At 66.7% G+C, this 225,300-nt stretch carries 211 protein-coding genes, 2 tRNA genes and 1 riboswitch (2 of these 214 cut by a window edge); of the genes, 100 read left to right on the top strand and 113 right to left on the bottom strand.

Annotation, left to right across the window (positions count from 1 at the left end; translation table 11 throughout):
• The 4 genes in view from IAG39_RS02660 to IAG39_RS02645 are tightly spaced (at most 28 nt apart) and all read right to left on the bottom strand, a layout consistent with a single transcriptional unit that may run on beyond the window.
• On the bottom strand, positions 1–32 hold the 5' portion of the coding sequence (locus IAG39_RS02660; protein ID WP_118933637.1) for an aromatic-ring-hydroxylating dioxygenase subunit beta. 502 nt of this gene lie to the left of the window's left edge; the window shows 32 of its 534 coding nt (coding positions 1–32); the start codon lies at positions 30–32; its stop codon lies beyond the left edge, outside the window.
• Positions 23–1,369, bottom strand: coding sequence for an aromatic ring-hydroxylating dioxygenase subunit alpha (locus tag IAG39_RS02655; protein WP_118933636.1), 1,347 nt, complete (start codon positions 1,367–1,369; stop codon positions 23–25). The genes IAG39_RS02660 and IAG39_RS02655 overlap by 10 nt, the downstream gene beginning before the upstream one ends.
• Positions 1,370–1,378: 9 nt before the next feature.
• Positions 1,379–2,623: a dienelactone hydrolase family protein gene (locus IAG39_RS02650; RefSeq protein WP_059377568.1), complete on the bottom strand. Its 1,245-nt coding sequence runs from the start codon at positions 2,621–2,623 to the stop codon at positions 1,379–1,381.
• A gap of 28 nt (positions 2,624–2,651) precedes the next feature.
• A complete protein-coding gene (locus IAG39_RS02645) occupies positions 2,652–3,830 on the bottom strand; it encodes an ABC transporter substrate-binding protein (RefSeq protein ID WP_059377565.1) in 1,179 nt (392 codons plus the stop codon).
• 280 nt (positions 3,831–4,110) lie between these two features.
• Between IAG39_RS02645 and IAG39_RS02640 the strand changes: the two genes are divergently transcribed.
• Complete coding sequence (locus tag IAG39_RS02640) at positions 4,111–5,097, top strand: AraC family transcriptional regulator (RefSeq protein WP_059377562.1); 987 nt, start codon at positions 4,111–4,113, stop codon at positions 5,095–5,097.
• Between the two features lie 15 nt (positions 5,098–5,112).
• Here IAG39_RS02640 and IAG39_RS02635 read toward each other — a convergent pair whose 3' ends face one another.
• Positions 5,113–8,724, bottom strand: coding sequence for an indolepyruvate ferredoxin oxidoreductase family protein (locus IAG39_RS02635; RefSeq protein WP_118933635.1), 3,612 nt, complete (start codon positions 8,722–8,724; stop codon positions 5,113–5,115).
• A 168-nt stretch (positions 8,725–8,892) separates the two neighbouring features.
• Between IAG39_RS02635 and mutY the strand changes: the two genes are divergently transcribed.
• Entirely contained in the window at positions 8,893–9,963 is a 1,071-nt protein-coding gene (gene mutY / locus IAG39_RS02630; protein WP_165867909.1) for an A/G-specific adenine glycosylase, read from the top strand.
• 4 nt (positions 9,964–9,967) lie between these two features.
• Here the strand turns inward: mutY and IAG39_RS02625 are convergent, their stop codons facing one another.
• Positions 9,968–10,792 (bottom strand): helix-turn-helix transcriptional regulator, encoded by an 825-nt coding sequence (locus IAG39_RS02625; protein WP_118933633.1) that lies wholly within the window; start codon positions 10,790–10,792, stop codon positions 9,968–9,970.
• A 115-nt stretch (positions 10,793–10,907) separates the two neighbouring features.
• Between IAG39_RS02625 and IAG39_RS02620 the strand changes: the two genes are divergently transcribed.
• On the top strand, positions 10,908–11,678 hold the full coding sequence (locus IAG39_RS02620; protein WP_118933632.1) for a class I SAM-dependent methyltransferase: 771 nt from the start codon (positions 10,908–10,910) through the stop codon (positions 11,676–11,678).
• Between the two features lie 93 nt (positions 11,679–11,771).
• Entirely contained in the window at positions 11,772–13,247 is a 1,476-nt protein-coding gene (iaaH, locus tag IAG39_RS02615) for an indoleacetamide hydrolase (protein ID WP_118933631.1), read from the top strand.
• Positions 13,248–13,330: 83 nt separating this feature from the next.
• Here the strand turns inward: iaaH and IAG39_RS02610 are convergent, their stop codons facing one another.
• Positions 13,331–13,666: a PsiF family protein gene (locus IAG39_RS02610; RefSeq protein ID WP_059377545.1), complete on the bottom strand. Its 336-nt coding sequence runs from the start codon at positions 13,664–13,666 to the stop codon at positions 13,331–13,333.
• Positions 13,667–14,029: 363 nt separating this feature from the next.
• Between IAG39_RS02610 and IAG39_RS02605 the strand changes: the two genes are divergently transcribed.
• Complete coding sequence (locus IAG39_RS02605) at positions 14,030–14,368, top strand: FxLYD domain-containing protein (RefSeq protein ID WP_059377542.1); 339 nt, start codon at positions 14,030–14,032, stop codon at positions 14,366–14,368.
• Positions 14,369–14,565: 197 nt separating this feature from the next.
• A complete protein-coding gene (locus IAG39_RS02600) occupies positions 14,566–15,219 on the top strand; it encodes a carbonic anhydrase (RefSeq protein ID WP_054455866.1) in 654 nt (217 codons plus the stop codon).
• Positions 15,220–15,239: 20 nt separating this feature from the next.
• Here IAG39_RS02600 and IAG39_RS02595 read toward each other — a convergent pair whose 3' ends face one another.
• Entirely contained in the window at positions 15,240–15,917 is a 678-nt protein-coding gene (locus IAG39_RS02595; RefSeq protein ID WP_013391284.1) for a GntR family transcriptional regulator, read from the bottom strand.
• A 205-nt stretch (positions 15,918–16,122) separates the two neighbouring features.
• On the opposite strand from IAG39_RS02595, the gene IAG39_RS02590 reads away from it, so the two are divergent.
• The 11 genes from IAG39_RS02590 to IAG39_RS02540 all read left to right on the top strand — a co-directional run bounded on the left by IAG39_RS02590 (position 16,123) and on the right by IAG39_RS02540 (position 26,208).
• On the top strand, positions 16,123–16,917 hold the full coding sequence (locus IAG39_RS02590; RefSeq protein WP_059377540.1) for an SDR family NAD(P)-dependent oxidoreductase: 795 nt from the start codon (positions 16,123–16,125) through the stop codon (positions 16,915–16,917).
• A gap of 83 nt (positions 16,918–17,000) precedes the next feature.
• On the top strand, positions 17,001–18,215 hold the full coding sequence (locus IAG39_RS02585; RefSeq protein ID WP_059377537.1) for an ABC transporter substrate-binding protein: 1,215 nt from the start codon (positions 17,001–17,003) through the stop codon (positions 18,213–18,215).
• A 67-nt stretch (positions 18,216–18,282) separates the two neighbouring features.
• Entirely contained in the window at positions 18,283–19,185 is a 903-nt protein-coding gene (locus tag IAG39_RS02580; protein WP_059377535.1) for a branched-chain amino acid ABC transporter permease, read from the top strand.
• Positions 19,182–20,180, top strand: a complete 999-nt coding sequence (locus IAG39_RS02575; RefSeq protein ID WP_059377534.1) for a branched-chain amino acid ABC transporter permease — start codon at positions 19,182–19,184, stop codon at positions 20,178–20,180. Before IAG39_RS02580 ends, IAG39_RS02575 begins: the two co-directional genes overlap by 4 nt.
• Positions 20,177–20,941, top strand: coding sequence for an ABC transporter ATP-binding protein (locus IAG39_RS02570; RefSeq protein ID WP_059377532.1), 765 nt, complete (start codon positions 20,177–20,179; stop codon positions 20,939–20,941). The genes IAG39_RS02575 and IAG39_RS02570 overlap by 4 nt, the downstream gene beginning before the upstream one ends.
• Entirely contained in the window at positions 20,934–21,653 is a 720-nt protein-coding gene (locus IAG39_RS02565) for an ABC transporter ATP-binding protein (RefSeq protein ID WP_059377529.1), read from the top strand. Before IAG39_RS02570 ends, IAG39_RS02565 begins: the two co-directional genes overlap by 8 nt.
• A gap of 19 nt (positions 21,654–21,672) precedes the next feature.
• Complete coding sequence (locus IAG39_RS02560; protein ID WP_118933630.1) at positions 21,673–22,425, top strand: SDR family NAD(P)-dependent oxidoreductase; 753 nt, start codon at positions 21,673–21,675, stop codon at positions 22,423–22,425.
• 9 nt (positions 22,426–22,434) lie between these two features.
• The gene (locus IAG39_RS02555; protein WP_059377524.1) at positions 22,435–23,163 is read left to right on the top strand and encodes an SDR family NAD(P)-dependent oxidoreductase; all 729 of its coding nucleotides are present in this window, start codon (positions 22,435–22,437) and stop codon (positions 23,161–23,163) included.
• Between the two features lie 5 nt (positions 23,164–23,168).
• Positions 23,169–24,875 (top strand): FAD-dependent oxidoreductase, encoded by a 1,707-nt coding sequence (locus IAG39_RS02550; protein WP_118933629.1) that lies wholly within the window; start codon positions 23,169–23,171, stop codon positions 24,873–24,875.
• A 25-nt stretch (positions 24,876–24,900) separates the two neighbouring features.
• Positions 24,901–25,500, top strand: a complete 600-nt coding sequence (locus tag IAG39_RS02545; protein ID WP_059377518.1) for a glutathione S-transferase — start codon at positions 24,901–24,903, stop codon at positions 25,498–25,500.
• A gap of 201 nt (positions 25,501–25,701) precedes the next feature.
• Positions 25,702–26,208, top strand: a complete 507-nt coding sequence (locus tag IAG39_RS02540; protein WP_118933628.1) for a hypothetical protein — start codon at positions 25,702–25,704, stop codon at positions 26,206–26,208.
• A gap of 60 nt (positions 26,209–26,268) precedes the next feature.
• On the opposite strand, the gene IAG39_RS02535 is transcribed toward IAG39_RS02540, so the two are convergent.
• Entirely contained in the window at positions 26,269–27,606 is a 1,338-nt protein-coding gene (locus IAG39_RS02535; protein WP_059377512.1) for a DUF3100 domain-containing protein, read from the bottom strand.
• A gap of 292 nt (positions 27,607–27,898) precedes the next feature.
• Between IAG39_RS02535 and IAG39_RS02530 the strand changes: the two genes are divergently transcribed.
• The 4 genes from IAG39_RS02530 to IAG39_RS02515 all read left to right on the top strand — a co-directional run bounded on the left by IAG39_RS02530 (position 27,899) and on the right by IAG39_RS02515 (position 31,714).
• Positions 27,899–28,834: a LysR family transcriptional regulator gene (locus IAG39_RS02530; protein ID WP_059377510.1), complete on the top strand. Its 936-nt coding sequence runs from the start codon at positions 27,899–27,901 to the stop codon at positions 28,832–28,834.
• A gap of 74 nt (positions 28,835–28,908) precedes the next feature.
• Entirely contained in the window at positions 28,909–29,100 is a 192-nt protein-coding gene (locus tag IAG39_RS02525; protein ID WP_059377509.1) for a DUF2970 domain-containing protein, read from the top strand.
• Positions 29,101–29,433: 333 nt separating this feature from the next.
• The gene (locus IAG39_RS02520) at positions 29,434–31,176 is read left to right on the top strand and encodes a nitrite/sulfite reductase (protein WP_059377508.1); all 1,743 of its coding nucleotides are present in this window, start codon (positions 29,434–29,436) and stop codon (positions 31,174–31,176) included.
• Positions 31,169–31,714: a DUF934 domain-containing protein gene (locus tag IAG39_RS02515; protein WP_118933626.1), complete on the top strand. Its 546-nt coding sequence runs from the start codon at positions 31,169–31,171 to the stop codon at positions 31,712–31,714. The genes IAG39_RS02520 and IAG39_RS02515 overlap by 8 nt, the downstream gene beginning before the upstream one ends.
• On the opposite strand, the gene IAG39_RS02510 is transcribed toward IAG39_RS02515, so the two are convergent.
• Positions 31,711–32,508, bottom strand: coding sequence for an IclR family transcriptional regulator (locus IAG39_RS02510; protein ID WP_059377503.1), 798 nt, complete (start codon positions 32,506–32,508; stop codon positions 31,711–31,713). The two genes, IAG39_RS02515 and IAG39_RS02510, sit on opposite strands and share 4 nt — an antisense overlap.
• Before the next feature lie 102 nt (positions 32,509–32,610).
• On the opposite strand from IAG39_RS02510, the gene IAG39_RS02505 reads away from it, so the two are divergent.
• The 3 genes from IAG39_RS02505 to IAG39_RS02495 are packed head-to-tail and all read left to right on the top strand — an operon-like array spanning position 32,611 to position 35,904.
• Complete coding sequence (locus tag IAG39_RS02505) at positions 32,611–33,594, top strand: Bug family tripartite tricarboxylate transporter substrate binding protein (protein WP_118933625.1); 984 nt, start codon at positions 32,611–32,613, stop codon at positions 33,592–33,594.
• Between the two features lie 10 nt (positions 33,595–33,604).
• Positions 33,605–35,122: a class I adenylate-forming enzyme family protein gene (locus IAG39_RS02500; protein WP_118933624.1), complete on the top strand. Its 1,518-nt coding sequence runs from the start codon at positions 33,605–33,607 to the stop codon at positions 35,120–35,122.
• Entirely contained in the window at positions 35,119–35,904 is a 786-nt protein-coding gene (locus tag IAG39_RS02495; RefSeq protein WP_118933623.1) for a citryl-CoA lyase, read from the top strand. Before IAG39_RS02500 ends, IAG39_RS02495 begins: the two co-directional genes overlap by 4 nt.
• Positions 35,905–35,967: 63 nt before the next feature.
• Here the strand turns inward: IAG39_RS02495 and metH are convergent, their stop codons facing one another.
• Complete coding sequence (metH, locus tag IAG39_RS02490; protein ID WP_118933646.1) at positions 35,968–39,741, bottom strand: methionine synthase; 3,774 nt, start codon at positions 39,739–39,741, stop codon at positions 35,968–35,970.
• Between the two features lie 443 nt (positions 39,742–40,184).
• Here metH and IAG39_RS02485 point away from each other — a divergent pair, with 443 nt between their 5' ends.
• From IAG39_RS02485 to IAG39_RS02460, 6 genes are all read left to right on the top strand, one after another.
• Positions 40,185–42,230 (top strand): TonB-dependent receptor, encoded by a 2,046-nt coding sequence (locus IAG39_RS02485; RefSeq protein WP_059377493.1) that lies wholly within the window; start codon positions 40,185–40,187, stop codon positions 42,228–42,230.
• Between the two features lie 53 nt (positions 42,231–42,283).
• Positions 42,284–43,222, top strand: a complete 939-nt coding sequence (locus IAG39_RS02480) for a cobalamin-binding protein (RefSeq protein ID WP_118933622.1) — start codon at positions 42,284–42,286, stop codon at positions 43,220–43,222.
• A 148-nt stretch (positions 43,223–43,370) separates the two neighbouring features.
• Positions 43,371–44,174, top strand: coding sequence for a thiazole synthase (locus IAG39_RS02475; RefSeq protein ID WP_054454980.1), 804 nt, complete (start codon positions 43,371–43,373; stop codon positions 44,172–44,174).
• Positions 44,171–45,013 carry a bifunctional hydroxymethylpyrimidine kinase/phosphomethylpyrimidine kinase gene (gene thiD / locus IAG39_RS02470; protein WP_118933621.1) on the top strand — a complete coding sequence of 281 codons (843 nt, stop codon included), beginning with the start codon at positions 44,171–44,173 and terminating at the stop codon, positions 45,011–45,013. Before IAG39_RS02475 ends, thiD begins: the two co-directional genes overlap by 4 nt.
• Positions 45,014–45,114: 101 nt before the next feature.
• Positions 45,115–45,795, top strand: coding sequence for a protein-L-isoaspartate O-methyltransferase family protein (locus IAG39_RS02465; protein WP_118933645.1), 681 nt, complete (start codon positions 45,115–45,117; stop codon positions 45,793–45,795).
• 79 nt (positions 45,796–45,874) lie between these two features.
• A complete protein-coding gene (locus IAG39_RS02460; RefSeq protein WP_059377668.1) occupies positions 45,875–47,206 on the top strand; it encodes a TolC family outer membrane protein in 1,332 nt (443 codons plus the stop codon).
• Positions 47,207–47,225: 19 nt separating this feature from the next.
• On the opposite strand, the gene rfaE2 is transcribed toward IAG39_RS02460, so the two are convergent.
• The 6 genes from rfaE2 to ubiE all read right to left on the bottom strand — a co-directional run bounded on the left by rfaE2 (position 47,226) and on the right by ubiE (position 53,144).
• Complete coding sequence (gene rfaE2, locus IAG39_RS02455; RefSeq protein WP_059377488.1) at positions 47,226–47,714, bottom strand: D-glycero-beta-D-manno-heptose 1-phosphate adenylyltransferase; 489 nt, start codon at positions 47,712–47,714, stop codon at positions 47,226–47,228.
• 22 nt (positions 47,715–47,736) lie between these two features.
• Positions 47,737–48,615, bottom strand: a complete 879-nt coding sequence (locus IAG39_RS02450; RefSeq protein ID WP_054454988.1) for a ferritin — start codon at positions 48,613–48,615, stop codon at positions 47,737–47,739.
• A gap of 184 nt (positions 48,616–48,799) precedes the next feature.
• Positions 48,800–50,353 (bottom strand): ubiquinone biosynthesis regulatory protein kinase UbiB, encoded by a 1,554-nt coding sequence (ubiB, locus tag IAG39_RS02445; RefSeq protein ID WP_059377486.1) that lies wholly within the window; start codon positions 50,351–50,353, stop codon positions 48,800–48,802.
• A 3-nt stretch (positions 50,354–50,356) separates the two neighbouring features.
• A complete protein-coding gene (locus tag IAG39_RS02440; RefSeq protein WP_059377483.1) occupies positions 50,357–50,995 on the bottom strand; it encodes an SCP2 domain-containing protein in 639 nt (212 codons plus the stop codon).
• Positions 50,996–51,180: 185 nt separating this feature from the next.
• Positions 51,181–52,191, bottom strand: coding sequence for a Tim44 domain-containing protein (locus tag IAG39_RS02435; RefSeq protein WP_187774075.1), 1,011 nt, complete (start codon positions 52,189–52,191; stop codon positions 51,181–51,183).
• Between the two features lie 176 nt (positions 52,192–52,367).
• The gene (gene ubiE, locus IAG39_RS02430; RefSeq protein ID WP_059377478.1) at positions 52,368–53,144 is read right to left on the bottom strand and encodes a bifunctional demethylmenaquinone methyltransferase/2-methoxy-6-polyprenyl-1,4-benzoquinol methylase UbiE; all 777 of its coding nucleotides are present in this window, start codon (positions 53,142–53,144) and stop codon (positions 52,368–52,370) included.
• A gap of 161 nt (positions 53,145–53,305) precedes the next feature.
• Between ubiE and phoB the strand changes: the two genes are divergently transcribed.
• The 6 genes from phoB (at position 53,306) to serA (ending at position 59,376) form a co-directional block, all read left to right on the top strand.
• On the top strand, positions 53,306–54,004 hold the full coding sequence (gene phoB / locus IAG39_RS02425) for a phosphate regulon transcriptional regulator PhoB (RefSeq protein ID WP_006227196.1): 699 nt from the start codon (positions 53,306–53,308) through the stop codon (positions 54,002–54,004).
• Positions 54,005–54,016: 12 nt separating this feature from the next.
• On the top strand, positions 54,017–55,324 hold the full coding sequence (gene phoR, locus IAG39_RS02420; protein ID WP_118933466.1) for a phosphate regulon sensor histidine kinase PhoR: 1,308 nt from the start codon (positions 54,017–54,019) through the stop codon (positions 55,322–55,324).
• A gap of 65 nt (positions 55,325–55,389) precedes the next feature.
• Complete coding sequence (locus tag IAG39_RS02415; RefSeq protein WP_054454998.1) at positions 55,390–56,079, top strand: heavy metal response regulator transcription factor; 690 nt, start codon at positions 55,390–55,392, stop codon at positions 56,077–56,079.
• Positions 56,076–57,476 (top strand): heavy metal sensor histidine kinase, encoded by a 1,401-nt coding sequence (locus tag IAG39_RS02410; protein ID WP_118933465.1) that lies wholly within the window; start codon positions 56,076–56,078, stop codon positions 57,474–57,476. The genes IAG39_RS02415 and IAG39_RS02410 overlap by 4 nt, the downstream gene beginning before the upstream one ends.
• Positions 57,477–57,551: 75 nt before the next feature.
• The gene (locus tag IAG39_RS02405; protein ID WP_059377471.1) at positions 57,552–58,010 is read left to right on the top strand and encodes a DUF411 domain-containing protein; all 459 of its coding nucleotides are present in this window, start codon (positions 57,552–57,554) and stop codon (positions 58,008–58,010) included.
• 166 nt (positions 58,011–58,176) lie between these two features.
• Positions 58,177–59,376, top strand: a complete 1,200-nt coding sequence (gene serA, locus IAG39_RS02400; protein WP_118933464.1) for a phosphoglycerate dehydrogenase — start codon at positions 58,177–58,179, stop codon at positions 59,374–59,376.
• A gap of 50 nt (positions 59,377–59,426) precedes the next feature.
• Here the strand turns inward: serA and IAG39_RS02395 are convergent, their stop codons facing one another.
• A complete protein-coding gene (locus IAG39_RS02395; RefSeq protein WP_059377665.1) occupies positions 59,427–60,293 on the bottom strand; it encodes a LysR family transcriptional regulator in 867 nt (288 codons plus the stop codon).
• A gap of 150 nt (positions 60,294–60,443) precedes the next feature.
• Between IAG39_RS02395 and IAG39_RS02390 the strand changes: the two genes are divergently transcribed.
• From IAG39_RS02390 to IAG39_RS02375, 4 genes are read left to right on the top strand one after another with little or no spacing between them, the layout of a single operon-like run.
• Positions 60,444–60,875 carry a VOC family protein gene (locus tag IAG39_RS02390; RefSeq protein WP_054455008.1) on the top strand — a complete coding sequence of 144 codons (432 nt, stop codon included), beginning with the start codon at positions 60,444–60,446 and terminating at the stop codon, positions 60,873–60,875.
• Positions 60,876–60,899: 24 nt separating this feature from the next.
• Positions 60,900–61,631, top strand: a complete 732-nt coding sequence (pxpB, locus tag IAG39_RS02385; protein ID WP_118933463.1) for a 5-oxoprolinase subunit PxpB — start codon at positions 60,900–60,902, stop codon at positions 61,629–61,631.
• The gene (locus IAG39_RS02380; RefSeq protein WP_118933462.1) at positions 61,628–62,623 is read left to right on the top strand and encodes a biotin-dependent carboxyltransferase family protein; all 996 of its coding nucleotides are present in this window, start codon (positions 61,628–61,630) and stop codon (positions 62,621–62,623) included. The genes pxpB and IAG39_RS02380 overlap by 4 nt, the downstream gene beginning before the upstream one ends.
• A 13-nt stretch (positions 62,624–62,636) precedes the next feature.
• Positions 62,637–63,404 carry a LamB/YcsF family protein gene (locus IAG39_RS02375; RefSeq protein WP_059377463.1) on the top strand — a complete coding sequence of 256 codons (768 nt, stop codon included), beginning with the start codon at positions 62,637–62,639 and terminating at the stop codon, positions 63,402–63,404.
• 25 nt (positions 63,405–63,429) lie between these two features.
• On the opposite strand, the gene IAG39_RS02370 is transcribed toward IAG39_RS02375, so the two are convergent.
• Entirely contained in the window at positions 63,430–64,131 is a 702-nt protein-coding gene (locus IAG39_RS02370) for a GntR family transcriptional regulator (protein WP_059377461.1), read from the bottom strand.
• 111 nt (positions 64,132–64,242) lie between these two features.
• Positions 64,243–64,881 carry a trimeric intracellular cation channel family protein gene (locus tag IAG39_RS02365; RefSeq protein WP_059377459.1) on the bottom strand — a complete coding sequence of 213 codons (639 nt, stop codon included), beginning with the start codon at positions 64,879–64,881 and terminating at the stop codon, positions 64,243–64,245.
• Positions 64,882–65,104: 223 nt separating this feature from the next.
• Here IAG39_RS02365 and IAG39_RS02360 point away from each other — a divergent pair, with 223 nt between their 5' ends.
• Positions 65,105–65,974 (top strand): universal stress protein, encoded by an 870-nt coding sequence (locus IAG39_RS02360; RefSeq protein WP_059377457.1) that lies wholly within the window; start codon positions 65,105–65,107, stop codon positions 65,972–65,974.
• Between the two features lie 79 nt (positions 65,975–66,053).
• Here IAG39_RS02360 and IAG39_RS02355 read toward each other — a convergent pair whose 3' ends face one another.
• The 4 genes from IAG39_RS02355 to IAG39_RS02340 form a co-directional block, all read right to left on the bottom strand.
• Positions 66,054–67,304, bottom strand: coding sequence for a muropeptide transporter (locus tag IAG39_RS02355; RefSeq protein ID WP_059377456.1), 1,251 nt, complete (start codon positions 67,302–67,304; stop codon positions 66,054–66,056).
• Positions 67,305–67,406: 102 nt separating this feature from the next.
• Entirely contained in the window at positions 67,407–68,021 is a 615-nt protein-coding gene (gene metW, locus IAG39_RS02350; RefSeq protein ID WP_054455023.1) for a methionine biosynthesis protein MetW, read from the bottom strand.
• Positions 68,018–69,277, bottom strand: a complete 1,260-nt coding sequence (locus tag IAG39_RS02345) for a homoserine O-succinyltransferase MetX (protein ID WP_181953334.1) — start codon at positions 69,275–69,277, stop codon at positions 68,018–68,020. The genes metW and IAG39_RS02345 overlap by 4 nt, the downstream gene beginning before the upstream one ends.
• Positions 69,267–69,348, bottom strand: a riboswitch (SAM riboswitch). (Overlaps the previous gene by 11 nt.)
• An 87-nt stretch (positions 69,349–69,435) precedes the next feature.
• Entirely contained in the window at positions 69,436–70,191 is a 756-nt protein-coding gene (locus IAG39_RS02340; RefSeq protein ID WP_118933461.1) for a GntR family transcriptional regulator, read from the bottom strand.
• Positions 70,192–70,377: 186 nt separating this feature from the next.
• Between IAG39_RS02340 and IAG39_RS02335 the strand changes: the two genes are divergently transcribed.
• From IAG39_RS02335 to IAG39_RS02315, 5 genes are all read left to right on the top strand, one after another.
• A complete protein-coding gene (locus IAG39_RS02335; protein ID WP_042795507.1) occupies positions 70,378–70,659 on the top strand; it encodes a UxaA family hydrolase in 282 nt (93 codons plus the stop codon).
• 27 nt (positions 70,660–70,686) lie between these two features.
• Positions 70,687–71,862 carry a UxaA family hydrolase gene (locus IAG39_RS02330; RefSeq protein WP_059377451.1) on the top strand — a complete coding sequence of 392 codons (1,176 nt, stop codon included), beginning with the start codon at positions 70,687–70,689 and terminating at the stop codon, positions 71,860–71,862.
• Positions 71,863–72,041: 179 nt separating this feature from the next.
• Positions 72,042–73,052 (top strand): Bug family tripartite tricarboxylate transporter substrate binding protein, encoded by a 1,011-nt coding sequence (locus IAG39_RS02325; protein ID WP_059377449.1) that lies wholly within the window; start codon positions 72,042–72,044, stop codon positions 73,050–73,052.
• Positions 73,053–73,072: 20 nt separating this feature from the next.
• Positions 73,073–74,008, top strand: coding sequence for a hydroxyacid dehydrogenase (locus tag IAG39_RS02320; RefSeq protein WP_118933460.1), 936 nt, complete (start codon positions 73,073–73,075; stop codon positions 74,006–74,008).
• Positions 74,009–74,046: 38 nt separating this feature from the next.
• A complete protein-coding gene (locus tag IAG39_RS02315) occupies positions 74,047–75,054 on the top strand; it encodes an Ldh family oxidoreductase (RefSeq protein WP_118933459.1) in 1,008 nt (335 codons plus the stop codon).
• A 93-nt stretch (positions 75,055–75,147) separates the two neighbouring features.
• Here the strand turns inward: IAG39_RS02315 and IAG39_RS02310 are convergent, their stop codons facing one another.
• The gene (locus tag IAG39_RS02310) at positions 75,148–76,044 is read right to left on the bottom strand and encodes an AEC family transporter (protein WP_059377444.1); all 897 of its coding nucleotides are present in this window, start codon (positions 76,042–76,044) and stop codon (positions 75,148–75,150) included.
• A gap of 212 nt (positions 76,045–76,256) precedes the next feature.
• On the opposite strand from IAG39_RS02310, the gene IAG39_RS02305 reads away from it, so the two are divergent.
• Entirely contained in the window at positions 76,257–76,496 is a 240-nt protein-coding gene (locus tag IAG39_RS02305) for a helix-turn-helix domain-containing protein (RefSeq protein WP_118933458.1), read from the top strand.
• Here the strand turns inward: IAG39_RS02305 and IAG39_RS02300 are convergent.
• A complete protein-coding gene (locus tag IAG39_RS02300; RefSeq protein ID WP_118933457.1) occupies positions 76,486–77,025 on the bottom strand; it encodes a hypothetical protein in 540 nt (179 codons plus the stop codon). The genes IAG39_RS02305 and IAG39_RS02300 overlap by 11 nt on opposite strands.
• Before the next feature lie 60 nt (positions 77,026–77,085).
• Here IAG39_RS02300 and IAG39_RS02295 point away from each other — a divergent pair, with 60 nt between their 5' ends.
• The 3 genes from IAG39_RS02295 (at position 77,086) to IAG39_RS02285 (ending at position 80,186) form a co-directional block, all read left to right on the top strand.
• Positions 77,086–77,979, top strand: a complete 894-nt coding sequence (locus IAG39_RS02295) for an alpha/beta hydrolase (RefSeq protein ID WP_187524003.1) — start codon at positions 77,086–77,088, stop codon at positions 77,977–77,979.
• 32 nt (positions 77,980–78,011) lie between these two features.
• A complete protein-coding gene (gshA, locus tag IAG39_RS02290; RefSeq protein WP_118933455.1) occupies positions 78,012–79,583 on the top strand; it encodes a glutamate--cysteine ligase in 1,572 nt (523 codons plus the stop codon).
• Between the two features lie 81 nt (positions 79,584–79,664).
• Complete coding sequence (locus tag IAG39_RS02285; protein ID WP_059377434.1) at positions 79,665–80,186, top strand: lipocalin family protein; 522 nt, start codon at positions 79,665–79,667, stop codon at positions 80,184–80,186.
• A 16-nt stretch (positions 80,187–80,202) separates the two neighbouring features.
• Here IAG39_RS02285 and IAG39_RS02280 read toward each other — a convergent pair whose 3' ends face one another.
• The 12 genes from IAG39_RS02280 to IAG39_RS02225 all read right to left on the bottom strand — a co-directional run bounded on the left by IAG39_RS02280 (position 80,203) and on the right by IAG39_RS02225 (position 91,711).
• Positions 80,203–81,147, bottom strand: coding sequence for a succinylglutamate desuccinylase/aspartoacylase family protein (locus tag IAG39_RS02280; protein WP_118933454.1), 945 nt, complete (start codon positions 81,145–81,147; stop codon positions 80,203–80,205).
• Between the two features lie 49 nt (positions 81,148–81,196).
• The gene (locus IAG39_RS02275) at positions 81,197–82,186 is read right to left on the bottom strand and encodes a Bug family tripartite tricarboxylate transporter substrate binding protein (RefSeq protein WP_059377429.1); all 990 of its coding nucleotides are present in this window, start codon (positions 82,184–82,186) and stop codon (positions 81,197–81,199) included.
• Between the two features lie 150 nt (positions 82,187–82,336).
• Positions 82,337–83,251, bottom strand: coding sequence for a LysR family transcriptional regulator (locus tag IAG39_RS02270; RefSeq protein WP_059377426.1), 915 nt, complete (start codon positions 83,249–83,251; stop codon positions 82,337–82,339).
• A gap of 31 nt (positions 83,252–83,282) precedes the next feature.
• Positions 83,283–84,167, bottom strand: a complete 885-nt coding sequence (locus IAG39_RS02265; RefSeq protein WP_118933453.1) for an alpha/beta hydrolase — start codon at positions 84,165–84,167, stop codon at positions 83,283–83,285.
• Positions 84,160–84,933 (bottom strand): GntR family transcriptional regulator, encoded by a 774-nt coding sequence (locus tag IAG39_RS02260; RefSeq protein WP_118933452.1) that lies wholly within the window; start codon positions 84,931–84,933, stop codon positions 84,160–84,162. Before IAG39_RS02260 ends, IAG39_RS02265 begins: the two co-directional genes overlap by 8 nt.
• Positions 84,934–85,014: 81 nt before the next feature.
• Positions 85,015–85,707, bottom strand: a complete 693-nt coding sequence (locus tag IAG39_RS02255; protein ID WP_118933469.1) for an ABC transporter ATP-binding protein — start codon at positions 85,705–85,707, stop codon at positions 85,015–85,017.
• A complete protein-coding gene (locus IAG39_RS02250) occupies positions 85,694–86,464 on the bottom strand; it encodes an ABC transporter ATP-binding protein (RefSeq protein ID WP_118933451.1) in 771 nt (256 codons plus the stop codon). The genes IAG39_RS02255 and IAG39_RS02250 overlap by 14 nt, the downstream gene beginning before the upstream one ends.
• Positions 86,454–87,440, bottom strand: a complete 987-nt coding sequence (locus IAG39_RS02245; protein ID WP_059377416.1) for a branched-chain amino acid ABC transporter permease — start codon at positions 87,438–87,440, stop codon at positions 86,454–86,456. Before IAG39_RS02245 ends, IAG39_RS02250 begins: the two co-directional genes overlap by 11 nt.
• Entirely contained in the window at positions 87,437–88,351 is a 915-nt protein-coding gene (locus tag IAG39_RS02240) for a branched-chain amino acid ABC transporter permease (RefSeq protein ID WP_054455060.1), read from the bottom strand. Before IAG39_RS02240 ends, IAG39_RS02245 begins: the two co-directional genes overlap by 4 nt.
• Positions 88,348–89,532 (bottom strand): ABC transporter substrate-binding protein, encoded by a 1,185-nt coding sequence (locus tag IAG39_RS02235; RefSeq protein WP_118933450.1) that lies wholly within the window; start codon positions 89,530–89,532, stop codon positions 88,348–88,350. The genes IAG39_RS02240 and IAG39_RS02235 overlap by 4 nt, the downstream gene beginning before the upstream one ends.
• 54 nt (positions 89,533–89,586) lie before the next feature.
• Positions 89,587–90,498: a fumarylacetoacetate hydrolase family protein gene (locus IAG39_RS02230; protein ID WP_118933449.1), complete on the bottom strand. Its 912-nt coding sequence runs from the start codon at positions 90,496–90,498 to the stop codon at positions 89,587–89,589.
• An 88-nt stretch (positions 90,499–90,586) separates the two neighbouring features.
• Positions 90,587–91,711, bottom strand: coding sequence for a cupin domain-containing protein (locus tag IAG39_RS02225; RefSeq protein WP_059377411.1), 1,125 nt, complete (start codon positions 91,709–91,711; stop codon positions 90,587–90,589).
• Between the two features lie 198 nt (positions 91,712–91,909).
• Here IAG39_RS02225 and IAG39_RS02220 point away from each other — a divergent pair, with 198 nt between their 5' ends.
• Both IAG39_RS02220 and IAG39_RS02215 read left to right on the top strand, forming a co-directional pair.
• Positions 91,910–92,155, top strand: a complete 246-nt coding sequence (locus IAG39_RS02220) for a hypothetical protein (RefSeq protein ID WP_054455066.1) — start codon at positions 91,910–91,912, stop codon at positions 92,153–92,155.
• A 180-nt stretch (positions 92,156–92,335) separates the two neighbouring features.
• Positions 92,336–93,328 carry a Bug family tripartite tricarboxylate transporter substrate binding protein gene (locus IAG39_RS02215; protein WP_118933448.1) on the top strand — a complete coding sequence of 331 codons (993 nt, stop codon included), beginning with the start codon at positions 92,336–92,338 and terminating at the stop codon, positions 93,326–93,328.
• A 34-nt stretch (positions 93,329–93,362) separates the two neighbouring features.
• Here IAG39_RS02215 and IAG39_RS02210 read toward each other — a convergent pair whose 3' ends face one another.
• Together IAG39_RS02210 and IAG39_RS02205 are read right to left on the bottom strand one after the other, a co-directional pair.
• On the bottom strand, positions 93,363–94,283 hold the full coding sequence (locus IAG39_RS02210; protein ID WP_059377405.1) for a LysR family transcriptional regulator: 921 nt from the start codon (positions 94,281–94,283) through the stop codon (positions 93,363–93,365).
• 699 nt (positions 94,284–94,982) lie between these two features.
• The gene (locus tag IAG39_RS02205) at positions 94,983–95,882 is read right to left on the bottom strand and encodes an MBL fold metallo-hydrolase (protein ID WP_059377402.1); all 900 of its coding nucleotides are present in this window, start codon (positions 95,880–95,882) and stop codon (positions 94,983–94,985) included.
• 232 nt (positions 95,883–96,114) lie between these two features.
• Here IAG39_RS02205 and IAG39_RS02200 point away from each other — a divergent pair, with 232 nt between their 5' ends.
• The 3 genes from IAG39_RS02200 to IAG39_RS02190 all read left to right on the top strand — a co-directional run bounded on the left by IAG39_RS02200 (position 96,115) and on the right by IAG39_RS02190 (position 98,693).
• Complete coding sequence (locus tag IAG39_RS02200; RefSeq protein ID WP_118933447.1) at positions 96,115–96,993, top strand: RNA polymerase sigma-70 factor; 879 nt, start codon at positions 96,115–96,117, stop codon at positions 96,991–96,993.
• Between the two features lie 118 nt (positions 96,994–97,111).
• On the top strand, positions 97,112–97,546 hold the full coding sequence (locus IAG39_RS02195; protein ID WP_118933446.1) for a cupin domain-containing protein: 435 nt from the start codon (positions 97,112–97,114) through the stop codon (positions 97,544–97,546).
• 142 nt (positions 97,547–97,688) lie between these two features.
• Positions 97,689–98,693 carry a LysR family transcriptional regulator gene (locus IAG39_RS02190; protein ID WP_118933445.1) on the top strand — a complete coding sequence of 335 codons (1,005 nt, stop codon included), beginning with the start codon at positions 97,689–97,691 and terminating at the stop codon, positions 98,691–98,693.
• 3 nt (positions 98,694–98,696) lie between these two features.
• On the opposite strand, the gene IAG39_RS02185 is transcribed toward IAG39_RS02190, so the two are convergent.
• The 6 genes from IAG39_RS02185 to IAG39_RS02160 all read right to left on the bottom strand — a co-directional run bounded on the left by IAG39_RS02185 (position 98,697) and on the right by IAG39_RS02160 (position 104,405).
• Positions 98,697–99,191, bottom strand: coding sequence for an Ohr family peroxiredoxin (locus tag IAG39_RS02185; RefSeq protein WP_059377396.1), 495 nt, complete (start codon positions 99,189–99,191; stop codon positions 98,697–98,699).
• A 20-nt stretch (positions 99,192–99,211) separates the two neighbouring features.
• Positions 99,212–99,967: an SDR family oxidoreductase gene (locus IAG39_RS02180; RefSeq protein ID WP_118933444.1), complete on the bottom strand. Its 756-nt coding sequence runs from the start codon at positions 99,965–99,967 to the stop codon at positions 99,212–99,214.
• Positions 99,968–99,976: 9 nt separating this feature from the next.
• Positions 99,977–100,456 carry a carboxymuconolactone decarboxylase family protein gene (locus tag IAG39_RS02175; RefSeq protein ID WP_118933468.1) on the bottom strand — a complete coding sequence of 160 codons (480 nt, stop codon included), beginning with the start codon at positions 100,454–100,456 and terminating at the stop codon, positions 99,977–99,979.
• Positions 100,457–100,591: 135 nt separating this feature from the next.
• A complete protein-coding gene (gene ligD / locus IAG39_RS02170; protein WP_118933443.1) occupies positions 100,592–103,117 on the bottom strand; it encodes a DNA ligase D in 2,526 nt (841 codons plus the stop codon).
• Positions 103,118–103,119: 2 nt separating this feature from the next.
• A complete protein-coding gene (locus IAG39_RS02165; protein WP_059377389.1) occupies positions 103,120–104,043 on the bottom strand; it encodes a Ku protein in 924 nt (307 codons plus the stop codon).
• A gap of 182 nt (positions 104,044–104,225) precedes the next feature.
• On the bottom strand, positions 104,226–104,405 hold the full coding sequence (locus IAG39_RS02160; protein WP_059377386.1) for a hypothetical protein: 180 nt from the start codon (positions 104,403–104,405) through the stop codon (positions 104,226–104,228).
• A 424-nt stretch (positions 104,406–104,829) separates the two neighbouring features.
• On the opposite strand from IAG39_RS02160, the gene IAG39_RS02155 reads away from it, so the two are divergent.
• The 3 genes from IAG39_RS02155 (at position 104,830) to IAG39_RS02145 (ending at position 108,570) form a co-directional block, all read left to right on the top strand.
• Complete coding sequence (locus tag IAG39_RS02155; RefSeq protein ID WP_165867897.1) at positions 104,830–105,006, top strand: hypothetical protein; 177 nt, start codon at positions 104,830–104,832, stop codon at positions 105,004–105,006.
• Between the two features lie 106 nt (positions 105,007–105,112).
• Complete coding sequence (locus IAG39_RS02150) at positions 105,113–106,396, top strand: HlyD family secretion protein (protein ID WP_118933442.1); 1,284 nt, start codon at positions 105,113–105,115, stop codon at positions 106,394–106,396.
• A complete protein-coding gene (locus IAG39_RS02145) occupies positions 106,393–108,570 on the top strand; it encodes a peptidase domain-containing ABC transporter (protein WP_165867896.1) in 2,178 nt (725 codons plus the stop codon). Before IAG39_RS02150 ends, IAG39_RS02145 begins: the two co-directional genes overlap by 4 nt.
• Here the strand turns inward: IAG39_RS02145 and IAG39_RS02140 are convergent.
• Positions 108,509–109,135, bottom strand: a complete 627-nt coding sequence (locus tag IAG39_RS02140) for a response regulator transcription factor (RefSeq protein WP_118933440.1) — start codon at positions 109,133–109,135, stop codon at positions 108,509–108,511. The two genes, IAG39_RS02145 and IAG39_RS02140, sit on opposite strands and share 62 nt — an antisense overlap.
• Positions 109,132–110,961: a hybrid sensor histidine kinase/response regulator gene (locus tag IAG39_RS02135; RefSeq protein ID WP_118933439.1), complete on the bottom strand. Its 1,830-nt coding sequence runs from the start codon at positions 110,959–110,961 to the stop codon at positions 109,132–109,134. The genes IAG39_RS02140 and IAG39_RS02135 overlap by 4 nt, the downstream gene beginning before the upstream one ends.
• A 208-nt stretch (positions 110,962–111,169) precedes the next feature.
• On the opposite strand from IAG39_RS02135, the gene fdx reads away from it, so the two are divergent.
• Positions 111,170–111,508 (top strand): ISC system 2Fe-2S type ferredoxin, encoded by a 339-nt coding sequence (gene fdx / locus IAG39_RS02130; protein ID WP_118933438.1) that lies wholly within the window; start codon positions 111,170–111,172, stop codon positions 111,506–111,508.
• Between the two features lie 28 nt (positions 111,509–111,536).
• Here fdx and IAG39_RS02125 read toward each other — a convergent pair whose 3' ends face one another.
• Genes IAG39_RS02125 through IAG39_RS02105 form a run of 5 tightly spaced genes read right to left on the bottom strand, consistent with a single transcriptional unit; the run spans position 111,537 to position 116,958 of the window.
• Positions 111,537–112,385, bottom strand: coding sequence for a class I fructose-bisphosphate aldolase (locus tag IAG39_RS02125; RefSeq protein WP_118933437.1), 849 nt, complete (start codon positions 112,383–112,385; stop codon positions 111,537–111,539).
• 13 nt (positions 112,386–112,398) lie between these two features.
• Entirely contained in the window at positions 112,399–113,379 is a 981-nt protein-coding gene (locus IAG39_RS02120) for an aldo/keto reductase (RefSeq protein WP_118933436.1), read from the bottom strand.
• Positions 113,376–114,362, bottom strand: a complete 987-nt coding sequence (locus IAG39_RS02115; protein ID WP_118933467.1) for an ABC transporter permease — start codon at positions 114,360–114,362, stop codon at positions 113,376–113,378. Before IAG39_RS02115 ends, IAG39_RS02120 begins: the two co-directional genes overlap by 4 nt.
• A gap of 41 nt (positions 114,363–114,403) precedes the next feature.
• Positions 114,404–115,927, bottom strand: coding sequence for a sugar ABC transporter ATP-binding protein (locus tag IAG39_RS02110; protein ID WP_118933435.1), 1,524 nt, complete (start codon positions 115,925–115,927; stop codon positions 114,404–114,406).
• Positions 115,924–116,958, bottom strand: a complete 1,035-nt coding sequence (locus IAG39_RS02105; protein WP_118933434.1) for a substrate-binding domain-containing protein — start codon at positions 116,956–116,958, stop codon at positions 115,924–115,926. Before IAG39_RS02105 ends, IAG39_RS02110 begins: the two co-directional genes overlap by 4 nt.
• Positions 116,959–117,136: 178 nt before the next feature.
• Between IAG39_RS02105 and IAG39_RS02100 the strand changes: the two genes are divergently transcribed.
• The 3 genes from IAG39_RS02100 to IAG39_RS02090 are packed head-to-tail and all read left to right on the top strand — an operon-like array spanning position 117,137 to position 121,145.
• Entirely contained in the window at positions 117,137–118,627 is a 1,491-nt protein-coding gene (locus tag IAG39_RS02100) for an FGGY family carbohydrate kinase (RefSeq protein WP_118933433.1), read from the top strand.
• Entirely contained in the window at positions 118,624–120,393 is a 1,770-nt protein-coding gene (locus IAG39_RS02095; protein WP_118933432.1) for a glycerol-3-phosphate dehydrogenase/oxidase, read from the top strand. The genes IAG39_RS02100 and IAG39_RS02095 overlap by 4 nt, the downstream gene beginning before the upstream one ends.
• A complete protein-coding gene (locus tag IAG39_RS02090; protein ID WP_118933431.1) occupies positions 120,390–121,145 on the top strand; it encodes a GntR family transcriptional regulator in 756 nt (251 codons plus the stop codon). The genes IAG39_RS02095 and IAG39_RS02090 overlap by 4 nt, the downstream gene beginning before the upstream one ends.
• 100 nt (positions 121,146–121,245) lie before the next feature.
• Here the strand turns inward: IAG39_RS02090 and IAG39_RS02085 are convergent, their stop codons facing one another.
• The 3 genes from IAG39_RS02085 to IAG39_RS02075 all read right to left on the bottom strand — a co-directional run bounded on the left by IAG39_RS02085 (position 121,246) and on the right by IAG39_RS02075 (position 122,380).
• A complete protein-coding gene (locus IAG39_RS02085) occupies positions 121,246–121,560 on the bottom strand; it encodes an XRE family transcriptional regulator (RefSeq protein ID WP_059377351.1) in 315 nt (104 codons plus the stop codon).
• Positions 121,553–121,918 carry a type II toxin-antitoxin system RelE/ParE family toxin gene (locus IAG39_RS02080; protein WP_118933430.1) on the bottom strand — a complete coding sequence of 122 codons (366 nt, stop codon included), beginning with the start codon at positions 121,916–121,918 and terminating at the stop codon, positions 121,553–121,555. The genes IAG39_RS02085 and IAG39_RS02080 overlap by 8 nt, the downstream gene beginning before the upstream one ends.
• Before the next feature lie 387 nt (positions 121,919–122,305).
• A tRNA-Arg gene (locus IAG39_RS02075) sits at positions 122,306–122,380 on the bottom strand.
• Between the two features lie 232 nt (positions 122,381–122,612).
• Between IAG39_RS02075 and IAG39_RS02070 the strand changes: the two genes are divergently transcribed.
• On the top strand, positions 122,613–123,545 hold the full coding sequence (locus tag IAG39_RS02070) for a c-type cytochrome (RefSeq protein ID WP_187774074.1): 933 nt from the start codon (positions 122,613–122,615) through the stop codon (positions 123,543–123,545).
• A 75-nt stretch (positions 123,546–123,620) separates the two neighbouring features.
• On the opposite strand, the gene IAG39_RS02065 is transcribed toward IAG39_RS02070, so the two are convergent.
• Genes IAG39_RS02065 through IAG39_RS02050 form a run of 4 tightly spaced genes read right to left on the bottom strand, consistent with a single transcriptional unit; the run spans position 123,621 to position 126,799 of the window.
• Positions 123,621–124,586 (bottom strand): tripartite tricarboxylate transporter substrate binding protein, encoded by a 966-nt coding sequence (locus IAG39_RS02065; protein WP_059377344.1) that lies wholly within the window; start codon positions 124,584–124,586, stop codon positions 123,621–123,623.
• Positions 124,587–124,630: 44 nt separating this feature from the next.
• Entirely contained in the window at positions 124,631–125,143 is a 513-nt protein-coding gene (locus IAG39_RS02060; protein ID WP_059377342.1) for a carboxymuconolactone decarboxylase family protein, read from the bottom strand.
• 23 nt (positions 125,144–125,166) lie between these two features.
• On the bottom strand, positions 125,167–125,988 hold the full coding sequence (locus IAG39_RS02055; protein WP_118933367.1) for an SDR family NAD(P)-dependent oxidoreductase: 822 nt from the start codon (positions 125,986–125,988) through the stop codon (positions 125,167–125,169).
• A 16-nt stretch (positions 125,989–126,004) separates the two neighbouring features.
• Positions 126,005–126,799: an SDR family NAD(P)-dependent oxidoreductase gene (locus IAG39_RS02050; protein WP_059377338.1), complete on the bottom strand. Its 795-nt coding sequence runs from the start codon at positions 126,797–126,799 to the stop codon at positions 126,005–126,007.
• Between the two features lie 92 nt (positions 126,800–126,891).
• Here IAG39_RS02050 and IAG39_RS02045 point away from each other — a divergent pair, with 92 nt between their 5' ends.
• The gene (locus tag IAG39_RS02045; protein WP_059377335.1) at positions 126,892–127,797 is read left to right on the top strand and encodes a LysR family transcriptional regulator; all 906 of its coding nucleotides are present in this window, start codon (positions 126,892–126,894) and stop codon (positions 127,795–127,797) included.
• A gap of 18 nt (positions 127,798–127,815) precedes the next feature.
• Here the strand turns inward: IAG39_RS02045 and IAG39_RS02040 are convergent, their stop codons facing one another.
• On the bottom strand, positions 127,816–128,589 hold the full coding sequence (locus IAG39_RS02040) for an IclR family transcriptional regulator (protein WP_118933368.1): 774 nt from the start codon (positions 128,587–128,589) through the stop codon (positions 127,816–127,818).
• 212 nt (positions 128,590–128,801) lie between these two features.
• Here IAG39_RS02040 and IAG39_RS02035 point away from each other — a divergent pair, with 212 nt between their 5' ends.
• From IAG39_RS02035 to IAG39_RS02025, 3 genes are read left to right on the top strand one after another with little or no spacing between them, the layout of a single operon-like run.
• A complete protein-coding gene (locus IAG39_RS02035; protein ID WP_118933369.1) occupies positions 128,802–129,866 on the top strand; it encodes a CobW family GTP-binding protein in 1,065 nt (354 codons plus the stop codon).
• Positions 129,867–129,900: 34 nt separating this feature from the next.
• Complete coding sequence (locus IAG39_RS02030; RefSeq protein WP_118933370.1) at positions 129,901–131,280, top strand: dihydroorotase; 1,380 nt, start codon at positions 129,901–129,903, stop codon at positions 131,278–131,280.
• Positions 131,281–131,321: 41 nt separating this feature from the next.
• A complete protein-coding gene (locus IAG39_RS02025) occupies positions 131,322–132,287 on the top strand; it encodes a Bug family tripartite tricarboxylate transporter substrate binding protein (RefSeq protein ID WP_118933371.1) in 966 nt (321 codons plus the stop codon).
• Positions 132,288–132,382: 95 nt separating this feature from the next.
• Here the strand turns inward: IAG39_RS02025 and IAG39_RS02020 are convergent, their stop codons facing one another.
• The 4 genes from IAG39_RS02020 to IAG39_RS02005 form a co-directional block, all read right to left on the bottom strand.
• Positions 132,383–133,909, bottom strand: coding sequence for a 3-hydroxyacyl-CoA dehydrogenase (locus IAG39_RS02020; RefSeq protein ID WP_118933372.1), 1,527 nt, complete (start codon positions 133,907–133,909; stop codon positions 132,383–132,385).
• A 30-nt stretch (positions 133,910–133,939) separates the two neighbouring features.
• Entirely contained in the window at positions 133,940–135,169 is a 1,230-nt protein-coding gene (locus tag IAG39_RS02015; RefSeq protein WP_059377315.1) for a CaiB/BaiF CoA transferase family protein, read from the bottom strand.
• Positions 135,170–135,354: 185 nt separating this feature from the next.
• Positions 135,355–136,503, bottom strand: coding sequence for an acyl-CoA dehydrogenase family protein (locus tag IAG39_RS02010; RefSeq protein WP_118933373.1), 1,149 nt, complete (start codon positions 136,501–136,503; stop codon positions 135,355–135,357).
• Positions 136,504–136,549: 46 nt separating this feature from the next.
• Positions 136,550–137,173: a TetR/AcrR family transcriptional regulator gene (locus IAG39_RS02005; protein WP_054455146.1), complete on the bottom strand. Its 624-nt coding sequence runs from the start codon at positions 137,171–137,173 to the stop codon at positions 136,550–136,552.
• Between the two features lie 194 nt (positions 137,174–137,367).
• Here IAG39_RS02005 and IAG39_RS02000 point away from each other — a divergent pair, with 194 nt between their 5' ends.
• Positions 137,368–138,339, top strand: a complete 972-nt coding sequence (locus tag IAG39_RS02000) for an NAD(P)H-dependent flavin oxidoreductase (protein WP_059377647.1) — start codon at positions 137,368–137,370, stop codon at positions 138,337–138,339.
• Complete coding sequence (locus tag IAG39_RS01995; RefSeq protein WP_118933375.1) at positions 138,336–139,076, top strand: enoyl-CoA hydratase-related protein; 741 nt, start codon at positions 138,336–138,338, stop codon at positions 139,074–139,076. Before IAG39_RS02000 ends, IAG39_RS01995 begins: the two co-directional genes overlap by 4 nt.
• A gap of 46 nt (positions 139,077–139,122) precedes the next feature.
• On the opposite strand, the gene IAG39_RS01990 is transcribed toward IAG39_RS01995, so the two are convergent.
• A complete protein-coding gene (locus tag IAG39_RS01990) occupies positions 139,123–139,956 on the bottom strand; it encodes an enoyl-CoA hydratase/isomerase family protein (protein ID WP_013391155.1) in 834 nt (277 codons plus the stop codon).
• 112 nt (positions 139,957–140,068) lie between these two features.
• Between IAG39_RS01990 and IAG39_RS01985 the strand changes: the two genes are divergently transcribed.
• The 3 genes from IAG39_RS01985 (at position 140,069) to IAG39_RS01975 (ending at position 143,283) form a co-directional block, all read left to right on the top strand.
• A complete protein-coding gene (locus IAG39_RS01985; protein ID WP_118933376.1) occupies positions 140,069–140,929 on the top strand; it encodes an NAD(P)H-hydrate dehydratase in 861 nt (286 codons plus the stop codon).
• A gap of 120 nt (positions 140,930–141,049) precedes the next feature.
• On the top strand, positions 141,050–141,283 hold the full coding sequence (locus IAG39_RS01980) for a hypothetical protein (protein ID WP_054455155.1): 234 nt from the start codon (positions 141,050–141,052) through the stop codon (positions 141,281–141,283).
• Between the two features lie 386 nt (positions 141,284–141,669).
• On the top strand, positions 141,670–143,283 hold the full coding sequence (locus IAG39_RS01975; RefSeq protein WP_059377307.1) for an ABC transporter substrate-binding protein: 1,614 nt from the start codon (positions 141,670–141,672) through the stop codon (positions 143,281–143,283).
• 65 nt (positions 143,284–143,348) lie between these two features.
• Here IAG39_RS01975 and IAG39_RS01970 read toward each other — a convergent pair whose 3' ends face one another.
• Positions 143,349–144,263, bottom strand: coding sequence for a LysR family transcriptional regulator (locus tag IAG39_RS01970; RefSeq protein ID WP_054455159.1), 915 nt, complete (start codon positions 144,261–144,263; stop codon positions 143,349–143,351).
• 281 nt (positions 144,264–144,544) lie between these two features.
• Between IAG39_RS01970 and IAG39_RS01965 the strand changes: the two genes are divergently transcribed.
• The 10 genes from IAG39_RS01965 (at position 144,545) to dapD (ending at position 155,416) form a co-directional block, all read left to right on the top strand.
• Entirely contained in the window at positions 144,545–145,516 is a 972-nt protein-coding gene (locus IAG39_RS01965; protein ID WP_118933377.1) for a succinylglutamate desuccinylase/aspartoacylase family protein, read from the top strand.
• A gap of 70 nt (positions 145,517–145,586) precedes the next feature.
• Complete coding sequence (locus IAG39_RS01960; protein ID WP_059377303.1) at positions 145,587–147,218, top strand: ABC transporter substrate-binding protein; 1,632 nt, start codon at positions 145,587–145,589, stop codon at positions 147,216–147,218.
• A gap of 49 nt (positions 147,219–147,267) precedes the next feature.
• Positions 147,268–148,245, top strand: coding sequence for an ABC transporter permease (locus IAG39_RS01955; RefSeq protein WP_013391148.1), 978 nt, complete (start codon positions 147,268–147,270; stop codon positions 148,243–148,245).
• 6 nt (positions 148,246–148,251) lie between these two features.
• Complete coding sequence (locus IAG39_RS01950) at positions 148,252–149,169, top strand: ABC transporter permease (RefSeq protein WP_059377300.1); 918 nt, start codon at positions 148,252–148,254, stop codon at positions 149,167–149,169.
• Positions 149,170–149,301: 132 nt separating this feature from the next.
• Complete coding sequence (locus tag IAG39_RS01945; protein ID WP_059377297.1) at positions 149,302–150,285, top strand: ABC transporter ATP-binding protein; 984 nt, start codon at positions 149,302–149,304, stop codon at positions 150,283–150,285.
• The gene (locus tag IAG39_RS01940; RefSeq protein WP_013391145.1) at positions 150,282–151,292 is read left to right on the top strand and encodes an ABC transporter ATP-binding protein; all 1,011 of its coding nucleotides are present in this window, start codon (positions 150,282–150,284) and stop codon (positions 151,290–151,292) included. The genes IAG39_RS01945 and IAG39_RS01940 overlap by 4 nt, the downstream gene beginning before the upstream one ends.
• A complete protein-coding gene (locus IAG39_RS01935; protein WP_118933378.1) occupies positions 151,292–152,197 on the top strand; it encodes an alpha/beta hydrolase in 906 nt (301 codons plus the stop codon). The genes IAG39_RS01940 and IAG39_RS01935 overlap by 1 nt, the downstream gene beginning before the upstream one ends.
• Positions 152,198–152,236: 39 nt before the next feature.
• Complete coding sequence (locus IAG39_RS01930) at positions 152,237–153,367, top strand: M20 family metallopeptidase (RefSeq protein WP_054455173.1); 1,131 nt, start codon at positions 152,237–152,239, stop codon at positions 153,365–153,367.
• Between the two features lie 7 nt (positions 153,368–153,374).
• Positions 153,375–154,373 (top strand): autotransporter outer membrane beta-barrel domain-containing protein, encoded by a 999-nt coding sequence (locus IAG39_RS01925; RefSeq protein WP_223283427.1) that lies wholly within the window; start codon positions 153,375–153,377, stop codon positions 154,371–154,373.
• Between the two features lie 59 nt (positions 154,374–154,432).
• The gene (gene dapD, locus IAG39_RS01920; protein WP_118933379.1) at positions 154,433–155,416 is read left to right on the top strand and encodes a 2,3,4,5-tetrahydropyridine-2,6-dicarboxylate N-succinyltransferase; all 984 of its coding nucleotides are present in this window, start codon (positions 154,433–154,435) and stop codon (positions 155,414–155,416) included.
• An 8-nt stretch (positions 155,417–155,424) separates the two neighbouring features.
• On the opposite strand, the gene IAG39_RS01915 is transcribed toward dapD, so the two are convergent.
• From IAG39_RS01915 to IAG39_RS01840, 16 genes are all read right to left on the bottom strand, one after another.
• Positions 155,425–156,279, bottom strand: a complete 855-nt coding sequence (locus IAG39_RS01915) for a class II glutamine amidotransferase (RefSeq protein WP_118933380.1) — start codon at positions 156,277–156,279, stop codon at positions 155,425–155,427.
• 104 nt (positions 156,280–156,383) lie between these two features.
• Positions 156,384–158,447, bottom strand: coding sequence for a UvrD-helicase domain-containing protein (locus IAG39_RS01910; protein WP_059377283.1), 2,064 nt, complete (start codon positions 158,445–158,447; stop codon positions 156,384–156,386).
• A 208-nt stretch (positions 158,448–158,655) separates the two neighbouring features.
• Positions 158,656–160,743, bottom strand: a complete 2,088-nt coding sequence (locus IAG39_RS01905) for a primosomal protein N' (RefSeq protein ID WP_118933381.1) — start codon at positions 160,741–160,743, stop codon at positions 158,656–158,658.
• Between the two features lie 304 nt (positions 160,744–161,047).
• Positions 161,048–162,121 (bottom strand): uroporphyrinogen decarboxylase, encoded by a 1,074-nt coding sequence (gene hemE, locus IAG39_RS01900; RefSeq protein WP_059377279.1) that lies wholly within the window; start codon positions 162,119–162,121, stop codon positions 161,048–161,050.
• 173 nt (positions 162,122–162,294) lie between these two features.
• Entirely contained in the window at positions 162,295–163,107 is an 813-nt protein-coding gene (locus IAG39_RS01895; protein ID WP_118933382.1) for a helix-turn-helix domain-containing protein, read from the bottom strand.
• 256 nt (positions 163,108–163,363) lie between these two features.
• Complete coding sequence (locus IAG39_RS01890; protein WP_013391134.1) at positions 163,364–163,789, bottom strand: F0F1 ATP synthase subunit epsilon; 426 nt, start codon at positions 163,787–163,789, stop codon at positions 163,364–163,366.
• 9 nt (positions 163,790–163,798) lie between these two features.
• Positions 163,799–165,199 carry a F0F1 ATP synthase subunit beta gene (gene atpD / locus IAG39_RS01885; RefSeq protein WP_059377274.1) on the bottom strand — a complete coding sequence of 467 codons (1,401 nt, stop codon included), beginning with the start codon at positions 165,197–165,199 and terminating at the stop codon, positions 163,799–163,801.
• Between the two features lie 43 nt (positions 165,200–165,242).
• Positions 165,243–166,148, bottom strand: coding sequence for a F0F1 ATP synthase subunit gamma (gene atpG / locus IAG39_RS01880; protein ID WP_054455186.1), 906 nt, complete (start codon positions 166,146–166,148; stop codon positions 165,243–165,245).
• 98 nt (positions 166,149–166,246) lie between these two features.
• On the bottom strand, positions 166,247–167,788 hold the full coding sequence (gene atpA, locus IAG39_RS01875) for a F0F1 ATP synthase subunit alpha (protein ID WP_054455187.1): 1,542 nt from the start codon (positions 167,786–167,788) through the stop codon (positions 166,247–166,249).
• A 28-nt stretch (positions 167,789–167,816) separates the two neighbouring features.
• Positions 167,817–168,356 carry a F0F1 ATP synthase subunit delta gene (locus IAG39_RS01870; protein ID WP_059377271.1) on the bottom strand — a complete coding sequence of 180 codons (540 nt, stop codon included), beginning with the start codon at positions 168,354–168,356 and terminating at the stop codon, positions 167,817–167,819.
• Positions 168,357–168,368: 12 nt separating this feature from the next.
• Positions 168,369–168,839, bottom strand: coding sequence for a F0F1 ATP synthase subunit B (locus IAG39_RS01865; protein WP_013391129.1), 471 nt, complete (start codon positions 168,837–168,839; stop codon positions 168,369–168,371).
• Positions 168,840–168,983: 144 nt separating this feature from the next.
• Complete coding sequence (gene atpE / locus IAG39_RS01860) at positions 168,984–169,226, bottom strand: F0F1 ATP synthase subunit C (protein ID WP_003815363.1); 243 nt, start codon at positions 169,224–169,226, stop codon at positions 168,984–168,986.
• A gap of 118 nt (positions 169,227–169,344) precedes the next feature.
• On the bottom strand, positions 169,345–170,226 hold the full coding sequence (gene atpB / locus IAG39_RS01855) for a F0F1 ATP synthase subunit A (RefSeq protein WP_054455191.1): 882 nt from the start codon (positions 170,224–170,226) through the stop codon (positions 169,345–169,347).
• Between the two features lie 82 nt (positions 170,227–170,308).
• Positions 170,309–170,725 (bottom strand): ATP synthase subunit I, encoded by a 417-nt coding sequence (locus IAG39_RS01850; RefSeq protein ID WP_347881390.1) that lies wholly within the window; start codon positions 170,723–170,725, stop codon positions 170,309–170,311.
• 435 nt (positions 170,726–171,160) lie between these two features.
• On the bottom strand, positions 171,161–172,711 hold the full coding sequence (locus IAG39_RS01845; protein WP_118933383.1) for a DUF1254 domain-containing protein: 1,551 nt from the start codon (positions 172,709–172,711) through the stop codon (positions 171,161–171,163).
• Positions 172,712–172,967: 256 nt separating this feature from the next.
• Positions 172,968–173,744, bottom strand: coding sequence for an enoyl-CoA hydratase (locus tag IAG39_RS01840; RefSeq protein WP_054455195.1), 777 nt, complete (start codon positions 173,742–173,744; stop codon positions 172,968–172,970).
• Between the two features lie 31 nt (positions 173,745–173,775).
• On the opposite strand from IAG39_RS01840, the gene IAG39_RS01835 reads away from it, so the two are divergent.
• Positions 173,776–175,554 (top strand): M61 family metallopeptidase, encoded by a 1,779-nt coding sequence (locus IAG39_RS01835; protein WP_410469169.1) that lies wholly within the window; start codon positions 173,776–173,778, stop codon positions 175,552–175,554.
• A 479-nt stretch (positions 175,555–176,033) separates the two neighbouring features.
• Here IAG39_RS01835 and IAG39_RS01830 read toward each other — a convergent pair whose 3' ends face one another.
• Positions 176,034–176,915 carry a LysR substrate-binding domain-containing protein gene (locus IAG39_RS01830; RefSeq protein ID WP_059377260.1) on the bottom strand — a complete coding sequence of 294 codons (882 nt, stop codon included), beginning with the start codon at positions 176,913–176,915 and terminating at the stop codon, positions 176,034–176,036.
• A gap of 238 nt (positions 176,916–177,153) precedes the next feature.
• Here IAG39_RS01830 and IAG39_RS01825 point away from each other — a divergent pair, with 238 nt between their 5' ends.
• Positions 177,154–177,915, top strand: coding sequence for an aspartate/glutamate racemase family protein (locus IAG39_RS01825; RefSeq protein WP_118933384.1), 762 nt, complete (start codon positions 177,154–177,156; stop codon positions 177,913–177,915).
• 16 nt (positions 177,916–177,931) lie between these two features.
• Here IAG39_RS01825 and IAG39_RS01820 read toward each other — a convergent pair whose 3' ends face one another.
• The 11 genes from IAG39_RS01820 to IAG39_RS01770 all read right to left on the bottom strand — a co-directional run bounded on the left by IAG39_RS01820 (position 177,932) and on the right by IAG39_RS01770 (position 189,727).
• Positions 177,932–178,561 carry an ANTAR domain-containing response regulator gene (locus tag IAG39_RS01820; protein WP_054455204.1) on the bottom strand — a complete coding sequence of 210 codons (630 nt, stop codon included), beginning with the start codon at positions 178,559–178,561 and terminating at the stop codon, positions 177,932–177,934.
• A complete protein-coding gene (locus tag IAG39_RS01815; RefSeq protein ID WP_059377640.1) occupies positions 178,561–179,715 on the bottom strand; it encodes a transporter substrate-binding domain-containing protein in 1,155 nt (384 codons plus the stop codon). The genes IAG39_RS01820 and IAG39_RS01815 overlap by 1 nt, the downstream gene beginning before the upstream one ends.
• A 97-nt stretch (positions 179,716–179,812) precedes the next feature.
• Positions 179,813–181,792 (bottom strand): nitric oxide reductase activation protein NorD, encoded by a 1,980-nt coding sequence (locus IAG39_RS01810; RefSeq protein ID WP_223283426.1) that lies wholly within the window; start codon positions 181,790–181,792, stop codon positions 179,813–179,815.
• 2 nt (positions 181,793–181,794) lie between these two features.
• A complete protein-coding gene (locus tag IAG39_RS01805; protein WP_118933386.1) occupies positions 181,795–182,601 on the bottom strand; it encodes a CbbQ/NirQ/NorQ/GpvN family protein in 807 nt (268 codons plus the stop codon).
• 69 nt (positions 182,602–182,670) lie between these two features.
• On the bottom strand, positions 182,671–183,708 hold the full coding sequence (locus tag IAG39_RS01800; protein ID WP_118933387.1) for an aliphatic amidase: 1,038 nt from the start codon (positions 183,706–183,708) through the stop codon (positions 182,671–182,673).
• Positions 183,709–183,733: 25 nt separating this feature from the next.
• A complete protein-coding gene (urtE, locus tag IAG39_RS01795) occupies positions 183,734–184,423 on the bottom strand; it encodes an urea ABC transporter ATP-binding subunit UrtE (RefSeq protein WP_118933388.1) in 690 nt (229 codons plus the stop codon).
• A 14-nt stretch (positions 184,424–184,437) separates the two neighbouring features.
• Complete coding sequence (gene urtD / locus IAG39_RS01790; protein WP_118933397.1) at positions 184,438–185,199, bottom strand: urea ABC transporter ATP-binding protein UrtD; 762 nt, start codon at positions 185,197–185,199, stop codon at positions 184,438–184,440.
• A gap of 32 nt (positions 185,200–185,231) precedes the next feature.
• Entirely contained in the window at positions 185,232–186,278 is a 1,047-nt protein-coding gene (gene urtC, locus IAG39_RS01785) for an urea ABC transporter permease subunit UrtC (protein WP_118933389.1), read from the bottom strand.
• 4 nt (positions 186,279–186,282) lie between these two features.
• Positions 186,283–187,185, bottom strand: a complete 903-nt coding sequence (urtB, locus tag IAG39_RS01780; protein WP_059377229.1) for an urea ABC transporter permease subunit UrtB — start codon at positions 187,183–187,185, stop codon at positions 186,283–186,285.
• 69 nt (positions 187,186–187,254) lie between these two features.
• Positions 187,255–188,448: an urea ABC transporter substrate-binding protein gene (urtA, locus tag IAG39_RS01775; protein WP_059377226.1), complete on the bottom strand. Its 1,194-nt coding sequence runs from the start codon at positions 188,446–188,448 to the stop codon at positions 187,255–187,257.
• A 355-nt stretch (positions 188,449–188,803) separates the two neighbouring features.
• Positions 188,804–189,727 (bottom strand): LysR family transcriptional regulator, encoded by a 924-nt coding sequence (locus tag IAG39_RS01770; RefSeq protein WP_118933390.1) that lies wholly within the window; start codon positions 189,725–189,727, stop codon positions 188,804–188,806.
• A gap of 100 nt (positions 189,728–189,827) precedes the next feature.
• Between IAG39_RS01770 and pcaD the strand changes: the two genes are divergently transcribed.
• Positions 189,828–190,625, top strand: coding sequence for a 3-oxoadipate enol-lactonase (pcaD, locus tag IAG39_RS01765; protein WP_118933391.1), 798 nt, complete (start codon positions 189,828–189,830; stop codon positions 190,623–190,625).
• A gap of 11 nt (positions 190,626–190,636) precedes the next feature.
• Here pcaD and IAG39_RS01760 read toward each other — a convergent pair whose 3' ends face one another.
• A complete protein-coding gene (locus tag IAG39_RS01760; protein ID WP_118933392.1) occupies positions 190,637–191,539 on the bottom strand; it encodes an NAD(P)/FAD-dependent oxidoreductase in 903 nt (300 codons plus the stop codon).
• 124 nt (positions 191,540–191,663) lie between these two features.
• Here IAG39_RS01760 and folB point away from each other — a divergent pair, with 124 nt between their 5' ends.
• Positions 191,664–192,023 (top strand): dihydroneopterin aldolase, encoded by a 360-nt coding sequence (gene folB, locus IAG39_RS01755; protein ID WP_008164827.1) that lies wholly within the window; start codon positions 191,664–191,666, stop codon positions 192,021–192,023.
• Between the two features lie 2 nt (positions 192,024–192,025).
• A complete protein-coding gene (gene ttcA / locus IAG39_RS01750; RefSeq protein ID WP_059377215.1) occupies positions 192,026–192,994 on the top strand; it encodes a tRNA 2-thiocytidine(32) synthetase TtcA in 969 nt (322 codons plus the stop codon).
• Between the two features lie 64 nt (positions 192,995–193,058).
• Here ttcA and IAG39_RS01745 read toward each other — a convergent pair whose 3' ends face one another.
• From IAG39_RS01745 to apaG, 5 genes are all read right to left on the bottom strand, one after another.
• Positions 193,059–194,015 (bottom strand): D-2-hydroxyacid dehydrogenase family protein, encoded by a 957-nt coding sequence (locus IAG39_RS01745; RefSeq protein WP_118933393.1) that lies wholly within the window; start codon positions 194,013–194,015, stop codon positions 193,059–193,061.
• Between the two features lie 61 nt (positions 194,016–194,076).
• Positions 194,077–194,874, bottom strand: coding sequence for a DsbC family protein (locus tag IAG39_RS01740; protein WP_059377211.1), 798 nt, complete (start codon positions 194,872–194,874; stop codon positions 194,077–194,079).
• A 144-nt stretch (positions 194,875–195,018) separates the two neighbouring features.
• On the bottom strand, positions 195,019–196,188 hold the full coding sequence (locus IAG39_RS01735; RefSeq protein ID WP_118933398.1) for a UbiH/UbiF family hydroxylase: 1,170 nt from the start codon (positions 196,186–196,188) through the stop codon (positions 195,019–195,021).
• On the bottom strand, positions 196,185–197,486 hold the full coding sequence (locus IAG39_RS01730) for a murein transglycosylase A (protein ID WP_059377206.1): 1,302 nt from the start codon (positions 197,484–197,486) through the stop codon (positions 196,185–196,187). Before IAG39_RS01730 ends, IAG39_RS01735 begins: the two co-directional genes overlap by 4 nt.
• Positions 197,487–197,524: 38 nt before the next feature.
• Positions 197,525–197,899, bottom strand: a complete 375-nt coding sequence (gene apaG, locus IAG39_RS01725) for a Co2+/Mg2+ efflux protein ApaG (RefSeq protein ID WP_039882644.1) — start codon at positions 197,897–197,899, stop codon at positions 197,525–197,527.
• Positions 197,900–198,028: 129 nt separating this feature from the next.
• Here apaG and rpe point away from each other — a divergent pair, with 129 nt between their 5' ends.
• The 6 genes from rpe (at position 198,029) to trpC (ending at position 203,715) form a co-directional block, all read left to right on the top strand.
• A complete protein-coding gene (rpe, locus tag IAG39_RS01720; protein WP_118935214.1) occupies positions 198,029–198,757 on the top strand; it encodes a ribulose-phosphate 3-epimerase in 729 nt (242 codons plus the stop codon).
• A gap of 14 nt (positions 198,758–198,771) precedes the next feature.
• The gene (locus IAG39_RS01715) at positions 198,772–199,479 is read left to right on the top strand and encodes a phosphoglycolate phosphatase (protein WP_059377203.1); all 708 of its coding nucleotides are present in this window, start codon (positions 198,772–198,774) and stop codon (positions 199,477–199,479) included.
• A gap of 263 nt (positions 199,480–199,742) precedes the next feature.
• Complete coding sequence (trpE, locus tag IAG39_RS01710) at positions 199,743–201,263, top strand: anthranilate synthase component I (RefSeq protein ID WP_118935212.1); 1,521 nt, start codon at positions 199,743–199,745, stop codon at positions 201,261–201,263.
• Between the two features lie 56 nt (positions 201,264–201,319).
• Positions 201,320–201,886, top strand: coding sequence for an aminodeoxychorismate/anthranilate synthase component II (locus IAG39_RS01705; RefSeq protein WP_059377201.1), 567 nt, complete (start codon positions 201,320–201,322; stop codon positions 201,884–201,886).
• A 12-nt stretch (positions 201,887–201,898) separates the two neighbouring features.
• Complete coding sequence (gene trpD / locus IAG39_RS01700) at positions 201,899–202,930, top strand: anthranilate phosphoribosyltransferase (protein ID WP_054455246.1); 1,032 nt, start codon at positions 201,899–201,901, stop codon at positions 202,928–202,930.
• A complete protein-coding gene (gene trpC / locus IAG39_RS01695; protein WP_059377198.1) occupies positions 202,927–203,715 on the top strand; it encodes an indole-3-glycerol phosphate synthase TrpC in 789 nt (262 codons plus the stop codon). The genes trpD and trpC overlap by 4 nt, the downstream gene beginning before the upstream one ends.
• Positions 203,716–203,723: 8 nt before the next feature.
• On the opposite strand, the gene IAG39_RS01690 is transcribed toward trpC, so the two are convergent.
• On the bottom strand, positions 203,724–205,604 hold the full coding sequence (locus IAG39_RS01690) for a sigma-54-dependent Fis family transcriptional regulator (RefSeq protein ID WP_187774073.1): 1,881 nt from the start codon (positions 205,602–205,604) through the stop codon (positions 203,724–203,726).
• A gap of 307 nt (positions 205,605–205,911) precedes the next feature.
• Here IAG39_RS01690 and adh point away from each other — a divergent pair, with 307 nt between their 5' ends.
• Entirely contained in the window at positions 205,912–207,441 is a 1,530-nt protein-coding gene (adh, locus tag IAG39_RS01685; RefSeq protein WP_059377164.1) for an aldehyde dehydrogenase, read from the top strand.
• Between the two features lie 57 nt (positions 207,442–207,498).
• On the top strand, positions 207,499–207,876 hold the full coding sequence (locus IAG39_RS01680) for a DUF779 domain-containing protein (RefSeq protein ID WP_054455269.1): 378 nt from the start codon (positions 207,499–207,501) through the stop codon (positions 207,874–207,876).
• Between the two features lie 28 nt (positions 207,877–207,904).
• Here the strand turns inward: IAG39_RS01680 and IAG39_RS01675 are convergent, their stop codons facing one another.
• From IAG39_RS01675 to IAG39_RS01665, 3 genes are read right to left on the bottom strand one after another with little or no spacing between them, the layout of a single operon-like run.
• Positions 207,905–208,072, bottom strand: a complete 168-nt coding sequence (locus IAG39_RS01675) for a hypothetical protein (RefSeq protein ID WP_165867821.1) — start codon at positions 208,070–208,072, stop codon at positions 207,905–207,907.
• A gap of 41 nt (positions 208,073–208,113) precedes the next feature.
• A complete protein-coding gene (locus IAG39_RS01670) occupies positions 208,114–208,767 on the bottom strand; it encodes a 2-hydroxychromene-2-carboxylate isomerase (RefSeq protein ID WP_118932348.1) in 654 nt (217 codons plus the stop codon).
• A gap of 23 nt (positions 208,768–208,790) precedes the next feature.
• Entirely contained in the window at positions 208,791–209,000 is a 210-nt protein-coding gene (locus tag IAG39_RS01665; protein ID WP_118932355.1) for a DUF2917 domain-containing protein, read from the bottom strand.
• A gap of 170 nt (positions 209,001–209,170) precedes the next feature.
• Here IAG39_RS01665 and IAG39_RS01660 point away from each other — a divergent pair, with 170 nt between their 5' ends.
• Together IAG39_RS01660 and IAG39_RS01655 are read left to right on the top strand one after the other, a co-directional pair.
• Positions 209,171–210,088 carry a LysR substrate-binding domain-containing protein gene (locus IAG39_RS01660; protein ID WP_118932347.1) on the top strand — a complete coding sequence of 306 codons (918 nt, stop codon included), beginning with the start codon at positions 209,171–209,173 and terminating at the stop codon, positions 210,086–210,088.
• Between the two features lie 95 nt (positions 210,089–210,183).
• Positions 210,184–212,250 (top strand): LTA synthase family protein, encoded by a 2,067-nt coding sequence (locus IAG39_RS01655; protein WP_118932346.1) that lies wholly within the window; start codon positions 210,184–210,186, stop codon positions 212,248–212,250.
• A gap of 22 nt (positions 212,251–212,272) precedes the next feature.
• On the opposite strand, the gene selD is transcribed toward IAG39_RS01655, so the two are convergent.
• A complete protein-coding gene (gene selD / locus IAG39_RS01650; RefSeq protein ID WP_118932345.1) occupies positions 212,273–213,337 on the bottom strand; it encodes a selenide, water dikinase SelD in 1,065 nt (354 codons plus the stop codon).
• A 139-nt stretch (positions 213,338–213,476) separates the two neighbouring features.
• Between selD and IAG39_RS01645 the strand changes: the two genes are divergently transcribed.
• Together IAG39_RS01645 and IAG39_RS01640 are read left to right on the top strand one after the other, a co-directional pair.
• Complete coding sequence (locus IAG39_RS01645) at positions 213,477–214,577, top strand: transglutaminase-like domain-containing protein (RefSeq protein WP_118932344.1); 1,101 nt, start codon at positions 213,477–213,479, stop codon at positions 214,575–214,577.
• Between the two features lie 31 nt (positions 214,578–214,608).
• Complete coding sequence (locus IAG39_RS01640; RefSeq protein ID WP_118932343.1) at positions 214,609–215,148, top strand: TlpA disulfide reductase family protein; 540 nt, start codon at positions 214,609–214,611, stop codon at positions 215,146–215,148.
• A 16-nt stretch (positions 215,149–215,164) separates the two neighbouring features.
• Here IAG39_RS01640 and IAG39_RS01635 read toward each other — a convergent pair.
• The 7 genes from IAG39_RS01635 to fdnG all read right to left on the bottom strand — a co-directional run bounded on the left by IAG39_RS01635 (position 215,165) and on the right by fdnG (position 224,346).
• Positions 215,165–215,260, bottom strand: a tRNA-Sec gene (locus IAG39_RS01635).
• A 23-nt stretch (positions 215,261–215,283) separates the two neighbouring features.
• On the bottom strand, positions 215,284–217,221 hold the full coding sequence (gene selB, locus IAG39_RS01630; RefSeq protein WP_118932342.1) for a selenocysteine-specific translation elongation factor: 1,938 nt from the start codon (positions 217,219–217,221) through the stop codon (positions 215,284–215,286).
• Entirely contained in the window at positions 217,218–218,648 is a 1,431-nt protein-coding gene (selA, locus tag IAG39_RS01625) for an L-seryl-tRNA(Sec) selenium transferase (protein WP_118932341.1), read from the bottom strand. Before selA ends, selB begins: the two co-directional genes overlap by 4 nt.
• Entirely contained in the window at positions 218,648–219,604 is a 957-nt protein-coding gene (fdhE, locus tag IAG39_RS01620; RefSeq protein WP_118932340.1) for a formate dehydrogenase accessory protein FdhE, read from the bottom strand. The genes selA and fdhE overlap by 1 nt, the downstream gene beginning before the upstream one ends.
• A 138-nt stretch (positions 219,605–219,742) precedes the next feature.
• Positions 219,743–220,375: a formate dehydrogenase subunit gamma gene (locus IAG39_RS01615; protein ID WP_059377141.1), complete on the bottom strand. Its 633-nt coding sequence runs from the start codon at positions 220,373–220,375 to the stop codon at positions 219,743–219,745.
• Positions 220,368–221,267 (bottom strand): formate dehydrogenase subunit beta, encoded by a 900-nt coding sequence (gene fdxH, locus IAG39_RS01610; RefSeq protein ID WP_118932339.1) that lies wholly within the window; start codon positions 221,265–221,267, stop codon positions 220,368–220,370. Before fdxH ends, IAG39_RS01615 begins: the two co-directional genes overlap by 8 nt.
• A 10-nt stretch (positions 221,268–221,277) precedes the next feature.
• Positions 221,278–224,346, bottom strand: coding sequence for a formate dehydrogenase-N subunit alpha (fdnG, locus tag IAG39_RS01605; protein ID WP_165867820.1), 3,069 nt, complete (start codon positions 224,344–224,346; stop codon positions 221,278–221,280).
• 299 nt (positions 224,347–224,645) lie between these two features.
• Here fdnG and IAG39_RS01600 point away from each other — a divergent pair, with 299 nt between their 5' ends.
• A protein-coding gene (locus tag IAG39_RS01600; RefSeq protein ID WP_118932337.1) for a DUF1254 domain-containing protein crosses the window boundary here: on the top strand, positions 224,646–225,300 show its 5' portion. The gene runs 812 nt beyond the window's last position; 655 of the gene's 1,467 nt are visible here — the first part of the coding sequence; the start codon lies at positions 224,646–224,648; its stop codon lies off the right edge, out of view.

Genomic DNA, 225,300 nt, shown 5'->3' with positions numbered 1-225,300 from the left:
GTGCTCACGTCGAAATCAAGGTCTAGCAGCATGAGCGGTCTCCGGTGGCGGCGGCTTCCGTGGCAGCGGGGCCGGCTTCCATATAGGTCTTCCAGGCGTCGAACTGGTTGCGCATGGGCAGTTCGCTGGTGCCGTTGACCGACACCAGGCCTTCGCTATCGCTGCGGTCGCTGCCGTGGTAGCGGTGCATGCTGACCCATTCGCCGCCGCGTGTGGCATTGCCTTCCTGGCAGCGGTTGTAGAGTTCGATGTCGTCCGGCATGACGTTGGACGAAGGCGAGTTGATGACGTTGGCGTACAGCATGGCGCGCTTGAACACCCCGTCCGGCGCGCCCTTGCAGCGGAAGGTCTGGATCTCGATCATGGTGCGGTCCACGGCGATGGGGCGGATCACGCGGAACTGCTGGAACACCGTGTGGGGCGAGCCGCTGCCGTAGATCACCGTGTTGTGGCGGTTCATGCCCAGGATCTCGCGCGCGCGCGTCTCGCCGTAGGCGGCGGTCAGGGTTTCGAAATGCGCGCGCGACACCGGGTCGCGTTCGGCCGCGCCCGGATTGAAGATGCCTTCCATGTAGCCGTGGCCGTTGGGATAGGCGCGCAGCTCCAGCTTTTCCCAGAATTCGTAGGGTTCGCCGTTGCCGTCCATGATGTGCAGCTCCAGCGGCATCTCGCCCATTTCCTTGGCCTCGTCGCGGGCTGCGGCATATGACGATTCATGCGTGACGCGGGCATGCATGGTGTCGTGCAGGTTCTCGTAGAACACCTTCCAGTTCGAACGCTGCATGACGCGGAAGATGCCGCCGGCCACTTCCACCTCGCCCACCGGCGAACGGTCGCAGAGGTTGTCGATCGACGAGCGCACGCCGCCCAGGAAGTCTTCCAGCGCCGGGCCGTCCTTGGCCTGGCTGGCGAACACGAAGCCGCGATAGCTTTCCACGCGCGCCACCCGGCGCATCGAGAAGGACGGATCGGCGGGATCGTAGGCCGTACCCTCCAGCCCCTGCTTCAACGGCACGCCCAGATGGCTGCCGTCCAGCTTGAAGGTCCAGGCGTGGTAAGGGCAGCGGAAGAACTTGCCGACACAGCCCTCGCCGTCGGCCACCACCTTGGCGCCCTTGTGCGGGCAGCGGTTGTACAGCACGTGCACGCGGCCGTCGGTGGCGCGCACCATCAACACGTCCTGGTCGCCCAGGCGCGTGGTGTGGTAATCGCCCGCCTTGGGCACCTGGCTTTCATGCCCCACGTAGATCCAGGCGCGGCCATAGATCCGCTGCATCTCCAGGTCGAAGATGGCGGGGTCGGTGTAGACGCCGCGGTGCACGCTGTCGCCGCGCACCATCGCGGCCAATTGCTCTTCGGTGTATGACATGTCCGGCTCCTACTTGTTCTCGCTTTCTTTCCAGCGCGCCATCAACGTGTTCGACGGCAGGGTCTCGTCCAGCAGCTTGGCGGCGGTCTCGCGGCCGGCTACGGGCAGGCCCTTGGGGTCCAGCAGACCCACCTGCACCAGCACGCTGGCCTGGTCCCAATAGATGTGCTCGTGATAAAGCTTGTCGCCGCGGAACTTGACGATGGCGATCAGCGGAATCTCCACATACTTGCCAGTGGGCTTCACGCCCGGCAACAGCCAGTCGATCTCGGTGGTGTGCGTGAAGCAGAACAGCAGCTCGTCCACGATCTGCGTGGCGCCCACCGTGCGCGACAGCGGCACCAGGCGCGTGTCCGGCGGATTGCTGTTGACGAAGTGGTGCTGGTAGAAGCGGCTCAGTTCCTTGTGGCCCACGCCGCCGGTCATGGTGGGAATGTGGTTCACGTAGGGTTCGGCCACCATGGTGGCCATCGTGGCCGCCACGTCGCGCGTGCCGAATTCGTACTCGCAATGCTTGTCCCAAAGGTAGGAATAGTCGAATTCGGGCCCGATGGCGCGCTGCAAGGCCGCCATGCTGCGCTGGTGTGCCATCAGCGCCGACGGCTTGTCGTAATGGTCGCCGCCCGTGCGTGCGAACGCATGGTCCATGCCCGGATAGACGTAGATCTGCACCCCGGGCTTGTTGCCCAGCGCCTCCAGGATGCGCTGGCGCGCCTCGGGCGGACAGAAGCCGTCCTGCTCGGCGATGTGCAGCACCAGGCGGCCGCGCAGTTGCGACGCTTCGTCCAGGCTGTTCTCGATACCCACGCCGTAGTAGCCGATGGCCACATCCACGTCGGTGCGGCAGGCGGCCAGGTAGGCCAATTTTCCGCCCAGGCAATAGCCCAGCACGCCGACTCCGCCCTGCTGCTCGGACAGCCCGCGCAGCGCGGCGATGGTGGAAGCGATGTCCTTCAGGCCCAGCTCCACGTCGAATTTCTGGTAGAGCTCGAAGGCGCGCGGCATGTCGGCCGGGCCGTCGGTCAGCTGGATGCCCGGCTGCTGACGCCAGAACAGGTCCGGCACCAGCACCACATAACCTTCCTCGGCCAGCAGCTGCGCCGCGCGGCGCATGAAGTCGTTCACGCCGAAGATCTCCTGGCACAGCACCAGGCCCGGGCCGTGCCCGGACGCCGGCACGGCCAGATAGGCGCCGAAGGACTTGCCGTCATGCGAGGCCACCGTCACTTCGCGCGTCGTGATGTTCTGGGTCATACGTATCTCCTTGTTGCGGATGTCCGCCCTACTTCATCTGGCAGGCTGCGGCGAAAGGGTCCTGGTACTGGGTCAGCACCGTGCCCGACAGCTTATTGGACAACTTGCCCCCCGCCCCCGCCTCGACGATGCGCAGGTAATAGTTCTGCACCGGATACTGGTTGCGGTTGAATTTGAAATCGCCGCGCACCGACTTGAAATCCGCGCGCCTCAGCGCCGGACGCAGCGCATCCGCCTCCAGCTTGCCGCCGGTCTGGCGCACCGCGCTATCCAGCAGCATGGCCGCGTCATAGCCCTGCGAGGCATACAGCGTGGGGCTGCGGTTGTAGGTCTTCCGGAAATCCTCGACGAACTTGCGGTTGGCCGGGTTGTCCAGGTCCGATGCCCACTGCGAGGTATTGCGCATGCCCTCGATGGGCGCGCCCACCGCCGCGATGGTGTCCTCGTCGCCCGAAAAGCCCGGCGCCAGCAGCGCGATCTCCTTGGACAGGCCGGCGCCGTTGAACTGCTTGATGAAGTTCACGCCCATGCCGCCGGGCAGGAAGAAGAACACCGCGTCCGGCTTGCTGGCGCGCAGGCGCGTGATCTCCACGCCATAGTCCAGCTGCCCGAGCTGGGTGTAGATCTCTTCGGACAGGCCACCCTTGTACAGGCGCTTGAAGCCGTTGAGCGATTCGCGCCCGCCCGGATAGTCCGGCGCGATCAGCGCCACGCTCTTGTAGCCCTGGTCGGTGGCGTATTTGCCCATCGCGGCCGGGATGTCCTCGTTCTGCCAAGCCACCGCGAAGAAATTCGGATTACAGCCCGCGCCCGCATAGTTCTCGGGGCCCGTATTGGTGCTGAGGTAGATGGTCCCCGATTGCAGGATGGCCGGCATCACCGGCAGCAGCACGTTCGAGAACACAATGCCCGTCATGACGTTCACGCGGTCGCGCTTCAACAGCCGCTCCACCGCCTGGCGGCCGGTGTCCGCCTTCTGCTGGTCGTCCGCCACCACCACTTCGGCCGGCAGTCCGCCCAGCTTGCCGCCGGTATGCTGCAGCGCCAGATTGAAGCCATCGCGGATCTCGTTGCCCAGCGCCGCGCCCGGCCCCGACAACGTGGTCAGCAAGCCAACCTTGACCTTGTCCGCCGCCACGGCGCTCGCCGCCGCCGTCATGCACACCAGCGCAGCCAGCGCGCGCCGGCTCCATAGCTTTTGATTCATGAGCCACCCCGTTTTTCCCGCCCGGCCTGGCCGGCGGAAAGCTGACAGAACCCGTCTGCCGTCGGTTAACGCATGCTGCCGAACAACGCCGCCAGCTTACGCGCCGCGGCGGCGCCCTCCAACCAACACGCGAAGGGCCTGCCGGCTAGATTAGGCTGCCCCAGAGAGCCGCTCTATCCGGATTCCGTCAGCCTTATCCGGGAATCACTTAATTCCAAGTCCTTGACGTTTAAAGTACCCTCGCCAATGACACGGGAGCGTTCCCGTCCCGGAGGCATCCATGCACGGCTGGTCCCGACTCACGCTTGCGCCCCTGTTCAAGCGGCGCGTCTTCAGCTCCACCCAGCAGGACGAGACGCGCACCCTCGTCTCCGAAGCCCTGAAAGAGCACCGTCTCACCTGGAAAGGCGGCCGCGTCGATGCCGAACTGAACCGGGGCCGCTTCGGTTCGCTGACGGTCTGTACGTTGCGCTACGGCGCCGAAGTCCACATCGAACCCGACCGCCTGCAGGACTTCATGCTGGTCCAGGTCCCCCTGAGCGGCCGCGCCTGTATCGAATGCGGCAACGACCGCGTCGACGCCGACCCCGATTGCGCCGCCGTCATCGCCCCCAACCGCCCGCTGAAACTGCATTGGGAAGCCGGCTGCGAACAGCTGCTGCTCAAGATCCCTCGCGGCAAGCTCGAAGCCATCGGGCTGCGCGCCTTCGGCGAGGCCGCCACCCGGCCGCTGGACTTCAGCCCCGCTCTGCGCCTGGACAACCCGGTCGGCGCCGTCTGGCGCAGCATGGTCGAAAGCCTGATCCACCTGCTGCCCACGCTGGATGACGGCGCTCCCCGCCCGCCCGCGGCCTGGCTGGAGCACCTGGAAGACACGCTGGTGCTGCACCTGCTCTACAACCAGCCCAACAGCTGGCAGGCGCATGCCGGCATCGCCCCCGCCGTCCCGCGCCGCCTGAGCGCGGCGGAATCCTATATGCGCGACCACCTCGCCGTCCCGCTGACCCTGGCGGACATTGCCCGCCATGCCGGCGCCAGCGCCAGCGCGCTGACGCGCCTGTTCCAGGAACACCGCAACACCACCCCCATGAACGCGCTGCGGGCGCTGCGGCTGGACGAAGCCAGAAACCGGTTGCGCACGCAGGCAGGCGCCAGCGTCACGGAAGTGGCGCTGGGCGTGGGGTTCGGACATCTGGGGAGGTTCTCGGAGTATTACCGGGAACGTTTCGGGGAACTGCCGCGCGAGACGCGGCGGGTGATGGAGTGACGGGGATGGAATGACTCAGGCCACCCGCGCTCCTCCAATGGAAACCACCGTCGCACTGAAGTCCTTCAGCAACGCCTCCCTGCGCGCAGCCACGCTCTCCATCGCGGCCTCCTTCACGTGGCCATACCCCCGGATGTCCTCGGGCAAACTCGCCAGCGCCACTGCACGGTCCAGGTTCCCGCGATTCAGCTTCGACAGGATCGCCGTGATCGTCTCCCGGTACTCGCGGATCAGTTCGCGTTCGGTGCGGCGCTCAGCCGTGTAGCCAAACGGGTCCAGTCTCGTGCCGCGCAATCTGCGCATCCGCGCCAGCACCCGGAACACGCGCAACATCCCCGGGCCATAACTGCGCTTGATCAGGTGGCCGTCCTTGTCGCGCCGCGCGAACAGCGGCGGCGCCAGGTGGAAACGCAGCTTCCAGTCGCCTTCGAACTGCGCTTGCACCCGCTTGAGGAACTCGCCGTCCGAATACAGCCGCGCGACTTCGTATTCGTCCTTGTAGGCCATCAGCTTGAAGTAGTAGCGCGCCACCGCCAGCGCCAGCCGGTTGGTGCCCGTGGCCTCGCGCTCGGCGCGCGCCACCTTGTCCACCAGTTCGGTGTATTGCAGGGCGTAAGCCTGGTTCTGGTAGTCGGTCAGGAACGCCTTGCGCACCGCCACCACCCGCTCCAGCTCGCCCGTCGGCTTCTTCAGTTCCAACACAGGCTTGTCGGCGCGCGGACGCTTGAGCTCGATGATGCCCTCCGGCCGCGACGGCGCGCCGCCGTTGGCGATCAGGCGCTTCACGTCCGCCAGGTCATGCGCGGCGCGGCGGCCCCAGGCGAAGGCGGCGAGGTTGTTCGGCACCTGCTGGCCGTTCAGTTCGATGGCGCGCAAGAGCGCCTGCTGCGACAGCGGGATCCAGCCCTTCTGGTAGGCGTAGCCCATCATCAGCGGATTGGAGTAGATCGCATCGCCCAGCAGGCCCAGGGCCAATGCGGCGGCATCGACAGTGGCCAGGTGCTCCTTGCCGCAGGCGGACGCCAGGTCGGCGGTCAGGTTGGCGCCCGGCAGCGTCCAGTCCGGATTGCTGACGAAGGACGCGGTCGGCGCGGTGTCGCTGTTGAGCAGCACGCGGGTGCGGTCGGGATTCACCCGCGCCATGGATTCGGCGCTGGTGGCCACCACCAGGTCGCCTGCCAGCAGCAGGTCGGCCTCGCCCATGGCGACCCGCGTATTCAGCAGGCGGTCCGGCGTCTGCGCCAGCACCACGTGCGAGTACACCGCGCCGCCCTTCTGCGCCAGGCCCGCCATGTCCAGCACCGAACAGCCCTTGCCTTCCAGGTGCGCGGCCATGCCCAGCAGCTGGCCTATGGTGACCACGCCGGTGCCGCCCACGCCGGCGATGAAGACGCCGTAGGGCTGATGCAGTTCGCGCGCTGCCGGCTGCGGCACGTCGTCATCGATGGCGCCGTCCTGCGCCAGCGCGCCCGGCTTCTTGAGCTTGCCGCCTTCCACCGTCACGAAGCTGGGGCAAAAGCCCTTCAGACAGGAGAAATCCTTGTTGCAGCTGGACTGGTTGATCGTGCGCTTGCGGCCGAACTCGGTGTCCAGGGGTTCCACCGACAGGCAGTGCGATTTCTGTGAACAGTCGCCGCAACCTTCGCACACGCGTTCGTTGATGAGCACGCGGCGGGCCGGGTCCGGGTAGGCATTGCGCTTGCGGCGGCGCCGCTTCTCGGTGGCGCAGGTCTGGTCATAGATCAGCACCGATACCGCGGGATGCTCGCGCAATTCGCGCATGACCGCGTCGAGCTCGTCGCGATGCCGTACCGGCACGCCGGGCGCCAACCCCTCGACATGCTTGTACTTGTCGGGATCGTCGGTGACGACGATGATTTTCTCGATGCCCTCGGCCGCCACCTGGCTGCTGATCATGGGCACGCTCAAGGGTCCGTCCACCGGTTGCCCGCCCGTCATCGCCACCGCGTCGTTGAACAGGATCTTGTAGGTGATGGGCACCTTGGCCGCCACCGCCGCGCGTATGGCCAGCAAGCCCGAATGGAAGTAGGTGCCGTCGCCCAGGTTGGCGAACACGTGTTTTTCCTCGGTGAACGGGGCCTGGCCCACCCAGGGCACGCCCTCGCCGCCCATCTGCGTAAAGACATCGGTGCTGCGGTCCATCCAGCGGACCATGTAGTGGCAGCCTATGCCTGCCATCCCGCGCGAGCCTTCCGGCAGGCGGGTCGAGGTGTTGTGCGGACAGCCCGAACAGAACCAGGGCTTGCGCTCTTCGACCACGCGCGGGCGCGCCAGCGCCTGTTCGCGGCCGCTGATGAAAGCCAGGCGCGCCTCGATGCCGGCGCGCACGTCCTCGGGCAGTTCGAAACGCAACAAGCGCGCGGCGATGGCGCGCGCAACCATGGCGGGCGAGAACTCATAATGCGCCGGCAGCAGCCAGTTGCCTTGCGGCACCGACCATTCGCCGCCGTCCTTGTCGTCGAACTTGCCGACCACGCGCGGAATCTTCTTGCCGCTGCCGATCCAGCTGAACAGTTCTTCCTTCAGCTGGTACTCCAGCACCTGGCGCTTTTCCTCGACCACCAGGATCTCGTCCAGGCCTTCGGCGAAATGCTGCATGCCGGTGGACTCCAGCGGCCAGACCATGCCGACCTTGAACAGCCGCAGGCCGATGCGCTGGCATACGGTCTCGGACAGCCCCAGGTCGGACAGCGCCTGGCGCGTGTCCAGATATGCCTTGCCCGAGGTCATGATGCCGAAGCGCGCATCGCGCTGCGGCACATGCCAGAGTTCGCGGTTGAGCTTGTTGGCGCGGGCATAGGCCAGCGCGGCATAGAGCTTGTAGTCCAGCAGGCGGGCCTCCTGCTGCAGCGGCGTGTCGGGCAGCCTGATGTTCAGGCCGTCGGCCGGCAGCAGGAAGTCCTGCGGCAGCAGTATCTCCACGCGATGGGGATCCACGTCCACGGAAGCCGAGACTTCGACGATATCGGTGATGCACTTCATGCCCACCCAGACGCCCGCGTAGCGGCTCATCGCCCAGCCATGCAGGCCGTAGTCCAGCACTTCCTGCACGCTGGACGGAAACAGCGCAGGGATCATGCAGGCCTTGAGGATGTGGTCGCTCTGGTGCGGCAGGGTCGAGGACTTGGCGGGGTGGTCGTCGCCCGCCACCACCAGCACGCCGCCATGGCGCGAGGTGCCGGCGGCGTTGGCGTGCTTGAAGACGTCGCCGCAGCGGTCCACGCCAGGCCCCTTGCCGTACCACATGCCGAACACGCCGTCGTACTTGGCGCCCGGGAACAGGTTGACCTGCTGCGAGCCCCACACCGCGGTGGCGGCCAGGTCTTCGTTGATGCCGGGCTGGAACTCGACGTGATGGGCCTTCAGGTACTTGGCCGCCTTCCACATGTTCTGGTCCACGCCGCCCAGCGGAGAACCGCGATAACCAGACACGAAGCCCGCCGTATTCAGGCCGGCGCGCGCATCACGCACGCGTTGCATCATGGGCAGGCGGACCAGGGCATGGATGCCGCTCATCCAGGCGCGCCCGGATTCCAGGGTGTACTTGTCGTCCAGCTGGACGGATTCAAGCGCGGCACGCAAGGCAGGCGAAGCAGGAGCGTTCATGTCGACTCCAAGGGATCCAGGAACCCCGGCCGGCGACGCGCGACACCCTCTTGAAGCGCACGCGGGCGAGCAAGGGACGTGAATTGCGGGCGCTGGCGCGCTTCTGTTTCCATTGTTTGTAACCGCTAGCCCCACCCCGGGCAATAGGGCGATGCGATAATTGCCGCCATGGACTTCGCCCCTCGTATCGTCGACTGGCAGCGCCGTCACGGCCGCCACGATCTCCCCTGGCAAAACACCCGGGATCCCTACCGCATCTGGCTTTCCGAGATCATGCTGCAGCAGACGCAGGTGGCGACGGTCATCCCCTATTACGAACGCTTCCTGCAGCGCTTTCCGGACGTGGCCGCGCTGGCGGCGGCCGCGCAGGAAGACGTAATGCCCTACTGGGCCGGACTGGGCTACTACGCCCGCGCCCGCAACCTGCACCGCTGCGCGCAAGAAATCGCGCGCGACTGGGGCGGACGTTTCCCGCCCACGGCGCAAGCCATCGCCACGCTGCCGGGTATCGGCCGCTCCACCGCCGCCGCCATCGCCGCGTTCGCCTACGGCGAGCGCTCGCCCATCCTGGACGGCAACGTCAAGCGCGTGTTCACGCGGCACTTCGGCATCGCCGGGGACCCGACCAAGCGTGAAGTCGAACAGAAGCTGTGGGCGCTGGCAGATGCGCAGGTCGAAGCCGCGCCCGGCCTGGACATGGCCGCCTACACGCAGGGACTGATGGACCTGGGCGCCACGCTATGCACGCGCGGCAAGCCTGCCTGCGAGGCCTGCCCCGTGGCGGACAGCTGCGTGGCCAAACGCGAAGGCCGCCAGGCCGAACTGCCCACGCCCAAGGCGCGCAAGGCGATCCCCGAACGCGAGACCTGTATGCTGGTCCTGCGGCATCAGGGCGCCTTCCTGCTGCAGCAACGGCCCGAGCCCGGCATCTGGGGCGGACTGTGGAGCCTGCCCGAATTCGACGTGTCGCAAGACCCCGACAGCGCTTCCCGCGCGCTGGGCCTGGAGCCCGAACAGCGCTTCGAGCTGGCGGCCTTCGCCCACACCTTCACGCACTACCGCCTGCACATCCGGCCCTGGCTGGTGCCGGTGCGCGCGGCCAGGCTGCGCGAGTCCGCAAGGCCGGAACGCTGGGTGCCGGCGGACGAACTGCCGTCGATTGCGCTGCCGGCGCCGGTGAAGAAACTGCTGCAGGGGCTGGTCGACGCCGGGATGCAGGACAGCCTGTTCAAGGGCTGATCTTTCAGGGCTGTGCGCCCCCGCCCAACAACATCACCAGCTTCAGGTCCGGATGCGTCGCCAGCCGGAACGTGATCTGCTGGTAGGCCAGCTTGCCGCGGCCCGGATGCTGGAATTCGCGCAGGCCGCCTTCACGCTCGACCACCGCATGGCGCGTCCACCAGTGGGCGAACACCGGGCTTTGCCGGTTCAGGTTGTCCAGGAGCGCCAGCACGGCCGGCTCGTCCAGGTGCGCGCCGGCGTCGGCGCGGAATTCCGCCACCACGCGGCGGGCGCGCTGGTCCCAATCCACCACCAGTTCGCGCGCGGCGGGGTCCAGGAAGATGTAGCGCAGCAGATTCGGTTCGGCATCGCGCGCCGGCCAGTTGTCGAACAGGTCGCGCAGGGGCTCGTTGTAGGCCAGCACGTTCCAGGCCCGGTCCAGCACGTAGGCCGGGGCGTTGATCGCGTTCACGCATTCCTGCAAGGGACCTGGCGCGCCGGCGTCGTCGCGGCCGTGCTGCGGATCGGCGCAGTCGGCCAGGTCGAACAGATAGGCGCGTTCGGCGCGGGCCAGTTGCAGCACGCCCGCGATGCGCGACCAGACCGAAGGCGATACCGACACTTCCCGCCCCTGCTCGATCCAGGTGTACCAGGTGACGCTGATACCGCAAAGCTGGGCCACTTCCTCGCGCCGCAATCCGGGGGTGCGGCGACGCATGCCTTCGGGCAGGCCGGCCATCTGGGGCGTGATGCGGGAGCGGGCGCTGCGCACGAATTCGCCCAGCGCCTGGCGGCGCAGGGGGGAGCCTTCGTGGCCGGCGGCGCCGGCCTGGGGGGAAGTAGTCATACCAGGATGAGCAATGGACTTGTACGTGTATGGACAGCCGCCTATCTTAGCGCCTGGGCCGCCGCTTCCACCTGCTTTCCACCCCCGTACCGGCCCCAGCCACCCAAGGATTCCCATGACCGCCAGTACCCATGACGCCGCCGTCGACCGCCAATTCAGCCCGCGCGCGACCGCCTATCTGACCAGCGCCGTACACGCCCAGGGTGAAGACCTGCTGCAGATGGCCGACATCGCCGCGCAGCATCCCGAAGCCCGGCTGCTGGACCTGGGCTGTGGCGGCGGCCACGTGAGCTTTCACGTGGCGCCGCAAGTCAAACACGTCACCGCCTACGACCTGTCGCAGCAGATGCTGGACGTGGTCGCCGGCGAGGCCGCCAAGCGCGGGCAGGCCAATCTGGCCACCCGACAAGGCAAGGCGGAGTACCTGCCCTTCGGCGACGGCGAGTTCGACCTGGTGATGTCGCGCTATTCCACCCACCACTGGCAGGACGCCGGGCGCGGCCTGCGCGAAGCCTTCCGGGTGCTGAAGCCGGGCGGCATCGCCGTGTTCGCCGATGTGGTGTCGCCGGGTGAACCGCTGCTGGATACCTGGCTGCAGACCATCGAAGTGCTGCGCGACACCTCGCACGTGCGCGACTACTCGGTCGCCGAGTGGACCCGCATGCTGACCGAGGCCGGCTTCACCCTGCAGGGCCTGACGCCGCGCCGCCTGCCGCTGGAGTTCCAGTCCTGGGTCGTGCGCATGCGCACGCCGGACACGCTGGTGGCGGCCCTGCGCCATATGTTCGGCATCGCGCCGGACGTGGTGCGCGCGCACTTCGACGTGCAGGACGACGCTTCCTTCACCAGCGACACGGCGACCATCGTGGTGAGGAAGCCGGGCTGATTCCTGGCGCGGCGGCGGGACCTGCTCGACAGCGCCCGCTTCCCCCTGTATAGGTACGGGTTCGACAGAATCCCGCACAGGTAAGGAAGCGTCATGTCCGATACGTCCAAACAGCCATTGCCCGCCGCGTCCCCTGCGGACCTGACCGTCACCGAGGCCGCGGCCCTTATCCGGCAGGGACGCCTCACCAGCGTTGCGCTGACCCAGGCCTGCCTGGACCGCATCGAGGCGCGCGCCGATCTCAACGCCTTCATCACCGTGGACCGCGCAGGCGCGCTGGCCCAGGCCCGCGCCCGGGATGCCGCCCGCGGCCAGGCGGACCAGGCCGCGCAGCCGCTGGCCGGCGTGCCCATCGCCATCAAGGACAACATCCACGTTGCCGGCCTGCCCAACACGGCCGGCACGCCGGCCTTGAAGCATTTCCGTCCGACCGAGGACGCGCCGGTGGTGCGGCGCCTGCGCGAGGCGGGCGCCGTCATCGTGGGCAAGACCAATATGCACGAACTGGCCTTTGGCGTGTCGGGCTACAACACCGCCTTTCCCGGCGCGCACGGCGAGGGCACCCGCAACGCCTATGACGCGCGCCTGATCGCCGGCGGCTCGTCCTCGGGCAGCGGCGCGGCGGTGGGCGCGCGCCTGACGCCGGCCGCGCTGGGCACGGACACGGGCGCCTCGGTGCGCCTGCCTGCGGCGGTGAACGGCGCGGTGGGCTTTCGCCCGTCGGTGGGCCGCTACGACGGCGCCGGCATCACGCCGATCTCGCACACCCGCGACACGCCTGGACCCATCGCCAACAGCATGGACGACATCGTGCTGCTGGACGCGGTGCTGACGGGCGACCGCCAGCCCTTGTCCGCCCTGCCGCCTGCCGGCATGCGCCTGGGCCTGTGCGACTACTTCTGGAAGGACCTGGACCCGCAGGTGCAGGCCGTCATGGATGCCGCGCTGGCCAAGCTGCGCGCGGCCGGCGTGCAACTGGTCGAACTGGACATGCCGGGCCTGGAAGCCAGCAACGCCGCAGTTGGCATGCCGGTCTGCCTGTACGAGCAGAAGGGCGACCTGACGGACTATCTCAGCCGCTACGGCACCGGCCTCAGCTTCGAACAGGTGGTGGCGCAGATCTCCAGCCCGGACGTCAAAGGAATTTTCGACGGCCTGATCGTGCCTGGCGTGCTGCCCCTGCCCACGGGCGAGGCGCTGCCGCTGCAGCCGCTTTATGAACGCGCCATGGCGACGCACCGCGACGAGCTCATCGGCGTGTACCGCCGCGCATTCCAGGACCATGCGCTGGACGGCCTGCTGTTTCCCACGGTGCCGATCCCGCCGCTGGCCGCCACGCCCGAAGCCAGCAGCTTCGAGAGCTTCGGCCGCCTGGCGCGCAATGTCGATCCGGGCAGCAACGCCGGCCTGCCGGGACTGAGCGTGCCCGCCGGCCTGTCAGTGGACGGACTGCCGGTGGGATTGGAAGTCGACGGGCTGCCAGGCGAGGACCGCAAGGTGCTGGCGGTCGGACTGGCGCTGGAAAGCGTGCTGGGGCGCTTGCAGGGGCCGGGACGTTCCGGCGGCTGAGAGGCGCCTCATGCCAAAAAAAATCGCCGGCCCGTTTCAGGGGCTGGCGATTTTTCTTCGCGACATGCCGTGTTGCGTCGGCGCTAGCCTTTCAGGCAGGTGCTCATGAAGGTCTTGCGCTTGTCGCCGGTCAGTTGCTGCGAGGTGGCCTTGGCGTTGCAGTCCTTCATCTTCTGCTGCTGCGGCGTGAGTTCCTTGGCGGGCGCGGCGGTTTCGCCCTTCAGGCAGCTGCTCATGTAGGCCTTGCGGTCATCGCCCTTCTTGCCTTCGGCGGACTTGTTGCAGTCGGCCATGCGCTGCTGCTGCGGCGTAGGCGTCTTGGCGGTGGCGGGAGCTGCGGGCGTCTGGGCAAGGGCTGCGCCGGCGAAACAAGCGGTCAACAGAAAGGCCGAGGCCAACTGGCTGGTACGGGAAAGCATGGATTCCTCCCTTGGCGCCCGCGCGCCTGGACTCAGTCGCAAAGGCGGGCCGCACGATCCGCCGGCCCAATCGCCGGCCCGGTCATGATCGAACAAACCCGAACCCTGCGCAAGAGTGCGGAAAGTCAAGAATCGCCAAGGCCTTACACGCCCCTGAAACCGCCGCAGGCTTCCCCCGTGGACATGCCCCCACGCAGGCGAATTTGCGACCAATCCAAGCACCCTGTTACCCATTCATCCCTTTGCCCCGTTGTGTACATGGCGGGAAAGGTGTGAGATAAGCATGCCCCCAAGGTAGAGGAGGCATTGACCGCCCTGCGGACCCGAACGGCATCCGACTCCGCGGCTGCACAGGAGACCATGATGAAACTTGCCCTTGCCTGGTTCGCGCTGCTTGCCGGCCTGTCCGGCGCCGCCGGCGCGCAGAGCCTGGTCTACGGCGTCACGCTGGGCAACGTCCAGGCCGTGCGCGACGTCAACCAGAACGTGTCGGCCATCACCGGGCTGCTGTCCAACCAGTCGGCGCGGCACATCAACAGCGCCATGCTGACCTTCGTGCTGTACGACGCGCAGGACCGCGAGATCGGCCGCGTGCGCGACGACGTCATCGGCCCGCTGGCGCCCGGCCAGATCAAGCAGATCCGGGCCGTCACGCCGCTGCAATTCACCCGCGTCACCGCGCTGGACGTCGACGCCCGCTAGGCGCCGGCTAGACGCCCGTTACGGCCCGCCTGCCAAAAAAAACCCTGATTACTTCAGGGTCTAGACAGCGTGGCGCAAGGTCAAATATGGGAAAATTCGGTTTGTCGACTCAATAAAAGGGGCTTCCACACGAAGCCCCTTGTTGCGTGCGCCGACACGCCAGCACGCCTGGCTCCAGCTACGAGGAAGAAAAGATCATGTTTCCAAAAAGACTTACCGAAGGCTATCAATCTTTCCTGGGGGGCCGTTTCCCTTCGGAAAGCAGCCGATACCAGAAGCTGGCCGAATCGGGACAAAACCCGGAAATCCTGATCATCGGGTGCTGCGACTCCCGCGTGTCGCCCGAAGTCATCTTCGATGCCGGCCCCGGCGAGATGTTCGTCGTGCGCAACGTCGCGAACCTGGTCCCGCCCTGTGACCCTGACTCGGAATCCTCGTACCACGGCACCAGCGCCGCGATCGAATTCGCGGTCAACGGCCTGAACGTCAAGCACATCGTGGTGCTGGGCCATGCCTCCTGCGGCGGCATCCGCTCCTTCTTCGACGACGCCAAGCCGCTGACCAAGGGCGATTTCATCGGCAAGTGGATGTCGCAGATCGAGCCCGTGGCCGAACGCCTGGGCCCCGGCACCGGCGACCGCCAGGCCAACCTGAAGCGTCTGGAACTGGCCGTGGTCGAGCACAGCCTGAACAACCTGATGACCTTCCCGTCCATCCGCCGCCGCGTGGAAAAGGGCGAACTGGAACTGCACGGCACCTACTTCGGCGTGGCCACCGGCCTGCTGTACCTGCGCGACCCCGCCACCGGCGAATTCAATCCCTGCCTCGAGGCGCCTGCGGCCGCGGCCTGAGGTTGGAGCGCGGGCGTGCCTTACACCCGGTACGCCTGCGCCAGCCTTTCGTAGTTGTTCTTCAGGATGATGCCCGCGTAGTACACGTGTTCGCGCATCAGATCCTCGGCCCGCGCACCGTCGCGGGCGATGATCGCATTGACGATGCGGTGATGGTCGTCATGCGACCGCAGGATGATGCCGTGGTCTTCCCACAGGATGATCCGGTCCGAGGCGTAGGGAATCGCCTGCGCCTGCGTCGCGAAGCGCCGCACCCAGGGGTTGCCCGCCGCTTCCAGGATGCCGTTGTGCAAGGTGATGTTCACCTGCTGGTACGGCAGATGGTCCTCGGCCAGCAACACGCCCTTGCCCAGTATCCGGTCGCCTTCGTCCAGGCAATTCTTCAGCACCGCCACGGCATCGTTCGATAGCCCGCGCAAGGCCGCCTGGCGGCAGGCCAGCCCTTCCAGCGCCGCCCGCACCTCATAGGCCGCCACGATTTCGCCGATGTCATAAGCGCGCACCGTGTAGCCGCGCTTGGGCAGATGCTCCAGCAGACCTTCATTGCCCAGCGTCGCCAGCGCCGCGCGCACCGGCGTGCGCGACACCCCCAGTTTTTCCGCCAGCGGGATTTCTTCCAGGCGGGCGCCGGGGCTGAACTTGCCGTGCAGCACCCAGTCCCGCAGCGTGTCGGTAACGTGTTGAGATAGCGTGTCCATAGCCACATTGTATACATGAAGAATACATAGGGGCGCCAGGCACCGCATGGGTTTTCGGAGAATCTCCGTAAAACACGATGTATATCAAGCAACACCTCGGGTAATCACCTATACCTGACACCCACCCATGTATACATAATCGCAAAAAATTCAAACCAGCGGCTCGGTCGCGCCCCAGGCGGACAGCACGCCACCAGGAGACAAAATGTCCAATGTATCCACGCCGGCCGGCACAGGCCCGGCTCCCCGTCTTGCGCTCGTCACGGGCGGCGGCGGCGGCATAGGCGCCCGCATCTGCCAAGAACTGGCCAGCGCCGGCTTGCGCGTCGTGGTCTCGGACGTGGACGCCGGGCGCGCCCGCCGCGTGGCCGACGAACTGGGCGCGCCGCACGCGTCGCACGCCTTCGACGTCAGCGACGAGTCCTCGGTCGAGAACGCGTTCGAACAGATCGAAGCGCAGCATGGCCCCATCGCCGTGCTCGTCAGCGCCGCCGGCCTGCTGCTGTTCCAGGAAAACGGCGAACGTCCGCTCATCAAGGACACCTCGCTGGACATCTGGGAACGCAGCTTCGCCGTGAACGCCCGCGGCGTGTTCCTGTGCGGCCGCGCCTACCTGCGCCGGCGCGAGGCCGCGCCGCTGGCACATGGCCGCATCGTCACGTTCACCTCGGTTGCGGCACAGTTGGGCGGCTACCGCTCCAGCGCCTCATACATCGCGGCCAAGTCCGCGGTGCTGGGCCTGACCAAGGCCATGGCGCGCGAATCCGCTCATCTGGGCGTCACGGTCAACGGCATCGCGCCGGGCCTCATCGACACCGACATGCTGCGCAGCACCGTCACCAGCAGCGGCGCGCTCGCTGCCGCCGCGCAAGCCATTCCGCTGGGCCGCATCGGCACCGTGGACGACGTGGCCGCCGCCGTGCGCTTCCTGGCGTCGGAGGAAGCCGGCTACATCACCGGCAGCGTCATCGACGTCAACGGCGGCTACCGCATGCAGTAAGGCATTCCGGCGGCCAGGCCGGCAACGCAGCAAAGCGCCCCACCCAAACAAAGGCGCGCATCAAAAAAGAACGGGAGACAAAGATGAAGAAAAGCAGTCGCTACGCAGCCGCCGCCGCGCTATGCGCATGGGCGCTGAGCACGGGCGCGCAGGCCCAGCAGGAACCGGGCATCACCGACAAGACCATCAAGATCGGTCTGTTCGCGCCCTTGTCCGGCAGCGGCATGGCCTACGGCTTTGACGTGCTGAACGCCGCCAAGATGTGGTACGCCAAGGTCAACAAGGAAGGCGGCGTGCACGGCCGCCAGATCGAACTGGTGATCGAGGACGACCGCTGCAACGCCAACGACCTGGTCGCCGCGGTGAAGAAGCTGAACGAGCAGGACAAGGTGTTCCTGCTGAACGGCGGCTCCTGCTCGGCCGCGGTGGTGGCCTCGCGCGAATACGTGGAGCGCGAGAAGGTGCCCCTGGTCATGCTCAACGCCTCGGGCGACGGCGCGCTGTATCCGCCGTCCAAGTACATCTATGGCGCCTTCTCCATTTCCCAGCACGCCGTGGGCGGCTCGATGGTGCAGTTCGCCGCCGAGCACCTGAAGGCCAAGAAGATCGGCTACATCAACCATGACGACGCCTACGGCGGCTGGAACCTGGAAGCCGCGCAGGCCCAGGTCAAGCAGCTGGGCGACCCATCGCTGCAAGTTCAGTCGGTGAACCCGAACATCACCGACGTGACCGCGCCCATGCTGAAGATCCGCGCCGCCAACGCCGACGTGCTGCTGCTGACGACCTACGCCCGCCCCGCCGCGCTCATCATCAAGAAGGCGCAGGAACTGGGCTGGAACAAGCCCATCGTCCTGGCGGTGAACGGCACCGCCGACCTGAAGCAGCTGGTCGAGAACGTGGGCAACAAGGACGCCTTCAAGAACGTCTACATCCAGGAAGTGCTGTCCGACGTGCCGGGCGGCGCCAAGCTGACCTGGGTGTATGACATGTACAAGCAGGCCTACCCCGACCTGGCCGCCAAGCCGGGCCACCCGCAGACCTACATGCCTTACGGCCTGCCGCCCGCGATGGCGGTGGTCAACGCGCTCAAGGCCGCCGGCCCCCAGCCCACCCGCGAGAAGGTGCTGCAGGCGCTGGAAACCATGAAGTTCGACTCCGGCGTCATGGCCGGTCCGATCGAATTCGGCCCGAACGACCGCGCGGCGCAGGAATCCGCCATCTACATCAAGTTCGACGGCACCAACATGTCGCTCGTGCCTGGCGCCTTCAAGAGCGTCTGGCAGTACCAGAAGTAAACCAGCGGCCCGCCATGGGCCTGGCCCGCGCGTTGGCGCAGCAGCGCGCGGGCTGCCGGAGAACATCATGAGCTTTGCCGATATCTGGCTGTTCCTGCAGCAGGGGGTGCTGTCGGGACTGGTGACGGGCAGCGTGTACGCGCTGCTGGCGGTCGCCGTAGTCATCATTTTCAAGACCACCGACGTGCCCAATTTCGCCCAGGGCGAGATCTTCATGGTCGGCGGCTACATCGCCCTGTTCCTCACCCTGGTGATGGGCTGGCCCTATCTCGTCGTCATTCCCATCACGCTCGCCGCCGTGGCCGTCCTGTCCGGCCTGTTCCAGCGCGTCGTGATGGAACGCGTCATCGCCTCCAAGGGCGTGGGCGTGCAGATGGTGATCGCCACGCTGGGCCTGGCCTATGCGCTCAAGGGTCTGGTGCGCCAGACCGGCCTGGGCGACACGCCGCGCTCGCTGCCGCCGCTGGCCTCGACCGACGCCATCATCATCGGCGACGCGGTGCTGACCCAGCTGGACCTGGTGATCTTCGCGGTCGCAGTGGCGGTGATGCTGCTGCTGTTCGGCATGTTCACCTATACCCGGGTCGGCCGCGCCATGCGCGCCGTGGGCATGAATCCCAAGGCCGCCCGCCTGGTGGGCGTGAACCTGACCCGCATCCGCATGCTGGTGTGGGCCCTGGCCGGCTTGATATCGGCGGTCGCGGCGCTGCTCATCACGCCCAAGATCCTGATCACGCCCGACATCGGCCACATCGCCATCCTGGCCTACGCCGCGGCCATCGTGGGCGGCATCACCAGCCTGCCTGGAGCGGTGGTGGGCGGCTTCGTGATCGGCGTGGCCGAGAACCTGGTGGGGCTGTTCATTTCTACCAATGCCATCGTGGTCGCGCCCTTCGTGGCCATCATGGTCGTGCTGCTGCTGCGTCCGCAAGGGCTCCTGGGCGGCAAACTGCAGGTGAAGAAAGTATGAGCAAGAAAATCGACCATGCGCTGCTGGCGCTGATGGCCATCGTGCTGGCGATCCTGCCTTTCGCGGCCAGCGGCTATGTCATCTATGTGGTGAACCTGCTGATGGTGTTCGTGGTGCTGGCGCTGGGCCTGCACCTGGTCATCGGCGAAACCGGACAGTTCGCGCTCTCGCACGCGGCCTTCTACGGCGTGGGCATCTATACCGCCGGCCTCATCAACAACCTGTGGCATCCGCCCTTCTTCATTTCCATCATCGCGGGCGGGCTGCTGGCAGCCGCGCTGGGCTATGTGATCGGCGCGCTGGCGCTGCGCATGCGCGACATCTACCTGGCGCTGTCCACCTTCGCCTTCGGCGAGGCGATGCAGTGGGTGTTCCTGAACTGGCAATCGGTCACCAATGGCTCGAACGGCTTCCGGATCTCGCCGGCCACGCTGTTCGGCTATGAACTGGTGTCGGACGCGAAGGCCTATCCCTTCGTGGTGCTGATCGCCGCGCTACTGCTGTGGGCCACCGTCGCCCTTTCCCGTTCGCAGCTGGGTTCGGCGTTTCGCGCCGTGCGCGAGAGCGACGTGGCGGCCCAGGCCATGGGTGTGAACGTCAACGCCATCAAGCGCACGGCCTTCACGCTTTCCGCGGCCTACGCCGGCATCGCGGGCGGCATGTACACGACCTTCGCTTCCTTCATCCACCCTGAGAGCCTGGGCTTCCAGACCACCATCCTGATCCTGACGATGGTGGTGGTCGGCGGCATCGGTTCGGTGCGCGGCGCCATCGCGGGCGCGCTGGCCTTCGGCCTGATCTCCGAGCTGCTGCGCCAGGCGTTGTCGTTCCAGGAAATCATCTACGGCGTCATCCTGATGGGCTTCATGATGTTCGCGCCCAAGGGCCTGTTCGCAGGCCGCGGCGCGCGCGGACGGGCTCCGGCGCCGGCCGCGCCCTTGCCTTCCGCCACGCGCCCGGCCGCGGCCAAACCGACCCAAAGGAGCGCCGCATGAGCAGCCATCCCTATCTGGACGTGCAAGGCCTGACCGTCAAGTTCGGCGGCCTCACCGCCATCAACGGCCTGTCCATGCAAGTGGAGCGCGGCCGCATCCATGCGCTGATCGGCCCCAACGGGGCCGGCAAGTCCACCACCTTCAATTGCATCTCGCGCTACTACCGTCCCAGCAGCGGCAGCATCTTGTTCGACGGCGCCGACATCACCCGCAAGAAGCCGCACGAAATGGCGGCGCTGGGCGTGGCGCGCACCTTCCAGAACCTGGAGCTGTTCGGCGCGCTGAGCGTGCGCGAAAACGCCCTGCTGGGCACCTATGCGCATGGCGCCAATAGCCCAGGCAAGCTGCTGCGCCCCGCGGCCGCGCAGACGCGCGAGCGCGTCGAACACCTGCTGGAGCGCGTCGGGCTGGCCGACTTCCTGGACACGCCGGCGTGCAGCCTGGACTTCGGCCGCCAAAAGATGCTGGAGCTGGCGCGCGCCCTGGCCATATCGCCCAAGCTGCTGTTGCTGGACGAGCCCGCGGCCGGCCTGCGCAACCGCGAAATCGAAACGCTGGACCGCCTGCTGACGGAGCTGTGCGAACGCGACGGCATCACGGTGCTGCTGGTGGAACACGTCATGCAGCTGGTGATGTCGATCTCGCATCGCATCACCGTCATGTCCTTTGGCGAGAAGATCGCCGAAGGCACGCCCGCTCAGGTGCGCAGCAACCCGCGGGTCATTGAAGCCTATCTGGGCAAGGGAGCCGCCGGTGGCTGATCATCTGCTTGAAGTCGACGCGGTATCGGCCGCCTACGGCAATATCCGCGCCCTGCAGGACGTATCGCTGAAAGTGCCGCAGGGCGCCATCGTGGCGCTGCTGGGCGCCAACGGCGCGGGCAAGTCCACCACGCTGAACGTGATCTCGCGCCTGGTGGCGCCCACCGCGGGCAGCGTGCGCTTTGCGGGCGAACCCATACACCGCCTGGCAGCGGACGCCATCGTCGGGCGCGGCATCGTGCAGGTGCCGGAGGGCCGCGAGATCTTCCGCGACATGAGCGTGCGCGAGAACCTGGAGATGGGCGCCTACCTGCGCACCGACCGGGGCGCGGTGCGGCAGGACCTGGACATGGTGTGCGACACCTTCCCGCGCCTGCGCGAACGCTACGAACAAAAGGCCGCGACGCTGTCCGGCGGCGAACAGCAGATGCTGGCCACGGGCCGCGCCATGATGGCGCGCCCGCGCATGATCCTGCTGGACGAACCGTCCATGGGCCTGTCGCCGCTGGTGGTCGAACAGATCTTCGACATCGTGCTGCGGCTGAACCGCGAGCAAGGCATCACCATCCTGCTGGTGGAGCAGAACGTAAAGCTTGCGCTGTCGGTGTCCAGCTACGCGTACATCCTCGAAAACGGCGAGATCGCGCTGGAAGGCGAGTCCGCCGCGCTCGCCAGCGACGAAGGCGTGCAGCGCGCCTATCTGGGCGCCTGAAGCGCCGAAAGGACCGACCATGATATCGATGCAAGACAAGCGGGTGCTCGTCACGGGCGCGGGCCGCGGCCTGGGCGCGGCCATCGCGCAGGGCTTCGCCAGGCAAGGCGCGGCCGTGATCGTCGCCGACGTGGACGCCGCACTGGCCGCCGCCACCGTGCAGGCCATCCGCGCCGCGGGCGGCAAGGCCGCGGACGCGGTGCTGGACGTGACGGATGCCGCCGCCGTGCGCGACTTTGCGCAACGGTCCGCCACCGAACACGGCAATCTGGACATCCTGATCAACAACGCCGGGATATCGGCGCGCGCCCCGTTCGACGATCCCAAGACGCCCGAGATCTGGGAACGCCTGATGAGCGTGAACCTGCAGGGCACGTTCAACGTCACGCACGCCTTCGCCGAACAGTTGAAGGCCACGCGCGGCGCCATCGTCAACCTGTGCTCCATCGTGGCCTACGGCTGCAGCATCTCGACCGCGGGCTACGTGGTGTCCAAGGGCGGCGTGCGCTCGTTCACCGAGGTGCTGGCGCGCGACCTGGCGCCGCACGGCGTGCGCGTGAACGCCGTGGCGCCCGGCCTGATGGAAACCGAGATGACGGCGGGCCAGCGCGCGCAGGCGCAGGGCACGGATTGGTACATGCAGCGCGCCCCCATGGCGCGCGCGGGACGGGCCGACGAGATCGTGGGTCCGGTTCTTTTCCTGGCCTCGGACATGGCCAGCTACGTGAACGGCGTGGTGCTGCCCGTGGACGGCGGCTACCTGGCCGTGTGAGGAAACATCATGAATCAGGGCACGGCATTGGTCACGGGCGGCGCCAGCGGCATGGGTCTTGCCATCGTGGAACGGCTGGCGCGCGACGGTTTTCGCGTCGTGATGGCCGACCGCAACGCGGAACTGGCCGCGAAAGAGGCCGAGTCGCTACGGGCGCAAGGGCTGGACGTGGAACACCGCGTGGTGGACCTGACGGACGAAGCCGCCACCCGCGCGTTGGCCCGGTCGCTCGCGCCGCTGGCCGCATTGGTCAACAACGCGGGGCTGTTCGACGAACGCAAGTTCTTTGAAGTGGGCAGCGCCGACTACCGCCGCGCCTTTGACGTCAACCTGCTGGCGGTGGCGACCTTGACGCAGGAGGCCGCGCGCGACATGGCGCCGGGCGCCAAGATCGTCAACATCGCCTCGCGCGCCTACCTGGGTGCAAAGAATCATCCGCACTACGTGGCCTCGAAAGCGGCCTTGGTCGGCTACACGCGGGCCTCGGCCATGGAACTGGCCCCGCGCGGCATCCTGGTCAATGCCATCGCCCCCGGGCTCATCGATACACCGCTCTTGCGCAACCTCACGCCCGAACGCCTTGCGGCCCAACTGGCCCTGCAGCCCACCGGCCGCGCCGGCCAGCCGCAAGACATCGCCTATGCCGTGTCCTTCCTGGCCGCGCCGCACATGGACTTCATCACCGGCCAGGTCATCTTCGTGGACGGCGGCAAATCGCTGGGCGGATCGGGAGCATAGGCAGCATGGAAGGCATTACTTGGGACAAGGAAGTCGACGCGCTGGTGGTCGGCTCGGGCGCGGGCGGCATGGCCGCGGCCCTGACGGCGCGCGAGGAAGGACTGGACGTGCTGCTGGTGGAAAAGACCGGCCGCATCGGCGGCTCAACCGCGATCTCCGGCGGCGCGCTGTGGATACCGCTGAACGCGCAGACGGACGCCGCCGGCCATCCGGACAGCTACGAGAAGGTCTGGACCTATCTGGAACAAACCGTGGGTGCGGCGGCGCCCGACGACATGAAGCGCGCCTACCTCGAAGCCGGACCGCGCATGATGGATTACCTGGTGTCGCGCGGCATCCTGGACCTGGCCGCGCGCACCGCCTCGCCCGATTACTACCCCGACCTGCCCGGCGCCGCGATGGGCGGGCGCTCGCTCGACCCGCTGGAGTTCGACGGCCGCAAGCTCGGCCGCGACTTCCGCATGCTGCGCGATCCCCTGAAGGAATTCACGGTGCTGGGCGGCATGATGGTCAACATCACCGATGTGCGTCATCTGCTGCGCGCCACGCGTTCATTTGCGGCCTGGCGTCACAGCATGAAGCTGGTGCTGCGCTATGCCGCCGACCGTGCGCGCGGCTATCACCGCGGCACCCGGCTGCTGCTGGGCAATGCGCTGGCCGCGCAGCTGTTCCACGGCATGCTGGCGCGCAGGATCGAGTACTGGCTGGACACACCCGCGCTGGCGTTGCACCGCGACGCGGCGGGCCGCGTGCAGGGCGTCGCGGTCCGGCGTAACGGCAAGACGCTGAACATCCGCGCGCGCCGCGGCGTGGTGATGGCCACGGGCGGCTTTCCCTGGGATCCGGCGCGCCGCGCGCAGAGCTATCCCCAGCCCACCGGTCTGTGGTCCATGTCGCCGCGGGACAACGCGGGCGACGGCATCCGCCTGTCCGAAGCCGCCGGCGCCGCGCTCGGCTCGGGCCACGCCAGCCCCGCGTTCTGGGCCCCGGTCTCACTGCTGGAATCCGCGGACGGCAAACCCCTGCATTACCCGCACCTGGTGTGGGACCGGGCCAAGCCGGGCCTCATCGCGGTCAATGGCGCGGGCCAGCGCTTCGTGAACGAATCGGCCTCATACCACGAGTTCGTGCAGGCCATGTATCGCAGCCATGGCACGACGCCCAGCATTCCCGCCTTCCTGATCTGCGACCAGCGCTTCATCGACACCTGGGGCCTGGGCCTGGCGCTGCCGGGGGGCCGGCCGCGCCAACATCTGATCGACGCCGGCTATCTGCTGCAAGCCGGCACGCTGGCGGCGCTGGCGGCCCGGCTGGGCGTGCCCGCCGATGCGCTGCAGGCCACGGTGGAACGCTACAACGCCCACGCGGCCCAAGGCCAGGATCCGGATTTCGGCAAGGGATCGACCGCCTACAACCGTTACCTGGGCGATCCGGAACACGCTCCCAATCCCTGCCTCGCGCCGCTGGCCGCGGGTCCCTACTACGCGGTCAAGGTCTATCCCGGCGACATCGGCACCGCTTGCGGCATCGCCGCCAATCCGCATGCCCAGGCCCTGGACGGCGCGGGCGCGCCCATTGCTGGCCTCTACGTGGCCGGCAACGACATGCAGTCGGTGATGGGCGGCGCCTATCCCGGCCCCGGCATCACACTCGGTCCCGCCCTGACCTTCGGCTGGATCGCTGGACAACATCTGGCCCATGCACAACACTGACGCCTCTCCACCGACAAGGATCCTCATGAAAATCTTCTACTCGCCCGCCTCGCCCTTCGTGCGCAAATGCATGGTCATCGCCCATGAGCTCGGCCTGGCCGACCGCATCGAGAAGCTGCCGAGCGCGGCTGGCCCCGTCGCCCGCGACCAGACCATCATCCCCAGCAACCCGCTGGGCCAGGTGCCCACCTTCATCACCGATGACGGCCAGACGCTGTACGACAGCCGCGTGGTCTGCGAATACCTGAACGAGCTGGGCGGCGGTTCGCTGTTCCCGGCCGGCAAGACGCGCTGGCAGGTGCTGACGGAACAATCCATGGCCGACGGCATGCTGGGCGCGGCGCTGCTGGCCCGCTACGAAACCGTGCTGCGTCCGGAAGCGCTGCGCTGGGACGGCTGGGTCGAGGGCCAACTGGGCAAGGTCCGCGACGGCCTCGCGCTGGTGGAAAAGAACGCCGCCGCGCTGGCTGGCCGCCTGGACATCGGCACCATCACCATCGGTTGCGCGCTGGGCTATCTGGACTTCCGCTTCCCCGACCTGGACTGGCGCGCCGGCCACCCCGCCACCGCCGCCTGGTACGAAACCTTCAGCCAACGTCCGTCCATGCAGGCCACCAAGCCCTGACCCGGTTTGGGCAGGCGCAGGGCCGGGAGAACCCGCCGGGCTCCCTGGCCATCACCTGCCTTGGTACGGCGCGGCCCCGAGCAGCGTCGCTAGGCCCCTGACGCGTGCAGGGGCCTTTTTTTTCGCCCGCATCGCCCCCAGCTGTTACAGTGAAGTCGGCAGGCGGGCCGATCCGCCGGCCATCACCAGAAGAGGCCCAGCATGAACGTCGCTGCGATCTCCGCCATCCACCGGGCTGACGCGCCCTATCCCGCGCGCTCCGCCGCGCTGGACACCGCCCGCGCATTTCCCGAAACCCAACGCGTGGCCCATGTCCACGCGGCCCGGGCTGCGGCCGCCGGCCACGCGGCGCAAGCCGGCCGCGAACGCGCCAGCCTGCCATTGCCGCTGACCTCCTTCGACGCCTCGAACGCGGACGCGCTGCGCGACCTGCACGCGGCATCGCGCATGCGCCGCGCCGTTGAGGACTTCACCGCGCAGCCCGACCCCGTGGCCCAGCGCGCCGGCTCCGCCAACGACCTGGGCACGATCGAAGGCCTGATGCCATTGCAGGCCTATCGCCTCGCCATGGGTAATCCGCAAGTCCAGGAACTGCAGACCGCCGTGGCCATGAAGGCGGCGGGCCTGGGCGTTCCCAAGGTCGCCAACATCGGCGCGACCGAGAACGTCACGGACAACGCGCGCTACCGGCCGGGTTTCGCGCCCTGACCAAAAAAAACCGCCTGACAAAAAGCATCAGGCGGTTCTTGATTCGGGAACGGGCCGCGATCAGTGGAAGAATTCCGCGATCATGGTCGCACCCAGGAAGGTGCCGGCGTTGGCGGCCAGGGACACCACCACGATCTTCCAGCCCAGCTTGCGGAACGCCGGCAGGTCCTTCAGGATCGACAGGCCGGCCATGGCCAGGATCACGGTCGTGAACGGCAGGAAATTCACCTTGCCGACCATCGCGATGATCTGGTCCGAGTACGGCAGCACGCCGGGGCAGCCCGCGGTCATGGCGATCAGCGACAGCACGAACACGGCCGGCAGCTTGGGCACCACGCGCAGCACCAGGTCGGTAATGACGACCAGCAGGATGATGATGCCCATACCCGGCAAGGCGTCGGCGAACGGCACGTTGTAGCCCAGGCGGTTGCCCACCAGCGCGAACAGGCCGCAGATGACATAGGCGGTCAGGCGGTCGCCGAAGCCCATCTTGACGCCGTGCGCCGGCGCATCCTGCGTGACCTCGTCATCAGCGGCGGCGGTCTCGGCCTTGCCGCGCGAGAAGCGGCCCAGCACGGGCTCCAGCTTGCCATACAGGAAGATGGTGGTCGGCAGCGAGATGAAGAGCGTGAAGTACACGCCCACCACGGTGGTCAGCAGGTTGGCGGCGGCGGCCAGCGCGGCCACCTGGTGCGCGACTTCGGGCGTCTGCTGGGATGCGATCGCGCCGACACCTGCGGCCATCATGCTGCCCGAGCCCACGCCGGCGCCCATGGCGAGCGAGCGCGGATCGAAGATGTTCAGGCTGGTGATGAAGCCGGCCATCAGGGCCACGAACAGCGCGCCGATCACGGTGCCGGTGATGTATTCGGCCATCACGCCGCGGCCTTCGGGCGAGTTCATGCCGTAGCGTTCGCCGATGATGGCCAGGCTGGGCTCGCGGCCCACCGAGAAAGTGGCGCCGATGGCCTCGCGCTTGATGCCCAGCAGCAGGGCCAGCGGCAAGCCGACGGCCATGGTGCCGAAGAAGTGGCCGAACTCCTGGAACACCAGGGCCCAGCCGGCTTCGCGCACCTGCGGCAAGGCGCCACCCACCATCAGGCCCAGCTTGGCCAGGAAGGGCAGCAGCGCGTATTGCAGATAGCCGCTGATGCGGGTCTGCATGGCGGTGTCGATGTTCAGGCCGGCCGGCATGCGCTGGCCGAAGGCGGCCACGATGGCGCCGATGAAAATCGCCCACAGCATCGGCTGCAGGATGATCTTGCCCGGCCCCACGTTGAAGGTGGCGCTGCCGATCGCTTCAGAAATGACGACCACCAGCAAAATGGCGGCGAGCATGCGGATGCGCCCGGATAGCGGCATGGAAGGCGCGGCCAGGCTTGCGCTGGCGTGAGACATCGGATTCCCCTGATGAACGTGAATAGTCGTCGTGGCTGCCCGCCGCAATCCCGGCCGGCCGGCGCCCGCAATGGGCGTCGCAGCGCGGCGGCGGCGACGGCGCGCGCAGCAGGCCCGATTTTCGCCGGCGGCCTTACGCGCAACCATGACAGGGCTGGCGCAGAAACGTTGCGTAAAATGCAACGGATAGGCTTTTCCAGGGAAAATTTTGCATGATCTCGCACCATGCAAGGGTAAACCCTAGATTGTATCTGTGGATCTGCCGCCGCACTCCCGCCACGGAGCCCTCGCCATGGACGAAAAACTCGACGCCCGCCGCACCCACTATTTCATGCAGGTCATGAGCCGCGGCTCGGTGCGCGGCGCCGCCGAAGTGCTGGACATGGACCCGTCCGCCGTCAGCCGCGCCATCGCCGCGCTGGAGCGCGATTGCGGCATCGCCCTGTTCGAGCGCCGCGGGCGCGGTGTGGTGCCGACCGACGCCGGCCATATCCTGGCGCGCTACATCAAGCGCCAGCAGGACATCCAGGAGAGCTTCTTCTCCGAGATCGACAGCCTGCGCAAGGCCGAACGGGGACACATAGACCTGGTGCTGGGCGAAGGCTTCGTGGAGCTGATGTTCGAGCGCGTGCTGCCCGGCTACTGGCGCAGCCACCCGGAGGTCACCCTGGACATCGACGTGGCGCGCACCTCCGAGATCGTGCAGCGCATCGTGGATGACCGCGCCTATATCGGACTGGTGTTCCAGCCCCCCAACGACGCCCGCCTGCGCACCCATTACTCACGGCCCGAGCCCATCCGCGCCATTGTCCGCGAGGACCACCCGCTGACCCTGCTGCGCCGTCCCCTGCTGCTGACCGATCTGGCCGACTATCCCGGCGCGTCCATGCAGGAGGGTTTCGGTGTGCGCCAGCACATCCAGGCCGCCGAAATCAGCGAACAGGTCAGGCTGCGCAACGTGCTGACCACCTCGTCCTTCAAGGCGCTGTGGCAGTTCGCCGCCGCCGGCATCGGCTACGCGCTTACGCCGCCCATCGCGGTCACGGCCGACCTGCGCGCCCAGCGCCTGGCCAGCCTGCCGCTGGCCAACCCCATCCTCAACCAGGGCAGCCTGCACGTGCTGAGCCGCGCCGGCCGCCATGTGTCCCCCGCCGCGCGCGAACTGCTGGACCACATCGTGCGCGGCATCGGCGCCCCCGCCGGTCCGGCGTCTGATACGGTCGGGTAAGGCGGATCTGCATCTGTCTCCGCGGACGGCGCCGGCCTACATTTGCAGCATCGCCACGACGCCAGGAGGTCTACATGCTCAGTTTCTTGCGCACGGTCAAATCCGTGCTGTGGGGATTCTTCGGCGTGCGCCGCGGGCGGGGCTACGATGCCGACATCGCCAACAACAAGCCGGCGCCATTGATATTGACCGGGCTGCTGATGGCGGCCTGTCTGGTGGTCATCCTGGTCGTGGTAGCGAAGTGGGCGGTGAACGCGGCGTTGTAAATCGGCTGTTGAATCGACTGTCCCACAAGAATTGCCGTCCCGCCGCCGGGCCGTCCCAAGGCGGGACAGCCCCCTCGGGGGGCAGCAAGCGCGCGTCAGCGTGGGGGTATACATCGGCCGTCCCGCCGCCGGGCCGCCCCAAGGCGGGACAGCCCCCTCGGGGGGCAGCAAGCCCGCAAAGCGGGCGCAGCGTGGGGGCCCCATTATCTTATTACCAGAATGACTTAGACGGTCGCCATAGCTGCCTGTTACGGTTATGAACCCCTTTCCCCTGCCGCATTGCGCCAGGCGAGCGCAAGGGCTCAGACCGAGAAGACTTCAAGGGCAGTAGACATGTACGTGTATGACCCCGTCGACCAGCAGCTCGTCGAGCAACGCGTGGCGCAATTCTCCGACCAGACGCGCCGCTTCCTCGATGGCCAACTAACGGAAGATGAATTCCGCGTTTTGCGCCTGCAGAACGGCCTGTACATCCAGCGCCACGCGCCCATGCTGCGCGTCGCCATTCCCTACGGCATCCTGGCGTCGCGCCAATTGCGCACGCTGGCGCACATTGCCCGCAAATGGGACCGCGGCTACGGCCATTTCAGCACCCGCCAGAACATCCAGTTCAACTGGCCCAAGCTGGAAGACGTGCCGGCCATCCTGGCCGAACTCGCCACGGTGCAGATGCACGCCATCCAGACCAGCGGCAACTGCATCCGCAACACCACCACCGACCACTTCGCCGGCGTCGCGCCGGACGAACTGGTGGATCCGCTGGTGTGGTGCGAGATCATCCGCCAGTGGTCCACGCTGCATCCCGAATTTGCCTTCCTGCCGCGCAAGTTCAAGATCGCGGTCAGCGGCGCGGTGCAGGACCGCGCGGCCGTGGGCGTGCACGACATCGGCCTGCAAGCCGTCGAACGCGACGGCAAGCTGGGCTTCCGGGTCTGGGTCGGCGGCGGTTTGGGCCGCACGCCCATCGTCGGCAAGCTGATCAACCCCTTCGTCGAATGGCAGGACCTGCTGACCTATCTGCAGGCCGCGCTGCGGGTCTACAACCTGCACGGCCGCCGCGACAACAAGTACAAGGCGCGCATCAAGATCCTCGTCAAGGACCTGACGCCGGAAGTCTACGCGCAACAGGTGGACGAACAGTGGCAGCTCATCAAGGGCGGCCCCGACACCATCACCCAGGAATTCGTCGACAGCATCAAGGCCCGCTTCGTCTGGCCGCAATACGACGCCACCGCCGCGCAGGACGTGGACAACACCGCCGCGCTGGCCGCCGCCGATCCGCGCTTTGCGCGCTGGCTGCGCACCAACGTGCATCCGCACAAGGTAGCCGGCTATGCCGCGGTCACCGTGTCGCTCAAGCCCACCGGCGTGCCGCCGGGCGATATCACCGCCGACCAGATGGACGCGGTGGCCGACCTGGCCGACGACTACGGCTTCGGCGAGCTGCGCGTCTCGCACGAGCAGAACCTGATCCTGGCCGACGTGCGCCGCGCGCGCCTGCATGAACTCTGGACCACGTTGCAGGCGCTGAACCTGGCCACGCCCAACATCGGGCTGCTGACCAACATCATCGCCTGTCCGGGCGGGGATTTCTGCGCGCTGGCCAATGCCGTCTCCATCCCCGTGGCCGAAGCCATCCAGCGCCAGTTCGACAACCTCGACTATCTCTTCGAGATCGGCGAGCTGGACCTGAACATCTCGGGCTGCATCAACTCCTGCGGCCACCATCACGTGGGCCATATCGGCATTCTTGGCGTCGATAAGGCCGGCGAGGAGTGGTATCAGGTCACCATAGGCGGCCGCCAGAACGGCGCCGCCAAGCCGCTGCCCGACATCGAATCCACGCGCGGCGGCGGCGCCGCCATCGGCCGCATCATCGGCCCGTCATTCGCGCGCGAGCAGGTCGCGGGCGTGGTGGACCGCCTGATCCGCACTTACCTGGGCCTGCGCGACAGCGAAGAGGAACGCTTCATCGACGTGGTAGACCGGGTCGGCATCGATCCCTTCAAGCAGGACGTCTACTCCGATCCCGCCTTCGCCAAACCCGCGCAGCAAGCCGAGGCCGCCCATGTCTGAAATCTATCCGCACGACGCCCCCGGCCCGCACCTGATCCGCAACGGCCGCCTGGAAGCGGACGCCTCGCGCGTCTTCACGCCTGAACCCGAGGTTCCCGCCGAGGGCCAGGTGCCTGGCGACGCGCCGGGCTGGATCGTGCCGCTTTCCGTCTGGAAGACCTCGCGCGCCACCCTGCGCCGCCACCAGCATCCCGTCGCGGTCCTGCTCGACCCCGACGCCGATCTGCGCGACCTGGCCGAAGCCGACGGCACCCTGGACCCCGCCGGCATTGCCTTCATCGCCGTGGATTTTCCGGTCTACACCGATGGCCGCGGCTATTCGTTGGCACAGCTGCTGCGCACGCGCTACCAGTGGCAAGGTGAACTGCGCGCGGTCGGCGACGTGATGATCGACACCATCCACTACCAGGCGCGCGTTGGCTTCGACAGCTTCCTGGTCAAGCCCGGCCACGATCCGCACAAGGCCCTGGAAGCCTTCAAGACTTTCACGGTGCATTACCAGAAGACGTACCGGGTGCCGACGCCGGCAGCCGCCTAGGCCGCCGGAAACCCCGGCAACGCCCAGCGCTGCGTCCTGACCTCGTCCTGCGCCAGCTGGGCGCGGATCAGGTCGGCGATATTGCGCTGGCGCGCCGCCTGCATGCGGCTGATCAGGCTGGACACGCTGACGGCCAGGCGCGGATATCCGCCTGCATCGCACAAGGCCACGCCCACGCCCAGCACGCCGGGCACCGCCGCGTTGCCCACCACCGACCAGCCGCGTCCGCGCGTGTTCTCCACCAGGCGCCGCATCTGCGCCACCGTCATGCCGCCGTAGGCGCGCAACGCCTGCTCGTTCTGCGCAATCACCTCTTCCGACTCGTCAGGCGGCAGCGCGGCCAATAGCGCCAGCCCGGCCGCCCCCACGCCCAGCGGCTGGCGGTGCCCCACCGTAACCGCCAGCACCTGCACGGGGTAGTTGCCCACTTCACGGTGCAGGCAGAGCGAATCGTTGCCGGCGCGGCAGATGAGAAAAGCGGAATCGCCGCTGACGTCGCTGATCTGCCGCAGCACCGGCCGCAGGCTGCGCACGGCCTGCGCATGCGGATCGCCCGCCATCATCACGCCCAGCTCGGCCACGCGCCAGCGCGGCGCTTCGGACTCGCGCAGGGCGTAGCCCTCCTGAACCAGCACGTCGAGATAGCGGTAGGCCGTGGTCCGCTGCATGCCCGCCGCGCGCGCGATGTCGACCACGTGCATGCCCGCCGCCCCCGCCTGCCGCAGCACACCCAGCACGCGCAACCCGCGGCGCAACACGCGCGGCCCGGAGCCTTCGGATTCTGGTTTGTTCATTTTTTGGACAGCTTGCGTTGATGAGGCCTCTATCAAAGCCCAATATGAAGCCGGGCAGACGCAGATTTGTCCAAATATTAGACAAACAGGACGGAGACAACAATGAAGATCCAAAGCAAGCGGTGGGCCGCCGCGGCGGCCGCCCTGGGCGCGCTGCTCGCGGCCCCGGCCCTGGCGGCCAAGCCCTATCCCGAGCGTCCCGTGACGCTGGTGGTCGGCTACGCCGCCGGCGGCGCCACTGACATCGTGGCGCGCCTGATGGCGAAGTCCCTCTCGGAAGAACTGGGCCAGACTTTCGTGGTCGAGAACAAGACCGGCGCCAACAGCAACATCGGCGCGGAAATCGTCGCGCGCGCCGCGCCAGACGGCTACACGCTGTACGTCGGCTCCATCGCCAACACCATCAACCGCACGCTGTACAGCCAGCTCAACTATGACTTCGTGAAGGGCTTCGAGCCGGTGGGCCTGTTGGCGACCATTCCGAACATCCTGGTGGTCAATCCCAAGCTGCCGGTCAAGACCGTGCAGGAATACGTGGCTTACGCCAAGAAGAACCCCGGCAAGCTGACCTGCGCCTCGTCCGGCAGCGGCTCGTCCATCCACCTGTCGTGCGAACTGTTCAAGATGCAGACCGGCACCGACATCCTCCACGTGCCGTACCGCGGCAGCGGCCCGGCCGTGGCCGACTTGCTGGGCGGCCAGGTGGATTCCATGTTCGACAACCTGCCCTCGTCGCTGCCGCATGTGCAGGCGGGCAAGCTGCGCGCCATCGGCGTCACCTCGCCGCAGCGTCTGCCGTCCGCCCCCGACACGCCCACCCTGGCCGAATCCGGCTTGGCCGGCTTCGACGTGGAATCCTGGTTCGGCGTGATGGCGCCGGCGGGCACCCCCAAGCCCGTCGTCGAACGCTTGAACCAGGCCATCAACAAGGCCTTGGCCAGCCCGGCGCTGCAGGCGTCCTACCAGCAGTCCGGCTTCTACGCGCCACAGCAGCCCAACACGCCCGAAACCTACGCCAGGAAGATTGCCAGCGAGATCGACAAGTGGGGCAAGGTCGTCAAGAGCGCCAACCTCAAAGCCAACTAGGAACACCAGGATGTACCCGATAGATTTCTTCTTCCGCGCCGCCGAGCAGTATCCGGAACGCATCGCGCTGGATGGCCCCGAAGGCCAGGTCACGTACTCACGGTTGGCCGCCGACACGCGGGCGCTGGCCGCAGCCTTGCAGGACCTGGACCCGGCGCCGCAAACGCGGGTGGCGATCTGTGCCGGCAATTCCGCTCGGCACATCCTGGCGCTGCTGGCCGTGCTGGCCAGCGGCAAGGTGTGGGTGCCGCTCAACTACCGCAGCACCGAGCGCGAGATCGGGCGCATCCTGGACGCCACCGAGCCGTCCATCGTGATCGTGGACGGCATGGGCGCGCCGCTGGCGCCCGAGGCCCAGGCGCCGCAAGGCCGCCGCCACATCCATCTGGAAGACGCGGCGGCGCCGCTGGCGCTGGACGCGCTGCTGGCCCGCTGCGCCGGACGCGAACCGCAACGCCATGCGCTGCCGCGCGACGCCACCCAGGCCATCAAGTTCACCGGCGGCACCACCGGCCTGCCCAAGGGCGTGATGCAGCCTTACCACGCGTGGAATGCGGGCATCATCAACCAGATCATGAGCTGGGGCCTGACCCACGAAGACCGCTACGTCGTGGCAGCCCCCATCACGCATGGCACCGGCACCTACCTCTTGCCGGTACTGGCTTGCGGCGGCGCCCACCTGCTGCTGGACGGCGTCACGCCTGCCAGCATCACCGCCGCCTTCCGCGAACGCGGCGGCACGCTGAGCTTCATGCCGCCCACGCTGATCTACATGATCATGGCGCAACCCGGCGTCTCGCGCGCCGACTTCCCGCGCCTGCGCAACCTGATCTACGGCGGCGCGCCCATGCCCGTGGAAAAGATCGACCGGGCGCGCGACTTCTTCGGCCCGGTGCTGGGCACCACCTACGGCCAGACCGAGGCGCCGCAGATCATGACGGTGCTGCGGCCCGCCGATCTGGAAGCCCCGGAGAACCGCGCCTCGGTCGGACGCGTCACCTGGCTCAGCGACGTGGCCATCATGTCGCCCGACGGCGCGCTGCTGCCGCGCGGCGAGATCGGCGAGGTCGTGGTGCAGGGCGATCTGGTCATGTCCGGCTACTGGCGCCTGCCGGAGAAGACCGCCGAAACGGTCGTGGACGGCTGGCTGCATACCGGCGACACCGGCCTGATCGACACGCGCGGCTATCTGTTCCTGAAGGACCGGCTGCGCGATGTGATCATCACGGGCGGCTTCAACATCTACCCGGTGGACGTGGAGAACGCGCTATCCGCGCATCCCGCGGTGTACGAGTGCTCGGTGTTCGGCCTGCCCGACGACAAATGGGGCGAAGCCGTTCACGCCGCCGTGCAGTTCCATCCCGGTGCGCAGGCCAGCGCGGACGAGTTGAAGACCCACGTGCGCGCCCTGCTCGGCCCCGTGGCCACGCCCAAGCAATTCCACATCCATGACAGTCTGCCGCGCTCCAGCGTGGGCAAGGTGCTGAAAAACGCCGTGCGTGACGCGGCCCTGAAGGAGACCCCATGAAAACGCCCGAAACCCGCCTCTGCGCGCATCACCTCACCGGCATGTCCTACCGCGACGTGGATCTGGTCGAAGACCTGATCGGCAAGAAGACCTTCACCGAAGTCATGATCATGCAGATCCTGGGCCGCGAGGCGCGCCCGGTGGACCTGCGCATCGTCGACGCGGTGCTGGTCACGCTGATGGAGCATGGCTTGACGCCCAGCGCCATTGCCACGCGGTTGATCTACATGAGCGCGCCGGAAAACCTGCAGGGCGCGGTGGCGTCCGGGCTGATGGCGGTGGGCAGCCAGTTCGTCGGCACCATGGAAAACTGCTCGCGCCTGCTGGACCGCATCCGCCAGGCCGACGATGGCCGCACGGAAGCCCTGGCGATCGCCCGCGAATTCCGCGAATCGCGCAGCGCGTTGCCCGGCTTCGGACACCATCTGCACAAGCCCGACGACCCGCGCTCGATCAAGCTGCTGGCGCTGGCCGAGGCCGAACCCGACCTCAAGGGCGACTCGCTCAAGGCGCTGCGCCTGCTCGCGGCTGCGATCGACGAGACCTACGGCAGGCACATCACCATCAACGCCACCGGCGCGGTCGCGGCGCTGCTCAGCGAGATCGGCGTGCCGACCGAACTGATGCGCGGCTTCGCCGTCATCTCGCGCGCGGCCGGCCTGGTGTCGCACGTGGCCGAGGAACAGCAAAGCCCGTCCGGGCGCTACATCTGGGAAACCATCGACCACGCCATTCCCTATGTGGGCCGTGGCAAGACGCATCAGGACGCAGACCAAGCGTAACGGCACAGCCGCATGGACGGGGGAATGGCCGGCGAGTACGCCTGGCCGCTCCCCCGGCAGCGCTCAACCCAGGTTCGGCGCCAGGGTGCGCTTCAGGTCTTCGATGCTGCGGCCGCTGCGGGCCGCGTAGTCCTGCAGCTGGTCTTCGCCGATCACGCCCACGTTGAAGTACTGCGACTGCGGGTGGCTGAAGTAGAAGCCGGACACGCTGGAAGCCGGGTACATGGCGTAGCTGTCGGTCAGCATCATGCCGATGTCGGCGCCGTCCAGTACGCGGAACATGTCGGTCTTGATGACGTGTTCCGGGCAGGCCGGATAGCCGGGCGCAGGGCGGATGCCCACGTATTTCTCGGCGATCATGTCCTCGTTGGACAGGGCTTCGTCGGGCGCGTAGCCCCACAGGTCCTGGCGCACGCGGGCATGCAGGCATTCGGCAAAGCCTTCGGCCAGGCGGTCGGCCAGCGACTTGAGCATGATGCTGGAGTAATCGTCCAGCGCCTTTTCGAATTCCGCTTCCTTCTTTTCGATGCCCAGGCCCGCCGTGACGGCGAACATGCCGATGTAGTCCAGCTTGCCGCTGGACTTGGGCGCGATGAAGTCGGACAGCGACTTGTTGCTGACGCCTTCGCGCTTGGCGCCCTGCTGGCGCAGGTTGCGGTAGGTGAACAGCACCTCGCTGCGGGTCTCGTCCTTGTAGACCTCGATGTCTTCGTCGTTGATGCTGTTGGCCGGATAGAAGCCCACCACGCCGTTGGCGGTGAGCCAGCGGCCTTCGATGATGCGCTTCATCATGGCCTGGCCGTCGGCGTAGACCTTGCGCGCCTGCTCGCCCACGACCTTGTCGTCCAGGATGGCCGGGAACGGGCCGAACAGGCTCCAGGTCTGGAAGAACGGGCCCCAGTCCACGTACTTGGCGATCTCGGCCAGGTCGTAGCTCTTGAACGTGCGGCGGCCGATGAACTTGGGGCGCGGCGGCGTGTAGTTGTCCCAGTCGATCGCGGGGCGCGAGGCGCGCGCTTCGGCCAGCGGCAGGATGGGCGTGGCCTTGCGGTTGGCGTGGCGGCGGCGCACCTCTTCGTATTCCTGGGCCAGATCGGCCAGGTAGGCTTCCGACTGATCCGACATCAGGCTGGTGGCCACGCCCACTGAACGGCTGGCGTCCGGCACGTAGATCACCGGGCCTTCGTAGTTGGGCGCGATCTTCACGGCGGTATGCACGCGGCTGGTGGTGGCCCCGCCTATCATCAGCGGCAGCTTGCGGCTGCGGAAGTATTCGTCGCGCTGCATTTCGCTGGCGACGTAGGCCATTTCTTCCAGGCTGGGCGTGATCAGGCCGGACAGGCCGACGATGTCGGCGTTCTCTTCCTTGGCCTTTTCCAGGATCTGGGCGCAGGGCACCATCACGCCCATGTTCACGACTTCGAAGTTATTGCACTGCAGGACCACCGACACGATGTTCTTGCCGATGTCGTGCACGTCGCCCTTGACCGTGGCGATGACGATCTTGCCCTTGGCGCGCACGTCGCCGCCGGCGGCCGCGATCTGGCGCTTTTCTTCCTCGATGAAGGGAACCAGGTGGGCCACGGCCTGCTTCATGACGCGGGCCGACTTCACCACCTGCGGCAGGAACATCTTGCCCTCGCCGAACAGGTCGCCCACCACGTTCATGCCGTCCATCAGCGGGCCTTCGATCACTTCGATCGGACGGCCGCCGCGCGCGGCGATCTTCTGGCGCACCTCCTCGGTGTCCTCGACGATGAAGGCGGTGATGCCATGCACCAGCGCGTGCGACAGGCGGGCCTCGACCTCAGCGTTGCGCCAGGTCAGGTCTTCTTCCTTCTTGGCGCCCGAGCCCTTCACGCTGTCGGCGAACTGCACCAGGCGTTCGGTCGGCGTGCGCTCGTCGTCGGCGTCCGTCTTGCCCACGGGCTCGGCGCGGTCCAGCACCACGTCCTCGACCAGGTCGCGCAGCTTGGGATCCAGGTCGGCGTACACGCCCAGCTGGCCGGCGTTGACGATGCCCATCGTCATGCCTTCCTTCACGGCGTAGTAGAGGAACACCGTGTGGATCGCCTCGCGCATCGGCTCATTGCCGCGGAACGAGAAGCTGACGTTGGACACGCCGCCCGAAATGCGGGCGTAGGGCAGGTTTTCGCGGATCCAGCGCGTGCCTTCGATGAAGTCCACGGCGTAGTGGTTGTGCTCGTCAATGCCGGTCGCGACCGCGAAGACGTTGGGGTCGAAGATGATGTCTTCCGGCGGGAAGCCTTCTTCCTCGACCAGGATCTTGTAGGCGCGGCCGCAGATTTCCTTGCGGCGCTCCAGCGTGTCGGCCTGGCCCAGTTCGTCGAACGCCATCACCACCACGGCCGCGCCGTAGCGGCGGCACAGGCGCGCATGGTGGCGGAAGGGCTCCAGCCCTTCCTTCATGGAGATCGAGTTCACCACGGGCTTGCCCTGCACGCACTTCAGGCCTTCCTCGATGACTTCCCACTTGGAGCTGTCGATCATGATCGGCACGCGCGCGATGTCGGGCTCGGAGGCGATCAGGTTGAGAAAGCGCCGCATGCAGGCCACCGAATCCAGCATGGCCTCGTCCATGTTGATGTCGATGATCTGCGCGCCGTTCTCGACCTGCTGGCGGGCCACGGCCAGCGCCTCGTCGTATTTCTCTTCGCGGATCAGGCGGGCAAACATCTTGCTGCCCGTCACGTTGGTGCGTTCGCCCACGTTGACGTAGAGCGTGTCTTCGTCGATGTTCAGCGGTTCCAGGCCCGACAGGCGGGTCTTCACCGGAATGTCCGGCACGGCGCGCGGGGTCAGCGACATGACCTTGGCCGCGATCTCGCGGATGTGGTCCGGCGTGGTGCCGCAACAGCCGCCCGACATGTTCACCAGGCCAGCACGCGCGAACTCTTCCAGCAGCGCGGAGGTGTCGGCCGGGGTTTCGTCGAAGCCGGTTTCGGCCATCGGGTTGGGCAGGCCGGCGTTCGGATAGACGCAGACGTAGGTGTCGCAGATGCGGGCCAGCTCGGCCACGTAGGGGCGCATCAGCGCCGCGCCCAGCGCGCAGTTCAGGCCGATGGTGATGGGGCGCGCGTGGCGCACCGAGTTCCAGAAGGCTTCCACGGTCTGGCCGGAAAGGATGCGGCCGGACGCGTCAGTCACCGTGCCCGAGATCATCACGGGCAGGCGCACGCCGCGCGCCTCGAACACTTCCTCGGTGGCGAAGATGGCCGCCTTGGCGTTGAGGGTGTCGAAGATGGTTTCGATCAGGACGATGTCGATGCCGCCGTCCAGCAGGCCGTTGAGCTGCTCCACATAGGCGACGCGCAGTTCCTCGAAGGTGACGTTGCGCGCGCCCGGATCGTTCACGTCCGGCGAGATCGAGGCCGTCTTGGGCTGCGGGCCCAGCGCGCCGGCCACGAAACGCGGCCGCTCAGGCGTGCTGTAGGCGTCACAGGCCTCGCGCGCCAGGCGGGCGGACACCAGGTTCAGTTCGTAGGCCAGTTCCGGCAGCTCGTAGTCGCCCTGCGCGATGGTCGTCGCGCCGAAGGTGTTGGTCTCGATGACGTCGGCGCCCGCTTCCAGGTATTGCCGGTGGATCTCGGAGATCACGTCCGGGCGCACCAGCGACAGCAGCTCGTTGTTGCCCTTGACGTCCTTGCCGTGGCCGGCGAAGCGCTCGCCGCGGAAGTCCGCCTCGCCCAGCTTGTAGCGCTGGATCATGGTGCCCATGGCGCCATCCAGAATCAGGATGCGCTTGCCCAGCAGGCGGGCGAATTCACCGCCATGGGTATAGGCTTCGGGCGGGTAAGGCAGGCGGGGATACGACACGGGCAGGTCCGGATGGAGTTGGCGATGGCGGCGCAATGTGGCGAAAAAGCGAAAAACGCCGCAAAAACAAGCCCTGATCGTAACAAAATGGGCCTATCCGCGCCTCCCGGTGATACAGTTTCGGCCCCGAACCGGTGCTTTCGGCGCACAGGGCAGGCAAGAACGCAACACTTGCCGCACCGCGCGCGAAAGGTAAACGGGAAACAGGAAGAACCTCCCAGGACTGCCGCCCCACAAGGCGCCGGCAACCCCTGGCTCCAGCCTGTGCTGCCCCCGCAACGGTCCCCATGCGCGCAATGCGCCCATGGCAGCCCGATACCGGCCTGTTCGATCGCAAGGAAGTCCATGCATTGCCGCCAGGCCTACACCGGCCCGCCGCGGCTTGGGCATCCTCCCCATCGTGAATGGCCTGCGGGGTCGCGGGTCGCATCGAGGTTACGTAGATGAAAACCCGCTCCATCCGGCGCTATGCCGGCGCCCTGCTCTGCTCCGCCCCGGCCATCGCCGCCGCCCAGCAAGCCGCCTCCTCCACTCCCCAGCTCGACGCCATCACGGTCACCGCCCAGCGCGTGCCGACCGACGGCCGCACGCTGCCGGTGTCGATCTCGGTCATCACCGCCGAAGACATCGCCGCGTCCAGCGCCCGCACCATGCAGGACGTGCTGTCGACCCAGGCCGGCATCCACCTGATCAACACCAGCAGCTCGAGCGACAACTCCATCGTCGACCTGCGCGGCTTCGGCATCACCGGCGCCAGCAACACGCTGATCCTGATCGATGGCGTCAAGCAGAACACCAACGACCTGTCGGCGCCCAGCCTCGGCGTAGTGCCGCTGGACCAGGTCGAGCGCATTGAAATCGTGCGCGGCAGCGGTTCCGTGCAATACGGCGGCGGCACCACCGGCGGCGTGATCAACATCATCACGCGTTCCGATTTCACCAAGGAGCCGGTCGCCGCCCGCGCCACCGCCACCTTCGGCAGCTATGGCCTGCGCCAGTACGACGCGGCCGTGTCCATGAACAATGAAAAGGTCGGCGTCGACGCCTACATGCAATCGCTGCACAGCGACGGCTACCGCGACCACAGCGGCGAGCGCCGCGAGGGCGGCGGCGGCGGCATCACGTTCCGCCACGACGACGGCTCGATCCGCCTGTACGGCCGCACCACCACGCAGAAGCTGGAGTTGCCCGGTCCGCGCACGATCAACCCCAAGACCGGCCTGAACGAATACCAGGACGATCCGCGCGGCTCGAAGAACGACGTCGATTACGTCAAGACCACGACCACTACCTTCGGCCTGCAGCTCGAGCAGGCGATCGGCGCCGGCACCCTGTACGCCGACCTGTCGACCCGCGAGAAAAAGCTCGACGGCCTGACCTACGACGGCTTCGGCGACATCCTGCGCGACCAGAAGCTGGAAGAGAACATCGCCAGCGTGCGCTACCGCCTGCCGATCAACGGCGGCCACAGCATCGTCTTCGGCGCCGACGGCCAGGAAGCCAAGACCACCGCCAACCAGAACGCCTACTACGACTTCCAGCCCTCGAAGTGGCAGTCGCGCCAGCACCAGTACGGCCTGTTCGCCGAAGGCCAGGTGCGCGCCACCGACAGCACCTACGTGACGGCCGGCGTGCGCCGCCAGTACGCCTCCGACGACCTGGACGTGATCTCTGGCTCGGGCACGGCGTCGGACCGCAGCAACCACCTGACCGCCTGGCAGCTGGGCGTGCGCCAGGACCTGCCCGCCGGTTTCGGCGTGTACGGCAAGGTCGGCCGCAGCTTCCGCCTGCCCAACGCCGACGAACTGCTGTCGGTGCAGACCCCGCTGGCGCCGCAGACCTCCACCGACAAGGAAATCGGCGTGACCTGGCAGTCGGCCAGCAGCAGCGCCCGCCTGTCGTACTTCCGCTATGACCTGACCAACGAAATCCAGTACAACCCGCTGGCTGATGGCATCTGGGGCCCGGGCACGGGAGCCAACACCAACCTGGACCCGACCCGCCGCCAAGGCATCGAACTGGAAGGCCACACCGCGATCTCCAGCAGCGTGTCGCTGGACGCCAACCTGACCTGGATGGAAGCGCAATTCCGCTCCGGCACCTACGCCGGCGTGGACCTGGCGGGCAAGACCGTGCCGCTGGCGCCCAAGTGGCTGGCCAACGCCGGCGTGACCTGGCGTCCCACCGACGCGTTCCTGTGGAACGTGACGGCGCAATACGTGGGCAAGTCGCGCATGGACAACGACCAGGCCAACCAGTTCGCCAAGGAACTGGACGCCTACGTGCTGTTCAACACCAAGGTGGCCTACAAGTTCACGCGCAACATCGAAGGCGCCATCGGCGTGAACAACATCTTCGACCGCCAGTACGCCACCTACGGCATCCGCGGCGGCAATGCTTCGTTCGAGATGCTGGGTCCGGTCGCCAATTACAGCCTGTACCCCGCCCCGGGCCGCAATTTCTACGCGTCGCTCACGCTGCGCTACTGATCGCGGCATTCCGATATAGTCGGCGTTCCCCGCTGGCTATATCGGCTTCCTGCATGCCCCTCGCACGTACCCACCCTCGCATCGCTCCGGGGCTGTTCCTGGCCCTGGGCGCGCTGCTGTCCGCGGGACTCGCCGCAGCAGGTCCGGCGACGGATACCGGGGCGGGTTCCGCCGCCGGCGCGGTCATCCAGATCCGCGACGACCAGGGACGCCAGGTCTCGCTGGCCGCTCCCGCCCGGCGCGCCGTCACCCTGGCCCCGCACGCCACCGAGCTGGTCTTTGCCGCCGGCGCGGGCGACCGGCTCATCGCCACCATCCGTGGCAGCGACTATCCGCCCGCCGCCCGCCAGTTGCCCATCATCGGCGACGGCACCCAGCCCGATCCCGAACGCGTGGCTGCCGTACGTCCGGACCTGCTGATCGCCTGGCAGCCCGCCGCCGCCGCGCCGCTGGCGCGGGTGATGGACAAGCTGGGCGTGCCGGTGTTCTACAGCGACCCGCAGACCCTGGCCGCCATCCCCGACGCGGTCGAACGCATGGGCGCGCTGTTCGGCACCGAAGCGCAGGCGCGGCCTGCCGCCCAGGCCCTGCGCGCGCGCCTGGACGCCCTGGCCGCCCGCTATGCCGGCCGCCGCCCCGTGCGCGTCTTCGTGCAGGCGGGGCTGGACCCCATCTACACCTTGAACGACAGCAGCATCGTCAGCGACGCCCTGCGCGTCTGCGGCGGCGTCAATGTCTTCGGCCAGGCGCCCGTGGTGGCGCCCCAGGTCACGCTGGAAAGCGTGCTGGCGGCGCGCCCCGAGGCGGTGCTGGCCGGCATCTCCCGCCCCGAGGACGGCGCCCGCAACCTGGCCGCCTGGCAGGCACTGGGACTGCCCGCCGCGCGGCTGGGGCATGTGTACGGCGTGGATGCCGACGCGCTGTACCGCCCGGGTCCGCGTTTGATCGACGCCGCCGAGGCGATCTGCGCCGACCTGGACCGCCTGCGCTGAACGTGTCCGCACCACGATCTGCAAATAGTGGAACGCCGCATTTCACCGAGCACGTCTGCCGCGCGGCGCCGTGCTTTATCATTCGTCCAACGTATCGCCAGTCCCCGCGGGTCTCGCATCGTGCGCACCCGCCCTTTGAACCTCCGCCATGACCACTCAAGACACTCTCACCATCGCCGGCCGCGCCTACTCGTCGCGCCTGCTCGTCGGCACCGGCAAGTACAAGGACTTCGAACAGACCCGCGCGGCGTTGGACGCCAGCGGCACCGAGATCGTCACCGTCGCCATCCGCCGCACCAATATCGGCCAGAACGCCGGTGAACCGAACCTGCTGGACTACGTCCCGCCGTCCAAATTCACGCTGCTGCCCAACACCGCCGGCTGCTACAGCGCCGACGAGGCCGTGCGCACGCTGCGCCTGGCGCGCGAACTGCTGGACGGCCACGACCTGGTGAAGCTGGAAGTGCTGGGCGACCCGCAGACCCTCTTCCCCAACATGCCGGAGACCCTGAAGGCCACCAAGACCCTGGTGGACGAAGGCTTCAAGGTCATGGTGTATTGCACCGACGATCCCATCCAGTGCCGCATGCTGGAAGACCTGGGCGCGGTCGCCGTGATGCCGCTGGCCTCGCTGATCGGCTCGGGCATGGGCATCCTGAATCCCTGGAACCTGCGCCTGATCATCGAGCAGGCCCGCGTGCCCATCGTGGTGGACGCCGGCGTGGGTACCGCGTCGGACGCCGCCATCGCCATGGAGCTGGGCTGCGACGCCGTCCTGATGAACACCGCCATCGCCGGCGCGCGCGATCCCATCCTGATGGCCAGCGCCATGAAGAAGGGCGTGGAAGCCGGCCGCGAGGCCTTCCTGGCTGGCCGCATGCCCAAGAAGCTGTACAGCGGCGCCCCCAGCTCGCCCAACGAAGGCCTGATCACGGCGGGCGCCCCCAAATGAACGGCCGCCAGCAGGCCGCCAGCGGCCGCCCCATCCCCAACGCGCTGACCATCGCTGGCGTCGACCCCTCCGGCGGCGCCGGCATCCTGGCCGACGTCAAGGCCATGAGCGCGCTGGGCGCCTACGGCTGCGCGGTGATCGCCGCGCTGACGGCGCAGAACACCCAGGGCGTCACCGGCATCTCGGCGGTCCCGCCCGCTTTCGTCGGCCAGCAGATCGACACGCTGTTCGCGGACGTGCGCATCGACGCGGTCAAGATCGGCATGCTGGGCCAGCAGCCGGTGATCCAGGTGGTGGCCGAGAAGCTCGCCAAGTGGGCACCGGCCCACGTGGTGCTGGACCCGGTCATGGTGGCCAAAAGCGGCGACCTGCTGCTGGAACGCGACGCCGTGGGCGCCATGCGCGAGGCCCTGCTGCCGCAGTCCACCCTGCTGACGCCCAACCTGCCCGAAGCCGGCGTGCTGCTGGAAGAGCGTCCGGTCGAGACCGTCAAGGAAATGCGGCGCGTGGCCGAACGCCTGCGCAACAAGCTGGCGCATTCAGGTGAGCGCTGGGTGCTGGTCAAGGGCGGCCACCTGCCCGGCAGCGAGACCATCGACCTGCTGCATGACGGCGACCGCATGATCGAGCTGCCCGGCCACCGCATCGAGACCGTCAACACCCACGGCACCGGCTGCACGCTGTCGGCGGCGCTGGCCGCGCTGCTGCCGCAAACCGGGGACGTGCCCGAGGCGGCGCGCCGCGCCAAGGCCTACCTCACGGAGGCCATCCGCCACGCCGAGCGCCTGTCGGTGGGTTCGGGCCACGGCCCGGTGCACCACTTCCACGCCTGGTGGTAGATCCGGGCGGCGTCTGAAACATCTGTCGGCGGGGCCGGGCGTCACAGTACGCTACGAATCGGTACAATGGTCTGTTGATTCCTCTGTTTTTTCTGACCGTCATGAACGCTTCGACCCTGCCCGACGTAGAACAAGCCCGCTTCAACATGGTGGAACAGCAGATCCGCCCGTGGGACGTTCTGGACGCCAACGTGCTGCAAGCGCTGTTCGATGTGCGCCGCGAACAATTCGTTCCGCCGGCCCTGCGCGCGCTGGCGTTTTCCGACCTGGAACTGCCGCTTGAGATCAACGCGGTCAACACCCGCCAGAACATGCTGGCGCCCAAGGTGGAAGCCCGCCTGGCGCAAGAGCTGCTGCTGACCAAGTCCGACTGCGTGCTGGAAATCGGCACCGGCTCCGGCTACCAGGCCGCGCTGCTGGGCTACCTGGCGCAGCAGGTCACCTCGGTCGAAATCGACAGCCGCCTGGTGACGTTCGCGCAGCAGAACCTGCAGATGAACAACGTCACCAACGTCAAGGTCGAAACCGGCGACGCCCGCAACGGCTGGGGCTCCACCGAATACGACGCCATCCTCGTCACGGGTTCCGTGCCGACCGTCCCCGACGCGCTGAAGTACCAGTTGCGCATGGGCGGCCGCCTGGTCGTGATCGTGGGCCAGGCGCCCGTCATGACGGCCTGTCGCATCACCCGCACCACCGCGGCCAGCTTCGAAACGGTGAACCTGTTCGAAACCGTCATCAAGCCGCTGCGCGGCGTCACGGTATCCCAGTTCAAGTTCTGATCCCCAACCCTGCCGCCCGGCGCCTGCCCCTCTGACAGGGCCGCCGCGCCCCGGGCGGCCCGGCGTATCGTTGACCACCATGCGTTTCCGATTGCTAACGGCTTTACTGGTTTTTACCTGCGCCGCAAGCGTCGGCCCGACGCTTGTCCGCGCGCAGAACCTGATCCAGATCTGGCAATCGGCGCTGGGCAATGACCCGATCTACGCCGCCGCGCGCGCCAACTACCGCGCCGGCCTGGAAAAAGAACCCCAGGCCCGTTCCCTGCTCCTGCCCCTGATCTCCGCCGAAGCCGGCGGCGCCTACCAGGAAACCCGCAGCACCCGCGGCATGGGCATCGCCTACAGCGGCGGCCGCGGCGTCTGGGACCTGTCCCTGACCCAGCCGCTGTTCGACTGGGGCCGCTGGCAGAATTTCGAGCAATCCAAGCTGGTCGTCGCCGACGTCGAGGTGCAGCTGCAACAGGCCTATCAGGACCTGCTGCTGCGCGTGGCCGACGCCTATTTCAACGTGCTCTACGCCCAGGACACGCTGACCGCCACCGAGGCCGAAAAGGCCGCCGTGGCCGGGCAGCTGGAGTCCGCCAAGCGCAACTTCGAACTCGGCAACGCCACCATCACCGACACCTACGAGGCGCAGGCGCGCTACGACCTGGTGGTGGCGCAGGAACTGCGCCTGCAGAACGACCTGGAAGTCCGCCGCGACGAACTGGCCAAGATCATCGGCACGGCTCCCGGCGCCTTGTCCGAACTGCCCTATGGCGTGCAGCTGCCCGCGCCGCAGCCCGCCCGCGTGGCCGACTGGAGCAACCAGGCGGAGTCCTCCAGCCTGGACGTGTTGCGCGCGCAGCTCCTGACGCGCATCGCCGGCCGCGAGATCCAGATCGCCAAGAGCGGCCATTACCCGACCCTGAACCTGCGCGCCAGCAGCGGCAGCGCCAGCGACGCCGTGATGCGCAATGCCGCGCCGGGCAAGCCCATCGACAGCACCATCGGCGTGGTGCTGTCGATCCCGCTGTACTCGGGCGGCGGGGTCTCGTCGCAAGTGACTGAAAAGGTCCAGCTGGAACAGAAGGCGCGCCACGATTACGAGGCGGCGCGCCGCCAGGCCGTGCAAGCCGCACGCCAGTACTACACCGGCGTCACCAGCGGCCTGGCGCGCATCCAGGCGCTGGAGGCAGGCGAAAAATCCAGCCGCGCCGCGGTCGAAGCCAACCGCACCGGCTACGAGGTCGGCGTGCGCATCAACCTGGACGTACTCAATGCCCAGCAGCAGCTCTACGCCACCCAGCGCGACCTGGCGCTGGCGCGCTACAGCACGGTGCTCGCCAGCCTGCGCCTGAAGGCCACCAGCGGCATCCTGGCCGAGGCAGACCTGGAAGCGATCAACCGCCTGCTGCGGGAACCGCGCTGAGTCCGCGAAGGGACTCGGTTTACTTGTTCTGGATTTTCTTCACGAGCGCCGTGGTCGAGCGCTCGAACTCGAACGGAATCGCCACCGCGCGGCCGCCCCAGGTCTTGACCAGGGCGGTCTCGGGCAGCTTTTCCATGTCGTAGTCGCCGCCCTTGACGATCAGGTCGGGCTTGAGCTGGCCGATCAGGGCCTCGGGCGTGTCCTCATGGAAGGACGTGACCACGGTCACGAAGCCCAGCGCGGCCAGCAAGGCGGCGCGGTCTTCCATGCGGTTCAGCGGGCGTTCGGCGCCCTTGCCCAGGCGGCGCACCGACTCGTCGGTGTTCACCGCCACCACCAGGGTCGCGCCCAGCTGGGCGGCCTGGTCGAGGTAGGTTGCGTGGCCCCGGTGCAGGATGTCGAAGACGCCGTTGGTGAACACCAGCGGCCGCGGATAGCGGCCGGCGGCGACGGCGGCGACGCATTCGTCGCGGGACAGGACCTTGGATTCAAAACGGGCGGCAGGCATGCGGCGATTGTATCGCCCCGGCTCAGGCGCCGCCCAGGATGATCTGCTTTTCCTTCGGCACGATCAGCGCCGTCATTTCCTTGCGGTAGCGGTTCAGGTCCTTCACCGTTTCGAAGCTGCGGTCCATCAGCTTGGACAGGATGTGCAGGATGCGCGTGGCGACCTTCTGCTCCCAGACGCCGTCAAAGCGGATCTGCGTGTCCAGCCAATGCTCCAGCCAGCCAGGTTCCGGCAGGCGCGACTGCACCGTGTCGTTGGGGAACAGGTCCTTGTTCACGTGCAGGTTGGTCGGGTGCAGGGCCTGCTGCGTGCGGCCGGCCGACGCCATCAGCACGCCGATCTTGGAGAACGCCAGGCGGGCCTGCTCGCTCGTGTCCTGGCCGCGGTCGTGCAGCGCGCGGCGCATGTACTGCAGATAGGCGCCGGCGTGGCGGGCCTCGTCCTGGGCCACCGTCTTGTAGATGGCCTTGATGACCGGCTCCGTGTGCCATTCGGCGGCGCGGCGGTACCAGTGGTTCAAACGGACTTCGCCGCAGAAATGCAGCATCAGGGTTTCGAGTTCGGGCGCGGCGTCGAACTCGAAGCGCACGTTGTGCAGTTCTTCCTCGGTGGGCACCAGGTCCGGACGGAAGCGGCGCAGGTATTCGATCAGCACCAGCGAATGCTTCTGTTCTTCAAAGAACCACACCGACATGAACGCGCAGAAATCGCTGTCGCCGCGATTGTCGCGCAGGAACATTTCGGTGGCCGGCAAGGCGGCCCATTCGGTGATGGCGTTCATCTTGATCGTGTGGGCCTGCTCGTCCGAGAGCTTGCTGCGATCGAAGTCGCCCCACGGGATGTCATGCGCCATGTTCCAGCGCACGGCTTCCATGGTCTTGAAGAGTTCAGGATAAAGCATGGTCTGCCCTTGTATTCGTCCCGCTAGTGGGGCTATAGATATAGAAATTAAGAATGGCGCGCGCGCTGCCGGCGAGGGCGCTGCATTCATCCACCGCAGCGCTATTTTTCGCCGTGTACCGCGAAGCTATGATGACCGTTTCATGAATGAAACATGACAGATACCGTCTAGATCATCGCGCCGCCTATCGGGTCAAGGCCCATATCGCGACCCCGATGGCAACCGCGGCCACCCCAACCAGCGCTGCAACCAGCCGGTTGTTCTGTTCCTGGGCCCGCCGCAACTGGATCATCTCGGCCAGCAAGGCGGGCGAGACGTTGGGACGGCTCAGGTGGTCATGGACCAGCCTGGGCAAAGCAGGCAGCATTTGCGACCACTGCGCGGCTTCTTTTTCCAGGCTCTGCCGCAGCCCCTTGAATCCGACGCGCTGACGCATCCAGCGTTCCAGATAGGGCTTGGCGGTCTTCCAGAGATCCAGGTTGGGATCGAGCTGGCGGCCCAATCCTTCAACGTTCAGCAGGGTCTTCTGCAACAGGACCAGCTGCGGCTGGATCTCCACATTGAACCGGCGCGAGGTCTGGAACAGCCGCAAGAGCACCTGCCCCAGCGAGATCTCCGACAACGGCCGGTCAAAGTACGGTTCGCAGACGGCGCGCACGGCGCCCTCCAGCTCTTCTTCGCGCGTATCGGGCGGCACCCAGCCCGATTCAATGTGCAGTTGCGCCACGCGGCGGTAATCGCGGTGGAAGAAGGCCAGGAAATTCTGCGCCAGGTAATTCTTGTCGAACTCGGACAGCGAACCCACGATGCCGAAGTCCAGGGCGATGTAGCTGCCCAGCGTTTCCGGACGGTCCGACACGTAGATGTTGCCCGGGTGCATGTCGGCATGGAAGAAGCCGTCGGTGAAGACCTGCGTGAAGAAGATCTCCACGCCGGTGCGCGCCAGCGTCGGGATGTCGATGCCGGCCTGGCGCATGCGCTCCACCTGGCCTACCGGCATGCCGTACATGCGCTGCATGGTGAAGACCGTGGACGCCGTGTATTCCCAGATCACCTCGGGCACGATCAGCATGTCGCCACGGCCGGACTCGGGGCCGAAGTTGCGGCGCAGCTGGCTGCAGTTGGACGCTTCGCGCACCAGGTCCAGCTCGTCGTGCAGATACTTGTCGAACTCGGCCACCACTTCGCGCGGCTTCAGGCGGCGGCCGTCGGCGCCCAGGCGCTCGATGATGCGCGCCACCACTTTCAGCAGCGACAGGTCTTTCTCGATGATGCTGAGCATGCCCGGACGCAGCACCTTGACCGCGACCTCGCGGCCGTCGTGCAGCACGGCGAAGTGCACCTGCGCGATCGAGGCCGAGGCCACCGGGTCCACTTCGAACTGCGCGAACAGCTTCTCGGGCGGCGCACCCAGCGCCGCCTCGATGCAGGCAGCGGCCTGCGCCGAGGGGAACGGCGGCACGCGGTCCTGCAAGAGCGCCAGTTCGTCGGCGATATCGGCGGGGATCAGATCGCGGCGGGTGGACAGCACCTGTCCGAACTTCACGAAGATGGGCCCCAGCGATTCCAGCGCCAGGCGCAGCCTCAAGCCGCGCGGCTTGCGCGGACGCGTGCCCAGGCGGATCACGCGCAACAGGCAGGTGGCCAGCGGATGGTTCAGGCTGGAGAGCACCAGCTCATCCAGGCCATAGCGCAGCGAAACCAGAATGATGCGGAAAAGGCGCAGCAGGGGGAACATGTATCAGGCGCCCCGCTTTGCGCTGGCGGATGCCAGGCGGGTTTGCAGCGCGGTGGCCGAACGGGCCAGCGCATCGGCGCGGGCGTTCAGCTCGGCCAGGTCCAGGCGCCACTGTTCCAGCGCCGGTCGGCTGGCCAGCATGCCGCTTTCCTCGGACAGGTATTCGGACACGTTCTCGGCCAGGCGCAGGCTGGCCGTGCGCGCGCCGCCGGCGGCCGCGCGCGCCCCGCCCACCAGGCGCAGCGCGGCGATGTCGCCCACCACCCGGGCCAGCGCGTCCTCCGGATCCCAGCGCAACTGCTTGGAGAGGTCCGACACCACCTGCGCCAACGCCGCGTCGCCCGAAATATGGGTCGCCTCGGCGAAATCGGGGCGCTCGCGGTCCGCGCCCAGGCGCGGCAGCGGCAGTTTTTCTGGCGCGACCGTCAGGGTCACGTCGGGCACCACGGCCGCATCGGCCTGGGCCGCCAGCCCTTCGCTGTCGATGGTGAGGCCCAGGCTGAAGCCGCCCAGCGCGAAACGCACCGTCTTGCCCGCATGCCGCACCAGGCGCGCGCGCGCCCAGTCCTCGCGCCGCAACAGGGCGTTGAGCGCGCTTACAGCCAGTCGCGAGGGGGTGGGCAGGAACGGAAGAGGCAGCATGGCGGTCTGCAACGGCCCCGATTGCGGGGGTTGCGGAAGTTAATGGGTAAATCGGGAGTGTAACGGGTTAGATGGATGGGTGTTTTGCGCAAGCACATGGAAAAACCGGCCCTGTGAGGGCCGGTTCAAACAGATGCCTTGCGGCATCCGCAACGGAGGTGGGGATCGGCCCCGGCCGGCCAGGCTTAGCTGGCGAGATCCACCGGGATCTGCTGGATGCCTGCGAGCAGCCAGCCGCCATTGGCAGGCTTGAACAGGTTCCAGACTTCCTCGAAGCGGAAGGCCTCGGCGCCCGGCGCTTCGCGCAGCATGCCGGAGAAGCGCACGCTGGCCAGGTGGCCGTCGGACACGGTTTCGATGCCCAGCATTTCAGCGTTCAGCAGGACCACTTCGGTCTTGTTGGGCGCCGCGCCGCGCTCGGCCAGCTGCGGCTTGAGCTCGGTGATCAGGTCGTCGGTCAGGAACTCGCGCAGGCCATCGGTGCTGCCGCTGTCCCAGACGGCCTGGATGCGCACGAACTGCTCCTTGGCCTGCTTCAGGAAGTTGGGCGTGTCGAAGTCACCCGGCACGAACCAGTTGTTGTCGTCGCCCATCTTGGGCATCGCGGCCGGCGCCGCGGCGGCGGCAACCGGAGCCGCTGCTGCTGCAGCGGGAGCCGCCGGCTTCAGCGTTTCGCGCCACATCGGCTGCTGTTGCTGCTGGCCCGGCGCGTTGTTGGCGCCGCCGAACGCGCCCTGCGTGGCAGTGCGCGGACCGGCGCCGCGCAGGCGGCGGATGATGAACATGACGGCGAACACGACCGCGGCGATCAGCAGCGCGGAGCCGAGGAACTCGGCGAAAGCGCCCGACAGGCCCATGCTGGAGAGCAGCGCGGCGATACCCAGGCCGGCGGCGATGCCGGCGATGGGGCCGAGCCAGCGCGAAGCGCCGCTCTTGGCGGCGGCGCCCGCGGTTGCTGCACCGGCCGTGGCCGCGCCGGCGGCTGCCGGAGCAGCGGTGGCGCCCGCCGTGTTGTTGGCGGCGGCCGGCGGCGTGGTCGCCTGGCGCTGCTGGGTCACGTTGGAGGATTGTCGGCCGACGCTGCTGCCGCCACCGGCACGGCGGGCTTCGGCGTCAAACGACGCCGTCACCAGTGCCGCACCGGAAACGGCGATCAGCGCCGCGGCGACAAACCGCGAAAGACAGAATTTGGACATAGGTTTGCTCCCTCGTACTCGCGCCCCTGCCGCCCCGAGCAGCAGGAAGTCCCACGGACCGCGGGACCTTCGTCGCGACTTTTCTTACATTAATCTGAATACCGTAAGAATAACGGACAAGACGCCGCCCCACAAGTTCCCGCAGGGCGGCGAAAAATCCGGATGGCCGGCGCGGATCAGCCCAGCTTGACGCCTTCGTGCAGAGCGGCGATGCCGGCGGTCAGGTTGAAGTACTGCACCCGTTCCAGTCCGGCCGTGCGCAGCATGTCCGCCAGGGTTTCCTGGTCGGGGTGCATGCGGATGGATTCGGCCAGGTAGCGGTAGCTGGCTTCGTCCTTGGCCACCTTCTTGCCCAGCCAGGGCAGCACATTGAAGGAATACCAGTCGTAGGCGGGGGCCAGCGGCTTGGCCACGCGCGAGAATTCCAGCACCAGCAGCTTGCCGCCCGGCTTCAGCACCCGGGTCATTTCAGCCAGGGCGCGGTCCTTGTGGGTCATATTGCGCAGGCCGAAAGCCACGCTGACGCGGTCGAAATAGCCGGTGGGGAACGGCAGGCGCTCGGCGTCGCACACGGCGGTGGGCACCAGCAGGCCGGCATCGGTCAGGCGGTCGCGGCCCACGCGCAGCATGGAATCGTTGATGTCCGTGAGCCAGACCTCGCCGGTAGGACCGGCGCGCTTGGCGAACGCTTTGGCCAGGTCGCCCGTGCCGCCGGCAATGTCCAGCACCTTCATGCCGGGACGGATGGCGGCGCGGCCGATGGTGAACGCCTTCCAGACGCGGTGCAGCCCGGCCGACATGAAATCGTTCATGACGTCGTAGCGCTGGGCGACCGAGTGGAAGACTTCGGCGACTTTGCGGGCCTTTTCGCCTTCCGGCACCGTCTGGAAGCCGAAATGGGTCGATTGCGAGGCGGAATCCGCGGAATGTTGCGATTCGGAGGGGTTTTGCATGGTGAATTCCCGATATATCGTTCAATGGTAGCCTATCGGGCTCCCGCGGGCGGCCGGCGAACGCAGACGATGACTCCCGGCGGTCACATACCTGAAATATTGCGGCCATACTATCGCAATGTTCGCGCCGCGCCGGCGCTCAGAAGTGTGCCCAATCCGCCATGTCCAGCACCATCCTCGTCGTCGAAGACGAACCCGCCATCCAGGAACTGATCGCCGTCAACCTGTCCTTCGCCGGACACAAGGTGCTGCGCGCCTTCGACGCCGACCAGGCCCAGACCCTGATCCGCGCCGAGCTTCCCGACCTGATCCTGCTGGACTGGATGCTGCCCGGCACCTCCGGCCTGGCCATGGCGCGCAAGCTGCGCAACGACGAGCGCACCCGCGCCGTCCCGGTCATCATGCTGACCGCCAAGGGTTCCGAACAAGACAAGGTGGACGGCCTGGAAGCCGGCGCCGACGACTACATTACCAAGCCCTTCTCGCCCAAGGAGCTGATGGCGCGCATCAAGGCCGTGCTGCGCCGCCGCGCGCCCCAGCTGACCGACGACGTGATCGACGTGGGCGGCCTGAAGCTGGATCCGGTGACGCATCGCCTGTCGGGCAACAGCCAGTCGCTGCAGATCGGCCCCACCGAATTCCGCCTGCTGCATTTCTTCATGACGCACCCCGAACGCGTGTTCTCGCGCTCGCAGCTGCTGGATCAGGTCTGGGGCGACCACGTCTTCGTCGAAGAACGCACGGTCGACGTGCACATCCGCCGCCTGCGCAAGGCGCTGGAACCCAGCGGCCACGACGCGCACGTGGAAACGGTCCGCGGCAGCGGCTACCGGTTTACTGCCCAGCTCCCGACGCGGTAAAACTCCCGCACGATGATCTGGCTGCGCACTCTTTTCCTGGTCGCCCTGTGGGCGGTTGCCGCATTGCTGGCCCAATGGCTCATAGGAGACCCGGCGGGTTGGATACTTTTCTCCTTCGCGCTGGCCGCCATGCTGCTCTGGCGCAGCTGGCGCCTGCACCTGGTGTCCCACTGGGCCAACCATCCCGATACCTCGCCGCCCGCTTCGGTCGGCCCCTGGGACGATATCCTCGCCCCCTTGTACCGCTACACCCGCGCCCGGGCCCGCGAACTGAACGAAACCCAGAACACCATGCAGGGCATGCTGGCCGCGGCGCAAGCGCTGCCGGACGGCGCGGTGACCCTGAACGAGGATTTCCAGATCGACTGGTGCAACCGCATGGCGCGCCAGCACCTGGGCCTGCGCCTGCCGGCCGACCGCGGCCATAACCTGTTGAACCTGCTGCGCGCGCCGGAATTCGTCGAATACGCGCACCGCCCGTCCTGGCCCGAACCCATCCTGGTGCGGCTGGGCCAGCAAGGCCAGGAACGGCTGATGATGATGCAGTTGACGGCCTACGCCAGCAACCAGCGCCTGCTGATCACGCGCGACGTCACCCAGATCGAACGCCTGGAAACCACGCGCCGCGACTTCGTCGCCAACGTCTCGCACGAGCTGCGCACGCCGCTGACGGTGCTGGCGGGCTTTCTGGAAACGCTGCGCGACATGCCCGCCGACGCCCTGCCCGCCGAACAACGCGAGCAGTACATCGACATGATGCATGAACAGGCCCAGCGCATGCAGGCCATCGTCGAAGACCTGCTGACCCTGTCCACGCTGGAATCCTCGCCGGGCAGCGACCCGCGCGCGGTCAACATGGGCGCGCTGCTGCAGAAGGCGCGCCAGCAGATCGAGGCCCTGTCGGGCGGCCGCCACGTGCTGGAATGGCATATCGACGAATCGCTGGACGTGCTGGGCGCCGAAACCGAGCTGACCTCGGCCCTGTCCAACCTGCTGACCAACGCGGTGCGCTACACGCCCGACGGCGGCACCATCACCGTGCGCTGGGCGCGCGAGGAAGACGGCGGCGCGCGCTATAGCGTGCAGGACACCGGCATCGGCATCCCCGCGCGCCACCTGCCCCGCCTGACCGAGCGCTTTTACCGCGTGGACCGCGGCCGCTCGCGCGCGGTGGGCGGCACCGGCCTGGGGCTGGCAATCACCAAGCACATCGCCATGCGCCATGACGCCGAACTGCTGATCACCAGCGAACCCGGCAAGGGCAGCGTGTTCGCCCTGCGCTTTCCGCCCGACCGCATCGCCATCGACAGCCCGGCCTGAGCCTGCGCAAGGCGGCTTCCGCCATGCGCGGGCCCAGGCGCCGCGCGAATGGTAAATTTCCTGCCATGCGCATCCTGGTCATCGAAGACGAACCCAAACTGGCCGACTACCTCAAGAAGGGATTGTCGGAGCAAAGCCACGTCGTGGACCTGGCGCGCGACGGCGTGGACGGCCTGCATCTGGCGCTGGAAGGCGTCTACGACCTGATCGTGCTGGACGTGATGCTGCCGGGCGTGGATGGCTTCGGCGTGCTGGCCGCTGTGCGCGAACAGAAGGACACGCCCATTCTGATGCTGACCGCGCGCGACGCCGTCGAGGACCGCGTGCGCGGACTGGAAGGCGGCGCCGACGACTACCTGGTCAAGCCTTTCGCCTTTTCTGAACTGCTGGCGCGGGTGCAAGCGCTGCTGCGCCGCGGACGTTCGCAAGAACCCACCCTGCTGCGCCTGGCCGACCTGGAACTGGATCTGGCCCGCCGCCGCGCCCAGCGCGGCGGCCGCCGCCTGGACCTGACCGCCAAGGAATTCAATCTGCTGGCCCTGCTGCTGCGCCGCCAGGGCCAGGTACTGTCGCGCACCACCCTGGCCGAACAGGTCTGGGACATGAATTTCGACAGCGACACCAACGTCATCGACGTGGCGGTGCGGCGGCTGCGCAGCAAGCTGGACGACCCCTACGACACCAAGTTGCTGCATACCGTGCGCGGCATGGGCTACGTGCTGGAATCGCGCCCCGCGGATAGCCGCCCCGCATGAAGCCGCTGCGCATGCGTTCCATGCAGGCGCGGCTGACGCTGCTGCTGGGCGCCATCGCCTTGCTGGTGTCCAGCCTGGCGGGGGCCACGCTGTTCTGGGCTCTCAAGCGCGAAGTGGAACGCCAGGAGATCACCGAAGTCAGCGGCAAGCTGGAATTGATCGATCACCTGATCGACATGCAGAACAACGCCCGCGGCCTGAAGGACCTGGCCGCCACCTTCGACGACATGCGCGCGGGCGAGGGCCAGCTGGGCATCTGGATCGTCGATGCGCACGGCCATTCCGTGTACGGCGGCCCCGCTCCCGAAACGCTGGCGACCGGCGACGGCAGGCAGGTCGTGCTGCAGACCGCCGACGGCGGCCGCATGCGCGGCCTGCGGGTCGCCATGAATGACCGCATCCTGCCCGGCGCGCAACTGACCGTGGCGGTCAGCACGCGCACCAGCTCGCAGTTCCTGTACGCCTACGGCACCGCGCTGGTGCTGATCTGCGCGCTGTGGGTGGGCGCGACCGTGGTGTTGGCGGCCTGGGCGGTCAGGCGCAGCATGGCGCCGGCGCGCAGGCTGTCCGAACAGGCCGCCAGCATCCAGCCCGACAACCTGGCGCGGCGCCTGCCGCTGGAGGACACGGACCGCGAACTGCATGACCTGGTCCGCTCCTTCAACCGCACGCTGGAGCGCCTGCAGGCCGCGTACCAGCAAATGGAAGGCTTCAACGCCGACGTGGCGCACGAGCTGCGCACGCCGCTGGCCACGCTGATCAACGGCACGCAGGTCATGCTGTCGTCGCCGCGCGACGCGGCGGAACTGCGCGACGCGCTGGAATCCAATCTCGAAGAACTGGAAGACCTGAAGACCCTGGTCAACGACATGCTGTTCCTGGCGCGCGCCGACCGCGGCGAACGGGCCGCGGACCTGGCGCCGGTGTCGCTGGCCGCCGAAGCGCGGCGCGTGGCTGAATACTACGAAGCCACGCTGGAAGAAAGCGGCGTGCATCTGCGCTGCCTGGGCGACGCCACCGTGGCCGCCAACGCCGGATTGGTGCGGCGCGCGCTGGCCAACCTGATTTCCAACGCCATCAAGGCCACGCCTCGGGGCGGTGAAATCGTGCTGACCTGCTCGGTTTCACCCACGGGCGCGCGGGTGGAAGTACGCAACCCCGGCCCCCCCATCCCGTCGGCCGACCTGCCCCGCATCTTCGACCGATTCTTCCGCTCCAGCCAGGCGCGCGCGCCGCGCAGCGAGGGCCATGGCCTGGGCCTGGCCATCGTGCGCGCCATCGCGCGCATGCATGGCGGCGAGGTCGATGCGGCCTCGGGCGCGCACGGCACCGTGGTCGGCATCACACTGCGCGCGCCGGACGGCCACACGTCTCCGGCCAACATTACAGAATCGTAATGTGCGGGACAGAATGGGGTCACTCCCGTTCTTCTACAGTACGCTTGCAACCACATCGTCCCGCAACGGAGCATCATGAACCTTACCCGCCTCACGCGCCGCCTGGCCCTTGCCGCAGCCCTGTGCGCGCCCGTATTCGCCACCGCCCAGACGCCCGTCAAGGTCGAGGTCTGGAAGACCCCGACCTGCGGCTGCTGTGAAGACTGGGTCAAGCACATGCGCGACAACGGCTTCGCCGTCACCACCCATGACGTCCAGGACACCGGCCCCATCCGCCGCAACGCCGGCATGGCCAACTACGGTTCGTGCCACACCGCCGCCGTCGAAGGCTATGCGATCGAAGGCCACGTGCCGGCCAGCGACGTGCGCCGCCTGCTGCTCGAAAAGCCTGACGCCGCCGGCCTGGCCGCGCCCGGCATGCCGCTGGGCTCCCCCGGCATGGACGGCCCCGAATACGGCGGCCGCAAGACGCCGCACGACGTGGTGCTGGTCGACAAGCAGGGCGGCGCCAAGGTCTTCCAGGCCTATCGTTAACGCGAATCTTCAGGTTCTGTTCGGGCATCGCTCTTTGTGGCGATGCCCGAATCATTTGCGCGCCTGAAACAATTCATCCATGCCGCCTCAATGGCTACTCCTTGCACTGCAGCAAAAATGGGCCACAATCAATAAAACGGATTCCTCACCCACCCCTCAGGCTGTCATGGCACAAATCGTCCTGTTCGAGAACATCCACCCGAGCGCCCGCGCTGTTTTTGAAGCCGCCGGCTACTCCGACATCGTCACGCATGCCGCCGCCTTGCCGGCGTCGCAACTGAGCGACGCCCTGCGCGGCGCTCAGGTGGCGGGGATCCGTTCTCGCACGCACCTGGATGCCGCCCTGCTGTCCGGCAACCCCGACCTGCGCGTCGTGGGCTGCTTCTGCATCGGCACCAACCAGGTCGACCTGGACGCCGCCATGCAACGCGGCATTCCGGTGTTCAACGCGCCGTTCTCGAACACCCGCTCGGTGGCCGAGCTGGTGCTGGGCGAAGCCATCCTGCTGCTGCGCCGCATTCCCGAAAAGAACGCCCGCGTGCACCTGGGCCACTGGGACAAGAGCGCCGCCGGCGCGTTCGAGACCCGCGGCAAGACGCTGGGCATCGTGGGCTACGGCAACATCGGCTCGCAGATCAGCACGCTGGCCGAAGGCCTGGGCATGCGCGTCGTCTATCACGACGTCGAAGCCAAGCTGCCGCTGGGCAACGCCCGGCCCGCCGCCACGCTCAACGAGCTGCTGGAGCAGGCCGACGTGGTAACCCTGCACGTGCCGGGCGGCAAGACCACCGAAAAGATCATGAACGCGGACACCATCGGCCGCATGCGCCGTGGGGCCATCCTGATCAACGCCTCGCGCGGCACCGTGGTGGATATCGACGCGCTGCACGCGGCGCTGAAATCCGGCCATCTGGCCGGCGCCGCGCTGGACGTGTTCCCGACCGAACCCAAGGGCGCGGACGAACCGCTGGCCAGCCCGCTGATCGGCCTGCCCAACGTGATCCTGACGCCGCACATCGGCGGCAGCACGCAGGAATCGCAAGAGAACATCGGCCGCGAAGTGGCCGAGAAGCTGGTGCGCTTCCTGCAGGCCGGCACCACCAAGGGCGCGGTCAACTTCCCCGAACTGCCCTATCTGGAACCCGCCGGCGGCACCCGCATCCTGCACGTGCACCGCAACGCCCCGGGCGCGCTGGGCACGCTGGACAACCTGATGGCGCAACACGGTTTGAACATCGTCAGCCAAACCCTGCAGACCCGCGGCCAGATCGGTTACGTGATCACCGACGTGGAAGGCGAAGTCAACGACGTCGTGATGTCCACGCTGCGCAGCCACCCCATCACGGTCCGCTGCGACCGGCTGTAAACCACCGCCGCCATGGCGGGCGGCGCGTCATGCGCCGCCCGCCAAACGGCTCAAGGCTCCGCCGCGGCGGCCGCCAGGCATTCCGCCATCTTCTCCTGCACGCTGCCGGCATCGAACGGCAGCCGGCCTATCAGGCCGATCTCGCGGTGGAACGCCGCCTCCCCCAGCGGCAACAGCCGCAAGCCCGTCATGTCCAGCCGCCGCAGCTGCGGCAACAGCGCCACGCCCAGCCCCAACCGCACCATGTTGGCGATGGCGTCGATCTCGTCCAGCTCGACAGCCTCGCGCACCGGGATGCGCTGCTTCTTCAGGAACAGGTCCACCACGCGCCCGCCGAATGACGCACGGTCGTAGCGGATGAAGGGCTGGCTTGCCAGCAGTTCGCGCCAGGGCGCGACCGGCATGGACGCGGGCATGGCCAGCATCACCGGTTCGCGCAGCAACGGCTGCCAGCCGAGTTCTGGCGGCAAAGCGAAGGGCGGCTTGATCAGTATCGCCATGTCCACCTCGCCCGCATCCACCTGTCCCAAGAGCGACAGCGAGACACCGGGCACGATGCGCACCCGCACGTCCGGATAGACCGCGCGGAATCCGCCCAGCGCGCGCGCCAGCAGGTCCTGCTGCACGGACGCGATGGCGCCGATGCGCAACAGGCCGCTGACATGGCCCGCCCCGCCAGCGGTAATCATGCGCTCCGCCATGGCGACCAGCTCTTCCGCCTGCGGCAGCACTTCGCGGCCATGCGCGTTCAGCACCGCGGCGCGCGCGCTGCGGTCGAACAGCGGTCCGCCCAGGTAGTCCTCCAGGCGCTTGATCTGGGCGCTGACCGCGGACTGGGTCAGGCCCAGCCGGGTGCCGGCGCCGGTAAAGGTGCCGTCCCGCGCCACGGCGATGAAGGTCTTGAACTCTTTGATCACGATCAATTATTTCGATGCTAACTAGCAAAAAATATCGTTTTTCAATCAAAAAAACAATACCTAAACTACCCATCGATGCTAGGCCGTCCCAGCTTGCGATGGCCCGCAATCTGATTGATCATTTTTTCTTTGCCTGACCCGGAGCCTTCCATGACCGCTCAAACCAACCTGCCGCCGTTCCACCTCGCCTTCCCGGTCCGCGACCTGGCCGAAGCCCGCGCCTTCTATGGCGAAAAACTGGGCTGTCCGGAGGGCCGCAGCTCGCCCGAATGGATCGACTTCAACTTCTACGGCCACCAGATCGTCGCCCACCTGGCGCCCGGCGAATGCGGCCACAAGGCCACCAGCGCCGTCGATTCCCACAATGTGCCCGTGCGCCATTTCGGCGCCGTGCTTTCCATGGAACAATGGGAAGCGATGGCGAAGCGTCTGACCGACGCCGGCACCGAATTCGTCATCGAGCCCTACATCCGCTTCAAGGGTGAAGTCGGCGAACAAGCCACCATGTTCTTCCTGGATCCGTCGGGCAACGCGCTGGAATTCAAGGCGTTCAAGAACCTGGATTCGCTGTTCGCCAAGTAATCCGTCTCTACAGGTTTCGTGTCGTTGAACGCAAATTCAGAACCTCCTTCTCCGGCCGAAACCTCCTGGCGCATCCTGCCGCAGGGTGACCGCTGCCTGATCGTTTCCTTTGGCGACCAGATCGACGCCGACGTAGGCAGGACCTGTCTGGCCGCGGCCGGCAAGCTGCGCGACGCGCGGCTTCCCGGCGTGACCGACGTGGTGCCCTCCTTCGTCGCGGTGGCGGTGCATTACCGCCCCGGCGCCAGCGGCGGCCCCACTTATCCGCAACTGGCTGAGCGCATCGGACAGCTGTTGTCCGAAGGCATCGCCGCGGACACCCTGGGGGGACGCGAGATCGACATCCCGGTCTGCTACGGCGGCGCACACGGCCCCGACCTCGACGAAGTGGCCGAGGCCGCCGGCCTCACCCCCGAAGGCGTCATCCAGCTGCACAGCCAGCCGCGCAGCATGGTCTTCATGCTGGGCTTCGCGCCCGGCCACGCCTATCTGGGCGTGCACGACGAAAAACTGAATATCCCGCGCCGCGCCTCGCCACGCACCTCGGTGCCGCCCGGCGCCGTGGCGGTGGCCAACCGGCAGACCGTGATCTACCCGAACCGCCTGCCCGGCGGCTGGAACATCATCGGCGCCACGCCGCTCACCATGTTCGACCCGGCCCGCGAACCCGCCGCCCTGCTGCAGCCCGGCGACTCGGTCCGCTTCGTGCCCATCAGCCCCGAGGAATTCGACCGCATCCGGGGAGCCCGGCCATGAGCGTGACCGTGATCAAGCCCGGCATGCTGTCCAGCTTCCAGGACCGCGGCCGCGAGGGCTACCAGCACCAGGGCATCCCGGCCGCCGGCGCCATGGACGAGCGCGCGCACCGGCTGGCCAATGCCCTGGCTGGCAACCAGGACGAACACGCCACGCTGGAAATGACCCTGACGGGTCCGACCCTGCGCTTTGACGCGGCCGCCTGTTTCGCGCTAGCCGGCGCCGACCTCGGCGCCACGCTCAACGGCCAGGACATCCCGGTCCACCGCCCGCTGGTGGCGCGGGCCGGCGACACGCTGGCCTTCGGCGCCCGGCCGGCCGTGGGCGTGCGCGGCTATCTCGCGGTGCACGGCGGCTTCGCGCTGCCGCGCGTCATGGGCAGCGAAAGCACCTACCTGCGCAGCGGCTTCGGCGGCTTCCAGGGGCGCGCGCTGGCCAAGGGCGACCAGGTGCCGCTGCATGCGCCGCTGGCCGCCGGCCGCGACCTGGATGCCTTGCAGGAAGCGCTGTGGAACCAGCGCGTCTACCTGCCCGCAGCGCTGGGCGCCAAGCGCCGCGAGTTCATCCGCTTCCTGCCGGGCCTGCACTGGGAGGAATTCTCCCAGGCCACCCGCCAGGCCTTCGGCGGCGGCGCCGAATTCCGCATCAGCCCGCAGTCCGACCGCATGGGCTACCGCCTGCTGGGCCCCGCACTGACCATGAGCCAGCCGCGCCAGATGCTGTCGGAAGCCGCCTGTTTCGGCACCGTGCAGGTGCCTTCGGGCGGCGAGGCCATCATCCTCATGGCCGACCGCCAGACCACTGGCGGCTACCCCAAGATCGCGCAGATCGCCACGGTGGACCTGCCCGTCCTGGCGCAGTGCGCGCCGGGACAGACACTGCGCTTCCAGCAGATCGAACTGGAAGAGGCGCAGCGCCTGGACGGCGAGCGCGAGCGCGCCTTCACGCAATTGCAGGACGCGCTGGCGCCGTTGCGCGCGCTCCTGGCCTAGAAAGGAATTTGCCATGACCACCCGCATCGACATGAACTGCGACATGGGCGAAAGCTATGGCGCCTGGACCATGGGCAACGACGCAGCGGTGCTGCAGTTCGTCAGCTCCGCCAACATCGCCTGCGGCTTCCATGGCGGCGACCCGGCCACCATGCGCAAAACCGTGGCGGCGGCGCTGGCGCGCGGCGTGGCGCTGGGCGCGCACCCCAGCCTGCAGGATCTGGCCGGGTTCGGACGCCGCATCATCCAGATCAGCCCCGATGAAGCCTACGACATCGTGGTCTACCAGATCGGCGCCTTGGCCGGCGTGGCCGCCTCGCAAGGCGCGCGGCTGCACCACGTCAAGGCGCACGGCGCGCTCTACAACATGGCCGCCAAGGACGAAGGGCTGGCTCGCGCCATCTGCCAGGCCGTCAAGGACGTGGATGCCTCGCTGATCCTGTACGGACTGGCCGGCAGCAAGCTGATCGACGCGGCCCGGGCCATCGGCCTGGCCGCCGCCAACGAAGTCTTTGCCGACCGCTCCTACCAGGACGACGGTTCGCTTACCCCGCGCAGCCGCGCCGGCGCGATGATCGAAGACCTGGATCAAGCGGTGGCGCAGGTGGTGCGCATGGTGCGCGAAGGCAAGGTGCGTTCGGTCGACGGCAAGGACGTGGCGGTGCAGGCCGATACGCTGTGCATCCATGGCGACCAGCCGAACGCGCTGATCTTCGCCGACGGCATCCGCAAGGCGCTGGAACAGGCCGGCATAGAAGTCCGCACCCCGCCGAGGGGATAGGCGCGGCCGGCTAGGCGCGGCCGGCTCAGGCGCGAGCGTAGCGCGGCTGCGGTTCTTCCGCGTCCTGCAGCGCGGCCTGGCGATATGCCTGCGCCACGCTGGGCAGCACGTCCGCCAGATAACTGCGCGTCAGATTGGCGGCACGCTCGACGTCGCGGCCGGCCAATGCTTCGATGACGCCGTTGGTGCAGGTCTGGATGCCGGTGAACGGCAGCGCCTGCCTGGCCAACAGGTAGCGCAGCGGTTCGATCTGTTCGTAAAGCTTGCTGAGCATGCCGGCAAGCGGGGTATTGCCCGTGCTGCGGGCCGCAGCCAGATAGAACGCGCAGGCCGAGGCAATGGCGGCGCGCCCATCGCCCGAGGCCAATGCCGCCCCGACGGCGGCGTCATGGAAACGCAGTTCGGCCAACAGCGGCGCCAGATCGGCCGCATCCGCCGCCTGGCGGATGCAATAGGCCTCGAGTTCGGCGCGCAGTTGGTACAGATGGCGGATCTGGGCCTCGGTGTACAGGGTGACCCTGAAGCCCTTGCGCTGGATATGGGTGACCAGACCGCTCAACTCCAGCAGGCGCAGCGCTTCGCGGATCGGGCTGCGGCTGGTGCCGAAACGCTGCTCCAGCTCCTGTTCGCGCAGCGGCTGGCCCGGACGGATGGTGCCGTCCACGATCAATTCACGAATCTGTTCCTGCAGGAAATACGGAATCGTGGCGGGCGCTTTGACGTCCAATCGGCTCCCCTTGTACTGCGCAATGCATGGTATGAGACCTAGTGAAGATACTAGAAATTTCTTGAAACATAAATAAGAAAATTGTTGCAGAGCGCCATGCCGCCCTGCCCCTCAGTCCCAATCGTCCCGGTACACGAACTTCGGCATCTGCCAATTGAAGCGCAGAGCCAGCAGGCGCACCGCCAGGCCCGCCGCCAGCGCGATCGGCACCGCGGCATTGGCGGACAAGCCCAGGGCTTGCGAACCCAGATACAGTCCGCCGGTCACGAAGGACACGCTGGCATAGAGTTCCTTGCGGAACAGCAGCGGCACCTCGTTGCACAGCACGTCGCGCAGCACCCCGCCGGCGCAGCCGGTGATCATGCCGCTGATCAGCACCACCGTGATCGGCAGCTGCATCAGCTGCGCCACCTGGCAGCCGATAACCGTGAAGGCCACCAGGCCCAGCGCGTCCGCCAGCAGGAACAGGCTGCGCAGGCGCCGCATGACGGGCGCGATCAGGGCCGTAAAGATCGCCGCGCCCGCCGTCATCCACAGGTATTCGGGATGGACAACCCAGGTCAGCGGGTAATGCCCCAGCAGCACATCGCGCAGCGAACCGCCGCCCAGCGCCGTCACGCAGGCGATGATGCAGACGCCCATCCAGTCCATGTCGCGCCTGCCGGCCGAGAGCGCCGCGGTCATCGCTTCCGCCACGATGGCGACGAGATACAGCGTGTGCAGCAAGACGGGAGACAGATCCGGGAACATGGGCAGACAGGGAGTGGAACTGGCCCCATTGTATTAAGCCGGCGGCGCGGCGGGCGGCCATTGCCTGCGCGCCCGCCATCCCTTACGCTCGACTTTGCGTTGATATCTATCAAGTCCCCCTCCGCGCAGCCGCGGGACAATGGGGATAAGGCCCGCGAGGGCGGAACGGCTGGAGCGCACGCACGCGGGAGTCGGCAGTCCAGCCACAACCGGGAGAGAACGTATGACACAGCAAACTGGCCCCATCCTATTGGCGACCGACCTGAGCGCGCGTGGCGACCGCGCCCTGGACCGCGCGCTGCAGCTGGCCAAGGAACTCAACACCAAGCTCATCGTCCTGCACGTCATGGAATCCCATGCCACGCCGGCCCGCCTCACCACGCCCGTGTGGCGGCGCCTGTCGACGGACCACAAGGCGCTGGCCGAGCGCGAGCTGGCCGAGGACCTGGCTGCCGCCGACGTGCCGACCGAAGTGGTGGTGGTCAGCGGCGATCCGCTGGTCCGCATCATGGAAACCGCCGACAGCTACGGCTGCTCGCTGATCGTCACCGGCACCGCGCGCGATGAAACCCTGGGCCGCCTGCTGCTGGGCACCACGGTTGAAAAGCTGGCCCGCCAGGCGCGCCAGCCCGTGCTGGTGGTCAAGACCCGTCCGCGCCGGCCCTACCGCGACGTGCTGGTCGCCACCGACTTCTCCGCCGGCTCGCGCCAGGCGCTGCGCGCCGCGCTGCAACTGGTGCCGAACGCGGACCTGACCTTGTTCCACTCCTACGACGTCCCCTTCCAGGGCAAGAACACGCCGGATGACGCCATCACGCGCAGCTTCTACAAGGGGGCCGAGCAAAGCGCCCGGGACTTCATCGCCGAAACGCCCGAACTCGCCCAGGTTGCCGCCCCCAAGGTGGTGCTGGAATGCGGCCAGCCGGAAACCGTGCTGTCGGAATACTCGTTCAACCACCGGTCCGACCTGGTCGTGACCGGCACCCATGGCCGCACCGGCATTCTGCGCACCGCCATCGGCAGCGTGGCCGAACGGCTGCTGGAATCCCTGCCCAGCGACGTGCTGATCGTCAGGTTGCTCGGCGACGAATAAGTCCGTCCGGCCATGAAAAAACGGCGCCTCGGCGCCGTTTTTTTTGTATGGCCCCGGCGCCACGCGCCGGCTTCCGAGCCTAGGCCTGCTCGCCCTGCTTCTCCATGGTTTCTATCGTGCCGCGCAGCAAGTGCAGCAGCACCAGCCCCGGCAGCGCGATCACAACCGTCAGCAGGAAAAAGCCTGGCCAGCCCATCGCCTCGACCAAAGGAGGCGTGAGCGGGCCCGCCAGATACGTGCGGCCCACCGCCGACAGCGCCGACAGCAGCGCAAACTGGGTCGCCGAAAACTGCTGGCGGCACAGCGCCATCAACAGGCCGACGAAGGACGCCGTGCCCAGGCCGCCGCAGAGGTTCTCGATGCCCACGCCCGCGGCCATCAGCCAGAGGCTCTTGGGGCTGACGGCGATCAGCCAGTAAGCCAGGTTCGATACCGCCTGCAGCAGCCCGAACGCCATCAGCGACCGGTACAGGCCCCAGCGCGACATGAGCGATCCGCCCGCCAGCGCGCCGATGATGGTGGCGGCCAGTCCCAGCACCTTGTTCACCGTGCCCACTTCCGTCGGCGTGAAGCCCGCGCCGCGGATCAGGAAGGTGGTGGACAAGGCCCCCGCGAACGCGTCGCCCAGCTTGTACAGCACGATCAGCAGCAGCACCGCCAGCGCCCCGCGCCGCGTGAAGAACTCGCGCAAAGGCTCGCCCACGGCCTCGCGCAGCGTGCGCGGCGGGCGGGCGACGTGCTCGGGCTCGGGGGCCCAGATGGTCGCCAACGCACACAGCAGCATCAGCCCGCCCATCAGCACATAGGTATTGCCCCAGCCTATCCACTGGTCCGCCAGGATCAGCGCCAGCCCGCCCGACACGATCATCGCCAGGCGGTAGCCCATGACCTTGATGGCCGCGCCCGCGCCGCGCTCATCCTTGCGCAGCACGTCCGTGCAATAGGCGTCGAAAGCGATGTCCTGCGTGGCCGACAGAAACGCCACCAGCACGGCCAGCAGGGCCAGCGTCTGCAAGGCGGAAGAAGGCGACAAGGCGCCCATCGCCATGATGGCCACGGCCAGCAGCAACTGCGTCAGCAGCATCCAGCCGCGCCGGCGCCCCAACAAGGGCGGCGCATAGCGGTCCACCAAGGGAGCCCACAGGAACTTGAGGGTATAGGCGCTGCCCACCAGGGTCAGGAACCCGATCTGCTGCAGCGGCACGTTTTCCACCGTGGCCCAGGCTTGCAAGGTGCCGCTGGTCAGCGCCAAAGGCAATCCGCTGGCAAATCCAAGGACCAGCAAGGGGGCCACGCGGGGGCTGGTGTAGACGTTGGATGCAGCGGTAATAACGGTCTCCTGATACGCGCCAGCGCGCCGGCCAGGCGCCGCAGACTTGCGGCATTCTAGGCCTTGGCGACCCTGCGTACAAATAGGAAACGTACCAAAACGTCAGGGCGACGCGAAGCGGTACACCGCCAGGGTGCTGCGCCAGCTGGGCAGCAGCTTGACCTCGCGACCTTCGTTGAAGGTGGCGCGTTCAAGGATGGAGAGGCGCAGTTCGCCGGCCAGCTGCTCGAAGTCGCGCAGCGTGCACAGGTGGATGTTCGGCGTGTTGTACCACTGGTAGGGCATCTGCCCCGTCACCGGCATGCGGCCGCGCAGGATGGCCCAACCGTGCGGCCAGTAACCGAAGTTGGGAAACGACACCACGCCGTAGCGCGCCACCCGCGCCATTTCGCGCAGGATGTGCTCGGTCCGGTGCATGGATTGCAGCGTTTGCGACAGCACCACGGTGTCGAACTGCTTGTCGTCGAACAGCGCCAGCCCGTCTTCCAGGTTCTGCTGGATCACTTCCACGCCGCGGCGCACGCATGCGATGACGCAGTTGTCGTCCAGTTCCACGCCCGCGCCGCGCACCTGCCGGTGGTCGCGCAGATGCGCCAGTAGCGCGCCGTCGCCGCAGCCCAGGTCCAGGACGCGGCTGCCGGGCTCGATCCAGCTGGCGATGCGCGCCAGGTCGGGCCGCAGGACGCTGTGCGCGGGTCGGGGAGTCACGGGAGTCATGCGGAACGTCCTTCGGTCTGGGCGGCAACGCCGAGCCCGAGCTCGCGCGCGATGCGTTCGTAATAGCCGCGAACCACGGCATGGTAGCGGGCGTCTTCCAGCAGGAAGGCGTCGTGGCCATGCGGCGCGTCGATCTCGGCGTAGGTCACGGGGCTGGCGTTCTTCAGCAGCGCGCGCACGATTTCGCGCGACCGCTCCGGCGGGAAACGCCAATCGGTCGAGAACGATACCAGCAGGAAATCGGCCTTGGCCGGGGCCAGCGCGCGCGCCAGGTCGCCGCCGGTGGTGCGCGCGGGATCGAAATAGTCCAGCGCGCGCGTGATCAGCAGATAGGTGTTGGCGTCGAAATAGCGGGTGAATTTCTCGCCCTGGTAGCGCAGGTACGACTCCACCTCGAACTCGACGTCGTAGCCATAGTGGTAGGCGCCGTTCTCGGCCGGTGCGCGCTGGGCGCGGCCGAACTTCTCGGCCATGTCGTCGTCGGACAGGTAGGTGATGTGGCCAAGCATGCGCGCCACCGACAAGCCGCGGCGCGGCACGGTATCCTGCGCGTAATAGTCGCCGCCGTGGAAATCCGGATCGGTGATGATGGCGCGGCGCGCCACCTCGTTAAAGCCGATGTTCTGCGCCGACAGGCGCGGCGTGCTGGCGATCACCACGCAATTGGCCACGCGGTCCGGCAGCGTGATGGCCCAGCTCAGCGCCTGCATGCCGCCCAGCGATCCGCCCATCACGGCGGCGAAACGTTCGATGCCGAAGTGGTCCGCGACCCTGGCCTGCGCCCTTACCCAGTCCTCCACGGTCAGCACCGGAAAAGCGGCGCCCCAGGGCTTGCCGGTTTCCGGATTGATGCTGGCCGGGCCGGTCGAGCCGAAGCAGGAGCCCAGGTTGTTGACGCCGATGACGAAGAAGACGTTGGTGTCCACCGCTTTGCCGGGGCCCACCATGTTGTCCCACCAGCCCACGTCGCTGGGATTGTCGGCCGCCTGCCCCGCCACGTGGTGCGAAGCGTTCAGCGCGTGGCAGATCAGGACTGCGTTGCTGCGCTGGGCGTTGAGCGTGCCGTATGTCTCGACCGCCAGTTCGTAGGCAGCCAGCGACTGGCCGCTCTGCAAGGACAGGGGCTCATCGAAACGGATGAAGGTGGGGGCAACGAGACCGACCGAACCGGGATCAGCGGAAGCGGAAGTCGTGACGGTTGCGGGTACGAACCCGCTGGCCGAATCACCGGCCAAATTTTGGGCAGGAGTGGTCATACGGACCTCTTTAGCTGGATTTATTGGAAGGCGCCCGCAAGCGGATCAGGCAAATCGGCGCCGAAAAATTTTGTACTGCGGCAGGAATTCTAGCACTGCTGAAGCGCGCCGCAACGGCGGACGGCCTATCCGGGCCGCCTGGCGCGCGCGGCGGCCCCTCAGGTGCCGGCCTCCCAGGGTTCCTGGCCCAGGTACTCATAGCGTTCGGTGTTGACGCGCGAGATGCGCCATTCCACCGCTTGCCGCTTGTAGGAAAACGCCACGCGACGGATCTCCAGCAAGGGGCTGCCTTCGGCCACGCCCAGCGCCCGCGCCTGCATGCGTTCGGCCACGCAGGTGCGCAGCCGCTCGTCGGTGGCGATCACGTTGACGCCGAAGACGTCCTGGTACAGCGCATATAGCGTGCTGGCGCGGTCGCGCAGGTGCGCTTCGGTCATGCCCGGAAAGCACGATTCCGGCAGGCAGATCTCATCCATCATCACCACGTCGCCGTTAAGCGACAACAGGTTGAGGAACTCGAACACCATGGCGCCGGCGGGCAGGTTCAGCTTCTCGCGCGCGATGGCCGAGGCCCGCACGCGGCGAAAACGCAGCAACTCGGTCGCTGGATAGGACTTGTCGCCGTCCTGCCGCACGATACGGAAGAACTTGAAGAAATGGTGGTTGCGCGTGTGCACCGCCACAAAGGTGCCGCGGCCCTGATGCCGCACCAGGATGTTCTCCGCGGCCAGTTCATCGATGGCCTTGCGCAAGGTGCCGATGGATACGCCGAAGCGTTCCGCCAGCAGCTTCTCGGGCGGGATCGCCTCGCCCTGCTTCCATTCCCCCTGCGCCAGCGCGGCCAGCACGGCCTGCTTGACCTGCGCGTACAAGGGACTGCCCAAAGGCACGGTCGAGGACAGGCTGGTGTTCATGGGTGCATCGCAAAAATCAGGAGTCCACAGTGTAGCGGCGGGGACGGAACCTGCTCAAGTCATACAATTCATATATATGATTTAGTTGACATGCATGAAACACGGTCCTAAGATTTCCTGGCCGTAGCGATCCGCGCCCTGCCGCCGCACCTGCCGGGCGCCCCCAAGCCCAAGAGAGGAAGACAAATGATTCACGCCGTATTGCACGATGCCAAGGACACGGTGGCGGTCGCCGTCGTGGAAGGAGTCACCGCCGGAACCGAACTGAACGCCTGGATCATGGATGAAGACAAGATCATCCACGTGCGCGCATCGCAGGACATACCCATCGGCCACAAGGTGGCGATGAAGGACATGGCCGTGGGCGACACCGTCTTCAAGTACGGCGTCGACATCGGCCGCGTGGTGGAGCCCATCAAGGCCGGCCAGCACGCCCATGTGCACAACATCAAGACCAAGCGCTGGTAAGCCCTCCACCCCGCACAGGAATCCGCCATGTCCATCATCACCGCCTCGACCACCTTCCAGGGCTACCGCCGCGACAACGGCCGCGTCGGCGTCCGCAACCACGTCATCGTCCTGCCCGTGGACGATATTTCGAATGCCGCAGCCGAAGCCGTGGCCAACAACATCAAGGGCACGATGGCCCTGCCTCACCCTTATGGCCGACTGCAATTCGGCGAGGACCTTGAGCTGCACTTCCGCACCCTGATCGGCACCGGCTGCAATCCCAACGTTGCCGCGGTGGTGGTGATCGGCATCGAAGAAGGCTGGACCAAGCGCGTGGTGGACGGCATCGCCGCCACCGGCAAGCCGGTCATGGGCTTCAGCATCGAACTGCACGGCGACCACGACACCATCATGCGCGCCTCGCGCTGCGCCAAGGAATTCGTGCACTACGCCACGGCGCTGACGCGCAGCGAGTGCCCCATCGCCGACCTGTGGGTGTCGACCAAATGCGGCGAATCCGACACCACCTCGGGCTGTGGCGCCAACCCCACCGTGGGCAACGCCTTCGACAAGCTGTATGCGCTGGGCTCCACGCTGGTCTTCGGCGAGACCTCGGAGCTGACCGGCGGCGAACACATCGTGGCCGAGCGCTGCGCCAACGATGCGGTGCGCGAACGCTTCATGTTCATGTTCAACCGCTACCAGGCCATGATCGACCGCTGGAAGACCAGCGACCTGTCTGAATCCCAGCCCACCAAGGGCAACATCGCGGGCGGGCTGACCACCATCGAGGAAAAGGCGCTGGGCAACATCCAGAAGATCGGCAAGCAATGCCGCGTGGACGGCGTGATCGACAAGGCCGAGATCCCCGACGGCCCAGGTCTGTGGTTCATGGACTCGTCCTCCGCCGCGGCCGAAATGGTGACCTTGTGCGCAGCCTCGGGTTATGCGGTGCACTTCTTCCCCACCGGCCAGGGCAACGTCATCGGCAACCCGATACTGCCGGTCATCAAGATCTGCGCCAATCCGCGCACGGTGCGCACCATGTCCGAACACATCGACGTGGACACCAGCGGCCTGCTGCAGCGTGACATCGACCTGAACCAGGCCGGCGACAAGCTGCTGGAATGCATGCTGGCCACCGCCAACGGCCGCTGGACCGCGGCCGAAGCGCTGGGCCACCGCGAATTCGTCCTGACCCGCATCTTCGAAAGCGCCTGACCGCGCCTGTCGTCCCCGGCAACGGCGTGTCCGCAAGCAGGATTGCGGACACGCCGTCCTGCCGCCAGCATTTCCCCGCAGCATCGTCTCAGAACCACACCAGCAGACCCGGGCGACATCCGCCGCGGCAGCACAGGCGGTTGCATTCCTACCCGGGCGTCCCCCAAGGAGGAAGACAGATGAACAGCGAACACGATCACCATCCCGACGCCGCGCAACGCCGGCGCCTGCTTGCCGCCCTGGGCGCCGCCGGCCTCTGTGCCGTGGCGCCGTGGCAGCGCGCGTTGGCGCAGAAAGCCTGGCCCGAACGGCCCATCAACTATGTGGTGCCGTTCCCGCCCGGCGGCCTGACCGACGTGGCCGCGCGCCAGGTCGGCAAAGCCCTGAGCGACGCCGAGCGCTGGAACGTGGTGGTGGAAAACAAGCCCGGCGGCAGCGCCAACATCGGCGCGGCGCACGTTTCCCACGCCGCCCCGGACGGCTACACCTGGCTGGCGATCACGCTGTCGCATGCGGCCAACGCCACGCTCTTCGCCGGCAAGGCGGGCTACGACCTGACGCGCGACCTCACGCCGCTGGCGGGCCTGGCATCTTCGCCCATCATGGTGGTGGTCAACGCCAAGAGCGACATCAAGAGCATGGCCGACCTGGCCAAGGCCGCCCGCTCGAAGTCGCTTTCTGCCGGGTCCAGCGGCAACGGCACGCCGCCGCACCTGACCCTGGCGCTGTACCAGAAGCTGACCGGCGTGCCGATGATGCACATCCCCTACAAGGGCGGCGCGCCCTCCCTCACCGACCTGATAGGCGGCCACCTGGACGTGGTGTTCTCCAACTACCCGGAATCGCTCTCGCACGTGAAGAACGGCTCCTTGCGGGCGCTGGCCATCACCACCCGCGAACGCAGCGCGGACCTGCCCGACGTGCCCACCGTGAAGGAGGCCGGCCTGCCCGACCTGATCGTCGAAAACTTCACCGGCGTGCTGGCGCCTGCGGGCACGCCGCCCGAGCTGGTGCAGCGCATCGGCGACGCCATCGTGCGCCAGGTTTCGCAGCCCGCCATGAAGCAGGCGCTGCTGCAGCTGGGCTTCGTGCCGCAGCCGCGCGGCCCCGCGGAGTTCGGCGCCTACCTGAAGTCCGAGGTGGAGCGCTGGGCCAAGATCATCCGCGACGCCAACATCCAGATCGCCTGACCACCGTGGAGTCCCCACCGATGCATATCCTCATTTCCGAGTTCATGGACGCGCCCGCGGTCGACGCGCTGCGCCAGCGCTTCAAGGTGCGGTACGAGCCTGAACTGGTGGAGCAGCGCGAGGCCCTGCTGGCCGCGGCGGCCGAAGCCGACGCGCTCATCGTGCGCAACCGCAGCCAGGTGAACGCCGCCCTGCTGCAGGCGGCCCCGCGGCTGCGGGCCGTCGGCCGCCTGGGCGTGGGGCTGGACAACATCGACCTGGACGCCTGCGCCGCGCGCAACATCGCGGTCATACCGGCCACCGGCGCCAATGCGCGCGCCGTCGCCGAGTACGTCGTGGGCGCCATGCTGATGCTGCTGCGCGGCGCCTATGCGTCGACGGCCGAGGTCGCGGCGGGCGCATGGCCGCGCAACGCGCTTTCGCAGGGGCTGGAAGCGCACGGCCGCATGCTGGCCATCGTGGGCTTCGGCGGCATCGGCCGGTTGACCGCAAGCCTGGCGCAGGCGCTGGGCATGCGCGTGGCGGGCTGCGACGCGGCGCTGCCGCCGGACCATCCCGCCTGGCGGGAAACCGGCGTCGCCCCCATGACGCTGGACGAGCTGCTGGCCCAGGCTGATGCCGTCACGCTGCACCTGCCGCTCACGCCCGGCACGCGGCGGCTGATGGATGCCGGCCGCATCGCGCACATGCGACCGGGCGCCGTGCTGATCAACACCTCGCGCGGCGGCATCGTGGACGAAGCCGCGCTGGCGGATGCGCTGCGCACGGGCCATCTGCGCGGCGCGGCACTCGACGTGTTCGAAGCTGAACCCCTGCCCGCCGGCAGCCCGCTGGCGGGCGCGCCCAACCTGATCCTGACGCCGCATATCGCCGGCCTGACGCAAGAAGCCAACACCCGCGTTTCCGACATGGTGGCCGCCGGGGTGACAATGGCGCTTACGGGCGGCGACCGATGAAGCCACATGGCCCGGCGCAAGCCCATGAAGAGAAGGATATGGCTCACATCTATCTGGACGAATTGCAACATCTGGCAGCGGCAGGCCTGGCCGCCGCGGGCGCCAACCCGGCCATGGCCGACACCACGGCGCGCGCGCTGGTCTTCGCCGAAAGCCAGGGGCTCAGCTCCCATGGCCTGTCGCGCGTGCCTTTCTATGCCGGGCACCTGCGCGCCGGCCGCGCCATCGGTACGGCGGTGCCGCGCATCGTGCATGAGCGCGGCGGCGCCGCGCTGATCGATGCCGGCTCCGGGCTGGCCTTTCCCGCCTGCGCCATGGCGATCGAACAGGCCGGCCTGCGCGCCCGCGAGCATGGCGTGGCCTTCATCGGCGTGGCCAACAGCCACCACTTCGGCGAAGCCGGCTACCACCTCGAAGCCCTGGCCGACCTCGGGCTGGTGGGGCTGGCGCTGAGCAACTCGCCCGCCGCCATGCCCGCCTGGGGCGGCAAGCGCCCGCTCTTCGGCACCAACCCCATCGCCGCCGTCTTTCCACGGCGCGGCGGCGCCCGGCTGGTGATCGACCTGTCGCTGTCGCAGGTCGCGCGCGGCAAGCTCATGATCGCGGCCCGCGACAACCAGCCCATCCCCCTGGGCTGGGCGCTGGACGCCGACGGCCAGCCCACCACCGACCCCAAGGCCGGCCTGGCGGGCAGCATGCTGCCCGCGGGCGGCGTCAAGGGCGCTATGCTGGCGCTGATCGTCGAACTGCTGGCTTGCGCGCTGACCGGCTCGCACTTCGGCTTCGAGACCGAATCGTTCTTCGTCGACGAAGGCGGCCCGGCGCGGCTGGGCCAAGCCTTCATGGCGATCGACCCAGGCGCCCTGGCGGGCAACAACGCCTATCTGGACCGCGTCGAAGTCCTGGTTGATGCCATGCTGGAAGACGAAGGCGTACGCCTGCCGGGCGACCGCCGCCGCAAACTGCGCGACGAAGCGCTCAAGCACGGCGTGGAGATTCCCGATGCGTTGATGACGCAGTTGCGCGCGATGTCGGGCGCGGCGTAACTCAAGCTCAGCGGGCGCCGGGTACGAAGCACGCAAGCGTCTGGACTTGCGGCCATCGCAATTGTCGCGACAGCGTCGCGACAATTGCCGGGTTCAAGCCCCGCGGCTGAACCAAAGTATCACCGGCGCCAGCAGCAGGAACGCCACGGTCGACACCAGCACCGCGCCCGCCGCGGTATCGCCCTGCGTCGTATAGCGCTTGACGTACATGTAGCTCACCACCGCGCAAGGCATGGCCATCTGCAGGCTCAGCGCCCCGGCCAGCACCGGCTCCAGATCCAGCGCCCACACCACCGCCAGCCCCGCTCCCAGGCCCACGGCCAGGCGGATGGCGGCGACCTTGGCGCCGTCGCGCAGACCGTTGGACGGGATCAAGGCCAGCGCGTGGCCCAGGCTCAGCAGCATCAGCGGCACCGTCACCGCGCCCAGCATGCGCGAGGTCTCGATCAGCCATGCGGGCACCGGCACGTGCATGAGGCGCAGGGCCACGGCGACCAGGGAGGCCAGCAAAATCGGACTCTTCCAGCTGCCCTTGGTGTTCACGCCCGGCAACAGGCGCACCGCAATGGTATGCATGACAAAGGAACTGACGGCGAAGAACGCGACCGCCACCGACAGGCCGGCGTCGCCAAAAGCCATCTGCGAAATCGGCAAGCCGAGGTTGCCGGCATTGGGCAGGAACGCGGTGGGCAACAGCGTGCGCACCGGCAGCTTCCATGCCTTGAGCAGCAGCGCGCACACCAAGGCGCACAGCAGCAGCGCCAGCAGCGTCGCCACCGCCACGTCGGCCAGCGCGCGGTCGTCCAGGTGGGTGGTGACGAATGTGTGGAACACCAGGGCGGGCGTGGTCACCGAGGTCACCAGCATGGTGATGAAGGAGCCGCCGAACGGCAGGTCCCGCTTGCCCCAATACACCCCTATGCCTGCGCAGAAGAGCAAAGGCAGCATCAGCACGATCGATGAAAAATAGAACTGCACGACGGCGGACATGCGCTTATTCCGTTAGAGATAAGAGGTTTGATGCGTGAAGGCATCATCGCTTGCCGGACGGCCTGCCGGGGCGGCAGCATGGGGCAACTCGTCAATCGCCAGGCTTTTGCCCCCCCACCGCCATGCCAGCCACCGCCCTTTCCGCCACGTCCCCGCATCTCGCCACAAACGCGGCCAAAAACGCGGCCACGAACCCGGCCGCAAATTCAACCGTGGATGCAGGGCCAAGTCCGGCCCGGCCCATCAAACCCCTGTCGGAACGCCAGGCCAGTTGCCTGCACTGGGCCGCCATGGGCAAGACCAGCTGGGAAACCGCCCGCATCCTGGGCGTCAGTGAAAGCACCGTGAATTTCCATCTGTGCAACGCCTGCGAAAAGCTCGGCGTGCGCGGCCGGCGCGCCGCGGTGGTCGCGGCATTGAGACTGGGCCTGATCGCGCCCGTCACGGCTTGATGACGACGGAACGCAGGAATTCATGCGCCCGCTCGGCCGGCAGGCTTTCCACGGTGCCGGCTGCCACGGCCTCGATCAACATGGTGTCGGTCACCCAGACCCTGGCGCGCAGCCAGCCCGGCTTGCCCATGGCCTTGCCCTGGACTTCGATGTCCTGCCCATAGGCAGGCCATTCGTTGGGCGGCGGCGACTGCATGTTGGCGTAGAGCGAATGCATCAGCGCCATGCCCAGCGCCTGCCTGGCGGCCGGATCCTTCGCGATGTCGGGCGGCAGCGGCGCCGACCCCACCGCAAAGACCGCCTCGCCCACGGTCGCGCTGGTCAGGGTAAAACGCAGGGTATGGGTATCCAGCTTCAGGTCGCGGGTATCGGTCGTGACCCGGTCCGGAAACGCGGCGCGCGCGTGGCCGTCGGCCACGTCGACTTCGCGCCAGTTGTAACTGGGCGAGCAGGCCGTGATCAGCAAGGCCAGCGCGACAATCGCGCCGGCTTTCTTGAACATGAAACGAAACAGCGATGAAATCGTCATTACCCGAGGACCTGGACTGTCTATTCATTTCGAGGAAGCCAGAAATTGTCGCCGATTTCGATGACCCCCGCGCCCGACGGCACGCCACTGGCCAACTATGTGTGGCCAGCCGCGCCCAATGTACCCCCGCCGATCGCCGGCCTGGGCACCCCCAGTATCTACCTGCTGCACGGACTTAGCGAGCATGCCGGGCGCTATGACCGCCTGGCGCGCTGGTTGACCGCGCGCGGCTGGACGGTGGGCGCCCACGACCACCGCGGCCATGGCCGCTCCGGCGGCCGGCCCGCGACCCTGAGCCGCGAAGACGATCTGGTCGTCGATGCGGTCGATCGCCTGCGGGCCTGGACCGCGGCGCACGGACGCCCGCCCATCCTGCTGGGCCACAGCCTGGGCGCCCTGGTCGCGGTGCGGATCGCCCTGCGCCGCCTGACCGAGATCGACGGCCTGGCGCTCAGTTCCCCGCCCTTCGTGGTGCATGTACCGCCGTGGGTGCGGCGCACCTTGACCTGGATGTCGCTGCATGCGCCCGACCTGCGCGTGCCCCATGGCCTGGCGCCCGCCCGCATTTCCCACGACCCGGCCGTGGTCAAGGCCTACCGTAGCGACCCGCTGGTGCGGCGCCAAATGACGGGACGCCTGGCGCGCTTCGTGGACGAAGGCGGCCGCGAGTCCCTGCGAGAAGCCCCGCTGCTGGCCTGCCGCACCCTGCTGATGGTGGCGGGCGACGACTCCATCGTCGCTGCCGAAGGCAGCAGACAGTTCGCCCAGCGCGCCCCCGCCGAACTGCTGACCCTGCGCTGGTACGACACCGCCTGGCACGAGATTTTCAATGAAACCGCCCCCATCGCCGACCCGGTCTACGCCGACCTGGACGAGTGGCTGGCGCGCACCGCCCAGGCATTGTCCCTGTCCCCAGTATTGACTCCCTCGGCACAGGAGGCCGGCACCCCGTAAAATCCGGCGACAGACCCAAACGAGAAGAACCCGTGACTGATACTGCCGCCAACCGCCTCTCCCGCCTGGAGGCCAACCGATCGCTGCTGACCCAGACCCTGCGGGGCATCGAAAAGGAAGGCCTGCGCGTGGACGAACAAGGTGTCCTGTCCCGCAAGCCGCACCCCGCCGGCCTGGGATCCGCGCTGACCAACGAACACGTCACCACCGACTACTCCGAATCCCTGCTCGAACTCATCACGGGCACGCACAAGGACGTCGACGCGCTGCTGGCCGAACTGACCAACACCCATCGCCACGTCTACAGCGTGCTGGACCATGAACTGATCTGGAACCAGTCCATGCCCGCCACGCTGCCGCCCGAAGCGGACATCCCCATCGCCTGGTACGGCAAGTCCAACACCGGCATGCTCAAGCACGTGTACCGCCGCGGCCTGGCCGTGCGCTACGGCAAGACCATGCAATGCATCGCCGGCGTGCACTACAACTTCTCGCTGGCCGAAGACCTGTGGTCCGTGCTGGACACGCAGCCCGGTAGCGTCCAGGACCGGCGTTCGCGCGGCTACATCGGCCTGATCCGCAATTTCACGCGCTATTCCTGGCTGCTGATGTACCTGTTCGGCGCCGCCCCGGCCCTGTCCAGCGACTTCCTGCGCGGGCGCGAACATCCGCTGAAAAAGCTGGATGACAGCACGCTGTACCTGCCCTATGCCACCAGCCTGCGCATGAGCGACCTGGGCTACCAGAACAAGGCGCAGTCGCAGCTCAAGCTCTGCTACAACGACCTGGACACGTTCCTGGGCCGCTTGTACGACGCCGTTACCCAGCCCTGGCCCGACTACCAGAAGATCGGCACCCACCGCGACGGCGAATGGATCCAGCTCAACACCAACGTGCTGCAGATCGAAAACGAGTACTACTCGAGCATCCGCCCCAAGCGCGCCACCGGCCGCTGCGAACGCCCGATCACGGCCCTGGCCGAACGCGGCGTGCAGTACGTCGAAGTACGCTGCCTGGATATCGACCCGAACTCGCCGGTCGGCATCGACGCCAGCACCAGCCGCTTCGTCGACGCCTTCCTGCTGTTCTGCACCGCGTCCGACAGCCCCTTCTTCCCCGCCAACGGCTACTGTCAGCGCAGCGCCGACAACTTCTCGACCGTCGTCAAGGAAGGCCGCAAGCCCGGCCTGACGCTGGACCGCGAAGGCCAGCCCATCGGCCTGGCGCAATGGGGCCACGAACTGCTGGACCAGATTGCGCCATACGCCGCGCTGTTCGACTCCGCCCTGGGCGGCAGCGCCTATGCCGAGGCCCTGGCGGCCCAGCGCGCCAAGCTCGACCAGCCCGACTCCACGCCGTCGGCGCGCCTGCTGGCTTCGCTGACCGACAGCGGCCTGTCGTTCCATGACTATTCGCTGGACCTCAGCCGCAAGCATGCCGACGCGCTGCGCGCCCAGGCCTTGCCCGCCGACCTGGCGGCAGCCTATGAACAGGCCGCCGCGCAATCCACGGCGGAACAGCTGCGCCTGGAGCAATCGGACACCGAGGATTTCGATACCTATGTGGCCCGCTACCACGCCGCGCTGAAGGCCCCGCACAAATAAGGCGTATCGTTAGGGTTTTGATCCGCGCCGACCGCCTGCCGGCCGGCGCGGACCGCTCTGTCACATCAGGAGGTTTTCCCCATGCGCCGCACCGCAACATTCCTGTTGGCCTTGGCCACCAGCGTGGCGGGGGTAGTCCATGCCGCACCGCCGCCCATGCAAACCGTGGAATCGGTGGACCTGAAGCGTTACGCAGGCATGTGGTACGAGATCGCGAATTTCCCCATGTTCTTCCAGCGCGACTGCGTGGGAGACACCACCGCTGAATACACCGCGCATCCCGACGGCACGGTCGGCGTGAACAACCGCTGCCGCACCAAGGATGGCGACATCGATTCCGCCTCGGGCACCGCCAACGTGGTGGAAGGCAGCAACAACGCCAAGCTGGAAGTCTCGTTCTTCAAGCCGTTCAAGGGCGATTACTGGGTCATCGGCCTGGACCCCGAATACCGCTGGTCGGTGGTCGGGACCCCGGACCGGAAATACCTGTGGATCCTGTCGCGCTCGCCGCAGCTGCCCAAGGAAGAACTGGACAAGGCCCTGGATGCGGCCAAGGCCCAGGGCTATCAACTGGACGAACTGCGGTTTACGCCTCAGAAGTAAGACGCGCTGCGGCGCTCTATCCCGCGTAATCGCGTGCCAGCCGCAGCACCGTTACGCCCGGCTTCAGCTGCCGCAACGACGGCATGACCAGCGTGCATTGATCGTACGGCGTCACGATGGGCTGGCCGTCGGCCCAGCCTATCGTCGAACCGGCCCGCTCAAACGTCTCCAGGCCCGTCCAGGGCTGCGAGAAGCGCAGGTCCATGGACGGCGCGACCACCGCGTCCGTCACTTCCAGCACGCGCTGGTTTTCGGCATCCGGCAACAGCCAGCCCGCCGGCACGTCCGCCGCATCCGCCACGCCCGATTCCAGCAACATGCGCGCCACCATGTCGCGCGCCACGTCGCGCGCAGCCAACTCGCCATGGAAACCGCATTCGATCAGCAAGGCGCAGGCGTCTTCGCGGGCCGGATCGCCGAACTGGCCGAAGTCGCGCATGCGCACGCCGTCCTTGTGGCCCGCGTCCACGATCACGTGCTGCGGCGCCTTCAGCCTGCGCGCCAGCGCGATGTTGCGCGGCAGAACGCCGGTCAGCAGCAAAGGCGCGCCCGGTTCATGCATGGAGTGCAGGTCCAGCAGCCAATCCGCGCGCTCCACCCAGGGACGCAGTTCGGCGCCGCGCCGGCGGTCCGGCGTCGTGGGGTTATCCAGGCGCTCGGCGCTCCAGACGCGGTTCATGTCCTCGGCGACGAAGCGCGACGCATCGTGGTTGGCATGGTCGAAACGGTCGAACGCATCGAGATTGCAGAACGCCAGCGTCAGGCTGCCGCGGCGCGGCCGCAGGCCCACCGTCAGCAGGTCCTTCAAGGCCCAGGCGCCGCACAGCTCGTTGCCGTGCACCAGCGCGGACAGCATCAACGCGCGCCCCGGCAGGCCTGAATCGAAATGCCACACGCCAGGGGTGCCGGTATTGCCGGCGCGCTCGGCGCTCAGGTCGGGTACGGGAAGCTTGAATTCCATGGATGTCGTCCGCTGCGGTGCTAGGGTGTTGCGATGATCCGGTTTCGAATCACTGGGCTTCGATCTTGGCGGCCTTGACCAGCGCGCCGTACTTCCTGGTTTCCTCGGCCTGATAGGCCGCCGGGTCCAGGCCCGGTTGCGACAGCACCCCGCCGGCTTCCTGCATCTTGGCGCGGAACTGCTCCGACTTCAGCGTCTCGGCCAGCGCGCTGCGCAGCTTGGCCGCCACCGGCTCCGGCAGGCCGGCCGGGCCATAGAGCGCGAACCAGACGCTGATGTCCACGGATTCGAACCCCGGGGTTTCAGCCAAGGCAGGCAGGTCCGGCGCCACTGGCGAACGCTTCTTCTCGGTCACGCCCAGCGCCACGATCTTGTCGGCGCGCACTTGCGGCAGGCCCGAGGACAGCACCAGCATGCCGTAGTCCAGCTGGCCGCTCATCAGGTCCGTCACCAGCGGCGCCACGCCGCGATACGGCACGTGCTCGGCGCGCGTGCCGGTCGACTGGTTGATCATCTCGCCGGCCAGGTGCAGGGTCGTGCCCACGCCGGAAGAACCGTAGTTGAAGCTGCCGGGCGCGGCGGCGCGCAGCTTCTGCAGATACTCGGCGGCGGTCTTCACGCCCGAATTCTTGCTGGCGGCCAGCAGCATGGGCTGCGAGGCAATCACGCCCAACGGCGAAAAGTCCTTCACGCTGTCGTACTTGACCGCATTGTTGATCATGCTGGCGATGACCATTTCATTGGTGGAGCCCAGCAGCAGCGTGTAGCCGTCGGGCGCGGCGCGCGCCACGCGCTGCGCGCCGATGGTGCCGCCGGCGCCGCCCACGTTCTCGACCACCACGCTCTGGCCCAGGCGCTTGGCCAGCTCTTCGCCGAACAGGCGCGCGGTCAGGTCCACGCTGCCGCCCGCCGGGTAGCCGACCACCAGCGAGATGGCGCGTTCGGGATACTCGGCGTGGGCGGAAGACGCCGCGGCCAGCGCAGAGACGGCACAGATAGCGGCTAGCGCGCCGCGCAACGGATGCAGGACGGATTTCATGTTTTCTCCCTGGGGTGCTGAGGCGGACGGCGGCGCCGTCTCATTTGATGTTTCGGGAGCTATTCTCGGGCGTACACCAGGGATATTTCGTGCCGAATCGACACATTGCCGTGCGGATTCGGCACACGCCTGGCGCGCGACCAGCGGATTTCAGGCCTTGCGGCTGGCCGTGGCTTCCCAGGCCGCTTCGGCCAGGTCAGCCAGGCGCGCCCGCGACCGGTACAGCCGCACCTCGAACGAGATTTCCTCGCTGCGGCCGCCCAGGGCGGCCAGCGCGCCGCGGCGGCAATCCGCCGCCACCATGGACCAGGGCAGCCAGGCCACGCCCAGGCCCTTGGCGACCGCGCCATGCGCCGCGTCCAGCGAATCGCTGCGCAGAAATGGCGCCAGGGCGTAGGGCGTGGCCTCCAGGCGGTCTCCCACGATGCGCTCCATGGCCAGGCCGCCCGCATAGGTGATCAAGGGCACGGACGGACCGCCTTCCTGCAGCACGTAACGGGGCCGGCCGCGTGAATCCGCCTGACTGACGGGCACGAGCTTGTCGGTGCCCAAGGTCATGTAGCGGTAGCGTCCTGGGCTCAGCTGCACGGACAGAGCCGGATGCTCATAGCAGCACAACAGGTCCACCCGGCCTTGCTCCAGCCGGGCCGCCATGTCCTGCATCATGCCGGTGGACAGCTCGACCTGCGTGCCCTCGGTCAACACCTTGGGCGTGCGGTGGCGCAGGCGCGCAATCCAGTCGGCCACCAGCGTCCGGGCCAGGCTGCGGCCGGTGGCGATGCGCAGCACCGCCTCGCCGCCTGCGCCGAAACTGCGGATGCGATGACGCACCTGCGCCATCTGCTCCACCACCTGCGTCGCAGTCTTGAGCAAGGCCTCGCCTTCGGCGGTCAGGACCACGGGCAGGCGCTGACGTTCGATCAATGGCGCGCCGGCCCAGGCCTCCAGCGCGCGGATGCGCCGGCCGAACGCAGGATGGGTGACGTGGCGCAGCTCGGCCGCACGCACGAAGCTGCCGGTCTGCGCCAGGGCAATCAGATCTTCAAGGAGTTTCAGGTCGGCCATGGGCGTCAAGCTTACGCCATCGGCCGGCCCTTCACTTGGCGCCCAGCCCCATCATTGCCAGGGTGGCGCGGGTCAGATCGCTGTCCAGATCTTCCAGCTCATTGACCAGGTCGAAATGGTTGCAGTGCGGCGTCGGGATGCGGGTGGAAGCCAGCCCTGCGGCATTCCAGGCTGCTTCGTATGCCGCCGTCTGGTTCTTGAAGCCCTGGGTCTCCAACCCGCCCACGGCCAGCAGCATCGGGCCTGCGCGTTCCGGCAGATGGAAGATCGGGCTTTGATGCGCGGCTTGCTCGGGCGTGAGCTGCAGCCAGGTGTTGGGCAGGACGTCGCACAGCGGACGCAGGTCGAACAGCCCGCTCAACGCCAGCGTGCCCTTGATCACGTCGTCCGGCACGCCGTAGCGCGCCTGCCACGCCGGCGCGACCAGCATGCCGGCCAGATGGCCGCCCGCCGAGCTGCCGCTGACGTAGATCCTCTCGGGATCCACGCCATAGGCCGCCACGTTGCGATACAGCCAGGCCACGGCGGAACGCACCTCGCGCACCACTTCGCCCAAGGTGGCCTCGGGCACCAACGTGTATTCCAGGGTAGCCACCGCGGCGCCCGCGGCGTTGAAGGCCTCGGCCATTACCGGAGCGTCTTCCTTGCGCTGCGCGCGCCAATAGCCGCCATGGATGAACACGAACAGCGGCGCCGGCGCCTGCGAGGCGGCGGGCAGGAACAGGTCCAGCCGCTCGTCCTGGCCCATGCCGTAGCGCAGGTCCAGCACGCCGGGGCGGCGCGTGCGCACCCGCGCCGAGGACTCGGCATACCGGCGCACGCAGGCGTCGAAATCCGGCACCGATTCGCGCGCGTTGTATTGCACCTCGCGCTCGGCGATGGTGGGAAAGAAGAGATCGATGTCGGTGTTATGCATGCCTGGCCTGCGATGTGGGCTGCGATTGGGGCTGGGAAATGATGCGTTCGATGAACTGCGCGGTCTTGCGGTAGTGCGCGGCCAGCATGGCGACCGAACCTTCCACGTCACGCGCAACGGCGGCGTCCAGCAGCTGGCGATGTTCGTCGTCGACGTTGCGCTCCGGTCCGTAGGCGGTCGCACCGGCGCGCGCCGGGCGGCGGTAGCGCTCAGTCTGCGCGTAGAGTTGGGTGGACAGGTCCAGCAGCCAATGGGAGCGGCAGGCGCCGATCAGCGCGTGGTGGAATTCCAGGTGGCGCGCCTCCAGCAGTTCGTCCAGTTCTTCCGAAGGTTCGGCGGCGGCCTCGGCCCGCTGCGCGGCCAGCGTCAGCGCATGGTACGCGCCGACCAGGCGCGTTTCCCAGGCGTCGTCGGCATTGGCCAGCGAGCGGCGCAGCGCGTCGCAATCGATCAGTATGCGGGTTTCACAGGCGTCCCACATTTCCTCGACCGACAAGGGCGCGATGCTGAAACCGCGCGATGTGGTGCTGATGACCATGCGCTCGCTGCGCAGGCGGTTGAGGGCTTCGCGGATGGGAGAGAAGCTGCTGCCGTAGCGCTGCTTCAGCAGTTCCAGCCGCAAGGACTGGCCCGGCGCGAAGGCGCCGCGCATGATGTCGCGCCGCAGCAGGCGGTAGACCTGCTCGGACAGCGTGATTTCCTCCACGCCGGCGCTCCCGTCCGATCCGGGATCGTCCTGGCGGGAAGCTTTGATTCTAGGCTTCAAGATGGTCTCCAGATGTCTGCAGCCGGGGCGCGTATCCGCGCGCGGCCCATTCTACCCGCGCCCCAGGGCCGCGCGGCCTGCTCAAATACCCAGGTAACGCTGCGCCAGCTCGGGCTGGGCGGACAGCTCGGCGGGCCGCCCCGACCAGGCTACCCGGCCCTTGTCCACGATGTAATGGCGGTCGACCAGCGTCGCCATCTCGGGCAGGTTTTTGTCGATCACCAGGATGGTCTGGCCTTCGGCCTTCAGCGCCCGCAGGCAGCGCCAGATCTCCTGGCGGATCAGCGGCGCCAGCCCCTCGGTGGCTTCGTCCAGGATCAGGAGCTTGGGGTTGGTCATGAGCGCGCGCCCCACCACCAGCATCTGCTGTTCACCGCCTGATAGCGTGCGCGATGACTGCCCGCGGCGCTCTTTCAAGCGCGGGAACAGCGTGTAGACGCGTTCCAGGTCCCATCCGCCCGGCGCGGCGCGCGAGGTCGCCACCAGATTTTCCTGCACCGTCAGTGAACCGAACACGCGCCGGCCCTCCGGCACCAGCCCCACCCCCAGGCGCGCCACGCTGCTGGGCGCGGAACGGCCCAGCGTCTGGCCGCGGAACTGCACCGCGCCGCCGGTGGCGGGCAGCATGCCCATCAGGGTCTTGATCGTGGTGGTCTTGCCCATGCCGTTGCGCCCGATCAGCGAGATCACCTCGCCTTCGCTGGCCTCGAACGACATGCCGAACAGGACCTTGCTGGAACCGTAGCCGCCAGTCAGCCCTTCAACCTTCAACATGTTCTTCTCCCAGATACGCCGCGCGCACCTCCGGATGGCGGCGCACCTCCTCGGGCGAACCGCTGAACACCACGCGGCCATAGACCAGCACGCTGATGCGGTCGGCCAGCGCGAAGACCGCGTCCATGTCGTGTTCCACCAGCAGGATGCCGTAGTCGCCCTTCATGCCTTGCAAGAGCCGCGTCATGCGCGCCGATTCCTCGGGCCCCATGCCGGCCATGGGCTCGTCCAGCAGCAGCAACCGCGGCGAACGCGCCAGCGCAACCGCCAGCTCCAGCTGCCGCTTCTCGCCGTGCGCCAGGTCCGCCGAACGCACGTGGCGCCGGTCCTCCAGCCCCACATGCTTCAGCCACTGCATGGCCTCGGTCTTCAACGCCGCATCATGGCGCGGGTTGGACCAGGCCTGGAAGGCGCGGCCGCCCTTGAGCATGCGCGACAGGATCACGTTCTCCAGCGCGGTGTATTCCTGGCACAGCTCGGTGATCTGGAACGAGCGTCCCAGCCCCAGGCGCGCACGCTCGAAGGCGCGCAGCCCGGTCACGTCCTGTCCGTCCAGATGGATGGTGCCGGAATCCGGCCGGATCTCGCCGCAGATCTGCGCGATCAGGGTCGACTTGCCCGCGCCGTTCGGGCCGATGATGGCGTGGATCTCGCCAGCGCGCACATCGAGGTCCACGCCGTTGGTTGCCACCACCGCATCGAAGGCCTTGCGCAGCTGCGTCAGGCGCAACAGGCTCGCGCTTGCATCAGTCGGCATGGCGCGTCTCCAGCAGCTTTCCGAACAGACCCTTCTGGCCCCACAACACCACCAGCACCAGGATCGGTCCCATGTACAGCAGCCAGTGCTCGGTCAGCGACGACAGCATCTGCTCCAGCCCCAGGAACACCGCCGCACCCGCGATCGGCCCGAGCAAGGTGCCCACGCCGCCCAGGATGACGATGGCCATCAGTTCCCCGGACTTGGTCCAGGCCGCCATGTCGGGCGTCACCAGCCCGGCATAGTTGGCCCACAGCACGCCGGCCAGACCCGTGCCCACCGCCGACAGCACGAAGGCGCTGAGCCGGTACGGCGTGGGCGCCACGCCCAGGTTGATGGCGCGCCGCTCGCTCTGGCGCAGTGCCTGCAACACCATGCCGAAGCGCGAGTTGGTGACGCGGATGCACAGCAGCGTCCACAAGGTCAGCAACGCCAGGCACACGTAGTAGAAAACCATGGGGCTTTCCAGATTGATGCCCGGCAGCTCATTGCGCTGCGGAATCATCAGGCCGTCGTCGCCGCCGTAGAACTGCAACGACACCAGCACGAAGTACACCATCTGACCGAACGCCAACGTGATCATGATGAACTGCACGCCGCGCGTGCGCAGCGCCAGATAGCCGAACAGCCAGCCGGCCAGCGCGCACACGATGAGCGCTATCGGCCACACCACCAGCGCGGCGTTGCTGCCGGCCCAGCCGAAGATCGGACCGGCTTCCGAAGTATGGAAGGCAATGATGCCGACCGCATAACCGCCCAGCCCGAAGAACATGGCATGGCCGAAACTGACCATGGCGCCATAGCCGATCACCAGGTCCAGGCTGACCGCCGCCAGGCCGTAGATCAGAAAGCGCGTCACCACGCCGATCAGGAACGGCGAGCCCGAGGCCAGCGCCGCGGCCGGCAGCAGGATCAGCACCGCCAGACCCGCCAGGCCCCAGCGGGCGCGGTTCGTAAGTGTGTATGCCATCTTCATCCTCGCGCCGGGAACAGTCCACCCGGCTTGGCAATCAGCACGATCGCCATCAATACATAGATGCTGGCGGAAGCCATGCCTGCCGCCAGCGGGTCCGCGGTGGCGGGCGAGAACATCGTCGACAGCAGCTGGGGCAGGAAGGCACGCCCCAGGCTGTCCACCATGCCCACCAACAGCGCGCCGGCCAACGCGCCACGCACCGATCCCACGCCGCCGATCACGATGACCACGAAGGTGGTGATCAGGATGCGCTCGCCCATGCCGATTTCGACCGCCAGCAGCGGCGCGGCCATCACGCCGGCCAGGCCGCAAAGCAAGGCGCCCAAGCCAAACACCAGCGTGTAGAGCTTGCGGATGTCTATGCCTAACGCGTCGACCATCTCGCGGTCGTCGGCGCCCGCGCGGATCAGCATGCCGATGCGCGTGCGGTTGACCAGCCACCACAGGCCCACGGCCACCAGCGCGCCTATGGCGATGAACGACAGGCGGATCAGCGGATACTGGAACCCCGGCGCCAGCGTCACCGCGCCTTCCAGGAAGCTTGGGATGCCCACCAGCGGCGGACGCCGGCCGAAGATCAGGCTGACCGCTTCGTTGGAGAACAGCAGCAGGCCGAAGGTGGCCAGCACCTGGTAGAGGTGATCCCGCTTGTACAGCTTGCGTATCACCACCACTTCGACGGAAATGCCATACAGGCCCGCCCCCAGCAACGCCGCCAGCACGCCCGCCAGGAACGAGCCGGTGGTGCCGATGGCGTAGGCCGCGCAATACGCCCCCACCATGTAGAACGACCCGTGCGTCAGGTTGACCACGCCCATGATGCCGAAGATCAGCGTCAGTCCGGCCGCCAGCATGAACAGCATGGCGCCGAACTGCAGCCCGTTGAGCAGCTGTTCAAACAGAAGCGTCATGACGGCATCTTGCAGAGTTGCGCGTAGGCGTCCTTGTCATCGGACACCAGCTTGCGGACCAGCTTCGGCGACAGGCTGCCGTCGCTATCCTTCTCGATGCGCATCAGGTACAGATCCTGGATCGGATGCTGGTTGGTGTTCATGCTGAACTTGCCGCGCAGCGACGTGAACTCAGGCTTGCGCAGCGCGGCGCGGAAGTCCGCGGCCTTGGACAGGTCGCCGCCGGTGGCCTTCAGGCCCGCGCCGATCAGCTGCGCGGTGTCGTAGGCCTGCATGGCGTAGTCCGTCGGCACGCGGCCGTAGGCGTCCTTGAACGCCTGCACGAAGGCCTTGGATTGCGCGTTGTCGAAGTCCTGCGACCAGATGCCGGTGATGTAAGCGCCGGCCGAGGCGTCGCCCGTGGCCTGGATCATGCGCGCATCCATCGAGAAGCTGGGCATCAGCATCGGGATGCTCTTGTTCAGCCCGGCCGCCGCGTACTGCTTGACGAAGTTGATGCCCGTGCCGCCAGGATGGAACTGATAGATGGCGTCGGGCGCCAGCGAACGCAGGCGCGCCAGCTCCACCGAGAAGTCCGACTGGTCGAGCTTGGTGTAGATCTCGGCGACCACCTCGCCCTTGTAGGTGCGCTTGAAGCCTTCGATGGCGTCGCGGCCCGCCTGGTAGTTGGGCGCCAGCAGGACGACCTTCTTGTAGCCCAGTTCGTTGGCCGCCACGCCGCCGGCCGTGTGGAAGGCGTCGTTCTGGTAGGACGTCACGAAGTAATTGGGATCACACTTTTCGCCCGCGAAGTTCGACGGGCCGGGATTCAGGCTGACGTAGAACGCGCCCGACTTCACCACGCTGGGCACGACCGCCGCCAGCACGTTGGAGAAGTTCACGCCGGTATAGAGCTTGACGCCCGATTGCAGCAGGCGGTCGGCCGCCTGCTTGGCGTTGGCGGGCTTCAGGCCGTCGTCCTCGATCACCAGTTGCACGGGCACGCCGCCCAGCTTGCCGCCGCCCTGCTTGATGGCCAGGTTGAACGCATCGCGCTCGTCTTCGCCGATGTAGCCCGCCGGCGTGGACAAGGTGGCGATGAAGCCGATCTTGACCGGTTCCGCGGCATGGGCCGCTCCCATGGACGCCGCTGCGCCCAGCGCGACGGACAACGCGCCGCCCAGTATCTGTTTCTTGATCATGTTTTTCCCCTTGGAGACTGCGTTGCCCGCCGCCCGCGTCGGCGGCCGGGCGTTTTAGACCGCCACCACCGGATGGCGCAGCGTGCCGATGCCTTCCACGCAGGCCACCACCACGTCGCCCGGCCACAACCATTCCTGGGGCTTGCGTCCCGCGCCCACGCCTTCCGGCGTACCGGTGGCGATGATGTCGCCCGGTTCCAGCGTGATGCCCGCACTGATGTCCGAGATCAGGAACGGCACCTTGAACAGCATGTGCCGCGTGTTGGAGCCCTGCTTCTTTTCGCCGTTGACCGTGAGCCACAGGTCCAGCACCTGCGGATCCGGGATCTCATCGGCGGTCACGATGCACGGGCCGAAGGGCGCGTAGGTGTCCATGCCCTTGGAATAGATCCACTGGCCGGCGCGGCGGCAATCGCGCGCGCTCATGTCCAGCATCACGCTGTAGCCGAACACGTACGACAGCGCATCGGCCTCGGCCACGCGCGAAGCGCGGCGGCCCATGATCACGGCCAGCTCCACTTCCCAATCCAGCTGCTGCGTGATCTTGGCGTTGTGCTCGATGGCGTCGCCCGGGCCGATGACCGTGGTGGGCGGCTTGGAGAAGATCACCGGCTGCTTGGGCAGGTCGGCCGAGGTATCCAGCGTGCGGCTGGATTCCTTCACGTGCTCCACGTAGTTCAGGCCGATGCCGAAGATGTTCTTGCGCGGACGCGGAATCGGCGCCAGCAGCTTGACGTTCTCCTGCGGCAGCGCGCTGCCCACGGGCCAGTTGCCGCGATAGGCCTCCATCAGCTTGCTGGCCTGCGCCACCGCCACGGGACCGAGGTCGATGAAAGCCAGCATGTCGTCAGGCAGGTCCACGCCGCCGGCGCGCCCCAGCAGGGCCAGGTCGATCACATAGCCTTCGGCCAGCGCGCCCAGGCGGGCAGCGGCGGTGGGGTGAGCGCGAAAAGTTACCAAGCGCATAAGAACTCCATTGATTCAGGACGAGTTGAGTCAAGCGCGCGGGCCAAGCCCGCGCGGCGGATGAAAATTCGGGAGGGAACGGGCGGCGCTAGATCAGCACTTGATGGCCGTCGTTTTCCTTGACCGCTTCTTCGCGGTAAAGCGCCAGCGCGCGCATCACGGGCAGGTCGTTGAAGCTGAACAGGCAGGCGTCGTCGTTCGATGAAAGATTGACGTGTTCATGGATGGCCCACGAGGGCACGCAGAAGATGTCGCGCTCGGTCCAGTCATAGCGCTTGCCGTCGATGATGGAATAGCCGCTGCCCTTGGCCACCTGGTAGATGAAGCTGCCGGTATGGCGGTGGGCCTTGGTGTGCTCGCCGGGCCGCAGCAGCTGCATGCTGGCGCCGATGGTGGGCATGACCGGGCCGCCCGTGGCCGGGTTGACGTATTCGAGCAGGATGCCGTCGTAGGGGCTGCCCGCAGTGGTGCGCGCATAGCGGCGCAGCGCCTCGTAGGTGGGCTCCCATTCGTACTTGAAGAGCGGCGAATAGGGCTTGGTCCAACCGGACACCTGGGGCCGTAGCGCCGGATTGGCCCAGGCGGCGCTGGTGTCGTCGACCGGATAGGTCACGGTCTGGTTCAAGTCGGGATGCACGGCATAGAAGCCGGCTTCCATGGCGTTGACCAGCGGGATGTCCAGGCCGTCCTGCCAGATGCAGGTGGTGCCGTCTTCGGCCACGCCATGCTCGTGCCAGGTGCCGTTGGGCGTCAGCACGAAATCGTTCGCGCCCAGTGTCATCTTGTGGCCGTCGACCACCGTGAAGGCGCCCCGCCCTTCCATGATGAAGCGCAGCGCCGAATGCGAATGCTTGTGGGCGGAAGCCAGTTCGCCCGGCTTCATGACCTGCAGGCCCGAATACAGCCAGCCCACGGCGGCGGCCACGTCGCGCCGGCCCGGGTTGTTCAGGTAGATCACGCGCCGGCCCGCCTCTTCGGGCGAAACCAGCTCGGACGAACGCAGCACGTGGCCGCGCAGGTCCTGGTAGCGCCACACCACCGGCACCGAGGCAGACCGCGGCGCCCACGGTTCGATCTTGTTCGCCACCGTCCACAGGGCGCCCGTCTCCAGGCGGGCCAGCTCCTGGTAATAGGCGATCAGCTCGGGCGAGTCGGCCACATTGGCGCGGCCTATGGTGTCCTCGCGGTACGCGTCATAGCGGTTCGCTTCCATCCCTTGCCTCTTTTTATAAAAGTTCGAATATTTTCGAAAATAATAGAGGCCAGCTGAAAATCGGGCAACGAGTGCGCGCTAGGGGTTTTCCCAGGCCGCCTGAAAATTGTTGGCGCGCGGTCAAACAATACTGTACAAAAACACAGTACAACGTGATACATTTCGCTCGCCCAAAAAACTGTCGTCCAGGAGAACCCTGTGTCAGAAGCTGCCCATCTCGTCCAGTACATCGTCGTTCCCTACCGCGCCGCCGCCGATGGCGTCGCGCCCGGTGAAATCCGCGCCGCCAGCAGCGAGTTCGGCGCCATACGCATCGCCAACTCCATGGCCTCCAAGTTCGCCGGCGTCGCCGCCTACGAAGTACTGGTGGACAAGGAAACCGGCGACATGGAATCGCCGCGCATCCTCGCCCAGATCGGGACCGTACCGGCACTGGACGATTGAATGCGAGGCCGCCGTGCGGCGTCGACCCCGGCCCGGCGGCAACGACTGATCGCCGCTGGGCCGTGTCATGAATTTTCTTTGATTGGAATGAATATTTTCTAGCTTCACTAGGGCAAGGATGTCCGACAGGATGCGGGGTTACGTGCAAATCGCCTACCCACCTTGCCACCAAGAAGCCGCATGATCCGCCAACTCCCCTTGCTCCGCGCCACCACGGCCGGACTCCTGTCCCTGGCTTGCGCCCTGACGCATGCGGCGCATTCGCCGGAGTCCTCCGACTGGCCGAGCAGACCCGTGACGCTGGTCGTGCCTTTTCCCCCAGGTGGAGGCAATGACGCAGTAGCGCGCCAGATCGCAGGCCCCGCAGGCCAGGCGCTGGGCCAGCTTCTGGTCGTCGAAAACCGGCCGGGCGCGGGCGGCACCATAGGCTCTGCGACCGTCGCCCGGGCACACCCCGATGGCTACACGCTGCTGCTCTGCTCGACCAGCAGTCTGGTCGTGGCAACAGCGCTCTATCCCAGCTTGCCGTACCGCGTCGAGGATCTGGCTCCGGTCGTCCATATTGCCGATACGCCGACGGTCTGGGTGGCCGATCCGGGCGTATCCGCTACCAATCTCCAGGAATTCATCGCGGCCGCCAAACAGGCGCCCGGCAAATACGGCTACGCCTCGGGCGGCACGAACACCATGCCTCATCTTGCAGGCCGGACGATCAGCGCGCGCAATGGCCTGAACATGCTGCACGTGCCGTACCGCGGATCCACGCCCGCCTATGCGGATCTCGCCACGGGACGTGTGAACCTGATGATGGACAGCATTATTTCAGCGCTGCCCTTCATCGAGTCTGGCCGGGTCAAGGGACTGGGCGTCAGCGCCGATCAACGCCTGCCGCAGATGCCGTCCGTACCGACCTTGGCTGAACAGGGCCTGGACGACTTGGGCTTTGTGGGCTGGGTAGGTATTTGCGCGCCGCGCGACACGCCGCATGAGATCACCGCCAAGGTCGCTCGCAGCGTGCAGCAAGCATTGGCCCAGCCCTCGTTGCGGGAAACGTTTGCGAGGCAGATTGCGAAACCGGTAGGTAACGGCCCCGACGCGTTTGCGCAGAAGATACAGCGCGATACCGTGGCGTGGCGGCAGATCATCGCGGCGTCTCAAGCGGGCCAGGATTGAGGCACAGGCAGCACACGCCGAAGCCCGGCTGCGCTCAGGCGGCTAGCGTCGGCCCGTTCGCCATGCCATCCGAGACCAGCCTGGCGACCTCGCAAATGCAATCGACCATGGCTGCGCGCAGCGGAATCGAGGGCTGGTCGACATAAGCGGCAAAGTAGGTCTGCTTAGGAAATGGCATGGAAAATGGCAGCCGCACAAGCTTGCCCGAATCGAGCTCCCCGCGGATGAGCTCGATCGGCAAGACCGCGTATCCCGCGCCCGCAACGGCCAACCGCAGCATGACCGACAGCGATCTCAACACGATCAGCTTGAAGCCTTGCATCTGAGGAGACGAAAAATAGCTGGCGATGGCAGAGTACAACAGCGAATCCACCGGATAGGACAACAGAGGCAGCCGCTTCAAGTGGTTCACCGACGGCTCGACATCGCCGCGCATCAGGCTTGGGCTGCAGACCCAGACGTAGTCCAGCTCGAGCAACTGCCGGTTTACCACCATCGGCTCTTCGATGCTGCCCAGCAACAGCCCGATGTCGAGCGTGCCCTCACGCAATTGCTGCCGTATGTCCGTGCTGGTCAAAGACTGCAGATGCACGGTGACGTTCGGCCATTGTCTGCAGAGGGCGGCGGCCATGGGCTCGAGTATCGCTTCCGCAACGGTCCCGCTCATGCCGATGCTGATCTGGGTAAGCCTTACGTCCGTGGTCGCGAACCGGCTGGTGAAGGCTCTCGCATGTGCCAGCAGTTCTTCCGCAGGGCCAAGCATTTCTGCGCCTATCGGCGTCAAGCTCAGCTGCTTGCCCTTCTCCCGCACAAAGACCCTTACGCCCAGTTCTTCCTCGAAGGCCGCAATGCGGGCGGAAATGGCCGCCTGGGACGCGTGGAGTTCTTCCGCGGCCAAAGTCATTTTCTTGAGCCTGGCGGCTCGGACAAACGTTTCCAGAAACCGGAGATTCATGCGTGGATATCCTAAGCCTGAGATACACCCCTGTCCCACCGGCCAGCGGCGGAACAGTCCCGGTCAGTATCGGGATGGGTTATCAGAATCCGAAGGGGCTGGGCTCCCCTGCTGCGACGCACCAATACACTCGCCGGATTGGCGAACGACGGCCGACTTTGGAAGAAAAACAAGGACCGTTAACCCGTTTTTCTCATGGCCCGCAGACGTTGGTATACGCCGACGGGCCTAAATGCAAAGCGGGAGACGATGCTCCCGCTCATAATCCCAAGCGATTGATTTTAACTAAATTTCCGGACTTTAAACACGAAATACCCCTATCAAAACTTCGTGTTTTTTCTCGTATCCCGCCCTTGTGAGACTGCGTCAATCGGCATGCAACCATGAAACTCGACGGCTGCAGCATTCCGCATGTTTCACTGCAACAAATTTCGCCATCATCGGCATCCTGACGCCGGATTCATGTCTCGCTTTATCAAGCATTTATGGATTCATGCAGACACCTCGTCCGGACAAATCAACACAGAAGTCGCTGTCCAAATTTCCAATAATCAGCAATAAACAATCATTGCCTGAATTCGAAATTCGTCACGCGCAGAGTTAATCAAACGTATCCAAACCGGCCCCGGCCGTTGACCGGCCGCGGGCCAATGCGCGTCGCCGACGCCCAGCCTTTGCAGAATGGGCGTCTCAGCGCACTCAAAAATCCCAGATGACCGGCACCCAGCGGAACGCGTCGCCGTCAACCGCGACCCGCCCGAGGGACGGAAACGGCAAGTGGGCGGCGACCAGCAACCCACGGTTCTGCGCCAACTCCTGGAACAGACCGAGGCGGACGCGGGCCGATTCCTCGGGGTCGTGCTCGAAGCCGTTGTGCCATTCGGGATGGTCGAATGCCACCGGGAACATGGCGTCGCCAGCGAAGGTCAGCCGTTCGCCGCCCGAGACCAGATCGACCACGCTGTGTCCGGGCGTATGGCCGCCTGTCATGCGCACGATGACGCCCGGCGCCACCTCATGCCGGTCTTCGAAGAGCCGCAGACGGTCGCGGTATTCGTTGTAGAAGCTGGTGGCGGTCGACTTCAGCACCGCAGGCACCGGCTTGGGCATGACGGTGTGCGAGAAATCCGGCGAAGTCCAGAACGCCACCTCGGTCGCGGACACGTGGATGCGCACATCCGCACGCAAGCGTTCCTTGACGCCGGGCACGAGCAGCCCACCCACGTGGTCCATGTGCATGTGCGTGATGATCACGTCGGTCACGGATTCCAGCGCGATGCCGGCGGACTCGAGCCGCTGGGGAAACAGCCCGGCGCGCGGAAAGCCCGCGAACTGCCCGCCCAGTCCCGCATCGATGAGTATGGTCTGATCGCCGCTGCGCGCCACCATCACGTTCAACGGCCAGTCGAACGCGTCGGGCGGCATGAACATGTGTTCCAGCCAGGCCGCGAGATCGGCGGGATCGGCATTGGTGGCCATCGTCGAGGTCGGCAGCGGCAGCACGCCGTCGCTGACGACCAGCGCGTCGATGTCGCCGATCTGCAGCGCGTAGCGCGACGGCACCAGGTCGATGGATTCGGTGTTTTCAATGGCAAACATGGCGGTATCTCCAGGAAGGTGCGCCACCAAGGTGGCGGCGCGGAGGCTTCTGCGCGTGGCGAAGTTGGGAGGATCGTAGGTCTGGCTCTTCAGGCGCGGTAGGCGTGTGCGGGGAAGCATGCTGTTGTGCGATCCGCACCAATTCGCGGCGGTTCCCTACTCTTGTTCTGCCCACGCCGCTACGGCAAAATGCCCTGCCTCCCGTCCTTCCCTCCAAGCGTTGGCCCACTCCATGACCGGCTCCGTGACCTTGTTCGACCGCCATCGCCCGCGCCTCCACGCGATCGCCTATCGCATGCTGGGTTCGGTGGCCGAGGCGGAAGACGTGGTGCAGGACGCCTGGCTGCGCTGGCATGGCGCCGACCGCGCCACGCTGGAGAACCCCGAAGCCTGGCTCGTCACCGTCACCACCCGTCTGGCGATCGACCGCCTGCGCGCCGCCCGTGCCGAACGGGAAAACTATGTGGGCGTCTGGCTACCGGAACCGATGCTGATGGCCGCGCCCTCCACGCCCGAACAGATCCATGAACTCGCCGACGATGTGTCAGTGGCATTTCTGTTCATGCTGGAGCGCCTGTCGCCGGACGCCCGCGCGGCCTTCCTGATGCGCGAGGTGTTCGACGCCGACTACGAGGACATCGCGCAGACCCTGGACAAGACCCAGGCCGCGGTCCGCCAGCTGGTGCGGCGCGCCAAGCAGCAATTGCGCCAAGGCACCCCGCGCGAGGCCGTGCCGCGCGCGACGCTGCATCGGCTGCTACTGACCTTTGCCGACGCGATGGACCGCAGCGACTTCCACGGCCTGCATGCGCTGCTGAGCGACGACGCCGAACTCATCGGCGACGGCGGCGGCAAGGCCACCGCCTTTGCCAGCCTGGTGGGCGGCAAGCGGCTGGCGCAGCTGTTCTACGCCGGCAAGCGCCGCTACCGCGAGGCGCTGCGCACCGAAGTGGTCCAGGTGAACGGACAATGGACGCTGCTGCGCTTTATCGATGGCGAGCTTGAATCCGTGCAGTCCTACGAGACGGACGGCAAGCGCCTGACCCGGATTCTGGTGCAGCGCAATCCGGACAAGCTGGCCCGCATCGCGGCCGCGCTGGCGCAACGCTGAGGCCGCCCGCGCCGGCGTTGGTGCATGAGGGGCAACATGGTGATCCCTTGTGCGGACCTACCGCCGCGCCGCCCGCGCTTCTACGATGGACCTGTCACCCATCCACTCAGGACAGGCCATGCCGAAACTCACCAAACTCGCGTTGTCTTTCATCGCCGCCGGCGCGCTGCTGGGCCAGCCCGCCCATGCCGCATCGCACCACGCGGCGTCCGCCGGCAAGCCCGCCGATCCCATCGTCACCGAAGTAATGAGCAAAGACCTGCCGGACATCCCCGGCCGCGATGCCGTGATGCTCGTCGTCGACTATCCGCCCGGGGCGGCCGACCCCCTGCACCGCCATGACGCCTCGGCCTTTGTCTATGTACTGGAGGGCAGCATCGTCATGCAGGTCAAAGGCGGCAAGGAAGTGACGCTGACCCCGGGCCAGACCTTCTACGAAGGGCCGGACGACATCCACACCGTGGGCCGCAATGCCAGCCAGACCCAGCCGGCCAAGTTCGTGGTCGTGCTGATCAAGAAAAAGGGCGCTCCCGCCCTGATTCCCGTTCAATAGGGGACACGCACTTATCCCATCCTGGCCAGCCCCGGGCGCCGCTCGCCCGAGGTTGGCCTATTTTTTTTCCGCGGCAGCGTCACAAAACCGGCCTGCCCCACGTCTTAGGGGGTAGGATCAACCAACTTGCGCCGCTGCCACCATGCCTACCCCTCTCCCCGCCTCCCCGGTTACCTCTCCCGCGAACGGCCCGGACTCCCTGGCCGACAGCTTCGCCACCAGCTATGCCGGCGTCATGGCCTTCCTGGCCGTCGCGGCCGAGGGCAACTTCGCCAAGGCCGGCGACCGGCTGGGCATAGGCCGTTCGGCAGTCAGCCGCAGCGTGCAGAAGCTCGAAGACCAGCTGGGCGTGCGGCTCTTCGTGCGCACCACGCGCAGCACCTCGCTTACCGCCGAGGGGCAGCGCTTTTACGAACAATGCCATCCCGGCGTGGAACGGATCATCCAGGCCCTGGACAATATGCGCGACCTGCGCGAGGGTCCGCCTTCCGGCCTGGTGCGCGTCTGTTCCACCGTGGGGTTTGGCCGCAAGATCGTGGCGCCCCTGCTGAAGGCGTTCCGCCAAGCGCATCCGAACATCTCGGTGGAGCTGCTGCTGGATGACGGCCCGACCGACTTCACCACGGACCGCGTCGACGTGTCGTTTCGCAACGGCCGCATGGAAGACAGCCAGGTGATCGCCAAGAAAGTGATTCCCATGCAGATGATGCTGTGCGCCTCGCCGGACTATGCCGCCAGGCATGGACTGCCGCTCAGCGTCGACGAGCTATCCAGCCATAGCTGCGTGAATTTCCTGCTCGCGTCCGGCCGCGTATTCGAATGGGAGTTCAAGGTCGGCGGCCATCTGCGCAAGTTCGCGCCGCCCGCCATGCTGACCTTCAACGATGCCGATCTGGTCTTGCAGGCCGTGCTGGACGGCCATGGCATCGCGCAGATGGCGGCCTATCAGGTCTGTGAGCATCTGCGTGCAGGCACGCTGGTCGCCTGCATGCCGCAGTACTCGCCCGACGACCGCGGACACTACCTGTGCTTTCTGAGCCGCCAGCACCTGCCGGCGCGCATGCGTGTCTTCATCGACTTCATGACCGAAGGCATCCGCGCGCAGGATCTGCTGATCATCGACAGCCTGCTGTCGAAACAGGCCTGAGCGCTATTGGGTCAGGGCCACCACGCTCTGGATCCCGCCCTGGGCCATCTTGGCGTACGGACACAGGCGTTCCGTATTGCGCACCAGTTCTTCGGCGACCGGCGCAGGCACGCCTGGAAGGTGGATGTTGACGTCCGCCGTCAGCGCGAAAAAGCCGTCGACGGGGTCCCGGCCGAACGAGATGGTGGCCGTCACGGCAGCGTCCGGGATGGCCAGACCGGCACGTTCGGCCAGCATGCCGAGCGCGCCATGGAAGCACGCCGCAAAGCCGGCGGCGAATAGCTGTTCAGGGTTGGTGCCCCCGCCCGTGCCGCCCAGCTCCACCGGCAGGCGCAGTTCCACCACCAACTCGCCGTCGTCCGAAATGGCCATGCCGGAGGCCCGTCCATCCGCAGCCTCCCCGCCGCGCACCGTCACGCTGGTGGTGTACAGGGCATGGAAATCCTTCCCCCGGTACTTGTCCAGGAGACGCTGGGAAGGAGGCCGCGGTTTGCTCATGAAGGTCCTTGTGCCCGCCGCTACTTTCTTGCGCCCGAACGGCTGAACCAGGTTTCGAAGCCGATCTTGCCCAGCCGTGGGCCGGCTCCCGGAACCAGCGTGTCGTCGTGGAGATGCGCGCCGAAGTAGCGCGCGCCGACGTCCGCCCGCACGGTGCGCGCGTCGCCGATCTTGGCCATGTAGCGCTGCGCCAGTTCGGCCAGTCGCACCCGCTCGGGGCCGGCGATTTCCACGATGCCGTTCACTGGCGGCGCCAGCGTGGCATCGGCCATGGCCAGGGCCACGTCGTCCGACGCTATGGGCTGGACGTAGGCCGGCGACAGCCGCACCTCCGTCCCTTCGGTACCCGACTGCACGATACCGCCCAGGAATTCGAAGAACTGGGTGCTGTGCACGATGGTGTACGGGATGCCGGCAGCCACGATCAGCGCCTCCTGCGCGATCTTGCCGCGGAAGTAGCCGCTTTCGGCCAGGCGCTGCGTGCCGACCACCGACAACGCGACGTGGTGGCGCACGCCGGCGCGGGCCTCCGCCGCCAGCAGGTTGCGCCCCGAGGTCTGGAAGAATTCCAGCACGGCGCGGTCTTCGAACGACGGCGAGTTGGCAACGTCGACCACCGTGTCGACGCCGGCGAGCGCGGCATCCAGGCCCTCGCCGGTCAGCGTGTTGACGCCGGTAGCGGGGGACGCGGCAATTGCCTCATGACCGCGCTCAAGCAGCAGTTTGACCAGTTTGGAGCCGATCAGGCCCGTGCCGCCGATAACCAGGATTTTCATGATGGTTCCTCAGTTGAACTTGGCTTTATCCAGGCCATAAGCCTTGTCGGCCGAACCCGGCACGGTGCGGAAACCCACGTTCAGGCGGTTCCAGCCATTGATCGCCATGACCGCGAAGCTAAGGTCCGAGATTTCCTTTTCGGACAGCTGCGTGCGGACGCGTTCATAGATCTCGTCGGGCACGCCCTGCGCGCCCAGCGTGGTCAGCGCTTCGGTCCAGGCCAGGCAGGCGCGCTCGCGCGGCGAGAATTCGCCGGATTCGCGCCAGATCGCCACGTGGTGCAGGCGCAGCTCGCCCTCGCCGTGGATCTTGGCATCCTTCACATGCATGTCCAGGCAGAAGCCGCAGCCGTTGATCTGCGAGGCGCGGATTTCGACCAGGCGCAGGATCGGCTGCTCGATCGCGCCGGACTTCAGCAGCATGCCGAATTCGACGAATTTCTTGAATAGTTCGGGCGATTGCGCAAAGGCATTCAGGCGTTGACTCATGGTGACTTCCTCGATGGGTTGAACGACGCCCAAATCGTAGGTCTGCCCGCAGAACGGCAGTAGGCCCGCGGAGGGGACCATGATGTTGCCGCGACGGCAACAATCGTCAACGCGCGCTGACGGCCATGCCGGGCGTCAGGATCGCGGCTCGACCCCGAGCTGCTTCATGGCCCGGCCGATGGCCTGGGGCGCGTAATCGTCCCAAGGCTCGTTGCCCGCATCCAGGCGGGTGTGAATGTTGGCGATGGTCCATTGCGCCGACCCTTTCAGCCCCGCCAGTTCGTCCCAGCGGACCGGCACGGACACGCCCAGGCCAGGCCGGGCGCGGGCCGACCAGGCCGCCACCGTCGTGGCGCCGAAGCCGTTGCGCAGGTAATCGGCGAAAATCTTGCCCACACGGTTCTTGGGACCGCTCTTGGCGACGAACAGCTTCGGCAGTGTTTGCGCCAGATGGCGCACCATGGCTTCGGAAAAGTCCTTCACGGCGTCCCAGCCGTATTGCTTGCGGATCGGCACGACCACATGCAGCCCCTTGCCGCCGCTGGTCTTCAGCCAGCCATGCAGGCCCAGTTCCTGCAGCAGCACGCGCACCAGTTCCGCGCCCTGCTGCACCGCCGGCCAATCCACCCCTGCTCCAGGGTCCAGGTCGAACACCATCCGGTCCGGCTTGCCGATCGCGGTCTTGAGCGCATTCCACGTGTGGAACTCCACGACGTTCAGCTGGGCAGCAGCGAGTATCGCCGCTACGTTCGATATTTCCATGAGCGGCGGATGCCCCGGGTACAGGCGTTCAGGCAGCGCAAGCACCCCCGGGATGGAAGACTCCGAATGCCGCTGGAAGAAATGCTCGCCCTCGATCCCCGCGGGCGCCCTGACGAACGAAACCGGGCGGCCGCGCAGGTGCGGCATCATCAGCGGCGCCACCAGCGCGTAGTAGCGCGCCAGGTCGAGCTTGGTCGCGCCTGAAGAGGGATCGATGACGCGATCGGGATTGGACAGCTTCATCCCCTTCGCAGACGTTTCAGCGCCCGCTTTTATGGCTTTGGCGGGGCGATTGCGGGTGGATATCTTTTCAGCCGGCATGGCAACCTCGCGCGTGATCTTCTTGGGTGGTTTGTCAGTCCGCAGCCCGCGGAAGGTCGAATGGCGTACATGGCCGTCGCCAGTCCATTCTCCGAACGAAACCTCACCTACCAGCGTAGGCTGGACCCAGTGGACCTGCTTGAGGGCGCGCGGCTTGCCTTGGATCAACGCGCTGGCTTTTTGTTCGATGCCGGCCAGCTTACGATGCAGGTCATGCAGCGTCTTGTCGTCGAACCCTGTGCCCACGTTGCCGGCGTAGCGCAGCCCGCCATCCGGCTCATGCACCGCCAGCAGCAGCGCGCCGAAGCCCTTGCGGCTGCCCTTGGGCTCGGTGTAACCCACGATGACGAACTCCTGGCGTCTGGTGCACTTGATTTTGATCCAGTCGTCCGTGCGGCGCGACACGTAGGGCGCGGACAGCCGCTTGCCGATGATGCCCTCCAGGCCCAGCTTGCAGGCCGAAGCGACCAGGTCTGCCGCCGGCTTGTCGAAGGCCTCACTGAACTTCACGTGCTTGCCCTGGCTCGTGGCGATGATCCGCCGCAGCAGATCCCGCCGCAGCCTGAGCGGCTCGTCGCGCAGATCGCGCCCCGTGACGTAAGGCAGGTCAAACGCATAGAAGACGATGTCCGCCGTACTGGCGGCATCGAAGGCGTTCTGCAAGGCCTGAAAGCTGGGTACGCCTTCGCGCGTCAGCACCACGATCTCGCCGTCGATCCAGGCATTGGCGATCTGCAGCGCCGCCAGCTCCTGGGCCAGGCGCGGCATCCTGGCCGTCCAGTCGTGGCCGTTGCGCGTGTACAGCTTCACGCTGCCGTCGTCCAGCCTGGCCAGGATCCGGTAGCCGTCGAACTTCATTTCGTAGGACCAGTCGTCCGCGCCCCGCGGCACGCCCTCGACCAGGGTGGCCAGCTGAGGTTTGAGCGATGCAGGCAGGGCGGCGGCCTTGCCCGGTAACGCTGCCACGGCTGCTGCCGCCTTCGCGGCGCGGATTGGCAGTTCGCTGCGCGCAGTCGCCGCCTTCTTCTTGCGCAACGGCACCACGCTGTCCGGTAGCTCGTCCACCACGCTGAAATCCCGCTCAGGCCGCGCGTACTCGTCGCTTTCCTTGATCAGCAGCCAGGGCGGCTGGCGCTCGCCCTCTTTGCCCTTCATGCGGATCAGCGCCCAGCGCCCGCGCATCTTCACGCCTTCGAGCGTGAACTTCAGATGGCCAGCCTTATATGCCTTCCGGGGATCGCCGATCGGAGTCCAGCGCCCCTCGTCCCAGATGATCACCTTGCCGGCGCCATACTGTCCCTTGGGGATGGTGCCTTCGAACTGGTTGTATGCGATGGGATGGTCTTCGACCTGCACCGCCATGCGTTTGATGGAAGGATCGAACGACGGCCCCTTCGGCACTGCCCAGCTTTTCATCGCGCCGTCCAGTTCCAGGCGGAAGTCATAGTGCAGGTGGCTGGCCCAGTGTTTTTGAATCACGAATGCCAGGCCTTCACCGCCAGAATCGCCGCCGTCCGCAGGTTCGGGCGTGACGGCGAAATTGCGCTTCTCGCGATATTTCTTCAGGCTGTCTGCCATCGCTAGGCCGCCTTTTTCGCCTGCCTGGCGCTCTTGGCCGCCTTCTTCGCGGGCGCCTTCTTCACGGCGGCGCTGCGCGGCGCGGCTTTCTTCGCGGGCCTGGCATCGGCTTTGGCACGCCCCTTGGACGCCCCGCCGCGCAGGCTGCGCTGCAGCAGCTCGGTCAGATCGATCACGTTATCCGCATACGCCGGCGCTTCCTCCTGCGGCTCGACCACGGTTTCCGTCTTGCCCGCCTTTACCTTCTTTTCCACCAGCCCCATGATGGCCGCCTTGAATTCGTCCTGGTAATCGGCCGGGTTCCACTGCGCCGACATCTCGTCCACGAGCATCTTGGCCATCTTCAATTCGGCCGCGCTGGGCGACATGCTCTTGGCACCGGCCTTGGGCAGATCCAGGTCCTCCACGGACTTCACGTCGTCGCCCCAGCGCATCAGGTTCAGGACCAGCGCGTCTCCCATCGGAATCAAGGCCGCCAGATGCTGCTTGGTCTGGATCACGACCTTGGCAATGCCGATCTTGCCGCTTTTCACCAGCGTGTCGCGCAGCAGCGCGTAGACCTTTTGCCCCTTGTTGATCGGAGCAACGTAATAGGGACGTTCCAGATACACGAACGAGACTTCGGACGCCTCCACGAATTGCTGGATTTCGATGGTCTGGGTGGTGCGCGGATAGGCTGCCGCGATTTCATCGGGCGAGATGATGACGTACTGGCCGTCCTCGTACTCGACCCCTTTGACGATGTCCTTGGATTCGATCTCCTTGCCCGTGCGCTTGTTGATGCGCTTGTAGCCAACCGGGTCCATCGACCGGCGGTCCAGCCAGTCGAAATCCACGCCCGATTCCGTCGTGGCGGTATGCAGGCCCACGGGAATGTGGACCAGGCCGAAGGTGATCGCGCCCTTCCAGATGGTTCGCGTGGCCATGAGCATTCTCCCAGAAGATGGGCGCGCGGCCTCGCCTGCGGACCCAAACAAGCCGCCAGGGCTGTGCGGAGTAGGCTGAGCAGCAAATTCCGTGCCTGGGGCTTCGGCTTCGACCGTCCCGTTGTCTCTGGATTATGGCCTCATGGCGGCATGGCTGGGAACCATGCCGCCTGATCCCGCGTTCAACGATAGAAGCTCGCCTTGGTCACGGACGTGGCATTCACGCGCCCGCCTTGCGGCCCGGGAACCCCCGGTTTCTTGCCATTTGCGCCGCCGCTGACCGCCTGGATTTCCTCGGCGCTCAAGGGGCGGATCTGATCCCCGGCAGTCTGCTGCCGGTTCGTTTGCTCCGTTTTCTTCATGTCCTGCTCCTGCTGTGCTGACGAAGGAAGCCGCGCCAGCGTCGGCCAAGCCTCAGCGGACGGACCGCGCTGGCCTCCTGGTCCCAAGGACCGGAACACCGACGCGCCGGCCGTCGAACGGCCCGACGCGGACAGTAGCAGTGGAGCCGCAGCGCCGAATCGGTCTTTGGTCGTAGGCACGCAAACGATCCGTCTCCCGTCCCGGCCGGCGCGAAACCGCGCCGGTCAGACCGCCGGATTTCCGTCCCTACGACTAAAGACCGATGCGCCTGCACTGGTGCGCTGCTACTGTCCGCCCCGAGCATGCCAGTGTTTGGGAGCTTGGCTTCCCGTTTGCAGCGCATCGCGACGGGCGCCTCGTTTCGGACGATGCTCGGCCGACGCTGGCGCGGCTTCCTTCGTCAGCACGCAGCAGGAGATAGAGATGGAAAAAACTGAACAACCCGATCCGCAGCGCGACGCGGAACAACAGATCAGACCCTTGAGCGCCGAGGAAACCCAGGCGGTCAGCGGCGGCTGGGGACCGAACCGTAACACCATCACCTTTGCCCCCCAGAAAGGCAGCTTCCCCGCCGGCAAGACGGTTTACATGCCGAAGTAGTCAGTCGGAATCCCGGCCGCATCGGACGGATGCCCCGGCTGACATCCGATTTCATGGCGCGGCGGCGCGTTCGCCGCGGCTTTTTTTCCGCCATGCCGGCCGGCTTTTGCTCACCACGCTTTCCTGGGCTGCCTCCAACGCCGTGACGCTCTATCGCAAACAGGCGCTTGCCGCACAACGCTCCGTCGGGCTGGGCGATATCGTCCTGATCCGGCCGGTGTCGTTCGCACTGGTCACCGCCGTGCTGGCGGGTTTCGTGCTGGCCGTCTGTCTCTTTCTTGCCTTTGGCTCGTACACCAAACGCGCGACCGTGAGCGGCCAGCTGGCGCCCGACACCGGGCTCATCAAGCTTTACGTGCCGCAGGCCGGCATCGTGCTTGAACGCCGGGTCCAGGAAGGCCAGCATGTCGCCGCTGGCGAGGTGCTCTACGTGGTGTCGGGCGATCAGCAAAGCGCCCTGGGCGAAACCCAGGAGGCGATCAGCGGCCAGATCCGGCAGCGCGAAGAAAGCCTGCGGCTGGCGCGCCAGAAGACGCTATTGCTGCAGCAGGGCGAACACGACAACCAGGCCACGGCAATCGCCAGCCTGAAGGCCCAGCTGACCGCCATGGACAGCCAGATCGAGGGGCAGCGCGCCCGCATCAAATTGGCCGAAGACAGCGCGCACCGCTATCACGGCCTGATGGAAAAAGGCTATCTGTCCGCCGAGGAAGCCGACCAGAAGCGCGCCGAACTGCTGGAACAGCGCAATCAGCTGCAGGCGCTGCTGCGCGACCGCATCGGGCTGGCCATGGACCTGTCCAACCGCCAGGCCGCGCTGGCGGACCTGTCGTTGCGGCAACAGAACCAGCTGGCGCAGCTGGACCGGGACATGGCCGACATTGCCGTGGACCTCAGCCGCAGCGAAGCCAGGCGCCGCGTCGTCATCTCCGCCCCCCAGGCGGGCGTCGCGACCGCCGTCACCGCCGCGGCGGGCCAGGCCGTGGACGCCAAGCGGCCGCTGGCCACCATCGTCCCCGACGGCGCCCGCCTGCAGGCCGAACTGCTGGCGCCCAGCCGCGCCGTCGGCTTCGTCGCGCCCGGCGACCAGGTGCTCATGCGTTTCGCGGCCTACCCGTATCAGACCTTCGGACAGCAGTCCGGCGTGGTCCAGACCGTGACGCGCACCGCCTTGCCCGAATGGCAATTGAATGAAGCCGCCGCGAATGGCGATGCGCAGGAGGATCTGTACCGGATCACGGTGTCGCTGGATACCCCTGCGCGCGGCCCCCACGGAGAGGCGCTGGCGCTGCGGCCCGGCATGCGGCTGGAAGCGGACATCCTGCAGCAGACGCGCCGCCTGTACCAATGGGCGTTCGATCCCGCCCAGCGGCTGTCGGGGAAACTATGAACATGCTCGAACGCCTGACGCTGGGAGTCAAACGGCGCGTGCCCAGGCTGCTGCAGACCGAGGCCGCCGAATGCGGCCTGGCCTGCGTGGGCATGATCGCGGGCTATCACGGCCATGAGCAAAGCCTGGCCACCCTGCGCGGCCGCTTTCCCGTATCGCTCAAGGGCGCGACGCTGGCCACCCTGATCCACGTCGCCAGCCAGCTAGGATTGGCGTCGCGGCCGGTCAAGGTCAGCCTGGGCGCCTTGGGCAAGCTGAAGCTGCCCTGCATCCTGCATTGGGAGTTCAATCACTTCGTGGTGCTGACGGCCATCAACGGCCGCTCGGCCACGCTGATCGATCCTGCCAGCGGCACGCGCAAATGCTCCATCGGCGAACTGTCCGCATCGTTCACGGGAGTCGCGCTGGAACTCTGGCCCACGCCCGATTTCCAGGAGGCCCGGGATCACAAGCGCGTACGGCTGCGCGAGCTGACCGGCAGGGTTTCCGGCCTGGGCGGCGCGTTCTCGCAGGTGCTGCTGCTGGCGCTGGCGCTGGAAATCCTCACCGTGGTCCAGCCGTTCTTCCTGCAATGGGTGGTGGACCATGTGCTGAACACCGGGGACCGGGATCTGCTGACCACGCTGGCGCTGGCCTTCGGACTGCTGATGATCATGAAGCAGCTGACTTCGGTGGCGCGCAGCTGGATGCTGATGGTCATGGGCACCACGCTGAACCTGCAATGGCGCACCAACGTCTTCACGCATCTGCTGCGCCTGCCGGTGGCTTACTTCGAGAAGCGGCACCTGGGCGACGTGGTGTCGCGCTTCGGCGCCATCGACGCCATACAGCGCACCGTGACGACGTCCTTCCTGGAGGCGTTGCTGGACGGCCTGGTCATGCTGATCACGCTGGTGCTGATGTTCCTGTACAGCCCGCCCCTGGCATGGATCGCGGTGGGCGCCATGGCCTTGTACGGACTGGCCCGCTGGTCCGGCTATGCGCCGCTGCATTACGCCACCGAAGAGCACATCGTGCACGCCGCCAAGGAGCAATCGCATTTCCTGGAAACCGTGCGGGGCGTCAAGGCGATCAAACTGTTCCAGCATCAGGACGACCGGCGCTCCCGCTGGCTGTCGCTGTTGGTCAACGAGATCAACGCCGACCTGCGCGTGCAGAAATGGACGCTGTTCTTCCGCACGTTCAACGGCTTGCTGTTCGGCCTGTCCTCCATCGCGATACTGTGGCTGGGCGCAAGACTGGTGCTGGACGGCCAGTTCACCGTGGGCGCCCTGCTCGCCTTCATCGTCTACAAGACCTTGTTCGACCAGCGCGTGGCAGCGCTGCTGGACAAGCTGGTGGAGGTGAGGATGCTGCGGCTGCAAGGCGAACGCCTGGCCGACATCGTGCGCGAAACACCCGAGCCGGTCGACGAAAGGTTGCCAGTGCAGGATGAGCACCCGCGCTCGCCCGTCATCGAAGTCCGCAATCTGCGCTTCCGGTACGGGCCGCAGGAACCGTATGTGCTGGACGACATCAGCTTCAGGATCGAGCCAGGCGAGTCGGTCGCGATCACCGGGCCTTCCGGCGGCGGCAAGACCACTTTGATCAACATCCTGCTGGGCGTCCTGACGCCGACCGACGGTGAAGTGCTGATAGACGGAGTGCCGGCGCGAGGCGCGGGCGCGGCCGCCCTGCGCCGAATCGCCGGCACGGTATTGCAGGACGACGTCCTCTTCGCCGGATCCATCGGCGAGAACATCAGCTTCTTCGATCCGCAATACGACCCTGACCGCGCCAGCCGCTGCGCCGCAATCGCCGCGATCCACGACGACATCAGCGCCATGCCCATGGGCTACAACACGCTGGTGGGAGACATGGGCACGGTGCTGTCGGGCGGCCAGAAGCAGCGGGTGCTGCTGGCGCGGGCGCTGTACAAGCAGCCCGCCATCCTGTTCCTGGACGAGGCCACCAGCCACCTGGACCTTGAACGCGAACGGATCGTCAACACGGCCATCGCCAGGCTCGACATGACGCGGGTGATCGTGGCGCACCGGCCCGACACGATCGCGGCAGCCGGACGCGAGATCTCGCTCGTGGCCGGCAAGGTCGCCAGCGACAGCGGACAGCCGCCTAGACCGGCTTCCCGAACACGCCGCCGCGCCGCGCCACTAGCGTCGCCTGCGTACGATTGAGCACGCCCAGCGTGCCCAGGATGGCCGACACGTGCGTCTTGACGGTCTTCTCGGTCATGTTCAGCCGTTCCGAGATTTCCTTGTTGCGCAGCCCGTCGCACATCAGGCACAGCACCTCGACCTGGCGCGGAGTCAGCGCGCGCAGCAAGGCCGCTTCGTCCTGGTCACCTGCGGACAACGCGCTGCGCTGCGGTGGCGCCGCCTCGCTGACCGCTTCCAGCGCGGCGGCCAGCTCCTGGCAGCTGGCGGACTTGTTCAGGAAGCCCTGCGCGCCAGCTTCCAGCGCCCGGCGCATGTCATCGGGATCTTGCGAGGCCGACAGCACCAGGATGCGCAGCTGCGATCGGCGCTGACGCAAGCGTTTGAGCAGGTCGGCCCCGGCCATGTCGGGCAGATAGAAATCCATGATGACGTGCTGGATCGCGGTATGCCGGTCCAACACCTCCAGCGCTTCCTGGCCGCTGGCCGCGGGATGGATCGTCAGGCCGGGCACGCCCTGGCCCAACGCCATCACCAGCGCTTCGCGGAACATGGCGTGGTCGTCAACCAATAACACTGCCGTCATTCGGCATCTCCGGTAAGGGACGCAGCCGCTCTGGCATGCAGCAGGCCCGTCACGTGCTCGCGCAGGGCCTGGACTTGCACGGGCTTGTGCAAGAGCGGCACGCCGCGCTCGGCGGCTTCCGTCAGGCGCGCCGGATCGGTGTCGCCGCTGACCAGCAAGGCAGGCAGATCGGGATCGTTGTATTCCTCGCGCAGCCTTTCGATCACGTGGATGCCGGTCTCGTGTTCGCGCAGCCGGTAATCGGTGACGATCAGGGCAGGCGTCTCGGCCAGCGGCAGCACGCGCTCGAACAGCGCATTGCCGCTGGTCGCGGCGATGACGCGGCAGCCCCAGCTTTCGAACAACATGGACAGGCCCGCCAGGTTCTGCGCGTCGTCGTCCACCAGCAACGCCAGCTTGCCGCGCAGGTTGTCTTCGCTTGCAGGCGCCCGTGGCAGTCCTACATTGGCATCCGTGATCGAAAGGCCTGCCGCGGCCGGATCCGACAGCGGCGCCGTGACCGTGAAAACCGTGCTGCGGCCTTCTTCCGAGCGCAGCGCCAGTTCGTGGGCCAGCAGCCTGGCGGTGCGGCGCACGATCGCCAGGCCCAACCCCAGGCCCTTGCTGCGGTCGCGCTCGGGATTGGCCAGTTGATGGAACTCCCAGAAGACGCGCTCCTGCTCGGCCTTCGGGATCCCCGGGCCGTTGTCCCAGACCTCGATGCGCAATCGGCTTCCGCGCCTGCGGCAGCCCACCAGGACGCGGCCGCCGTCGGAGTGCACGATGGCATTGCTGATCAGGTTGCGCAGCATGCGCTCCAGCAGCACGGGATCCGAACGCACGCTGGCCGCGCACGCGCGCACCCGCAGCCGTATCCCCTTCTCGCCCGCCTGCGGCGCGTACTCGGCCTTCAGCTGGTCCAGCAGCGGCTGCATCCTGAACGTCTCGAAACGAGGCTCGATGACGCCGGCGTCCAGCCGCGACAGGTTCAGCAAGGCGTCGAACAGATGGCCCATCGCCGACAGCGCGCTGGTGATGTTATCGACCAGATAGCGTCCGTGCCGGGACAAGGGCTCGTTGGCCAGCAGGCCCAGGAACAGGTTCACCGCGTGCACGGGCTGGCGCAGGTCGTGGCTGGCCGCCGCCAGAAAGCGGGACTTCTCCAGGTCGCTGCGTTCGGCGGCTATCTTCTCCTGGCGCACCTGTTCCAGCAGCGCCAGGTTCTCATAACCCAGCCGCAGCGCGTCCAGGTGGGTGCGGTTCATGCGATGGATGAAGGCCAGGGTCGCGATCAGATATGCGAGACCGCCCGTCACCAGCGCCAGATGGATGGCGGAAGGCTGCGCCGCCAGCGCGATGAACATCGGCGCGAAGGCCGGCACCTCGAACGCGTACATCACCGGCAGCATCATGTAGTTCGAATAGATGGCGCCGGTGCCCAGTCCGAACAGGATGACGATGAAGAACAGCTGGTACTCCAGCGGGACGAAAAAGGTCCAATAGGCGAACGGCAAGCCCCACAGAATGCCGGAACACAGGTTGCCGGCCAGCATCCGGCGCACCCAGCGCTGCGCCGCCGACGGATCGGTGCGATGGCGGTCGTAGGCCACCACTGCGGCCCAGCGCAGCGCGCCCACCATCAGCGTGGCGCCCAGCCATAGCAGGATCTCGTGCTGGGGCAGCACGCCGACCAAGGCGAACGCGGAAAAACAGGCGCTGATCAGCGACCCGGCCAGGGCGAACGGAAAGCTTCGGCGCAATGCGTCGACCTGCACCTGATGGATGCGGGCGGCATAGGACGAACTTGGCGGCGCGGAAGCGGAAGTCTGACCGATGGCAGGCTGCAATGGCGTGGGATGTTACGTGCGAGGGACCTGCCGCTTGTGCAGGCACGGATCGAAACGTGTGCGGATTTTAGACCGATCGTGTGGATTTCCACAGGGTTCTCGCGCATTTCTGGCGGCCTTGACATTCCAACGTTGGTAAGCCCCAGGCTTCTCTTACGCCACTACGCCTTCCTTTGAACAGGGAGACGTCCTTGAACAGGAATCAGATATGCCCAAGATCACCGTACTCCCACACGCAGAACTGGCGCCCGAAGGCGCCGAGCTGGAGGTGCAGGCCGGCGCCACGATCTGCGAGGCCTTGCTGGCCAACGGCATTGCAATAGAACATGCATGCGACATGAGTGCCGCCTGCACCACCTGCCATTGCATCGTGCGCAAGGGTTTCGAATCCTTGAACGAAGCGAATGAGTCCGAAGAGGATCAGCTCGACCGCGCCTGGGGGTTGGAAGCGCAGTCCCGCCTGAGCTGTCAGGCGATCGTCGCGGAGGAAGACCTTACCGTCGCCATTCCCAAGTACACGATAAACCATGCCAAGGAGGAGCACTAGGAACCGTGCGGCCGAAGCGCCGCGCGCCCTATCGGCCGCCTGCTTCGTAAAGATCCCACGCCTGCCTGGCGCTCGCGTTGTCGTGGATCATGGCCATCAGCGCCCGCACCACTGAGGACGGATCGGCGTGCTGGTAGACATTGCGGCCATACACCAGCCCCACCGCGCCTTCATCCAGCAATTCGCGCGACCGCTCGAAGACCTGGCGCAGGTCTTCGCGGCCGCCGCCGCGCACCAGCACCGGGCAGCGCGCCGCCTGCACCACGCGATGGAAATCGCGCGTGGCGGTGGTGGGGTCGGCCTTGACGATATCGGCGCCCATTTCACGCGCCAGCCTGACCAGCGTGACGATCTTCTCGGCGTCGCCATCGACCATGTAGCCGCCGCGCGCTGAGTGCGGGGCCATGACCAGGGGTTCGATCATCAGCGGCATGCCGTAGCGGTCGCAGTCCGCGCGGACTCGCGCGATGTTGGCGACGCATTGGCGAAACAGGTCGGGTTCGTCCGGCAGCATGAACAGGTTGACCACCACGCAGGCCGCGTCCATCTGAACCGCAGGCAGCACCGGGTCCTGCTCGTTCTGCAGCACGGCCCACATGACGCGATGGACCGTGGCATTGTAGGGGTTGCCCATGTCCAGGCGCATGACCAGCGCGGGCTTGTCCCGGCCTGGACGCTGCTGCAGCAGGTCGGCCTGGCCGTAGTTCAGCTGGATGGCGTCGGGCCGCGCCGCGGCCAGCTGTTCCATCACGGCCGGCATGTCCTCCAGTCCGGACAGGAAGCTGGGTTCATTGCAAACGCCGTGGTCGACGGCGATGTCCAGGCAACGGCCGCCGTTCAGCAGCCGGTTCAGACGCGCTTCTTTTCTGTGCAGCATGGGAATTCCTTGTTCAATCCAGTGTTTGCAGGTGGCGCCCGGCCGCCTGGTCGATGGCGCCGAGGTCTTCAGGCGACAGTTCCAGCGCGGCGGCGCCGGCGTTCTGCATGGCCTGCTGCGGCGTGCGGGCGCCGCACAGCGCCACGGACACGCCGCCTGGGCGCGTGGTCCAGGCGATCATCAGCTGCGAAGCCGAGCAGTCCAGCCGCTGGCGCAGCGGCTCCAGTTCCGCGAAGAAGCCTTGCAGCCGGCTGCGGTTGGCGACGCTGAAGCGGGGGTTGCCGGCACGCTGGTCGTCGCCGGTAAAGCGGCGTTGCGGATCGATGGGGCCCGCCAGCAGGCCGAGCGCCAGCGAGGAGTACCCGAGGGTGCCGACGTTGTGGCGGCGGCACAGCGGCATCAGCGTGGCTTCGATCTCGCGGTCGATCAGGCTGTAGCGTTCCTGGATGGCGTCGACCGGGCCATGGCGCAGGTATTCCGTCAAGGTGCCGGGATCCACGTTGCTGACGCCGATGGCGCGGATCTTGCCTTGCCGCTTCAGATCCAACAGGGCGTCCATGGTCTCGGCGACGGGCGTGCCGGCGTCCTGCCAATGGGTGATGTAGAGGTCGATGTAGTCCGTCTGCAGCCGCGCCAGGCTTTGCTCCACTTCGTGGAAGATGGAGGCGCGGCCCAGGTGGCGGTGCACGGCCTGGCCTTCCTCGTCGAAGAAATGCTCGCCTTGGCGGGTGTGCCAGACCAGTCCGCATTTGGTGGCGATGACGGCTTGCTGGCGGCGCCCCTTGAGGGCCTGGCCGACCAGGCTTTCGGCATGCCCCAGGCCATAGGCAGGCGCGGTGTCGATGAGCCGCACGCCCGCGTCGAGGGACGCCTGGATGGCGGCAATGGCGGCCGCATCGTCCCCGCCGCCCCACATCCAGCCGCCCATGGCCCAGGTGCCCAGGCCGACGGATTCGCAGACGATGCCGGACGCGCCCAGTGTTGTAGTCTTCATCGGGAAACCTTTTTGACGTTCATGAGATGGTCGACGGTGACGGCGCCCAGCAGGATCAGCCCCTTCACGACGTCTTGCCAGTACGGCGACACGTCCAGCAGGATGAGCGAGCTGGTGACAACCGACAGCAGGGCCAGGCCCAACACCGCGCCCAGCACGGTGCCCGAACCGCCCTTGAGGCTGGCGCCGCCGATCACCACCGCCGCGATGACGTTGAGTTCCATGCCCACGCCGAAGTTGGGCGTGGCAGCGCCGAAGCGGGCCGTGTAGACCACGCCGGCGACGCCGGCCAAGGTCGAGCACAGCACCGTGACCCAGAACTTCACGCGGCCGGTGCGGATGCCGGCATAGAGCGCCGCCTTTTCATTGCTGCCGGTGTAGAACACCTTGCGCAACAAGGAGGCGCGGCGCAACGCGAAGTCGCTGACGACGACGATGGCTGCGAAGATCAGGATGACGGCGGGTATGCCCGCGATGGATCCCTGCCCGATGAACTTGAACTGCGGGGGCAATGAGAACAGCGATTGCGGCGTACCCTGGGTAATCGCCAGGCACAGGCCGCGCACGATCACCATGAACGCCAGCGACGCGATGAAATGGCTGAGGCCGATGCGCGTGACGCAGCCGCCGATAAGCGCGCCCACCATCGTGCAGACGGCGATCGCGGCCAGGCTCGCGGTCCATGGGTCCAGCCCCAGCAGGAAGAGCTTGCCGGTGATGACCATGGCCAGGCAGACCACCGAGCCCACCGACAAGTCGATGCCGCCGACGATGACCAGAATGGTCATGCCGACCACCACGATGCCTTCGATGGAAAACGACAGCAGCATGGCGCGCACGTTTTCCCAAGTCAGGAAATGCGGCGATGCGAAACTCATGACGACGCACAACGCGGCAATGATCAGCAGCAGTCCCGCTTCGCGGAAGCTGCCCAGCCGGCGCCCTGGGCGGGGCTCCGTCGGCAGGCCGGCGGAGGGAGGCATCAGGACCGCTTGCGCCGCCGGCTGGGTTTTCAGGTCGCTCGTCATGTGGCCTCCTCGGCGGTCAGGCCCGAGGCCAGCCGCAGCAGTTTTTCTTCCGTCATCTCGCTTGCCGCCAGTTCTCCGGCGAGCCTGCCGTTGCGTATGACCAGGGCCCGGTCGCACAGCCCGATGATCTCCGGCAGCTCGGACGAGATCACCACCACGCCCACGCCCTGATTGGCCAGGTCGCGCAGCAGGTGATGGATCTCGGATTTGGCGCCGACGTCCACGCCGCGCGTCGGTTCGTCCATCAGCAGCACCGAGGGGCGGGTCGCCAGCAGTTTGGCGATGGCCACCTTCTGCTGGTTGCCCCCCGACAGGCAACTGGCATCGATCGCCACGCCGTCCGACTTGAGCCTGAGCCGGGCGCCCAGCTCGACGGCCAGGCTGCGTTCCGCCGTGCGTTTGAGCAGGCCGAAGCGCGAGCTGATGCGGCGCAGCGCCATCGAAGACACGTTCTGCTCGATCGGCATGTCCAGGAACAGGCCGGCGGCCTTGCGGTCTTCGCTCAGGTAGGCGATGCCGTGGCGCAGGGCATCGGCGTAGCGGCGCAGCCGCAGGGGCTGGCCGCGCAGCCGCACGGCGCCTCGCCGCGCGCGCCGCAGGCCGCACACGGTTTCGGCCAGCTCGCTGCGGCCCGCGCCCATCAGGCCGGAGATGCCCAGGATTTCGCCCCGGCGCAGCGTGAACGAGATGCCGTGGACGGCGGCGCCATCGGCGAGGTCCTCGACTTCCAGCAGGGTCTCGGCCGGCGCATCGCCAGCCGCCTGCCGGGGCGGGTAATAGTTGCCCAGGTCGCGGCCCACCATGCAGCGCACCAGCGCATCCGGAGAAAGCGCCGCAATATCGGCGCTGTGCACGTCGCGGCCGTCCCGCAACACCGTGACGCGGTCGCAGTGCTCGAAGATCTCGGCCATGCGGTGACTGATGTAGACGATGCCGATGCCCTGGGCCTTGAGGTCATGCAATACGCGGAACAGCGCCACGGACTCCACTTCCGTCAACGCGGCGGTGGGTTCGTCCAGGATCAGCACCTTGCAGTCCAGCGTCAAGGCGCGGGCGATCTCGACCAACTGCTGGCTGGATATGCCCAGCGCATCGACCCGCAAGCCCGGATCGATGTCCTGGCCCAGCCGCCGCAGCACGGCCGCGGCGCGCTCTTGCAGGCCGGCATAGTCCATCCAGGCCTGCGCGCCGGCGCTGATCATGGGCATGAAGATGTTCTCGGCCACGGTCGCGTCGCCGCAGAGCGAGATTTCCTGGTGGACCAGGCCGATGCCCAGGCGCATCGCATGGGCCGGCCCATTGATGACCACGCGCTCGCCTTCCAGGTAGATGTCGCCGCTGTCCGGCTGATGGATGCCGTCGATGATCTTCATCAGCGTCGACTTGCCAGCGCCGTTCTCGCCGCACAAGGCATGGATTTCGCCCCGGCGCAGCGTGAAGCGCACGTCGGCCAGGGCTTTGGACGCGCCGAACTGCTTGCTGATGCCTTGCAGTTCCAGCAGCGCTGCGGGCGCCTTCATTCGTTGATGCCCTTGGTGCCGCGACGCGCCAGGTACTTGTCCCAATAGAAGTCGTCGGCGTTCGCCTTGCTGACGATGGACAGGCCGTTGTCCAGGAACGGCACGGCCATGGGGTTGGTGCCGTTGCGCTTGGCGTCGTTCATCGGGTCGATCAGTTGCTGGTTGCGCGCCAGGAACAGCAGCATCATGCCCATGTAGCCCTGCACGCCCTGGTTCGGGTTGACGGAGCCGAAGACCTCGCCCGACTTGATCATGTCCAGGATCTTGGCGTTCACGTCGCAGCACAGGACCTTGATGTTCTTCTTGGTCTCGATGGAGGCCTGCGCCGCGCCCAGCGCCGAATTGGCTTCGGGCATGAACAGCGCGCCCAGGCCGGGGTTGGCCTGCGCCAGGCTCAGCGTGGCCTGGTATGCCTTGTTCGGATCCTGGTTGCTGGCCGCGCGGCCCACCAGCTTCATGCCGGGGTGCTGGGTCTTCATGCGATTGATGAAGGCGGCGACGCGGCGGTCATGGTTGTCCTGACCGGGGTTTTCCAGCACCGCGTACTCGCCCTTGCCATTGAGCGAGGCCGCAATGGCGTCGGCGGCCTGCGCGCCTTCGCGGTCGTTGTCGGACGTGACAAACGACACGCGCTTGGAATTGGGCGAGTCGGCCGCGAAGGTCACCACCGGAATGCCCATGGCCGCGGCGCGGTTGATGGGTTCGATGAAGGGGTCGGGGTTCATGGGATGCAGCAGGATGCCGGCCGGCTTGCGCGCCAGTTCCTGCTCGAACGAGGCCAGCTGCTTGTTGACGTCGTATTCGGGCGTGCCCGAATAGCGGGTGCGCACGCCGAGCGAATGGCCCAGTTGTTTCATCATTTCGTAGACAGGAAACCAGTACTCCACCCCGGACACCATCACGTTCATCACGTAGACATCGTTGGCGTTGCCGCGCAGCCCGGGGGCTTGCGAGGTGTTCTGCGCAAAGGCGTTGGCGCTCGCCAGGCCGGCGCCCGCCGCCGCTACGGTCTTCAAGAAATCTCGTCTCATGTTCCGCTCCTTTTTTCGCATCGTTCCAAGAACCCTGCAGCCCTCGGTGCCTGTTGTTCAACCTGTTTCGGTCGAATCGTTGTTATGACATCGCTGAACTATATTGCAGCCGGATTTTTTAAATTACTAGGGGAAATACTGCTATCCTGCGTGAAATTTCCGTAGACAATGTTATGACATGAAAACAGACATCTACCTCGGCATAGACATGGGCTCCACGGGCTTGAAGGCGGTTGCCTTCGAGGCCGGGAGCGGCGCCACTCTGGCCGCATCGGGCGGCGCGCTGCCCTATCGGCAATTGGCGCAAGGCGGTTGCGAGCTGCCCGCGGACGCCATCCACACGGCGCTGGCGCGGGCCTTGCAAGGCGTGGCCGCCCAACTGGGTCCGCGCGTGGCCGACGTGCGCGCGCTGTGCTGCACGGGCCATGGCGCCGGCTTGTATGCGCTGGATGCCAGCGGCCAACTGCTGGGAGGCCGCGCGGTGGCATCGACCGACCAGCGCGCCGCCGCCCGCGCCCGGGCGCTGGGCCGCCGCATGGGCGACGCGCTGTATGACGAAGTCGGCTGCCGGCCATGGTCGGGGCAGTCGTCGCTGATCGCGGCCGAACTCTACGGCGCGGACGCCGGTCAACTCGGCCGCATCCGCCACCTGCTGTTCGCCAAGGACTATCTGGGGTTCCTGTTGACCGGCGAGATCGCCACGGACGCCAGCGACGCCAGTACGGCGGGCCTGCTGTCGCTCAATGCCGGGACTTGGTCCACGATGGCTTGCGAGGCAGCCGGCCTGTCCGGCCTGGCCGCCACGGCGCTGGCGCCCATCGCGCCCAGCGGCGCCGCAATCGGCCGGCTACTGCCAGCCCAGGCGGCCGCCTTCGGCTTGCCGGCCGGTCTCCCCGTGGCGCTGGGCGCAATCGATCTGCTCGCCTCGCTGAAAGCGGTGAATGCAGAACGCCAGGGCCATGCCGTGGCCGTACTCGGCACCTGGTGCGTGAATGCGGTGGTGGCGCCGGCCCGCGAACCGAAGCCGGAAGTCGGCGCCATCGTCAGCTTCGGCGATCCGGATCGCAGGCTCTATCTGGAAAACAGCCCCTCATCGATGGCGAACGTGGCCTGGCTGGCGCGCACCCTGCAGTTCCAGGACGCGGCCGCGGCGGTGAATTGCGCGATGGAGGTGCCCTTGGGAGCCGAGGGTCTGCGTTTTCTGCCCTTCATCAATGGCGGCAGCTGGCCGGCGGGAGCCAGCGCGGGATACGTCGGCCTGCAAGGGCATCACACCCGCGCGCACATGGCGCGCGCCGTGGTCGACGCCGTGGTGGCGTTGCACGCGCGGCATCTGAAACGCCTGGCGGCGCTTGGTCTGGGCGTGCCGGGCAGAGTGGCCGCGTTGGGCGGCGGCGCCCGGGACTTGCGCTTGGCGCGCCTGCTGGCGGGCTTTCTGGGCCACGCCGTGGAACGCTGCGGCGACGACGAAACCGGCGCGCGCGGCGCCGCCTTGTATGCCGCGCTGTCGCAAAACCCTGGCGGCGATGACTTGCTGCCCGCCCCATGCGAACGGGTCGAGCCCCTTGCCGCCGAAGCGCAGGCGCACGCCGACTTCTACGACAGCTTCCATGGCTTGGTGGACCGCATGGCCCCTGCTTTCGGCCATCTTGCGGGACCCGCCCGATGAGCCCGCGCACCTCGCCTTTCGTGCGCCCGGCCTCCTTGGCGGGCCGCCATTTTTCCACCGTGATCGTTGGCGCGGGCATCAACGGCGCTGGCGTGTTCCGCGACCTGTCGCTGCAGGGCGTGGATTGCCTGATCGTCGACAAGGGCGATGTGGCCGCAGGCGCCAGCAGCGCGCCATCGCGCATGATCCACGGCGGCTTGCGCTACCTGGAAAGCGGATCCTTTTCCCTGGTGGCCGAAGCCACGCGCGAACGCAATCTGCTGCTGCGCAACGCGGCGCATCTGGTGCAGCCGCTGGAAACCGTGGTGCCGCTATCCAGCCGCTTCGGCGGCCTGTGGGGCAGCATGCTGCGCTTTGCCGGCCTGAACGCCTCGCCGGGCGCGCGCGGGCGGTGCGTGGTGGGACTGGGCTTGCGTCTCTACGACAAGCTGGGCCGCAACCAGCGCGTCATGCCGGAACATCGCATCGAACGCGTGCCGGCGGCGGACAGTACGCTGTTCGGCGCGGCGGTGCGCTGGACGGCCACGTACTACGACGCCTGGATACGGCATCCGGAATGGCTGGTGCTGGAGCTGATCGACGATGCGCATCGCGGCCATCCGGCCTCGGCCGCATCGAACTACTGCGGCGTGACGGCTTGCCAAGGCCGCGTCATTACGCTGCGCGATGCGCTGACCGGCGAATCCGTGCAAGTCACGGCCGACACGGTGGTCAACGCGACGGGCGCCTGGCTGGACCGCGCGGCCGGCGCCCTGGAAGGCGATGGCTCGCGCGTCATGGGCACCAAGGGATCACACCTGATCCTGGACCATCCGGCGCTACGCGCCGCGCTCCAGGGGCGCATGGCTTACTTCGAAGCGTCCGACGGCCGGGTGTGCATCGTCTACCCGTTCCTGGACCGGGTGCTGGTGGGATCCACCGACATTCCGATTGATGATCCCGACCTGGCCGCGACCGAGCCGGCGGAGATCGACTACCTGCTCGACGTGTTGCATGAGGTGTTTCCCCGCCTGCATTTCAGCCGCAAGGACGTGGTCTACACTTACGTGGGCGTCAGGCCGCTGGCCCAGTCGGATGCCGACAAGCCCGGACAGATATCGCGCGATCACGCGGTGGTGATCGACCCGCCCAACGCCCGGCGCGAGGTGCCGATGGTGTGCCTGGTCGGCGGCAAATGGACGACCTTCCGTTCGTTGGCGCAACTGGCGGCCGACGCGGTGCTGCAGCAGCTGGGCCGCGCACGGCGCCAGTCGACCGAGCAGGTGGCTATCGGCGGCGGGGCGGGCATGCCTGCCGATGCGGCGGGACGCCAACGCTTTCTGGACAGCATTCAGGCAGCCGCCGCGCTGGACCGCGGGCGCGTCGCCGAACTGTTCATGCGCTATGGTTCACGGGCAGGCGCCATGGCGGCGGATTTCGCCGCGGCGGGCGATAAGCCCTTGCGCCACGCGCCAGATCATTCAACCGCCGAGATCCGCTATCTGTGCCGCGAAACGGCTGTGCAGCACCTGGCCGACCTGGTGATCCGGCGCACCTTGCTGGCCATCCGCGGCCAAGTCACGCCGGCACTGCTGGCGGAACTGGCGGATATCGCCGCGGCCGAGCTGGGCTGGAGCCTTGCGCGCCGGCAAGACGAGTTACGAGCCTGCACCGCGACGCTGCGGGACCGGCATTGTGTTCAACTTCCTCCAGACGAGGCGTCCTGGGCAGAGCCCGCCGAATCCGCCTTGGCTACAGGTTCGATTTCAAACTCTTTGACGACATGAGCAGCCCCATCTCCACCGAAGCCATATTGGACCGCAGCGCCGGCGCCCCGCTCTGGACTCAGTTCCGCGACGTGGTGCGCGGCAAGATCCTGCAAGGCGAACTGGCCGTCGGCGACAAGCTGCCCACCGAGGCCGAGTTCGGCGAGCAATATGGCATTTCGCGCATCGTCGTGCGCGAAGCGCTGGCGGACCTGGTCCGCAACGGCCTGATCTACAAGATCCGCGGCCAGGGCGCCTTCGTATCGGCGCGCGAGCGCGACGAAGACTTCGTGTCCACCGTGCTGGGCTTTTCGGACGAAATGGAACGCAAGGGCCGCACGGTACGCACCCAGGTGCTGCTGCAGGAACTACGCGCACCCACGACGCACGAAGCCAGTTCGCTGGGGCTGACTGAAGACAACCAGGTCGTGGCGCTCAAGCGCCTGCGCAGCGTCGACGGCGAACTGCAATTGCTGGTGGAAACGGCCGTGCCCGCCGATCTGGTGCCGGGCCTGCACCGCACCCGCCTGGAAAACCGCTCGCTGTATGACGTGCTGCGCAGGCAGTACGGCCTGCGCATCGTGCGCGCGGAACGTTGGATCGACGCGGTGCAGCCGGACGCCCAGACCTGCGAATTGCTGGGCATGAAGGAACCCGAACCCCTGCTGCGCATCGAGTCCATCGCCTATGGCGCCAACGGGCGCGCGCTGGAGCATTACCGCGCCTTGCACCGCTGCAAGTCCAGCCGGCTGCATGTGCAGACTACGACCTGAGACGGCAGGAAGCTTGCAGATTTGGCGATCGGATCAAGAGCGTTGGCAGTCCGCGCAAGGATCCGCGGCGGACTGGACTGCTCTCCTATGACCCCAGACTCTACGCGGCCAGATCAGAAAAATTGGTGATCTTGACAGCGCCATCCGGGAAACGAGCGACCACTTCAAGCTTGCCACCCATTGCCTCAATGTGGCTTCGTAACGTCGATATATACATGTCCGTCCGCTTCTCCATTTTTGCAATGGACGGCTGTTGAACATGCAACACCTCTGCCAGAACTTTCTGCGACAAACCTCGTGCCTGTCGCAGTTCCTGAAGCGGCATCTCTTGAAGCATCTGCTCTGTGGCAGCCTTGGCGCGAAGCTGTGATTCCGGCGACATGGCGGCGCGGAGCGTCCCAAATTTCTTAGCCATTTATCTGCCCTTCCTTTCGCAATAATCTCAAATGATCGTCATATAGTTTGTCTGCCAACGGCACAAACTCTTCATACCAACGATCGTTGCCCGTCTTGTCCCCGCCAATCAACAAAATTGCCGCTCGCCTTGGATCAAAGGCATACAACGTGCGCAGCGGGCGGCCTCCGGCTTGAGTCCTAAGCTCCCGCATGTGCTCATGCTTGGAACCGTTGATGCCGCTGGAATGCGGGAAGCCGAGGGTGGTGCCACGAGCTTCCAGAAGACCAACGGTAGCGACGACAGACTCCTGTTCTCGCTCCGACAGACCATTCCACCAAACCTCAAATTCGTCCGTGAACTCGACTTCCCAGGCCATCGCTCCCCCGTCAGCATGGCAACCGAATTATAGCCCCGAAGGAATATTCCATCAAGGGAATATTCCTTCTGCTTGAAGCCTCAGAAGATTGCCTCCGGGGGAGCCGGTACAACTTCCGCCGCGAGTGGATGGCCGGCACCGCAGCCCTCGGAATCTGGAGATCAGAGTTGCGGGAGCTAGACATTCGGGAGCGCATACGCGAGGAGCTGCTCTTCGAGGTCTACTCGAAGTGGATCGACAAGATCGCAAATCAGCGAGGAGGAGACAAGATGCGGCGACTTGCTGCGCGGCATCTTCCGGAGAGGCCAATCAGACCTTCTGAACCGGAGTCGGAACAGCCACGTCAGGCCCAGTGTGGACCCAAGCCATTCTTAGTCTTGGAGTTGGTGGCGCGCCCGACAGGAATCGAACCTGTATCAAGAGCTTCGGAAACTCTCATTCTATCCATTGAACTACGGGCGCAGCGCAAGGAGGCGGTATTGTACCCAGTTTTCGCTGAACTGCATGAACTGGATCAAATCTTCCGTCAAACTCAGCGAAAACCCCGTCGGTTGCATTGGACTCGTGTCTATGACACCGTTATATAATCCAGCGTTTGCTTGCAAGGCGGGCTCTTCATGCCGCCGACTTGTGCAGTACTGATTTTCTGTTGCCGCCGCCAGGCGCCCCCGGTACCCGTTAGCAGGATTTGGTCATGAGCAACGAGCAGGAACACATAGAAGAGCACTCCTCCCCCATCAAGACCCCGAAGCAACTGATCGTCACGATCGTCCTGTCTTTCGTGATTCCGATCGCCATCATCATCCTACTGGTGAACATGGTGGTCTCGGGCACCAAGACAGGTGCGGGTTCGGACACGCTGTCCCAGGAAGCCGTCGCCAAGCGTATCGCCCCCGTCGCGGGTTTCCAGCTGGTCGATGCGAATGCCCCCAAGGTCTTCAAGACCGGCGAACAGGTCTTCGCCGCCGTCTGTACGGCCTGTCATACCGCCGGCGTGGCTGGCGCACCCAAGGTGGGCGATAACGCCGCCTGGGCGCCCTTCATCACCGCGGGCTACGACGCCATGATGAACGTGGCCCTGCACGGCAAGGGCGGCATGCCCGCCAAGGGCGGCAACCCCACGCTGTCCGACTACGAAGTCGCGCGCGCCGTGGTGTACATGGCCAACAAGTCGGGCGCTTCGCTGTCCGAACCCGCCGCTCCGGCTGCGGAAGGCGACAAGAAGGAAGCCGCTGCCGCTCCTGCCGTCGCAGTTGCGGCGCCGGCTGCTGCCCCGGCTGCTGCTGCCCCGGCTGCTGCTGCCCCCGCGGCCGCTGCACCGGCCGCCGCGGCGCCTGCCCCTGCTCCGGCAGCCCAGGCCGCCGCGCCGCAAGCCGCGGCAGTCAATCCGGCCGGCGAAAAGCTGTACAAGAGCGTCTGTTTCGCCTGCCATGCCACCGGCGTGGCCAACGCCCCCAAGTTCGGCGACAAGGCCGCCTGGGATCCGTACATCAAGACCGGCATGGACGCCATGGTGAAGGTCGCCATGCAAGGCAAGCCGCCGATGCCCCCGAAGGGCGGCGCGGCCAACGCCTCGGAAGACGACATCCGCGCAGCGGTGCAGTACATGGTGGATGCGGCGAAGTAAGACTCGCCTCCCATGATGAAAAAAGCCCCTTGAGCAAATCAAGGGGCTTTTTCTTTGCGCGCGCTGGCACGCCGATTATTCGCGGATCAGGCCGATCGCCCTGGAAAACAACGCTCGCTGCTCCTGCAGATAGGCGCCGTACTCCTGCGGGCTCAGCACGCTGATTTCCGCGCCTATGCCGCCCAGGGTCTTGTTCACCTCATCGCCCTGCTCCGCCACGACCTTGCGGGCAGCCTGGTACAAGGCGTCGACCACCTGGGGCGGCGTGCCCTTGGGCGCCATCAGCCCGTAGATGGTGGGGCTGCCGACGTCGTAGCCCAGTTCGCGCAGGGTCGGCACGTCCGGATAGGCCACCAACCGCTTGCTGCTGAAGACGGCCAGTGGCCGCAAGCCGCCGGACTGAATATGCGCCTGCGCCGGCCCCACTGCGGACACGGCGATATCCGTGTGGCCGCCCAGCAAGGCGGTGACCGCCGGCGTGCTGCCCTGGAAGGGAATGTGGCGCAACTTGACCTTGGCCTCCGAGGCGAACGTTTCGCCCAACAGATGGCTGATGCCCATGGCTCCCGAGGTGCCGTAGGAGATGGCATCGGGACGCGCCTTGGCGTCGGCCACCACGTCGGCCAGGGTCTTGTACCTGGACTTCCCGGGCGCGACGATCATCATGCCGCCCAGGGATATCGCGGCGACCGGAGCGAAGGACTCCGTTGTGTACTTGATTTCCTTGTTGGCCAGCGGAACCACTACCAGCGCCCCCGGCGAACTGCCCACGATGGTATAGCCGTCGGGCGCCGCCGAGGCCGTGTATGCCGCGCCTATGCCTCCTCCCGCGCCGGGCTTGTAGTTCATCACGATGGGCTGGCCCAGGTATTTCCCCATCTTCTCGGTGATGGGCCGCAGCATCTGGTCGGTATCGCCGGGCGCGAACGGAATGATCAGTTGCACCGGCTTTGCCGGATAGCCGGCATGGGCTGTCGCGCTCAGGGCCAGGCCCAGCGCAAGGGATGCGAACGCGCCACCAAATCGTTTGAAGCTGTGCATGCATGTCTCCTGTTTTCTTATTTACCGGCTGTGCAAGAAGCCGTTCATTCGTGGTCGATCTGTATCGCCTCCAGAAAGCGCGACACCATGTTGTACGCGGCCACCGTGGCCGTGATCTCAACGATCGCGCGGGCATCGAAAGCCTCGCGGATGGCCGCGAACGTGACGTCCCGGACCCGGATGTCGCGCGTCATCTCGTCGCAATACGCCATGGCCGCGCGTTCGCCCAAGTCCAGCGATGCGAAATTGCCGGTCTTCAAGCCCTGCACCTGATCTTCGCTGCAGCCCGCCTTCAAGGCGATCGGCAGATGTTGATCGAACTCGTAATCGGCCTGGTTCAGCACCGCGACGCGCAGGATGAGCATCTCCCGCAGTTTGGGCGCAAGCCCGCTGTGCTGGCGTATCGCCGTGAGATAGGCCAGCCAGCCTTGCGCCACCGGCGGGCTGTTGAGCAGCATCCGATAGAGATTCGGCAGGCTGGACCGCTCCCGTTCGATGCGTTCGACCAGCGGCCGGATCTCCGGCCTGGCGATATCCGCATATTCAATTCGCGCCATCGTGATTCTCCTCAGCTTGGTTTTCAGTCGCAGCGGGCGCTCATGCCCCCGTCCACGATCAACTCGGTTCCGGTGATGAAACGCGCCTCGTCCGAGGCGAGAAAGAGCACGGCATTGGCCGTGTCCCGACCATCGCCGGAAAACGGCAGCGGAATGCGGCGCCGCCGCCGCTCCAGCAGGGCGTCGATATCGCCCGCGCTCTGCTGGCCAGCGAGGAAGGCATCGACCAGCGGCGTATGGAGCTGGCCCGGCAAGACCGTATTGATGCGCACCCCCTTGCTGGCGTATTCCACGGCGGCCACGCGGCCGAACTGCATCACGCCCGCCTTGGCGGCCGCATAGCCGACCTGCGGCGCGCCGGTCCAGCGTATGGCCGAGGTCGAGGACACGTTGACCACGGCGCCGGCGCCCTGCTCCTCCATGATGGGCAGGACGTAGTGGCAGGTCGTGTACACCGAGGTCAGGTTCAGGTCGAGCTGCCTATGCCAATCCGTTTGCGTAAGCGCCGCCGGACCGCCGGGAATGGGGCCTCCCACGTTGTTGACCAGAATGTCGATCCGCCCGTGCCGCCGCGCCACGGTTTCGACCAACGCGGCGACCTGGGCAGCGTCGCCCACGTCGCAGATGTGGGTTTCGATGCGGGACCTGTAGCGCCCAGCCAACTCCAGAGTCTCGGGCAAGGACTCCGGCCGCATGTCCACCGCGACCACCACAGCCCCCTCCTGGGCGAAACGCACGGCGATCGCTCGCCCGTTGCCCCATCCCGGTCCGACGCAACCTGCGCCGAAGATCAAGGCCACTTTGCCCGCCAGGCGCCCGGCGCTCGCTTGCTCATGCACATGCATCGCGACTGTCCTCCGCTCAACGCGTCGCCATGGTGATGCCGCCATCCACCACGATCTGTTGCCCCGTGATGTAGCGGCTCTCATCGCTGGCCAGGAAAGCCACGGCATGGGCCACATCCCAGGCGTCGCCCATGCGGCCCGCCGGCACCTGGGCATGGCGGTGGGCCACGAACCCCTCGTAATCGCCCTTGGCGTATTTCTGCGCCAGGCGCTCCACCAGGGGCGTGAACATCAGTCCCGGGACCACCGAGTTCAGCCGCACGCCGTCTTGCGCATAGATGACAGCCGTGGTTGCCGTCATCTGCATCAAGGCGGCCTTGGCGGCGGCGTAGCCGACCTGGGGTTTGCCCGCATAACGCAGCCCGGCGATGGATGAAATGTTGATAATCGATCCTCCACCGGCGCTCTTCATGAGGGGGATGACGTGCTTGCAGCACAGGAAGGCGGAGGTCAGGTTCACCTGGATCTGATCGTGCCAAAGATCCTCCGGCATGGAGACCGGATCGCCCGGTTCCGAGCGGCCCACGTTGTTGACCAGCACGTCGATGCGGCCGTATGTGTCCATGCAGGCCCGCACCAGTTCCGCCACCTGGCCGCCATCCGTGACGTCGCACTGCCGGACCGTAATCTTGCCGCCCTCGGCGGCCACGGCCTGCGCGGACTGGCGCGCCGCGTCGATGTTCAGGTCGCAACCGAAAATCGCCGCGCCCTGCCTGGCAAGCACCGCCGCGGCGGCCTTGCCATTGCCCCACCCCTCGCCCAGCGTGCCGCAACCGGTCACCAGGGCTACCTTGCCATCAAGACGAAACATCCCAGCTCCAGAGAAAGATCGTGATGTAGAGGCTAAGGCAGCCGGCTCCTCCGGTTAAGTTCCAATTTGAACGGCATTGATAGACAAGAAGAATGAATCTGACGACGAGACAACTGCGCATCTTCGTGCTGCTGGCAGAGACCCTGAGCTTCCAGAGGACCGCCGAAATGCTGCATGTGACTCAGCCCACGCTGAGCAAACTGCTGAAGGAAACGGAAGAGACGCTGGGCGTCAAACTCTTCGAGCGCACCACTCGCATGGTGCGCCTGTCGCGCGAAGGCCAGGACATCCTGGAGATCGCGCGCAAGATCACGGCACTGCACGAGAAAGGCATGCTGGAACTGGACCATCGGCTGCGCGACCGCAACAACCGCGTCGCCGTCGCGGCCTTGCCCACGCTTGCGGCGTCGCTCATCCCGCTATTGATCCAGAGTCTCGCGCGCAAGCACCCTCGGGTCCGCGTAGAGGTCTACGATCCCATCGCCAACGAAGCCCTGCAATTGCTGCGCGAGCGGCGGGTGGACATTGCCGTGACCACGATGAACGAGGAAGGCGCTGCCGACCTGGTCTATCAGGAGTTGTTTACCGAGCCCTTCGTGCTGTTCCACAGCGTCCAAATCAAACCGGACGTCACGCGTTGGATGCCCACGGAACTGGCCCGGCTGCCCTTGATCAGCATGCCGCCTGGCACCAGCGTGCGCGTCCTGACCGAACGCGCCTTCCAGGCCGCGTCCCAGCCTTTCAATCCACTCTATTCCCTGCGGGACCTGAACACCATCGCGCGCTTCGTGCAGCACAACTGCGGCATTGCGCTGTTGCCGGAGTCGTCGCTGGACAACGCGACGCAGCGCGGCGTGCGCAAGACCCGCCTGCGGCAGGCGCTCTCGCGCTCGGTCGGCATGTATGTCCGGCGGGAGAGCGAGCCCTCGGAGTTGCTGCGCCACACGCTGGATGAATTGCGCCGCCTGGGCCGGGACCGCCAGTTGCGATCCGACTGAGCGGCTGGAGGCCTGTGTTCAGGTGCGGGCGACCCAGGCGCCGTCCACCGCGGCCAACTGGCTGCTGATCTGGCTGGCGGCGTCGATGACCGCCGCGCGGAAAGGCTCGAGACGGCAATGCTCGGTACGCACGATCAGGCTCAGTCCGGCCACCACGCGCTGCTCCAGGAAAATGGGCGCTGCAATGCCTGTGGTCCCCGGCGTGATTTCTGAATCGCTGACGGCCACGCCCGCCTCGCGGATGGCATCGAGTTCCAGGCACAGGTCCTTCAGGCTCTTCCAGTGCGAAATGGCGCGCACTTCCTCTTCATGGGCCAGGTACATGCGCTCCAGGGCGCGGCGGCTCTGGTGCGCCAGGATGACTTTGGAGGTCGCGCCGCGAAACATCGGCATGGTGGCGCCGCGTTCGTAGCGTCCGACGCGGGCGGCCGGATCGCCGATTTCCTGGTGGATGCACATGACCTTGTCCTGGTAGCTGCGCGTGAGCACCGAGGCCGACGAAGGCGTAGTTGCCGCCACCAGCCGCCGCATCAGCGGCTCCGCCACTTTGAGCAAGGGGTCGCCATGGCGCATCAGCAGATCGAAATGGGCAAACGTCGGCCCCAGCACATAGCGCGCGCCCATCACCGGAGTCAGGAAATCCGCGCGCACCAGTTCCTGCACGTCGCGATAGGCCGAGCTGACCGACACATCCATTTCAACGGCGATTTCCTCCACCGACCATGCGGCGCTCCTGTCATAGAGCTGCAGGATGTGCAGTATCCGGTTGCGCGTCCTGATTTCACCCGCCACGTCGCCCTCTCCCTGTCGTTACGCCTCTACGGCGCGAAATTTCGCATCCATTGCGAAATTTTATTCCCCCGCGATTCTAGCAGCGCCATCCTCCCGTCTGCTCCCCGGGCCAACGGTGCGAAATCGCGGGGGCTTGCCAAAGCGTCAACTCGATGCAAAAATCCATTTAATCGCAACGGTTGCGAATTTAATGTTTTTTGCAAAGGTGGATCATGGCAAACGGTGAGACCCCCGAACCGCGTATTCCCGTCACGTTGCTGACGGGCTTCCTGGGCAGCGGCAAGACCACCTTGCTGAATCATTGGCTGCGCGACCCCGCGCTGGCCGATGCGGCGGTCATCGTCAACGAGTTTGGCGAGATCGGCATCGATCATTCCCTGATCGCCAGCAGCAACGACAACACCATCGAACTGAGCACGGGATGCCTGTGCTGCACCGTGCAAGGCGATCTGGTGGAGACGCTGCGCGATTTGCGCGCCAAGCGCAGCGCCGGCCAGATTCCGGCCTTCGACCGCGTCCTGATCGAGACCACGGGCATGGCCGACGTGGTGCCGGTCATCCAGGCCTTGATGACATTTCCGGTGGCGCGCTCGTTCCGCCTGAACCGCGTGCTGACCGTGGTGGACGCCGTCAACGGTCCGGCCACCCTGGCCGCGCACCCGGAGGCCGTCAAGCAAGTCGCTGTCGCCGATGCCTTGATCGTCACCAAGACTGACCTGCCCGGAGCGCAACTCGCAGCGCTGATGGACACGCTTGCGCGCGTCAATCCGGGCGCCACGCGCGTGGCCTGCAACCTTGCGACCCGGCCGGATGCTTCCGTGCTGGAAGGTCCTGACGTCTATGACATGGACGTGCGCCCGGAGCAGGCCCGGCAATGGCTCAACGCCGCGCCCTACGCGGACGGGCACGGACATCACCATGAACACGCGCATGCCCATGACCATGACCATGCGCGCATCGACAGCTTCTGCCTGGACTTCGCCGCCCCCTTGCACTGGCCGCAGGTCAGCGCCTGGCTGGATGCGCTGGTCATGGCGCACCCGGACGAACTGCTGCGCGTGAAGGGCATCCTGCACATCGCTGGCCACGAACGCCCCATCGTGCTGCAAGCGGTGCAGCGCCTGTTCCATCCGCCTGCCGAGTTGCCGCAATGGCCCGACACAGACCGGCAATCCCGCATGGTTTTCATCACCAAGGGCCTGAGCAAGGACTACGTCCTGCAGGTCTGGAACACGGTGCGCCAGCGCGCCCTCCCGCCTGCCGCCCGCGCGGCCTGATCGTTTTGGCATTCCCCATCACAAGGAAAACAGCATGGACACTTTGATCAAGAACGGCCTGGTGGTCACTCCCCAGGGCCAGGTGCGCGCCTCCATCGGCATCCGCGACGGCAAGATCGCCGGCTTGTACGAGGCCGGCAGCGAACCCGACGCGCGCAACGTCATCGATGCCAGCGGCCTGGCAGTATTGCCAGGAGCCATCGACATGCATTCGCACCACCGCCAGGGTTCGCAGAAGGGATTCGAGTACAAGGACACCATCCTCACCGCCACGCAGCAATGCGCCGCGGGCGGCGTCACCACCAGCGTGGGCATGCCCAACGTCAATCCGCCGCCAAACTCGCTGGACCTGCTGGAAAAGCAGTTCGCCATCTACCGCAGCGATGCCGTGGTCGACTGGAACTTCAACCCGGCGCCGACGATAGAGTCGGAAATGGAAGCCATGACCGCCACGGGCATCGCCGCGTTCAAGATCTTCATGGTGGTGGACACGGGACGGGACTATCCGCACATGCCCGGCATCGGCGTGCATGACCACGGCAAGCTGCTGCGCATCATGCAGCGCTGCGCTGAACTGGACGTGCCCTTGATGGTGCATCCGCACGACCAGGCCCTGATGGACGTGATCGAACAGACCTATTGGGACCGGGGCGAGCGCGACGCCCTCGCCTATGCGCGCGCCTACGCCGCCCACGACGGCGTGATCTGGGAAACCGCCATCGCCACCTTGCTGCGCCTGCAGAAGGCGGCCGGCTGCCACCTGCACATCCTGCACACCCAGACCGCCGGCAGCGTCCAGCTCATCCGCGAGGCCAAGGCGGCGGGCCAGAAGGTCACCTGCGAAATCAATCCCTGGGCCTTGTTCCTGGGTTGCGAATGGTCGGCCATCCAGCGCCTGGGCTCGTATGCGCTGTCGTACTGGGTGCCGGAGAAGAACGTGCCGGGCTTGTGGGAAGGCCTGAACGACGGAACGATCGACATCGTCGCCACCGACCATGCGCCGCACACGCGCGAAGAAAAGGAAGTGGGCTGGACCGATGGCTGGAAAGCCCACACCGGCACGCCGTCGACGCAGTTCTACCTGAGCATGTTCCTGACGGCGGCCCAGGAAGGCAAAATCAGCCTGGAACGCGTGGCCGAGGCATGTTCGGCCAAGCCCGCCGAATTGTTCCGGTTGCGCAGCAAGGGCGAAATCCGCGTGGGCCTGGACGCCGACCTGGTGCTGGTCGATCTGGAGACGGAATACGAAGTGCGCGACGAGGACGTGCTCAGCCTGGTGGGCTGGAGCCCCTATGCCGGCCGCCGCCTCAAGGGCAAGCCGGTGCATACGCTGGTGCGCGGCGCCACGGTGTATGCGGACGGTAAAGTGGTCGGCGCCAAGGGCGGCGGTCAGATGGCTGCCGCGGTACGCTGAAGCCCAGGCCGCGCATCACTACGACACAAGGGGAAAACATCATGAAACGTCGTCAGTTCTCGCGGCTGCTGGCCTCTGCGCCATTGCTGCTGCCCGCGTTGGTCCGCGCCCAGGACGGGACCGCCATCACCTTGATCGTGCCGTATCCGCCCGGCGGCAACACCGACTATGTGGCGCGCATTACCTCCGATTCGCTACGCCGCACCTTGGGCTCGTCGGTCGTGGTGAAGAACCAGGCCGGCGCAGGCGGAACCATTGCCACCGATGCGTTGATACGCTCGCGCAACGACGGCAACACGCTGATGGTGGGCTCCATCGGCCAGGTTTCGCTGGTGCGCTTTCTGTTCAATGTGCGTTACGACCCGTTGAACGATCTGGTGCCGGTCGCCAACATCGCCAGCAATCCGCTGGTGCTCACGGTGCCGTCCAGCTCGCGTTTCCAGAACCTGGCGCAACTGATCGAGTATGGCCGGGCCAAACCGGGCGCGCTGACCGTCGCGCACGGCGGCGAGGGGTCGATGTCGCATATGTCGGTGCTGGTGTTTCTCAAGCGCGCGGGTATCGAGGCGACGCTGATCGGCTATCGCGGCGGTGCGCCCGCCCTGCTGGACACCATGGGCGGCACGACCGATCTCTACTCGGCCAACATCTCGGAGATCCTGCCGTACAAGGACAGCGGCCGCATCCGCTTCCTGGGCGTATCCAGCCGCCAGCCCGTACCTCAGCTGCCCGGCGTCCCGGCCATCGCCGACACCATCTCCGGCCACGAGATCGAAACCTGGAATGGCCTGTTCGCGCCCCCCGGCACACCCGCCGAAGTGGTGGACAGGCTGGCCGACGCCGTGCAGGTCATGCTGCGCGACCCGGACGTGCTGAGCAAATTCGACGCGTCCGGCAGCCAGCCGCGGGCAGGCGAAGTGAAGGAGAAGTTTGCGCGCCGCATCCGCGACGACATCGCGCTGTGGACGCCGCTGGTGTCCCTGATCGGGGTCAAGCCGGCGAACTGAGGCGGCCGGCGTCGCAAAAAAAAGCCCGCAAGACACGATGTCTTGCGGGTTTTTTTCTTGCGCATGCCAGGTCGGCGCCTGTCATGCTCATCGCATCACTGTTCGCCAGCCGCCTTGGTCAGCGACATGCCCAGCTGCACACGGCGTTGCAGCCACAGGCTGGGGCGATAACGCGGATCGCCGGTCACGCGCTGCATGCTCTTCAGGATTTCCAGGATGCGGTCGGCGCCGAGCTTGTCGCCCAGGGCCAGCGGACCCACCGGATAACCCAGGCCCAGCGTCACCGCCAGGTCGATGTCCTTGGGCGTGGCGATCTGCTGCTGCGCGATGTCGCTGGCAATGTTGACGATGGTGGCGACGATGCGCTGGGCGATGAAGCCAGGCGAATCCTCGATCACCGTGACGGGCACGCCGTCGGCGGCCAGCAGCGCGTGCGCGGCGTCGCGCCACTTGGCTTCGGTGGCGGGCGACACCATGATGGTGCGGCGCTTGGCGCTGTCGAAGGCGTAGAGCGTGTCCAGGCCGACCGTGCGGGCCGCGTTCAGGCTTTGCGCGGACACGGTGGTGGAGACGTCTTCACCGTAGGGCGTGACCAGGATGAGCGCGTCGGCGTCAGGCGTGGAGCCGGTCACCAGCGTGGCGCCCAGCTTTTCGACCAGCGCGGCGGCGCGGGCGTAGCCTTCGGCGTGCTTGGGGCTGACCCAGACCTTCAGGTTCTCGGGCAGCGCAGGCACGGGCGGCTCGGCCGGCACCTGCTTCTGGCCGTCGGCGTAGACGTAGAAGCCTTCGCCAGCCTTGCGGCCGATCAGGCCGCCGGCCAGGCGCACGGTGGTGATCGGCGAGGGACGGAAGCGCGGCTCGTCGAAGAACTGGCGGTAGATGGATTCCATGACGGGATGGGACACGTCCAGCGCCGTCAGGTCCAGCAGTTCGAACGGGCCCATGCGGAAACCGGCCTGCTCGCGCATGACGGCGTCGACCTGGGCGAAGGTCGCCACGGCTTCCTGCGCCACGCGCAGGCCTTCGGTATTCATGCCGCGGCCGGCATGGTTGACGATGAAGCCGGGCATGTCCTTGGCGCGCACGGGCGTGTGGCCCATGCGGCGCGCCAGCTCGGCCAGCGCGTCGCCGACTTCGGGCGCGCTGCGCAGGCCGTCGATGACTTCGACCACCTTCATCAGCGCGACGGGGTTGAAGAAGTGGTAGCCGGCCACGCGTTGCGGCCGCTTGCAGGCGGCGGCGATGGCGGTGATCGACAGCGACGAGGTGTTCGACGCCAGGATGCAGTCTTCGGCCACCACGCCTTCCAGCGCGGCGAACAGATCACGCTTGACGTCCAGGCGCTCGACGATGGCTTCCACCACTAGCTGGCAGTTCGACATATCGGTGAGCGCGGTGGCGGATTCCACGCGCTCCAGCGCCGCCTGCGCGTCGGCGGCGCTCATCTTGCCTTTCTGGGCCAGCTTGTCCCAGGTCTGGCGCAGCGACTCGCGCGCGGCCGCGACGGCGTCCGCGCTGGTGTCGTACAGGCGCACGCGCAGCCCGGCTTGCGCCGCGATCTGCGCGATGCCGCGCCCCATGGCCCCGGCGCCGACGACGCCGATGGTTTGAATCTCCTTCATCACCACTCTCCTGCTTTTATTGGATGGGGTTCAGGCCCGGCTTTGCGCCAGCGCCAGGATTTCTTCGGCCGACAGGCCCAGCTTCTCGGACAGCACCTGCTCGGTGTGCTCGCCCAGCATGGGCGGCGGACGGCGGTACTCGACGGGGCTGTCGGAAAACTTCAGCGGGCTGGCGGCAATGGGCACCGTGCCCGCGGTCGGATGCGGCATCTCGCGCTTCATGCCGCGCGCCAGGACCTGCGGGTCTTCGTAGACCTGGTCCAGCGTGTTGATGGGGCCGGCGGGAACGCCCACGCCTTCCAGCGCGGCCAGCCAGTGGTCGCGCGCGCCGGTGGCCATGCGTTCGGCCAGGAGCGGCACCAGCTCGGCGCGGTTCTTCACGCGCTGCGGATTGGTGGCAAAGCGCGGATCGGCCGACAGCTCGGGCAGGCCGATCGCGCCGCAGTAGTTGCGGAACTGGCTGTCGTTGCCGACCGCCACGATCAGGTGGCCGTCGCTGGCCGCGAAGACCTGGTACGGCACCAGGTTCTGGTGGGCATTGCCTGCGCGCTTGGGCGCCACGCCCGAGGTCATGTAGTTGAGGTTCTGGTTGGCCAGCATGCTGACCTGGCAGTCCAGCAGCGCCATGTCGATGTGCTGGCCCAGGCCGCTGCGCGAGCGTTCGTGCAGCGCGGCCAGGATGCCGACCGTGGAGTACATGCCGGTCATCAGGTCGGTCACGGCCACGCCCGCTTTCTGCGGACCGCCGCCGGGCAGGTCGTCGCGTTCGCCGGTGATGCTCATCAGGCCGCCCATGCCCTGGATCATGAAGTCATAGCCGGGACGGCTGGCGTAAGGGCCGGTCTGGCCGAAGCCGGTGATGGAGCAGTAGATCAGGCGCGGGTTGAGTTCCTTCAGGCTTTCGTAGTCCAGGCCGTACTTCGACAGGCCGCCGACCTTGAAGTTTTCAACCAGGATGTCGCTTTGCAGCGCCAGTTCGCGCACCAGCTCGGCGCCGCGCGGCGAGGCGATGTCCAGCGCCACCGACAGCTTGTTGCGGTTGGCGGACAGGTAATAGGCCGCTTCCGTGGTGTCGTTGCCCGCCTCGTCCTTCAGGTACGGAGGCCCCCAGGCCCGCGTGTCGTCGCCCGCGCCGGGACGTTCGATCTTGATGACCTCGGCGCCAAGGTCGGCGAGGTTCTGGGTGCACCAGGGACCCGCCAGGACGCGGGTGAGGTCCAGCACGCGTATGCCGGTAAGGGGAGCGGGACGTTGCGACATTAGTAATCTTTTCGCTAGAAGAGAAATGAAAACGTCTGGCTTGCGGCGGCGCGCAAGCCAGACTGGAATTCCGTCATGCCGGCGGCGCGCGGCCGCTGGCGCGTCATATGCCGGCGCGGCCTGGGGCCGTGCGCCGGATCACCGTCAGTCATGCAGGATATTAGCCTCTTGCGCCGGGTCCGCGCTCAGGAATGCGCCTTGATGGTTTCGCGGGCGATCACCAGCTGCTGGATCTGCGAAGTGCCTTCGAAGATGCGGAACAGGCGCACGTCGCGGTAGAAGCGCTCGACCGCGTATTCCGACATGTAGCCGGCGCCGCCGTGGATCTGCACCGCGCGGTCGGCCACGCGGCCCACCATTTCGGTGGCGTACAGCTTGCAGCAGGCGGCCTGCATGGTGGTGTTCTCGCCGCGGTCGCGCATGCGGGCGGCGTCCAGCACCATGCAGCGCGCGGCGTAGAGTTCGGCCTGGCTGTCGGCGATCATGGCCTGGATCAGCTGGAATTCGGCGATGGGTTGGCCGAATTGCTTACGCTCAATGGCGTACTTCACGGCATCGCTCAGCAGGCGGTCGGCGATGCCCACGCACAGCGCCGAGATATGCAGGCGGCCCTTGTCCAGCACCCGCATCGAGGTGCGGAAACCATTGCCCTCTTCGCCGCCCAGCAGCGCGCTGGCCGGGACGCGGCAGTTGTCGAACACCACGTCGCTGGTCAGGGCGCCGGCCTGGCCCATCTTCTTGTCCGGCTTGCCGATGCTCAGGCCGGGCGTGCCAGCTTCGACCAGGAAGCACGAAATGGAATTGGCGCGGCGTTCCGGCGCGGTGCGCGCCATGACGGAGAACAGGCCGGCGATGGGCGCGTTGGTGATGTAGCGCTTGGTGCCGTTGAGCACGTAGCTGTCGCCGTCGCGCACCGCGGACAGGCGCAGCGCCATCGCGTCGGAACCGGCGTCGGGTTCGGTCAGCGCGAACGAGCCGATCAATTCGCCGCTGGCCAGCTTGGGCAGGTAGCGGGCGCGCTGCTCGTCGGTGCCGGCCAGCACGATGGCTTGCGAGCCGATGCCGATGTTGGTGCCGGCCAGCGAGCGGAACGCGGGCGAGGTCTGACCCAGCTCGAAGACCACGCGCACTTCCTCTTCCATGGTCAGGCCCAGGCCGCCATGGTCGGGCGAGATGGACAGGCCGAACAGGCCCAGCTCGCGCATCTCGTTGACGATGTCGGACGGCACCTGGCCGCTTTCGGCCAGTTCGTCTTCGGCGGGGATCAGGCGTTCGTGCACGAAGCGGCGCACGGCGTCCAGCAACAGGTTCAGGGTTTCGGTATCGAGGGCCATGATGGGAGTCTCACAAAAAGCGGGGCAAGCCGGGGACAGCCGCGCCTCAGGCGCGCATGCCTCCGACCAATAGATCGAAATAGCCGGCGGCGATGGCTTCGGCGCTGTCGCCCTGGCCGGGCTTGTACCAACGCACCATCCAATTCAGCATGGACAGCACGGCGCGGCCCGCGGCGGCCACGTCCAGCGCGCGGAACTCGCCGGCGGCGACGCCTTGCGCGATCAGTTCGCGCAGGCGCTTCTCGTAGCCGTCGCGCAGCCGGGCGGCGTCTTCGCGTTCGGTCAGCGCCATGCCGGAATAGCCGATCAGCATGGTGACGAACTCGGCGTGGTGCTGCTCGAAGTAGCGCGCGTGGCCCACCATGAAGGCGCGCAGGCGGGCCGTGGCGCCCTCGGCCCGCGCGACATCCTGGGCGACGGCCTGCGTCAGGCCGCTCAGCACGGCCAGGATGATGGCGTCGTAGATGTCCTGCTTGGTGGTGTAGTAGTGATAGATGGCCGCCTTGGACACGCCGAGCGCGCCGGCCAGGTCGGACACCGAACTGCCGTCGTAGCCGCTTTGGGCGAAGAGCTTGGCGGCTTCTTCCAGGATGCGTTCGCGCGGGGCCGCCACGGTGGGTGGGCGGCCGGCGCGGGCGCGTTTCTGGGCAGGAGGGGCGGAGGTCGCCATGGCAGCCTTTGCAGGGGCCGCGCCGCAGCTGCCGGAGGGACTCGCGTACCTCCATTGACAGCGATTCAGCGCATGCCGTTTAATAAGGATTAATTAATTACCGGACGGTCGGTAGGTAATTATAGGCACACCCGCCTAGGATGCTCAAGTCCCGATGTTCAAGTCCTCCAGTGACCTTTTTCCGCGACGACGCCATGCCCCACTCTCTTGTGACTGATTTGTACGGCCAGATGTCCCTGCCGGTCATCTGCGCCCCGATGTTCATCGTGTCCAACCCCAAGCTGGTGGTGGCGCAGTGCACCAGCGGGATCGTGGGGTCGTTCCCCGCGCTGAACGCGCGTCCGCAAAGCCTGCTGACCGACTGGCTGGACGAAGTCCAGGCCGGCCTGGCCTCGCACCGCGAGGCCAACCCCGGGGCGACGGTTGCGCCATTCGCGGTCAACCAGATCATCCACCAGTCCAACGACCGGCTGGAGCAGGACCTGGCCGTGTGCGCCAGCCACCGCGTGCCGCTCATCATCACCAGCCTGCGCGCCCCCGGAGACCTGGTCAAAGGCGTGCATGACTGGGGCGGCAAGGTATTCCACGACGTCACCACCATCCGCCACGCCGAAAAAGCGCTGGAAGCCGGCGTGGACGGCCTGATCCTGGTGTGCGCCGGCGCCGGCGGCCATGCGGGCACGCTCAGCCCCTTCGCGCTGGTGTCCGAAGTGCGCCGCTTCTATGACGGCCCGCTGATCCTGTCGGGCGCGATCACCTCGGGCGCGCACATCCTGGCCGCGCAGGCCATGGGCGCGGACTTCGCCTATATGGGTACGCGCTTCATCGCCAGCGAGGAAGCCAACGCCAGCGAAGGCTACAAATCCGCCATCGTGGATGCCAGCGCTTCGGACATCCTGTATACCCCGTTCTTCACCGGCATCCCCGGCAACTACCTGAAGGCCAGCATCGCCGCCGCCGGGCTGGATCCGGCCAACCTGCCGCAGCCCGACAGCGGCGCGTCGAATTTCGGCTCGACCCGGGTCAAGCCCTGGAAGGACATCTGGGGCGCGGGCCAGGGCGTGGGCGGCATCGCCAGCGTGCTGCCGACCCGCCAGATCGTGGACACGCTGCGCAGCGAATACGCAGACGCCAAGACCCGTCTGGCCAACGGTTTCGGCGCATGAGCGCCGGTCTGCAGGTCAGCCGCGACGGCGCGGTGTTGACGCTGACCATCAACCGTCCGGATCGCCGCAACGCGCTGGATACCGCCACCTATGCCGCGCTGACCGAGCAGATCGCGCTGGCGTCGGCCGACACCGCGCTGGCGGCCGTCATCCTGACCGGCGCGGGCGAGCATTTCACGGCGGGCAACGATTTGCGCGACTTCCAGGCGGAGCGCGGCGCCGGCGACAGCGCGGGCCTGACTTTCCTGCGCGCGCTGTCCATGGCGGACGTGCCGGTCATTGCCGCGGTCGAAGGCTATGCCATCGGCATCGGCGTGACGCTGCTGCAGCACTGCGATTTCGTCCACATCGGCGAAGGCGCCACCTTGCGCATGCCGTTCGTGGCGTTGGGGTTGTGTCCGGAAGGCGCTTCCAGCCTGCTGATGCCGCGCCTGGCCGGCGCCCGCCGCGCCGCCGAATGGCTGTTGCAGGGCAAGGCCTTCACGGCGCAAGACGCCTGCGACGCCGGGCTGGCCACGTCGGTCACGCCCAAGGGCCAGGCGCTGGCGGCGGCGCAGGCCACCGCCGCCGACCTGGCGCGCCAGCCGCCGGCCGCGCTGCGCCTGACCAAGGCCATGCTACGCCGCCCGGACCGCCAGGCGATCCAGGACACGCTCGACTACGAAGCCCAGCAGTTCCGCATCCGCCTGCAATCCGAGGAAGCGCAGGCGGCGTTCGCGAAGTTCTTCAAGAAGTAGGAAAGCCGGATTGCGCGCCCTGCCCCAACGCGCGCAATCCGCCGCCTCAGAACGGCGAATCCGGCCGGAAGTTCGGCGCGCGGCGTTCACGCAGGGACTGGATCCCTTCGCGTACGTCCGGGCCGCCAAAGCCCATGAATTCCAGGGCCAGCGAGGTATCGAAGCTCGGCCCCGCCATGCGCAGCCAGTTGTTCAACGAATACTTGGTCCAGCGGATCGCGGTCTGGGAGCCTGCGGCCAGCTTGTTGGCGACTTCGAAGGCACGTCCGATGAGTTCGGCCTCGTCCACGCACAGCGACACCAGGCCGATGCGCTCGGCTTCCTCGCCGGTCACGGTTTCGCACAGCATCAGGTAGTACTTGGCGCGCGCCATGCCGCAAAGCAACGGCCAGACGATGGCGGCATGGTCGCCGGCCGTCACGCCCAGGCGGGTATGACCGTCGATGATGCGCGCGTCGCGTGCGGCGATGGAGATGTCGGCCAACAGGCCGGCCACCAGGCCCGCGCCCACGGCCGCGCCATGCATGGCGGACACGATGGGCTTGTTGCAGTTGATGATGTTGTAGACCAGGTCGCGGGCCTCGCGCCAGACGCGGGTGCGCACGTCGAAATCGTCGGCCATCTGCTGCACCAGGTCCAGGTCGCCCCCGCCCGAAAAGCCCTTGCCCTCGCCACGGATCACCACCACCCGGGTGTCCGGATCGGTGTCGATATCGCGCCAGATGTCTGCCAGTTCGCGGTGCATGCGGTCGTCGGCGGTGGACAGCTTGCCCGGCTTGCCGCCCTTGGCGCCCATGATCACCTCCAGCACCCCGCCGGGGTGCCGGCGCAGTTTCAGGGACTCATAGGCGGAATAGTGTTCCAGCGTGATGTCGCTCATGTTCGTCTCCACGTCGTCTAGTCTTGGGCCGGACCGGATGCCGGCCGGTTTGGGCGCACTATAGTAGATACGCGCCTTCGCGCCACGCCGCCATCCCCAGGAGCCTCAGCCCATGAACACTACCGCCCCGTCCGCCGGCGGCGCCATCGACCGCGCCGCCCTGCCCGCCCTGTTCGCGCCGCGCGGCCGCGACACTCACAAGGGTAGTTTCGGCACGGTGGGCGTGGTGGGCGGCGGCCCGGGCATGACGGGCGCGGCGCTGCTGGCCGCGCGCGCCGCCCTGAAGACCGGCGCCGGCAAGGTGCTGGTCGGCTTCGCCCAGGACGCCGCGCCGCTGGCCTGCGATCCGCAGCAGCCCGAACTGATGCTGCGCGACGCCCGCTCGCTGCTGGAAGAAGACTGGGGCGTCACCGCCTGGGTGGCGGGATGCGGCATAGGCACGGGCGCCCTGGCGGCCAACGCCCTGTCCGAACTGTTCGTGCTGCGCCGCGCAGCGCCGCTGGTGCTGGACGCGGACGGGCTGAATCTGTTGGCCCGCGGCGACATCCAACCCAACTGGGGCGAGGGCACCGTGGTGCTGACGCCCCATCCGGCCGAGGCCGGGCGGCTGCTTGGCGTGGATACGGCCGAGGTGCAGGCCGACCGCCCGGCCGCCGCCAGGAAACTGGCGCTACGCTACCGCGCCTGGATCGTGCTGAAGGGCGCAGGCACCGTGGTCAGCTCCCCGGATGGCGATCTGCGGGTCAACACCAGCGGCAATCCGGGGCTCGCCACCGCCGGAACCGGGGACGTATTAGCGGGCATGCTGGGTTCGCTGATCGCCCAGAAGCTGCCGTTGGACCAGGCCGTGGCCGGCGCCGTCTGGCTGCACGGAGCGGCGGCCGATGCGTTGGTGGCCCAGGGTGTCGGCCCCATCGGACTGACCGCCGGAGAGCTGGCGGACGCAGCCCGCGCCCTGCGAAATAGCGGCTAAGTCCCTGGGGAATAAACATTTTTACAACATATAGGGGTTTACCCTAAAAATAGCATTGCATCGACCCTAGGGTTATCCCTATAATGGTTTACACCAAGACGAAACGGACTGGAGCAAACCATGAGCGAACTGACCCTGAACCACACTGCCCGCCTGACCGACGCGCTGGAGCGCGATCTGCTACGCGGCGCCCTCGAGAACCAACCGAATTCCCATCCGCTGACCAGCCTGAAGAAGGCCGGCCAAGCCGTAGTGGCAGCTGTTGCCGCCGTGTTTTCCTTCATCGACGAAGTGAACGAGTCGATGAACAAGGCCCGCGCCGCCAGCTCGCGCTTCTCCGGTTCGCAGTGGTAAGCCCTGCCGCGCCGGCCTGAGTCGCGATCGATCTCCCGCGATTCAGCCTGGCGCGACCCCGCCGCAACGCCCGCCGGCTTCCCGGCGCCCCTTGCGGCGGTTCTTCGGCGCCCAGTCCCTCACCCGGGCGCCATCGCGCCGCGCAGGCCTCCAGACGAGGCAGCGCGGCGCCCTCTTTCCCCCTCCCTCTCCGCGTTTTCCCTAGCGCCGCGCTTGCCATTGCGCATTGACAGTGCGCGAAGCCCCTACCGATAATCGGCCCCTTGCCGTCGTGCCCGGCGCCAAAACCCCCTGAGCCCCTTCCAGGCGACGCCGCCCGCGCGGCTGGCGCAGGCCGGTTTACACGCAGGCGCGATCCGGTTCGTTCCCCATCCGGAGTTGTCACCATGAAGTTGCGCACTACCCTGGCCCTTGCGGCCGCCGCCATTCCCCTGGCCGCCGCCCAAGCCCAGACGCTGAAGATCGGCCTGTCGGCCGAACCCACCTCGGCGGACCCCCACTATCACAAGATGACGCAGAACGACGCGTTCTCCGCGCACGTCTACAGTTCCCTGGTGGGTCGCAGCGCCGACATGAAGCTGGTGCCCGCACTGGCCACTTCCTGGAAGACGCTGGACGACCAGACCTGGGAATTCAAGCTGCGCGACGACGTCAAGTTCTCCAACGGCAAGCCGTTCACGTCCGAAGACGTGCTGTTCACCATCTGCCGCACGCTGAACAACGAAACCAACGTGTCGCAGTCCTACATGGACATGACCAAGCGCATCACCGACGTGCAGACGCCGGACGCGCACACCGTCATCATCAAGACCGGCGAGCCCTTCCCGCTGATGCCCGCCGAACTGGCGCGCTCGCTGCCCATCGTCTGGAACGGCATCGTCGAGCACGGCAAGCTGACGTTCGACCCCAAGAAGGGTTGCGGCGTAACCGGCGCCTGGCCCACCGTGGCCGACTTCAACAACGGCAAGGATGCCATCGGCACCGGCCCGTACACCCTGAAGTCCTACGTCAAGGGCACCGGCATCGAGCTGGTCCGCAATGAAAACTACTGGGGCCCCAAGCCGTACTGGAAGGAAGTGAAGTTCGTGCCGGTGCCGTCGGCCGGCCCGCGCCTGACCGGCCTCCTGTCCGGCGACTTCGACATGATCGAAAACCCCGCCGCTCGCGACCTGCCGCGCCTGAAGGACAACCCCAAGTTCGGCTTCGTCGCCACCCCGTCGACCCGCCTGGTGTTCTTCCAGCCGGACGTGGGCCGCAACCCGAGCCCCTTCGTCAAGAGCGCCGACGGCAAGAACCCGCTGCAGGACCTGCGCGTGCGTAAGGCCATCTCGATGGCCATCGACCGCAAGACCATCACCGCCCGCATCATGGACGGCATGGCCACGCCCGCCTTCCAGTACATGCCCGACGGCATGTTCGGCGCGCTGCCCCAGGCTCCGGAAATCAAGTTCGACCCGGAAGGCGCCAAGAAGCTGCTGGCCGAAGCCGGCTACCCGAACGGCTTTGAACTGACGCTGTCGTCGACCAACGACCGCTACGTCAACGACGGCCAGGTGGCGCAAGCCGTGGCCCAGTACCTGGCCCGCGTCGGCATCAAGACCAATGTGGACGCCATGACGGCCTCCATCTACTTCCCCAAGCGCGCCAAGCGCGAGTTCAGCTTCTCGATGGGCGGCTGGCCGGCGGAAACGGGTGAAGCCTCGGCGCTGTTCCAGCTGTGGGTGGCATCCCTGGATTCCCCCAACAGCCTGGGCACCAGCAACTACGGCGGCTTCAGCAATGCCGACTTCGACAAGGTCTACAAGGAAGCCATCGTGACGGTGGACGCGGCCAAGCGCGAGAAGCTGCTGCAGCAGTCCACCCAGATCGCATTGGACAACGTGCCGCTGATCCCGCTGCACTTCGAAAGCAGCATCTGGGCCTTCCGCAAGGGCATCACCTACGAAGGCCGCCGCGACCAGTACACGCTGGCCACCTCGGTCACGCCCGAAAAGAAGTAATCAGGTCCGCCTGAACGAAAACGGCTGCCCCAGGGCAGCCGTTTTTTTTTTGCACCCTTGGCAGACTATGCCGCCGCCCTGCCTTGCAACGCGTCGTCCAGTTCCCGCGCCAGCAGTTCGACGAAGGCTTCGGCCGCCGGCGGCAGCACCCGGCCCGGCATGACCTGGATCTGCAGGGTGCGCGATTGCAGCTCGGCGTTGGAAATCGGCACGGCGATCAGCTCGTCGCGCCGCAAGCTCCAGGCCACCGAGATATAGCCGCTGAGCATGATGGCGTCCGACCCGAAGACAAAACCGTGCAGCGGCGAGGAATCGTTGCAGGTCAGCGCCGGCTCCAGCTGCACCGACTCCAGCGCGCAGCCCATTTCGAACAGCTGCCGCGTGGTGGTGCCGGGCCCGGTCAAGGCTAGCGGATACTGGCTGAGATCCTGCAGGCTGACGCTGGCGCGGCCCGCCAGCGGATGGTCGGCCGCCATCACCGCATGCACCGGCGCGCGGCGCGAATAGCGCGGACTGACCCCGCCTATGCGTTCGGCGATGAAGACCATCCCCAGCTCCACGCTGCCTTCGGCCACCCGGCGGCTGACCTCGGCCGGCGAACCCACGTGCAGGTCGAAGCGGATGTTGGGCCAGTCGCGGCGAAAACGCGCCATCACCGAGGGCAGGAAGATCCGCGCCACGCCCTCGACCGAGGCCACCCGGATCTCGTTGCGCGCGGCTCCCTTGATGGCGGCGATTTCCTGCAGCACGGAATCGGCTTCCAGCATGGTGCGGCGGGCATGCGCCAGCAGCAGTTGCCCCGCTTCGCTCAGGACCATGCCGCGCGCGGCGCGCTCGAACAGCGGCGCGCCCGCCTCTTCCTCCAGCTTGGCGATCTGCCGGCTGATGGCCGACACCGCCACATGCAGGCGCTCGGACGCGCCGCTCAGGCTGCCCGCCTGGGCAACCTCCAGAAAATACTTCAAGGCGATGCCGTGCACGTCAGCCCTCGCGGTTCTCAGGGATTGGGAATGGGGAACAAGCTTTGCCTTTTCTGCAAAGCTTGAGATAAATATTCTAATTGTAGAGAAAGCAGCCAAGCTCCTAGAATTCGCCCAATACTCAAAGGCGGCGCGCGCCTGACGCGCCCTATATATAAGGGAAAACCCGTGTTAGCAGCCTGTTTCAGCGCCCGCCGCGCCGCGGCGCCCGCTCATGCCGGCGGCTAGCCGCCACCCCAGCGCCATCGCCTATACAATCCCGTCGCTTCATCGGAGTTCCCATGCCCACGTCCGCCCCCGCGTCCACACCGCGCCCATTTCTACTTGCCTGTCCGAACTTGTCGGCGGAGCGGGTGGGCAACACGGATACCCCGGGGGTCTGGCATTTCGATTCGGGCGTGCCGGGCAAGCGCGTCATGCTGAGCGCGCTGATCCACGGCAATGAACTCTGCGGCGCCTGGGCGCTGAAGGACGCGCTGGCGGCAGGCCTGCGCCCGCGCCGCGGTTCGCTGACGCTGGCGTTCTGCAACCTGGCGGCGTTCGACCGCTTCGACCCCGCCAACTACGCGCCCGCGCGCTTTGTCGACGAAGACATGAACCGCGTCTGGAGCGACGACAAGCTGAGCGCGCCCGCCAGCCAGGAACGCCGCCGCGCAGCCGAGATCCAGCCCTGGGTCGAGCAGGCCGACTGGCTGCTGGACTTCCATTCGATGAGCAATTCCGACGTGCCGCTGCAGCTGACCGGCATGGAGCAACGCAATATCGATCTGGCGCTGGCGCTGGGCAACCCCGCCACCATCATCGCCGACGCCGGCCATGCCGCGGGCGTGCGCATGCGCGACTACGGCCGCTTCGGCGAAGCCGGTGACAACGGCACCCGTTCCCTGCTGATCGAATGCGGCTTCCATGGCGCGCCCGAGGCGCGCGGCGTGGCCGTCGACCAGATGGCGCGCTTCCTGGTGGAAGCGGGCACGGTGGACCGCGGCGACCTGCCCGCGGATTGGTTCGCCCCCGCGGCGCCCACGCAGCGCGCACTGCGCGTCACGCATGCGATCGCCGCCAAGAGCGCCGATTTCCGCTTCGCCCAGCCCTGGAAGGGCCTGGAAACGCTGGCCCGCGCCGGCGACCTGATCGGCTGGTCCGAGGGCGAGCCCGTCGTCACGCCTTATGACGACTGCGTGCTGATCATGCCGTCCACCGCCAATCTGCGGCCCGGCGTGACCGTCGTCCGGCTGGCGCAGCCCATCGCCTGAAGATCCGCGGCGGCCCGCCAGGAACGCTGCCCTGCAACACCATAACCAATACAACAAAGGGACAAAATCCATGTCTGCCCAGACGCTCTACCGCAGCATGCTCACGGCCTTCGCCATGGCCGCCTGTACCACCGCGGCCATCGCGCAGGACGCCGCCGGCGTTCTGCGGATCGGCCTGTCGTCCGAGCCGACGTCGATGGATCCGCACTACCACCAGGCCACGCCGAACGATGCGATGACCTCGCACATGTTCGAGACGCTGGTGGGGCAGGATGCCAAGATGGACCTGATCCCGCGCCTGGCCACGGCCTGGAAGCCGGTGGACGACACGACCTGGGAATTCACGCTGCGCGACGGCGTCAAGTTTTCCAATGGCCAGCCCTTCACGGCGCAGGACGTGCTGTTCACCTTCTGCCGCGTGGTCAACAACGAGCAGTCCATCAGCAGCTCGTACCCTTCCATCGTGCAGAAGTTCGCCGACGTCCAGGTGCGCGACGGCAACACGCTGGTGATCAAGACGCGCCAGCCCTATCCGCTGCTGCCCAACGACCTGACCCGCATGGGCATGCTGTGGAACGGCATCGCCGAACACGGCCCGATCAGCTTCGACCTGAAGAACAAGTGCGGCGTCACCGGCGCCTGGCCCACCGTGGCCGACTTCAATACCGGCCGCTCCGTGATCGGCACCGGGCCCTACACGCTGAAGAGCTACGTCAAGGGCACCGCGATCGAGCTGACGCGCAACGATGCCTACTGGGGCGCGAAGCCCGCATGGAAGGACGTGAAGATGGTGCCGGTGCCGGCTGCCGGCCCGCGCCTGACGGGCCTCCTGGCGGGCGACTTCGACCTGATCGAAAACCCCGCCGCGCGCGACGTGAAGCGCATTTCGGAGACCCCGGGTTTCGGCCACGTCATCACGCCGTCGGTACGCGTGGTGTATTTCCAGCCCGACGTGGCGCGCAATCCCAGCCCCGGCGTCAAGGCCGCCGACGGCAAGAACCCGCTGCAGGACGTGCGCGTGCGCCGCGCCATTTCCATGGCCATCGACCGCAAGACCATCGCCGACCGCATCATGGACGGCGCCGCCACGCCGGCCAACCAATTCCTGCCCGACGGCATGTTCGGCACCCTGCCCAAGCCGCCCGAGCTCAAGTACGACCCGGCCGCCGCCAAGAAGCTGCTGGCCGAGGCCGGCTACCCGAACGGCTTCGAACTGACCGTCTCGTCCACCAACGACCGCTACATCAACGACGCGCAGATCACGCAGGCGGTAGCGCAATACCTGTCGCGCGTGGGCATCAAGACCACCGTCGACACCATGACGCGCTCGGTCTACTTCCCCAAGCGCGCCAAGCGCGAGTTCAGCTTCGCCATGGGCGGCTGGTCGTCGGAAACCGGCGAGGCCTCGTCCTTCCTGCAATACTGGGTCAGCGCGTTCGACAAGGAACACGGCCTGGGCACCAGCAACTACGGCGGCTATGACAACCCCGAGTTCGACCGCGTGTTCAAGCGCGCCCTCGTCACCGTGGACCCGGCCGCGCGCGAGAAACTGCTGCAGGAATCGCTGACGCTGGCGTTGGCCGACCTGCCCAGCATTCCCCTGCATTTCGAAAGCAGCATCTGGGCGTTCCGCAAGGGACTGACCTATGAAGGCCGCGCCGACCAGTACACCCTGGCCATGTCGGCCAAGCCCGCCAAGTAAGACCCTACGCGGCGCCCGCAAACCCTGAGCCCACCAAGGAAATAATCTCGTGGCCTTGTTCATCCTACGCAGACTGATACAGAGTCTGTTCGTGCTGCTGGCCGTTTCGGTCGTGGTCTTCTTCGCGGTCTATGCCGTGGGCGATCCGATCGAACTGCTGGTCAGCCCCGAAGCCAGCCAGGCCGCACGCGAGGCGATGATCGCCCGCCTGGGCCTGGACCTGCCGGTATGGCAGCAATACACAGGATTCCTGTGGCGCGCGCTGCACGGCGACCTGGGCACCTCCTTCGTGCACGGCATCCCCGCCATCGAACTGATCGTGCAGCGCATTCCCGCCACGTTCGAGCTGGTGGTCGTGGCCATCATGCTGACCTGTGTGTTCGGCATTCCGCTGGGGCTGATCGCGGGCCTGTACCGCGACCAGCCGCTGGGCCGCGGCATCATGGCATCCTCGGTGCTGGGTTTTTCGCTGCCGAACTTCTGGCAAGGCATGATGCTGATCCTGCTGTTTGCGGTGTGGCTGGGCTGGCTGCCCGCCACCGGCCGCGGCGACACGGTCACCGTGCTGGGCGTGCCCCTGTCCATTCTGACTGCCGACGGCTGGTCGCACCTGATCATGCCGGCCATCAACCTGGCGCTGGCCAACATCGCGCTGGTGCTGCGCCTGACCGCGTCCGGCGTGGTCGAGGCCCGCAGCCAGGACTATGTGAAGTTCGCGCGCGCCAAGGGCGTCAAGCCCGGCCGCATCGTGCGCCGCCACATCCTGCGCAACATCCTGATCCCCGTGGTCACCGTGATCGGCATGGAATTCGGCACCCTCATCGCCTATTCCACCATCACCGAAACCGTGTTCGCATGGCCAGGCATGGGCAAGCTGCTGATCGACAGCGTCTACCAATTGGACCGCCCGGTCGTGGTGGCCTACGTGATGCTGGTCACCCTGATCTTCGTGATCATCAACCTGGTTGTGGACATCCTGTACGCCACGCTCGATCCGCGCGTGCAGCTCGTGACTCCCGCTCAATAATCCGCCATGGCTCAAACTCCGAATCCCGGCCGCACCCGCACCGTCCAGCCCCTGGCTGAGACGCCCCAGCGCGCCTCCATCCTGAAGAAACTGCACGCGCGCCCGACGGTGCGCGGCTCCGTCATCGCGCTGACCATCCTGATCGTGCTGGTGGTCTTCGCGCCCTACTTCGCGCCGCAGAATCCCTACGACCTCGCCAACCTTTCGCTGATGGACGGCCGCCTGGCGCCGCGCCAGGCGCTGATGGACGGCAGCATCGCCTGGCTCGGCACCGACGACCAGGGCCGCGACATGCTCAGCGCCATCCTGTATGGCCTGCGCATCAGCCTGATGGTGGGCCTGTCCGCCGTGGTGCTGGCCACCGCCGTGGGCGGCGCCATCGGCCTGGTGGCCGCCTATGTCGGCGGCGTGGTCGACACCGTGCTCATGCGCATTGTCGACTTCATCCTGGGCTTTCCGACCATCCTGGTGGCGCTGGTGCTGCTGGTGGTGCTGGGGCGCGGGGTCGACAAGGTGATCCTGGCCCTGGTGCTGGTGCAGTGGGGGCATTACGCCCGCATCATGCGCAGCCGCGCGCTGCAGGAACGCCGCAAGGAATACGTGGAAGCCGCCGCCAACCTGGGCTTCCCGGCCTGGCGCATCATGCTGTTCCACCTGCTGCCCAACTGCCTGGGTCCCGTCATGGTGTTCGCCACCATCCAGATCGCAACCGCGATCGCGCTGGAAGCGACGCTGTCGTTCCTGGGCGTGGGCGTGCCCATCACCGAACCCTCGCTGGGCCTGCTGATTTCCAACGGCTTCCAGTACCTGCTGTCGGGTGACTACTGGATCAGCCTGTTCCCGGGCATCGCCCTGCTGCTGCTGATCCTCTCCATCAATATCGTGGGCGACCGCCTGCGCGAAAGCCTGGACCCCAAGAGATGAGGCCCACCCCCGAAGCGCTGCGCGCTTCCCCCTCAAGGGGGCATGCCTGCGGACCGGCAAAGCCGGCTCCGCGGCATCCCGATGGAGCTATCTCCATTACATGCGCCGCGGTTGGCGCAATGGGCAACTGAAATGAGCGAAAACATTCTTGAAGTGCGCGGCCTGCGCACCGCATTCCATACCGAAGCCGGCGCCTGGCTGGCGGTCGACGGCGTCGACCTGACCGTGCGCCGCGGCGAGATCGTCGGCCTGGTCGGCGAATCGGGTTCCGGCAAATCCGTCACGGGCTTTTCGCTCCTGGGTCTGATCGACCCGCCCGGGGAAGTGGTGGACGGCGAAGTGAAGTTCAAGGGCACGGACCTGCGCAAGCTGAGCGAAGAGCAGATGCGCCAGTTGCGCGGCAACCGCATCGCCATGATCTTCCAGGATCCCCTGATGACGCTCAATCCGGTGCTGCGCATCGGCGAGCAGATGATGGAAGCCATCCTCACCCACGAAAACGTGCCGCGCGCGGAAGCCGAGGAACGCTGCCGCGAGGCGCTGGCCATGGTCGGCATTCCTTCACCCGAAAAGCGCCTGAAGAGCTATCCGCACGAATTCTCGGGCGGCATGCGCCAGCGCGTGGCGATCGCGATCGCCATGCTGAACAAGCCCGACCTGATCATCTGCGACGAGCCGACCACGGCGCTGGACGTCACCATCCAGGGCCAGATCCTCTACCGCATGCAGGAGATCTGCCGCGAGCACAACACGGCGCTGATCTGGATCACCCACGACCTGGGCGTGGTGGCCGAACTGGCCGACCGCGTGGCCGTGATGTACGCCGGCCGCATCGTCGAAAGCGGCCCGGTCGAAGAGGTGCTGGATGCGCCGCGCCACCCCTACACCAAGGGCCTGCTGGATTCGATGCCCGGCGCCACCCAGCCTGGCGCACGCCTGCACCAGATCAACGGCATGGCGCCCAGCCTCGCCGGCCGTCCCTCGGGCTGTCCGTTCCGCCCGCGCTGCACCAGCGCGGTCACGCGTTGCACCGAACAAGCCCCCACCGTCACCACCGAAGGCGCGCGCAACTACCGCTGCTACGTGCCGATTACCCGCGAGGCCCAGCCGGTATGAGCCAAGCCGATACTCCCGTCATCGAGCTCAAGAACGTCCACAAGCGCTTCGAGCAACGGCCCGACCTGGCCCAGCGCATCCTGGCCCTGACCGGCCGTCCCATCGACCGCCGCACCGTGTATGCGGTCAACGGCGTGGACCTGTCCATCAAGCGCGGCGAAGTCGTGGGCCTGGTCGGCGAGTCCGGCTGCGGCAAGTCCACGCTGGGCCGCGTCGTCGCCGGGCTGCACGGCCAGACTGAAGGCCAGCTGCTGTACCAGGGCCAGGAAGCCCGCCGCCTGCGCGGCGCCGACAAGCTCGCCTACACGCTGGGCGTGCAGATGATCTTCCAAGATCCGCAGGCCTCGCTGAATCCGCGCCAGCGCCTGCGCCAGATCCTGGGCGAATCGCTCAAGGTCCACAAGCTGGCGCCCGCCGCCCAGATTCCCGCGCGCATCGACCAGGCGCTGAAGGAAGTGGGCCTGGACCCCGAATACCGCGACCGCTTCCCGCACCAGATCTCGGGCGGCCAGCGCCAGCGCATCGGCATCGCCCGCGCGCTGATGGTGGCGCCGAAGTTCCTGGTCTGCGACGAGCCCGTGGCCGCGCTGGACGTGTCGATCCAGGCGCAGGTGATCAACCTGTTCATGGACCTGCGCGAACAGCACGGTTTCACCTACCTGTTCATCAGCCACGACCTGGGCGTCGTCAAGCACATCTCGGACCGCGTGGCGATCATGTATCTCGGCAAGATCGTGGAAATCTCCACGTCGGCCGAGATCTTCGCGCGCGCCAACCATCCCTATACCCAGGCCCTGATGGCCGAGGTGCCGGACGTGGGCCGCCGCGGCCGCAAGTTCACGCCGATCAAGGGCGAAATCCCGTCGCCGCTGAACCCGCCGCCGGGCTGTACCTTCAATCCCCGCTGCCCCCACGCCATGCCGCGCTGCCGCGAGCAGGCGCCGGTCCTGAAAGAAATCTCGGCAGGCCACTGGTCGGCCTGCCACCTGAATGAGGCGAACGCCTGATGAAACCCTCCGAGATGTCCAACGTCGACCGCATCGCCATCGAACTGGGCCATGCCGGCCGCAACGCCATCCTGTATGTGGACGAGGACCGCAACTCCGACCGTCCCTTCAAGCTCCAGACCTACCGCCCCTACGGCTACACGCCCGACATGCCGGTGGTCATCGTGCAGCACGGCGTGCTGCGCAACGGCGACGAGTACCGCGATTTCTGGGTGGAAGCCGCCGACAAGCACAAGCTGCTGATCGTGGCGCTGACCTTCTCCAACGAGATCTGGCCCGGCGTGGAAAGCTACAACAACGGCCGCGTGTTTTCGGCCGGCGGCAATCCGCGCCACATCGACGGTTGGACCTACGCGCTGGTGGGCAACGTCATCAAGGACCTGATCGCCGGCGAAATCACCGACGGCCAGAACGTCTACCTGTTCGGCCATTCCGCGGGCGGCCAGTTCGTGCACCGCCTGATGAGCAGCCAGCCGCACGCGCCGTTCAAGGCCGTGACTGCCGGCAACCCGGGCTGGTACACGCTGCCCACGTTCGACTATCCCTTCCCCGAAGGCATGGACGGCGTCGGCCTGACCGAAGAGCACCTGGTCAAGCTGCTGGCCTACCCGATGACCATCCTGGCGGGCGACCAGGACATCGCCACCGACGACCCCAACCTGCCGTCCGAACCCGCCGCCATGCGTCAAGGCCCGCACCGCTTTGCGCGCGCCCAGAACTACTTCGAGTTCGGCCGCAAGGAGGCCGAGCGCCGCGGCGTGCCGTTCGGCTGGAAGCTGCAGGTCGTGCCCGGCATCGGCCACGACGGCCGCGCCATGTCCGCCGTGTGCGCCAGCCTCTGGTTCGATGGCAAGATGCCCGATGACGCCGAACTGGCCCGCCTGGCCGGCCAGCAGGTCGCCTGACCGCTCCCATTTTCTTCGTTGCAGATATCCGATACCGTCATGTCCAACACCCAGAGCACTGAACAGATCGTCGCCGGCATCAAGAGCTGGCTGCAATGCGAATCGCCCTCGAACTTCCCCGAAGGCATCGCCGCCATGGCGCGCATCATCGCCGACTACGCCGCGGCCGCCGGCCTGACGGTGGAACTGTCGTCGCTGGGCCCGACCACGGGCCCGCTGCTGTACGCGACCAACCGCGCCCCCGGCGACACGCGCCCCGGCATCCTGATCCTGGCGCACATGGACACGGTGCATCCGGTAGGCACGCTGCTGGAGAACCCGGTACGCATCGAAGGCGACCGCCTCTATGGTCCCGGCGGCTACGACATGAAGGCCGGCATCTACCTGGCGCTGACCGCGCTGTCCGGCCTGGCTCGCCCCGGCGCGACCCAGCTGCCGGTGGATTTCCTGGTGGTGCCCGACGAAGAAACCGGCAGCCACGCGTCGCGCGCGCACATCGAGCGCTTCGCCGCCAACGCCAAGTACGCGCTGGTCTGCGAACCCGCCCGCCCCAACGGCGGCAAGTGCGTCACGGCGCGCAAGGGCACCGGCATGCTGAACCTGAACGTCAAGGGCCGTCCGGCCCATGCCGGCATGCAGCACGAGAAAGGCCGCAGCGCCATCCGCGAAATGGCCCACCAGGTGCTGGCGCTGGAAGCCATGACCGACTATGACCGTGGCATCACCGTCAGCGTCGGCACCATCGCCGGCGGCACCGTGACCAACACCGTGCCGGCGCTGTGCCGCTGCGTGGTCGACTTCCGCGTGCCCGACATGGGCGCCGCCGAGGACGTGCTGCGCCGCATGCGCGAGCTGTGCGCCGTGGGTCCGGACGTGGAACTGGACATCGACGTGGAACTGAACCGTCCGCCCATGGTGAAGACCGAAGCCGCCGCCGATCTGCTGGCGCTGGTGCAGGGCTACGCCGAACGCGCCGGCTTCCTGCTGGAAGACGCACCCATGACGGGCGGCGGCAGCGACGCCAACTTCACGTCCGCCATGGGCATCCCGACGCTGGACGGCCTGGGCGCCGACGGCGACGGCGCGCACACCTTGAACGAGTACATCCTGGTTTCGACGCTGGAACAGCGCATGAAATTCTGGGAGTTGCTGCTGAAAGAACTGGCGTAAAAAGTCCTTGCCGCCACCGATAGCCGTGCGCCGGCAACTGCTGGCGCGGGCGCTCGCCATGCAAGCCCTGTGCGCGGCTGGCGCGGCGCACGCCCACACCGGACAGGCCGAACCGGACCACAGCCTGCTTGCCGATCGGCCGACCCGTCCCGCGCCGACCCAGCCGGGCTGGCTCGTCGCCGTCGACAATTGGCAGACGCTGGAAGGCGGCGCCAACACGGCCCGCATCAAGCAACGCACCACCGGCGTGTATGGCGGCGGCGAATTCGATGCCGGCGCCGGCTGGCGCCTGGGCGGCGCGCTGGGCGCCACCCGCAGCCGGGTCCGCATCGACGCGGCCGATGCGCGGCTGGACGTGTACAGCTATACCGCGGGGATCTATGGCAAGAGGTCGTTCGACGCGGGCCCGGGCAAGCTGAACCTGCTGACGGCCGCCTCCTACACCTGGCACGACATCGACACCCGACGGCATTTCGAGATGCCCGGCATCGCCCGGCAGACCTTGACCGCCGACTTCAGCGCCTACACCGCGCAGGCCTTCTCGGAACTGGGTTACGAGCTGGCACTGTCGCCACGCGCCGCCATCGAACCGTTCGCCGGCTTGGCCGTGCGCAATGTGCGCACGCGCAGCTTCAGCGAATCGGGCGGTTCCACGGCGCTCTCGGGCGACGCGGGACGGATCCGGCAGACCACCACCACGCTGGGGCTGCGGGGCCAGACCGGCTTCGCGCTCGGCCCCACCTTTGGCAAGCTGCATGCGACGCTGGGCTGGCGCCGGGCCTTCGGCGACGTGCAGCCGGAAACCACCCTGGTGCTGGACGGCGGCAGCGTACTGTCGGTGGCCGGCGCGCCCATCGCCCGGTCCGCTGCGCTGGCGGGCGCGGGCCTGGAAATCGCCGTGTCGCGCTCGGCCGTCATCGGCCTGGCCTACGGCGGCCAGTATGGCGGCGGCAACCGCGAGCACACTGGCTCGCTGAGCCTGCGATGGGCCTTCGGCAACCTCTGAAAGCCGCAGCCCTTTCGCCTTAGAATTACGCACTCAGACTGCGCCCTTCCTCTTTCATCATGGCCGACTCCCCCAAGCCCCTCAGCGCCATCGCCTATGGCGTCGCCACGCTGGCCGCCGACGGCGCCATCCTGGACACCTGGTATCCGCGTCCCTCGCTGGCCGACAACTCGCCGGCCACCGGCACCCGCCACCTGTCGCCCGAGGAAGCCCGCGCCGCGCTGGGCGAACACGTGCCCACCGCCCTGGTCCGCGACACCCGCCGCAAGGTCGACATCGTCGCCGTGCGTACCGCGATCTCGTCGCTGGACGAACCGCCGGTCGATGCGCACGACGCCTATCTGCGCCTGCACCTGCTCAGCCACCGCTTGATCCGCCCGCACGACGCCAACCTGGACGGCCTGTTCAATGTGCTGGCCAACGTGGCCTGGACCTCGGCCGGCCCCTGCGCGGTGGATCAGGTGGATGCGCTGCGCTGGCACCTGCGCGCCTCTGGCCAGATCCTGGAAATCCGCGGCGTGGACAAGATTCCCCGCATGACCGACTACGTCATGCCCGGCGGCGTGCGCATCGCCGACACCGCGCGCGTGCGCCTGGGCGCGCATCTGTCGCCCGGCACCACGGTGCTGCATGAAGGCTTCTGCAATTTCAACGCCGGTACGCTGGGCGCGTCCATGGTCGAAGGCCGCATCAGCGCCGGCGTCATCGTCGACGACGGCAGCGACATCGGCGGCGGCGCATCCATCATGGGCACCATGTCGGGCGGCGGCAAGCAGGTGGTGTCCATCGGCAAGCGCTGTCTGCTGGGCGCCAACTCGGGCATCGGCATTTCGCTGGGCGACGACTGCGTGGTGGAAGCCGGCTGCTACATCACCGCCGGCACGCGCGTGCTGACGCCGGAAGGCGCGGTGGTGAAGGCCACCTCGCTGGCGGGCCAGCAAGGCCTGCTGTTCCGCCGCAATTCGCAGACCGGCGCCGTGGAGTGCCTGGTGCGCACCGCCGCCTGGGGCACGCTGAATCCGGCCCTGCATACGGGGCACTGAACCCTGGCTCAGGCTCCTGGCGGCACCGGCACAAAAGGATAATGCGCCACCGTGCCGCCGCCCGCGATGATGGCGGTGGCTTCGGGCACTTCCTCCCAGGCGCCGGGCATCTCGGTCAAGGGCTCCGACAGCAGCATGAAGGCGTCATCATCCAACGCCGCGATCTGCGGATTGTCGGGATACAGCTGGCGCAGATGGCGCACGCAGGTGTTGTGGAACAGCGTGCGCGAATCGGCCTCGCTGGAATAGCGCACGGCGATCAGGCGCTGGCCGTCCAGCGCGCAGACCGTCATGTTGATGGGCTGCGCCACGCCATGCCGCCTGCCAGTCTCTTCCACCGCGCCCACCATGCGAGCCAGCGCCGCCAGCGGGTCTTCCTCAAGGCCGAAGCTCAAGGCCAGCAGGAACATCACCTCGGAATCCGTGGACCCTTCCAGCGACCCGAAATAGGCCGGCGCGATCATCAGCATCAGGTCGCGCCTGAGCAGCGGATAGTCGCGGATGACGCCGTTGTGCACGAACAGCCACTGGCCATGGCGAAACGGATGGCAGTTGGTTTCCTGCGCGGGCGTGTCGGTGGCGGCGCGGATGTGCGCCACGAACAGCGGCGCATGGATCGCGCGCGCGGCCTCGCGCAGATTGCGGTCGTTCCAGGCCGGATGCACGCTGCGGTAGCGGAACGGCGGCTCGAGCGGCTGGCCTTCGTGTTGACGGCCATACCAGCCCAGCCCGAAGCCGTCGCCATTGGTGGTGGTGGCGCCCAGCCGCGAGTGCAGGCTCTGGTCGATCAGGGAGTGCTTGGCCTTGAACAGCACACTCTCCATCTGTATGGGACTACCGGTATAAGCCAGCCAGCGACACATGGCGCGCTCCTTCGATCCACGGGGTTGCCGCGCCCCGGACCGTGGGGCGGGCGCAGTCCAGTGTAGGAGCAGGCCGCGGCTTTCCACAAGCCGCCGCCCCGCCCCTATTTCTTCAGCAGCGCCTTGAGCATGGCCATGCGCTCCTTGGGATTCATCGCGGCGGTGGCCGCGTCTTCCTGCATGCGCACATCGCCCAGGCCCATTTCCTCGATGAAGCGCGAAGGCTCGCGCACCAGGTCCTCGCGCGCCCGGCGGCGGCGCTTGCACCAGCTCAGGTTCAGGCTGCGCTGCGCGCGCGTGATGCCCACGTACATCAGCCGGCGCTCTTCCTGGATGCGCGAAGCCAGGTTCTCGGCCGCGCGCGCCGGGTCGCCGACCTCGTCGTCCTTGCCCAGGTGCGGCAGCAAGCCTTCCTCGACGCCCGCGAGGTACACGTGCGGATACTCCAGCCCCTTGGAGGCATGCAGGGTGGACATCTTCACGGCATCGGGCTCTTCTTCCTCGCCGCGCTCCAGCATGGTGACCAGCGCCACGTGCTGCACCAGATCGAAGAGCGTCATGTTGTCTTCTTCGGCCTTGCGCTTGAGCCATCCGGTCAGCTCCAGCACGTTCTGCCAGCGCGTCTGCGCGGGCCGCTCTTCGAACAGCTCATACAGATGGCGTTCGTACTGGATGGCCTCCAGCAGATCGTCCAGCAGCACGCCCGCGGGCTCGGACGGCGCGGCGGTCTTGGCATCGGCCGCGCCGCGGCCGGCGCGCCATTGCATGCGGCGGATGAACTCGGTGAAGGTGCGCAGCGGCTCCAACTGCCGTGGCGCCAGCAGGCTTTCCAGGCCGGTCTCGGCCACTGCCGCCAGCAGGGACAGTTCACGGCTGGCGGCGTACTGCCCCAGCGTCTGCAAGGTGGCCTGGCCGATGCCGCGCTTGGGCGTGGTGGCCGCGCGGATGAAGGCCGGATCGTCGTCGTCGTTGGCCAGGATGCGCAGATAGGCCAGCACGTCGCGCACTTCGGTCTTGTCGAAAAAACTCTGGCCGCCCGAAATCGTGTACGGAATCTTCAGGTTGCGCAGCGCCTGTTCCAGGATGCGCGACTGATGGTTGCTGCGGTACAGGATGGCGAAATCCTTCCACTGCGCCTGGCGCTCGAAGCGCGACGCCGACACCTTCATGGCGATGGATTCGGCCTCCTGTTCCTCGCCGTCCATGGCCGACACCAGGATGGGTTCGCCCACCCCCAGCTCGGACCACAGCTTCTTGTCGAACAGCTTGGGATTCTTTTCGATCACCTGGTTCGCGGCCGCCAGAATGCGCTGCACCGAACGGTAGTTCTGCTCCAGCTTGATGAGCTTGATGTTGGGGTAGTCGGTGGTCAGCTTGGCCAGGTTTTCGATGGTCGCGCCGCGCCAGGCGTAGATCGCCTGGTCGTCGTCGCCGACCGCCGTGAACATGGCGCGCGAGCCCGTCAGCAACTGCACCAGGCGGTACTGGCACACGTTGGTGTCCTGGTACTCGTCCACCAGCAGATAGCGCACGCGGTTCTGCCAGCGGGTGCGCACTTCTTCGTTGTTGGCCAGCAGCAGCGCCGGGATGCGGATCAGGTCGTCGAAGTCCACCGCCTGGTAGGCGGCCAGCGTGGCGGCGTAGCTGCGGTAGACGTTGGCCGCTTCCACGTCGGCCGGCGTGATGGCCTCGCGCGCGGCATCGTCCGGTTCCATCAAACCGTTCTTCCACAGCGAGATGATGCCCTGCACGTGGCGCAGACGGGCCTTGTCGGTAGTGTTCAGCAGTTCCTGGATGATGGCCATGGCATCGTCGGCGTCCAGGATCGAAAACGTCGGCTTCAGCCCCGCATTGCGCGCTTCCTCGCGCAGCATCTTCACACCCAGCGAATGGAAGGTGCTGATGATCAGGCCCTTGGACAGCTTGCGGTCCACCAGGGTCTTCACGCGCTCATCCATCTCGCGCGCGGCCTTGTTGGTGAAGGTCAGCGCCACCACGTTGCGCCCCATGTAGCCGCATTCGCGCAGCAGGTAGGCGATCTTCTGCGTGATCACGCGCGTCTTGCCGCTGCCGGCGCCGGCCAGCACCAGGCAGGGGCCGTCCAGGTACAGCACCGCTTCGCGTTGAGCGGGGTTCATGCCTTGGGCTATAGGTTCGCTGGCGGACATTTGAGTCAGGTGATCATGCATCGCGGCGGCCGCATTGAAGCTGCGGCCAGCAAGCACGGAGCTTGCGGCCGCCCGTCAGCGGGCCGGTAACACGCGAGAAAAAGGGGACGGGCGCAGCCGCCGCAGCGGGCCTGCCGCGCCGGCGCGATAGAGGAGAAAGATCATAGAACAATCGGATCGACGGCGCATTGGCCCAGGCCGCGGCCGATCAGATTTCCAGCGGATCGACTTCCAGTTGCCAGCGCACGCGCGCTTCGTTGGCCAGGTACGGCAGGTGATGCGACCAGGACGTCAGGAAGGCCTGCAAGGCCGGCCTGCTGCTGCTTTCGGCCAGCAACTGCGCACGCTCGATATTGGCCACGCGTACCACGCGCAGCGGCACCGGGTCGTACAGCATGATGGCGTCCAGGCCCGGGAAGTCGGCCGCCCACTCGCCTTCCGGCAAGGCCCGCGCCCGCTCCAGGAACTCCAGCGCCACCTTCAGCTCGCGCGCCTCGGCGGTCAGCAGGGCTTGGTAAACAAAAGGCGGCAGGCCGGTGCTTTCCCGCTCGTGCAGGGCATGGCGGGCAAAGCCCGCGTAATCGTGCCGCAGCAACGCCTGGTAGACCGGCTGCTCAGGGTAGTTGGTCTGTATCAGCACCTCGCCGTTGCCTTGATGGCGGCCGGCGCGGCCCGCCACCTGCATCAGCTGCGCGAACAAACGCTCCGGCGCGCGGAAGTCGTGCGCGAACAGCATGGAATCCGCGTTCAGCACGCCCACCAGTCCCAGGCGCGCGAAGTCGTGGCCCTTGGCCACCATCTGCGTGCCGACCAGGATGTCCACCTCGCCGGCATGCACCGAGGCGAACAGCGCTTCGGCGCTGCCCTTCTTGCGCGTGCTGTCGGCGTCGATGCGCAGGATGCGCGCCTCGGGAAACAACTCCGCCAGATGCTCCTCGACCCGCTGCGTGCCGCGTCCCATCGGCGCCAGGTCCTGGTCGCCGCATTCGGGGCAGGCGCGCGGCACGGGGGCCTGATAGCCGCAGTGATGGCATTGCAGGCGATGGCCGCGGCCGTCGGTGCGATGCAGGACGGTGAACGCGGTGCAGCGCGGGCAATTGCTGACCCAGGCGCAAGACTGGCAATGCAGCACCGGCGAATAGCCGCGGCGGTTCAGGAAGATGAGCGACTGTTCCTTGCGTTCCAGACGCTGCCCGATGGCGTCCAGCAACTGCGGCGACATGCCCTGCTTCAGTTGCAGGCGCCGCGTGTCGATCAGGCGCATGGACGGCAGGCTGCTGGCGCGCGCGCGGCCCGGCAGGGTCAGTCGCAGGTAGCGGCCGCGCTCGGCATGCTGCCAGGTCTCCAGGGACGGCGTGGCCGACCCCAGCACCACCGGGATATTCAGGTCATGGGCGCGCCACACCGCCAGGTCGCGCGCCGAATAGCGCAAGCCGTCCTGCTGCTTGTAGGACGCGTCGTGTTCTTCGTCCACCACGATCAGGCCCAACTGGCTCAAGGGCGCGAACACCGACATGCGCGTGCCCAGCAACATGCGGGCCTCGCCGCGCTGGGCGCGGGTCCAGGCCTGCAGGCGTTCGCCATCGGACAGGCCGCTATGCATGACCGCCAGGCCGTCCGGTCCGACCAGCGCCTCCAGGCGCGCGCGCAGCGCGCCTTCGAGCTGCGGCGTCAGGTTGATTTCGGGCACCATCAGCAACACCTGGCGTCCCGCCGCCAACACCCTTTCGGCCGCGCGCAGGTACACCTCGGTCTTGCCGCTACCCGTCACGCCGTGCAACAGCACGGGCTTGAACCCGTCCAGCGCGCCGATGGCGTCCACCGCCTCGCGCTGGGCGTCGTTGAGTTCCGGCGGCTGATCCGCCTGGGCCGGCGCGCGCACCACCTTGCGTTTGCGCCCGTCCAGGCGCGCCACGGGTCCGCCGGCCGAGCGCTTGCCCTGGTAGGCCGTGGGCTTGCGCAGCGGCGGCGGCAGCGTGGGCAGCATCACCTCGCCCAGCGGCCGCTGATAGTAGTCGGCGGCAAAGCGGGCCAGACGCAGCCAGTCCTCGTCGAAAGGCGGCAGGTCATCCAGCACCTCTTCGATCGGCCGGATCTGCTTGGGGTCGAAAGACGGCTCCGCCGGGTTGTCCACCACCACGCCAATCAGCTTGCGGCGGCCGAACGGCACGATGACCCGCAGGCCCACCGTCACCGGCGCGTCGCTGCGGTAATCGAAGGGGCCGGGCAAGGGCACGTCCAGCGCCACCCGCACCCAGCAGACCGCGGGGGTCGTATTCGGCTGCGCTTCAGACATGGGAGCTAGGACGGAGCATGTAGACGGATGATCCCGGATGATGCCCGCGCGCCCCATTTTCCGCCTGTGGATAACTTTGGGGAAAAGGCTGGAGCAACATCGAAAATTGGAATTTGACAAGATTGCGCAAACTTGCGAAATCTTGTTGAAAACCCTAATTTAATCATTAAAAACAATGACTTATTAGAGCTTCCGAGATTGTAAACTAGCATCTAAAGGGTTTTCCCCGAGAGCAATCTTGCTGTGCACAAGTGTCCCCGGGGACCCTCCTGCTCCGGCCCTGTAGACCGAAGCGTTCACTCACTTACCCCCGCAGCGAACGGCTGTGCTGATGGACTTCATCAACCAATTCGGCTACGGCTTCTGGCGGAGTAAAGCGGGAAATACCGTGTCCCAGGTTGAACACATGGCCGCCCTTGCCCACCGGTCCAAACGCGTCCAGCACGCGCCGCGCCTCGGCACGGATGGCGGGTCCGCCGCCGAACAAGGCCATGGGGTCGAGGTTGCCCTGGAACGCGACCGAGTCCCCGGTGCGGCGCCGCGCGGCGGCCAGATCCACCGTCCAGTCCAGGCCCACGGCATCGGCGCCGCAAGCGGCGATCTGTTCCAGCCACTGGCCGCCGCCCTTGGTGAAGACGATGGCCGGCACGCGGCGGCCTTCGTGTTCGCGGGTCAGCCCGGCCACGACCTTGCGGGTGTAGGCCAGCGAGAACTGCTGGAACAGGCCATCCGCCAGCACGCCGCCCCAGCTGTCGAACAGCATCACCGCTTGGGCGCCGGCGGCGATCTGCGCGTTCAAGTACTGCAACGTGGCTTCGGCGTTGATTTCGAGGATGCGGTGCAGCAAGTCGGGACGCGCGTACAGCAGCGTCTTGATCAGGCGGTAGTCGTCGCTGCCCTGGCCTTCCACCATGTAGCAGGCGATGGTCCAGGGGCTGCCGGCAAAGCCGATCAGCGGCACCTTGCCGTCCAGGTCGCGCCGGATCGTGCGCACGGCATCGAACACGTAGCGCAGCTTGTCCATGTCCGGCACTTCCAGGCGCGCCACGTCTTCTTCGGTACGCACCGGACGGGCGAAGCGCGGACCCTCGCCTTCGGCGAAGTCCAGGCCCAGGCCCATGGCGTGCGGCACCGTCAGGATGTCCGAGAACAGGATGGCTGCGTCCAGGTCGAAACGCTCCAGCGGCTGCAACGTGACTTCCGAAGCGTAGTCCGGGTTCTGAGCAAGGCCCATGAAGGAACCCGCGCGGGCCCGCGTCTGGCGGTACTCAGGCAGGTAGCGGCCGGCCTGGCGCATCAGCCAGATCGGGGTGTAGGGCACGGGCTCGCGCAGCAGCGAGCGCAAGAACACATCGTTCTTCAGTACGGAAGCAGACACGACTATCCTCGATGATCGGAAGCCGTGATTTTACTTCCCCTGGCTGACAAGTCGCAGCCAGGCTCTGCGCCGCACTTGCCGCCGCGCAAGCGGGGCGCTTTCCGGGGCAAGACGGCGCGCGTGACGTCCCGCTGGCTGGCCCCGCGCGACCAGTTGGCCACCGCCCCGTCGTTTCAGGCTCCCCGCTCCTGCGCGGCCTGCCGGTACGGCGCCGCCTCGATGCCGTGCTTGCGCATCAGGGCCCAGAACGCCCGCCGATGCTTGCAGCACGCCCGCGCCGCCTGCGCCACGTTGCCGCCATGGCGCGACAACGCATGCCGGATATAGTCGCGCTCGAAGCCGTCCACCACTCGCGCCTTCGCGATCCGGAAGGATTCGTGCGAAGGCCGCGGGTGCTGCTTGCGCATGCCCGACAAGGCTTGCTCGACCTGATCCACCGGCACCCGCGAGCGCAGGACAGCGTGCCTCGACACCCCGTCCGTACCCAACTGGGGCTGCGCCTCGCGATAGGCCGTCGCGGGCTCGCGGATATCCGTCCGCGCCAAGCCTCGCCCTTGCGCCGCGCCGGCCAGGCGGCCGAGCCGCACCCGCATGCTCTCCAGGCAGGCCGGCTGCATGATGAAATCCGACGCGCCCAGGCTCAGCAGGTCTTCGATGGCGGGCGCCTTCACATCGGAGATCAGCAACAGCACCGGCGTGCTCAAGGCGCTGCCCGCTTGTTGCAGGGCCATCCGCGTCCAGGAGAGCGATGGCGGCGCCACCGGCAGGATGCAGCAGTCGTAGCGCCTGAGCGCCACCGCCAGCCGCGCCAACGCCTGCACGTCCGCTTCCTGGCCTTCGGCCTGCGCATGGGCATCGCTCTGCGCGCCGGATGCGGCATCGCGTGCCGCCACGCCGGGAGCCGCATAGCGCACCGGACTCAGCGACACCAGATGCAGCCGCACACGCGTCTGCCTGGCCGGGTGCAGCGCGACCAGGTCGCGCATCGGCCCATCGTGGCCGGGCGCCAGCAGTACCCCGCAATCCAGGACTTCTCGCACGCTTCCCCCTACGCTTGACTAGGAAGACTGAAGGCTACTGTTGCAACCGCCTTGCAGCTATTCGTAGTGATCGCATTGCGGCTCGCACAAAGGGCGGCGCGGCGGGCGTTCACGTGGACATGAAAAACACGAGCATGAAAAAAGCGGCCCGGAGGCCGCTTCTTTCGATTCCGGAGCGAACCCCGGGGCACAGCTTCGCCGCTTAGTGCGAACGGCCGCCTTGGCGCAGCTTGCGCGCCGCGATGGCTTGCGCAGCCAGCATGGCGAGTTCCGCTTCGACCACGGCGATGTCCGCCTTGTCCTTGGCGTTGGCCAGGGCCTGTTCGGCCTTCTGGCGCGCTTCCAGGGCGCGGGCTTCGTCCAGGTCGGCGGCACGGATAGCCGTGTCGGCCAGAACCGTCACGCTGCCCGGCTGCACTTCCAGAATGCCCCCGGCGACGAAGATGTTTTCCTCGCCTTGGTCGGCACGAACGATCTTGACCGTCCCGGGGCGTATGCGCGAAATCAGCGGGGTGTGGCCGGGCAGAATGCCCAGTTCACCCGCTTCGCCAGGCAGCACCACGAACTTCGCCTCACCGGAGAAGATCGCTTCCTCTGCGCTGACGACATCCACATGCAGGGTAGCCATATCGGTTCCTTATTGCAGTTTCTTGGCCTTCTCGAAGGCCTCGTCGATCGAGCCGACCATGTAGAAGGCCTGTTCCGGCAGCGCATCGCACTCGCCGTTCACGATCATCTTGAAACCACGGATGGTTTCGGCCAGCGGAACGTACTTGCCGGGCGAACCGGTGAACACTTCTGCAACGTGGAACGGCTGCGACAGGAAGCGCTGGATCTTACGGGCGCGGGCCACGGCCTGCTTGTCTTCCGGCGACAGTTCGTCCATGCCCAGAATCGCGATGATGTCGCGCAGTTCCTTGTAGCGCTGCAGCGTTTGCTGCACGCCACGGGCAACGGCGTAGTGCTCTTCGCCGACGACTTGCGGGTCGAGCTGGCGGCTGGACGAATCCAGCGGGTCCACGGCCGGGTAGATACCCAGGGCGGCGATGTCACGCGACAGCACGACGGTGGAGTCCAAATGCTGGAAGGTCGTGGCAGGCGACGGGTCGGTCAAGTCGTCCGCAGGGACGTACACGGCCTGGATCGAGGTGATCGAGCCGGTCTTGGTCGACGTGATGCGCTCTTGCAGCTTGCCCATTTCTTCAGCCAGCGTGGGCTGGTAGCCCACTGCCGACGGCATACGGCCCAGCAGTGCCGACACTTCGGTACCGGCCAGGGTGTAGCGGTAGATGTTGTCCACGAAGAACAGGATGTCGCGGCCTTCGTCGCGGAACTTCTCGGCCATGGTCAGGCCGGTCAGCGCCACGCGCAGACGGTTGCCCGGGGGTTCGTTCATCTGACCGAACACCATCGCAACCTTGTCCAGAACGTTCGACTCTTCCATTTCATGGTAGAAGTCGTTGCCTTCGCGGGTACGCTCGCCCACGCCGGCGAACACCGACAAGCCGCTGTGCTGCTTGGCGATGTTGTTGATCAGTTCCATCATGTTGACGGTCTTGCCCACGCCGGCGCCGCCGAACAGGCCGACCTTGCCGCCCTTGGCGAACGGGCAAACCAGGTCAATAACCTTGATGCCGGTTTCCAGCAGTTCCACCGACGGCGACAGTTCGTCGAAACGGGGAGCCGCTTGGTGAATACCGCGCTTTTCGTCGTGCTGGATCGGGCCGGCTTCGTCGATGGGACGACCCAGCACGTCCATGATGCGGCCGAGCGTGCCGGTGCCGACGGGCACCGAGATCGGGGCGCCCGTGCCGGTGACCTTCATGCCGCGGCGCAGGCCGTCGCTGGAGCCCAGCGCAATGGTACGCACCACGCCGTCGCCCAGCTGTTGCTGCACTTCCAGCGTCAGACCCTTTTCGGCGAACGAGGAACCCTCGTCGGCCAGGGTGAGCGCTTCGTAAATCTTGGGCATGTGATCGCGGGGGAACTGAATATCCACCACGGCGCCGATGCACTGAACGATGGTTCCGTTGCTCATGTCGATTCCTTGCTTGATAGCTTGTGACGGGATGCTGCCTGCCTCAAACGGCGGCAGCGCCCCCTACGATTTCCGAAATTTCTTTGGTGATCGCGGCCTGACGGGTCTTGTTGTAGACCAGTTGCAGATCGCCGATGACCTTCTTGGCGTTGTCCGACGCCGCCTTCATGGCGACCATCCGGGCCGACTGCTCCGAAGCCATGTTCTCGGCCACGGCTTGGTACAGCAGGCCTTCAACGTAACGCTGCAGCAGGTCGTCGATCACGCTACGGGCGTCGGGTTCGTAGATGTAATCCCAGCTGTAGTCCGACTTCACTTCCGAGGTCTTGGCCAGGCTATCAGCGCCCGTCTGGTACGGATCATCCAAACCGCTGGCCAGAGGCAGCAGGCGCAAGAACAGCGGCTCCTGCTTCATCGTGTTGACGAAGCGGGTCGAAGCCACGTACAGCGCGTCGATGCGGCCTTCCAGGTAGGCGTCCAGCTGCACCTTGATCGCGCCCAGCAGGCGGTCGAGTTGCGGCTTGTCGCCCAGTTGCACTTCCTGGGAAACCAGTTTGGCGCCGATGCGCGTCAGCACGCCCACGCCCTTGTTGCCGAAAGCGGTCGCTTGCACGGCGATGCCGTTCTTCTCGAACTCTTTCAGCTTGCCCAACGTCACGCGGGTGATGTTGGTGTTCAAGCCGCCGCACAGGCCCTTGTCGGTCGTGACCATGATCACGCCGACCGCCTTGACTTCGCGTTCGACCAGGTACGGGTGGCTGTACTCGGGGTTGGCCTGCATCAGGTGCGCAGCAATCTCGCGCACCTTGGTGGCGTACGGACGGCCAGCACGCATCCGCTCCTGCGCCTTGCGCATCTTGGATGCGGCGACCATTTCCATCGCCTTGGTGATCTTGCGCGTGTTTTGCACGCTCTTGATCTTGGTTCGGATTTCCTTAATTCCGGGCATTGCGCTTTCCTGTGAAGACTGGCCGATGGGTTCCGCTGGCGCCTCATCCATCCGGGAAGGATGGGTGAGGCGTCGCGGACGCCTAACCCATCACTTTCTTAAAAAGCACCGTGCTTCTTGAATTCCTGGATGGCGGCGGCCAATTCGGCTTCGTCATCCTTGGACAGTTCCTTGGTGTCTTCGATGCGCTGGATCAGGGCCGCATGCTTGGCCTTCAGTTGATCCTTCAGCGACTTCTCGAACGACAGCACTTGGGCCACGTCCACTTCATCCAGGTAGCCGTTGTTGACCGTGTACAGCGTGACGGCCAGTTCCCACACTTGCAGCGGCTGGTATTGCGGCTGCTTGAGCAGTTCCACCACGCGCTTGCCGCGTTCCAGCTGGCGACGGGTCGCGTCGTCCAGGTCGGAAGCGAACTGCGCGAAGGCGGCCAGTTCACGGTACTGCGCCAGGTCGGTACGGATACCGCCGGACAGCTTCTTGACGACCTTGGTCTGAGCAGCGCCACCCACACGCGACACCGAGATACCGGCGTTGATTGCGGGGCGGACACCGGCGTTGAACAGGTCGGTTTCCAGGAAGATCTGGCCGTCGGTGATCGAGATCACGTTGGTCGGAACGAAGGCCGACACGTCGCCTGCCTGGGTTTCGATGATCGGCAGCGCGGTCAGCGAGCCGGTCTTGCCCTTGACGGCGCCGTTGGTGAACTTCTCGACGTACTCTTCGTTCACGCGGGCAGCGCGTTCCAGCAGGCGCGAGTGCAGGTAGAACACGTCGCCCGGGTAGGCTTCGCGGCCCGGCGGACGACGCAGCAGCAGCGACACTTGGCGATAGGCCCAGGCTTGCTTGGTCAGGTCGTCATAAACGATCAGGGCGTCTTCGCCGCGGTCGCGGAAGTATTCGCCCATCGTGCAGCCGGCGTAGGCGGCCAGGTACTGCATGGCGGCCGAGTCGGAGGCCGAAGCGGCCACGACGATGGTGTATTCCATCGCGCCGTGCTCTTCCAGCTTGCGCACCACGTTGTTGATCGTGGAAGCCTTCTGGCCGATAGCGACGTACACGCAGGTGACGCCCTTGCCCTTCTGGCTGATGATCGTGTCGACAGCGACGGCGGTCTTGCCGGTCTGGCGGTCGCCAATGATCAGTTCGCGCTGGCCGCGGCCGATCGGCACCATCGAGTCGATAGCCTTGATGCCGGTTTGCAGCGGCTGCGACACCGAGCGGCGGGCGATAACGCCAGGCGCCACTTTTTCGATGATGTCGGTGGCCTTGGCGTTGACCGGGCCCTTGCCGTCGATCGGCTCGCCCAGCGTGTTGACCACGCGGCCTTTCAGTTCGGGACCGACCGGAACTTCCAGAATGCGGCCGGTCGTCTTGACCTGGTCGCCTTCGGAAACGCCGGTGTAGTCGCCGAGAATAACGGCGCCGACGGAATCACGCTCGAGGTTGAGCGCCAGACCGAAAACGTTGTTGGGGAATTCGAGCATTTCGCCCTGCATCACGTCGGACAAGCCGTGGATGCGGGTAATACCGTCGGTCACGGACACGACGGTGCCCTGAGTACGGACATCAGCCGAAGCGCCCAGGCCCTCGATGCGGCTCTTGAGCAGTTCGCTGATCTCGGAGGGATTGAGTTGCATATTGACTCCTGGAATCCTGTTAGTTGCCTTAAGCGGCGAGCTGATCGCGCATGCGGGCCAATTGGGCTTGTACGGAAGTATCGAGCACCTGGTCACCGACGGCCACGCGCACGCCGCCGATCAGCGACGGATCAACGGTGACGCTGGGCTTGAGCTTGAGGCCGAATTTTTGTTCGAGCGCGCTGACCAGCTCTTTGACCTGGGCATCGCTCATTTCGAACGCGCTGGTAATTTCCGCCTGCGCCGTGCCGTCGTGACGATTCCGGAGCACCGCGAATTGCGCGGCGATGTCGGGCAGCAGCAGCAGCCGGTCGTTTTCGACCAGCAGCTCGATGAAATTGCGGGCGGCTTGAGGCAGTTCGGCCTTTACCAGGCCGGAGAACAGCTCGACGCGCTGCTTGTCGCCCAGACGCGGGTCGGCCATGGCCTCGCGCACGTCGGGGTTGGAGGCGACCTGAGCCAGTTCGCTGACCAGATCGGACCAGGCCGGCAAGCCGGCCTTGTCGTCGCGCGCCGCGCTGAAGAGCGCTTCAGCGTAGGGCCGGGCAACAGTGGAAAGTTCAGCCATGACGGTCCCGGATTAAAGCTGCGCGCGGAGCTGGTTGAGCAGCTCGGCGTGTGCGCGGGCGTCAACCTCGCGCTTGAGGATCTGTTCAGCACCCTTGACGGCCAGCGCAGCGACGTCGTCGCGCAGCAGGTCGCGGGCGCGCTGGACTTCCTGCGCGGCATCCTGGGCAGCCTGCGCCACGATGCGGGCGCGTTCGGCTTCCGCTTCACGGCGGGCCTGCTCGATCAGGGAGGCGGCTTGCTTCTCGGCCTCGATGATGCGGGCGTGGTTTTCGGACTTGGCAGAAGCCTCGATCAGACTGACGCGCGCCTGGGCTTGAGCCAAATCGGCTTTGCCCTTCTCGGCGGCGGCCAGGCCGTCGGCGATTTTCTGGCGGCGCTCGTCCATCGCCTTCGTCAGGGGAGGCCACACGAATTTCATCGTGAACCAGCCAAGAACGAAGAACACGAGCATCTGGAAAATGATCGTCGCGTTCAGATTCACGGTCGTTCCTTTAACACCTTGCGGCTCCGACCGCACCCGGAAAGGGGCGTCACGGAGCACTCGATACTTTGCTGGGCGGCGACGGAGCTTGCACCCGCACCGCCGCCAGCGTCATGACCCGCCTTTTCGCCGGCGGGCGGTGCCTTAGCCGACGAACGGGTTGGCGAAGGCGAACAGCATGGCGATACCCACGCCGATCAGGAATGCCGCGTCGATCAGGCCAGCCAGCAGGAACATCTTCGTTTGCAGAGCGTTCATCAGTTCAGGCTGACGAGCCGAGGCTTCCAGATACTTGCCGCCCATCAGTGCGATGCCGATGCAAGCGCCGATAGCGCCCAGACCGATGATAAGACCGCAAGCGAGGGCAACGAAAGCGACGTTGGTCATGACAACTCCTTGGTTAGAAATCTGAAGTCAAAAATTGAAAAATAAGGGGTACTGCTCAATGCAAGATAATCTTGCTATCCCGTGCTGGCCGGGTGGCCAGCACGGGAAATTCGGGGGATCAGTGGCCTTCGTGAGCCTGGCCGAGATACACCAGCGTCAGCATCATGAAGATGAAGGCCTGCAGCAGAACGATCAGGATGTGGAAGATCGCCCAGATGGAGCCGGCCAGGATGTGGCCGATGCCCAAGCCGATGCTGGCGCCGTTGAAGCCGGTCCAGGCGCCGCCCAGCAGGGCGATCAGCATGAAAATCAGTTCGCCGGCGAACATGTTGCCGAACAACCGCATGCCCAGCGACACGGACTTGGCGGCGTATTCGATCAGGTTCAGCAGCAGGTTGAACGGGGCCAGCACGATGGCGCCGATGCCATGCGCGTGGAACGGCGCGGTGAACAGTTCTTTGACGAAGCCGCCCGGGTGCTTGATCTTGATGCCGTAGTAGAACATCAGCAGCAGCACGCCCAGCGACATGCCCATCGGCACGTTCAGGTCGGCGGTCGGCAGAATGCGGTGGTAGTAGAGCGGATCGCCGTGCTCGGCGCCCAGGCCGGTCAGGCGCCAGATGGAGGGCAGCAGGTCGACGGGCAGCAAGTCCAGCGCGTTCATCAGGATGATCCAGAGGAACACGGTCAGTGCCAGCGGGGCGATGAAAAGACGGCTCTTGGCGTTGTGGACGATGCCCTTGGCCTGATCGTCGACCATGTCGACGATCATTTCCACGAAGGCCTGGAAACGGCCCGGCACGCCACTGGTGGCGCGGCGCGCAGCGCGCCACAGGAAGAAAATGACGATCAGACCCATCAGGCCGGACCAGAACAACGAGTCGTAATTGATGATGTCGAACTGAGCGATAGCGCTCTGTTTCTCACCGGTATTGTTCAGATGCACCAGGTGGTGCTGAATATACGCGGACTGAGGCGACACGTCGCTGGCAGCAGCCATTTGAATCCTACCCTATTTGCTGTGCCCGGCCCTTGCGAACCGGACGATTCCACGATTTCGTTTGCCGCAAACCTGCTCGGCGCTATGACAACTTGCGGAACATCAAGAGCAGGAGATAGCCCTTCAATGTGAGTATCAGACCGAGCAACGCGGCAGGCCATACGAGGCTATCCTGCGCCACACGCGAAAGCAGCCACAACAGCAGCGCCGTTGCGAACAACTTGATCAACTCACCAGAGAGAAAGGTAAAGGGACTGGACTTACCGGCCCGTACGCTGACAGCCAGGCGCAATGCGAACAACGCATTGGGAATGAAATACGCTCCCGCCCCCGCCAGCGCCGACCAACCTGCCGCCGCCCCTCCGACAACCCCCGCAATTACTGCTGCTGCGAGCCCCATGGCACCTTGCGCTGCCAATGCCAACAGGAGCCCGCGACTGGCTTGAGCATTCAGCGCCGCGCGATCCGCGTCACTGAGAACCAGAACTTTATCCGCCATGTCGTGGTCAAACATTGCTTGCTGCTGACCCTGACCGTCAACCGGACCCTGCCGCACTTCATGCTGCATGGAGTTCTGTTGCATCAAACTTCCTCGCTTTGCTTCTTTGCCCCTATCAGAACCGGCGCGTCTCGCTGCCCGTAGCTGCCTCCCATAGCCGGCGCCAAGTCGTTGATTTCAAAAGGCTCATCAACGCCGTGCCCGCTACTTGTCAGCCGCTACGTGTTCTTATCCCGCAAGCGTCAAACCCGCAGAGTATAGCGTGATTCTTTTTACCCTAGCAAATGAACTTTCGGCCGTTTGTAAGGCGCAAACAACGCCTGGATCGGCCGAAATTAGGGACGCGAATCACCCCTCGCAGCATGCTGAGCAAACCCTGCTCAATGAAGCGCGGCCTCCGTCACGGAGGCCGCGCTTTATACCATCAAAACAGGATCAATCCTCCTTGACCGGCGGCGGCGCCCACAGTCCGTCCAGCGCCGTATCCTGCGGCGCGTACAAACGCATGCTGAGCAGGAACGGCGCATCGGCGGCCGGCGTGGCGATCCAGTTCGAACGCTTGCGCTCGCCGGGGTCGCGGCGCTGGATGTAGATGTCCAGCGAACCGTCGGCGTTGTACTTCAGGCCGTCGGTGCTGCGCAGCACATAGCGGTTGGCCGGATTGTCGGCGAAACCGTGCTTGTCGTCGTAGACGTGCAGCGACCAGTAGGCGTTGACCGGCGGCAGCTGGCCCTTGTCGAAGTGCAGCACGTAGTCTTCATTGGAATTCAGCGCGCGGCCTTTGGAGTCGGACACCGTGACCGGGTACAGCACGTCTTCCGGGGTCGGCGCGCCCAGGCCCGCATAGGCGATGGCGGCGCGGCGCGTGTAGTCGGTGCCATAGGTGCCGATGCCGGACAGCACGGTGCTCCAGCCGTTCATGGGCGTACCCAGGCGCGATACGCCGTCGGCGATGCGCCGGCCCGCCAGCGGCTGGGCCTGCGCCAGCGCCTGCTGCACGGCGGGACTCAGGCGACCATACGAGAACGGCTGACGGCTGTCCAAACCGATGCGGCGCATGCGATCCAGAATGGGCGTGTCGTTGGCATGCGGCGGGTTATTGCGCATCACGTCGAAGAACAGCGTGAAGAACGAGGCCGCGTCCATGCCGGCGGCCTGTTCGGCCGGCGTGCCGTCGGGCACGGTCACGGGCATGGGCGGCGGCAGGTCGCTGCCGATCGGCGCCGACCCCACGCCGGCCCCGGTCTGCGGATAGGCGCTGCCGGAACCGCGGCTGGCTGCGGGCCTGGCGGTGACGGGCGCGGCCATCGGGCTGGCGGTCATGCCGGCCTGGATCTGATTGACGGCGGCATAGTCCTGCGGACCGCCCGCCTGGGTCCAGCCGATCAGCCAGCCGGTAGCCGTAGGACTGTGGATCACGTCCATGCCGGGGGGCACGCTGCCCTGCCAGCCAGGGCCGACGATGGCGAAGGACTGGGCGCCGCTACCGTTGGTGCGCGTGCCGCGCGAGGCGAATACGTCGCTCCACATGTCCAGCGCCGACAACACCATATAGCGGTCGCCGGTCGCGGGCAGGTTCACGATCAGCGGGGCGCGCGACACGTCGAACCACAGGCTCGAATAGAGCGCATCGGCGCTGGGCCAGGGCACGTCGCCCGCGCGCGGATCGGGGAAGGCGGCCTTGTGCCCGAACTGGTTCACCGGCGCCTTGCCGTCCAGCGGCGTCTGCACGGCCGTGGCCTTACGCCGGGCCAATTCCATCAGCACCATCGGATAGGCATAGACATAGGCGTCGATGGCGATGTCGCGCAGCTCTTGCTCGCTCATCTGCGCCGCGGGCGCGGAGGCGGCCGGATACGGCGTCTCGGACACCAGGCGCAACGAGGGGCGCGGCGATTGCGCCTGGGCGGCGGTAACGAAGCAGGCGCTGAGCGCGCCAGCAAGGACCGCGGCGGACCAGCGGCGGGTAGCGATGAATGTACGCATGCAAGGCTCCTTATTGATTTTTTCTGCAAGCGAGCCGCCGCGCCGGACTTGCCAGTTCGGGCAAGCCTCTCTGGCGCGGCACCTCGCGGTGACGCTTTTTCAGGATAGGGCCGAACTCTGCAACAAGGTGCTGCCGAACCGTTTCAAGGCGCAACGCCCCTCATGCGCTTGAAGGCATGCAAAAAAAAAGCGCCCTGGGAGGGCGCGCGGGGCGGATCCTGGCGTACCCGGGCTGGCCGCCCGGGCGTAACAAGGATTAACGGTGTTTGAAATCCGGTTTGCGCTTTTCGGTGAACGCGGCCATGCCTTCCTTCTGGTCTTCCGTGGCGAACAGCGAATGGAACACGCGGCGCTCGAACAGCAGGCCTTCGTTGAGCGAGCCTTCGAAGGCGCGGTTGACGCACTCCTTGGCCATCATGACCGACGGCAAGGACATGGAGGCGATGACGGTGGCCGCGTCCATGGCTTCTTCCATGAGCTTGTCGGCCGGCACCACGCGCGACACCAGACCGGCGCGTTCCGCTTCTTCGGCGCCCATCATGCGGGCGGTCAGCGCCAGGTCCATGGCCTTGGCCTTGCCCACCGCGCGCGGCAGGCGCTGGGTGCCGCCGGCGCCCGGGATCACGCCCAGCTTGATTTCGGGCTGGCCGAACTTGGCGGTGTCGGCGGCGATGATGATGTCGCACATCATGGCCAGTTCGCAGCCGCCGCCCAGGGCGTAACCGGCCACGGCGGCGATCACGGGTTTGCGGATGCGCTTGAGCGTTTCCCAGTTGCGCGTGATGTATTCGCTGCCATACACGTCCATGTATGACCAGTCTTTCATGGCGCCGATGTCGGCGCCGGCGGCGAAGGCCTTTTCGCTGCCGGTGATGACCACGGCGCCGATATCGGCGTCCGCTTCGAACGCCAGCAGGGCCGCGCCGAGCTCATCCATCAGTTGATCGTTCAAGGCGTTCAGGGCCTTGGGGCGGTTCAGCGTCAGCAGGCCGACGCGGCCCCGGGTTTCGACCAGCACAAACGACTCGCTCATTGATGTCTCCGAATAAGTATGAAAGTAAGATATGGCCATGGAAAAAGACTACGCTTTGCCGCTACTTTACCGCCTCGCGCCCCATGATCCGGCCGGACACCGCTACCGGATAACCCTAAGCATCGCAGCGCCCTCCCCCGACGGCCAGCGCCTGTCGCTGCCGGCCTGGATTCCGGGCAGCTATCTGATCCGCGATTTCTCGCGCCAGATCGAATCGCTGACGGCCCATTCGGGCGCGCGGCGCGTGCCTGTCGAAAAGATCGACAACCATACCTGGCAGGCTGCGCCCTGCGATGGTCCGCTGCGGGTGGAGTACGAGGTCTATGCCTGGGATCTGTCGGTGCGCGGCGCGCACCTGGACGAGACCCACGGCTTTTTCAACGGCACCAGCGTGTTCCTGCGGGTGCATGGCCAGGACCACCTGCCCTGCCTGGTGGACCTGGCGCCGCCGCGCTCGATTCCGGGCTGGAAGGTCTACACCAGCCTGCCGGAAGCGCGCGGCCACAAGGGCGCCGCGCGCCGCCATGGTTTCGGGCTGTATTTGGCGCCGGACTATGACGCGCTGATCGATCATCCGGTGGAAATGGGCACGCCGCAGGTATCGAGCTTCACGGCGCATGGCGCCGAACATGAACTGGTGTTCACCGGGGTTACGCCCAACCTGGACCTGGCACGGATCACGGAAGACGTGCGCAAGATCTGCGAAACGCAGATTGCGTTCTTCGAGCCGCGCACCAAGCGCGCGCCTTTCCTGGACAGCTCGGACCGCTACGTGTTCATGACCATGGTCACGGGCGACGGCTATGGCGGGCTGGAGCATCGCGCCAGCACGGCGCTGATGACGGCGCGCAAGGATCTGCCGGTGATGGGCCAGCAGGGCCAGGGCGAAGGCTATCGCGGCTTTCTGGGTCTGGTGAGCCATGAGTATTTCCATACCTGGAACGTCAAGCGGATCAAGCCGGACGCCTTTGTTCCCTACGATCTCTCGCAACCCGACCTGACGCGCCTGCTGTGGGTGTTCGAGGGCTTCACGTCCTATTACGACGATCTGCTGCTGTTGCGTTCGGGCGCGATCACGCAACCTGACTATCTGCGGCTGCTGGCCAAGACCATCACCAGCGTGGCGCGTACGCCAGGGCGGTTGAAGCAGTCGGTGGCGGAGAGTTCGTTCGATGCCTGGACGCGTTATTACAAGCAGGATGAAAATTCGCCGAATGCGCTGGTCAGCTATTACACCAAGGGTGCGTTGGTGGCGCTGGGACTGGATCTGCTGATCCGCCGGGAAACGGACGGTGCGCACTCGCTGGACGATGTGATGCGTCTGCTGTGGAGCCGCTATGGGCGTGATTTCTATCAGGGCAAGCCGCAAGGGTTGCCGGAGGATGGGCTGCCGGCGCTGATCCTCGAAGCCACGGGCGTGGATACACGGCGCTTCATCGCGCGCCATGCCTATGGGACGGCGGATGTGCCATTGGCGGAGCTGCTGGAGCCGCAGGGCATCAAGCTGCAATGGAAGACGGCGGCCAACATTCCTTCGCTGGATGTGCGTACGCGCAAGCAGGGGGAATCGCTGGTGCTGGCGACGGTACTGGAGGGCGGCGCGGGGCACAAGGGCGGGTTGTCGGCGGGGGATGTGCTGGTGGCGGTGGACGGCTTGCGGGTGGATGCGCCGGCGGGGCAGGAACTGCTATTGGCGCAGTACCGGGCGGGGGATCGCGTGACCGTGCATGTATTCCGGCGGGATGAGTTGAGAGCGTTCCGGGTGCGGTTGGGTGCGCCGGAGGCTTTGGATTGCGTGTTGACGGGCTGAGTTGTTTTGCTTTGCTTGGTTTTCTTGGGGCCGTCTTTTTGTGAGACGGTCCCTTGTTTTTGGGGCCGGTCTTTGTGTTCTTAAGACGCCTGGCACGGCGGCCCGGCCGGTGGCGCGGGGCAACGATTGCGGTCCGAAGCGTTCGCTCCGGACTGCCCCTGCGTCATCCTCGTCACCGCCTGCGGCGGTTCCTTCGGATTCCCTTGGGCTTATCGACGCCCCGCGCCACCGGCCGGGCCGCCGCGCCAGGCTGTGCTGTTTGAATCTTGGCGAGCGCTGGGGCGGGTGGTGTGCTTGGCGTTTTGGCCACGGCTGGTGGATGGGTGGTGTGTCTTGCGGGGTCCGCCCCAGGGCGGCCGCGCGGGCGGCCTTCTGGGGCTTATGCGGTGTCTTGCGATCGATGATGGCGCTGCGCGCTGGTTGATGCTGCTTCTGAATTTGGCGGGTCTCTCGGCGCGTCGAATGAACGCTTGCGGTTGTCACTCTTCCTTCATTTGCGCCGCCGTCTGCAAGAACGTATCCAGCGCGCGTCTCCTGCCTTGCCGGCGGGTGACGGCATAGACCATGGCGCGGGCGATGTCGGCGGGCAACGTGCAAACGGCAATGCGGTCGGTGGCGTGGCGGCAGGCGGAACGCGGCACCAAGGCCACGCCCAGGCCGGCGGCGACCAGTGCCAATTGGGCGGGGACTTCGGCGACGGTTTGGGCGGCTGACAGCGGCAGGCCGGCGCGGGCGCAGGTTTCGGCCAGGGTGCGGGCGAAGGCGGAGGTGTCCTGGCGCAGCATGACGAAGGCTTCGCCGGCCAGGTCGCCGAGTGCCAGCCGCTTGCGGGCGGACAGCGGGTGGCCCTTGGGGAGCACGGCCACGACGGGATCGGGCCATAGGGGCATGGACTGCAATTCCTCGTCGTCGACGGCGGTGCGCGAGATGCTGACGTCGATGCGGTGGCCGCGCAGCGCGTCCAGCTGCGCGGCGGGGTTCATTTCGTTGAGCAGGACCGAGACCTGGGGATGGGAGGCCTTGTAGCGGGCGATCAGCGCCGGCACGGGGCCCATGAAGTGCGAGCCGGACAGGCCGACCTCGATGCGGCCCGCCAGGCCCTGGTCCACGGCGCGGGCGCGGACGGTGGCGTCCTTCAGGCTGGCGAGGAGCGCGCGCACGTCGTTGAGGAAGGCTTCGCCGGCCTCGGTCAGGGTCACACGGCGGTTGTTGCGATCGAACAGCTTGACCTCGAGTTCGCGCTCCAGCTGGGCGATCTGCAGGCTGAGCGGCGGTTGCGAGATGTGCAGGCGCGCCGCGGCCCGGGTGAAGTTCAGCTCTTCGGCCAGCACGGCGAAATAACGGAGTTGGCGGATTTCCATGGCGGCCAGTTATTTGGGAAAGATATCAAACCAGATAAAAACTATATTGGAAAATATCGTTCCCGGCGACCAGAATAAGTCCTGCCGATAGAGCACACGACAAACATCCGGGGACCTGCCATGAGACCAGCGCTCGCCGCCGCAGGCACCGCCACCGGCTGACATCCGCATTCCGCACTGCCGAGTTCCCGCGCGCCGCAGCGGGCCGGCCCTCTCACGCCTTTCGAGGAGCATCGCCATGACCACATCCCCCCGCGCCCTGCGCATCGGCCAGATCGTCCCCAGTTCCAACACCACCATGGAAACGGAGATCCCGGCCATGCTGCGCCTGCGCGAGACCATCGCGCCGGAGCGCTTCACTTTCCATTCCAGCCGCATGCGCATGAAGCAGGTGACGGCGGCGGAACTGGCGTCGATGGACCGGGAGTCGGACCGTTGCGCGCAGGAGCTGTCCGATGCGCGCGTGGACGTGCTGGGCTATGCCTGCCTGGTGGCGATCATGAGCCAGGGGCTGGGCTATCACCGCGTCTCGCAGGAACGCCTGCACCAGGCCACGGTGGACAACGGCGCGCCGGCGCCGGTGATCTCCAGCGCGGGCGCGCTGGTGGAAGGCCTGCATGCCATCGGCGCGCGCAAGGTCGCGATCCTGACGCCCTACATGAAACCGCTGACCAAGCTGGTGGTGGACTACATCGAGAACGAAGGCATCGAGGTGCAGGACAGCCTGTCGTTGGAGATTCCCGACAATCTGAAGGTTGGCGCGCAGGATCCGATGGCGCCGGCCAGCCATGTGGCTCGCCTGAACACGCGCGGCGTGGACGCGGTGGTGCTGTCCGCCTGCGTACAGATGCCGTCCCTGGCGTCGATCCAGCCGGTGCAGGACCGCCTGGGTCTGCCGGTGGTGACGGCGGCGGCGGCCACCGTCTACCGGATGCTGAAGGTGCTGGACCTGGAAGCGCGCGTGCCCAATGCGGGCGAACTGCTGACGGGCAAGTACTGAGGCTGCGCGGCGCGTCCTACTTGCCCAGCGACAGGATTTCGTTGGCGTTGACGATGGCGCCGGCGATCTCTTCGGTGGTGACGCGCTTGTTCATGGCCTGCTCGCGGATCAGGTCGTAGGCCTGGTCCTCGGTGACGTTGCGCGTGCGCATGAGGATGCTCTTGGCTTCCGCGATGCGGCGCACGCCCAGCAGTTTTCCCTCCAGCTTGCGCAGGCGCCGGGCATGCGACTTGATGTCGTCGTAGACCTGGCGCGCCACCACCAATGACGACAACAGCCCGAACGAGCGCACGGGCGAAGGCAGCACCGCTTTCGCGCCGATGCGCAACACCGCCTCGACGATGGTTGGATTCTCGTAGGTGACGATGGCGATGACCATGGGCGCGTCTTCACTCTTGGCCCACTCGAAACCCAGGTCGATCACGTCCGGACGCACGGCCAGGAACACCGCATCCAGCCCTTCGGGCAAGGTGGGCGCCGGAGGCCAGAAGGTCTGCACCTGGCAGCCGATCCGTTGCAGCTGCTGCGTCAATTGGCGGCCATCGGCATCGTCGGGGTGATAGACGGCGATCCGCAGCGTGCGCAGGTCCTTGAGCAGGGATGGCGTCGCGCGCTCCGCGCGCTGGCGGCTGGCGGTATCGCCCATCAGATATCCAGCGAACTCAGGGTGGCCGTCCAGTCGCCCAGCGAATGGGTGACCAGGTACGGATCGGGATGCACGGACCGCGTGGCCTCGCGCACGATGGTGAATTGGCCCTTGGCGTTGACCCTGCCGACACGCGGATACAGGCAGGTGTGGTGGTTGGTGGGGTCGATGCGCACGCGGCCCTGCGGCGCCTGGAATTCGCTTTGCAGCACGCGCGGAAGGATCTGCGCGATCTCGTCGGTGCCGGTGTCGCGAAAGGCGTTGGCGAAGATGTGCATCTGGAAGTACGCCGCTTCCCAGCAGAGGTTGGGCACGCAGTCATGGCCGAAGCGCCGCCGCAATCGTTCCAGGCAGCGCCGGTTGATATCGGAATCGATGGATTGGAAATACGGCGCCGAAGTGAAGTGGCCGGCCGCCACCTCGGGCTCCATCTGCGAGATCTCCGCTTCGGAGGTTGTCAGGCTGGCGATGGGCATGGTCTTCGGATCGAAGCCCGCATCCGCATAGGCGCGGTACAGGCAGGCCGTGGAATTGCCCACCACGGTGGAGAAGATGAAGTCCGGCCGCTTGTTGCGGATGTCGTCCAGGATCTCCCGGTAGTCGCGCTCCGTCGCGGTCAAGGGCACGTAGCGTTCGCCCAGTTTGGCGCTGTCCTGCCGCTGCAGCACCAGTTCGCCCATGATGCGGTTGGACTCGTAGGGATAGATGTAGTCCGAACCGATCAGGTAGACCCGCGCGCCGAAGTTTGCGGTCATGAATTCCGCCAGCTGCACGCTGTTCTGGTTGGGCGCGGCGCCGGTGTAGATGATGTTGTTCGAAAACTCGAACCCTTCGTACAGCGTCGGATAGAACAGCAGGCGGTTCCATTTCTCGACCACCGGCAGCACCGCCTTGCGGCTGCTGGACATGTAGCAGCCGAATATGACGTTGACGCGGTCTTGCGTGATGAGTCTTTCGGCCAGCACGCTGTAGGTGGCGGGGTCGGACCTCGGGTCGTAGCGCACCGGCACGATCTCGCGGCCATCCACCCCGCCCGCCTCGTTGATTTCGTCGATGGCCAGCAAGGTGCCATGCAGCTGGGACCGGCCTATGGTCGATGTGGCACCTGTTTCGGAAAACAACACGCCTACGCGGATAGGATCTTTGTTTGCCATGATCGGGAGGCCCGCTGGCGCGGACATCCATCCTTTGTCGAGTTCATCAGTTTCAGCACAGCCGCAGCCGCCGTCAACACGTGGATTCCTGGGGTGGTCATGCCGCCGTCCTGGCATAGGCGCGGATCAGCGCCTGCGGCAATGCCGCCGGGCTTGTCACGATCCGGTAACCGCGAAAGCCGAACATCGCGCGCAGCTGCGGTTCGGCCTGCGCGTCCAACGCGACGCAATGCACGCTGACGCCTCGCCCGCGCAGTTCCAGCACCGCCTCGCGGGCATCGTCCACCAGATAGCGCGGGTCGTGCACATCGATATCGGAGGGTTCGCCGTCGGTCACGACGATGATGGCGCGCCGCTCTCCCGGCACCTGCAGCGCCAGCGCGCCGGCATGCCGCAACGCCGCGCCCAGGCGCGTCGAATAACGGGCCTGGGCCCCGCCTATGCGGCCCAACGCGGCCGCGATCGGGGCGCCGGCCTCCAGCAGGCGGTAGTAGTACACCGCCGCCCGCGTGTCCGAGCAAAAGCCGTGCACGGCAATCCGGTCGCCGTCGCCTGAGGTGGCCTGCGCCAGCAGCATTGCCGCGCGCTTCTCCAGGTCCAGCACCGCCGCCCCTGCGTCGGACGCCAGGTCGTTGGCCGACGCCGACAGGTCCAGCAGCACCAGCGTGCTGCTGGCGCAGGGCTGGCTGCCGGGCCGCATGAAGAAGCGGGCGTCGGGGGCCAGGTCCAGCCGCCGGTCGATCAAGACCTCGATCGCGGCGTTCAGGTCGATGTCATCGCCCTCCCATTGGCGCCTCAAACGGCGCGCGCGGCTCAGGCGGCGCGACTGCGGCAGGGCCAGGCGCTGTGCAGGCCCGGCGGGCGCGGGCGGCGGCGTGCCGGTCCAACCCGGCAGCTTCTCGATCACTGTGCACCAGTCCGGCCGGCTGCGGCCCAGCTTGTAGTCCCATTCGGGATATCGGTAGCGTCCCAGCTCCGTTTCGCCGGCGGCTGGCGCCGGCTCGTCCTGGCCTTGCGGCGCGGCGTCGCGCCGCTCGGGCGCCACACCCTGCGATCCCAGGGTCAGCTCAGGCGGCGGCTCTGCCGCGTCGCCGTAGTCCCACAGATAGGCGTTGTCGTCACGATAGGGCACGGGCACGGCGTACTGCTGCGGGTTGAAGCGCACCCGCATCTGGCCCAGGTCGTTGGCCAGCACCGACGCCAGGCGGCGAAAGGCCGCCGTGTCGCGCAGGTCGGCGGCCTGCGCCTCGAACAGCGCCCGCGCCTTGTTCACCCAATGGTTGTCGTCGTGCAGCGACGGATCCATCAATAGCCGGCTCATGCGCTGGATCAGCGCCGCGAATCCCAGGTCCGCCGGATCGGGCGGCGGCGGCACGAAGGGCCGGAACCAGCGGCGCACGCCGGGATAGTCGGCCGCCAGCAGCCGCTCCACCCGCGCATCCTCGATAGCCGACACCACTGCGACGCCCATGGGCTTGAGGCTCAGTACCGGCTGCGCGGCCGGCGAGTAGCGCAGATGGGCCGCTGCATGCGCCACGGCCGCGCGGTACAACGCCCGGCGGTCGGCGCCGTCCAGCACGGTATAGCTATCCGGCACCAGCAAATGCGAAGGCGCGAGGATGGGGCGCGACGGCGGCCCGTCCAGCGTCGGACGCCGCAAGGCCTCGACCGCCATCGCCCTGCCAGCGAGGCCGCACAAGAGCCACGACAGCCCCGCCTGCGCGGCTTCCAGCTCCTGCGCGCCCGCTTCGCTGTTCAAGGCCTCGCGGGCATAGGCATCGCGCAGCTGGAAATACGCGCGCAGCGGACCGGGCTGGCGCTCGTAGCGCCGCAGGCCGGCCAGCATCCAGCGCCCCAGCCCACCGGCCGTCAGCTTCGCCATCAACTGGTCGAAGCGCTCCGCCACCGCGGCGGCGCAATCGGGGTCTTCGCGGTGCAGCGCTTCGATCCAGCGCCGCGCTTGAACCGCCTGGTCCTCGCCGCCGCGCGCGGCCAGCCGGCGCAGCTTGTCGTCCAGCGTGCCGGCCAGGCGTGCGCCAGCGCCGGCCCCTTCACCCGCGGACAGGACGGCTCGCATGTTCATTCCAGGTTCGCGTCGACCAGCGACCGCAGCGCCGCCGCCATGTCGGGATCGTCGGTCAGCGCGCGCGTCATGGTCATGTCGCAACTTTCGGCGGGACTGACGCCGTCGCGGATGAGGATGCCGGCGTAGATCAGCATGCGGGTGGACACGCCCTCGTCCAAGCCGTGACGCTTGAGCTCGCGCGAACTGTGCGCGATGCGCACCAGCCGCTGCGCCAAGCCGGTGTCTATGCCGGCCTCATGCGCCACGATCTCGGCTTCGCGCCCGGGCTCCGGATAGTCGAAATCCAGCGCCACGAAACGCTGCCGGGTAGAGGGCTTGAGATCCTTGGCGCTGCTCTGGTAGCCGGGGTTGTAGGACACCACCAGCTGGAAGTCCGGATGGGCCCGCACCACCTCGCCCTTCTTGTCCAGCGGCAGGATGCGCCTGGCATCGGTCAGCGGATGGATCACCACCGTGGTGTCCTGGCGCGCTTCGACGATCTCGTCCAGGTAGCAGATGCCGCCATGGCGCACGGCCAGCGTCAGCGGGCCGTCGTGCCAGGCGGTGCCGTCGGCATCCAGCAGGTAGCGGCCCACCAGGTCGGAGGCAGTCATGTCCTCGTTGCAGGCCAGCGTGACCAGCGGGCGTCCCAGCTTCCAGGCCATGTACTCCACGAAGCGCGTCTTGCCGCAGCCGGTGGGCCCCTTGAGGATCATGGGCAGCCGGTGCGCGTACGCATGCTCGTATAACGCGGTTTCCCGTCCCGTGGGACGGTAGAAGGGTTCTTGCGCAATCCGGTAGGTTTCGAGCGGAGACGGCACGGTTCATGTCCTCGGAAGGCGTCCGTCCGGCGCGGCGGGCCGGACGGACCGGATGGTCGGCAGGCATGCCTAGCGGTGCTTGGCGTCCTCGTTGGGGATGCCTTCCATGGGGCACTCCGGCGTGCCCACGGTGGACCGGGTAAAGGACTCGACCATCTTGCGCGTGGCCTCCGGATCGTTGATCCAGTTGGCGTAGAAGTTGTACGGGCAGGCCGCGACGCCCGTGGCCTCTTCGCCGGAATTGATCTTGCCGGTGTAGCCGCGGTGCACCAGCTTGAACAGGTGGTTCTGCGACTGCATGTTCTTGCGCGCGTCGCGGATCAGGCTGGTGGACAACTCGGCGTATTGCACACCCATGTCTTCTTCACCGCATTCGCCCAGCGTGCGGCCGTCGAAGCCTATGATGGCCGAATGGCCGAAATAGGAATACACGCCGTCAAAGCCCGCGGCATTGGCCACCGCCACATAGACGTTGTTCATCCACGCCATGGCCTTGGACACCATGACCTGCTGGTCCTTGGCCGGATACATATAGCCCTGGCAGCGCACGATCAGCTCGGCGCCGCGCATGGCGCAATCGCGCCAGATCTCGGGGTAATTGCCGTCGTCGCAGATGATGAGGCTGATCTTCAAGCCCTTGGGGCCTTCCGACACATAGGTGCAATCGCCCGGATACCAGCCTTCGATCGGCACCCAGGGCATGATCTTGCGGTACTTCTGCACGATCTCGCCCTTGTTGTTCATCAGGATGAGGGTGTTGTACGGCGCCTTGTTCGGATGCTCTTCGTGGCGCTCGCCCGTCAGCGAGAACACGCCCCATACGTTGGCCTTGCGGCAGGCGTCGGCGAACACCGCGGTCTCTTCGCCCGGGATGGCCGAAGCGGTTTCGTACATTTCCTTGGCGTCGTACATGATGCCGTGGGTGGAGTACTCGGGGAAGATGACCAGGTCCATGCCGGGCAGGCCGCGCTTCATGCCCACGACCATGTCGGCGATCTTGCGGGCGTTCTCCATCACCTCCGCGCGGGTATGCAGCCGCGGCATCTTGTAGTTCACGACGGCCACGCCCACGCAATCGTTGCTGCTGGAGATATCTCCGTGTCTCATGACAATGCTCCTCGGTGGTTGACGGTCATACCGTCAGGAAAGATCTGACTTTGTCTTGGTCCAGGCTCTCGCGGCAGGCTTCGTGCACGATGCGGCCCCGGTCTATCACCAGGAAGCGGTCGGCCAGGTCCAGCGCGAAGCTCAGCATCTGTTCCGACACGACGATGGCGAAGCCGCGTTCCTCGCGCAGCGCGTTCAGGACCCGTGCAATGTCCTTGATGATGGAAGGCTGGATGCCCTCGGTGGGTTCGTCCAGGATCAGCACGCGCGGATCGGAAATCAGCGCGCGGGCGATCGCCAGTTGCTGCTGCTGCCCGCCGGACAGGTTGCCGCCCTTGCGCCGGCGCATCTCGTGCAGCACCGGGAAAAAGCGGTACAGGTATTCCGGCACGGCCTTCAGGCCGCTGCGCTCCGCGCCGGTCAGGATGTTCTGCTCCACGGTCAGGAAGGGAAAGATCATCCTGCCCTGCGGCACGAAGGCCAGCCCGCTGCGCACGCGCTGGTAGCTCTCCATGCCGGCCAGCTCCACGCCATCCAGCCGGATGCTGCCCGAACCCGACCGCAGCATGCCGATCAGCGCCTTGAGCAAGGTGGTCTTGCCCATGCCGTTGCGGCCCATGATGGCCACGGATTCCCGTGGCGCCACGTCGAAGCACACGTCGTGAACGACGTGCGATTCGCCGTAGCTCACGTTCAACTTTTCGATCTGGAACATGGCGCGCCCTCCTCTCAATGGCCCAGGTACACGTCCAGCACGCGCGGGTCAGCCTGCACCTCGGCCACCGTGCCTTCGCTCAGCAAGCGGCCCTGATGCAACACGGTGACCTTGTGCGCAATGCGCTTGACGAAATCCATGTCGTGCTCGATGACCACCATAGACTTGCCGCGCGAGATGCGCGCCAGGAGCTCGGCCGTCTGTTCGCGTTCGCGCGGACTCATGCCGGCCACGGGTTCATCCAGCAACAGCAACTGCGGGTTCTGCATCAGCAGCATGCCGATCTCCAGCCATTGCTTCTGGCCGTGGCTCAGGCGGCCCGCCTTCTCCGCCAGGCGGTCCTGCAGGAACACCTGCCCCGCCATGTCCTGGATGCGTTCGCGGATTTCGGCCGTGCGCCGGAATCGCAGCGAGCGCACCACCCCGTGCGCGTTCGGCAGCGAGATCTCGAAGTTCTCCAGCACCGTCAGGTCTTCATAGACCGACGGCGTCTGGAATTTGCGTCCGACGCCGGCCCGCACGATGTCGAATTCCGCCATGCGCACCAGGTCGCGCCCCTGGAACATCACGCGGCCCGCTGAAGGCCGGGTCTTGCCGCAGATGATGTCCAGCAGCGTGGTCTTGCCCGCGCCGTTCGGGCCGATGATGACGCGCAGCTCATCCTGCGCCACGCGCAGGCTCAAGCCGTCCACGGCGCGAAAACCGTCGAAAGAGACCGTCAGGTCCTCGACGCTCAGGATGGCGCCGGGCGCCGGGCGGTCGCTGCTCATTTCCATGCTGGCGGGCTCCTGCAGGTCCAGGGTGGCACTCATCGCACGCTCCCCGCGGCGCGGCGCGCCTGAATCTGGCCGAACACGCCGGCCAGGCCGTTGGGCATGACCACGACGACCGCAATAAAAATGGCCCCCAGGAAATACAGCCAGACTTCCGGGAACGTCTCTGACAGATAGGACTTGAGAAAGCCGATCAGCAAGGCCCCGACCACGGCCCCGGGAATCGAAAGCCGGCCGCCGACCGCCGCATAGATCACCATCTCGATCGACGCGACCACGCCGATCGCGCCCGGAGAGATCAGGCCTACCTGCAGCGTGAAGAAGGCGCCGCCGATGGAGGACAGGATCGCCGCCACGCAAAAGATGCAGGCCTTTACGTGCGCGGTGTCGTAGCCCGAGAACCGCACGCGGTCCTCGCGGTCGCGGATGGCGATCAGGATCTTGCCCAGCCGGCTGCGCACAATCGCCAGCGCCGCCAGCATCGCCACGACCAGCGCGCCGGCTTCGATGAAGTACAGCGCCTGCTTGCCTTCATCGCCGACGATGTCCCAGCCCAGCAGCGTGCGGAAGTCGGTAATGCCGTTGGCGCCGCCTGTGTCTCCCTGCTGGCCGATGATGAGCACGGTCAGCGTCATTGCCAGGGCCAGCGTGACGATGGCGAAATACACGCCGCTGACCCGCTTGCGGAAGATCGCCAACGAAAACAGATAGGCCGCCAGTCCCGGCAGGACCACGATCAGCAGCAGCGTCAACGTCAGCGAATGGAATGGCTGCCACCAGACCGGCAGGCTCTCCACGCTGCTCCAAACCATGAAGTCGGGCAGCTCCGGCGCGGACGCCTCCAGCTTCAGGAACATGGCCATCATGTACCCGCCCAGTCCAAAGAAAATTCCTTGGCCCAGGCTCAGCACGCCGCTGTAGCCCCAGGTCAGCACGATGCCTATCGCCACGAAGGCGAACGCCATGTACTTGCCGACCAGGTTCAACCGGAACGGATCCAGCGACAGGGGCAGGACGGCCAGGATCAGCGCCGCGACCAGCAGGATCGCGATCTCTTCGGTTTTCCGGTGCAGGGCCTTCATCGCATCACCCCCGAGTCTTGTTGGCGAACAGCCCGTTCGGGCGGAAATAGAGGACCAGGATCACCAGGACCAGGATCGTGACCTTGGCCATCGAGCCGCTCATCAGGTATTCCAGCGTGGTCTGCGACTGTGCGATCGCAAGGCCGGAGAACGCCGTTCCCAGCAGGCTCTGGACGCCGCCGAATACCACCACGATGAATGAATCGACGATGTAGAGCTGGCCCGTGCCGGGGTTGGTCGACCCGATCATGGTGAAGACGCAGCCGGCGATGCCTGCCAGGCCGGAGCCCAGCGCGAAGGTCAGCGCGTCCACGCGCCGCGTGTTGATGCCGACGGCGCCCGCCATCGCGCGGTTCTGGGTGACGGCGCGCACGCGCAGTCCCCACGCGCTGCGGTAAAGCAGCAGATACACGCCCACCGCCACCAGCAGCGTCAGGCCCAGGATGAAGATGCGGTTCAGCGGGAACTGCAGGTCGGGCGTGGGCTCCCACGCGCCGCTGAGCCAGGAGGCCAGCGGCACGCTGACCTCCTGCGCACCGAACAGCGAACGGTAGGCTTGTTGCAGGATCAGGCTCAGGCCCCAGGTCGCCAGCAGCGTGTCCAGCGGGCGGTTGTAGAACCAGCGGATGAAGCCGCGCTCCAGCACATAGCCGAAGGCGAAGGTGACCAGGAACGCCAGCGGAATGGCCGCGAACAGGTAGACGTCCATCCAGCCGGGGGCCCAATGCTGAAACGCGACCGCGACCAGGTAGGTGGTGTAGGCGCCCATGGCCATCAGCTCGCCGTGCGCCATGTTGATGACGCCCATCAGGCCGAACACGACGGCCAGGCCGATCGCCATCAGCAGGAGGATGCTGAACAGGCTGATCCCGTTGAACAGCTGCATTGCCGCGATGTCGATATTCATGGTCACGTTCCTGGCTGCGCCGGCGGCAAGGCCGCCGGCCAAGGGCTTGCGCACATCCGCAAGCGCGGGCTACAGCTTCGGGAAGGGATTGGGCTCGATCAGGTCGGCCGATTCCCAGACGATGTCGAACTGCCCGTCCGGCCGCGCCCGCCCCACCCGCACCTTCTTCCAGACGTGATGGTTGGTCTCGTGCACGCGCACGGTCCCCTCCGGCGCCTGCAGTGTCAGCCCGGCGGAGGCCGCGATCACCTTGTCGGGATCGAACGAACCGGCCTTCTCCACGCCGAGCTTCCACAGGTACACGCTGTTGTAGGCAACCTCCATCGGGTCGCCGATGACGCGGTCCTGGCCGTACTTGGCCTTGAAGGCCTTGACGAATTTTTCGTTGGCCGGATTCTGCAGGCTCTGGAAGTAACCCATGCAGGCGTAGTAGCCCGCCGCGTTGTCCTTGCCGATGCCTTCGATCTCGTTCTCGGACACCACGGTGGACAGCAGCACCACGCGCGTGCCGTCCAGGCCGGCGGCGCGCAGCTGCTTGTAGAACGCCACGTTGGAGCCGCCCACCACGGTGCTGTAGATGCACTCGGGCTTGGCCGCCTTGATCTTGTTGATGATGGAAGAGAACTCGGTATGGCCCAACGGCGCGTACTCTTCGCCCACCACCTTGGCATTCATGCGGGCAATGGCCGGTTTGGCGATCTTGTTGCAGGTGCGCGGATAGATGTAGTCGGAACCGACCAGGAAAAAGGTCTTGCCCTTTTCACGCGCCATCCACTCCACCGCCGCGATCACGGACTGCGTGGCTTCCTGCGACGGATAGAACACCCGCGCGTCCTGTTCCTGGCCCTCGTAGTAGGTGGGGTAGTACAGCAGGCCCTTGCTGCGCGCGAGCACCGGCAGCAGCGCCTTGCGCGAAGCCGAGGTATAGCAGCCCACGATGGCGGCGACCTTGTCGCGGTCGAGCAGCTTGCGCGCTTTCTCGGCGAACACGGCGTTCTCGCTCGCGCCGTCTTCGACTACGGGTTCGATCTTGCGCCCCATCACGCCGCCCGAGGCGTTGATCTCTTCGATCGCCAGCTTCTCCGCGTCCACCAGCGACGCCTCGGCGATGGCGATGGTGCCGGACAGCGAATGCAGCAGGCCCAGTTTGACTGTGTCTTGGGCGTAAGCCTGGCGGGGCAAGGCTGCCATCCCCGACGCGGCGCTCAGTAGGACCATGGAGCCGCTGTGCTGCAGAAAGCGGCGGCGGTTGTATACGCTCATCGTTGCGCTCCTGTGCGTTTCTGAAGGCAAGCCTCCGGCTAGGGCTTGCACGCAAGCCCTGAACTGCCCGGGATTGGGCAGGCGCCTTTGCCCACCACATCACGACGACTGCCGTCCGCCCGCTGCCTGCCACGTTTCTTCAGGCAAAGCTGCGCCCACGGCGCAGCGAAACGCCATTCGAAGAAAAGCGATGGACAAACGGAAAACGAAAAGGCCCGAGCCGGAAATTCCGGCTCGGGCCTTTTTGCCCTACGCCTGACTGGCAACACTGGCAGTCGGCGAAAATTTGAAGACGAACTTGCGTCTGGAAGGCATTCTGAAGAAGCGTGTGGCGCTATGCCATGCGTATTTTCCCTTAGCGGCCGCGGCTCGCTGCCAGGGCGCGGCGCAAGGCTGGCGCGGCATTCTGCAAGTAGTGCCACAAGCGGTTCGAGACCGGGCCTTGCGCGCGGTCCGTGCGGCGCGCGGCGACCAGCTCTTCGACACTGCCCGGCAGATGGCGGTTGGCGATCGAGATCAGACGTCCGTCGCGCAGTTCGTCTTCGACGAGAAAACGCGGCATGTGACCCCAGCCCATGCCTTGCAGGATGATTTCCTTCTTCATCAGCTGGTCCGCCACCGTGCACTGGCGCGCGCCTTCCACGGTGAAGTAATCCTGCGGCGGCATGTGCCTGGCGGTGTCGCGCATGACGCATTGCGTGTAGTCGCGCATCAGCGCGGGCTTGATCGCGCGCGGTACGGGTTCACGCAGAAAGCCCGGCGCCACTACGGGTACGAAAGGCACCTTGGCCAGGTCGACCCATTCGATGCGGGCGTCGTTCTTGGCGACGCGATGCAGGATGAGGTCGGCCTCGCCGTCGTAGAGGCGTTCCTGCGGCCCGGACACGGCCTCGAAGTGCAGGTCCAGGCGCGTGGCCGGACAGTCCGCGAAAAAGCGGCTCAGCAAGCCCAGCACGTAGGGGCGCGGACAGAAGTCGCCGATCACGATGCGCAGCTCGGTTTCCTCGCCCATGGCCAGTTGTTCGGCGTGCGCGCGCAAGGCGGTCAGCTCGCGCAGCAGCGCTTGCGCGCGCGCATGGAAGGACTGCCCCGCGGCTGTCAGGCTCACGCGGTAGCCGCTGCGGTCCAGCAAGGCCAGATCCAACTGCCGTTCCAGCTTGGCCACGGCGGCGAATACCGCCGGATGCGAACGGTGCAGCGTTGCCGCGGCCGCCTGAAAGCCGCCGGCGCGCGCCACCGCGTCGAAGCATTGGAGATCGTGCAGCGTGAATTCGCTCATGTCTGTTTTTCCGACAATGATTGTGCAAACTTTGTAATTTTTTCTCTAACGGCGCGCAACTACGATTTGCCTCACACCAACCACCGCGAGGCCAAGCATCATGCAAGACATCTCCTACTACACCGCCGGCGACGGCGCGCGCATCGCCTACCGTTACGATGGCCGTGCGGATCTGCCCACGCTGGTGCTGGCGAACTCCATCGGCACCACGCTGCACATGTGGGACGCACAGATTCCCGCGCTGACTCGCCACTTCCGCGTGCTGCGCTATGACTACCGCGGCCATGGCGCGTCCAGCGTGCCGCAAGGTCCTTACTCGCTTGACCGCCTGGGCCGCGACGTGCTGGAGCTGATGGACGGGTTGGGCATCGAGCGCGCGCATTTCCTGGGGCTGTCGCTGGGCGGCATCGTCGGTCTATGGCTGGGCGTGCATGCGCCACAGCGCATCCATCGCCTGGTCCTGAGCAATACCTCGGCCTATCTGGGACCCGTGCCGCAATGGGACGAACGCATCGCCGCCACGCTGCGGGCAGAGAACATGTCGGAAACGGCCGAGACCTTCCTGAAGAACTGGTTTCCCGCGTCCTGGCTGCAGCAGAGCAATCCCGCCGTCGAGCCGTTCCGCACCATGCTGCTGAACACCGACAAGCATGGCCTGGCGGGCGCATTCGCCGCCGTGCGGGACTTCGACCTGCGTCGCACCATGGCGCTGATCCCGAATCCGACGCTGGTCATCGCGGGCCAGCACGACACGGTCACCGCAGCCAGCCACGGCGAGCAGATCGCCGCCGCCATCCCTGGCGCCAGGCTGCTGACGCTGCCGGCCGTGCACTTGGCGAACATCGAATTGCCCGAGGCGTTCGAGGCCGCGGTGCTGGAATTCCTGCTCACGGCCTGAAGCCCGCGTCCCTACTCCGCGCCGCGCTCCCAGCGGCGCTGGATGGCCTTGGCCGCGACCACGCCGTCGGCCATGGAGGTGACCACGCAGGGATGCATGCGGTGCGCCACCTCGCCCACAGCGTAGATGTCGGGCACGCTGGTTTCGGCGGTGGCGAAGTCCGTGCGGATGTAGCCGCGCTCGTCGCGGGCCAGGTGCAGGCTGTCGGCAAAGCCGGCCTGGGGCTCCCAGCCGTAGAAGACCAGGATCAGGTCGTACTGCTTGCCGTCCACGCTGCGGGTGGCAGGGTCCACCTTGTACGGTCCGATATGCACGCCTTCGCGGCCGGCGCGCGTCACCCATTGCTGTTGGGCGCGGACGCTGCGGGCATAGAGATGCACGCTGCGGGCGCCGCGGTTACGCACGTAGACGTAGTTTTCGAAGGCGTTGTCGCCGCCGCCCAGCACCGCCACCGACAGGCCCGAATAGTCCTGCGCCACGATGGGCGAGCCCGGGCCGATCAGCACGCCGGGCCAGGATGCGCCCGGCGGATGGTCCGGCAGCCCCTTGGCGCGCACGCCCGAGGCGATCACCAGGGTGCGCCCGCGCACCAGGGATTCGGCGCCGTCGGCGCCTGCCAGCGTGGCCTCGATGCCGCCCTTGCAGGGACGCACCCCGGTTACGCGGGTTTCCAGCCGCAGCGGCACGCCGGCCGCGCGCACGCTGGCGTCGATATTGGCGGCCACCTGCTGCCCGGTCACGCCGGGCAGCACGGCGATCCAGTCGTCGGCGAAGGGATTGTCATTGCCCAGCCCGCCCAGCCGGGGGCCAGCCTCGACCAATAGCGGGGACAGGCCCAGGCGCGCCAACCACAGGGCGCAGGAGGCGCCGGCGGGGCCGCCGCCTACAATGACCGAATCGTGCATCTGTTGCATTTCACCCCTTATTGACTGCGCCGGCGCCTCGCGGACGCCCGGACATGGCCGGATTGTAGCCAGCGCGCCGCCCCCGTTCCGCTGTCGCCTTACAATTCCGGGCTACCCCACCCAGGTTTTCATCATGCCTACACGCCGCATCATTCTTTCCGGGCTCGCGCTCGACGCCCGCATCGGCATCCTCGAGCACGAGCGCCGCGCCACCCAGCCCCTGCATGTCGACGCCGACTTCGACGTGGACATCCAGCGCTCGGTCGACGACCATGACATCCACAGCGTGCTGGACTACCGCCGGCTGCGCGAGGCCATCGTGGAAGAATGCACGCAGGCGCACGTGAACCTGATCGAAACCCTGTCGGAGCAGGTCGCGGCGCGCCTGCTGGCCGACTTCCAGGAAATCCGCGCGCTGCGCCTGCGCATCAGCAAGCCCATGGCCTTTTCCGACTGCGCGGCGGTGGGCGTGGAAATCCAGATCACTCGCTGACCATGAACGACATAGCTACCCCCGAGGTGCGCTTTCGCACCGAGGCCGAAGAAAAGGCCCGCCACGAAGGCAACAAGCTGACCAAGCGCCTGGCCCGCGAAACCACGCGCGCCCTGTCCGACTACAACATGATTGGAGAAGGCGACCGCGTCATGGTCTGCCTGTCGGGCGGCAAGGACTCCTACGCGCTCCTGGACATCCTGCTGCAGCTGCAGAAGCGCGCTCCCTTCAAGTTCGAACTGATCGCGGTCAACCTGGACCAGAAGCAGCCGGGCTTTCCCGACCACATCCTGCCCCAGTACCTGACGGAACTGGGCGTGCCCTTCCACATCGAGACGCAGGACACGTATTCCATCGTCACGCGCGTGCTGGAAGAGGGCAAGACCATGTGCTCGCTCTGTTCGCGCCTGCGCCGCGGCATCCTGTACCGCGTCGCCTCCGAACTGGGCGCGACCAAGATCGCGCTGGGCCATCACCGCGACGACATCCTGGGCACGTTCTTCCTGAACCTGTTCTACGGCGGCAAGGCCAAGGGCATGCCGCCCAAGCTGGTGTCCGACGACGGCCGCCACACAGTGATCCGCCCCCTGGCCTATGTGCCGGAAACCGATCTGATCGCCTACGCCGAACTCAAGCAGTTCCCCATCATTCCCTGCAATCTCTGCGGTTCGCAAGAGAACCTGAAGCGCAAGGAAGTGGGCCGCATGATCAAGGAATGGGACAAGCAGCATCCGGGCCGCTCGTGGAACGTGTTCAACGCGCTGTCGCGCGTGGTGCCTTCGCACTTGATGGACCGCGACCTGTTCGACTTCGTGGGCCTGAAGCCTACCGGTCTGCCTGACGCCAATGGCGACACGGCGTTCGATGCCGAAGACCCGCAGGAAGATGCCGGCGAAGCCTGTGGCGATACGCCGCAAGCGCTGGAGCCCGGCGCCATCGTCGAGAAGAAGGTGACGTTCACGCGCAGCTGAAAACGGCTCGCGGGAATTGAAAAAGGCTGCCCAGGGCAGCCTTTTTCATTTGCAGGCGCTACGCCTACGCATTCAGCACCCGAATCGGCTGGCCCGACTTCCACGCCTTCACCGCCTCCAGCGCGTTCTGGTAGAAGGCTTCGAAGTTCTCGCGGCAGACATAGCCCAGGTGCGGCGTCAGGATCACGTTGTCCAGGTCGCGCACGGAATCCGTGGGCGACAGCGGTTCCTCGGGATAGACGTCCAGGCCGGCGCCGGCGATGCGGAACTTCACCAGCGCGTCCATCAAGGCTTCCTGATCCACCAGACCGGCGCGCGAGGTGTTGACCAGGTAGGCGGTCGGCTTCATCGCGGCCAGGGCTGCCGCGTCGACCACATGGCGGCTGCGTTCGGACAGGATCAGATGCAGGCTGACGACGTCGGACGTGGCGAAGAGCTCGTGCTTGTCCACCCGCTTCACGCCCGCCGCCTCGGCGCGCTCATCGGTCAGGTTGGGACTCCAGGCCACCACGTCCATGCCGAAGGCCAGCCCCACCTTGGCCACCGCCGCGCCCAGCTTGCCCAGACCCAGCACGCCCAGGCGCTTGCCCGCCAGCGGCTCGGGCATGCCCGTCTGCCACATGCCGCGGCGCATGGCGGCGTCTTCGGTGGGCAGATGCTTGAACAGGCCGAGAATGTGCGCCCAGGCCAATTCAGCCGTGGCGGTGTTGGCCTCGGCGCTGCCGGGCGCGCCGCACACGACGATGCCCTGCTCGGCGCAAGCCTGCATGTCGATGGCGTTGTTGCGCATGCCGGTCGTGACCAAGAGGCGCAGGTTCGGCAGCGCGCGGATCCGTTCCGCAGGGAATGGTGTGCGCTCGCGCATCGCGACGATCACCTCGAAGGGTTCGAGCGTGGGCTCGACCTGCCCCTCGGGAATGAAGTTGTTGAAGATCCGCACCTCGGCGTTGCCGCCCAGCGAGGTCCAATCCGCATAGCGCTTGGCTACGTCGTGGTAATCGTCGAGTATTGCGATTTTCAAGAGCTGTCTCCGGGGGCTTGGCGCCTGTGGCGCCAGCCTCCCGGCCGGCGCCGCGCGCCGGTCAGTTCAAGCGGGCTTTGAATTGCTCCAGCGGCAAGGCGCCGCTGACGCGCGAGCCGTCTGCAAAGAACGTGGTCGGCGTGCCGCGCACCATCAGCTTCTGGCCCAGGGCCAGCAGCTTGTCCTCGGGTACGTCGCAATTCGCGGTGGCGGGCTTCTTGCCGCGCAGCATCCAGTCGTCCCAGGTCGCGCCCGGGTCCTTCGAGCACCACACGTCGCGCACCTTGTCCTTGGAATCGGGCGACAAGATGGGATAGAGGAAGGTGTAGACGGTGATGTTGTCGACGTTTTCCAGCGTCTTGCGCAATTGCTTGCAGTAGCCGCAATTGGGGTCTTCGAAGATCGCGACCTTGCGCGAACCGTCGCCCTTGACCTGCTTGATGGCGAGGTCCAGCGGCAGCTGGTCGAACGACACGGCGCTCAGGCGCTCCTGCGTTTCGCGGGTGACGTCGCGGCGCGTCATGGCGTCGATCAACGGACCTTCCATGACCCAGGTCACCTTTTCATCCGTATAGATCAGGTCCATGCCCAGCTGCACTTCGAACAGCCCGTAGGGCGTGCGGCGCACGGCCGTGACATCCATGCCGTCGAAACGCTGGCGGAAGCGGTCCTTGACCGCGTCCGCCACGGGATCGGCCGGCGCCACCTGGGTGGTGGAGTAGCTCTTGTCGCCCTTGCCGGGCTGGCCCACGGACTGGGTGGAGACGGACTTGTCGCCCTGGGCCGCCGCGCCGGCGGACATGCCCAGGCCCGCGGCCAGGAAACAAGCGGCCAAGGTGGCGGATATGCGGAAATTCATCGGTACTCCTGTACTTATCTATCGTGTTCTTGTGCGGAAAGGGTAACCGATCCGCGCCTGGGCGAATCCGGCCTGCACGGGCAGGCGCCCCCTATGAGTCAGACAATCCGCCCGCGGGCGAGGTTCCGCGGGACGGATCCGGCCCTAGTTGGCCGAAGCGCCGGTGATCAGGCGGCGCTTGATCAGAGGCGCCCGTTCGACCCAGTGCATGCCGGCATTGCGCAGCCAGACCAGCGGCGTCGCCCGCGACGCGAACAGCTTGTGCAGGCCGTCGGTGGCCAGGCGCATGGCCAGCACCGGCTCGGCGCGCGCGCGCTGGTAGCGGTGCAGCACGCGCAGGTCGCCCGCCGCACGGTAGGCTTCGCGGCCGGCGACGACGCGGGCCAGGGCCTCGACGTCGCCCAGGCCCAGGTTCAGCCCCTGGCCTGCCAGCGGGTGCAGGCGGTGCGCCGCGTCGCCCGCCAGCGCGATGCCGGGCGCAACCATCTGGGCGCGCTCCAGCGTCAAGGGGAATCCATGCAGCTTGCTGCGGACCTTCAGCGCGCCCAGGCGGCCTTCGGCGGCGTCGGCCAGCAGGGTTTCCAGGCGGGCAGCCTGCTCCTCGGGCGGCAAGGCCAGCAGCGCCTGGGCCAGTTCGGTGCGCATGGACCAGACCATGGAAACCTGCGCACCGGCGGAGGTATCGGGCAGCGGCAGCAGAGCCAGTACGCCGTCGTCGCGGAACCACTGGAAGGCGGCGCCCTGATGTGAACGCTCGGCGTCCAGATGCACCACCAGACCCGTGTCGTCATAGGACACGGATTCATGCTTCAGGCCGGCGGCCTCGCGCAGCGGCGACGCCGCGCCATCGGCGCCCACGAACAGCTCGGCCTCGATGCGCGTGCCGCTTTCAGTGTCGATGGCGCCGTCGCGGTAACCCGTGCAGCGGTCCTCCAGCCAGGGAATGCCGAACATGCGGACGGCCTGGATCAGCACGCGCTCGATTTCGCCGGACTCGACGATCCAGGCCAGTTGCGGCAGCGCCGCCTGCCAGGCGCTCAGATTCACCTGGCCGTCGGCGTCGCCGTGGATTTCCATGGCGTTGACCGACGTCAGCCGGGACGCGGGCATGGCGTCCCACACCCCGAGTTCGGCCAGAAAGCGCTGGCTGGCGGGCGAAATGGCGTAGACGCGCGGATGGTAGCGGTCGGGATCGGCCGGCGGCACGCTGGCGCGCGGCGCCAGCACGGCCACGCGTTGGCCGCGGCGGGCCAGCGCCAGGGCAGTGGACAGGCCGACGATGCCGGCCCCGCAAACGACGATCTGATGGCTCATCTTGCGCTCGGCTCCCCGGCCTGTTTCGGCCACAGCACCCACATCTGGCCGCGCTGCTTCATGCGGCCGGCTTGCTGGCCGGCATCGTCGCCGTAGCCCCAGTAGAAGTCGGCGCGCGCGGCGCCGCGAATGGCCGTGCCCGTGTCCTGGGCCAGCACCAGGCGCTGCAGCGGCCGGTCGGACGCGGGATAGGTGGTGGCCAGGAATACCGGCGTGCCCAGCGGCACGAAGCCCGCGTCGACCGCGATCGAACGCATGGGGGCCAGCGGCACGGCGTAGGCGCCCTTGGGGCCTTGCTCCGGGTCGACCACCGCCTCTTCGCGGAAGAACACCACCGCCGGGTTGGCGTTGAGCATTTCCGGCACGCGCTTGGGATTGCGCTGGGCCCAGGCGCGGATGTTCTGCATGGAGGCCTGGTCGGCCGACAGCTCGCCCCGGTCGATCAGCCAGCGGCCAATCGAGGCATAAGGCTGGCCGTTATGGTCGGCGTAGGCCACGCGGATGGTCTTGCCGGAATCGGGGCCGTCGGTCAGCTGCACACGGCCCGAGCCCTGCACCTGCAGGAAGAAGTTGTCGACGGGGTCGTCCACCCACACCAGCACGGGCGGACGGCGGCCTGACGATTCGATGGCGGCGCGCGAGTCATAGGGCACCACCCGCTTGCCGTCCAGCTTGCCGCGCACGCGCTTGCCCGCCAGTTCCGGATAGATCGAACCCAGGTCGATGGTCAGCAGGTCCGCCGGCACGGTGTACAGCGGCCATTGATGGCTGCCGCCCTGGCGGCGCGAGCCGCGCACCAGGGGCTCGTAATAGCCCGTCACGGTATTGGCGGCCGGCTTGCCGTCGGCCGCGTTCAGGCGCCAGGGCTGCAGATAGGTCTGGAGGAAGCGGCGCACGCCCTCGCCATCGCCCGCGGCAGGCGCGCGGGACGGATCCGCCGCGGCGGCGCAGACCGGCTGCCAGGCCCGCGGCGTGGCGCGCGCCGGCGCGGCCAGGTTGCCGCTGGTCGGCCGCATCAGGCCGCGGCAATTGCGCAGGAACAGAGGCCAGAAGCGCGACAGGTCATCGTTGGTCCAGCCGGGCATCTCGGCCCAGTTCGCCGCCTTGTACTTGCCCGCCAGCGCGCGCGGCGGGGTATCGGGCAAGGACGCCAGCGACGGCACCACCAGCGGGCCGTCGGCTGCGGGCGCGGACGGGCCGGGGATGCCGGTCGAACCGGAGTCGGGAGGGATATCGGAGGGGGTGGAACATGCCGCCAGCAGGACGGACAGCACGGACAGACTGAGAATGCGCTTCATGAGCAAATGAAAAAACGTGCGACGGATAGCCGGGCCATTCAATGCAGGGTACGCGGCATGGCCAGGACGAATTCGGAGATCGGCACTTCGAACGGAATGCCGTTCTCGCCGACGCAGTGGTAAGTGCCGCGCATCGTGCCCACCGGCGTGGGCAGGGGACAGCCGCTGGTGTACTCGAAGGTTTCGCCGGGCGCGAGCAAGGGCTGCTGCCCGACGATGCCCAGCCCGCGCACTTCCTGCACGCGCTGGTTGCCGTCGGTGATGATCCAATGGCGGCTGATCACCTGGGCGGGATGCTCGCCGGTATTGGTGATGCGGACGGTATAGGCGAACACGAACTGCTGTTCGCCAGGATCGGACTGTTCAGGCACGAAGCGCGGAGAGACAGAGACGCTCAGGTCGTAAGGTTTCACAGTCCTTCCCTGTGTGGTGCTGGCGGGCGGCCGTGGTACGGCGCCTGACGCTGGAAAAGACACGGTTCCCGGACCCGCCGGGCCGGGCCATTCCCGGTACCGCGCCTCAAACTGCAATAATGGCACATTATGCCCTCCCCGATCCCGAACATCATGTCTACCCAACAGGCTTCCACCCGCATCACCCCCAGCATCCTGTCGGCCGACTTCGCCCGCCTGGGCGAGGAAGTCCGCAACGTCGTCGCCGCCGGCGCCGACTGGATCCACGTGGACGTGATGGACAACCACTATGTCCCCAATCTGACCATCGGCCCGATGGTGTGCGCGGCCATCCGCCCCCATGTCCAGGTGCCGATCGACGTGCATCTCATGGTGGAACCGGTGGACGACCTGGTGCCGATGTTCGCCAAGGCCGGCGCCGACTACATCAGCTTCCACCCGGACGCCAGCCGCCACGTGGACCGCACGCTGTCGCTGATCCGTGAAAACGGCTGTAAGGCCGGCCTGGTGTTCAATCCCGCCACCCCGCTGTCCTACCTGGACTACGTGATGGACAAGATCGACCTGATCCTGATCATGTCAGTGAATCCGGGCTTCGGCGGCCAAAGCTTCATCCCGGGTGCGTTGAGCAAGCTGCGCGAGGCGCGCGCCCGCATCGACGCCTGGACGCAGGCCGGCGGCCAGGAAATCGTGCTGCAGGTCGACGGCGGCGTGAAGATCGACAACATCGCTGAAATCCGCCGCGCCGGCGCCGACACCTTCGTGGCCGGCTCCGCCATCTTCGGCAAGCCGGACTATGCCGGCATCATCAAGTCCATGCGCGAACAGATCGCCATCGGCGAAACCACCGCCATCTGAGCCGGGGAACCGACATGACCGCTTTTCGCGCCGCGCTGCTGGACCTGGACGGCACCCTGCTGGATTCGATTCCCGACCTGGCCTTCGCCGCCAATGCCATGCGCGTGGAACTGGGCATGTCGCCGCTGCGCGAAGACGTGGTGGCCACCTTCGTGGGCAAGGGCGTGGACAACCTGGTGCGCCGCAGCCTGGCCGGCAGCCTGGATGCAGCCGACCCCTCGGCCGCCGAGTTCGACGTGGCCCGCGCCGCCTTCTATCGCCATTACCACCTGTCCAATGGCGAAAAGGCGCAGATCTATCCAGGCGTCATCGACGGCCTGAAGCTCATGCGCGAGCAAGGGCTGAAGCTGGCCGTCGTCACCAACAAGCCCACCGAATTCACCCTGCCGCTGCTGCAGCGCACGGGCCTGGCGGGCTTTTTCGACGCCGTGGTCTGCGGCGACACCTGCGAGCGCCGCAAGCCCGATCCGGATCAGGTGGTGCATGCCTGCGACCTGCTCGGCGTCGCCATGCACGAAGCCGTGACCATCGGCGATTCGGTCAATGACGCCCAGGCCGGCCGCAGCGCCGGCACCCAGGTCCTGGTCGTGCCTTATGGTTACAACGAAGGCCGGGACGTGCGCGAGCTGGATGTCGATGGTATAGTTGACACGCTAGTCGCCGCCGCCCAGTGGGTCGCGCTCTGGAATCAAAACCAGAACGCGGCAAGAACAGGCTCCTGAACACCCGGCGGCGCACCGCGAATTCAATACTGAACAAAGCTCAATGAACGTTTCCATCCAGAACCAAATGCTCGGCGCCTCGTGGCGCTGGTGGCGTTTGTCTTCCGGGTGGCGATGATCCCTCCCGGCCCTGGACGCGTATGCCGCCTAGTGCCGTAGCTGTGTAAATAATCACAGAGCCAAGCCCGGAACCAGTAACCTGGACCGGGCTTTTTTGTTGCGCGCCTGGTCCGATAGCAGATAAATCGCTCACGAGACCCGACATGACCGAAATCGAATTCAAGGCCCTCGCCGCACAAGGCTACAACCGCATCCCGCTGGTCGCGGAAACCTATGCCGACCTGGACACCCCGCTGGGCATCTACCTGAAGCTCGCGCACGCCGGCCCCCAGGGCGGGCGCATGACCTGCCTGATGGAATCGGTGGTGGGCGGCGAACGCTTCGGCCGCTACTCCTTCATCGGCCTGCCGGCCCGCACGGTGATCCGCGCCAGCGGCACCCGCACCGAGGTGCTGCACGACGGCAAGGTCGCCGAGACCCATGACGGCGATCCGCTGGCCTTCATCGAGCAATACCAGAGCCGCTTCAAGGTCGCCCTGCGTCCCGGCATGCCGCGCTTCTGCGGCGGCCTGGCCGGCTACTTCGGTTACGACACGGTGCGCCACATCGAGCCCTGCCTGGGCCCGGCGGTCAAGCCATTTCCCGCCGGCATGGAAGGCGGCACGCCCGACCTGATGCTGATGCACGTGGACGAGCTGGTCATCGTCGACAACCTGGCTGGCCGGATCTACCTGATGGTCTACGCGGACCCGAGCCAGCCCGAAGCCTACAGCCGCGCCCAGCAGCGCCTGCACGACCTGCGCGCCCGACTGCGACGCCCGGTGGAAATTCCCTACAGCCACGCCAGCATGCAGACCGAAGAGCGGCGCGACTTCAAGAAGGAAGACTATCTGGCGGCCGTGCACCGCGCCAAGGAACACATCGCCGCCGGCGACCTGATGCAGGTGCAGATCGGCCAGGTCATCGCCAAGCCCTTCCGCGATTCCCCTCTCTCCCTCTACCGCGCCCTGCGGTCGCTCAATCCCTCCCCCTACATGTACTTCTGGAACTTCGGCGACTTCCAGGTGGTCGGCGCGTCGCCGGAAATCCTGGTGCGCCAGGAGCGCGTGGTGGAAAACGGCGAGCCCAAGTCGCAGATTACGATCCGTCCCCTCGCCGGCACCCGCAAGCGCGGCGGCACGCCCGAGGAAGACGCCGCCCTGGCCGCCGAACTGAAGGCCGATCCCAAGGAAGTGGCCGAGCACGTGATGCTGATCGACCTGGCGCGCAACGACGTGGGCCGCGTGGCCCAGGTGGGCTCGGTCAAGGTCAGCGACACCATGGTGATCGAACGCTACTCGCACGTGATGCATCTGGTGTCCAACGTCACCGGCACGCTGAACCCCGGCATGAGCAGCATGGACGTGCTGCGCGCGTCCTTCCCCGCAGGCACCCTGACCGGCGCACCCAAGGTCGAGGCCATGAAGATCATCGACGAGCTGGAGCCCGTGCGCCGCGGCATCTACGGCGGCGCGGCTGGCTACCTGAGCTACGGCGGCGAAATGGACGTGGCCATCGCCATCCGCACCGGCGTCATCAAGGACGGCACGCTGTACGTGCAGGCCGCCGCCGGCATCGTGGCCGACTCCAACCCCGAAGCCGAATGGGCCGAAACCGAAGCCAAGGCCCGCGCGGTGCTGCGCGCCGCGGAACAGGTGCAGCACGGCCTGGACGAACCCATCTGAGGCCCCGCCCCCACCGGACATATCCGGGCCGCCGGGCGGCCCCACAGGAGAATTAAATGCTGTTGATGATCGACAACTACGACTCTTTCACCTACAACCTGGTGCAGTACTTCGGTGAACTGGGCGAAGACGTGCGCGTGGCGCGCAACGACCAGATCACGCTGGAAGAGATCGCCGCAATGAATCCGGACCGCATCTGCGTGTCGCCCGGCCCCTGCTCGCCGGCCGAAGCAGGCATCTCGGTGCCCGTGATCCAGACCTTTGCCGGCAAGAAGCCCATCCTGGGCGTGTGCCTGGGCCATCAGGCCATCGGCGCGGCCTACGGCGGCGACATCGTGCGCGCGCAGCAGATCATGCACGGCAAGACCGTGCGGATCTCGCACACGGGCACGGACATCTTCACCGGTCTGCCCACCCCGTACACCGTGATCCGTTACAACTCGCTGACCATCGACCCCGCCACCCTGCCCGACTGCCTGGCCGTGACCGCGACCGCGCCGGACGGCGACATCATGGGCGTGCGCCACAAGACCTTGCCGCTATACGGAGTACAGTTCCATCCCGAGTCGGTGCTCAGCGAGCACGGCCATGCCCTGCTCCGCAATTTCCTGAACCTCGCCTAAGAAGGACGCATCGTGACTATTTCCCCCGCCGAAGCGCTGACGCGCTGCATTGAACACCGCGAAATCTTCCACGACGAAATGCTGCATCTCATGCGCATGCTGATGCGCGGCGAAATGTCGCCGCAGATCGCAAGCGCCTTGCTGATGGGCCTGCGCGTGAAGAAAGAGACCATCGGCGAGATCACCGCGGCCGCGCAGGTCATGCGCGAATTCGCCACGCCCGTGGTCACCCCGAACCCCGCCGACCTGCTGGACATGTGCGGCACCGGCGGCGACGGCAGCCACACCTTCAACATTTCCACCACTGCCATGTTCGTGGCGGCGGCGGCCGGCGTGCCGATCGCCAAGCACGGCAACCGCAGCGCCTCGTCCTCCAGCGGCAGCGCCGACGTGCTGGAAGCCCTGGGCGCCAACCTGGTGCTGACGCCCGAACAGGTGGCCGAGTGCATCCAGGCCACCGGCATCGGCTTCATGTTCGCGCCCGCCCACCATGGCGCCATGAAGAACGTGGCTGCCGTGCGCAAGGAACTGGCCGTGCGCACCATCTTCAACATCCTGGGTCCGCTGACCAACCCGGCCGGCGCCGCCAACCAGCTGATGGGTGTTTTCCACCCCGACCTGGTCGGCATCCAGGTGCGCGTGCTGGAACGCCTGGGGTCGCGCCACGTGCTGGTGGTGCACGGCAAGGACGGCATGGACGAGGCCTCGCTGGGCGGCGCCACCCTGGTCGGGGAACTCAAGGACGGGAAAGTCCTCGAATATGAGATCCACCCCGAGGACTACGGGCTATCCATGATGTCCAACCGGAGCATCAAGGTGTCCAATCGCGAACAATCGCGTGAGCTTGTCATCGAAGCGCTCGAAAATGTCGAAGGCACCGCCCGCGACATCGTCGCGCTCAATGCGGGACTCGCCATCTATGCTGGCAATAAGGCCGATTCCATTCCCGAGGCATTGGCTCTAGCATTTGAACTTATCTCCACCGGCGCGGCGCGAGCCAAGCTGGAAGAATTCTGCGCATATACCCGGAAATTCCTGAAATGAACGATATTCTCGCGAAGATCCTCGCCGTCAAGGCCGAGGAAGTCGCCGCCGCTCGCCAGATGCGCAGCGAAGCCGAAGTCCTGCGCGAAGCGCAGGCGCGGCAGGACGTGCGTGGCTTTGCCCAAGCCATCGAAGACAAGATCTCGCAAGGCAAGCCCGGCGTCATCGCCGAAATCAAGAAGGCCTCGCCGTCCAAGGGCGTGCTGCGCGACCCTTTCAATCCCCCGGAAATCGCCGCCACCTATGCGGTGCACGGCGCGGCCTGCCTGTCGGTGCTGACCGATGTGCAGTTCTTCCAGGGTTCCCACGACCACCTGCGCCAGGCGCGCGCGGCCTGCTCGCTGCCGGTGCTGCGCAAGGACTTCGTGATCGACCCGTACCAGATCATCGTCGCGCGCGCCATGGGCGCGGACTGCGTGCTGCTGATCGTGGCCGCGCTCAGCCCCGCGCAACTGCGCGACTATGAAACGCTGGCAATGGAACTGGGCATGGACGTGCTGGTGGAAGTGCACGACGCCCAGGAACTGGACGTCGCGCTGACCATGAAGACGCCGCTGCTCGGCATCAACAACCGCAACCTGCGCACCTTCGAGACCAGCCTGTCGAACACCCTGGACCTGCTGCCCCGGATCCCCGCCGGCAAGCGCGTCGTGACCGAAAGCGGCATCCTCAAGCCGGAAGACGTGCAGCTGATGCGCCAGCACAAGGTCGACGCCTTCCTGGTGGGCGAAGCCTTCATGCGCGCCAAGGATCCGGGCGCGGAACTTGCGCGCCTGATGGGCTAGGCGAAAAACTACCTCGCACGCGGCGCGCCCAGCGCCGCAACGCGGCGATAAAGCGTGCTGCGATGCACGCCCAGCGCGCGCGCAGCGCGGCTGACATTGCCGCCATGGGCGGCCAGGGCGTTGTGGATCGCGGCGTCCGTCATGGCTTGCAGATTCGCAGGATCAACGTCTTTGCCTGCGGCTTGCGGCGCAGACGCCGCGCCGCGGATGTCGGCGGGCAGCATGTCGGCCTCGACGACGCCGGCAGGTCCCGCCAGCACGTGCAATGTGCGCAGCACGGCCGCCAGTTGCCGGTAGTTTCCGGGCCATGAATAGGCGGCCAGGATGGCTTCGATCTCGGCCGGCAGCACAGGGCCTGCGCCTTGCGCCGCCCACAGGCCACGCAGCAGCTCCAGGCGGTCGGCGCGTGCACGCAACGGTTCCAGCGTGACGGTGTATTCGGCGATGCGGAAATACAGGTCCGGGCGCACCGGCGCGTCGGGCCCCTCGTGCGCCAGCGGCCGGTGTGTCGCGCACACCAGCGCGAAGTCCACGGACACAGGCCTGGCCGCGCCCAGCGGCGAGACTTCACGCGTCTGCAGCACGCGCAGCAAGCGCGATTGCAGCATCAGCGGCATGTCGCCGATCTCGTCCAGGAACAGCACGCCGCCGTGCGCCTGGCGCAGCAGTCCCTTGCTGCCCTGGCGCCTCGCGCCAGTGAAGGCGCCGTCTTCATAGCCGAACAGCTCGGATTCGATCAGGCTTTCCGGCAACGCCGCGCAGTTCACCGCCACGAACGGCCCGCAGGCGCGCTTGCTGCGCGCATGCAGCTGGCGCGCGAACACTTCCTTGCCCACGCCGGTTTCGCCTTGCAGCAGAATCGACACGTCCGCATCCGACAGGTGCACGGCGCGTGCCAGCGCGCCCAGGGTTGCGGCATCGAAACTCGGTTCGGCGGGGCGCGGGCCGGCCGCGGGCGGCAGCGCTGGCCGCGCCGGCGCCTGTGGCGCGCGCGAACGCGGCCAGCGCAGGCGCGCGTGGTACACGGCGCCCGAGCGCGCCTGCACCCGGCCCGCCGCGTCGGGGCAGCGCTCCATGTCGCCGTCGAATACGTCGGCGTAGCGGTACACGCCCAGTGCGGTGGGCGCCAGGCCCAGCGCCTGCAAGGCGCGGCGGTTGGCGCCGATCAGCAGGTCGCCCTGGAAGGCCAGCAGGCCCTCGCCGGGCGCGCCCAGTCCGGAATGGTCCACGTGCAGCCGCAGCACGGCGTGCTGCTCGTAGGCCTGTTCAAACAAACGGTGCTCGATCAGGTCCACGGCGGCGCGCACCAGTTCCAGCACGTCGGGCCGCAGGTCGCGCGCCGGGCTGGACAGGTCCAGCACGCCCAGCGTGCGGCCCTCGCTGTCGGTAATGGGGACGGCGGCGCAGGTCAGGATGCGGTTGGGTTCGAAATAGTGTTCCGCGCCATGCACGGCGATGGGCCGGCCTTCCACCAGCGCGGTGCCGATGGCGTTGGTGCCTGCCGCCGCTTCGTCCCAGGGCGCGCCGGGCATCAGCGCCACGCGCGAGGCGCGCTGGGCGAAACCGGTGTCGCCGTCGGAGTCCAGCACCAGGCCTTGCGCGTCGGACAGGATCACCAGGCCGCCGCTGCCGCCGGCCTGGCGGCGCAGCAGGGATATGGCGGGTTCGGACAGCCTGCGCAGCGCCTCGTTGCGCTGCTGGGCCTCGCGCAACTCGCCCTGGGTCATGAGCTCGGCGCGGCGCACGCCGCGCATGTCGAAGCCCAGGTCGGCGCAGCGACGCCACGACCGCAGGATGGGCTCGGCGACCATGCCGCCGGGCACCGCGCCTTGCTGGTTGAACAGCAGGCGCGCTTGCGTCAGCGCGTGCTGACGGGAATGAGTGGCCATGCATGTCTCCTGGGACAGGCGTTCTGCGACACCTGTTCCGCGACGATGTCGCAAAAAGCGACAGGGAGCGAGCCCTCACGCCGCGCCCGCTACGCGGACTGCCTGCCCCCTGGGGAGCTGACCCGCCCAGGGGCGGCCCGGCGGCGGGCCGGCCCTCTGGGGCATTGCTGCACGTCGCCCCATTTTGGAAACCTACTTTCGCATGCAAGCCGCGGGCTGTCCAGCGGGGAAGCACCGACTGGCACGCTCCTTGCTTGATAAAGGACAGGCAGCCGACTGCCGCACCCCCACAATACCGGAGACAAGCATGGACATCGCGACCCGCATCACCCCCGACTCCTACGGCACGCGCCTGGACCTGAAGACCCAGTACGACAATTTCATCGACGGCAAATGGCAGAAGCCCTCCGACGGCGAATACTTCGACAACGTCACGCCGGTCACGGGCCAGGTGCTGACGCGCAATGCCCGCTCCAAGGAGCGCGACATCGAACTGGCGCTGGACGCCGCGCATCGCGCCGCGCCGAAATGGGGAGCGACCCCGGCCGCGCAGCGCGCCCGCATGCTGATGCAGATCGCCGACGTGATGGAGGCGAACCTGGAGCGCCTGGCCACGGCCGAAACCTGGGACAACGGCAAGCCCATCCGCGAAGCGCGCGCCGCCGACATCCCGCTGGCGATCGACCACTTCCGCTACTTCGCCTCTTGCATCCGCAGCCAGGAAGGCTCGCTGTCCGAGATCGACCACGACACCGTGGCCTATCACTTCAACGAACCGCTGGGCGTGGTGGGCCAGATCATTCCGTGGAACTTCCCCATCCTGATGGCCGCGTGGAAGCTGGCGCCGGCCCTGGCCGCAGGCAACTGCGTGGTGCTCAAGCCCGCCGAGCAGACGCCGCTGGGCATCCTGCTGCTGATGGAACTGATCGGCGACATCCTGCCCCCGGGCGTGGTGAACGTGGTCACGGGCTTCGGCCTGGAAGCGGGCAAGCCGCTGGCCTCGAACAAGCGCATCGCCAAGATCGCCTTCACCGGCGAGACCACCACCGGCCGCCTCATCATGCAGTACGCCTCGCAGAACATCATTCCGGTCACGCTGGAACTGGGCGGCAAATCGCCCAACATCTTCTTCGCCGACGTGGCCGCGCAGGACGATGACTTCCTCGACAAGGCGATCGAAGGCTTCGTCATGTTCGCGCTGAACCAGGGCGAGGTCTGCACCTGCCCCAGCCGCGCGCTGATCCAGGAATCCCTGTACGACAAGTTCATGGAACGCGCCCTGAAGCGCGTGGCCGAGATCAAGCAAGGCAATCCGCTGGACGCGGACACCATGCTGGGCGCGCAGGCGTCCACCGAGCAGCTGGAGAAGATCCTGTCGTACCTGGACATCGGCAAGCAGGAAGGCGCCGACGTGCTGGCCGGCGGCTCGCGCGCGCAGATGCAGGGCGCGCTGGAAGGCGGCTATTACGTGCAGCCCACGGTGTTCAAGGGCCACAACAAGATGCGCGTGTTCCAGGAGGAAATCTTCGGCCCGGTGGTGGCCGTGACGACCTTCAAGGATGCCGACGACGCGCTGGCCCTGGCCAACGACACGCTCTACGGCCTGGGCGCGGGCGTGTGGTCGCGCGACGCCAACACCTGCTATCGCATGGGACGCGCCATCAAGGCGGGCCGCGTGTGGACCAACTGCTATCACGCCTATCCTGCGCATGCGGCGTTTGGCGGCTACAAGCAATCGGGCATCGGGCGCGAGAACCACAAGATGATGCTCAACCACTATCAGCAGACCAAGAACCTGCTGGTGAGCTACTCGCCGAAGAAGCTGGGTTTCTTCTGACCCGGTTGTGTGCCGGCGCCGGGCCGCGAGGCCCGGCGCGCCTCAAAGGAGCCTGACATGGCAGAGCAAACGCCGCGCGTGGTCGCCACCGACGAGGCGCGCAGCCTGATCGAAACGCTGCGGGCCAAGCACGGCCCGCTGATGTTCCACCAGTCCGGCGGCTGCTGCGATGGCAGTTCGCCCATGTGCTATGCCCAGGGCGAATTCATGGTGGGCGGATCGGATGTGCTGCTGGGCGAACTGGAAGGTTGCCCGTTCTACATGGGCGAGGACCAGTTCGCGTACTGGGAGCACACCCAGCTCATCATCGACGCCGTGCCCGGCCGCGGCGGCGCGTTCTCGCTGGACAGCGCGGAAGGCAAGCGCTTCCTGCTGCGCTCGCGGCTGTACTCGGACGAGGAGTGGGCGCGGGTGGCGCCCGTCAGCAAGGGCTGAGCCCCTAGCCGGCTGGTCGCGCAGGGTCCTAGCGGCCCCGCGGCCCGCCTTGCGGACTGCCCTTGTCCGGCGTGCCGGCATCGGCAGCCTGTTTCCACTGGAACGACACGCGCCGGATGCGCGCGGCGCGGAACTGCGTGAACGAACGGCCGCCCGGCATGGGCGCGCCGCGATAGGCACTGCTGGCGTTTTTCATTGCTGAAGTTGCGTTGACGAAAAAACTTGCTTGGGCAGCGCTCAAGTGCGCGCGGCCGATGTGCTCCAGGCGCTGGCGGGCGCCGCGCGGCGGGTCCATTCCAGCGCATCTTCGAGGCGGTCGTTGCCCCAGAACATCTCGCCGTCCACAAAGAATGTGGGCGCGCCGAACAGACCCAGGTTGCGGGCACGGTCGACCTGGCGGCGCAGCGCCTCCTTGGCGGCTTCGGACTTGCCACGAGCGATCAAGGCGGCGGCGTCCAGCCCCAGGTCCGTCAGCAGCCCATGCACGACGTCCTCGGACTGGATGTCCAGGTCGTGCTGGAAATTGGCGCGGAACACGGCCACGCAGAAATCGCGGCCCCAGGGCTCGTCCTGCCCCAGCAGCGCGATGCGCGCGGGCAGCACGCTCATGCGCGGAAACAGGCGCGGACGGTTGTAGACCAGGCCGTACTTTTCAGCCAGGCGGGCAATGTCGCGCATCATGTAGGCGCCCTTGCCCGGAAACAGCCGGAACGGCGTGTCGTTCCAGCCCTGGGCCTGGAAGATCGGACCCAGCAGGAACGGCCGCAGATCTACCCGGACCCCGGCCTCTTGCGCCAGGGCGTCGACGCGTTCGATGGCCAGATAGCTGTACGGGCTGGCGAAATCGAACCACATCTCGATGCGGGGCGTATCGGGCAGGGGCGCGGTCATGACTGGAGCTCCGGGACAAGCTGCTACGAAATTAGCGCGACCTGCGCATCCGGCAGGCCGCTGAGAACGACATCGCGATCGCTGCCGACGGTGATGGAATCACCGGCTTGAAGCACGCTGTCATCGAAACGCTGATATTCGGACAGCCACAAGGTGCCGGCGTGACACACGATGCGGACGCCCGAGGCGCGTTTGAGCAGCATAGTCGAGCCGCCGGCCAGACGAAATGACATTCCCGCAGTGCAACATACCTGGATCATGGCGTACCCCTGGGCCGCGGCGGCGGCGATCGCGGCGGATGGCGGGGCTATGCGCCCTACACCCGTCGTCTGAGTCCTATTGAACGCCCTGGAGGTACTATTGCTCAAGCGACATTTCCGTCCGACACGCATGAGTTTTACGAATGCCATATCCGCTGGCCAAACTCCCACCGCTTGATCTGGTCCGAGGCTTCGTGGCCGTGGGCCGCCGCATGAGCATCACCCTGGCCGCGCAGGATCTGCATGTGACCCAGTCGGCCGTGAGCCGCCAGATCCGGGCGCTGGAGGCCCACCTGGGCGTGCCCCTGCTGGTGCGCGGATTCCGCAGCGTGTCGTTCACCTCCGAGGGCGCACAGCTGTTCCGCATGGCCGACGTATGGCTGAGCCAGCTGGGCGACCTGACCGAGCAGCTGCGCGCCCCCGAGCGCCGCACGCCCGTTACCGTGACCACGACCATAGGCGTGGCCTCGCTGTGGCTGCTGCCGCGGTTGGGGGACTTCCAGGCGGCGCATCCGCACATCGACGTGCGCGTGGCGGCCGACAACCGGCTGATCGACATAGACCGCGAAAGCGTGGATATCGCCATCCGCTACAGCCTGCGCGACGGCGTGCCGGACAGCGCAACCTGGCTGTTCGGCGAGGCCGTGGTGCCGGTGGCCCACCCCTCGCTCAAGGCCCGCCTGCTGGATGCCGAGGAACTGCAACGCCACGTGCTGCTGGAATTCGACGACCCGACACGTCCCTGGCTGCAATGGTCGGAATGGCTGAATGCGCGCGGCCTGGCCCGCGTGCCCACCCGGGGCATGCTGCGCTTCAACCAGTACGACCAGATCGTGCACGCGGCGCTGGCGGGCCACGGCATCGCGCTGGGCCGGCTGGCGCTGATTGCGCCGATGCTGGCGGACAAACGTCTGGAGGCCGTCGGCGGCCAGGCCGCCAGCGCCACCGAGCACGCCTACTGGCTGGTGCGCAATACGCGCCGCGCCACGCCGGACGCCGAGGTCGTCACACGCTGGCTGATCGAACAGGCCGAAGCCACCGCGCGCGACCTGACCGCGTAGGCGCGGCGCCGCGCTACAAAATTTATACAGATCTTCATAACTTGGGATGGTTGCTCCGGTAGATTGCGGCGCTGATCCGTAACCCTGCTCCCAAGATGTTGATTAGGCATTTCCGTCCGGCGCTCGGGTGGCAAGACTGGTTCGTCAATTTTCAGCGATCCTTCCTGGTCCTGCTGGCCCCTTGGCTGATCAGCGTCCTGGCGCAAAGCGCCGGACGCGGCTACCTGCTGCTGCGCTATGCCGCGCCGGGGACTTATGACGCGCTGCCGCAGGACGTGCGGCGCAGCCTGGCGACAGGGCTGCTGTTCGACATCAAGGTCGCCAGCATCGCCTGTTCGGCGCTGCTGCTCCTGTCCATGGCGGCGGCGGCCAGACCCGGGCTGCAACGGCGTTGGCAGCACCATCTGCCGGGACTGGGCGCAGCCATGGCGACGCTGTTCGCGGCCATCACGATCGTCAGCGTCTTCTACTTCGCCACATTTTCCCGTTCCATCGACATCTTCGTGTTCGGGCTGGTGGACGACGACACCCAGGCCATCCTGATGACCCTGTGGCATGGCTACCCGTTGGCGCAGGCAGGCCTGCTGCTGGCGGCGGTGCTGGCGGGGACCTGGTGGCTCGGCCGCCGTTGGCGCGGCTGGGTGCAAGGCAGGCGGTTCAAGCGCCGCGCGTTCATTCCCAGCCTGTTGCGGTTTGCGCTGATCATAGGCATCACCGTGCTGGCCTGTAGAGGATCGCTGGGCAAGTTTCCGCTCAACAAGGACGACACCAGCATCTCGTCGCTGCGCCTGCTCAATGACATCGCGCCCAATGGCGTCTCGGCCTTTTCGTGGGCCCTGTCCGACCGCGGCAACGACAAGCGCTTCGAACCCGTCACCTTGCGCGAGGGGCGCTTGCTCTACGAGCGTTTTCTGGGCTGGCCGGACAACGGCCTGCGGCCATTCATGGCCACAACCGCACCCAACTCCGCAGCAGCCGCAAGACCGCCCCACGTGGTGCTGCAGGTCATGGAGAGCATGGGCGCGCATCTGAACGCTTATGACAATCCCGACCGCGACCTGCTCGGCGCACTGCGTCCGCACTGGCGCGAGGACTGGGTATTCGAGCGCTTCGTGGCCGAAGGCAACGGCACCATAGAATCCTTGAGCCTGCTGCTGGTGCGCAGCCCCATTGCCGCCGTCGGCCAATCGTCGGCGGTGGACACGCCATTCGCCAGCAACGCCTTCACGCCCTTTCTGCAACGCGGCTACCGGGTCGTCTTCGTCACCTCCGGCGCCGCCACCTGGCGCAACCTCGGCGTCTTCGCCACCAAGCTGGGCGCGCATGAATTCGTGGATCAGCAGACCCTCAGAATGCGTTATCCCCAAGCACGGACGGGAACCTGGGGCGTGCCCGACGAGTACATGTTCCGCTATATCGAAGAGCGGCTGGCGCAAGGCACCCAGGACGGCCAGCCGCTATTCATCGTGGCCTTGTCCACCACCCACCATCCTCCGTTCATCGTGCCCGACGGCGGCCAGCGCGGCGGCCTGCCCCTGGACGATGTGGCCAGCCTGCCCTACTTCAAGACCTGGGACACGCTGGCGGCCGCATTCGACACGCTGCGCTATGCCAACGATCAGTTGGGGGGCTTCCTGACGCGCCTGAAGGCATCGGACTACGCGTCGCGGACCATCGTCGCCGTGACCGGCGACCACAACATCCTGGGCATCGACTATCAGGATCCGAAGGACGCGGCGCTGGCGCGCGCCGTGCCGTTCTACCTGTATGTGCCGCCGGCCTACCGGACACAGGCGCGTTACGACCCGGCGCGCGTAGGCAGCCACAAGGACATCCTGCCCACGCTGTATCACCTGAGCCTCCCGGAGACTCCTTACTTCCGCAGCGGCTGCGACCTGCTGGCCGCCCAGCCCGATCCGGCCTGGTGTTTCGGCTTCAACAGCAAGCACGTGCTGCTGACCGATGAAGGGGTGTTCCGGCAGGGCAAACCCGGCCGCATCCTGCCCTGGGCAGGTCCATCGGGACTGGCGCTGGAGGCGGAGCAGGACGCGACGGCGGAACAATGGGCGGAGCAGGTCCGCCTGAACGCCTACACCGAGCTGCTGCACTGGCAGATCAACTACCAGGTGCAGGAATTGGGCCGCGCCGGCCAGGCGCGCTAGCGCCCAGGCCTGCCAGGGGTTTTCAGTCGACGCGCACTTCGGGTTCGCCCGCCCGCATGTCGCCGATGACGGCCGCTTGCTCGAAGCCGTGCTGGCGGAACAGGTCCAGCACCGCCTGCGCGGCGTCCGGCGAGCAGGCCACCAGCAGTCCGCCCGCGGTCTGCGGATCAGTCAACAAGGCGCGCTCCGTGTCGCTCACGCCCTCGCCCAGGCGCACGGACGCGCCATAGGAGGCCCAGTTGCGGCCGGACGCGCCGGTGATGACGCCATCCGCAGCAAAGGCCTGCACGCCGGGCAGCCAGGGCAGCGCATCGCGCCGCACATGCGCCGTCAGTTGCGCGCCGCGCGCCATTTCCAGCGTATGCCCCAACAGGCCGAAGCCGGTCACGTCGGTGATGGCGTGCACGCCTTCCATGGCGGCCAGCGCCGGGCCGGGCCGGTTCAAGCGGGTGGTCTCGGTGATCATGGCGCGGTAGCCAGCGTCGTCCAGCCGGTTCTTCTTCAGCGCGGCCGACAGAATGCCCACGCCCAATGCCTTGCCCAGGATCAGCACATCGCCGGCGCGCGCGTCGGCGTTGCGCTTGATGCGGGCGGGATGCACCAGGCCCATCGCCGCCAGGCCATAGATGGGTTCAACGGAGTCGATGCTGTGGCCGCCGGCCACCGGAATGCCGGCGTCCTTGCAGACGGCTTCGCCGCCGCGCAGGATGTCGGCGATGACGCTGTGCGGCAGCACGTTGATCGGCATGCCCACGATGGCCAGTGCCATGATGGGCGTGCCGCCCATCGCGTACACGTCCGACAGCGCGTTGGTCGCGGCGATGCGGCCGAAGTCGTAGGGGTCGTCGACGATGGGCATGAAGAAATCGGTGGTGGCGATGAGCGCCTGTTCGTCGTTCAGACGGTAGACCGCCGCGTCGTCGGCCGTCTCGGTCCCCACCAGCAGATCGGGGTAGCTGACCGCCGGGCCGAAGCGCTTGAGCAGCTCGGACAGCACGCCGGGCGCGATCTTGCAGCCGCAGCCGCCGCCGTGCGAAAGCGAAGTCAATCGCGGCACCGCCGCGCTGGCAACATCCTGGGTGGTCATCTGAATCTCCATAGGTCAGTGGAAAAGGATAGCACCGCCCCCGGGATTGGCCCTATGATGATCCAGCAGCACGCAGCAACGGACGGCCGCCCGGCCCCGGGCGCACCGACAGCCAATCTTCACCGTGAGTGAGGGCTACATGGATCGCCGACATTTCCTCCGTTTCTCGGGCGCCCTGTGCGCCGCCAGCGCGACCCTGCCCAGGGCGGCGCGCGCGGGACTCGCCCCCGTCAGCACCGGATGGCGCGCCTTCGAACTGACCACCGACATCACCGTGCAGGATCCGGGCGCGCACGCGCGCATCTGGATTCCGGTTCCCTACGCCACGGACACCTCTTACCAGCGCGGCGCACAGAGCGCCTGGCAGGTCAGCGGCGGCGGCGTCGCCCAACTGACCCAGGCGCCCGGCTACGGCGTGCAGATGCTGGCCGTGCAATGGCCTGACGCGCAGGCGCCGCGCCAGGTCACGGTCACCAGCCGCTTCCAGACCCGCAACCGGCGCGTGGACCTGAGCCAGCCGCCCTCGGCCGGCGCCCCCCGCGAAAGCGCCGCCGCGCTGCGCGAATTCCTCCAGCCCACCGCGCTGCTACCCACCGACGGCATCGTCAAGAGCACCGCCGACCGCATCACGCGCGGCCACCGCGGCGATCTGGCGCAGGCCCGCGCCATCTACGAATGGGTGGTGGAGAACACCTGTAGGACCGCGTCCACCCGCGGCTGCGGCGTGGGCGACGTGCGCTACATGCTCACGGCCAACGATCTGAACGGCAAGTGCGCCGACATCAACTCCCTGTTTGTCGCGCTGGCCCGCGCCGCCGGCATACCCGCCCGCGACGCCTACGGCCTGCGCGTGGCGGACTCCGAGTTCGGCTACAAAAGCCTGGGCAAGGCTGGCGACGTCACCAAGGCGCAGCACTGCCGCGCCGAGTTCTATGCCGCGGGCTACGGCTGGGTGCCGGTGGACCCCGCCGACGTGCGCAAGGTCATGCTGGAGGAGCCGCCCGGCGAACTGCCGCTGACCGACCCCAAGGTGCGCGCCGCGCGCGTCATGCTGTTCGGCGCCTGGGAAATGAACTGGGTGGCGTACAACCACGGCCACGACGTGGTCCTGCCGGGCGCTACCCACGGCCCCGTGCCGTTCCTGATGTACCCCAACGGCGAAACCTCGGACGGGCGGCTGGACAGCCTGGATCCCGCCAGCTTCAGCTACAAGCTCAGCGCCAAGCCGCTTTCCATCTGAGCCCACCTACTGTCCACCCACGGGGACCGCCATGATCAGCCGCCGCCTACTCCTGCAGTCCGGCCTGTCGCTGGCGGCCCTGCCCTGGTATGCCCGGGCCGCCAGCGACGATGCGCTCAAGAAGGCCACCGGCCCGGACTGGGCGCCCTGGACCGCGTCCACGCCGCCGCTGGCCTTGCCCGACCTGGCCGGCCGCGAGAAGAAACTCGCCTCCTGGCGCGGCAACGTGATCATCGTCAGCTTCTGGGCCACCTCATGCGACCCTTGCCGCGATGAAATCCCCATCATGTCCGCCATGGCCAAACGCCATCGCGAGGAAGGCCTGCGCCTGGTGGCCGTGAACGTCGGCGATTCGGCGGCCAGGATCAACACCTTTCTGGCGAAATGGCCGGTCGCGGGCACCGTGCTGCACGACAGGAACAGCACGGCGTCAAAGCAATGGGACGCGGTCGGCCTGCCCGCCAACTATCTGGTGGACCGCGGCGGATCCGTCCGATATTGGCATCTGGGACAGCTGGACTGGAACTCGGACCGGGTAGGCGGCGTAGTGACGGGGATGCTGCGGGCTTAGTGCGCCGCGCAAGAGATGGCGGAAGGCAGCAGGAGTCGAACCTACCTGGGAACGTCTGACGCCCCCAACTGGGTTTGAAGCCCAGCCGTGCCACCGGGCACGAATGCCTTCCACGGTGGCCGCCCATGATACCGGTTACTGCGCCTGCCGCGGGCTTCCGTAGGCGCTTTCCTGGCGCAACACGTGCGCATCGCGCAAGCGCCGGGTATATCCCACGCGGTCGAAGAACTCCAGGATCTGGATCGCGCGCTTCCTGCCCAGACCCGTGGCGTCGCGGAACGAGGCGGCGTTCAAGCCCTCGGGCTGCGCCGCCAGGCCTTGCGCCAGCGCCGCCAGCGCCGCCACCTGGTCGCGATGATAGAACAGGTCCTTCACCACCTGGGCCACTTCGCCGCGCCGCAACAGCTTGCGCAGCAGTTGCCGCATGCGGTCTTCGGGCTCACCCAGCGTGCGGGCGAGATCGCGCACCCAGGGCGGATCGAAGGCGCCGGCCGCCAGCAGCAGCAGCAGCACGCGCGCGGCCAGCGCCGATTCCTCGGGCGCCAAGGTCGCGCTATGGCCCGGCAGGTGCAGCCAGGGGCCATTGCGCACGATGCGGCCATCGCGCTGCAGATCGTCCAGCGCCGCCTGCCATAACGCATCCGGGCCGGCGGGCATGGCCATGCGGCGCAAACGCGGACCGTCGGGGCCTGGTTCGTCGGGCGCGCCTTGATGGAAAGCAGCCAGCGCCTGCTCCACGCGGGCGCGCAGCGCATCCCAATGCGCCGCCAGGATCAGGGTGCGCGGCGCCTGCGGCGTACGCGCCTCCAGCCACACCGCTGCGGGCGGCGCAGGGATCTCGCTCACGGGCTTGCCCGTCAGGCGCTGCAAGGCGTCTTCGTCCAGCCCCAGCGCGGCATGCTCCAGCACGGGATGCAGGCCGGCGCCGTCCAGCATGGCCGCCAGCGCCTGCAGCCACTGCATGCGCGCGGCGGACCGGCGCTTGCGGTCCGGGGCGTTCGGATCCAGCACCCGGCCGCCGCCGACCGTGCGCGTGGCCTGCGCGTTGCGCACAATGTAGCGGTCGCCCGGCATGACACAAACAGGATCGTCGAACACCAGCTGCACCCAGCCGGACTGTCCGGGCGCCAGCGATTCCGCGCTCAGCGGCACCACGTGCGCCACGTGGCGCGCGGCGCCGATGTGCACATGCAGCGGCGCCCAGGCGCGCACCGGCGCGTCGGCGGATGCCAGCAGCGTCAGCGCCACGTCGACATGGCGCGACGGCAGGAAGCAGCGCGCATCCGCGATCCAGTCGCCGCGCGCGATGGCGTTCTTGTCCATGCCTGCGAGATTCAAGGCGCAGCGCTGGCCCGCCGCGCCGGTTTCGCTGGCCTGGTTCTGGGCATGGATGCTGCGCACGCGCACGCGCGTGCCTGCAGGCATCAGCCGCAAGTCGGCAGCGTCGTCGTCCGCGCGCGCCAGCCCGGCATGGGCCGTGCCTGTCACCACCGTGCCATGGCCGGCCAGGGTGAACACGCGATCGACCGCCAGCCGGAACAGGCCCGCGCTGTCGCGCTGGCGCAGGGCTTGCGCCTCGGCGTGCAGATAGGCCTTCAGTTGCGCCACGCCCGGGTCGTCGGCCTGCGCCGCGCATACGGCGTACAGCGGGGCGTTCTGCAAGAAGGTGCCCGCGGACAGTTCGGCGATTTCCGTGCGCACTGCCTGCAATCTCGCGGCATCGGCGCGGTCGGTCTTGGTCAACGCCACCGCGCCGCGTTCCACGCCCAGCAAAGCCAGGATCGCCAGGTGTTCGCGCGTCTGCGGCATGACGCCGTCGTCCGCCGCCACCACCAGCAGGCCGAAATCGATGCCGCTGGCGCCGGCCGCCATGGTGTGCACAAGCTTCTCGTGCCCCGGCACGTCGATGAAGCCCAGCACGTCGCCGTTGGGCAGCGGGGTGTAGGCGTAGCCCAGCTCGATGGAAATCCCGCGCGCCTTTTCTTCCTTGAGCCTGTCGGTATCGACGCCGGTCAGCGCCCGCACCAGCGTGGTCTTGCCGTGGTCGATATGGCCTGCGGTGCCGATGATCACGCCAGGCGCTCCGCGAGTTGCGCGGCGAAGGCCGCTTCGTCGCGCGCTTCCAGGCAACGCAGGTCCAGCCAGAGGGCGTCGTCGGCAATGCGGCCGATCACGGGCACGGGCAGGCGGCGCAATTGCGTCTCCAGCTTGTCCAGGTGCCGTCCGGCGCGGCCGCTGCCGGTGTAGCGCACGGCCAGGCCGTAGCTGGGCAGTTGGTCCACGGGCAAGGCGCCGCTGCCGATCTGGCTGAACATGGGTACGGCCTCGACCGCGTAGTGTTCGCCCGCCGCCTGCGCCAGGACGCCGCGCAGGCGTTCGGCCTGCGGCTGGATGTCGCGCTGCGGGCGGGTCAACAAGCGCAAGGTGGTCAAGCGCTGGGCCAGGAACTCGGGCGCACGGTACAGACCCAACACCGGCTCCAAGGCCGCCAGTGTCAGCTTGCTGACGCGCAGGGCGCGCTTGAGCGGGTTCTTCTTGATCTTGCGGATCAGGTCCTTGCGACCCACCAGCAGGCCGGCCTGCGGCCCGCCCAGCAGTTTGTCGCCGCTGAAAGTGACCAGGTCCGCGCCGGCCGCGATGGTTTCGCGCACGGTGTCTTCCTTGGGCAGGCCGAACTGGGTCAGATCGACCAGCGTGCCGCTGCCCAGGTCCACGGTAGCGGGCAGGCCGCGCGCGTGCGCCAGCGCCGCCACCTCGGCCACGCTCACGCTCTTGGTGAAACCGGTGACCGCGTAGTTGCTGCAATGCACCTTCATCAGCATGGCGGTGCGCGGGCCGAGGGCGTTTTCGTAGTCGGCGGCATGGGTGCGGTTGGTGGTGCCAACTTCGACCAGCTTGGCCCCGGCGCGCTTCATGATGTCCGGAATGCGAAACGCGCCGCCGATTTCGACCAGTTCGCCGCGGGACACCACGACTTCGCGCCGGTCCGCCAGCGCGTTCAGCATCAGCAGCACGGCGGCCGCATTGTTATTGACGACGGTAGCGGCCTCGGCCCCCGTCAGTTCGCACAACAGTTCATCGATCAGGTCGTCGCGGTCGCCGCGCCCGCCGGTGTCCAGGTCGAACTCCAGGTTGGCGGGGGTGGTGAGCGCGCGCAGCACCGAGGCCACCGCCTCGTCGGGCAGCAGCGCCCGGCCCAGGTTGGTGTGCAGCACCGTGCCGGTCAGGTTGTACACGGCCCGCAGCTTCCGCTCGGCCGTCCGGGCCAATGCCGCGGCCACGCGCGCGGCCACGACGTCGGCGTCGAGCTCCTGGCGCGGCAGCCCGCCGGCCAGCGCACGTTCGCGCATCGCGTCCAAATCCCGGCGCAGCGCCGCCACCACCTGGGTGCGGCCGTGCTCGTCCAGCGCGGCGCGCATGGCCGGCGCATTCAGCAACCGGTCCAACGAAGGGATCTCCGATACCGCGGCCACGCCGCCTTCGGGCGCTTGTGCGGCCATTACTGCTCTGCTCCCTGATCCGACGCCGGCTCCGATCCGTGCCACAGCAACGGATTGCCGCTGGCCCGCGAATAGCCCGCCTCGCCGACCAGCACGTCCAGCATCAGGCTGGCCAGGTCGTCGGCCACGGGCTCCACCTGCAGGTCCTTGTCCTGGTAGAAGATCTTGCGATAGGTATGGCAGTGGTCGCAGGTTTCCGCCTTGATGGCGGGCGTACGGCCCTCGATGGCCTGATACGCCACCGATTCCACGTCTTCGCAATGCGAGCATTTCACCCGCACCATGTGCCACTGGGTCGCGCACAGGCTGCAGCACAGGTAGCGGTAGCCTTCGAACTGCCCGCCCACACGCACCACGCTGGCCACCGGCAGGCTGGCGCACACCGGACAGACGCCAAAGGGGCTGGCCACGGGCAACTGCTTTTCGTCGAAACGGCTGGCCAGATCGGTCCAATAGATTTGCAGGGCCGCCATCACGAAGGGCGCCGCGGCGCCGTCCACGCCCTGGTCCTGTTCGGACAGCACCGCCTCGGCCAGATCCTCCAGCGACTCCGGATCCTCGGCCAGCGCACGGCGCAGGCCGGCGCAGACTTCGATGGCCTCGGCCGGCACGTCCTTGGCGCCGGCGACATGGTCCAGCAGCTGGCCCAGGATGTTGCGCCACAACGGGTCGCGCGGCCAGCCCACGGCCTGCAGGGGCGGCATGCCATGCGCCTGCGCCAGCGAAATGCGCTCCTCGGAAGCCTCGGGCGCCGCGCAGCCCTGCAGGGCGCGATGCTGGGCGTCGACCAGATGCGCCATCAGCAGCAGGTAGTCGGCCACCGGGCTATCCGCCGCCAGTTGCCGCAAGCGGGCTGCGCGCGTGGCGAAAACCGACGCGCGGTCCGGCAGGCTGACTTGGGGAATGCGGTTGTGATCTAGCGCTTCGATCTCGCCGCGCGGAAGAATTCGCTGCACTTGCGTCTCCAGTAAAAAAACACGGCTGCCAGCCTTCAAGGAGAAGGATAGCAGCCGTTGGGCGGGTGCGTGGGGGCCAAGAAAGCCCCATTTGCCGCAGCGCAGAGGGAACGCGCAAACTGCGCGTTCCGTTTTGCACTATTTTCTGATTTGCTCGCGGAACCAGGCGCGATGATGCTTCCACGCCCAACCCGCCGTGACATACCCCCGCAGCATCGCGGTCAGGGAACCCTTGACCCAAATGGCAGCGTAGATGTGCACGATGATGGCGCAGATCAGCACCAGCGCGCTGACGGCATGCACCACCGAGGCGGCGCGGATCACCCAGATCGGGAAGTAGAACGCGAAGTACTCGCGCCAGATCACGATGCCGCTGACGAACAGGCCCAGCATGCAGAGGATCAGCACGTAGAACAGCAGCTTCTGGCCGGCGTTGTACTTGCCGACTTCGGGCAGCTTTTCCTCGCGGTTCTCGACCACATCGTTCAATTGCCGCATCCACTGGCGGTCGGCCTTCGTCATGAGGTTGTGCCGCCACATGTGGCCGGCGAACACGACGAAGCAGGCGAACATCACCACCCCGATGAAGGGATGCAGGATGCGCGTCCAGGGTCCGCCCCCGAACAGGTTGCTCAGCCAGTACATGGACGGGTGGAACAGCGCCAGCCCGGACAGCGCCAACAGGATGAACGTGAAAGCGATGATCCAGTGGTTGGTGCGCTCGCCCGGCGTGTAGCGCTTGATCCGGCGGTAATGGCGGTCTTCACTCATGGCGCACCTCCTCTTCGGCACGGCGTTCGTCTTCCTCGGACACCTCGTTGCGGCCTACGCGGGCGTAGTGGAAAAAGCCAGCCAGCGCGGTCAGGGCCATCACGGCCACGCCCACGGGCTTGGCCAGCCCCTTCCATAGCGAGACCATGGGGCTGATCTGCGGGTCCTTGGGCAGCCCGTGGTACAGCCCGGGCTGGTCGGCGTGATGCAGCACGTACATGACGTGAGTGCCGCCCACGCCCTGCGGGTCATACAGGCCAGCCTTGTCGAAGCCGCGCGACTTGAGGTCGACGATCCGCTCCTCGGCGTGCTGCGTCATGTCTTCCTTGGTGCCGAAGACGATGGCGCCGGTAGGACACGCCTTGACGCAGGCCGGCTCCTGGCCGACGGCCACGCGGTCGGAACACAAGGTGCACTTGTACGCCTTGTGGTCCTTCTTGGAGATGCGCGGCACGTTGAACGGGCAGCCGGTGATGCAGTAGCCGCAACCGATGCAGTTCTCTTCGTGGAAATCCACGATGCCGTTGTTGTACTGGATGATGGCGCCCGGCGACGGACAGGCCTTCAGGCAGCCCGGATCCTCGCAGTGCATGCAGCCGTCCTTGCGGATCAGCCATTCCAGATCGCCTTGCGGATTCTCGTATTCGGAGAAGCGCATGACGGTCCAGGAATGCTCGGTCAGGTCGGCCGGGTTGTCGTAGACGCCCACGTTGGTGCCGATCTCGTCGCGCAGATCGTTCCATTCCATACAGGCGCTTTGGCAAGCCTTGCAGCCGATGCACTTGGAGACGTCGATCAGCTTGGCCACCGAGCCCGTGACGGGCTCGCGGATGCCGGGCGGCGGCGTGGTGGTGGCGGAGCGCCGCTTGATGTCTAGGGATTGCATGGACATGTCGGTCTCCTTAGGCCTTCTCGACCTGCACCAGGAACGACTTGAATTCCGGCGTCTGGGAATTCCCGTCGCCCACGAACGGCGTCAGGGTGTTGGTGAGGAAGCCGGGCTTGGCCAGGCCCACGAAGCCCCAATGGATGGGGATGCCCACGTGGTGCACCGTCTTGCCCTCGATGGTCAGCGCGCGCAGGCGCTTGGTGACCAGCGCCACCGCCTTGATGTAGCCGCGGTTGGACGACACCTTCACGCGCGAACCGTTGGCGATGCCCAATTCCTTGGCCAGCGCCTCGCCGATTTCCACGAACTGCTCCGGCTGGAGGATCGCGTTGATGCGGACGTGCTTGGTCCAGTAGTGGAAGTGCTCCGTCAGGCGGTAGGTCGTGGCCACGTAGGGGAACTTGTCCACCGTGCCCATCGCGGCCAGGTCGTCCTTGAAGACCCGCGCGGCGGGGTTGCTGGTGACGCCCTTGGCCTTCGGATACAGCGGGTTGTAGCCCAGCGGCGTCTCGAAGGGTTCGTAGTGCTCGGGGAACGGCCCTTCGGCCATGCCCGCCCGCGCGAAGAAGCGCGCCACGCCCTCGGGGTTCATGATGAACGGTCCCATGCCGCCGTCCGGATTTTCGTCGCCCTTGAAGTCGGGGATGTCGGCGCCGGTCCAGAACTTGCCGTTCCAGGAGATCAGGCTGCGGCGCGGATCGAACGGCTTGCCCGCCGCGTCACAGGAAGCGCGGTTGTACAGGATGCGGCGGTTGGCCGGCCACGCCCAGGCCCAGTTCAGGGTCTGGCCGATACCGGTCGGGTCGCTGTTGTCGCGCCGCGCCATCAGGTTGCCGGTAGGCCCCCAGGCGCCCGCGAAGATCCAGCAGCCGCTGATGGTGGAGCCATCGTCGCGCAGTTCCGCGAAGCCGGCCAGTTGCTCGCCGGCCTTGCGGGTGACCTTGGAAGGATCCTTGGGATCGGTCAGCTCCACCAGCGCCTTACCCGTGTATTCCTTGGCCAGTTCTTCCGCGGTGGGATTCTGCGGATTGGAGTACGGCCAGGACAGGTTGACGATGGGATCGGGATACTTGCCGCCCTCGTCCTGGTACATCTTGCGCAGGCGCGTGAACAGCAGCGCCATGATCTCGATGTCGCTCTTGGCCTCGCCCGGAGGCTCGGCGCCCTTCCAGTGCCATTGCAGCCAGCGGCCGGAGTTCACCAGCGTGCCGTCTTCCTCGGCGAAGCAGGTGGTGGGCAGGCGGAAGACTTCGGTCTGGATCTTGGAGGGATCCACATCGTTGGCCTCGCCCGCGTTGCGCCAGAACTCGGAGGTCTCGGTGACCAGCGGGTCCATGATGACCAGGAACTTCAGCTTGGCGAACCCGGCGTTCAGCTTGGCCTTGTTGGGCGCGGCCGCCAGGGGGTTGAAGCCCTGGGCGAGGTAGCCGTTCATCTTGCCCTGGTTCATGAGCTCGTAGACTTGCAGCATGTCGTAGAGCTTGTCCAGCTTGGGCAGGTAGTCGAACGCCCAGTTGTTTTCGGCCGTGGCGGACTTGCCCCACCAGGCCTTCATCAGGCTCACGTGGAACTTGCTGTAGTTCTGCCAGTAGCTCAGCTGGTTGGGCCGCAGAGGCTTCTGCGTGCGCGACTCGATGTACTTGCCGTAGTCCTGCTCGGGCTCGTTGGGCAGGGTCATGTAGCCGGGCAGCAGGTTCGACATCAGGCCCAGGTCGGTCAGGCCCTGGATGTTCGAATGCCCGCGCAGCGCGTTCATGCCGCCGCCGGCGATACCGATGTTGCCCAGCAGCAGTTGCACCATCGCGCCCGTGCGGATGATCTGCGAACCGATGGAGTGCTGCGTCCAGCCCAGCGCGTAGAGGATGGTCGCGGCGCGGTTGGTGGTGGCGGTGGACGCCAGCATCTCGCACACCTTCAGGAACTTGTCCTTGGGCGTGCCGCAGACGCGCTCGACCATGTCCTCGGTGTAGCGCGAGTAGTGCTTCTTCAGCAGCTGGTAGACGGTGCGCGGATGCGCCAGCGTCGGGTCCGTCTTGACGTAGCCGTCGTCGCCGCGCTCGTAGTCCCAGCTGGCCTTGTCGTATGTGCGCTTCTCGGCGTCGTAGCCGGAATACAGGCCCGCGTCGAACGCGAAGTCCTCGCGCACGATGAAGGAAAAGTCCGTGTAGTTGCGCACGTACTCGTGCTGGATCTTGTCATTGTCCAGCAGATACTTGATGACGCCGCCCAGGAAAATGATGTCGGTGCCGGTGCGTATGGGCGCGTAGAAGTCCGCCACGGATGCCGAGCGCGTAAAGCGCGGATCCACGACGATCAGCTTTGCCTTGTTGTGGGCTTTTGCTTCCGTGACCCATTTGAACCCGCAAGGGTGGGCCTCGGCGGCATTGCCGCCCATGATCAGTACTACGTCCGCGTTCTTGATGTCGACCCAATGGTTCGTCATCGCTCCACGGCCAAACGTCGGGGCAAGACCTGCCACCGTCGGGCCATGTCAGACACGGGCTTGGTTATCGAATGCCAGTATCCCCATGCTGCGCACAGTCTTGTGCGTGATGTAGCCAACCTCGTTGCTGCTTGCGGAGGCCGCCAGCATGCCGGTGGTCAGCCACCGGTTGACGGTCTTGCCGTCCGCGGTCTTCTCGACGAAGTTCGCGTCGCGGTCCGCCTTCATGAGCTTGGTGATGCGGGTCAGGGCATCGTCCCACGACATCCGCACCCACTTGTCCGAACCCGGCGCCCGGTATTCCGGGTACTTCAGGCGGTTGGGGCTATGGATGAAGTCGATCAGGGCAGCGCCCTTCGGACAGAGCGTGCCGCGGTTGACGGGGTGGTCCGGGTCGCCTTCGATGTGCATGATGCTGGCGCGGGCGTTCTTGGAGCCGTCGCCCAAGCCGTACATCAGCAGTCCACAGGCGACCGAACAGTAGGGACAGGTGTTGCGCGTTTCAGTCATGCGCGCAAGCTTGTACTGGCGGACTTCGGCCATGGCCGTGCCGGGGGCTGCCCCCAGCAAAGCCAGGCTGGAGCCTGCCAGCGTCGCACCGGTCACCTTGAAGAACTGGCGGCGATTCATGTTGACCATGAAACACTCCTCTCCGGGTGAAATGAAGGAAGCCGTTGGCTGGCCGAAGCAAAAGCCCTACGAATTCCAAGGATATTTTTCCAAGTATAGGCTTTGCGGGACGGGTACGCCATGGGACCCGTCTTAAGGACGACCTTCCTTATGTCTGAGATTTAGCGGCCAAATCGGAGGTTTTCGCAGATTTTGGATGATCCGCCGGCTGCTACCATCTGCGGCTGCCTGGACTGGCCCGCCGACCCGCCCTTTTTGGGGGAGGCCGCGCCGCCAGCCTTCTTTCCCGCATGACCGTAGGAGCGCCGATGCGCCGCCTTGTTGCCCTGGCCTTGTCCATCACCGCCACGCTCGCGCCAGCCACGCTGACCCGCGCGGCCCCGGCCGCCCTGACTCCCGCCGCGGCCGCCACCGAAGCCGCCCACCAAGCGGGCATGGGAGGCTATCTCTACTTCTACCCGCTGGTCACGATGGACCTGACCCGCCGCCAGTTCACCCACCCGTCCCGCGGCGCCGAGGGCGCGCCGGCCAATACCTTTCTGCATGGGCGGGCGCTGCCGCAGCCGGGCGCGGCCACTCCCTGGGCCAATCCGGACATGCTGCGCAGCGTCGGCTGGCTGGACCTGACGTCCGGGCCGGTGGTGCTGTCGGTGCCGGATACCCAAGGCCGGCTCTATGCGCTGACGCTGCTGGACATGTGGACGGATGTGTTCGCCACGCTGGGCAAGCGCAGCACCGGCACGGCCAAGGGCAATACCGTGATCGTGCCGCCGGGCTGGAGCGGCGTGCTGCCCTCGGGCATGGCGCGCATCGACGCGCCCACGGCCTACGTATGGGCCAAGAATCTGATCCAGGCGGATGGACCCGCCGACTACCCAGCGGTCCACGTCTTGCAAGACGGCTTCCAGCTGACGCCGCTGGCGCAATGGAACCTGCCCGTGCAAGCGCAGCGGGCGAAGGCCG

Origin of the sequence: Achromobacter xylosoxidans (assembly GCF_014490035.1) — a bacterium.
GTDB lineage: Bacteria > Pseudomonadota > Gammaproteobacteria > Burkholderiales > Burkholderiaceae_B > Achromobacter > Achromobacter bronchisepticus_A.
This window is presented reverse-complemented; position numbering and strand designations above follow the sequence as displayed.

What these genes read in the sequence shown, in the direction of transcription:
- urtC (WP_118933389.1), bottom strand. Translation starts at nt 186,278, where the DNA reads ATGAAGGCCCTGCACCGGAAAACCGAAGAGATCGCGATCCTGCTGGTC.
- IAG39_RS02590 (WP_059377540.1), top strand. Translation starts at nt 16,123, where the DNA reads ATGTCCAATGTATCCACGCCGGCCGGCACAGGCCCGGCTCCCCGTCTT.
- IAG39_RS01905 (WP_118933381.1), bottom strand. Translation starts at nt 160,743, where the DNA reads ATGTCTGAAGCGCAGCCGAATACGACCCCCGCGGTCTGCTGGGTGCGG.
- IAG39_RS02505 (WP_118933625.1), top strand. Translation starts at nt 32,611, where the DNA reads ATGAAGATCCAAAGCAAGCGGTGGGCCGCCGCGGCGGCCGCCCTGGGC.
- IAG39_RS02285 (WP_059377434.1), top strand. Translation starts at nt 79,665, where the DNA reads ATGCGCCGCACCGCAACATTCCTGTTGGCCTTGGCCACCAGCGTGGCG.
- IAG39_RS02000 (WP_059377647.1), top strand. Translation starts at nt 137,368, where the DNA reads ATGCCCCACTCTCTTGTGACTGATTTGTACGGCCAGATGTCCCTGCCG.
- IAG39_RS02390 (WP_054455008.1), top strand. Translation starts at nt 60,444, where the DNA reads ATGACCGCTCAAACCAACCTGCCGCCGTTCCACCTCGCCTTCCCGGTC.
- IAG39_RS02210 (WP_059377405.1), bottom strand. Translation starts at nt 94,283, where the DNA reads ATGAATCTCCGGTTTCTGGAAACGTTTGTCCGAGCCGCCAGGCTCAAG.
- IAG39_RS02520 (WP_059377508.1), top strand. Translation starts at nt 29,434, where the DNA reads ATGTACGTGTATGACCCCGTCGACCAGCAGCTCGTCGAGCAACGCGTG.
- IAG39_RS01655 (WP_118932346.1), top strand. Translation starts at nt 210,184, where the DNA reads ATGTTGATTAGGCATTTCCGTCCGGCGCTCGGGTGGCAAGACTGGTTC.
- IAG39_RS02070 (WP_187774074.1), top strand. Translation starts at nt 122,613, where the DNA reads ATGAGCAACGAGCAGGAACACATAGAAGAGCACTCCTCCCCCATCAAG.
- IAG39_RS02625 (WP_118933633.1), bottom strand. Translation starts at nt 10,792, where the DNA reads ATGACTACTTCCCCCCAGGCCGGCGCCGCCGGCCACGAAGGCTCCCCC.
- IAG39_RS02140 (WP_118933440.1), bottom strand. Translation starts at nt 109,135, where the DNA reads ATGACGGCAGTGTTATTGGTTGACGACCACGCCATGTTCCGCGAAGCG.
- IAG39_RS02240 (WP_054455060.1), bottom strand. Translation starts at nt 88,351, where the DNA reads ATGACGCTTCTGTTTGAACAGCTGCTCAACGGGCTGCAGTTCGGCGCC.
- IAG39_RS02105 (WP_118933434.1), bottom strand. Translation starts at nt 116,958, where the DNA reads ATGAGACGAGATTTCTTGAAGACCGTAGCGGCGGCGGGCGCCGGCCTG.
- IAG39_RS01845 (WP_118933383.1), bottom strand. Translation starts at nt 172,711, where the DNA reads ATGCGTACATTCATCGCTACCCGCCGCTGGTCCGCCGCGGTCCTTGCT.
- IAG39_RS02380 (WP_118933462.1), top strand. Translation starts at nt 61,628, where the DNA reads ATGAGCGTGACCGTGATCAAGCCCGGCATGCTGTCCAGCTTCCAGGAC.
- IAG39_RS02655 (WP_118933636.1), bottom strand. Translation starts at nt 1,369, where the DNA reads ATGTCATACACCGAAGAGCAATTGGCCGCGATGGTGCGCGGCGACAGC.
- atpG (WP_054455186.1), bottom strand. Translation starts at nt 166,148, where the DNA reads ATGCCCGGAATTAAGGAAATCCGAACCAAGATCAAGAGCGTGCAAAAC.
- IAG39_RS02065 (WP_059377344.1), bottom strand. Translation starts at nt 124,586, where the DNA reads ATGCACAGCTTCAAACGATTTGGTGGCGCGTTCGCATCCCTTGCGCTG.
- IAG39_RS02255 (WP_118933469.1), bottom strand. Translation starts at nt 85,707, where the DNA reads ATGTTGAAGGTTGAAGGGCTGACTGGCGGCTACGGTTCCAGCAAGGTC.
- IAG39_RS01770 (WP_118933390.1), bottom strand. Translation starts at nt 189,727, where the DNA reads ATGAGCGAATTCACGCTGCACGATCTCCAATGCTTCGACGCGGTGGCG.
- IAG39_RS02035 (WP_118933369.1), top strand. Translation starts at nt 128,802, where the DNA reads ATGGCAAACGGTGAGACCCCCGAACCGCGTATTCCCGTCACGTTGCTG.
- ligD (WP_118933443.1), bottom strand. Translation starts at nt 103,117, where the DNA reads ATGGCAGACAGCCTGAAGAAATATCGCGAGAAGCGCAATTTCGCCGTC.
- IAG39_RS01890 (WP_013391134.1), bottom strand. Translation starts at nt 163,789, where the DNA reads ATGGCTACCCTGCATGTGGATGTCGTCAGCGCAGAGGAAGCGATCTTC.
- IAG39_RS02200 (WP_118933447.1), top strand. Translation starts at nt 96,115, where the DNA reads ATGACCGGCTCCGTGACCTTGTTCGACCGCCATCGCCCGCGCCTCCAC.
- IAG39_RS02620 (WP_118933632.1), top strand. Translation starts at nt 10,908, where the DNA reads ATGACCGCCAGTACCCATGACGCCGCCGTCGACCGCCAATTCAGCCCG.
- IAG39_RS02300 (WP_118933457.1), bottom strand. Translation starts at nt 77,025, where the DNA reads ATGACGATTTCATCGCTGTTTCGTTTCATGTTCAAGAAAGCCGGCGCG.
- dapD (WP_118933379.1), top strand. Translation starts at nt 154,433, where the DNA reads ATGGCCGACTCCCCCAAGCCCCTCAGCGCCATCGCCTATGGCGTCGCC.
- IAG39_RS02185 (WP_059377396.1), bottom strand. Translation starts at nt 99,191, where the DNA reads ATGAGCAAACCGCGGCCTCCTTCCCAGCGTCTCCTGGACAAGTACCGG.
- IAG39_RS02650 (WP_059377568.1), bottom strand. Translation starts at nt 2,623, where the DNA reads ATGACCCAGAACATCACGACGCGCGAAGTGACGGTGGCCTCGCATGAC.
- IAG39_RS01940 (WP_013391145.1), top strand. Translation starts at nt 150,282, where the DNA reads ATGAGCCAAGCCGATACTCCCGTCATCGAGCTCAAGAACGTCCACAAG.
- IAG39_RS02155 (WP_165867897.1), top strand. Translation starts at nt 104,830, where the DNA reads ATGGAAAAAACTGAACAACCCGATCCGCAGCGCGACGCGGAACAACAG.
- IAG39_RS02050 (WP_059377338.1), bottom strand. Translation starts at nt 126,799, where the DNA reads ATGTTTCGTCTTGATGGCAAGGTAGCCCTGGTGACCGGTTGCGGCACG.
- IAG39_RS01735 (WP_118933398.1), bottom strand. Translation starts at nt 196,188, where the DNA reads ATGAGCCATCAGATCGTCGTTTGCGGGGCCGGCATCGTCGGCCTGTCC.
- IAG39_RS02555 (WP_059377524.1), top strand. Translation starts at nt 22,435, where the DNA reads ATGAATCAGGGCACGGCATTGGTCACGGGCGGCGCCAGCGGCATGGGT.
- IAG39_RS02060 (WP_059377342.1), bottom strand. Translation starts at nt 125,143, where the DNA reads ATGGCGCGAATTGAATATGCGGATATCGCCAGGCCGGAGATCCGGCCG.
- IAG39_RS02215 (WP_118933448.1), top strand. Translation starts at nt 92,336, where the DNA reads ATGATCCGCCAACTCCCCTTGCTCCGCGCCACCACGGCCGGACTCCTG.
- phoB (WP_006227196.1), top strand. Translation starts at nt 53,306, where the DNA reads ATGTCCAGCACCATCCTCGTCGTCGAAGACGAACCCGCCATCCAGGAA.
- IAG39_RS01820 (WP_054455204.1), bottom strand. Translation starts at nt 178,561, where the DNA reads ATGGGCGATACCGCCAGCCGCCAGCGCGCGGAGCGCGCGACGCCATCC.
- IAG39_RS02365 (WP_059377459.1), bottom strand. Translation starts at nt 64,881, where the DNA reads ATGTTCCCGGATCTGTCTCCCGTCTTGCTGCACACGCTGTATCTCGTC.
- IAG39_RS02330 (WP_059377451.1), top strand. Translation starts at nt 70,687, where the DNA reads ATGTCCATCATCACCGCCTCGACCACCTTCCAGGGCTACCGCCGCGAC.
- IAG39_RS01825 (WP_118933384.1), top strand. Translation starts at nt 177,154, where the DNA reads ATGACCACATCCCCCCGCGCCCTGCGCATCGGCCAGATCGTCCCCAGT.
- selD (WP_118932345.1), bottom strand. Translation starts at nt 213,337, where the DNA reads ATGACCACCCAGGATGTTGCCAGCGCGGCGGTGCCGCGATTGACTTCG.
- IAG39_RS01645 (WP_118932344.1), top strand. Translation starts at nt 213,477, where the DNA reads ATGGATCGCCGACATTTCCTCCGTTTCTCGGGCGCCCTGTGCGCCGCC.
- IAG39_RS01995 (WP_118933375.1), top strand. Translation starts at nt 138,336, where the DNA reads ATGAGCGCCGGTCTGCAGGTCAGCCGCGACGGCGCGGTGTTGACGCTG.
- IAG39_RS02480 (WP_118933622.1), top strand. Translation starts at nt 42,284, where the DNA reads ATGCCCCTCGCACGTACCCACCCTCGCATCGCTCCGGGGCTGTTCCTG.
- IAG39_RS02205 (WP_059377402.1), bottom strand. Translation starts at nt 95,882, where the DNA reads ATGTTTGCCATTGAAAACACCGAATCCATCGACCTGGTGCCGTCGCGC.
- IAG39_RS02595 (WP_013391284.1), bottom strand. Translation starts at nt 15,917, where the DNA reads ATGGACACGCTATCTCAACACGTTACCGACACGCTGCGGGACTGGGTG.
- IAG39_RS02085 (WP_059377351.1), bottom strand. Translation starts at nt 121,560, where the DNA reads ATGGCTAAGAAATTTGGGACGCTCCGCGCCGCCATGTCGCCGGAATCA.
- IAG39_RS01670 (WP_118932348.1), bottom strand. Translation starts at nt 208,767, where the DNA reads ATGACCGCGCCCCTGCCCGATACGCCCCGCATCGAGATGTGGTTCGAT.
- serA (WP_118933464.1), top strand. Translation starts at nt 58,177, where the DNA reads ATGGCACAAATCGTCCTGTTCGAGAACATCCACCCGAGCGCCCGCGCT.
- fdxH (WP_118932339.1), bottom strand. Translation starts at nt 221,267, where the DNA reads ATGTCCATGCAATCCCTAGACATCAAGCGGCGCTCCGCCACCACCACG.
- metW (WP_054455023.1), bottom strand. Translation starts at nt 68,021, where the DNA reads ATGACTCCCGTGACTCCCCGACCCGCGCACAGCGTCCTGCGGCCCGAC.
- IAG39_RS01665 (WP_118932355.1), bottom strand. Translation starts at nt 209,000, where the DNA reads ATGTCATTTCGTCTGGCCGGCGGCTCGACTATGCTGCTCAAACGCGCC.
- IAG39_RS02015 (WP_059377315.1), bottom strand. Translation starts at nt 135,169, where the DNA reads ATGTCGCAACGTCCCGCTCCCCTTACCGGCATACGCGTGCTGGACCTC.
- IAG39_RS02640 (WP_059377562.1), top strand. Translation starts at nt 4,111, where the DNA reads ATGCACGGCTGGTCCCGACTCACGCTTGCGCCCCTGTTCAAGCGGCGC.
- IAG39_RS02095 (WP_118933432.1), top strand. Translation starts at nt 118,624, where the DNA reads ATGAGCCCGCGCACCTCGCCTTTCGTGCGCCCGGCCTCCTTGGCGGGC.
- IAG39_RS02100 (WP_118933433.1), top strand. Translation starts at nt 117,137, where the DNA reads ATGAAAACAGACATCTACCTCGGCATAGACATGGGCTCCACGGGCTTG.
- IAG39_RS01950 (WP_059377300.1), top strand. Translation starts at nt 148,252, where the DNA reads ATGGCTCAAACTCCGAATCCCGGCCGCACCCGCACCGTCCAGCCCCTG.
- IAG39_RS01935 (WP_118933378.1), top strand. Translation starts at nt 151,292, where the DNA reads ATGAAACCCTCCGAGATGTCCAACGTCGACCGCATCGCCATCGAACTG.
- IAG39_RS02165 (WP_059377389.1), bottom strand. Translation starts at nt 104,043, where the DNA reads ATGGCCACGCGAACCATCTGGAAGGGCGCGATCACCTTCGGCCTGGTC.
- IAG39_RS01830 (WP_059377260.1), bottom strand. Translation starts at nt 176,915, where the DNA reads ATGGAAATCCGCCAACTCCGTTATTTCGCCGTGCTGGCCGAAGAGCTG.
- atpB (WP_054455191.1), bottom strand. Translation starts at nt 170,226, where the DNA reads ATGGCTGCTGCCAGCGACGTGTCGCCTCAGTCCGCGTATATTCAGCAC.
- IAG39_RS01985 (WP_118933376.1), top strand. Translation starts at nt 140,069, where the DNA reads ATGAACACTACCGCCCCGTCCGCCGGCGGCGCCATCGACCGCGCCGCC.
- adh (WP_059377164.1), top strand. Translation starts at nt 205,912, where the DNA reads ATGGACATCGCGACCCGCATCACCCCCGACTCCTACGGCACGCGCCTG.
- pcaD (WP_118933391.1), top strand. Translation starts at nt 189,828, where the DNA reads ATGCAAGACATCTCCTACTACACCGCCGGCGACGGCGCGCGCATCGCC.
- IAG39_RS02635 (WP_118933635.1), bottom strand. Translation starts at nt 8,724, where the DNA reads ATGAACGCTCCTGCTTCGCCTGCCTTGCGTGCCGCGCTTGAATCCGTC.
- IAG39_RS02025 (WP_118933371.1), top strand. Translation starts at nt 131,322, where the DNA reads ATGAAACGTCGTCAGTTCTCGCGGCTGCTGGCCTCTGCGCCATTGCTG.
- atpA (WP_054455187.1), bottom strand. Translation starts at nt 167,788, where the DNA reads ATGCAACTCAATCCCTCCGAGATCAGCGAACTGCTCAAGAGCCGCATC.
- IAG39_RS02180 (WP_118933444.1), bottom strand. Translation starts at nt 99,967, where the DNA reads ATGAAAATCCTGGTTATCGGCGGCACGGGCCTGATCGGCTCCAAACTG.
- IAG39_RS02020 (WP_118933372.1), bottom strand. Translation starts at nt 133,909, where the DNA reads ATGAAGGAGATTCAAACCATCGGCGTCGTCGGCGCCGGGGCCATGGGG.
- IAG39_RS01800 (WP_118933387.1), bottom strand. Translation starts at nt 183,708, where the DNA reads ATGAGACACGGAGATATCTCCAGCAGCAACGATTGCGTGGGCGTGGCC.
- thiD (WP_118933621.1), top strand. Translation starts at nt 44,171, where the DNA reads ATGAACGGCCGCCAGCAGGCCGCCAGCGGCCGCCCCATCCCCAACGCG.
- IAG39_RS02320 (WP_118933460.1), top strand. Translation starts at nt 73,073, where the DNA reads ATGCATATCCTCATTTCCGAGTTCATGGACGCGCCCGCGGTCGACGCG.
- IAG39_RS02440 (WP_059377483.1), bottom strand. Translation starts at nt 50,995, where the DNA reads ATGCTGCCTCTTCCGTTCCTGCCCACCCCCTCGCGACTGGCTGTAAGC.
- IAG39_RS02560 (WP_118933630.1), top strand. Translation starts at nt 21,673, where the DNA reads ATGATATCGATGCAAGACAAGCGGGTGCTCGTCACGGGCGCGGGCCGC.
- IAG39_RS01660 (WP_118932347.1), top strand. Translation starts at nt 209,171, where the DNA reads ATGCCATATCCGCTGGCCAAACTCCCACCGCTTGATCTGGTCCGAGGC.
- IAG39_RS02545 (WP_059377518.1), top strand. Translation starts at nt 24,901, where the DNA reads ATGAAAATCTTCTACTCGCCCGCCTCGCCCTTCGTGCGCAAATGCATG.
- fdx (WP_118933438.1), top strand. Translation starts at nt 111,170, where the DNA reads ATGCCCAAGATCACCGTACTCCCACACGCAGAACTGGCGCCCGAAGGC.
- IAG39_RS01615 (WP_059377141.1), bottom strand. Translation starts at nt 220,375, where the DNA reads ATGAGTGAAGACCGCCATTACCGCCGGATCAAGCGCTACACGCCGGGC.
- IAG39_RS02080 (WP_118933430.1), bottom strand. Translation starts at nt 121,918, where the DNA reads ATGGCCTGGGAAGTCGAGTTCACGGACGAATTTGAGGTTTGGTGGAAT.
- IAG39_RS02235 (WP_118933450.1), bottom strand. Translation starts at nt 89,532, where the DNA reads ATGATCAAGAAACAGATACTGGGCGGCGCGTTGTCCGTCGCGCTGGGC.
- ttcA (WP_059377215.1), top strand. Translation starts at nt 192,026, where the DNA reads ATGAACGACATAGCTACCCCCGAGGTGCGCTTTCGCACCGAGGCCGAA.
- IAG39_RS02360 (WP_059377457.1), top strand. Translation starts at nt 65,105, where the DNA reads ATGACACAGCAAACTGGCCCCATCCTATTGGCGACCGACCTGAGCGCG.
- IAG39_RS02415 (WP_054454998.1), top strand. Translation starts at nt 55,390, where the DNA reads ATGCGCATCCTGGTCATCGAAGACGAACCCAAACTGGCCGACTACCTC.
- IAG39_RS02540 (WP_118933628.1), top strand. Translation starts at nt 25,702, where the DNA reads ATGAACGTCGCTGCGATCTCCGCCATCCACCGGGCTGACGCGCCCTAT.
- trpE (WP_118935212.1), top strand. Translation starts at nt 199,743, where the DNA reads ATGACCGAAATCGAATTCAAGGCCCTCGCCGCACAAGGCTACAACCGC.
- trpC (WP_059377198.1), top strand. Translation starts at nt 202,927, where the DNA reads ATGAACGATATTCTCGCGAAGATCCTCGCCGTCAAGGCCGAGGAAGTC.
- IAG39_RS02345 (WP_181953334.1), bottom strand. Translation starts at nt 69,277, where the DNA reads ATGACCACTCCTGCCCAAAATTTGGCCGGTGATTCGGCCAGCGGGTTC.
- IAG39_RS01895 (WP_118933382.1), bottom strand. Translation starts at nt 163,107, where the DNA reads ATGCGCGACCTGGTCGCGCTGCACCCGGCCAGGCAGACGCGTGTGCGG.
- IAG39_RS01990 (WP_013391155.1), bottom strand. Translation starts at nt 139,956, where the DNA reads ATGAGCGACATCACGCTGGAACACTATTCCGCCTATGAGTCCCTGAAA.
- IAG39_RS01740 (WP_059377211.1), bottom strand. Translation starts at nt 194,874, where the DNA reads ATGAATTTCCGCATATCCGCCACCTTGGCCGCTTGTTTCCTGGCCGCG.
- IAG39_RS02475 (WP_054454980.1), top strand. Translation starts at nt 43,371, where the DNA reads ATGACCACTCAAGACACTCTCACCATCGCCGGCCGCGCCTACTCGTCG.
- IAG39_RS01815 (WP_059377640.1), bottom strand. Translation starts at nt 179,715, where the DNA reads ATGGCAAACAAAGATCCTATCCGCGTAGGCGTGTTGTTTTCCGAAACA.
- IAG39_RS01715 (WP_059377203.1), top strand. Translation starts at nt 198,772, where the DNA reads ATGACCGCTTTTCGCGCCGCGCTGCTGGACCTGGACGGCACCCTGCTG.
- IAG39_RS01640 (WP_118932343.1), top strand. Translation starts at nt 214,609, where the DNA reads ATGATCAGCCGCCGCCTACTCCTGCAGTCCGGCCTGTCGCTGGCGGCC.
- urtD (WP_118933397.1), bottom strand. Translation starts at nt 185,199, where the DNA reads ATGGAAATGAGCAGCGACCGCCCGGCGCCCGGCGCCATCCTGAGCGTC.
- IAG39_RS02605 (WP_059377542.1), top strand. Translation starts at nt 14,030, where the DNA reads ATGAAACTTGCCCTTGCCTGGTTCGCGCTGCTTGCCGGCCTGTCCGGC.
- folB (WP_008164827.1), top strand. Translation starts at nt 191,664, where the DNA reads ATGCCTACACGCCGCATCATTCTTTCCGGGCTCGCGCTCGACGCCCGC.
- IAG39_RS02610 (WP_059377545.1), bottom strand. Translation starts at nt 13,666, where the DNA reads ATGCTTTCCCGTACCAGCCAGTTGGCCTCGGCCTTTCTGTTGACCGCT.
- IAG39_RS01760 (WP_118933392.1), bottom strand. Translation starts at nt 191,539, where the DNA reads ATGCAACAGATGCACGATTCGGTCATTGTAGGCGGCGGCCCCGCCGGC.
- IAG39_RS02055 (WP_118933367.1), bottom strand. Translation starts at nt 125,988, where the DNA reads ATGCATGTGCATGAGCAAGCGAGCGCCGGGCGCCTGGCGGGCAAAGTG.
- IAG39_RS01680 (WP_054455269.1), top strand. Translation starts at nt 207,499, where the DNA reads ATGGCAGAGCAAACGCCGCGCGTGGTCGCCACCGACGAGGCGCGCAGC.
- IAG39_RS02585 (WP_059377537.1), top strand. Translation starts at nt 17,001, where the DNA reads ATGAAGAAAAGCAGTCGCTACGCAGCCGCCGCCGCGCTATGCGCATGG.
- IAG39_RS01675 (WP_165867821.1), bottom strand. Translation starts at nt 208,072, where the DNA reads ATGAAAAACGCCAGCAGTGCCTATCGCGGCGCGCCCATGCCGGGCGGC.
- IAG39_RS01945 (WP_059377297.1), top strand. Translation starts at nt 149,302, where the DNA reads ATGAGCGAAAACATTCTTGAAGTGCGCGGCCTGCGCACCGCATTCCAT.
- IAG39_RS02010 (WP_118933373.1), bottom strand. Translation starts at nt 136,503, where the DNA reads ATGGCCCTCGATACCGAAACCCTGAACCTGTTGCTGGACGCCGTGCGC.
- IAG39_RS01850 (WP_347881390.1), bottom strand. Translation starts at nt 170,725, where the DNA reads ATGGCGGATAAAGTTCTGGTTCTCAGTGACGCGGATCGCGCGGCGCTG.
- IAG39_RS02110 (WP_118933435.1), bottom strand. Translation starts at nt 115,927, where the DNA reads ATGAAGGCGCCCGCAGCGCTGCTGGAACTGCAAGGCATCAGCAAGCAG.
- IAG39_RS02225 (WP_059377411.1), bottom strand. Translation starts at nt 91,711, where the DNA reads ATGGAAGCGAACCGCTATGACGCGTACCGCGAGGACACCATAGGCCGC.
- IAG39_RS02175 (WP_118933468.1), bottom strand. Translation starts at nt 100,456, where the DNA reads ATGAGTCAACGCCTGAATGCCTTTGCGCAATCGCCCGAACTATTCAAG.
- IAG39_RS02515 (WP_118933626.1), top strand. Translation starts at nt 31,169, where the DNA reads ATGTCTGAAATCTATCCGCACGACGCCCCCGGCCCGCACCTGATCCGC.
- IAG39_RS01705 (WP_059377201.1), top strand. Translation starts at nt 201,320, where the DNA reads ATGCTGTTGATGATCGACAACTACGACTCTTTCACCTACAACCTGGTG.
- IAG39_RS02575 (WP_059377534.1), top strand. Translation starts at nt 19,182, where the DNA reads ATGAGCAAGAAAATCGACCATGCGCTGCTGGCGCTGATGGCCATCGTG.
- IAG39_RS01840 (WP_054455195.1), bottom strand. Translation starts at nt 173,744, where the DNA reads ATGAGCGAGTCGTTTGTGCTGGTCGAAACCCGGGGCCGCGTCGGCCTG.
- IAG39_RS01960 (WP_059377303.1), top strand. Translation starts at nt 145,587, where the DNA reads ATGTCTGCCCAGACGCTCTACCGCAGCATGCTCACGGCCTTCGCCATG.
- IAG39_RS02195 (WP_118933446.1), top strand. Translation starts at nt 97,112, where the DNA reads ATGCCGAAACTCACCAAACTCGCGTTGTCTTTCATCGCCGCCGGCGCG.
- ubiB (WP_059377486.1), bottom strand. Translation starts at nt 50,353, where the DNA reads ATGTTCCCCCTGCTGCGCCTTTTCCGCATCATTCTGGTTTCGCTGCGC.
- IAG39_RS02335 (WP_042795507.1), top strand. Translation starts at nt 70,378, where the DNA reads ATGATTCACGCCGTATTGCACGATGCCAAGGACACGGTGGCGGTCGCC.
- IAG39_RS02280 (WP_118933454.1), bottom strand. Translation starts at nt 81,147, where the DNA reads ATGGAATTCAAGCTTCCCGTACCCGACCTGAGCGCCGAGCGCGCCGGC.
- IAG39_RS02230 (WP_118933449.1), bottom strand. Translation starts at nt 90,498, where the DNA reads ATGCGCTTGGTAACTTTTCGCGCTCACCCCACCGCCGCTGCCCGCCTG.
- ubiE (WP_059377478.1), bottom strand. Translation starts at nt 53,144, where the DNA reads ATGCAAAACCCCTCCGAATCGCAACATTCCGCGGATTCCGCCTCGCAA.
- IAG39_RS02295 (WP_187524003.1), top strand. Translation starts at nt 77,086, where the DNA reads ATGACCCCCGCGCCCGACGGCACGCCACTGGCCAACTATGTGTGGCCA.
- IAG39_RS01730 (WP_059377206.1), bottom strand. Translation starts at nt 197,486, where the DNA reads ATGAAGCGCATTCTCAGTCTGTCCGTGCTGTCCGTCCTGCTGGCGGCA.
- IAG39_RS02405 (WP_059377471.1), top strand. Translation starts at nt 57,552, where the DNA reads ATGAACCTTACCCGCCTCACGCGCCGCCTGGCCCTTGCCGCAGCCCTG.
- IAG39_RS02485 (WP_059377493.1), top strand. Translation starts at nt 40,185, where the DNA reads ATGAAAACCCGCTCCATCCGGCGCTATGCCGGCGCCCTGCTCTGCTCC.
- IAG39_RS02525 (WP_059377509.1), top strand. Translation starts at nt 28,909, where the DNA reads ATGCTCAGTTTCTTGCGCACGGTCAAATCCGTGCTGTGGGGATTCTTC.
- IAG39_RS01835 (WP_410469169.1), top strand. Translation starts at nt 173,776, where the DNA reads ATGGCCATGGAAAAAGACTACGCTTTGCCGCTACTTTACCGCCTCGCG.
- IAG39_RS01980 (WP_054455155.1), top strand. Translation starts at nt 141,050, where the DNA reads ATGAGCGAACTGACCCTGAACCACACTGCCCGCCTGACCGACGCGCTG.
- IAG39_RS01870 (WP_059377271.1), bottom strand. Translation starts at nt 168,356, where the DNA reads ATGGCTGAACTTTCCACTGTTGCCCGGCCCTACGCTGAAGCGCTCTTC.
- IAG39_RS02030 (WP_118933370.1), top strand. Translation starts at nt 129,901, where the DNA reads ATGGACACTTTGATCAAGAACGGCCTGGTGGTCACTCCCCAGGGCCAG.
- IAG39_RS02190 (WP_118933445.1), top strand. Translation starts at nt 97,689, where the DNA reads ATGCCTACCCCTCTCCCCGCCTCCCCGGTTACCTCTCCCGCGAACGGC.
- IAG39_RS02510 (WP_059377503.1), bottom strand. Translation starts at nt 32,508, where the DNA reads ATGAACAAACCAGAATCCGAAGGCTCCGGGCCGCGCGTGTTGCGCCGC.
- IAG39_RS01810 (WP_223283426.1), bottom strand. Translation starts at nt 181,792, where the DNA reads ATGCGAGCCGTCCTGTCCGCGGGTGAAGGGGCCGGCGCTGGCGCACGC.
- IAG39_RS02495 (WP_118933623.1), top strand. Translation starts at nt 35,119, where the DNA reads ATGAAAACGCCCGAAACCCGCCTCTGCGCGCATCACCTCACCGGCATG.
- IAG39_RS01915 (WP_118933380.1), bottom strand. Translation starts at nt 156,279, where the DNA reads ATGTGTCGCTGGCTGGCTTATACCGGTAGTCCCATACAGATGGAGAGT.
- IAG39_RS02265 (WP_118933453.1), bottom strand. Translation starts at nt 84,167, where the DNA reads ATGCATAACACCGACATCGATCTCTTCTTTCCCACCATCGCCGAGCGC.
- selA (WP_118932341.1), bottom strand. Translation starts at nt 218,648, where the DNA reads ATGGCCGCACAAGCGCCCGAAGGCGGCGTGGCCGCGGTATCGGAGATC.
- IAG39_RS02450 (WP_054454988.1), bottom strand. Translation starts at nt 48,615, where the DNA reads ATGCTTTATCCTGAACTCTTCAAGACCATGGAAGCCGTGCGCTGGAAC.
- IAG39_RS02045 (WP_059377335.1), top strand. Translation starts at nt 126,892, where the DNA reads ATGAATCTGACGACGAGACAACTGCGCATCTTCGTGCTGCTGGCAGAG.
- IAG39_RS02500 (WP_118933624.1), top strand. Translation starts at nt 33,605, where the DNA reads ATGTACCCGATAGATTTCTTCTTCCGCGCCGCCGAGCAGTATCCGGAA.
- IAG39_RS02145 (WP_165867896.1), top strand. Translation starts at nt 106,393, where the DNA reads ATGAACATGCTCGAACGCCTGACGCTGGGAGTCAAACGGCGCGTGCCC.
- IAG39_RS02160 (WP_059377386.1), bottom strand. Translation starts at nt 104,405, where the DNA reads ATGAAGAAAACGGAGCAAACGAACCGGCAGCAGACTGCCGGGGATCAG.
- IAG39_RS02310 (WP_059377444.1), bottom strand. Translation starts at nt 76,044, where the DNA reads ATGTCCGCCGTCGTGCAGTTCTATTTTTCATCGATCGTGCTGATGCTG.
- IAG39_RS02315 (WP_118933459.1), top strand. Translation starts at nt 74,047, where the DNA reads ATGGCTCACATCTATCTGGACGAATTGCAACATCTGGCAGCGGCAGGC.
- IAG39_RS02600 (WP_054455866.1), top strand. Translation starts at nt 14,566, where the DNA reads ATGTTTCCAAAAAGACTTACCGAAGGCTATCAATCTTTCCTGGGGGGC.
- IAG39_RS02550 (WP_118933629.1), top strand. Translation starts at nt 23,169, where the DNA reads ATGGAAGGCATTACTTGGGACAAGGAAGTCGACGCGCTGGTGGTCGGC.
- IAG39_RS02005 (WP_054455146.1), bottom strand. Translation starts at nt 137,173, where the DNA reads ATGGCGACCTCCGCCCCTCCTGCCCAGAAACGCGCCCGCGCCGGCCGC.
- urtA (WP_059377226.1), bottom strand. Translation starts at nt 188,448, where the DNA reads ATGAGCGTATACAACCGCCGCCGCTTTCTGCAGCACAGCGGCTCCATG.
- IAG39_RS02340 (WP_118933461.1), bottom strand. Translation starts at nt 70,191, where the DNA reads ATGAACACCAGCCTGTCCTCGACCGTGCCTTTGGGCAGTCCCTTGTAC.
- IAG39_RS02465 (WP_118933645.1), top strand. Translation starts at nt 45,115, where the DNA reads ATGAACGCTTCGACCCTGCCCGACGTAGAACAAGCCCGCTTCAACATG.
- rpe (WP_118935214.1), top strand. Translation starts at nt 198,029, where the DNA reads ATGCCCTCCCCGATCCCGAACATCATGTCTACCCAACAGGCTTCCACC.
- atpE (WP_003815363.1), bottom strand. Translation starts at nt 169,226, where the DNA reads ATGACCAACGTCGCTTTCGTTGCCCTCGCTTGCGGTCTTATCATCGGT.
- IAG39_RS01965 (WP_118933377.1), top strand. Translation starts at nt 144,545, where the DNA reads ATGCCCACGTCCGCCCCCGCGTCCACACCGCGCCCATTTCTACTTGCC.
- IAG39_RS02435 (WP_187774075.1), bottom strand. Translation starts at nt 52,191, where the DNA reads ATGTCCAAATTCTGTCTTTCGCGGTTTGTCGCCGCGGCGCTGATCGCC.
- IAG39_RS02125 (WP_118933437.1), bottom strand. Translation starts at nt 112,385, where the DNA reads ATGCTGCACAGAAAAGAAGCGCGTCTGAACCGGCTGCTGAACGGCGGC.
- phoR (WP_118933466.1), top strand. Translation starts at nt 54,017, where the DNA reads ATGATCTGGCTGCGCACTCTTTTCCTGGTCGCCCTGTGGGCGGTTGCC.
- urtB (WP_059377229.1), bottom strand. Translation starts at nt 187,185, where the DNA reads ATGAATATCGACATCGCGGCAATGCAGCTGTTCAACGGGATCAGCCTG.
- IAG39_RS02115 (WP_118933467.1), bottom strand. Translation starts at nt 114,362, where the DNA reads ATGCCTCCCTCCGCCGGCCTGCCGACGGAGCCCCGCCCAGGGCGCCGG.
- IAG39_RS02645 (WP_059377565.1), bottom strand. Translation starts at nt 3,830, where the DNA reads ATGAATCAAAAGCTATGGAGCCGGCGCGCGCTGGCTGCGCTGGTGTGC.
- IAG39_RS02580 (WP_059377535.1), top strand. Translation starts at nt 18,283, where the DNA reads ATGAGCTTTGCCGATATCTGGCTGTTCCTGCAGCAGGGGGTGCTGTCG.
- IAG39_RS02245 (WP_059377416.1), bottom strand. Translation starts at nt 87,440, where the DNA reads ATGAAGATGGCATACACACTTACGAACCGCGCCCGCTGGGGCCTGGCG.
- IAG39_RS02460 (WP_059377668.1), top strand. Translation starts at nt 45,875, where the DNA reads ATGCGTTTCCGATTGCTAACGGCTTTACTGGTTTTTACCTGCGCCGCA.
- IAG39_RS02375 (WP_059377463.1), top strand. Translation starts at nt 62,637, where the DNA reads ATGACCACCCGCATCGACATGAACTGCGACATGGGCGAAAGCTATGGC.
- IAG39_RS02250 (WP_118933451.1), bottom strand. Translation starts at nt 86,464, where the DNA reads ATGCCGACTGATGCAAGCGCGAGCCTGTTGCGCCTGACGCAGCTGCGC.
- IAG39_RS02090 (WP_118933431.1), top strand. Translation starts at nt 120,390, where the DNA reads ATGAGCAGCCCCATCTCCACCGAAGCCATATTGGACCGCAGCGCCGGC.
- IAG39_RS01975 (WP_059377307.1), top strand. Translation starts at nt 141,670, where the DNA reads ATGAAGTTGCGCACTACCCTGGCCCTTGCGGCCGCCGCCATTCCCCTG.
- IAG39_RS02570 (WP_059377532.1), top strand. Translation starts at nt 20,177, where the DNA reads ATGAGCAGCCATCCCTATCTGGACGTGCAAGGCCTGACCGTCAAGTTC.
- IAG39_RS02270 (WP_059377426.1), bottom strand. Translation starts at nt 83,251, where the DNA reads ATGGCCGACCTGAAACTCCTTGAAGATCTGATTGCCCTGGCGCAGACC.
- IAG39_RS01910 (WP_059377283.1), bottom strand. Translation starts at nt 158,447, where the DNA reads ATGTCCGCCAGCGAACCTATAGCCCAAGGCATGAACCCCGCTCAACGC.
- IAG39_RS02410 (WP_118933465.1), top strand. Translation starts at nt 56,076, where the DNA reads ATGAAGCCGCTGCGCATGCGTTCCATGCAGGCGCGGCTGACGCTGCTG.
- rfaE2 (WP_059377488.1), bottom strand. Translation starts at nt 47,714, where the DNA reads ATGCCTGCCGCCCGTTTTGAATCCAAGGTCCTGTCCCGCGACGAATGC.
- IAG39_RS02535 (WP_059377512.1), bottom strand. Translation starts at nt 27,606, where the DNA reads ATGTCTCACGCCAGCGCAAGCCTGGCCGCGCCTTCCATGCCGCTATCC.
- IAG39_RS02325 (WP_059377449.1), top strand. Translation starts at nt 72,042, where the DNA reads ATGAACAGCGAACACGATCACCATCCCGACGCCGCGCAACGCCGGCGC.
- IAG39_RS02120 (WP_118933436.1), bottom strand. Translation starts at nt 113,379, where the DNA reads ATGAAGACTACAACACTGGGCGCGTCCGGCATCGTCTGCGAATCCGTC.
- IAG39_RS01690 (WP_187774073.1), bottom strand. Translation starts at nt 205,604, where the DNA reads ATGGCCACTCATTCCCGTCAGCACGCGCTGACGCAAGCGCGCCTGCTG.
- mutY (WP_165867909.1), top strand. Translation starts at nt 8,893, where the DNA reads ATGGACTTCGCCCCTCGTATCGTCGACTGGCAGCGCCGTCACGGCCGC.
- atpD (WP_059377274.1), bottom strand. Translation starts at nt 165,199, where the DNA reads ATGAGCAACGGAACCATCGTTCAGTGCATCGGCGCCGTGGTGGATATT.
- IAG39_RS01930 (WP_054455173.1), top strand. Translation starts at nt 152,237, where the DNA reads ATGTCCAACACCCAGAGCACTGAACAGATCGTCGCCGGCATCAAGAGC.
- urtE (WP_118933388.1), bottom strand. Translation starts at nt 184,423, where the DNA reads ATGTTCCAGATCGAAAAGTTGAACGTGAGCTACGGCGAATCGCACGTC.
- iaaH (WP_118933631.1), top strand. Translation starts at nt 11,772, where the DNA reads ATGTCCGATACGTCCAAACAGCCATTGCCCGCCGCGTCCCCTGCGGAC.
- IAG39_RS02530 (WP_059377510.1), top strand. Translation starts at nt 27,899, where the DNA reads ATGGACGAAAAACTCGACGCCCGCCGCACCCACTATTTCATGCAGGTC.
- IAG39_RS02275 (WP_059377429.1), bottom strand. Translation starts at nt 82,186, where the DNA reads ATGAAATCCGTCCTGCATCCGTTGCGCGGCGCGCTAGCCGCTATCTGT.